Annotated in this window: 246 protein-coding genes, 18 pseudogenes, 2 riboswitches and 1 other annotated feature (2 of these 267 cut by a window edge); of the genes and pseudogenes, 66 read left to right on the top strand and 198 right to left on the bottom strand. The window is 33.3% G+C overall.

Features of this window, described 5'->3' with window-relative positions:
* On the bottom strand, window positions 1-276 hold the 5' portion of the coding sequence (locus AC0IXC_RS03910; protein ID WP_002032407.1) for a winged helix-turn-helix transcriptional regulator. 108 nt of this gene lie to the left of the window's left edge; only the first 276 of its 384 coding nucleotides appear in the window; its start codon is at window positions 274-276; its stop codon lies beyond the left edge, outside the window.
* 143 nt (window positions 277-419) lie between these two features.
* Between AC0IXC_RS03910 and AC0IXC_RS03905 the strand changes: the two genes are divergently transcribed.
* Entirely contained in the window at window positions 420-1289 is an 870-nt protein-coding gene (locus AC0IXC_RS03905) for an SDR family oxidoreductase (RefSeq protein WP_002189755.1), read from the top strand.
* A gap of 151 nt (window positions 1290-1440) precedes the next feature.
* On the opposite strand, the gene AC0IXC_RS03900 is transcribed toward AC0IXC_RS03905, so the two are convergent.
* The 15 genes and pseudogenes from AC0IXC_RS03900 to AC0IXC_RS03830 form a co-directional block, all read right to left on the bottom strand.
* Complete coding sequence (locus AC0IXC_RS03900) at window positions 1441-2745, bottom strand: MFS transporter (RefSeq protein WP_471652599.1); 1305 nt, start codon at window positions 2743-2745, stop codon at window positions 1441-1443.
* Window positions 2746-2858: 113 nt separating this feature from the next.
* Window positions 2859-4082 (bottom strand): methyltransferase domain-containing protein, encoded by a 1224-nt coding sequence (locus AC0IXC_RS03895; protein ID WP_471652598.1) that lies wholly within the window; start codon window positions 4080-4082, stop codon window positions 2859-2861.
* A gap of 152 nt (window positions 4083-4234) precedes the next feature.
* Window positions 4235-5041, bottom strand: a complete 807-nt coding sequence (locus AC0IXC_RS03890; protein WP_002032412.1) for a DegV family protein — start codon at window positions 5039-5041, stop codon at window positions 4235-4237.
* A 192-nt stretch (window positions 5042-5233) separates the two neighbouring features.
* On the bottom strand, window positions 5234-5740 hold the full coding sequence (locus AC0IXC_RS03885; RefSeq protein WP_002013190.1) for a DUF3189 family protein: 507 nt from the start codon (window positions 5738-5740) through the stop codon (window positions 5234-5236).
* Between the two features lie 79 nt (window positions 5741-5819).
* Window positions 5820-6287 carry a CcdC protein domain-containing protein gene (locus AC0IXC_RS03880; protein WP_002032414.1) on the bottom strand — a complete coding sequence of 156 codons (468 nt, stop codon included), beginning with the start codon at window positions 6285-6287 and terminating at the stop codon, window positions 5820-5822.
* Window positions 6288-6456: 169 nt separating this feature from the next.
* Window positions 6457-6627, bottom strand: a pseudogene (locus AC0IXC_RS03875) (GNAT family N-acetyltransferase); the annotation flags it as partial.
* Window positions 6628-6684: 57 nt separating this feature from the next.
* A pseudogene (locus AC0IXC_RS03870) lies at window positions 6685-6888 on the bottom strand (penicillin-binding protein); the annotation flags it as partial.
* Window positions 6889-7001: 113 nt separating this feature from the next.
* The gene (locus AC0IXC_RS03865) at window positions 7002-8240 is read right to left on the bottom strand and encodes an MFS transporter (RefSeq protein WP_002189759.1); all 1239 of its coding nucleotides are present in this window, start codon (window positions 8238-8240) and stop codon (window positions 7002-7004) included.
* Between the two features lie 65 nt (window positions 8241-8305).
* Window positions 8306-8563 (bottom strand) — a binding site (T-box leader).
* A gap of 176 nt (window positions 8564-8739) precedes the next feature.
* Entirely contained in the window at window positions 8740-10878 is a 2139-nt protein-coding gene (locus tag AC0IXC_RS03860) for a penicillin-binding protein (RefSeq protein ID WP_326998450.1), read from the bottom strand.
* A gap of 239 nt (window positions 10879-11117) precedes the next feature.
* Window positions 11118-11717, bottom strand: a complete 600-nt coding sequence (locus tag AC0IXC_RS03855) for an undecaprenyl-diphosphatase (protein WP_002141978.1) — start codon at window positions 11715-11717, stop codon at window positions 11118-11120.
* 273 nt (window positions 11718-11990) lie between these two features.
* Complete coding sequence (locus AC0IXC_RS03850; protein ID WP_002032421.1) at window positions 11991-12980, bottom strand: zinc-binding dehydrogenase; 990 nt, start codon at window positions 12978-12980, stop codon at window positions 11991-11993.
* 145 nt (window positions 12981-13125) lie between these two features.
* Window positions 13126-14544, bottom strand: a complete 1419-nt coding sequence (locus tag AC0IXC_RS03845) for a HAMP domain-containing histidine kinase (RefSeq protein WP_002189762.1) — start codon at window positions 14542-14544, stop codon at window positions 13126-13128.
* Window positions 14541-15215 (bottom strand): response regulator transcription factor, encoded by a 675-nt coding sequence (locus AC0IXC_RS03840; protein WP_215589718.1) that lies wholly within the window; start codon window positions 15213-15215, stop codon window positions 14541-14543. Before AC0IXC_RS03840 ends, AC0IXC_RS03845 begins: the two co-directional genes overlap by 4 nt.
* 12 nt (window positions 15216-15227) lie before the next feature.
* On the bottom strand, window positions 15228-15758 hold the full coding sequence (locus AC0IXC_RS03835; protein WP_002032426.1) for a hypothetical protein: 531 nt from the start codon (window positions 15756-15758) through the stop codon (window positions 15228-15230).
* A gap of 109 nt (window positions 15759-15867) precedes the next feature.
* Window positions 15868-16386 (bottom strand): GrpB family protein, encoded by a 519-nt coding sequence (locus tag AC0IXC_RS03830; protein ID WP_002032428.1) that lies wholly within the window; start codon window positions 16384-16386, stop codon window positions 15868-15870.
* A gap of 126 nt (window positions 16387-16512) precedes the next feature.
* On the opposite strand from AC0IXC_RS03830, the gene AC0IXC_RS03825 reads away from it, so the two are divergent.
* Window positions 16513-17394, top strand: coding sequence for a protein kinase family protein (locus tag AC0IXC_RS03825; protein ID WP_215589720.1), 882 nt, complete (start codon window positions 16513-16515; stop codon window positions 17392-17394).
* 46 nt (window positions 17395-17440) lie between these two features.
* Window positions 17441-18760, top strand: coding sequence for a sensor histidine kinase (locus AC0IXC_RS03820; protein ID WP_033709154.1), 1320 nt, complete (start codon window positions 17441-17443; stop codon window positions 18758-18760).
* A gap of 99 nt (window positions 18761-18859) precedes the next feature.
* Here AC0IXC_RS03820 and AC0IXC_RS03815 read toward each other — a convergent pair whose 3' ends face one another.
* From AC0IXC_RS03815 to AC0IXC_RS03800, 4 genes and pseudogenes are all read right to left on the bottom strand, one after another.
* Window positions 18860-18958, bottom strand: coding sequence for a YjcZ family sporulation protein (locus tag AC0IXC_RS03815; protein ID WP_000007808.1), 99 nt, complete (start codon window positions 18956-18958; stop codon window positions 18860-18862).
* 135 nt (window positions 18959-19093) lie between these two features.
* Window positions 19094-19893, bottom strand: a pseudogene (locus AC0IXC_RS03810) (energy-coupling factor transporter transmembrane component T family protein).
* Window positions 19886-21586: an ABC transporter ATP-binding protein gene (locus AC0IXC_RS03805; RefSeq protein ID WP_002013167.1), complete on the bottom strand. Its 1701-nt coding sequence runs from the start codon at window positions 21584-21586 to the stop codon at window positions 19886-19888. The pseudogene AC0IXC_RS03810 and the gene AC0IXC_RS03805 overlap by 8 nt, the downstream one beginning before the upstream one ends.
* Window positions 21587-21596: 10 nt before the next feature.
* Entirely contained in the window at window positions 21597-22145 is a 549-nt protein-coding gene (locus AC0IXC_RS03800; RefSeq protein ID WP_002013166.1) for an ECF-type riboflavin transporter substrate-binding protein, read from the bottom strand.
* Window positions 22146-22284: 139 nt separating this feature from the next.
* A riboswitch (SAM riboswitch) is annotated at window positions 22285-22400 on the bottom strand.
* A gap of 150 nt (window positions 22401-22550) precedes the next feature.
* Between AC0IXC_RS03800 and AC0IXC_RS03795 the strand changes: the two genes are divergently transcribed.
* Entirely contained in the window at window positions 22551-23234 is a 684-nt protein-coding gene (locus AC0IXC_RS03795; protein ID WP_002032436.1) for an aspartate/glutamate racemase family protein, read from the top strand.
* A 49-nt stretch (window positions 23235-23283) separates the two neighbouring features.
* Here the strand turns inward: AC0IXC_RS03795 and AC0IXC_RS03790 are convergent, their stop codons facing one another.
* The 8 genes and pseudogenes from AC0IXC_RS03790 to AC0IXC_RS03755 form a co-directional block, all read right to left on the bottom strand.
* Window positions 23284-24462, bottom strand: coding sequence for a macrolide family glycosyltransferase (locus AC0IXC_RS03790; protein ID WP_002189768.1), 1179 nt, complete (start codon window positions 24460-24462; stop codon window positions 23284-23286).
* Window positions 24463-24717: 255 nt separating this feature from the next.
* A pseudogene (gene lepB / locus AC0IXC_RS03785) lies at window positions 24718-25239 on the bottom strand (signal peptidase I).
* Between the two features lie 77 nt (window positions 25240-25316).
* Entirely contained in the window at window positions 25317-27443 is a 2127-nt protein-coding gene (locus AC0IXC_RS03780) for a peptidoglycan D,D-transpeptidase FtsI family protein (protein ID WP_088291866.1), read from the bottom strand.
* A 224-nt stretch (window positions 27444-27667) separates the two neighbouring features.
* Window positions 27668-29455, bottom strand: a complete 1788-nt coding sequence (locus tag AC0IXC_RS03775) for a PAS domain-containing sensor histidine kinase (RefSeq protein ID WP_002189773.1) — start codon at window positions 29453-29455, stop codon at window positions 27668-27670.
* Between the two features lie 349 nt (window positions 29456-29804).
* Complete coding sequence (locus tag AC0IXC_RS03770) at window positions 29805-30656, bottom strand: Cof-type HAD-IIB family hydrolase (protein ID WP_471652596.1); 852 nt, start codon at window positions 30654-30656, stop codon at window positions 29805-29807.
* 177 nt (window positions 30657-30833) lie between these two features.
* Window positions 30834-31412, bottom strand: coding sequence for a cysteine dioxygenase family protein (locus AC0IXC_RS03765; protein WP_341085802.1), 579 nt, complete (start codon window positions 31410-31412; stop codon window positions 30834-30836).
* Window positions 31413-31526: 114 nt separating this feature from the next.
* A pseudogene (locus AC0IXC_RS03760) lies at window positions 31527-32393 on the bottom strand (cytochrome P450); the annotation flags it as partial.
* Between the two features lie 93 nt (window positions 32394-32486).
* A complete protein-coding gene (locus tag AC0IXC_RS03755) occupies window positions 32487-32789 on the bottom strand; it encodes a hypothetical protein (RefSeq protein ID WP_000717620.1) in 303 nt (100 codons plus the stop codon).
* A 256-nt stretch (window positions 32790-33045) separates the two neighbouring features.
* Here AC0IXC_RS03755 and AC0IXC_RS03750 point away from each other — a divergent pair, with 256 nt between their 5' ends.
* Window positions 33046-33567: a DinB family protein gene (locus tag AC0IXC_RS03750; RefSeq protein ID WP_341085801.1), complete on the top strand. Its 522-nt coding sequence runs from the start codon at window positions 33046-33048 to the stop codon at window positions 33565-33567.
* Between the two features lie 218 nt (window positions 33568-33785).
* A complete protein-coding gene (locus AC0IXC_RS03745) occupies window positions 33786-34190 on the top strand; it encodes a PadR family transcriptional regulator (RefSeq protein WP_341087621.1) in 405 nt (134 codons plus the stop codon).
* Window positions 34191-34293: 103 nt separating this feature from the next.
* Here the strand turns inward: AC0IXC_RS03745 and AC0IXC_RS03740 are convergent, their stop codons facing one another.
* The 6 genes from AC0IXC_RS03740 to AC0IXC_RS03715 all read right to left on the bottom strand — a co-directional run bounded on the left by AC0IXC_RS03740 (window position 34294) and on the right by AC0IXC_RS03715 (window position 39644).
* Complete coding sequence (locus tag AC0IXC_RS03740) at window positions 34294-34449, bottom strand: DUF1540 domain-containing protein (protein WP_000046092.1); 156 nt, start codon at window positions 34447-34449, stop codon at window positions 34294-34296.
* Between the two features lie 73 nt (window positions 34450-34522).
* A complete protein-coding gene (locus AC0IXC_RS03735; protein ID WP_002189783.1) occupies window positions 34523-35152 on the bottom strand; it encodes a Vat family streptogramin A O-acetyltransferase in 630 nt (209 codons plus the stop codon).
* On the bottom strand, window positions 35142-36425 hold the full coding sequence (locus AC0IXC_RS03730) for an MFS transporter (protein WP_002189786.1): 1284 nt from the start codon (window positions 36423-36425) through the stop codon (window positions 35142-35144). The genes AC0IXC_RS03735 and AC0IXC_RS03730 overlap by 11 nt, the downstream gene beginning before the upstream one ends.
* Before the next feature lie 267 nt (window positions 36426-36692).
* Window positions 36693-37928: a cytochrome P450 family protein gene (locus AC0IXC_RS03725; protein ID WP_002189787.1), complete on the bottom strand. Its 1236-nt coding sequence runs from the start codon at window positions 37926-37928 to the stop codon at window positions 36693-36695.
* Window positions 37929-38088: 160 nt separating this feature from the next.
* Window positions 38089-38493, bottom strand: coding sequence for a hypothetical protein (locus tag AC0IXC_RS03720; RefSeq protein ID WP_002032464.1), 405 nt, complete (start codon window positions 38491-38493; stop codon window positions 38089-38091).
* Between the two features lie 146 nt (window positions 38494-38639).
* Window positions 38640-39644, bottom strand: coding sequence for a DUF1835 domain-containing protein (locus AC0IXC_RS03715; RefSeq protein ID WP_471652595.1), 1005 nt, complete (start codon window positions 39642-39644; stop codon window positions 38640-38642).
* A 298-nt stretch (window positions 39645-39942) separates the two neighbouring features.
* On the opposite strand from AC0IXC_RS03715, the gene AC0IXC_RS03710 reads away from it, so the two are divergent.
* Entirely contained in the window at window positions 39943-40146 is a 204-nt protein-coding gene (locus AC0IXC_RS03710) for a hypothetical protein (protein WP_002189789.1), read from the top strand.
* 343 nt (window positions 40147-40489) lie between these two features.
* On the opposite strand, the gene AC0IXC_RS03705 is transcribed toward AC0IXC_RS03710, so the two are convergent.
* A complete protein-coding gene (locus tag AC0IXC_RS03705; protein ID WP_002085220.1) occupies window positions 40490-40693 on the bottom strand; it encodes a hypothetical protein in 204 nt (67 codons plus the stop codon).
* Window positions 40694-41317: 624 nt separating this feature from the next.
* Here AC0IXC_RS03705 and AC0IXC_RS03700 point away from each other — a divergent pair.
* Window positions 41318-41509, top strand: coding sequence for a hypothetical protein (locus AC0IXC_RS03700; RefSeq protein WP_002070042.1), 192 nt, complete (start codon window positions 41318-41320; stop codon window positions 41507-41509).
* Window positions 41510-42105: 596 nt separating this feature from the next.
* Here the strand turns inward: AC0IXC_RS03700 and AC0IXC_RS03695 are convergent.
* The 9 genes and pseudogenes from AC0IXC_RS03695 to AC0IXC_RS03655 form a co-directional block, all read right to left on the bottom strand.
* Window positions 42106-42396: pseudogene (locus tag AC0IXC_RS03695) on the bottom strand (homoserine dehydrogenase); the annotation flags it as partial.
* 70 nt (window positions 42397-42466) lie between these two features.
* Window positions 42467-42883 carry a DUF3995 domain-containing protein gene (locus tag AC0IXC_RS03690; protein WP_471652594.1) on the bottom strand — a complete coding sequence of 139 codons (417 nt, stop codon included), beginning with the start codon at window positions 42881-42883 and terminating at the stop codon, window positions 42467-42469.
* Window positions 42884-43028: 145 nt separating this feature from the next.
* A complete protein-coding gene (locus AC0IXC_RS03685; RefSeq protein WP_215589727.1) occupies window positions 43029-43796 on the bottom strand; it encodes a DUF3959 family protein in 768 nt (255 codons plus the stop codon).
* Window positions 43797-44006: 210 nt separating this feature from the next.
* On the bottom strand, window positions 44007-46388 hold the full coding sequence (locus tag AC0IXC_RS03680) for a pPIWI_RE module domain-containing protein (protein WP_471652593.1): 2382 nt from the start codon (window positions 46386-46388) through the stop codon (window positions 44007-44009).
* A 332-nt stretch (window positions 46389-46720) separates the two neighbouring features.
* Window positions 46721-47407: a thiaminase II gene (tenA, locus tag AC0IXC_RS03675; RefSeq protein ID WP_002032475.1), complete on the bottom strand. Its 687-nt coding sequence runs from the start codon at window positions 47405-47407 to the stop codon at window positions 46721-46723.
* Window positions 47408-47531: 124 nt separating this feature from the next.
* A riboswitch (TPP riboswitch) is annotated at window positions 47532-47637 on the bottom strand.
* A gap of 73 nt (window positions 47638-47710) precedes the next feature.
* Window positions 47711-48625, bottom strand: a complete 915-nt coding sequence (gene ddlB, locus AC0IXC_RS03670) for a D-alanine--D-alanine ligase (protein WP_002013134.1) — start codon at window positions 48623-48625, stop codon at window positions 47711-47713.
* A gap of 4 nt (window positions 48626-48629) precedes the next feature.
* Window positions 48630-50078 (bottom strand): MocR-like pyridoxine biosynthesis transcription factor PdxR, encoded by a 1449-nt coding sequence (gene pdxR / locus AC0IXC_RS03665; protein WP_002032478.1) that lies wholly within the window; start codon window positions 50076-50078, stop codon window positions 48630-48632.
* A 96-nt stretch (window positions 50079-50174) separates the two neighbouring features.
* A complete protein-coding gene (locus tag AC0IXC_RS03660; protein WP_002165683.1) occupies window positions 50175-51200 on the bottom strand; it encodes a homoserine dehydrogenase in 1026 nt (341 codons plus the stop codon).
* Window positions 51201-51288: 88 nt separating this feature from the next.
* Window positions 51289-52530: an esterase/lipase family protein gene (locus AC0IXC_RS03655; protein WP_471652592.1), complete on the bottom strand. Its 1242-nt coding sequence runs from the start codon at window positions 52528-52530 to the stop codon at window positions 51289-51291.
* Between the two features lie 278 nt (window positions 52531-52808).
* Here AC0IXC_RS03655 and AC0IXC_RS03650 point away from each other — a divergent pair, with 278 nt between their 5' ends.
* Window positions 52809-53150, top strand: a complete 342-nt coding sequence (locus AC0IXC_RS03650) for a DUF3914 domain-containing protein (RefSeq protein ID WP_002165682.1) — start codon at window positions 52809-52811, stop codon at window positions 53148-53150.
* A 75-nt stretch (window positions 53151-53225) separates the two neighbouring features.
* Here the strand turns inward: AC0IXC_RS03650 and AC0IXC_RS03645 are convergent, their stop codons facing one another.
* The 6 genes and pseudogenes from AC0IXC_RS03645 to abc-f all read right to left on the bottom strand — a co-directional run bounded on the left by AC0IXC_RS03645 (window position 53226) and on the right by abc-f (window position 59893).
* A complete protein-coding gene (locus AC0IXC_RS03645; protein ID WP_002127671.1) occupies window positions 53226-53897 on the bottom strand; it encodes a lipoprotein BA_5634 family protein in 672 nt (223 codons plus the stop codon).
* 69 nt (window positions 53898-53966) lie between these two features.
* Window positions 53967-55898 carry an ABC transporter permease gene (locus AC0IXC_RS03640; protein WP_471652591.1) on the bottom strand — a complete coding sequence of 644 codons (1932 nt, stop codon included), beginning with the start codon at window positions 55896-55898 and terminating at the stop codon, window positions 53967-53969.
* Window positions 55873-56643: an ABC transporter ATP-binding protein gene (locus tag AC0IXC_RS03635; RefSeq protein ID WP_002013124.1), complete on the bottom strand. Its 771-nt coding sequence runs from the start codon at window positions 56641-56643 to the stop codon at window positions 55873-55875. Before AC0IXC_RS03635 ends, AC0IXC_RS03640 begins: the two co-directional genes overlap by 26 nt.
* Window positions 56644-56963: 320 nt before the next feature.
* Window positions 56964-57458 carry a DUF3267 domain-containing protein gene (locus AC0IXC_RS03630; RefSeq protein WP_471652771.1) on the bottom strand — a complete coding sequence of 165 codons (495 nt, stop codon included), beginning with the start codon at window positions 57456-57458 and terminating at the stop codon, window positions 56964-56966.
* A 434-nt stretch (window positions 57459-57892) separates the two neighbouring features.
* Window positions 57893-58244 (bottom strand): annotated as a pseudogene (locus AC0IXC_RS03625) (hypothetical protein).
* 20 nt (window positions 58245-58264) lie between these two features.
* On the bottom strand, window positions 58265-59893 hold the full coding sequence (abc-f, locus tag AC0IXC_RS03620) for a ribosomal protection-like ABC-F family protein (RefSeq protein WP_002136649.1): 1629 nt from the start codon (window positions 59891-59893) through the stop codon (window positions 58265-58267).
* 511 nt (window positions 59894-60404) lie between these two features.
* Here abc-f and AC0IXC_RS03615 point away from each other — a divergent pair.
* Window positions 60405-61394, top strand: coding sequence for an aldo/keto reductase family protein (locus AC0IXC_RS03615; RefSeq protein ID WP_002013118.1), 990 nt, complete (start codon window positions 60405-60407; stop codon window positions 61392-61394).
* A 77-nt stretch (window positions 61395-61471) separates the two neighbouring features.
* Here AC0IXC_RS03615 and AC0IXC_RS03610 read toward each other — a convergent pair whose 3' ends face one another.
* A complete protein-coding gene (locus AC0IXC_RS03610) occupies window positions 61472-62371 on the bottom strand; it encodes a LysR substrate-binding domain-containing protein (protein WP_033733141.1) in 900 nt (299 codons plus the stop codon).
* A gap of 182 nt (window positions 62372-62553) precedes the next feature.
* Here AC0IXC_RS03610 and AC0IXC_RS03605 point away from each other — a divergent pair, with 182 nt between their 5' ends.
* Complete coding sequence (locus AC0IXC_RS03605; protein ID WP_061689494.1) at window positions 62554-63180, top strand: DUF6518 family protein; 627 nt, start codon at window positions 62554-62556, stop codon at window positions 63178-63180.
* 465 nt (window positions 63181-63645) lie between these two features.
* Here the strand turns inward: AC0IXC_RS03605 and AC0IXC_RS03600 are convergent, their stop codons facing one another.
* The 3 genes from AC0IXC_RS03600 to AC0IXC_RS03590 form a co-directional block, all read right to left on the bottom strand.
* Entirely contained in the window at window positions 63646-64629 is a 984-nt protein-coding gene (locus AC0IXC_RS03600) for a sensor histidine kinase (protein ID WP_471652590.1), read from the bottom strand.
* Complete coding sequence (locus tag AC0IXC_RS03595; protein WP_002127681.1) at window positions 64626-65333, bottom strand: response regulator transcription factor; 708 nt, start codon at window positions 65331-65333, stop codon at window positions 64626-64628. The genes AC0IXC_RS03600 and AC0IXC_RS03595 overlap by 4 nt, the downstream gene beginning before the upstream one ends.
* A 124-nt stretch (window positions 65334-65457) precedes the next feature.
* The gene (locus AC0IXC_RS03590; protein ID WP_471652589.1) at window positions 65458-66372 is read right to left on the bottom strand and encodes an acetamidase/formamidase family protein; all 915 of its coding nucleotides are present in this window, start codon (window positions 66370-66372) and stop codon (window positions 65458-65460) included.
* A gap of 157 nt (window positions 66373-66529) precedes the next feature.
* Between AC0IXC_RS03590 and AC0IXC_RS03585 the strand changes: the two genes are divergently transcribed.
* Complete coding sequence (locus AC0IXC_RS03585; protein WP_002013108.1) at window positions 66530-66958, top strand: cell wall hydrolase; 429 nt, start codon at window positions 66530-66532, stop codon at window positions 66956-66958.
* A 73-nt stretch (window positions 66959-67031) separates the two neighbouring features.
* On the opposite strand, the gene AC0IXC_RS03580 is transcribed toward AC0IXC_RS03585, so the two are convergent.
* Window positions 67032-67958, bottom strand: coding sequence for an NADP-dependent oxidoreductase (locus tag AC0IXC_RS03580; protein ID WP_471652588.1), 927 nt, complete (start codon window positions 67956-67958; stop codon window positions 67032-67034).
* A 236-nt stretch (window positions 67959-68194) separates the two neighbouring features.
* Here AC0IXC_RS03580 and mle point away from each other — a divergent pair, with 236 nt between their 5' ends.
* A complete protein-coding gene (gene mle / locus AC0IXC_RS03575; RefSeq protein ID WP_215589735.1) occupies window positions 68195-69052 on the top strand; it encodes an alpha/beta fold macrolide esterase in 858 nt (285 codons plus the stop codon).
* Window positions 69053-69332: 280 nt separating this feature from the next.
* Here the strand turns inward: mle and AC0IXC_RS03570 are convergent, their stop codons facing one another.
* Both AC0IXC_RS03570 and AC0IXC_RS03565 read right to left on the bottom strand, forming a co-directional pair.
* Window positions 69333-69668, bottom strand: a complete 336-nt coding sequence (locus AC0IXC_RS03570; RefSeq protein ID WP_002085171.1) for a hypothetical protein — start codon at window positions 69666-69668, stop codon at window positions 69333-69335.
* 11 nt (window positions 69669-69679) lie between these two features.
* Window positions 69680-70849 (bottom strand): ParM/StbA family protein, encoded by a 1170-nt coding sequence (locus AC0IXC_RS03565; protein WP_002013097.1) that lies wholly within the window; start codon window positions 70847-70849, stop codon window positions 69680-69682.
* Window positions 70850-71058: 209 nt separating this feature from the next.
* Between AC0IXC_RS03565 and AC0IXC_RS03560 the strand changes: the two genes are divergently transcribed.
* Window positions 71059-71463, top strand: a complete 405-nt coding sequence (locus tag AC0IXC_RS03560) for a hypothetical protein (protein WP_471652587.1) — start codon at window positions 71059-71061, stop codon at window positions 71461-71463.
* A gap of 41 nt (window positions 71464-71504) precedes the next feature.
* Here the strand turns inward: AC0IXC_RS03560 and AC0IXC_RS03555 are convergent, their stop codons facing one another.
* The 6 genes from AC0IXC_RS03555 to sleB all read right to left on the bottom strand — a co-directional run bounded on the left by AC0IXC_RS03555 (window position 71505) and on the right by sleB (window position 75950).
* On the bottom strand, window positions 71505-72041 hold the full coding sequence (locus AC0IXC_RS03555; RefSeq protein ID WP_471652586.1) for a DUF1697 domain-containing protein: 537 nt from the start codon (window positions 72039-72041) through the stop codon (window positions 71505-71507).
* A gap of 164 nt (window positions 72042-72205) precedes the next feature.
* Entirely contained in the window at window positions 72206-72703 is a 498-nt protein-coding gene (locus AC0IXC_RS03550; protein ID WP_215589736.1) for a GNAT family N-acetyltransferase, read from the bottom strand.
* Between the two features lie 27 nt (window positions 72704-72730).
* Window positions 72731-73087, bottom strand: coding sequence for a hypothetical protein (locus AC0IXC_RS03545; RefSeq protein ID WP_002127693.1), 357 nt, complete (start codon window positions 73085-73087; stop codon window positions 72731-72733).
* A 104-nt stretch (window positions 73088-73191) separates the two neighbouring features.
* The gene (locus AC0IXC_RS03540; protein ID WP_002085166.1) at window positions 73192-73788 is read right to left on the bottom strand and encodes a YhcN/YlaJ family sporulation lipoprotein; all 597 of its coding nucleotides are present in this window, start codon (window positions 73786-73788) and stop codon (window positions 73192-73194) included.
* A 26-nt stretch (window positions 73789-73814) separates the two neighbouring features.
* The gene (ypeB, locus tag AC0IXC_RS03535) at window positions 73815-75155 is read right to left on the bottom strand and encodes a germination protein YpeB (RefSeq protein WP_215589737.1); all 1341 of its coding nucleotides are present in this window, start codon (window positions 75153-75155) and stop codon (window positions 73815-73817) included.
* A gap of 15 nt (window positions 75156-75170) precedes the next feature.
* Window positions 75171-75950 (bottom strand): spore cortex-lytic enzyme, encoded by a 780-nt coding sequence (sleB, locus tag AC0IXC_RS03530; protein WP_002013086.1) that lies wholly within the window; start codon window positions 75948-75950, stop codon window positions 75171-75173.
* Window positions 75951-76095: 145 nt separating this feature from the next.
* On the opposite strand from sleB, the gene AC0IXC_RS03525 reads away from it, so the two are divergent.
* The gene (locus AC0IXC_RS03525; protein WP_088039514.1) at window positions 76096-76428 is read left to right on the top strand and encodes a DUF3889 domain-containing protein; all 333 of its coding nucleotides are present in this window, start codon (window positions 76096-76098) and stop codon (window positions 76426-76428) included.
* Window positions 76429-76484: 56 nt separating this feature from the next.
* On the opposite strand, the gene AC0IXC_RS03520 is transcribed toward AC0IXC_RS03525, so the two are convergent.
* From AC0IXC_RS03520 to kynU, 5 genes are all read right to left on the bottom strand, one after another.
* Complete coding sequence (locus AC0IXC_RS03520; protein ID WP_215589738.1) at window positions 76485-77120, bottom strand: Pr6Pr family membrane protein; 636 nt, start codon at window positions 77118-77120, stop codon at window positions 76485-76487.
* Window positions 77121-77140: 20 nt separating this feature from the next.
* Window positions 77141-78058 (bottom strand): serine hydrolase domain-containing protein, encoded by a 918-nt coding sequence (locus AC0IXC_RS03515; RefSeq protein WP_002136669.1) that lies wholly within the window; start codon window positions 78056-78058, stop codon window positions 77141-77143.
* A 126-nt stretch (window positions 78059-78184) separates the two neighbouring features.
* Window positions 78185-79024, bottom strand: a complete 840-nt coding sequence (gene kynA / locus AC0IXC_RS03510; protein ID WP_471652585.1) for a tryptophan 2,3-dioxygenase — start codon at window positions 79022-79024, stop codon at window positions 78185-78187.
* 33 nt (window positions 79025-79057) lie between these two features.
* A complete protein-coding gene (gene kynB / locus AC0IXC_RS03505) occupies window positions 79058-79687 on the bottom strand; it encodes an arylformamidase (protein WP_341085794.1) in 630 nt (209 codons plus the stop codon).
* Between the two features lie 2 nt (window positions 79688-79689).
* Complete coding sequence (gene kynU / locus AC0IXC_RS03500) at window positions 79690-80976, bottom strand: kynureninase (protein ID WP_002032712.1); 1287 nt, start codon at window positions 80974-80976, stop codon at window positions 79690-79692.
* Window positions 80977-81135: 159 nt separating this feature from the next.
* Between kynU and AC0IXC_RS03495 the strand changes: the two genes are divergently transcribed.
* Window positions 81136-81747: a TetR/AcrR family transcriptional regulator gene (locus AC0IXC_RS03495; protein ID WP_471652584.1), complete on the top strand. Its 612-nt coding sequence runs from the start codon at window positions 81136-81138 to the stop codon at window positions 81745-81747.
* A 47-nt stretch (window positions 81748-81794) separates the two neighbouring features.
* On the opposite strand, the gene AC0IXC_RS03490 is transcribed toward AC0IXC_RS03495, so the two are convergent.
* The 6 genes from AC0IXC_RS03490 to AC0IXC_RS03465 all read right to left on the bottom strand — a co-directional run bounded on the left by AC0IXC_RS03490 (window position 81795) and on the right by AC0IXC_RS03465 (window position 86273).
* A complete protein-coding gene (locus AC0IXC_RS03490) occupies window positions 81795-82034 on the bottom strand; it encodes a DUF3953 domain-containing protein (protein ID WP_002085155.1) in 240 nt (79 codons plus the stop codon).
* Window positions 82035-82056: 22 nt separating this feature from the next.
* Window positions 82057-82302 (bottom strand): DUF3977 family protein, encoded by a 246-nt coding sequence (locus AC0IXC_RS03485; RefSeq protein WP_471652583.1) that lies wholly within the window; start codon window positions 82300-82302, stop codon window positions 82057-82059.
* Window positions 82303-82417: 115 nt separating this feature from the next.
* Window positions 82418-84268 (bottom strand): sigma-54-dependent Fis family transcriptional regulator, encoded by a 1851-nt coding sequence (locus AC0IXC_RS03480; protein WP_256486183.1) that lies wholly within the window; start codon window positions 84266-84268, stop codon window positions 82418-82420.
* A gap of 314 nt (window positions 84269-84582) precedes the next feature.
* Window positions 84583-84921: an NIPSNAP family protein gene (locus AC0IXC_RS03475; protein WP_002127705.1), complete on the bottom strand. Its 339-nt coding sequence runs from the start codon at window positions 84919-84921 to the stop codon at window positions 84583-84585.
* Complete coding sequence (locus AC0IXC_RS03470) at window positions 84894-85490, bottom strand: GNAT family N-acetyltransferase (protein WP_471652582.1); 597 nt, start codon at window positions 85488-85490, stop codon at window positions 84894-84896. The genes AC0IXC_RS03475 and AC0IXC_RS03470 overlap by 28 nt, the downstream gene beginning before the upstream one ends.
* 12 nt (window positions 85491-85502) lie before the next feature.
* A complete protein-coding gene (locus tag AC0IXC_RS03465) occupies window positions 85503-86273 on the bottom strand; it encodes a DeoR/GlpR family DNA-binding transcription regulator (protein WP_471652580.1) in 771 nt (256 codons plus the stop codon).
* Window positions 86274-86524: 251 nt separating this feature from the next.
* Between AC0IXC_RS03465 and AC0IXC_RS03460 the strand changes: the two genes are divergently transcribed.
* Window positions 86525-87016: a hypothetical protein gene (locus AC0IXC_RS03460; protein WP_016101293.1), complete on the top strand. Its 492-nt coding sequence runs from the start codon at window positions 86525-86527 to the stop codon at window positions 87014-87016.
* Window positions 87017-87065: 49 nt separating this feature from the next.
* Here the strand turns inward: AC0IXC_RS03460 and AC0IXC_RS03455 are convergent.
* A pseudogene (locus AC0IXC_RS03455) lies at window positions 87066-87720 on the bottom strand (DUF4085 family protein).
* 220 nt (window positions 87721-87940) lie between these two features.
* Between AC0IXC_RS03455 and AC0IXC_RS03450 the strand changes: the two are divergent.
* Window positions 87941-88534, top strand: a complete 594-nt coding sequence (locus AC0IXC_RS03450) for a hypothetical protein (protein ID WP_061674243.1) — start codon at window positions 87941-87943, stop codon at window positions 88532-88534.
* Window positions 88535-88702: 168 nt separating this feature from the next.
* On the opposite strand, the gene lpdA is transcribed toward AC0IXC_RS03450, so the two are convergent.
* The 7 genes from lpdA to AC0IXC_RS03415 form a co-directional block, all read right to left on the bottom strand.
* Window positions 88703-90082 carry a dihydrolipoyl dehydrogenase gene (gene lpdA, locus AC0IXC_RS03445; RefSeq protein ID WP_471652579.1) on the bottom strand — a complete coding sequence of 460 codons (1380 nt, stop codon included), beginning with the start codon at window positions 90080-90082 and terminating at the stop codon, window positions 88703-88705.
* A 15-nt stretch (window positions 90083-90097) separates the two neighbouring features.
* Window positions 90098-91297: a dihydrolipoamide acetyltransferase family protein gene (locus AC0IXC_RS03440; protein WP_326997324.1), complete on the bottom strand. Its 1200-nt coding sequence runs from the start codon at window positions 91295-91297 to the stop codon at window positions 90098-90100.
* A gap of 27 nt (window positions 91298-91324) precedes the next feature.
* Complete coding sequence (acoB, locus tag AC0IXC_RS03435) at window positions 91325-92359, bottom strand: acetoin:2,6-dichlorophenolindophenol oxidoreductase subunit beta (RefSeq protein WP_002085142.1); 1035 nt, start codon at window positions 92357-92359, stop codon at window positions 91325-91327.
* A 17-nt stretch (window positions 92360-92376) separates the two neighbouring features.
* Complete coding sequence (acoA, locus tag AC0IXC_RS03430) at window positions 92377-93375, bottom strand: acetoin:2,6-dichlorophenolindophenol oxidoreductase subunit alpha (protein WP_215589744.1); 999 nt, start codon at window positions 93373-93375, stop codon at window positions 92377-92379.
* A gap of 169 nt (window positions 93376-93544) precedes the next feature.
* Window positions 93545-94024, bottom strand: coding sequence for a DinB family protein (locus AC0IXC_RS03425; protein ID WP_002085139.1), 480 nt, complete (start codon window positions 94022-94024; stop codon window positions 93545-93547).
* Between the two features lie 41 nt (window positions 94025-94065).
* Window positions 94066-95262 (bottom strand): MFS transporter, encoded by a 1197-nt coding sequence (locus AC0IXC_RS03420; protein WP_215589745.1) that lies wholly within the window; start codon window positions 95260-95262, stop codon window positions 94066-94068.
* Between the two features lie 123 nt (window positions 95263-95385).
* The gene (locus AC0IXC_RS03415) at window positions 95386-96345 is read right to left on the bottom strand and encodes a helix-turn-helix domain-containing protein (protein WP_215589746.1); all 960 of its coding nucleotides are present in this window, start codon (window positions 96343-96345) and stop codon (window positions 95386-95388) included.
* Window positions 96346-96481: 136 nt separating this feature from the next.
* Between AC0IXC_RS03415 and AC0IXC_RS03410 the strand changes: the two genes are divergently transcribed.
* The gene (locus AC0IXC_RS03410; protein WP_326997326.1) at window positions 96482-97327 is read left to right on the top strand and encodes an oxidoreductase; all 846 of its coding nucleotides are present in this window, start codon (window positions 96482-96484) and stop codon (window positions 97325-97327) included.
* A 39-nt stretch (window positions 97328-97366) separates the two neighbouring features.
* Complete coding sequence (locus tag AC0IXC_RS03405) at window positions 97367-97876, top strand: GrpB family protein (RefSeq protein ID WP_326997327.1); 510 nt, start codon at window positions 97367-97369, stop codon at window positions 97874-97876.
* Window positions 97877-97984: 108 nt separating this feature from the next.
* On the opposite strand, the gene AC0IXC_RS03400 is transcribed toward AC0IXC_RS03405, so the two are convergent.
* The 5 genes from AC0IXC_RS03400 to AC0IXC_RS03380 all read right to left on the bottom strand — a co-directional run bounded on the left by AC0IXC_RS03400 (window position 97985) and on the right by AC0IXC_RS03380 (window position 100504).
* Complete coding sequence (locus AC0IXC_RS03400) at window positions 97985-98368, bottom strand: DUF4181 domain-containing protein (protein WP_002142055.1); 384 nt, start codon at window positions 98366-98368, stop codon at window positions 97985-97987.
* A 165-nt stretch (window positions 98369-98533) separates the two neighbouring features.
* On the bottom strand, window positions 98534-98851 hold the full coding sequence (locus tag AC0IXC_RS03395; protein WP_080784428.1) for a DUF4181 domain-containing protein: 318 nt from the start codon (window positions 98849-98851) through the stop codon (window positions 98534-98536).
* 63 nt (window positions 98852-98914) lie between these two features.
* On the bottom strand, window positions 98915-99751 hold the full coding sequence (locus AC0IXC_RS03390) for a PP2C family serine/threonine-protein phosphatase (protein WP_341087616.1): 837 nt from the start codon (window positions 99749-99751) through the stop codon (window positions 98915-98917).
* Window positions 99735-100226 carry an HIT family protein gene (locus AC0IXC_RS03385; RefSeq protein WP_078185648.1) on the bottom strand — a complete coding sequence of 164 codons (492 nt, stop codon included), beginning with the start codon at window positions 100224-100226 and terminating at the stop codon, window positions 99735-99737. Before AC0IXC_RS03385 ends, AC0IXC_RS03390 begins: the two co-directional genes overlap by 17 nt.
* A 104-nt stretch (window positions 100227-100330) precedes the next feature.
* Window positions 100331-100504 carry a glycine zipper domain-containing protein gene (locus AC0IXC_RS03380; protein ID WP_002085128.1) on the bottom strand — a complete coding sequence of 58 codons (174 nt, stop codon included), beginning with the start codon at window positions 100502-100504 and terminating at the stop codon, window positions 100331-100333.
* Between the two features lie 215 nt (window positions 100505-100719).
* On the opposite strand from AC0IXC_RS03380, the gene AC0IXC_RS03375 reads away from it, so the two are divergent.
* On the top strand, window positions 100720-100956 hold the full coding sequence (locus tag AC0IXC_RS03375) for a Med9 domain-containing protein (RefSeq protein ID WP_471652578.1): 237 nt from the start codon (window positions 100720-100722) through the stop codon (window positions 100954-100956).
* 47 nt (window positions 100957-101003) lie between these two features.
* Here the strand turns inward: AC0IXC_RS03375 and AC0IXC_RS03370 are convergent, their stop codons facing one another.
* On the bottom strand, window positions 101004-101840 hold the full coding sequence (locus tag AC0IXC_RS03370) for an ABC transporter permease (protein ID WP_002127727.1): 837 nt from the start codon (window positions 101838-101840) through the stop codon (window positions 101004-101006).
* On the bottom strand, window positions 101833-103038 hold the full coding sequence (locus AC0IXC_RS03365; protein WP_002013036.1) for a quaternary amine ABC transporter ATP-binding protein: 1206 nt from the start codon (window positions 103036-103038) through the stop codon (window positions 101833-101835). The genes AC0IXC_RS03370 and AC0IXC_RS03365 overlap by 8 nt, the downstream gene beginning before the upstream one ends.
* Window positions 103039-103211: 173 nt before the next feature.
* Here AC0IXC_RS03365 and AC0IXC_RS03360 point away from each other — a divergent pair, with 173 nt between their 5' ends.
* Window positions 103212-104069: a glycine betaine ABC transporter substrate-binding protein gene (locus AC0IXC_RS03360; RefSeq protein ID WP_002085124.1), complete on the top strand. Its 858-nt coding sequence runs from the start codon at window positions 103212-103214 to the stop codon at window positions 104067-104069.
* Window positions 104070-104122: 53 nt separating this feature from the next.
* On the opposite strand, the gene clpP is transcribed toward AC0IXC_RS03360, so the two are convergent.
* Entirely contained in the window at window positions 104123-104704 is a 582-nt protein-coding gene (clpP, locus tag AC0IXC_RS03355) for an ATP-dependent Clp endopeptidase proteolytic subunit ClpP (RefSeq protein ID WP_002085123.1), read from the bottom strand.
* 20 nt (window positions 104705-104724) lie between these two features.
* The gene (locus tag AC0IXC_RS03350) at window positions 104725-105411 is read right to left on the bottom strand and encodes an RNA polymerase subunit sigma-70 (protein WP_002127730.1); all 687 of its coding nucleotides are present in this window, start codon (window positions 105409-105411) and stop codon (window positions 104725-104727) included.
* A 143-nt stretch (window positions 105412-105554) separates the two neighbouring features.
* Between AC0IXC_RS03350 and AC0IXC_RS03345 the strand changes: the two genes are divergently transcribed.
* The 3 genes from AC0IXC_RS03345 to AC0IXC_RS03335 all read left to right on the top strand — a co-directional run bounded on the left by AC0IXC_RS03345 (window position 105555) and on the right by AC0IXC_RS03335 (window position 107082).
* Window positions 105555-105875 carry a 2Fe-2S iron-sulfur cluster-binding protein gene (locus AC0IXC_RS03345; RefSeq protein WP_002189833.1) on the top strand — a complete coding sequence of 107 codons (321 nt, stop codon included), beginning with the start codon at window positions 105555-105557 and terminating at the stop codon, window positions 105873-105875.
* Between the two features lie 4 nt (window positions 105876-105879).
* Window positions 105880-106542, top strand: coding sequence for a ribose 5-phosphate isomerase A (gene rpiA / locus AC0IXC_RS03340; protein ID WP_002136714.1), 663 nt, complete (start codon window positions 105880-105882; stop codon window positions 106540-106542).
* Between the two features lie 105 nt (window positions 106543-106647).
* Complete coding sequence (locus AC0IXC_RS03335) at window positions 106648-107082, top strand: GNAT family N-acetyltransferase (RefSeq protein WP_471652577.1); 435 nt, start codon at window positions 106648-106650, stop codon at window positions 107080-107082.
* 212 nt (window positions 107083-107294) lie between these two features.
* Here the strand turns inward: AC0IXC_RS03335 and AC0IXC_RS03330 are convergent, their stop codons facing one another.
* The 9 genes from AC0IXC_RS03330 to AC0IXC_RS03290 form a co-directional block, all read right to left on the bottom strand.
* Window positions 107295-108662: a lytic polysaccharide monooxygenase gene (locus AC0IXC_RS03330; protein WP_215589751.1), complete on the bottom strand. Its 1368-nt coding sequence runs from the start codon at window positions 108660-108662 to the stop codon at window positions 107295-107297.
* Window positions 108663-109100: 438 nt separating this feature from the next.
* Window positions 109101-109661 carry a phosphatase gene (locus AC0IXC_RS03325; protein ID WP_471652576.1) on the bottom strand — a complete coding sequence of 187 codons (561 nt, stop codon included), beginning with the start codon at window positions 109659-109661 and terminating at the stop codon, window positions 109101-109103.
* 76 nt (window positions 109662-109737) lie between these two features.
* Complete coding sequence (locus AC0IXC_RS03320; RefSeq protein WP_341085785.1) at window positions 109738-110934, bottom strand: macrolide family glycosyltransferase; 1197 nt, start codon at window positions 110932-110934, stop codon at window positions 109738-109740.
* A 92-nt stretch (window positions 110935-111026) separates the two neighbouring features.
* On the bottom strand, window positions 111027-111704 hold the full coding sequence (locus AC0IXC_RS03315) for a formylglycine-generating enzyme family protein (RefSeq protein WP_002127738.1): 678 nt from the start codon (window positions 111702-111704) through the stop codon (window positions 111027-111029).
* A gap of 59 nt (window positions 111705-111763) precedes the next feature.
* A complete protein-coding gene (locus tag AC0IXC_RS03310) occupies window positions 111764-112270 on the bottom strand; it encodes a DNA topology modulation protein (protein WP_471652574.1) in 507 nt (168 codons plus the stop codon).
* 21 nt (window positions 112271-112291) lie between these two features.
* On the bottom strand, window positions 112292-112678 hold the full coding sequence (locus AC0IXC_RS03305) for a ribosomal maturation YjgA family protein (protein WP_002127740.1): 387 nt from the start codon (window positions 112676-112678) through the stop codon (window positions 112292-112294).
* A 92-nt stretch (window positions 112679-112770) separates the two neighbouring features.
* Window positions 112771-113124, bottom strand: coding sequence for an MmcQ/YjbR family DNA-binding protein (locus AC0IXC_RS03300; protein ID WP_000994618.1), 354 nt, complete (start codon window positions 113122-113124; stop codon window positions 112771-112773).
* Window positions 113125-113139: 15 nt separating this feature from the next.
* Window positions 113140-113544, bottom strand: coding sequence for a GNAT family N-acetyltransferase (locus AC0IXC_RS03295; protein ID WP_060751382.1), 405 nt, complete (start codon window positions 113542-113544; stop codon window positions 113140-113142).
* 33 nt (window positions 113545-113577) lie between these two features.
* The gene (locus AC0IXC_RS03290) at window positions 113578-113994 is read right to left on the bottom strand and encodes a GNAT family N-acetyltransferase (RefSeq protein ID WP_193653490.1); all 417 of its coding nucleotides are present in this window, start codon (window positions 113992-113994) and stop codon (window positions 113578-113580) included.
* A gap of 367 nt (window positions 113995-114361) precedes the next feature.
* Between AC0IXC_RS03290 and AC0IXC_RS03285 the strand changes: the two genes are divergently transcribed.
* Window positions 114362-115108 (top strand): collagen-like protein, encoded by a 747-nt coding sequence (locus AC0IXC_RS03285; RefSeq protein WP_471652573.1) that lies wholly within the window; start codon window positions 114362-114364, stop codon window positions 115106-115108.
* Window positions 115109-115326: 218 nt separating this feature from the next.
* Here AC0IXC_RS03285 and AC0IXC_RS03280 read toward each other — a convergent pair.
* The 9 genes and pseudogenes from AC0IXC_RS03280 to recQ all read right to left on the bottom strand — a co-directional run.
* Window positions 115327-115560, bottom strand: a pseudogene (locus AC0IXC_RS03280) (serine hydrolase); the annotation flags it as partial.
* 154 nt (window positions 115561-115714) lie between these two features.
* Window positions 115715-116227: a GNAT family N-acetyltransferase gene (locus AC0IXC_RS03275; protein WP_215589755.1), complete on the bottom strand. Its 513-nt coding sequence runs from the start codon at window positions 116225-116227 to the stop codon at window positions 115715-115717.
* 78 nt (window positions 116228-116305) lie between these two features.
* Window positions 116306-117307 (bottom strand): HAAS signaling domain-containing protein, encoded by a 1002-nt coding sequence (locus AC0IXC_RS03270; RefSeq protein WP_341085782.1) that lies wholly within the window; start codon window positions 117305-117307, stop codon window positions 116306-116308.
* Window positions 117294-117641: a PadR family transcriptional regulator gene (locus AC0IXC_RS03265; protein WP_002013008.1), complete on the bottom strand. Its 348-nt coding sequence runs from the start codon at window positions 117639-117641 to the stop codon at window positions 117294-117296. The genes AC0IXC_RS03270 and AC0IXC_RS03265 overlap by 14 nt, the downstream gene beginning before the upstream one ends.
* Before the next feature lie 168 nt (window positions 117642-117809).
* Complete coding sequence (locus tag AC0IXC_RS03260; protein ID WP_471652572.1) at window positions 117810-118142, bottom strand: DUF952 domain-containing protein; 333 nt, start codon at window positions 118140-118142, stop codon at window positions 117810-117812.
* A 74-nt stretch (window positions 118143-118216) separates the two neighbouring features.
* Window positions 118217-120292, bottom strand: a complete 2076-nt coding sequence (locus AC0IXC_RS03255) for a HelD family protein (RefSeq protein ID WP_002189855.1) — start codon at window positions 120290-120292, stop codon at window positions 118217-118219.
* A gap of 117 nt (window positions 120293-120409) precedes the next feature.
* Window positions 120410-121146: pseudogene (locus AC0IXC_RS03250) on the bottom strand (class I SAM-dependent methyltransferase).
* Between the two features lie 180 nt (window positions 121147-121326).
* On the bottom strand, window positions 121327-121710 hold the full coding sequence (locus AC0IXC_RS03245; protein ID WP_002032638.1) for a gamma-glutamylcyclotransferase family protein: 384 nt from the start codon (window positions 121708-121710) through the stop codon (window positions 121327-121329).
* A 25-nt stretch (window positions 121711-121735) separates the two neighbouring features.
* Window positions 121736-123853 (bottom strand): DNA helicase RecQ, encoded by a 2118-nt coding sequence (recQ, locus tag AC0IXC_RS03240; protein WP_002013002.1) that lies wholly within the window; start codon window positions 123851-123853, stop codon window positions 121736-121738.
* Window positions 123854-124945: 1092 nt separating this feature from the next.
* Between recQ and AC0IXC_RS03235 the strand changes: the two genes are divergently transcribed.
* The 3 genes from AC0IXC_RS03235 (at window position 124946) to AC0IXC_RS03225 (ending at window position 126645) form a co-directional block, all read left to right on the top strand.
* Window positions 124946-125569 (top strand): hypothetical protein, encoded by a 624-nt coding sequence (locus AC0IXC_RS03235; protein ID WP_002142078.1) that lies wholly within the window; start codon window positions 124946-124948, stop codon window positions 125567-125569.
* A gap of 129 nt (window positions 125570-125698) precedes the next feature.
* A complete protein-coding gene (locus AC0IXC_RS03230; protein WP_471652571.1) occupies window positions 125699-126055 on the top strand; it encodes a cytoplasmic protein in 357 nt (118 codons plus the stop codon).
* A gap of 137 nt (window positions 126056-126192) precedes the next feature.
* Window positions 126193-126645, top strand: coding sequence for a hypothetical protein (locus tag AC0IXC_RS03225; RefSeq protein WP_002142080.1), 453 nt, complete (start codon window positions 126193-126195; stop codon window positions 126643-126645).
* Window positions 126646-126696: 51 nt separating this feature from the next.
* Here AC0IXC_RS03225 and AC0IXC_RS03220 read toward each other — a convergent pair whose 3' ends face one another.
* The 3 genes from AC0IXC_RS03220 to AC0IXC_RS03210 all read right to left on the bottom strand — a co-directional run bounded on the left by AC0IXC_RS03220 (window position 126697) and on the right by AC0IXC_RS03210 (window position 128693).
* Entirely contained in the window at window positions 126697-126882 is a 186-nt protein-coding gene (locus tag AC0IXC_RS03220) for a hypothetical protein (protein ID WP_002085081.1), read from the bottom strand.
* Window positions 126883-127014: 132 nt separating this feature from the next.
* Window positions 127015-127464: a DUF6884 domain-containing protein gene (locus AC0IXC_RS03215; RefSeq protein ID WP_471652570.1), complete on the bottom strand. Its 450-nt coding sequence runs from the start codon at window positions 127462-127464 to the stop codon at window positions 127015-127017.
* A gap of 20 nt (window positions 127465-127484) precedes the next feature.
* Window positions 127485-128693: a hypothetical protein gene (locus AC0IXC_RS03210; protein ID WP_016091538.1), complete on the bottom strand. Its 1209-nt coding sequence runs from the start codon at window positions 128691-128693 to the stop codon at window positions 127485-127487.
* Between the two features lie 177 nt (window positions 128694-128870).
* Here AC0IXC_RS03210 and AC0IXC_RS03205 point away from each other — a divergent pair, with 177 nt between their 5' ends.
* Window positions 128871-129059 carry a DUF4017 family protein gene (locus tag AC0IXC_RS03205; protein ID WP_061690278.1) on the top strand — a complete coding sequence of 63 codons (189 nt, stop codon included), beginning with the start codon at window positions 128871-128873 and terminating at the stop codon, window positions 129057-129059.
* A 129-nt stretch (window positions 129060-129188) separates the two neighbouring features.
* Here AC0IXC_RS03205 and ppaC read toward each other — a convergent pair whose 3' ends face one another.
* The 4 genes from ppaC to AC0IXC_RS03185 form a co-directional block, all read right to left on the bottom strand.
* Window positions 129189-130118 (bottom strand): manganese-dependent inorganic pyrophosphatase, encoded by a 930-nt coding sequence (ppaC, locus tag AC0IXC_RS03200; RefSeq protein WP_002032629.1) that lies wholly within the window; start codon window positions 130116-130118, stop codon window positions 129189-129191.
* A gap of 150 nt (window positions 130119-130268) precedes the next feature.
* On the bottom strand, window positions 130269-130934 hold the full coding sequence (locus AC0IXC_RS03195) for a lytic polysaccharide monooxygenase (RefSeq protein WP_002012991.1): 666 nt from the start codon (window positions 130932-130934) through the stop codon (window positions 130269-130271).
* Window positions 130935-131181: 247 nt separating this feature from the next.
* On the bottom strand, window positions 131182-131697 hold the full coding sequence (locus AC0IXC_RS03190; RefSeq protein WP_016101259.1) for a DinB family protein: 516 nt from the start codon (window positions 131695-131697) through the stop codon (window positions 131182-131184).
* A gap of 255 nt (window positions 131698-131952) precedes the next feature.
* A complete protein-coding gene (locus AC0IXC_RS03185) occupies window positions 131953-132456 on the bottom strand; it encodes a GNAT family N-acetyltransferase (protein WP_193653656.1) in 504 nt (167 codons plus the stop codon).
* Between the two features lie 105 nt (window positions 132457-132561).
* On the opposite strand from AC0IXC_RS03185, the gene AC0IXC_RS03180 reads away from it, so the two are divergent.
* The gene (locus tag AC0IXC_RS03180; protein ID WP_193653655.1) at window positions 132562-133203 is read left to right on the top strand and encodes an HD domain-containing protein; all 642 of its coding nucleotides are present in this window, start codon (window positions 132562-132564) and stop codon (window positions 133201-133203) included.
* Window position 133204: 1 nt separating this feature from the next.
* Window positions 133205-133476 (top strand): annotated as a pseudogene (locus AC0IXC_RS03175) (hypothetical protein).
* Between the two features lie 54 nt (window positions 133477-133530).
* Here the strand turns inward: AC0IXC_RS03175 and AC0IXC_RS03170 are convergent.
* The 7 genes from AC0IXC_RS03170 to AC0IXC_RS03140 all read right to left on the bottom strand — a co-directional run bounded on the left by AC0IXC_RS03170 (window position 133531) and on the right by AC0IXC_RS03140 (window position 141214).
* Window positions 133531-133896: a carboxymuconolactone decarboxylase family protein gene (locus tag AC0IXC_RS03170; RefSeq protein WP_002085063.1), complete on the bottom strand. Its 366-nt coding sequence runs from the start codon at window positions 133894-133896 to the stop codon at window positions 133531-133533.
* 125 nt (window positions 133897-134021) lie between these two features.
* Window positions 134022-135512, bottom strand: a complete 1491-nt coding sequence (locus AC0IXC_RS03165) for an alanine/glycine:cation symporter family protein (RefSeq protein ID WP_002189873.1) — start codon at window positions 135510-135512, stop codon at window positions 134022-134024.
* A gap of 132 nt (window positions 135513-135644) precedes the next feature.
* The gene (locus AC0IXC_RS03160; protein ID WP_431179571.1) at window positions 135645-137129 is read right to left on the bottom strand and encodes an aldehyde dehydrogenase family protein; all 1485 of its coding nucleotides are present in this window, start codon (window positions 137127-137129) and stop codon (window positions 135645-135647) included.
* A gap of 18 nt (window positions 137130-137147) precedes the next feature.
* Window positions 137148-138044: a 4-hydroxy-tetrahydrodipicolinate synthase gene (gene dapA, locus AC0IXC_RS03155; protein WP_471652569.1), complete on the bottom strand. Its 897-nt coding sequence runs from the start codon at window positions 138042-138044 to the stop codon at window positions 137148-137150.
* A gap of 22 nt (window positions 138045-138066) precedes the next feature.
* Entirely contained in the window at window positions 138067-139008 is a 942-nt protein-coding gene (locus tag AC0IXC_RS03150) for a proline racemase family protein (protein WP_471652568.1), read from the bottom strand.
* Complete coding sequence (locus AC0IXC_RS03145) at window positions 139005-140042, bottom strand: proline racemase family protein (protein WP_078185957.1); 1038 nt, start codon at window positions 140040-140042, stop codon at window positions 139005-139007. Before AC0IXC_RS03145 ends, AC0IXC_RS03150 begins: the two co-directional genes overlap by 4 nt.
* A complete protein-coding gene (locus AC0IXC_RS03140) occupies window positions 140039-141214 on the bottom strand; it encodes an NAD(P)/FAD-dependent oxidoreductase (RefSeq protein WP_002032609.1) in 1176 nt (391 codons plus the stop codon). The genes AC0IXC_RS03145 and AC0IXC_RS03140 overlap by 4 nt, the downstream gene beginning before the upstream one ends.
* A gap of 182 nt (window positions 141215-141396) precedes the next feature.
* Between AC0IXC_RS03140 and AC0IXC_RS03135 the strand changes: the two genes are divergently transcribed.
* The 4 genes from AC0IXC_RS03135 to AC0IXC_RS03120 all read left to right on the top strand — a co-directional run bounded on the left by AC0IXC_RS03135 (window position 141397) and on the right by AC0IXC_RS03120 (window position 144965).
* A complete protein-coding gene (locus tag AC0IXC_RS03135; RefSeq protein WP_215589762.1) occupies window positions 141397-143058 on the top strand; it encodes a sigma-54 interaction domain-containing protein in 1662 nt (553 codons plus the stop codon).
* 73 nt (window positions 143059-143131) lie between these two features.
* Complete coding sequence (locus AC0IXC_RS03130; protein ID WP_002012972.1) at window positions 143132-143404, top strand: (2Fe-2S)-binding protein; 273 nt, start codon at window positions 143132-143134, stop codon at window positions 143402-143404.
* Complete coding sequence (locus AC0IXC_RS03125) at window positions 143401-143733, top strand: (2Fe-2S)-binding protein (protein ID WP_341085780.1); 333 nt, start codon at window positions 143401-143403, stop codon at window positions 143731-143733. Before AC0IXC_RS03130 ends, AC0IXC_RS03125 begins: the two co-directional genes overlap by 4 nt.
* A complete protein-coding gene (locus tag AC0IXC_RS03120) occupies window positions 143730-144965 on the top strand; it encodes an NAD(P)/FAD-dependent oxidoreductase (protein ID WP_471652567.1) in 1236 nt (411 codons plus the stop codon). The genes AC0IXC_RS03125 and AC0IXC_RS03120 overlap by 4 nt, the downstream gene beginning before the upstream one ends.
* A 24-nt stretch (window positions 144966-144989) precedes the next feature.
* Here AC0IXC_RS03120 and AC0IXC_RS03115 read toward each other — a convergent pair whose 3' ends face one another.
* Both AC0IXC_RS03115 and AC0IXC_RS03110 read right to left on the bottom strand, forming a co-directional pair.
* The gene (locus AC0IXC_RS03115) at window positions 144990-145298 is read right to left on the bottom strand and encodes a YxcD family protein (RefSeq protein WP_002127770.1); all 309 of its coding nucleotides are present in this window, start codon (window positions 145296-145298) and stop codon (window positions 144990-144992) included.
* On the bottom strand, window positions 145286-145735 hold the full coding sequence (locus AC0IXC_RS03110; protein ID WP_002032604.1) for a hypothetical protein: 450 nt from the start codon (window positions 145733-145735) through the stop codon (window positions 145286-145288). The genes AC0IXC_RS03115 and AC0IXC_RS03110 overlap by 13 nt, the downstream gene beginning before the upstream one ends.
* 257 nt (window positions 145736-145992) lie before the next feature.
* Here AC0IXC_RS03110 and AC0IXC_RS03105 point away from each other — a divergent pair, with 257 nt between their 5' ends.
* Window positions 145993-146757: a DUF1836 domain-containing protein gene (locus tag AC0IXC_RS03105; protein ID WP_002032602.1), complete on the top strand. Its 765-nt coding sequence runs from the start codon at window positions 145993-145995 to the stop codon at window positions 146755-146757.
* Window positions 146758-146792: 35 nt separating this feature from the next.
* Here AC0IXC_RS03105 and AC0IXC_RS03100 read toward each other — a convergent pair.
* Together AC0IXC_RS03100 and AC0IXC_RS03095 are read right to left on the bottom strand one after the other, a co-directional pair.
* A pseudogene (locus AC0IXC_RS03100) lies at window positions 146793-147290 on the bottom strand (GNAT family N-acetyltransferase).
* Window positions 147291-147326: 36 nt separating this feature from the next.
* Window positions 147327-148442: an HD domain-containing protein gene (locus AC0IXC_RS03095; RefSeq protein WP_002142103.1), complete on the bottom strand. Its 1116-nt coding sequence runs from the start codon at window positions 148440-148442 to the stop codon at window positions 147327-147329.
* 282 nt (window positions 148443-148724) lie between these two features.
* On the opposite strand from AC0IXC_RS03095, the gene uptA reads away from it, so the two are divergent.
* Window positions 148725-149330 carry an undecaprenyl phosphate transporter UptA gene (gene uptA, locus AC0IXC_RS03090; RefSeq protein WP_002032601.1) on the top strand — a complete coding sequence of 202 codons (606 nt, stop codon included), beginning with the start codon at window positions 148725-148727 and terminating at the stop codon, window positions 149328-149330.
* A 25-nt stretch (window positions 149331-149355) separates the two neighbouring features.
* On the opposite strand, the pseudogene AC0IXC_RS03085 reads toward uptA, so the two are convergent.
* Window positions 149356-149857 (bottom strand): annotated as a pseudogene (locus tag AC0IXC_RS03085) (DinB family protein).
* Between the two features lie 148 nt (window positions 149858-150005).
* Between AC0IXC_RS03085 and AC0IXC_RS03080 the strand changes: the two are divergent.
* Entirely contained in the window at window positions 150006-150230 is a 225-nt protein-coding gene (locus tag AC0IXC_RS03080) for a hypothetical protein (protein ID WP_002032598.1), read from the top strand.
* A 47-nt stretch (window positions 150231-150277) separates the two neighbouring features.
* Here AC0IXC_RS03080 and dltD read toward each other — a convergent pair whose 3' ends face one another.
* From dltD to AC0IXC_RS03045, 7 genes are all read right to left on the bottom strand, one after another.
* Window positions 150278-151459: a D-alanyl-lipoteichoic acid biosynthesis protein DltD gene (gene dltD / locus AC0IXC_RS03075; protein ID WP_471652566.1), complete on the bottom strand. Its 1182-nt coding sequence runs from the start codon at window positions 151457-151459 to the stop codon at window positions 150278-150280.
* A gap of 335 nt (window positions 151460-151794) precedes the next feature.
* Window positions 151795-153417 carry a peptide ABC transporter substrate-binding protein gene (locus AC0IXC_RS03070; RefSeq protein WP_215589768.1) on the bottom strand — a complete coding sequence of 541 codons (1623 nt, stop codon included), beginning with the start codon at window positions 153415-153417 and terminating at the stop codon, window positions 151795-151797.
* Between the two features lie 20 nt (window positions 153418-153437).
* Window positions 153438-154439 (bottom strand): C40 family peptidase, encoded by a 1002-nt coding sequence (locus tag AC0IXC_RS03065; RefSeq protein WP_215589769.1) that lies wholly within the window; start codon window positions 154437-154439, stop codon window positions 153438-153440.
* Between the two features lie 39 nt (window positions 154440-154478).
* A complete protein-coding gene (locus AC0IXC_RS03060; protein ID WP_002032592.1) occupies window positions 154479-155540 on the bottom strand; it encodes a dipeptide epimerase in 1062 nt (353 codons plus the stop codon).
* A gap of 104 nt (window positions 155541-155644) precedes the next feature.
* On the bottom strand, window positions 155645-155971 hold the full coding sequence (locus AC0IXC_RS03055) for a DUF3870 domain-containing protein (RefSeq protein WP_002012954.1): 327 nt from the start codon (window positions 155969-155971) through the stop codon (window positions 155645-155647).
* Window positions 155972-156059: 88 nt separating this feature from the next.
* Entirely contained in the window at window positions 156060-156335 is a 276-nt protein-coding gene (locus AC0IXC_RS03050; protein ID WP_002136778.1) for a hypothetical protein, read from the bottom strand.
* Entirely contained in the window at window positions 156274-156630 is a 357-nt protein-coding gene (locus tag AC0IXC_RS03045; RefSeq protein WP_002085024.1) for an FtsB family cell division protein, read from the bottom strand. Before AC0IXC_RS03045 ends, AC0IXC_RS03050 begins: the two co-directional genes overlap by 62 nt.
* 288 nt (window positions 156631-156918) lie before the next feature.
* On the opposite strand from AC0IXC_RS03045, the gene AC0IXC_RS03040 reads away from it, so the two are divergent.
* Window positions 156919-157845 (top strand): aldo/keto reductase, encoded by a 927-nt coding sequence (locus tag AC0IXC_RS03040; protein WP_471652565.1) that lies wholly within the window; start codon window positions 156919-156921, stop codon window positions 157843-157845.
* Window positions 157846-157894: 49 nt separating this feature from the next.
* Here AC0IXC_RS03040 and AC0IXC_RS03035 read toward each other — a convergent pair whose 3' ends face one another.
* From AC0IXC_RS03035 to AC0IXC_RS03000, 8 genes and pseudogenes are all read right to left on the bottom strand, one after another.
* Window positions 157895-158491 (bottom strand): DJ-1/PfpI family protein, encoded by a 597-nt coding sequence (locus tag AC0IXC_RS03035; protein WP_033709175.1) that lies wholly within the window; start codon window positions 158489-158491, stop codon window positions 157895-157897.
* Window positions 158488-158979, bottom strand: a complete 492-nt coding sequence (locus tag AC0IXC_RS03030) for an ankyrin repeat domain-containing protein (RefSeq protein WP_326997341.1) — start codon at window positions 158977-158979, stop codon at window positions 158488-158490. Before AC0IXC_RS03030 ends, AC0IXC_RS03035 begins: the two co-directional genes overlap by 4 nt.
* A gap of 383 nt (window positions 158980-159362) precedes the next feature.
* Entirely contained in the window at window positions 159363-159593 is a 231-nt protein-coding gene (locus AC0IXC_RS03025; protein WP_000789035.1) for a hypothetical protein, read from the bottom strand.
* Between the two features lie 166 nt (window positions 159594-159759).
* A complete protein-coding gene (locus AC0IXC_RS03020) occupies window positions 159760-160260 on the bottom strand; it encodes a lysozyme family protein (RefSeq protein ID WP_002032582.1) in 501 nt (166 codons plus the stop codon).
* Window positions 160261-160469: 209 nt separating this feature from the next.
* A pseudogene (locus tag AC0IXC_RS03015) lies at window positions 160470-160685 on the bottom strand (hypothetical protein).
* 194 nt (window positions 160686-160879) lie between these two features.
* Window positions 160880-161143, bottom strand: a complete 264-nt coding sequence (locus tag AC0IXC_RS03010) for a hypothetical protein (RefSeq protein ID WP_002147285.1) — start codon at window positions 161141-161143, stop codon at window positions 160880-160882.
* A 142-nt stretch (window positions 161144-161285) separates the two neighbouring features.
* Window positions 161286-161848: pseudogene (locus AC0IXC_RS03005) on the bottom strand (DEAD/DEAH box helicase family protein).
* A 115-nt stretch (window positions 161849-161963) separates the two neighbouring features.
* The gene (locus AC0IXC_RS03000; protein ID WP_193653664.1) at window positions 161964-162722 is read right to left on the bottom strand and encodes a class I SAM-dependent methyltransferase; all 759 of its coding nucleotides are present in this window, start codon (window positions 162720-162722) and stop codon (window positions 161964-161966) included.
* Window positions 162723-162925: 203 nt separating this feature from the next.
* On the opposite strand from AC0IXC_RS03000, the pseudogene AC0IXC_RS02995 reads away from it, so the two are divergent.
* Window positions 162926-163203 (top strand): annotated as a pseudogene (locus AC0IXC_RS02995) (hypothetical protein).
* Window positions 163204-163281: 78 nt separating this feature from the next.
* Here AC0IXC_RS02995 and AC0IXC_RS02990 read toward each other — a convergent pair.
* The 3 genes from AC0IXC_RS02990 to AC0IXC_RS02980 form a co-directional block, all read right to left on the bottom strand.
* The gene (locus tag AC0IXC_RS02990) at window positions 163282-165078 is read right to left on the bottom strand and encodes a Xaa-Pro dipeptidyl-peptidase (protein ID WP_471652564.1); all 1797 of its coding nucleotides are present in this window, start codon (window positions 165076-165078) and stop codon (window positions 163282-163284) included.
* Between the two features lie 136 nt (window positions 165079-165214).
* Window positions 165215-166591, bottom strand: coding sequence for a sensor histidine kinase (locus tag AC0IXC_RS02985; protein WP_002189889.1), 1377 nt, complete (start codon window positions 166589-166591; stop codon window positions 165215-165217).
* The gene (locus AC0IXC_RS02980) at window positions 166584-167231 is read right to left on the bottom strand and encodes a response regulator transcription factor (protein WP_002189890.1); all 648 of its coding nucleotides are present in this window, start codon (window positions 167229-167231) and stop codon (window positions 166584-166586) included. Before AC0IXC_RS02980 ends, AC0IXC_RS02985 begins: the two co-directional genes overlap by 8 nt.
* A gap of 121 nt (window positions 167232-167352) precedes the next feature.
* Between AC0IXC_RS02980 and AC0IXC_RS02975 the strand changes: the two genes are divergently transcribed.
* A complete protein-coding gene (locus AC0IXC_RS02975) occupies window positions 167353-167769 on the top strand; it encodes a hypothetical protein (RefSeq protein WP_341085774.1) in 417 nt (138 codons plus the stop codon).
* Between the two features lie 39 nt (window positions 167770-167808).
* On the opposite strand, the gene AC0IXC_RS02970 is transcribed toward AC0IXC_RS02975, so the two are convergent.
* The 5 genes and pseudogenes from AC0IXC_RS02970 to AC0IXC_RS02950 form a co-directional block, all read right to left on the bottom strand.
* Window positions 167809-168222, bottom strand: a complete 414-nt coding sequence (locus tag AC0IXC_RS02970) for a GNAT family N-acetyltransferase (protein ID WP_002192844.1) — start codon at window positions 168220-168222, stop codon at window positions 167809-167811.
* Between the two features lie 130 nt (window positions 168223-168352).
* Window positions 168353-169027: an HAD family hydrolase gene (locus AC0IXC_RS02965; protein WP_471652563.1), complete on the bottom strand. Its 675-nt coding sequence runs from the start codon at window positions 169025-169027 to the stop codon at window positions 168353-168355.
* 29 nt (window positions 169028-169056) lie between these two features.
* Window positions 169057-169758: a 5'-methylthioadenosine/adenosylhomocysteine nucleosidase gene (locus tag AC0IXC_RS02960; RefSeq protein ID WP_088039567.1), complete on the bottom strand. Its 702-nt coding sequence runs from the start codon at window positions 169756-169758 to the stop codon at window positions 169057-169059.
* 13 nt (window positions 169759-169771) lie between these two features.
* Window positions 169772-171391 carry a M3 family metallopeptidase gene (locus tag AC0IXC_RS02955; protein ID WP_471652561.1) on the bottom strand — a complete coding sequence of 540 codons (1620 nt, stop codon included), beginning with the start codon at window positions 171389-171391 and terminating at the stop codon, window positions 169772-169774.
* A 210-nt stretch (window positions 171392-171601) separates the two neighbouring features.
* Window positions 171602-171673 (bottom strand): annotated as a pseudogene (locus AC0IXC_RS02950) (DUF3888 domain-containing protein); the annotation flags it as partial.
* A 171-nt stretch (window positions 171674-171844) separates the two neighbouring features.
* On the opposite strand from AC0IXC_RS02950, the gene AC0IXC_RS02945 reads away from it, so the two are divergent.
* Complete coding sequence (locus tag AC0IXC_RS02945) at window positions 171845-172432, top strand: GNAT family N-acetyltransferase (protein WP_215589776.1); 588 nt, start codon at window positions 171845-171847, stop codon at window positions 172430-172432.
* A gap of 362 nt (window positions 172433-172794) precedes the next feature.
* On the opposite strand, the gene AC0IXC_RS02940 is transcribed toward AC0IXC_RS02945, so the two are convergent.
* The gene (locus AC0IXC_RS02940) at window positions 172795-173655 is read right to left on the bottom strand and encodes a DegV family protein (protein ID WP_471652559.1); all 861 of its coding nucleotides are present in this window, start codon (window positions 173653-173655) and stop codon (window positions 172795-172797) included.
* A 226-nt stretch (window positions 173656-173881) separates the two neighbouring features.
* Here AC0IXC_RS02940 and AC0IXC_RS02935 point away from each other — a divergent pair, with 226 nt between their 5' ends.
* The gene (locus AC0IXC_RS02935; RefSeq protein WP_016120371.1) at window positions 173882-174313 is read left to right on the top strand and encodes a GNAT family N-acetyltransferase; all 432 of its coding nucleotides are present in this window, start codon (window positions 173882-173884) and stop codon (window positions 174311-174313) included.
* 363 nt (window positions 174314-174676) lie between these two features.
* Here AC0IXC_RS02935 and AC0IXC_RS02930 read toward each other — a convergent pair whose 3' ends face one another.
* The 3 genes from AC0IXC_RS02930 to AC0IXC_RS02920 form a co-directional block, all read right to left on the bottom strand.
* Entirely contained in the window at window positions 174677-175966 is a 1290-nt protein-coding gene (locus tag AC0IXC_RS02930; protein WP_471652558.1) for a BC_2427 family protein, read from the bottom strand.
* Window positions 175967-176093: 127 nt separating this feature from the next.
* On the bottom strand, window positions 176094-176789 hold the full coding sequence (locus AC0IXC_RS02925; protein ID WP_002013348.1) for a CsxC family protein: 696 nt from the start codon (window positions 176787-176789) through the stop codon (window positions 176094-176096).
* Window positions 176790-177382: 593 nt separating this feature from the next.
* On the bottom strand, window positions 177383-178153 hold the full coding sequence (locus tag AC0IXC_RS02920) for a GNAT family N-acetyltransferase (RefSeq protein ID WP_088292051.1): 771 nt from the start codon (window positions 178151-178153) through the stop codon (window positions 177383-177385).
* Window positions 178154-178642: 489 nt separating this feature from the next.
* Between AC0IXC_RS02920 and ycaC the strand changes: the two genes are divergently transcribed.
* A complete protein-coding gene (gene ycaC / locus AC0IXC_RS02915; protein ID WP_193653673.1) occupies window positions 178643-179278 on the top strand; it encodes an isochorismate family cysteine hydrolase YcaC in 636 nt (211 codons plus the stop codon).
* Window positions 179279-179820: 542 nt separating this feature from the next.
* Here the strand turns inward: ycaC and AC0IXC_RS02910 are convergent.
* Window positions 179821-180603, bottom strand: coding sequence for a BC_2878 family exosporium-associated protein (locus tag AC0IXC_RS02910; RefSeq protein ID WP_471652557.1), 783 nt, complete (start codon window positions 180601-180603; stop codon window positions 179821-179823).
* Between the two features lie 412 nt (window positions 180604-181015).
* Here AC0IXC_RS02910 and AC0IXC_RS02905 point away from each other — a divergent pair, with 412 nt between their 5' ends.
* The gene (locus tag AC0IXC_RS02905; RefSeq protein WP_002032538.1) at window positions 181016-181336 is read left to right on the top strand and encodes a hypothetical protein; all 321 of its coding nucleotides are present in this window, start codon (window positions 181016-181018) and stop codon (window positions 181334-181336) included.
* A 54-nt stretch (window positions 181337-181390) separates the two neighbouring features.
* Here the strand turns inward: AC0IXC_RS02905 and AC0IXC_RS02900 are convergent, their stop codons facing one another.
* The 5 genes from AC0IXC_RS02900 to AC0IXC_RS02880 all read right to left on the bottom strand — a co-directional run bounded on the left by AC0IXC_RS02900 (window position 181391) and on the right by AC0IXC_RS02880 (window position 186964).
* Window positions 181391-182926, bottom strand: a complete 1536-nt coding sequence (locus tag AC0IXC_RS02900) for an MDR family MFS transporter (protein ID WP_193653674.1) — start codon at window positions 182924-182926, stop codon at window positions 181391-181393.
* A gap of 23 nt (window positions 182927-182949) precedes the next feature.
* Complete coding sequence (locus AC0IXC_RS02895; protein ID WP_471652556.1) at window positions 182950-183657, bottom strand: polymer-forming cytoskeletal protein; 708 nt, start codon at window positions 183655-183657, stop codon at window positions 182950-182952.
* Between the two features lie 25 nt (window positions 183658-183682).
* Complete coding sequence (locus AC0IXC_RS02890; protein ID WP_002189907.1) at window positions 183683-184393, bottom strand: bactofilin family protein; 711 nt, start codon at window positions 184391-184393, stop codon at window positions 183683-183685.
* Window positions 184394-184406: 13 nt separating this feature from the next.
* Window positions 184407-185030 carry a YhbD family protein gene (locus AC0IXC_RS02885; RefSeq protein ID WP_002189908.1) on the bottom strand — a complete coding sequence of 208 codons (624 nt, stop codon included), beginning with the start codon at window positions 185028-185030 and terminating at the stop codon, window positions 184407-184409.
* A gap of 158 nt (window positions 185031-185188) precedes the next feature.
* Window positions 185189-186964, bottom strand: a complete 1776-nt coding sequence (locus AC0IXC_RS02880) for an ABC transporter substrate-binding protein (RefSeq protein ID WP_471652770.1) — start codon at window positions 186962-186964, stop codon at window positions 185189-185191.
* Between the two features lie 62 nt (window positions 186965-187026).
* Here AC0IXC_RS02880 and AC0IXC_RS02875 point away from each other — a divergent pair, with 62 nt between their 5' ends.
* Window positions 187027-188232: an MDR family MFS transporter gene (locus AC0IXC_RS02875; protein ID WP_078176546.1), complete on the top strand. Its 1206-nt coding sequence runs from the start codon at window positions 187027-187029 to the stop codon at window positions 188230-188232.
* Between the two features lie 14 nt (window positions 188233-188246).
* Here AC0IXC_RS02875 and AC0IXC_RS02870 read toward each other — a convergent pair whose 3' ends face one another.
* From AC0IXC_RS02870 to AC0IXC_RS02835, 8 genes are all read right to left on the bottom strand, one after another.
* Window positions 188247-188951 carry a YjgB family protein gene (locus AC0IXC_RS02870; RefSeq protein ID WP_113769294.1) on the bottom strand — a complete coding sequence of 235 codons (705 nt, stop codon included), beginning with the start codon at window positions 188949-188951 and terminating at the stop codon, window positions 188247-188249.
* Window positions 188952-188975: 24 nt separating this feature from the next.
* Window positions 188976-189821 (bottom strand): DUF5700 domain-containing putative Zn-dependent protease, encoded by an 846-nt coding sequence (locus AC0IXC_RS02865; protein ID WP_002165597.1) that lies wholly within the window; start codon window positions 189819-189821, stop codon window positions 188976-188978.
* A 254-nt stretch (window positions 189822-190075) separates the two neighbouring features.
* Entirely contained in the window at window positions 190076-190471 is a 396-nt protein-coding gene (locus AC0IXC_RS02860; RefSeq protein ID WP_002084959.1) for a hypothetical protein, read from the bottom strand.
* Between the two features lie 92 nt (window positions 190472-190563).
* The gene (locus tag AC0IXC_RS02855; RefSeq protein ID WP_002013368.1) at window positions 190564-190806 is read right to left on the bottom strand and encodes a GlsB/YeaQ/YmgE family stress response membrane protein; all 243 of its coding nucleotides are present in this window, start codon (window positions 190804-190806) and stop codon (window positions 190564-190566) included.
* A gap of 124 nt (window positions 190807-190930) precedes the next feature.
* Window positions 190931-191896 carry a nucleoside hydrolase gene (locus AC0IXC_RS02850; protein ID WP_002013369.1) on the bottom strand — a complete coding sequence of 322 codons (966 nt, stop codon included), beginning with the start codon at window positions 191894-191896 and terminating at the stop codon, window positions 190931-190933.
* Window positions 191897-191976: 80 nt separating this feature from the next.
* Window positions 191977-192165, bottom strand: a complete 189-nt coding sequence (locus AC0IXC_RS02845) for a DUF3970 family protein (protein WP_002013371.1) — start codon at window positions 192163-192165, stop codon at window positions 191977-191979.
* A gap of 69 nt (window positions 192166-192234) precedes the next feature.
* A complete protein-coding gene (locus AC0IXC_RS02840; protein WP_002192837.1) occupies window positions 192235-193020 on the bottom strand; it encodes a class I SAM-dependent methyltransferase in 786 nt (261 codons plus the stop codon).
* A gap of 218 nt (window positions 193021-193238) precedes the next feature.
* The gene (locus AC0IXC_RS02835) at window positions 193239-193577 is read right to left on the bottom strand and encodes a hypothetical protein (protein ID WP_002189914.1); all 339 of its coding nucleotides are present in this window, start codon (window positions 193575-193577) and stop codon (window positions 193239-193241) included.
* A 483-nt stretch (window positions 193578-194060) separates the two neighbouring features.
* Here AC0IXC_RS02835 and AC0IXC_RS02830 point away from each other — a divergent pair, with 483 nt between their 5' ends.
* The 8 genes from AC0IXC_RS02830 to coaW all read left to right on the top strand — a co-directional run bounded on the left by AC0IXC_RS02830 (window position 194061) and on the right by coaW (window position 200008).
* Entirely contained in the window at window positions 194061-194213 is a 153-nt protein-coding gene (locus AC0IXC_RS02830; RefSeq protein ID WP_471652769.1) for a YqbF domain-containing protein, read from the top strand.
* Window positions 194214-194383: 170 nt separating this feature from the next.
* Window positions 194384-194818, top strand: coding sequence for an exosporium protein ExsC (gene exsC / locus AC0IXC_RS02825; protein ID WP_002165595.1), 435 nt, complete (start codon window positions 194384-194386; stop codon window positions 194816-194818).
* A 293-nt stretch (window positions 194819-195111) separates the two neighbouring features.
* Window positions 195112-196314: an MFS transporter gene (locus AC0IXC_RS02820; RefSeq protein WP_471652555.1), complete on the top strand. Its 1203-nt coding sequence runs from the start codon at window positions 195112-195114 to the stop codon at window positions 196312-196314.
* A 165-nt stretch (window positions 196315-196479) separates the two neighbouring features.
* A complete protein-coding gene (locus tag AC0IXC_RS02815; RefSeq protein WP_000120186.1) occupies window positions 196480-196782 on the top strand; it encodes a hypothetical protein in 303 nt (100 codons plus the stop codon).
* Window positions 196783-196961: 179 nt separating this feature from the next.
* On the top strand, window positions 196962-197330 hold the full coding sequence (locus AC0IXC_RS02810; protein WP_215589783.1) for a hypothetical protein: 369 nt from the start codon (window positions 196962-196964) through the stop codon (window positions 197328-197330).
* Window positions 197331-197506: 176 nt separating this feature from the next.
* Window positions 197507-198706: an LL-diaminopimelate aminotransferase gene (locus AC0IXC_RS02805; protein WP_002032510.1), complete on the top strand. Its 1200-nt coding sequence runs from the start codon at window positions 197507-197509 to the stop codon at window positions 198704-198706.
* A 54-nt stretch (window positions 198707-198760) separates the two neighbouring features.
* Window positions 198761-199159: a 3-hydroxyacyl-ACP dehydratase FabZ family protein gene (locus tag AC0IXC_RS02800; RefSeq protein ID WP_001021821.1), complete on the top strand. Its 399-nt coding sequence runs from the start codon at window positions 198761-198763 to the stop codon at window positions 199157-199159.
* Window positions 199160-199186: 27 nt separating this feature from the next.
* On the top strand, window positions 199187-200008 hold the full coding sequence (coaW, locus tag AC0IXC_RS02795) for a type II pantothenate kinase (protein WP_471652554.1): 822 nt from the start codon (window positions 199187-199189) through the stop codon (window positions 200006-200008).
* 15 nt (window positions 200009-200023) lie between these two features.
* Here the strand turns inward: coaW and AC0IXC_RS02790 are convergent.
* Window positions 200024-200191: pseudogene (locus tag AC0IXC_RS02790) on the bottom strand (2'-5' RNA ligase family protein); the annotation flags it as partial.
* On the opposite strand from AC0IXC_RS02790, the gene AC0IXC_RS02785 reads away from it, so the two are divergent.
* Entirely contained in the window at window positions 200166-200309 is a 144-nt protein-coding gene (locus tag AC0IXC_RS02785; RefSeq protein ID WP_154214672.1) for a hypothetical protein, read from the top strand. The pseudogene AC0IXC_RS02790 and the gene AC0IXC_RS02785 overlap by 26 nt on opposite strands.
* A 34-nt stretch (window positions 200310-200343) precedes the next feature.
* Here the strand turns inward: AC0IXC_RS02785 and AC0IXC_RS02780 are convergent, their stop codons facing one another.
* The 5 genes from AC0IXC_RS02780 to AC0IXC_RS02760 form a co-directional block, all read right to left on the bottom strand.
* Window positions 200344-200823 (bottom strand): CcdC family protein, encoded by a 480-nt coding sequence (locus AC0IXC_RS02780; RefSeq protein ID WP_215589785.1) that lies wholly within the window; start codon window positions 200821-200823, stop codon window positions 200344-200346.
* 32 nt (window positions 200824-200855) lie between these two features.
* On the bottom strand, window positions 200856-201521 hold the full coding sequence (locus AC0IXC_RS02775) for a DUF4052 family protein (RefSeq protein WP_471652553.1): 666 nt from the start codon (window positions 201519-201521) through the stop codon (window positions 200856-200858).
* A gap of 2 nt (window positions 201522-201523) precedes the next feature.
* A complete protein-coding gene (locus AC0IXC_RS02770) occupies window positions 201524-202396 on the bottom strand; it encodes an ABC transporter ATP-binding protein (RefSeq protein WP_016120384.1) in 873 nt (290 codons plus the stop codon).
* A complete protein-coding gene (locus AC0IXC_RS02765) occupies window positions 202393-202773 on the bottom strand; it encodes a GntR family transcriptional regulator (protein ID WP_000805181.1) in 381 nt (126 codons plus the stop codon). Before AC0IXC_RS02765 ends, AC0IXC_RS02770 begins: the two co-directional genes overlap by 4 nt.
* A gap of 171 nt (window positions 202774-202944) precedes the next feature.
* The gene (locus AC0IXC_RS02760) at window positions 202945-203538 is read right to left on the bottom strand and encodes a DUF4825 domain-containing protein (protein WP_341085767.1); all 594 of its coding nucleotides are present in this window, start codon (window positions 203536-203538) and stop codon (window positions 202945-202947) included.
* Window positions 203539-203979: 441 nt separating this feature from the next.
* Here AC0IXC_RS02760 and AC0IXC_RS02755 point away from each other — a divergent pair, with 441 nt between their 5' ends.
* From AC0IXC_RS02755 to AC0IXC_RS02725, 7 genes are read left to right on the top strand one after another with little or no spacing between them, the layout of a single operon-like run.
* Window positions 203980-204120 carry a YrzI family small protein gene (locus tag AC0IXC_RS02755; RefSeq protein ID WP_000156202.1) on the top strand — a complete coding sequence of 47 codons (141 nt, stop codon included), beginning with the start codon at window positions 203980-203982 and terminating at the stop codon, window positions 204118-204120.
* Window positions 204121-204147: 27 nt separating this feature from the next.
* Window positions 204148-204291, top strand: a complete 144-nt coding sequence (locus AC0IXC_RS02750) for a YrzI family small protein (protein WP_000142704.1) — start codon at window positions 204148-204150, stop codon at window positions 204289-204291.
* 28 nt (window positions 204292-204319) lie between these two features.
* A complete protein-coding gene (locus AC0IXC_RS02745; protein WP_003189685.1) occupies window positions 204320-204463 on the top strand; it encodes a YrzI family small protein in 144 nt (47 codons plus the stop codon).
* A 26-nt stretch (window positions 204464-204489) separates the two neighbouring features.
* Complete coding sequence (locus tag AC0IXC_RS02740) at window positions 204490-204633, top strand: YrzI family small protein (RefSeq protein ID WP_002013394.1); 144 nt, start codon at window positions 204490-204492, stop codon at window positions 204631-204633.
* A 26-nt stretch (window positions 204634-204659) separates the two neighbouring features.
* Window positions 204660-204803 carry a YrzI family small protein gene (locus tag AC0IXC_RS02735; RefSeq protein WP_002120145.1) on the top strand — a complete coding sequence of 48 codons (144 nt, stop codon included), beginning with the start codon at window positions 204660-204662 and terminating at the stop codon, window positions 204801-204803.
* Window positions 204804-204829: 26 nt separating this feature from the next.
* Window positions 204830-204970 carry a YrzI family small protein gene (locus tag AC0IXC_RS02730; RefSeq protein ID WP_000672237.1) on the top strand — a complete coding sequence of 47 codons (141 nt, stop codon included), beginning with the start codon at window positions 204830-204832 and terminating at the stop codon, window positions 204968-204970.
* A 27-nt stretch (window positions 204971-204997) separates the two neighbouring features.
* Window positions 204998-205138, top strand: coding sequence for a YrzI family small protein (locus AC0IXC_RS02725; protein WP_002189927.1), 141 nt, complete (start codon window positions 204998-205000; stop codon window positions 205136-205138).
* A gap of 388 nt (window positions 205139-205526) precedes the next feature.
* On the opposite strand, the gene AC0IXC_RS02720 is transcribed toward AC0IXC_RS02725, so the two are convergent.
* On the bottom strand, window positions 205527-206612 hold the full coding sequence (locus AC0IXC_RS02720; RefSeq protein WP_000837889.1) for an AI-2E family transporter: 1086 nt from the start codon (window positions 206610-206612) through the stop codon (window positions 205527-205529).
* A gap of 149 nt (window positions 206613-206761) precedes the next feature.
* On the opposite strand from AC0IXC_RS02720, the gene AC0IXC_RS02715 reads away from it, so the two are divergent.
* On the top strand, window positions 206762-207583 hold the full coding sequence (locus AC0IXC_RS02715) for an HNH endonuclease (RefSeq protein ID WP_000189680.1): 822 nt from the start codon (window positions 206762-206764) through the stop codon (window positions 207581-207583).
* Window positions 207584-207811: 228 nt separating this feature from the next.
* Here the strand turns inward: AC0IXC_RS02715 and AC0IXC_RS02710 are convergent, their stop codons facing one another.
* From AC0IXC_RS02710 to AC0IXC_RS02650, 13 genes are all read right to left on the bottom strand, one after another.
* Complete coding sequence (locus AC0IXC_RS02710; RefSeq protein ID WP_001289318.1) at window positions 207812-207904, bottom strand: putative holin-like toxin; 93 nt, start codon at window positions 207902-207904, stop codon at window positions 207812-207814.
* A gap of 141 nt (window positions 207905-208045) precedes the next feature.
* Window positions 208046-208573, bottom strand: a complete 528-nt coding sequence (locus AC0IXC_RS02705; RefSeq protein WP_002013419.1) for a ribonuclease FAU-1 family protein — start codon at window positions 208571-208573, stop codon at window positions 208046-208048.
* Window positions 208574-208797: 224 nt separating this feature from the next.
* On the bottom strand, window positions 208798-209847 hold the full coding sequence (locus AC0IXC_RS02700) for a hypothetical protein (RefSeq protein ID WP_215589788.1): 1050 nt from the start codon (window positions 209845-209847) through the stop codon (window positions 208798-208800).
* Window positions 209848-209859: 12 nt separating this feature from the next.
* Window positions 209860-210333, bottom strand: coding sequence for a tetratricopeptide repeat protein (locus AC0IXC_RS02695; protein ID WP_002065953.1), 474 nt, complete (start codon window positions 210331-210333; stop codon window positions 209860-209862).
* Between the two features lie 183 nt (window positions 210334-210516).
* Entirely contained in the window at window positions 210517-211206 is a 690-nt protein-coding gene (locus AC0IXC_RS02690; protein ID WP_107886737.1) for a phosphopantothenoylcysteine decarboxylase domain-containing protein, read from the bottom strand.
* A 12-nt stretch (window positions 211207-211218) separates the two neighbouring features.
* Window positions 211219-212019 carry an AAC(3) family N-acetyltransferase gene (locus AC0IXC_RS02685; RefSeq protein ID WP_125930143.1) on the bottom strand — a complete coding sequence of 267 codons (801 nt, stop codon included), beginning with the start codon at window positions 212017-212019 and terminating at the stop codon, window positions 211219-211221.
* Window positions 212020-212267: 248 nt separating this feature from the next.
* Complete coding sequence (locus tag AC0IXC_RS02680) at window positions 212268-212669, bottom strand: GNAT family N-acetyltransferase (protein ID WP_471652552.1); 402 nt, start codon at window positions 212667-212669, stop codon at window positions 212268-212270.
* A gap of 61 nt (window positions 212670-212730) precedes the next feature.
* Entirely contained in the window at window positions 212731-213669 is a 939-nt protein-coding gene (locus AC0IXC_RS02675; RefSeq protein WP_002065948.1) for a DMT family transporter, read from the bottom strand.
* An 87-nt stretch (window positions 213670-213756) separates the two neighbouring features.
* Window positions 213757-214257 carry a GNAT family N-acetyltransferase gene (locus AC0IXC_RS02670; RefSeq protein ID WP_215589789.1) on the bottom strand — a complete coding sequence of 167 codons (501 nt, stop codon included), beginning with the start codon at window positions 214255-214257 and terminating at the stop codon, window positions 213757-213759.
* Window positions 214258-214291: 34 nt separating this feature from the next.
* Window positions 214292-214837: a GNAT family N-acetyltransferase gene (locus tag AC0IXC_RS02665; protein WP_159146790.1), complete on the bottom strand. Its 546-nt coding sequence runs from the start codon at window positions 214835-214837 to the stop codon at window positions 214292-214294.
* Between the two features lie 15 nt (window positions 214838-214852).
* Window positions 214853-215554: a nucleotidyltransferase domain-containing protein gene (locus AC0IXC_RS02660; protein ID WP_159146791.1), complete on the bottom strand. Its 702-nt coding sequence runs from the start codon at window positions 215552-215554 to the stop codon at window positions 214853-214855.
* 14 nt (window positions 215555-215568) lie between these two features.
* Window positions 215569-216252 carry a DNA alkylation repair protein gene (locus AC0IXC_RS02655; RefSeq protein WP_159146792.1) on the bottom strand — a complete coding sequence of 228 codons (684 nt, stop codon included), beginning with the start codon at window positions 216250-216252 and terminating at the stop codon, window positions 215569-215571.
* A 148-nt stretch (window positions 216253-216400) separates the two neighbouring features.
* On the bottom strand, window positions 216401-217057 hold the full coding sequence (locus AC0IXC_RS02650; protein WP_061674126.1) for a hypothetical protein: 657 nt from the start codon (window positions 217055-217057) through the stop codon (window positions 216401-216403).
* A 218-nt stretch (window positions 217058-217275) separates the two neighbouring features.
* On the opposite strand from AC0IXC_RS02650, the gene AC0IXC_RS02645 reads away from it, so the two are divergent.
* Window positions 217276-218103 carry a peptidoglycan-N-acetylglucosamine deacetylase gene (locus tag AC0IXC_RS02645; RefSeq protein ID WP_471652551.1) on the top strand — a complete coding sequence of 276 codons (828 nt, stop codon included), beginning with the start codon at window positions 217276-217278 and terminating at the stop codon, window positions 218101-218103.
* Window positions 218104-218145: 42 nt separating this feature from the next.
* On the opposite strand, the gene AC0IXC_RS02640 is transcribed toward AC0IXC_RS02645, so the two are convergent.
* Together AC0IXC_RS02640 and AC0IXC_RS02635 are read right to left on the bottom strand one after the other, a co-directional pair.
* Window positions 218146-218571 carry a WapI family immunity protein gene (locus AC0IXC_RS02640; RefSeq protein ID WP_002032758.1) on the bottom strand — a complete coding sequence of 142 codons (426 nt, stop codon included), beginning with the start codon at window positions 218569-218571 and terminating at the stop codon, window positions 218146-218148.
* Window positions 218572-218689: 118 nt separating this feature from the next.
* Window positions 218690-219235: a TetR/AcrR family transcriptional regulator gene (locus tag AC0IXC_RS02635; protein WP_002013396.1), complete on the bottom strand. Its 546-nt coding sequence runs from the start codon at window positions 219233-219235 to the stop codon at window positions 218690-218692.
* A 173-nt stretch (window positions 219236-219408) separates the two neighbouring features.
* Between AC0IXC_RS02635 and AC0IXC_RS02630 the strand changes: the two genes are divergently transcribed.
* Entirely contained in the window at window positions 219409-220857 is a 1449-nt protein-coding gene (locus AC0IXC_RS02630) for a DHA2 family efflux MFS transporter permease subunit (protein WP_193653284.1), read from the top strand.
* Between the two features lie 47 nt (window positions 220858-220904).
* Here the strand turns inward: AC0IXC_RS02630 and ltaS are convergent, their stop codons facing one another.
* The 7 genes from ltaS to AC0IXC_RS02595 all read right to left on the bottom strand — a co-directional run.
* On the bottom strand, window positions 220905-222878 hold the full coding sequence (gene ltaS, locus AC0IXC_RS02625) for a lipoteichoic acid synthase (protein ID WP_012261147.1): 1974 nt from the start codon (window positions 222876-222878) through the stop codon (window positions 220905-220907).
* A gap of 383 nt (window positions 222879-223261) precedes the next feature.
* Window positions 223262-223429 carry a hypothetical protein gene (locus tag AC0IXC_RS02620; RefSeq protein WP_002032782.1) on the bottom strand — a complete coding sequence of 56 codons (168 nt, stop codon included), beginning with the start codon at window positions 223427-223429 and terminating at the stop codon, window positions 223262-223264.
* Between the two features lie 83 nt (window positions 223430-223512).
* Complete coding sequence (locus AC0IXC_RS02615; protein ID WP_471652550.1) at window positions 223513-223671, bottom strand: ATPase; 159 nt, start codon at window positions 223669-223671, stop codon at window positions 223513-223515.
* Window positions 223672-223832: 161 nt separating this feature from the next.
* Window positions 223833-225458 (bottom strand): ABC-F family ATP-binding cassette domain-containing protein, encoded by a 1626-nt coding sequence (locus AC0IXC_RS02610; RefSeq protein WP_471652549.1) that lies wholly within the window; start codon window positions 225456-225458, stop codon window positions 223833-223835.
* Between the two features lie 312 nt (window positions 225459-225770).
* The gene (locus AC0IXC_RS02605; protein WP_471652548.1) at window positions 225771-228887 is read right to left on the bottom strand and encodes an MMPL family transporter; all 3117 of its coding nucleotides are present in this window, start codon (window positions 228885-228887) and stop codon (window positions 225771-225773) included.
* Between the two features lie 252 nt (window positions 228888-229139).
* Window positions 229140-229706, bottom strand: coding sequence for a TetR/AcrR family transcriptional regulator (locus tag AC0IXC_RS02600; RefSeq protein ID WP_002142240.1), 567 nt, complete (start codon window positions 229704-229706; stop codon window positions 229140-229142).
* A gap of 186 nt (window positions 229707-229892) precedes the next feature.
* A protein-coding gene (locus tag AC0IXC_RS02595; RefSeq protein WP_193653287.1) for a GNAT family N-acetyltransferase crosses the window boundary here: on the bottom strand, window positions 229893-230686 show its 3' portion. 370 nt of this gene lie beyond the right edge of the window; 794 of the gene's 1164 nt are visible here — the last part of the coding sequence; the start codon falls outside the window, past its right edge; it ends in the stop codon at window positions 229893-229895.

The following is a 230686-nucleotide window of genomic DNA, read 5'->3' as shown; positions in this document are numbered from 1 at the left end:
AGAATATTCTACCTTTGGTGGAACAACTTTATAAACTTCTCTGTGTACTAACTCGTCCTCTTCAAGCTCTCTTAATTGTCTAGTTAAGATTCCTTTTGAGATACCAGGTAACATCCTCAATAATTCATTAAACCTAATAATTTCATTTTTGCTTAAATGCCACAAAATCACGATTTTCCATCTTCCTGCAATTGCATTTTGGGTAACTGTTAATGGACAAATTTCTTGCTGTGTTTCTTCAGAAACCGATTCATCTTGATAACTAAAACGTGCCATAATAAAATCTCCTTTTTCGCTAAGTACTATTTTTATGACTATGTTATTAAATTGTGCCTACTTACATAAATCCTTCTTAAGAAATAGTATATGTAATGTATACAAAAATCAAAAATAACGATGTATGTAACGGAGGAGATTGTATGAAAGTTTTAGTAACAGGTGCAAACGGAAATTTAGGTTCTAAAATTGTTGAGTATTTACTTACCAGATTATCAATTGAAGAAATAATTGTTGGGGTACGTGATGACAAGTCTGAAAAAGCACTTAGCTATAAGGAACAAGGCTTAGAAGTACGTGTAACGGATTTTGAAAATCAAGAAACCTTGTTTTCAGCATTCAAAGATGTTGATCGTTTATTCATCATGTCAACATTTGGTGACTTTGATACAGTTATACGTCAGCATACAAATGCAGTAGAAGCTGCCAAAGCAACAGGTGTAAAACAAATTATTTATCCAAGTGTTACAAGAGCAGAAGGAAATGACTTTTTCCTAGCGGGCATGCATAGAGCACGTGAAGTAGCAATTATTGAATCAGGTATTCCTTATGTGATTCTGCGTAACAACTGGTATGTAGAAAATGAACTTGGTACAATTCAAAGCTGTATGGCTGGTGCCCCTTGGGTGACTTCTGCAGGAGAAGGGAAAATCGGTTGGGTATATCGTCCGGATTTAGCTGAAGCAGCAGCGAATGTTTTGGTAGCTGATGGTCACAAAAATAAGATTTATGAACTTTCTGGTGAAAATTTAAAACAACAGCAATTTGTTGATACATTAAGTGAAGTATTAGGAAAAGAAATTCCTTTATTAGAAGTAGATGACTCTTCTTATGAAGGAATGTTAAAAGGTGCTGGAGTACCTGAAGCCTACCTTCCAATGTTAGTAATGATTCAAAAAGGGATTCGTGAAGGAGGATTAGAATCAACACATACCCATTTGAATTTCTTATTAGAACGTCAGGCTACACCATTAAAGCAAGCATTAACACATTTATTAGTAAATACAAAATAGATAAATCAAATAATAAATTTTGTATTTAAAAAAGTGCCTTTACTTCGACCACCTATCACTTTAGTTAAAGAAGGATTTTTAAACAACATTATTATTTTTTAAAGGACTTTATTGCAAAATAAGCATCTTTTTTGTTACTTAACAAGTTCACTTAGCTACGCAAAACACTATAATCTTTTGAATGAATTTCTAAATTTAACTTATTTGAGTAAGCCTTATTCAAAATAAGAAATACTATCCCTCCTGTAATTGGAAGCGTGTAAGCAGGGATATAATTTAATACTAATCCTGATAATGCCAATGCTATTGGCTGCATCATTTTACCTATACTTAATCCAATACTGAGTACCCTCCCCCTATATTCATCAGGAATCTCTTTTTGCATGAAATAAATTAAAGGAATATCAATTAACGCTATTATTAGCCCTAAAAAGAACATAACGACACAATACATAATAACGTATACAAAATCATTTACTTCAAAACTTTTGAATAGAACTGGAATTCCTGAAATAATCATAAAAACTGCCAACATTGAACTTAGCTTTTTCAAAAGATAAGAGTAAGAAAAACGATTAGTTATCTTTTTTACTAAAATTGCACCAATTATCATCCCTACTGGAAAAGTCCCTTGAATGATACCAAATTGCTTAGAACTAAGATTGAGAACTGTGTTAATAATGTATGGCAATGGAACAGTTACAGCAAACCCTAAGAAGAAATTAAGTGAAATTAAAATTCGAAACGTATTCTTTAAGCTTTCCTTTTCAATTAAGTATGAAAACCCCTCTTTTATATCTTTAATAAAATTAATTCTCCTTTTTGGGCATTCCTCATTTATATTGAACTCGAACAGTTTAAAATGAATAAATGCTATGGATATACCCGAAAGAATAAATGAAATACCGTTTATAATTATAAAAATTTTAATATCAAAGACTGCAAAAACGATGCCACCTAACATAGGACCGAGAATTAAAGATACAGAATCGATAATTTTACTTATAGAGTTAATACTCATAAGCCGCTCTTTAGAGACGATATTTGGTTTTGCGGCTTCTAATCCTATTCCAAAAAATGTTGTAAATACCGTCATAAGAAAGGTAGTAGTATAAATGATGAATAAGTTTAATCCATAATAGCTGCTTAATATATAAACAGTTATTAATAAGCATCCACTTAGTAAATCCATACAAATAACCAGTTTCTTTTTATCAACCTTATCAGCAATTACACCGGCAAATGGATTCATAACAATCATTGGAATCGTTCCTAAAATGAGCGTAATCGCAAAATTTAACGCAGATCCGGTTATTTGTAAAACATATAATCCTAATGCGAAACTATATATAGAGCTACCGAATATTGATACTGTTTTTGCAATTGAATATAAACAAATATTTCTTAGTTCTTGGTTTCTTTTTTTATTTTCTATATGTAATCGTAAACTTCCCATAACATTTCCCTCCCGCTGAACTTTGTATTACGTACAGTGTAAGTTCTCGGGTCAACCCAATATCAATATGCTAGTATTAAAAACTTTTAAAAGAAAAATTAAAAAAGATGGGGTTAACCCCATCTTTTTCCGAAAAATGAATATGTATAAATTTCTTCTCCTTGAACAAAGAAATCCTCGTATTTTCCTCCTCGTTCTATATATTCTGAAGTTCTTTCATCTATGGAATTAAACTGTAGCTTTTGGATTTCTCCCTTGACTTTTGAAGACGTAAAATTACCTCTTAATCTAGTTGTAATTTGGCTATTTATGCTAAAATTTTTAAATACAATAAATGAACTTAATAAATAACAATCAGGTTTGAATAGATAGTTTAATTCGTGCAATAAAAAATTTTCATGCTCAAAACTGTAATTACTTGTACCAGACTGATCAATTACAATATCAACAGAATGATTCTGAATAGGTATACTTAAAAAATCAGCGCAAATAAAAAGAATGTTTCTTTTGGAATTTCTTTTTTCAATTACATCTTTTAAAAATAGAAGTTTATTCAAATCTCGATCAACAGCAATATATAAACAATCTTCTGGTAGTTCTTCATAAATATTTCGTAAAAAGAACCCAAGACCCGATCCTAAATCAAGTAGTATTTTGTTATTTAAATCCAATTGCATTAGTTTCTTTTTCGCCCATTCTCCTTCTCTATGCATATTTTCCAAATATGCAGTATCAGTTTCATGAATATAATCTGAAATAGAACTTTCAAGTGAAGATCGCTCATATGCTTTAAATAAATTGCCAGCTGTTAGAATACCTGAAGTAATAATGTATTCTTCCCCACAGTTACAAATTAACTTTCCCTCTGTAATTTGATTGCAATTAATAATTCCATTTTGAAGAATTAGGTTTTTGCTACACTTAGAACATGTAAGTAAATGAAGTACGCTTAAATCTATCCCAATAATAGAATTCGGAGTTTCAATTGTTAGCGATAAATCATTTAACACTTCTTTTAATTTATCCCTTCTCTCCTCTAAAATTTGTATTTCTTGTTCAAACATTTCGTATTTCGATTTAAATAAAGATTGGTAAAGAGTATCTTTTTCGTAATTCATAGATTTTGCTAAATTTTGATAAAGAAAAAGTTCTTTAATTTCATTCAAACTAAAACCTAGCCATTTGTACTCTAATATAAGCTCTATATCTTTTTGACAATACTCATCAAAAAAATAATGGCTACCCTTCTTTTCAGGAATAATTAGTCCGAGATCCATATAATGTCTAATTGTATCTATACTTATATTGTTTTTTTCTCCAAACTTTCCGATTTTCATAATATCACTACCATTATAATATTTGTTTATACATACTTCTTTTTTTTAGTAGAAAATCCTTTTATCTATACATTATTATTTATGATACGAGAATGATGTAATGAAGCTTTTATATAATAAAAAAACCCGCGAATTATTCACGGGTTTTCCTCTTAATAACTAATTGCTATTGTTCCTTCACCTGCATGAACAGCAAATGAAATCGGCAATGGATAAAGCTTGAAATCCATTTCAGGGAATGCTTGTTTAATATCTAAAATCCATTCTTCAGCTCCATCTTTATCGTTAGCATAGAACATATGAAGTACTTTTGGTAATTCTTTTTCAAGCTCATTTTTAATGTATTCTCTACATTTTTGGATTTTACGCACTTTCTTTTCAAGTAAAAGTTCCCCGCCTTTTACTTCTAAGATTAAGTTGACACTTAATAAACTTCCAAGTAAAAATTGAACTCCCTTTACTCGACCACTTGCATATAAACCTTTTAAGCTTTTTGGAAATACATAAAAAGGCCTTCTTTTTTCATCTACTAATGTTTTATGTATATCTTGTAAAGTCATACCATCATTGTATAACGTTTTAGCTTTTCTCAAAAGTTCATCCATTGGATAACTTGTCGTTTCACTATCTAATACAGTTAAAGGGAAACCTGCCATATCAGCAGCTAACTTCATATTTTGATAGGTCCCACTTACTTTTCCGCTAATAGCAACTGCAAAGCCTTCTTCATATTCTTCTTTGCATTTAGTAAATAATTCTACCATTTCCCCTATGTTAGGTTGCGAAGTAGTAACTGTTCTTCCATCATTTAACGCTTCATAAAGATGTTTATGAACTCCTTCTTCACAATCCTTATAAGACACTCCATCAATAATAACTTCAATTGGGATAACAAAGTTATCACCATCTGTTGTAAAACTCGCAGTTGTACTATCAGTAAACCAAGCAACACGCTTCATGTTGTTCCTCCCTTATTCTGTTCCTCTTTTCTGACTTTTCTATATATTTATCTTACGAAAAGAGAATATCCCCTGTAATAGTAACAGGACTTTATTATTTTGGCTATAGTAGATGTAATAATAAATGTGAATGTTTTTTGTCTATTTATCAAAAAAAAGAAAACCACAAAATTTCCCGGCCTTCTTTTAACATTACTTAAATGTTTCGTTATCTAAAATTACAACATAATCATTCGTCAATCGGCCAGCTTCTTTCGTATAATTAACAAGCCTTTGTATGTTATCACAGCTAAGTTTTGCTCCCCATACGAGTAATGGTACGCCGATAAAGTCGATATGGAACCTTCTAGAAAACAGACCACCGAAAGTCATTGGTAAAGGAACTGTTGGTGATGTATTAGAAAAAATAATCTTTTCATGGCTGTGATAATGTTTTTGCAGAATCTCTCCTAAATGCTTCATCGCAGGTACAACGACTTTGGATGCCCCGCACCCAATTGTATATACAGGATTCCCATATTCATCTTGTCCATGAAAAATAATCTTTCCCATATCCTCTGTTTTCAATTTATTAAAGTAATCTACATTTAATATTTCTTCTTTCGTTAACTTACGATCTGTTGGTAATTTATTTAAATGATAAGCTGCAGCGAGTGCAGTTGAATGCGTTCCACCGAAATCTGTGTAAATGAATATCATATTATCATCCCTTGTTGTAAAAGTTCAATATTATTTAGTATTACCGTTCACAGCGTTGTTAAACAAGGGACGAATGTATTTACGCTTTTTGTGTTAATTCATTATATTTTTTCCAAATATAATAGCGTCTACTAATTACGGTACCTAATGTGATACATAAAAAGGCATTCGTTACAACCATTAATGTGTGGTGAGTACTGCCAGGGAACATACTTTGCTTAATCACGATTTTCGCACCTAAAATAACAAGGAGAATAATTGTACTTAACCAATTTCCTTTTCGTAATACATGACCTGTTTCACTATCTAATCGAAATGTTAAAGCTTTTCCCCTAATAACTCCAAGACCCAATCCAATTCCAAGCATTGCAACGAAGAGAAGTCCTTGCAATATATTTAATTGTCCCATATGAATAATGGACTGGATTGTTACAAAGCACAGCAAAGCCGGAATGAGCCAAATACGATTAATATTCACTTTGTATTCCTTACCTTGAATTAATACAATTATAAGAATAACAAGTAGAATAACAAATAGAATATCCATTTAGAGTCCTCCTATATACTTGTTTACCTTTGAAAATTATATTCGTCTCTGTTCATATCATACTTGAAATACGATAGCTACTTTAATTTGTATAATATGGAATGTAATTTCCCATCAGCCTTAAGCATTATTTATAAAAGTAAAAAGACGTACTTTTTACACATACGTCTCCTACTACTTGGTCTTCATATATAGCTACTAGTTCAATTGCGGGATTTTCATATTTTTCTTTCGCTCTAAGTACATTGTCATAATATGCTGTATCTAAAAAAGATAACGCACGGCAACGTACCTAGCCTATTTCGTCTTCTTTTTTATATGCACTAATTTTTATATCCATGTAATTAAAAAGCTACTTCTATTTCTACCATTAGTTTTTCAGGTCCTGCCCCTTTATGATAGCAGTAAATAATTTGCATCTTGAGGCAATTCCAAATCTTGTTTGTAGTGTATTGTTTATACATTCACTTCGGTTAGCATATCCAAATGAATTTTCATAGATAATATCATCATCTTTTTTTATTAAGACTACCCCAGAAAAATCTATATTCTGATGTATTTCTTTTACAATTTTCTCTATTTGATCTTTTGTTTTTATCATAATAACCACCCTTGTTTATTGGTATTGTTCTTTCCCCTTATTATTTTTCCATATATAGGGTAAAGAAACCTCCTATTCACCCACCCTTTAGTTTCAAATAAAAATCAAGGTAACTATTTCGATTTTATTGATTCAGCGGAATATATCTTAGACTGCGATGGTAATAAGGTAAACACGCACAATATGATAGTAATAAGTAGCATTACCAGTACTCCTACAATGACCACAAGTTGCATAGAAGTGAATTGAGTTGCAACGCCGAACAGAATCGTTATAAAAATTGTTAAAACAGCTATAATGAGCCCGTATATACTCCCGATTCGTCCCATCATATGAACCGGAACGTTATTTTGATAAAATGTGTAAAATCCTGTATTTGCATATGCCATAGAGAAAGATAGAATAAAGAATCCGATAGCAGCTATTAAAAACTCACTTGAAAAAGCATAAATCAAATATCCGATTGCAATGAATAATGATCCTATCCCAATTAGAAATGAAGGTGCTAATTTTTTTGATAAAATTGTATTTGTTATGGCTCCTAAAATAAAACCCGCTCCAGCGATACTAACTAGGAAGCCATACTCACTATCTGTTAACAATAAAACTTCTTTCGCAAACGATAGTTCAAGTGAATCTATAGCGGTAGCTAAAACCATCATCCCTTGAAATAAGAAGTAAACACAAACAATATACATAGATTTTTTACTAAAATTTAAAACTATGTTCCAATCTTTCTTTAATACAGTTAGTGAAAATTTATCATTGGATGTATTAGAATCGTCTTTTTTATCAAGATTAGGTAAAAGTAATGTAATGAACCCTGATAACAGAAATGCTATAGCATTCATATATATAGCAAACTCTGGTGTACCAGTTATTAATAATATCCCCGCTACTGCTGGACCAATTAAAAATGCACCAGATCCTATTAAACTACGTAGTGAGTTGAAACGTTGTCTTTGCTCTACTGGAATTAATTTCGTCATATATGTCATAGCAGTTGGTTCATAAATCGCACTGGCCATGCTTATAAAAAATACTAAGAGATAGACAATCCAAAGGGATGGAACCAAGGGTAAAATAGCGATAAATACTACTCGATATATATCGAGGTGAATCATTAACTTTCGTTTATTTAAACGATCTATCATACTTCCTGACCAAGCGTTTGTAAATAAAGTGGCTAATGGTTTTATCACATATAAAGTAGCGACAGCTAAGGCTGAGCCACCCATATTATAGACAAGTACATTCAGTGCGATTAAATAAATCCATGCACCTAAATTCGCAATACCAACTCCGGACAATAGTAATAAAGGATATTTCCAATCTTTAAGTAATTTTTTCACTTTAGGCACCCACTTTCTAAATTGTTTTAAAAAAACAAAAAAATCCCACCCCCAAGACTTTTAGTCTTAGGGACGAGATTTATCATCGCGGTGCCACCCTAGTTTGTTAATATGTCGCCATATTAACCTTATCAGGTACTGCACTATTTTCATGCTTATACCTTAGCTCTATAACGGGAGCTCCCGTCACACCATCCACTTTTAAAAGGTTCCGATGTGCTGCTCAGAGGCTTGATTCAATAAAGAATTTTTGCTCCTTTTCAGCTAAATGGAGCTCTCTGTGAAAAATTCATTTTATCTACTCTTCTCTTCACTGCATTTGGTTTTTCCATATTATCACATAACTATTTAACTGTAAATAATAAATAATCAGATATTTCAAGCTATGCCAATGTTAATAGTCTTATTTATTATTTTTTCTAAAAATTACGGTGCGTGAAATTAGTTGAATCTCTAAAAAAAAGAGCCAATTATATATAGGCCCTTCAAAATTTCCAAATTAATTCGTGTTTGCCTCTACTAACGGTTGTAGCGGTGGTTCTAATTCTAGTTCTAAAGTGTCACCCTCTTGTAAATCTTGTCCTTTTTCAATACTTTGACTCGTTACATAGCCCATACCTGAAGTTTTTAAATCTAATTTTAATAGCTTGGAGAAATACATAACATCACGCATTGACCAACCTTTTAGGTTAGGCATTTTCACATTACTTCCTACTAGAAGTATGCGATCTCCTTCACTCATTACTTCGCTAGTCTGTGGATATTGTTTTATTATCTTTCCTTCTCCTAATAATACCGGCTGAAGTTTCTCTTTTTCTGCAATATTTTTTACAGTATCCATTGTTTGATTTACATAATTTTGTACTTTTATTTCAGATTGCTTTGTTGCATCTGCCATTTGCTTTTCTGTATATGGTTTCACTTTTAAATATTCTAGACTATTTTTCATAACTGGTTTAAAAATTTCAGCAAGAGGCTGAGCACCGTATTCATTCCCCTTTAATTTAGGTTGCTTAATGGCTAAATATACGACTAATTGTGGATCATCAATTGGAGCCATTCCTAAGAATGAAAAAATATAATTATCTTTCCCTTCCATATATCGTCCATTTTCAGGATTCGGAATTTGCGCTGTCCCTGTTTTACCACCAATCGGATAGCCATCAATTTTATACATCGTTCCCGTTCCTTTTGATGAAGTAATAACTCGCTCCATTAAGTTCCTTACCTCTTCTGCAGTTTCTTTTTTAATCGGATTCCCTATTTCTTTAGGTTGATTTTCCATAATAACTTGTTTATTTGTTGGATTTACAACCTTATCAACAATATAAGGTTGCATCATTTTCCCGTCATTTGCTATAGCTGTGGCCGCTTGTACGATTTGAATAGGAGTTACAGTTGAGCCTTGGCCGAAAGAAGTAGTAACTTGTTGAATTTGAGTATTTAACAATAATGTATTTTTACTTTCTCCAGGTAAATCTATCCCTGTTTTTTGATTGAAACCAAATTTATTCATATATTGCTTGAATTTATTTGGTTTCAGTAACTGGTCTTCTAAAATAGAAAAAGCAACGTTCGATGACCGTTCAAACCCTTCATCAAATGTAATTGAGCCCCATCCATAGCCGCCATTATGATCTTTAATCTCTGCTGAACCAACTGCGTATTTTCCTGATTGGAAATATTCTTTCCCGTTATATACATCTTCATTAATTGCAGAAGCTAATGTAAAAACTTTCATTGTAGACCCTGGTTCGAATGCATTCGCAATTGGATCGTTTAAAAAATATTCAATGTCTCCCTTGTTAGGATTATAACTAGGCTTACTAGACATTGCTAAAATCTTACCTGTTTTTGGATCTGCAATAATTCCTACTAACATAGAAGGGTCATAGTGTTGCGCCGCTTTATTCATCGCGTCTTCTAAAAAACTATTAATTTGTTTATCAAGCGTAAGGTATACGTTATTTCCATTTTTAGCAGGTTCTACTTTTCCTATATCATTTGTAAGTGGGATTCCTTTTCTTGAACCTACATATGAAACATTACCATTTGTAGAGCGCAAATATTTATCCAAACTTTCTTCAAGCCCAAACTTCCCCACCGCATTACCTTTATCGTCTGGTCTTGCAAAACCAAGTATATACGAGGCGAAATCTTCATTTGGGTATACTCTGGCTTTTTCTGTTGTGAAAGATACACCTGGTATTTTCAAATTATTAATCTCTTCCTTCGCTTCTCTAGATAAGTTACGTCCAATTTTACCAATTTCAACTTGCGTACGTCCTTCGTGAAAATTTTTCATGATCTCCTCTTTATCAACTTCAAGCGCATCTGCTAAACGTTGTGCGGTGTCTTCTTTATCTTTTAATTTATCTTTTCCTTTTAGGTTTACAACGATGCGATATGTCGTTGAGTCTTGGACTAATACTTTACCGTTTTGATCATAAATTGTCCCGCGATTTGCCTCTAAAACTCCATTTTTGTTTTGTTGTTCCTTCGCAAGATCCTTTACATTAACATTATGCACGACTCCTACTGCTTGAATATAAAATATACGTAAAAGCATAGTAAGAAACAAAACAATAAAAGCAATCATCATATATCGAGCGCCTTTATTCGTTTGAAGTTTATGCATACTAATCTCCTTTCCTTTACAGTGCATTAATGCGAAGATGCGCTACTAAATATGTTCTTTAATATAGTAGATACTATATTTTTCGAAGTTTTTTTACTAATTCCTCTATAACAATAAGAAAACCAGTTCTGTTGCTATTTATTTTTTATTAATTTTGTATTTTTTAATATAAAATACGGTGAGTGAAATTTTTCGAATCTTCAAATAAAAAGAACCTACTTTTTGGTAGGTTCTTAAGTTTACGCTATGTGGTTATATTTCGCTAAAAAAGGAACTCGTTTTGCTACTAGTGCATACATTTTGAAAATAAAACTTGCTAACGGTTCAAATATACGTGCGCTTTGCATCACTAATCCACTTGTAATAAATGTTAAGAACGCAGCACCAAGTATATCTAGAGGATAATGAACGCCTACGTACATGCGTGATACACCGACTAATATTGCCCATATTAACGCGATATATTTAAGTTTTTCTCCTCTTAGAATAAATACGAAAGCAATCGAAAATACGAGTACAGAATGATCACTTACAAATGATGAATCTGCTGCATGCGGTACTAATTGATTTACATGATGTGTTATAAAAGGACGCGGATGGTAATATACCGCATGTATAAGAACATTTACTAATAATGCAATACTAACTGAAAGTGTCGTATATAACACTGTATATTGTTTTCTAATTGCATTCTCTTTCTTTCCATTATTGAACCATAGGATAAGCATAAATAGTATTGCTACATATGCAGCACTATTTGTAATAGCGATCATTAGCGTATCTAATAGCTTGGATGATCCAGCAAAGTTATTAATCCATTGAAATACTGTGTAATTCATATTACTCTCTCCTTATTATTACTCATTGTACTTTAAATAAAGATACAAGTGTTCTTGATTTACACAGTATACAACATCAATATGAAAATGGACTTAAACTTTTCTCATCTAATTCTCATTTTGCTACTATTCATTTGACAATGGCGTAACTATTTACACGAGCTAAATATGTATAAGGGTTGTAAACCATTTTAAATAGTATGGTGAACACTCTATGCATGAATATAATACATAACATATTCATTTAAATATATTAGTTACGAAATCATATTCTTATTCCATACGAAGGGCAATATTACCGAATTGTTCTCCTTGCTGCATTCGATTTAAAGCTTGGATTGCTTCTTCTAATGGATATACTTTATCAATAATTGGTTTAATATTATGTTTCTCTATAAAATGAACCATCTCATTAAATTCTTCACGGCTTCCCATTGATGTTCCCATAATATCAATTTGATTATAAAATAATGCTCGTAACGGTAATTCGATTTTATCTCCTGAACTTGCACCAAAGTTAACGATTCTTCCATTTGGTTTTAATATATCAAAATATTTTAAGAAAGTCGCCGGACCTATACTATCTATAATTAAATCCACTTTTTCTCCATGTAGGCACTCTTCCCAATTACCAGAACTATTAAAAGAAAAGTCTGCACCATATTTTTCAGCAGCCTTTCTTTTTCCCTCTATCCTTGAAGTAACACTCACCTTTGCTCCAATTGCTTTAGCAAATAACATAGCATAAGTAGCTACACCACCGCCGATTCCCGGAATTAGGACATGTTCTTCAGGTTTTAATCTACCTTTTGTAAAAAGCGCTCTATATGCAGTTAATGCCGATAAAGATAAAACGCCAGATTCTTCCCACGTAAGATATGATGGCTTTTCCACTACATTTTCTGCTGGTACAATAACATATTCAGCAAACGTTCCATCGGCTGGTCCACCTAGTACTTCAGGTAACTCTGGTATTTCATGAGTATTATTCCATCCAATACTAGGGTTAATAATAACCTCGGTATGTAGTGAAATATTTGAAACTCCTTCTCCTAGTTCTATAACAATACCTGCACCATCTGACCCTAAAACTAATGGTAGTTCCATTTCTTTTCTATTATTCATTATAAATAAATCACGATGATTTAAACCTGCTGCTCTTAATTTCACTTTAACTTCCCCCACATTAGGAGTTATCTCCGGTGATAATTTATATTCTAAACCTTCTAACCCTTTTTTATGTTGATGTACAATAGCTTTCATTAATTATTCCCCCTTAATCCTTTCAATGTACTTTAAATATCGAAATAAATAAAATAATTTGATTACTAAGCATCAAAAAAGGAGGAAATACAAAATGTATTCCTCCTTTTAAAGAGTATTTTCAAAAAGAATTTTTTACCTTTAACTATTCATGTGTAGTATCAGGAAATGTAATTGTAACAATTGTTCCTTCGTTTTCTTTACTCTCTAATTGAATAGCTCCGTTATATTTTTCTACAAGCCTTTTTGCAATTGATAAACCTAGCCCATTTCCACCTTGTTTTCGGCTTCTCGCTTTATCAACTCTATAAAAACGGTTAAGAACAAATGGTAAATCTGCTTCAGGTATTCCTGCCCCATGATCTATTATGCGGATTTTAATTTTGCCTGACCGCATACTTGATTCAATGCAAATATACTTATTAGCTTCTTTTGTATATTTCACTGCATTATCCATTACAATAATAATTATTTGTTCTAAGTAAGATGATGGTATTGAAACATACGCTTCATCTGCATCCAATTTCATATCAAATTGAAAGTCAGTTTGCAGTATTGCAAAGTTTTGTGTAACTTGTTTTAATACGCTATTAACATGGACTCGTTCAGCTGCTATTGGATGTATCTGTTCTGATTCAGCCCTTGATAGCTCTAGCAATTCTGAAACTAATTTATTTAATCGATCTACTTCTTTTAAACTGGATTGAAGAGATTTATCCAATATAGCTGGATCATTTTTCCCCCATCGATTCAGCATTGATAAGTGCCCTTGAATAATTGTTAATGGTGTTCTTAATTCATGCGATGCGTCTTCTACAAACTGTTTTTGCTGTGTAAAAGAAGTTTCCACTTCATCCATCATTTCATTAAAAAGAATCGATAATTTTGCGAGTTCATCATTATTTTCTCGTACTGGAACTCTTTCATTTAGTCCGTTTTTCTTAATACGCTTCATCGTATCCGTTATGTTTTGAACACTTGATAAAAGCTTTTTCGTTATAAGTATTCCGCCTAAAAAACTAAACACTAATCCACATATCCCTGCAAAGACCATTACCACTAAGATAATTTTTAATAAATGATCAAATGTCTCTAAGTTTTTCGTAAGTTCAATAGTTCCCGTGAATTTTTTTGTTTGAATTGGTATGCGCTCAACTAATATTCGATCTTCTATATGTCTTTTTATTAAGGATTCATCTTGGGTAACCTGTTTTGGTTTTATCCAAGCTTCATTAAAATCTCGAGAAACAGTAACAATGGGCTTTCCATCATTTCCGATAATACGAATCATTTGATGTTTATCAATCATATTATTTAGAAATTCTTTACTATTTTCAAATGTTTTGCTCGAGAGCATTTCGTTTTTATCTTGAAAATATGCCGCTATTTCTGTCAATTGTCTGTTTATTTGTTTCTGTTCATAATCTATAGTCCACTTATTAATTACAATGAATTGTAACGTGCTATACAAAATAAACAAAATGAATACTAGTGTAGTGGACCAAAGTGTTAATTTCCACTTTATAGGTAAATTTCGAATTCGGTGCACAATGTTTTTTATCATTTCATTATATATCCAGCACCGCGGACTGTTTGGATATACTCCTCCTTATCCACACTATGTAACTTATTACGTAAATAACGAACATATACATCGACTATATTCGTCTCAACCATTGCATCATAACCCCATACTTGGTCCAGTAAAATATCACGGGTAAGAACTCGATTAATATTTTTCATAAACATAAGCAGTAGCTCGAATTCTTTATTTGTAAGTTCAATTTCTTCATTTCCTTTAGTTATAGTTCGAGATTCAATCTGAAGCTGTAGATCTTTAAACGAAAGAAATGATGCGTGCTTTTGCTCTGTATTTTCTTCTCTCCTAAAAATCACTCTCATACGTGCTAAAAGTTCTTCAATTGCAAACGGTTTTGGAAGATAATCATCAGCTCCACTATCTAACCCTGTCACACGGTCCATAATACTATCACGAGCAGTCAACATAATAATAGGTGTACTTTTAGTTGCTCTTAGTCGACGACATACTTCCAGTCCGTTTAATCCTGGTAACATTAAATCAAGTAATATGAGATCGTAATTCTTTTCAAGTGCTGCTTCTAATCCCTTTCTTCCATCAAGTTGTATATCTACTATATATCCTTCATACTTTAATTCTAATTCTAAAAAATCTGCTAAGCTTTCCTCATCCTCAATAATTAGTATTTGTTGCAACGATACTTCCTCCTATACGATTAAATGAATAAGTAATTCTATTCCGAATATAATTGCAACGATTTGATGTGTTTTTCGATACATTATCAATTTCGTTTTCTTATTAGTTTGTTGTAAAACAAATCCCGCAATCCCTAATGCTATTAAGGTTAAAAGAGAAAATATACCACTGTATACTAGCATAATATGCCGACTTCCTTTTATTAAAAAGTAAACACCGTGAGTAGTCGCAACAGCTATTACAGCGTATCCAATTAATACGTGAAAATGTTTTATAAAAAGATATAGCTCTTTAATTATTTTAAATCTGTGAATATGTTTCTTCTTTAAAAATAACCATATATGACGTAAGAACCATAATGATGCAGCTATAATTACCCCGTATTCACCTAAAGAACCTAATTTCTTATTTAGCCATTGTACATTTAATACATTCCCGTACAAAACATTAATAAATAGCAATTCTACACTACAAACAATAAAAGTAATACCGATTATTTTAACATATATATGGAAACATTTATTTCTAAGTATTTTCTTCATTTTATATAATCTCCTTTTGACTCAAAAGCTCTATAATCAGCAGTGTATCAAGTAAAAGAGAGAATAACATGAGAGAAAGATTAAAATAAAATGAGAATCTGCAAACTACTTATATTTTATTTATCTCCTTTTTGGCCAATTCTAATATGTTGCAAATAAACGGTGCTTTTGCATTTGTATATGAAACACGATCAAAAGGATATGCAGCAGCAAGCATCTCTTTTAATACTCTATATTCTTCACGTGCCCACTCATGATTTATTAGAAAGTCTCGAAATAAAAGGTTGTTCCTCCATTCCTCGTTATTATAAATATAAACATGTAAATGGTGGGTACCAGCTCTCCATTTACCTTTTCTAAAAAAACGCCAATTAGGTGTTTTTTTAGGAACATATTCATAGCCAATTTCTTCTAGGGCTTCCCTCCAATTCACGGTAATTTGTAAATTTGTTACGCCGATCATCATATCAATAAGAGGTTTAGCCCCTAACCCTTCTACAGCTGTGCTTCCGATATGTTCAATAGCAATAATTTCTTCATGGAGTAACGGCACAATTTTATTTTTTTCATTTAAAAACTCTGTATGCCAATATTGTTGGTATGGTTTAATTATGATTTTTCCATCCATTTGCTTTCCTCCTTATAACTATATATTATTATATTTATAAAATTTAAATTTATAAATATAGGGATTTCACAAAATAGGTCGAATACTGTAATGGACAACTTAATTATATTAAATTTGAGGTGAATTATGAAAGATATTCCAGTTAAAATTCAGTTAGATACTATAACATTCCAACTAAAAAAACATCATAATTTTGATTGGCTTACAAAACTAGGTACAGTATTTGCGGTTTTTGACCAACAAGATTCCGGTAATATAAGTTTTGGTGTTGAAAAGAATGGGAAAAAGAACTTTATAAAATATGCAGGGGCACAAACACTCGCATATAATGCTTCTACAAATGAAGCTATACAAAGATTAAAAAGCTCAGTTACTATATACAATGAATTAAAACACGTTTCTCTTATAAGTTTAATTGATCACTACCCTGTACAACATGGATATGTTTTAATTTTTGATTGGTTTGACGGTGAATGTCTCCACCCGCACTGGAGTTTCCCACCCCCAGCAAAATATAATGATCCTAACTCACCATTTTATAAATATAAAAAATTATCCGTTAAAAATAGGCTAGTTTCATTAAATTCTATTCTTAATTTCCATACTTACGTTGAACACAAAAACTATGTAGCTATTGATTTTTATGACGGTAGTATTTTGTACAACTTTAAAACTAATGAAACAAAAATTTGTGATATTGATTTATACAGTAACAAACCGTATGTAAATAAGATGGGACGAATGTGGGGGTCATCTCGTTTTATGTCACCTGAAGAGTTTCAACTTAATGCTATGATAGACGGGAAAACTAATGTATTTAATATGGGGGCTATAGCTTTCGCACTATTAGGTGGCGGGCAAGATCGTTCCTTTATGAAATGGGAAGCTAGTGCAGGCTTATATGAAGTAGCATACCGTGCTGTAAATGAAAATCGTAGTGAGCGCTATGCGTCAATGGAAGAGTTTAATAATGCATGGTTAAAAGCCTATAACACTGAAAATCTATAAAAACTAAATACATTGTAAAAGTACATGTAAAACTTGTACTTTTATAATGTATAATACATATGGGATTGAAATTCAGGATAACGAGGCATGTATTATGAACTTTGTTTACATTAATCAAAATGTTTTAAATAATCTTCTTTATATTTTAAGCAGTATATTTGTTTTTTATTTTATTTATGATAGTGGGTACTTCGGGAAGAAATATAAGAAACTACTTATCATTCTTTGTACGAGTATCCCACTAATTTTATGTATGCGGTACCCCATCTATATGGATGAAAATTATATTCACGATTTAAGACAAATCCCCTTTTTAATTGGTACACTTTATGGTGGATTTCCAGTCGGTATTGCATTACTCATGATTTTATTAATAATACGTTTTATGTTTTATGGTTTTAGCCTGTTAACAATCATTGTTTATGGAACGATGTTAATAATTACAGCATTCGTATCATCAAAATTTAATACATACAATAGGAAAATAAAAGTAACTTCATCTATGTTTTTAACTTTTTTCCTTGCAATATTTACAACAGTAATTGTTTTAACTCTATCAGATTTTGAAGTGAATAATTTGTACATTATTTATTTCATTCTATTACCAACTATTTTAATATTATTTATGGTCTATTTTAATGAGGTTTTAAAAGATGCAATATTTATGCGATCAAAATTAATAAAAGTTGAAAAAATGGAGATTGTCAGCCAACTCGCTGCAAGTATTTCACATGAAGTAAGGAATCCATTGACTGTTGTAAAAGGATTTACACAACTTTTAAAAACACCCAATATAACTCAACAATCCAAAGATGAGTATATTGAACATATTCTTGAAGAATTAAATCGTGCACAAGCAATTATTGATGATTACTTAACTTTTGCCAAACCGGCTTCAGAAAAACTAGATCATATTTCAGTGGAGCACGAGTTAAATCGAGTTATTAATATGATGTTGCCTTTTTGTAACATGAATACTATTAATATTACAAAAGAGTTCTCAGAGGGAACAATTATTGGTAATACACAGCACTTCCATCAATGTTTTTTAAATTTAATAAAAAACAGTATAGAAGCAATGCCATGTGGCGGTAATCTAATTATTTCTGCAACTGTTAGCAATAATAAGGTCATAATAAGGATTCAAGATAGTGGAGTTGGAATGTCGCAAGAGCAAATTAATCGATTTGGCGAACCATATTTTAGTACAAAAACGAAAGGTACGGGTTTAGGAACGATGGTTGCTGTTAAAATTATTGAAACGATGCGAGGCAGTTTAAAAATCCGAAGTATCGTTAATAAAGGAACTACTTTAACTATTACATTCCCAAAATATAATAATGAGAGCACGTTGCATAATAAATAAAAAAGGAGCATAATGGCTCCTTTTTTATTTCGATACAAAAAGTATCTGCTATGTTTTTTTAATTTACATTTAGAAGAGACTAATTAGAAATTAGTACCCTTAGCTCCAACAGCTACATCCAACAATAATTAATAAAATAAATAACACAACTAATAAAGCGAAACCTCCACCAAAACCACAAGAACCGCCGAAACTCATATTTTTTCCTCCTTTTGGTTTGAAAACTAATAGGTAGTTGATCATTTTAACTGGTTCGTATTATACAGTATGTATATCTCCCTTTTTTGAGCATGTCTTTATAAAAATTAGTAAAAGCACTCTATTGAGAGTGCTTTAAAATGGGTACCAGAAGCTTTGGAATACATTCAGCTTTAAGTAAACTGCAATAATCAAAATGATAATACCAACAAAAAGTGTGATGTAATCCTCCTTTTGTGCGTCTTTTGCATAGTACCACGTTCGTTTATCCTTTTTTCCAAAACCTCTTAAATCCATTGCATTTGAAACAGTATCAATCCTTTCTAATGAATGAATAATAAGTGGCCAAAAAATTAAAACACGGTTTTTCATACGAATCCACAAGCTCGCTTCTCCTTTTTCAAAAGGTACGCCTCTTGCTTCCTGCGCGTGTCTAATGATTATATATTCAGATTGAATACTTGGTATATAACGCAGTGCAATATTTATTGCATATGTAATTTTATAAGGAACAGCAAATTTATTTAAGCTGCTTACAAATTCACTTGGATGAGTTGTATAAATAAAAAGAAGTGTAAATGGTAATAACGTAAAATATTTCAATGAAAGTGTAGCTGCATAAAATAAAGTTTCATATGTAATTGTTGCATAACCTATATAAAAAAAGAGGTATACGATCCCGTTAATTCCGATCCATGGGTGGGCGTAATGAAAAGAATCATAACGGAATTTAATAAACTAAATGTAAATATAACGCTGAAAATAACTATAATTTTACGCAATTGAATTTTTGCAATTAAGAGGCCGATACATCCAATAATAAATAAAATTAGCAATATACGAAAATCAAAAAATAAAAAAGTAAGTGTCATACAAAATATAAATAAAGATAATTTAATTGCACCATCCATACGATACAAATACGTATTATGCATATTCCTCCCTCCTATTAGCTTCAATATAAAGTTGCACAAATGTTTCTGGAGTTGGAATTCCGCTTAATTTAGCTAGTTTTATTAATGAAATCTCCCGTAGATTAGCTCTTTGTAACGTTCCTTTATCCCCTAAAACAGCAGATACAGTATTGTCCGCAATAATTTTCCCTTCATGCAGAACTACCGCTCGATCTGCATATTCTAAAGCAAGATTCATATCGTGTGTGATAATAATAAAGGATATGCCCTTTTCAGCCAGTTTTCTAATAAACGACATAAACTGTTTGTAATGGTAATAATCTTGTCCAGCTGTCGGCTCATCTAATACAATAAGTTTTGGGTTTGTTATAAGTACAGATGCAATAGTAAGCCTCTTTTTTTGTCCATAGCTTAATGCCTGAATTGGCCAGTTACGAAATGGATATAATCCACAAATTTTTAAAGATTTTTCGACTCTTTTCTCAATCTCATCTTTAGAAACCTTTTTTAATTTTAATGAATATGAAACCTCTTCTAAAACAGTAGGCTGTGTAATCATTTGATTTGGGTTTTGCATAACGTAAGAAATAACTTCCCCGCGTTTACGAATAGACCAACAATTTATATTTTCTCCATCGAATGTTATTCTCCCATTCTTCGTTTTATTTATTCCTATAAGAGTATGAGCTAATGTCGATTTCCCTGCTCCATTATGACCCAATAACGCTACTATTTCTCCCTCTCCTATTGAAAGGTTGATATCTTCTAAGGCTGTATGTTTGTTATTGTACGTAAATGATAAATTTTCTATCTTGCATAAAGCTTTTTTAATATATTTGTTTTTTGATGAAACTTGCTTATGCATCCAGTTCTTTAATAGGCTATGAACGCCTGCATTACGAAGATTTTCAATTGGAAATACCCTAACATTATTACTATCAAAATTTAATTTCTTTAGCGCCTCTATATAAATAGGTTCTCTTAGTCCGATATTTGGTAATATATTAGAATTTAAAATACTATCCGGTGAACCAACGGCAATAACTTCTCCCTCATCTATTAAAATAATTTTATCTAAATCAAGGTTTAAAATTTCTTCTATTCGATGTTCAATAATTACAATTGTTTTATTATATTTCTCATGTATATTTTTAATGAGTTCTATTGTATTCAAACTACATGCAGGATCCAAATTAGCTAACGGTTCATCAAATAATAATATATCGGCATTTGTCGTTAGCAGACCTGCAAGAGAGACTGTCTGTTTTTGACCTCCTGATAATTCATGCGGACTTTGTGTATGAAAGTCCTGCATGCTTACCTTTTTTAAAGAATCCGTAACAATCTTTTTCATTTCTATTTGATTTACACAATCGTTTTCTAATGCAAATGCTACATCCTCTTCGACAGTAAGGCCTATAAATTGTGAATCTTGATCTTGTAATATTGTCCCTACGTGTTTACTCTGTTCAAAAACACTACCTTTTCTCGGATCCTTTCCAGCTATTAAAATGTTACCGGTACTTATCCCTTCGTAAGAAAATGGGATTAGCCCATTTATACAATGAGCTAATGTTGACTTACCTGAACCACTTCGTCCAGCGATAAGTACCTTTTCCCCAGGATATATTTGAAATGTAATATCTTTTAAAGTAGGCTGCGTGGTATGCCTATATTGAAAGGTAAATTGTTCAAAAGAAATAATTGGTTGCATGTATACATCCCTACTTTTCAATTTTTAAATGTGTATGTTTCTTATTTGATTTCGCTAGACCGATCGTGATTGGTAAGCCAAGAACTAAAAATACGATAACGTCTGCAATTGTTGCGCCTAGTACTTGTATAACTATTTTGTCAAACGGTTCTCCCATCACAATAATATCGAATGCTCCAGCAAATATAATTGCTATGACAATACCAATTAACCCTGCAATTGCAAAATAAGAAATATCACGGTTATTATACGTTCCATGTTTTACACTAAAACCAACTCTTTTTTGTATGAGTCCCATTGCAAAACCAATAATACCTGAACTAATAACCCATCCCCACCAAATACCCCAACCAGCGATCGTATCTGTAACAGTATGACCGATGAGTCCTATTAAAAGCCCTGCTACCGGGCCAAATAACGCTCCAAAAACTGTTAAAATAGCCAATGCGGGTTTAATAAATGTATTCGGCGCGATAGAAAATCCCCAAAGCCCTAATACCCCGTATAAAGCTGCTCCAATTCCAATAGCTACTACTAGCTTTGTCGTTAATTTGTTCATTACAATTCCCCTCTCGTATTATTCAACTTTTAATACTCTATATTTATTTTGAAAATGAATTATGCATCGACACTTCCTTTCTATACAACAAAAAATGACCTCTTAAATAAGAGGTCATTTTCTTTCACGTACAAGAATCCCCTTATCTTTCAAAAGACACATAGTGTCCTCTGCGGAATTAGCACCTTCCTATGTAATTACATAGGGGTTGCTGAGGCTTCAAAGGGCCGTTCCCTCTACCTCTCTGGATAAGTATGTATTTGTAATCTGTATTATGGCACTAACAATAAATAATTTCAATACTTTTCTTACTATTTTTATTTTTCGATAAATAGTTCACTTAAATCATTGTATTCTTATCGGAATTATGAAATAATAAATTCAAAATTGTTACGGGAGGAATGCATGATGAAAGTAATTGGCTTAATTGGCGGACTAAGTTGGGAATCAACATCGTTGTACTATAAACACATTAATACACTGACTCTCTCTAAATATGATCAAAATGCGAAGCTTGTTTTATATAGCATGGACTTTGGGGAGGTAACTACATTATTGCAAAACCATCAATATGAAGAAGTGAAAAATGAATTAGTCACGGTAGCAAAAAAGGTAGAAAACTCAGGAGCTGAATGTTTACTAATGTGTTCTAATACCGTACATCTATTTGCTGAGGAAGTAGAACAAGCAATATCAATCCCACTTCTTCATATCGGTGATGTAAGTGCTAAAGAAATGGTAGAACAGAATATAAAACGGATCGGATTATTAGGAACGAAACAAACAATGGAAGAAGATTTTTATACATCACGACTAGCAAAATATAACATTGAGACAATCATCCCAAATGACGAAGAAAGAACTTTTATCCATCACGTCATATTAAATGAATTAAGTAGAGGAGTTATTTCAGAAACATCAAAAGAAAAACTAATACAAATTACCAATTCATTAATTAATAATGGGGCTGAAGGAATTCTACTTGGCTGTACGGAAATTCCTTTGCTCATTTCCCAAAATGATCTATCTGTTCCTGTTTTTGATACTGCTTATTTACATGCGAATACTGCTGTACAATTTGCTGGATAATAATATAAAAGCATACAGGTAGAGCCTCTATGCTTTTATATTATCCGAACTATTTATTTAAAAGAGCATCAATAACTGCAATGGCTCTTTTGGAACCACCACACTCTAAAAAACTTTCATTCAGTTTTTGAATGCCATGTTTATACTTTTTATTTGAAAGAACGTCTGTTACCGCCTTTTTTAAAGTTTGCACATTAACATGCTCTTTCAATAATCTATGTGCTGCCTCAAGCTCAGTTAATCTTTGCGCTATCATAGGTTGATCTTTATCATGCGGTATTATCACAAATGGGACATTATAATGGATTGCATCGTGCACACTATTCATTCCACCATGTGTAATAAAAACATCTGCTTCACTTAATATTTCTGATTGAGGTACGTAAGGGGTTATAATAAAGTTGTCTGGCGCTTGCTTAATTTTTGAAATATCATTTCTATCACCAATCGCCATTACTACAATCCCTTCGAAATTTGAAAAAGCATCAATACAAGTATTAAAAAATGGTTCGAGCCCTTCGAGAAGTGTTCCCATTGAAATATAAATAACTTTCTTTTTTGAAAGCAATTCAAGTGGAAACTTTACATTTGTTTTGCGCTTTATAATACTCGGTCCAATAAAAACATTGTTTTCTCCGAACGAATCGCTATTAGGTTGAAAATAACGACTTGTATACACGAGACTAATATCTCCCTTATTATGCATAAATTGAAGATTACTTTTGGGCTTTACTCCAAATTCATGTTCCATTTGATACAGTAACTTTTCAGAGAGTTCATCGGGTTGGAATTGTATGTCTGCATTTGGATGAAAAGGCAAGGTTTCCAATAATACTGGTGGAATTAAAAATATAGGAGAGGAAACTATGCCTGGAACTTGTAAATATTCCTTTACTAACTCTCCAGCACCAAATATATCATAAACTATGAAATCAAAATTAATGCTTTTACATAATCGTTTCGTAATTTCTAATATGTATAAAGAAGTTTGAACATGTACATGAAAGAAAGTTTTTAATCCATATGAAGTTTCATTATCAATAGAAATCTCCTTTAATAAATCCGGATGAGTATGTACAATGGCTCCCAAAACTTCAAGCCTTTCCTTAAAACTTTCCGTTGTAATATAGTGTACGTTATCACCTCTTTCAGTAAAGGCCTTTACTAAACTTAATGTAGGATTTACATGTCCCTCTGCAGGGAAATTAACTATTAAAATATTCATCACTTATTTCTCACTCCTACAATTCAATGTTCTTATTAATCGTACTGTTATTATTACAAGCAATCTTCCCTTAATAGTCCCAATATACTTACTACTTTAGGTTGATAAATAATTATCAGACATTGAAAAAGGCATCTACATAAAATGTAGATGCCTAACTGTGATAAGGAGTGTTCTGTGAGGTTAGGATAAGCTTTTCTGCTTGTCCTATGCTATCAATATATGATTTATTTTATAAAACGTGCATATCTAATAGAATTATTTTATTTGATCAAATGGATAATATACCATCTTCACTTTACCTATTATATTTGACTCATCAATTAGTCCAAGCGTATTCCTACTATCTTTACTATGATTTCGATTATCACCTAACACAAATAATTTATGCGTGGGAACTTTCATTTCTCTACAGTTTGAAAAACGATTTGATACTTGTGACATATCTAACTGTATATACGACTCATCACGCTTTTTACCGTTAATATATACCTCATCGTCTCTTAATTATATGTTATTCCCCGGTAATCCAATAATTCGTTTCACGTAGTATGTAGCCGAGTCCTCTTTTTTTATTATTACAACATCACCATGATGAAAAGAAGAAAAATAGATGCTAGCCTTATTAACAAGTATGCGATTATTCTCATTCAAAGTAGGTTGCATCGAAATTCCTTCTACCATACAAAATAAGAATGACTTATTAATAAAAATAATTCCTATTATAATTAAAATATAGCTACATATTTTTCTCCGATCTTTTAGAATCAATTGCTTCATATATACCTCATTTCTAATCTATTCGTATGTAAAAAACGTCTCTAGTTCATATAATTGCTAGAGACGTTTCGTATATTTTAATTCTCTTTAGAGTCATCTGTTTTTGGTGCTTCGCCAGTTAATCGCTTATTTTTTAATTCAAAATAAGCATCTAAAACTTCTTTTCCAATATCAGAGTTAATACCAGATTTATCATTAATAACCCACGGCACAACTACAGAGAATGCTACTTCAGGATTATCATACGGCGCATATCCTGCTAACGTTAAATTATAACATTCTCTTCGCTCACCTTTTTCATTTCTTCCAATATCACTTTCTCCACCGTATACTGTCTGTGCTGTCCCTGTTTTACCTGCTGGCTTATAAGATGCTTTTTGGAACGCCCTTACTCCTGTTCCATCACCTTCTTGGAATACCCTTCTAAATCCTTCTTTTACTTGATTTATATATTCCTCTTTCATATCTATCTTATTTAAAACGATTGGTTCTACTGCATGCACCACTTTACCAATCTCATCTTTTTGCGACGTTTGCTCTCTTACCTCTTGAACAATTTGTGGCTTCATTCGATATCCACCGTTTGCGATTGTTGAAATATACTGTACAAGCTGAAGTGGCGTATAGGTGTCATACTGGCCAATTGAGTAGTCTAGTAAAAAACCAGGTTGATTATCTTTTTTACCAATTTGTCCAGCTGTTTCATTCGGTAAATCAATACCCGTTGGAACACCTAATCCAAATTGCCTGAAATAATACCTCATTTTATCAAAGTACTCCTGTTTAATATTTAATGAACTATTTTTCACATAATCTACACCTGCAATTTTTAATGCTGTATTAAACATATAAACGTTAGAAGAAACTTGTAAAGCTCTTAGATCATCAATATTCCCGAAATCTTTCCAAGACTTTTTCTCCTTAGTTCCTTTAAACTTCATAGGCGCATCATAAAAGTAAGTACCTGGTGTTATAGCTTTCGTTTCGAAACCAGTCAATATTGTCGCACCTTTAACTGTTGATCCAAGCTCATATGAACTTGTCATCGTACCTAAAGCATAATCTTCAACTTCTGTTTTCCCATCTTTTTCTACTAATTTTTTCCCTGCCATTGATAATACTTGACCATTTTTCGGATTTATCATTACAACGAAAGCACGGTCCAACATCGATTCTGAACCTTTATAGGCCTTTAATATTTTTTCTATGCTCTCTTCTACTTTTTTCTGTAATTCCATATCTATTGTTAAAGTTAAATTCTTACCGCTCTTTCCCTCAGAAACGGTTTCCGTTCTAATTGTATTACCTTGTTTATCTGCAACGCTTCTTACTTCTTTTTTTGTACCATGAAGTACATCTTCATATTGCTGCTCGATATAACTTTTTCCAACCCTATCATTTCGGCTATAATCACGTACCAAGTAGTAATCTAATCGTTCACTTGGTAATCCTTCATCGGAATTAGAAACATTTCCAAGAACAGATCGGAATAATCCATCATTTACATACACTCTCTCCCAATCCACCGATACGTCTACACCTGGGAGATTCGCTAAACCTTCACTAATTATAGTAAATTCCTTTTCACTAACATCTTTTTTAATAATTTGAGGTGCCATTTGATAACCTGAAGTCATCTTACTTTTAATAGCTAACACTTTTATATCTTTCTCTGTTAATTCCTGAAGATTTTTATCTGTAACCCGTTTTCTTTTTAACTCTTCTATTTTTTTATCTAGCTTCTTGCCGCTAATATCCTTTTCTCTAAATGTATCTATTTCTTTTTTCGATACTAGATTTTCAGCCAGTTGCGGATTTAATTGCATCCAAAAATCTTTCTTATCTGTCTCATTTAACTTATCTATATCTTCTTGCGGCATTTCAATTATGTCTACAAGTTGTCTTGCAGTTTTTAATATATCTTCTGATTTTACACCTTTCATCTTTGTGTACGTGATCGTGCGTAAAGATGTATTATCAACAACTGGATTCCCTTCTCGATCAAATATTTTCCCACGTGGGACAGATAGGCTCACAGTTGCATTTTCTCTCTTTTCTACTTCATTTTTATAAGTCTCTCCATCGAAAATTTGCACTTTACCTAACTGTATAATCATTGCAGAAAATAATAAAAATACACATAAAAATAAAATATTTAACCGCATCGGTATTGCTCTACCACTTTTTTTCACTTGCTTTTTCACCTTGTCATAATCTCCTCCTTACAGTATTTCTAATAATAATTGAATCTATATATTAAAAGTAGTGCACATTTTCTATACAGTACTTTGTACAAATATTAATATACTGATAAAAACTTAATAGAAATTAAAACAAAGGTTAAGAAAAGGTAAAGTTTACTAAATTAAATATAAAAATACCCAATGAAAAAAGTTTAGCTTTTTTCATTGGGTATTTAATCATTTATTTAAGAGTTAATACTAGAACGTATCGATATACATTTATCATCACAATTTGATAGAGATTGTTTACTCTGAATTTTCGGCAAGTAAATAGTTACAGTTGTCCCGACGCCAACCTCACTCATTATACTTATTGTTCCTTGATGACCTTCAATTATTTTATAACTTAACATCAATCCAATACCGGTACCTTTTTCTTTCGTACTATAGAAAGGTTCACCTAATCTTTTAATTCTTTCTTCAGGTATTCCTATTCCTTCATCTATTACACTAATAATGACACCTTTTTTATGTATTTCTTTTATATGGATTGAAATTTTCCCGCCATCTAGCATTGCTTCAATTGAATTTTGCAAAATATTAATAAATACTTGTTTCAATTGATTTTCTGAGCATTCAATGATTATCTCTTTGGAATCTGTAAATAGTTCAACTTGAATATTTGTCATGATTGCTTTTGTATTAATTAATGATACGACATTTTTAAAAATTTGATAAATATTTTTCTTTTCTGTATTTATTTCATCAGTTTTAGCAATCGACAAAAACTCTTGGAGGATTGCTTCTATTCTTTCTATTTCGGAAAGCATAAGATCAAAATATTTTTCTTGATCTTCTTTATTAATTTGGAATAACTGTATAAATCCTTTAATTACAGTTAATGGGTTTCTCACTTCATGAGCTACACCGGCTGCTAATTGACCAATTGCCGCAAGTGTATCTGATTTATTTAGCAATTCTTCTGCCTTTTTCCGCTCTGTGATATCGCGTACAATGATCATAATTTTATCTTGTAATAATGGTAAACATCTAGCTTCAAAGAAATCGATACTCCCATTAATTGTCAGAATATATTCTACAATTACATTCTTTCCTTCTTCTTTCAATTGGCGAATTGCTTCTTGAAATTGCTGTGCTACTGGAGACGGTAATATTTCGTAAAACTTTTTTCCCATAAAAGCTTCTGCAGGTACGTAAAATTTTGTAGGGGATCCTGCTTTATAATCTATAATTGTCCCATCATCTTCTGTTAAAAAACATAAATCTGGTAAAGCTTTAAAAATTAATTCTAATTCAGACGTTTGTTGTTTTAATTGCTCTTCTATCGCTTTTAAATGTGTAATATCTACCCCAACAGCCCAGTAACTAAATCCTGTTACAGGAAACTGTTCTGATATATTGGACCACATTATCGTTTTAATTTCACCATTTTTACATGTTAAACTCATTTCCCAATCTCTAAAATTTTTTCCACGAGTCAAAAATTTATTTTGTATTTGATGGCGATAATTATGGTCAGGATACAGTAATTGAAGAGCGTTTGGATTCCCAATTATTTCTTCAGCAGTATAACCTGTTACAATCTCGCATTCTCGATTCCATAAAACAAAATCTCCATTATAGTCAAGCGCATCAACCATAACAGGCATGTTTTGTAAGATCGTATGTAGTTCTTCCTCTTTTCGAGAAAGTAACGATGTATTTTTACTTTGAACTGCTTTTTTCATCCCAGTTATAATGAGGTTAGAAAGCATTTCAAAATATTTTTGGCAATTGCAAATTTCGCTTCGTTTGGACCATACAATAAAAGATCCTAAATATTGATTGTATAAGAAAAGGGGGATTTCAATTTTGGGAAGTTTACATACTTTCATTTCATTAATTCCAAATGAAAATATACATTCGTTTTCAGCATCAAGAAGTTGATGTGATATGTTGGTTAATTTATAAAATTGTTCTGCCATGGTTTCTATTGTACTCACATCAATAAGTTCCATTAGCCGCGCATTCATTCCTTTTTCACCTCGATATGTAAAAATTATACAAATTCAAAATTCATACTTCTTCATTATACGAAGAAAGTGCTCCTAGGTATATAGCTGTAGAATAATTATTCTAACAAATTCTATTTTTCAATTAAAAACAGAAAATAATATGGGAGTGTTACGCGCTGCTAACAGCACTATAAAAATACAATAAACATAAAGTTCACAAATTTTTCATAATTTTCATGAAAAATATAAACATTTATTCCAATATATTCTATATAATTAGGTGTAATAAGGCTTCTATGAATCACATAGAATACCTTACCCCTAATAAAAAGAAAAAAGAATCTATTTGGATTCTTTTTTCTTTTTATTACATTACATATTTATATAAAGCATGTGCGACACCATGTTCTTCATTTGTTAACGTTTCGTATTGACACATCGCTTTTATTTCTTCAACTGCATTTCCCATTGCAATTGATATATTTGCTTTCTCCATCATAGAAACATCGTTTAAGCCATCACCTATTGCTACAGTGTTTTCAACTGGAATATTAAGATGTTCTGCTAAAGTATATAATCCATTTCCTTTTTGAGCATCTCGATGATTAATCTCTAAATTATGCCAATAGGAAGATGTAATAGCTAAATCTGTATTATGCAGAAACGTTTCTTTTAATTTTTTTAATTTCCCTATGTCATAAGAAAACGGTAAAAGTTTATGCACATGTATATCAGTTTCTACAATTGGTTTACAACTTTCTGTACTATGAAATGCTGTATGTTCAAGATATAATGCTGCAATCGTTTCTAACTCTTTCAAATCGAAATTTTCTTTTGCATTCCTCACATACTCGATTTCATTACGTACACTCTCTACTCCATAATCTGGTACATACACACCTTTATTAGTATAAAGCTGATAATACAAGCCATTCTCTTCAAGATATTCTACAATCTCAAGTGCCTGCATATTTTGAATTGGATATCTCTTCATCATTTTCTTATCTTTATAAATAAGGGCACCATTTTCCGCAATAATTGGACACTCTAAATTAACTTCTAACAATAATCGTTCAATATCAACGATAGAACGCCCTGTACAAATAGCTACAACATGGCCTGCTTCCTGACATTTTCGAATTGCTTCTGCATTCTCTTTACTAATCATTTTATTCCCCGAAAGAAGGGTTCCATCTAAGTCAATTGCTATTAATTTCATTATTTCTTCACCACTTTCTATAAATACACGAGATCTATTTAACAAAAAGGTATCGTTTTCATATTGAGCTCGTTAAGTACTTCTTATTTATAATTTATGAAAAGCGTTTCAGGTCAAGAAATAATTAAAAATAAAATCAAAAGCTTTTCTCTTTAAAGAAAAGCTTTTGATTTTAAACTATGAACTATAACTAATATATTTTGTCTCACACATATACACATTCTTTTCTTCAGTTGGGACATATACTTTAAACTTTTCTAAACGTTTTCCGTAAATATGAATCGTGACAACACTTTCACATTCAGCTATTTTAAGAATATGACAATCAGCTGGTGGAATGACTTTATCTGTTTCTCCTTCTCCCAAATAAAGATTTCCTGTATGGGTTAAATAAACAAGTGAATTTTCAAGCTGCTTAGTTTGTATAAAGTTCTGCACCATTATCCTTCCTGAAAAAACGCCTTCTACTCCCCATGTACCATCATGATCATGTAAAGATGTAGATTGTCCATCTTTCCATACAAGAGCTAATACTTCAAATCGCTTTAAAGGATCTTCATATAACAAGTGTCGTGCATATTGAGCCGAATTCGCCTTCTGTTTTTCTAGCGGAAGCCATGTTTTTTTTTCTAAAAGTTCTTCTAGTAATTTTTCAATCGCACAAACAATTTGATCTTCTAATAAATTACTATCAATTAAATCCGTTACAGCTTTAATAAATGTTTGAAACGTTTTACTTCCATTACACGTTAACATAAGCATCCTCCTCCACTCTTCTTTCATACACTTCCATACTAAATAGACCACTAAAAATTTACAATTGAGAAATAAAAAAACAAGGTACAGTAATTTTGTACCTTGCTGAACGTTTTACCTAGTTTTCAAAAGAATAGGTAAGTATTTTAATGTTTGTTCATTTTCTAATATACATTTTTCTAAATTGAACGATGGAGATAACTCTATTTTTTCAAAGGCATTTATAAAGGTAGTTAATGCAATCTCAGCTTCTAAACGTGCAAGTGGCGCCCCTAAGCAAAAATGAGGACCTTTACCAAAGGTTAAATGCTTTTCATTTCCTATTCTGTGTAAATTAAATTTAGAAGCTTGTAAGAACTTTTTCTCATCTAAATTTGCTGCACTAACCCACGCAACAATCATTTGATCCTTTTTCATAAAAGGTCCAAATATATTTGTGTCCGCTGTAATCCTCCTAGCTAATGTAATGGGAAAGCGATAGCGTAAAACTTCCTCAATCGCTTTTGAAATTAACGTAGGTTCTTTTCTTAACTCTTCATATATTCCAGGTGAATCTACTAAAAAGCAATAAAAGCTGTTAATAATTAAATTTGTAGTTGTTTCATTACCTGCCGCTAATAAACCTAAAGAAAAAGTAACTATTTCTTCATCAGTTAATCTTTCGCCTTCATATTCAGCTCGTATTAAATCTGAAATAATATCGTCGGTTAAATGATATCTTTTCTCTTGAACAATTGGAAGCAGGTACGTTTTAAATTCATTTAACGCAATTCCTTTTTCTACATCCAAATCGTTAAATTTTTCTTTACTATATGGCATAAATAAAATATCAGACCATTCTTTAATTTTTTTACGGTCAGTTGTTGGCACTCCTAATAAATCGGATATGACGGTAACAGGTAAAGGTGCAGCAAACTCTTCAACGATATTAACCTCACTATATTTCCCGATATGTTGTACAAGTTCATTTGCGATAGACTGATATGTAAATATAATAAAAAACGAATGATTAATAGAAATATTCTACGCCACTCGTTTTTTATCGGACTTCTTTTTACTGTACTTTTATTTTCTTTATGAGTTATTAGAAAAATAATTGTCTATATAAGTCTTTATTTTTTCAAAATCCTTTTCCATAAATAAGATTGCTGGTACTTCAATTATTGGAAGATTATTTTCATTATCAAAAGGTGGACACGGTTTGGGAACTACCAAATAGTCAACTGAGTTTTTATCCCTAATATAATTAATTGAAACATCATAATACTTAGAAAAATATCCCTTCAAATCATCCTGATTCCTTAAAAATGGTAGAGAAAATATTGAACCATAATTTATACCAGCGTCGACAATTAATACAAAGCATATTTTTTTCATGATACACCCTCCTCGTATAATAAGTTTTAAGTTAATAACTGTTCCTTGAAAATTAAATAGTTTTTATCTTCAAGAGCTACATCAAAAAAATGATGTATGGGTAAAATTTAGTCTTGGATAAGGTAACACTGATAAAAACAGGTTTCCTTTTTCTTTATATTCAATTAAATTATATCATTATTTTACATGAATTTTCAGACTTTGTTTTTTTATTTTATTGGTAAACTTATGCTTAGCATGAATTGGAGGGATATATATGATAGATTATAGAATAATTTCAAGAGAAAACTATTCAAATAAGATTGGAGAGCTTGTAACAATGCTTGAACATACAAGAGATGTTACATTGAGCGAAATCTCCAATTTAAACCAAAGTGATTTAGATTTCTTACCAAACGGTAGTTCAAACACTATTGGTTCTCTCTTATCACATATTGCAGCGATAGAGTTTGTTCATCAAGTTATCTCGTTTGAAAAAAGAGATTTAACTGAAAGTGAATATCTAAAGTGGCGAATTTCTTTAGAACTTGGAGACAAAGCAAGGGAAGGAATAAAAAAGCAATCTTTAGATTATTATTTGAATGAATTATCACAAGTTAGAGAAAATACACTAACATATCTGAAATCAAAACAAGATAGCTGGTTATTCGAGGAAAACAAGTGGGATAATGGTGTGCCTTATAATAATTACTACTTGTGGTTTCACGTTATGGAAGACGAAATTAATCATCGTGGACAAATAAGAACAATTAAGCGATTGATGGGAATGAATAAATAAATCTTATTCAACCAAAGGGTGCTTTACTTGAGAAAGTCACTAGAAGAGTCAAATGATAACTATGAACTGCCCCCAATTGCTAGGTTTTGTTTAACAATTGGGGGCAGTTCATTTATAGCGCATAGGTAATCAGCTTTTTGTTAATCATGAGGTAGATATTTTTAACTAAAAAACCAATAATGGAAATATATTACAGCTTATGACCCGTTTTTACACGTATCTCGGCTGAACCCCATAATACACTGTATCCCGCTCTTCGGCGCTTCGAAAATATGGGGGCTATAATTAAACAAATACATAAACAAGTCGGAAAGCCACACCGAAATATGTACGACATAACTGAAACAGGAGAAGAAATTTTTTATGAAATGTTAAGAGAGTTTCCCGAAAAGATTGCGACAAATAACGCTGAATTCCTTGTGCGTATCGCGCTATTTGAAAAACTTGATTACGAAGCTAGAAAAGAAATTTTAACAATAGGCCAAGACGTACTACATAAACAGCTTACTGCTACTCAATCTTTACATGTTAGCTCATCTTTTATTACAGAAGTCATTGAATTTAGTAAATCGCGTATTGAGCATGAATTACTCTGGATTACATCACTTATGAAGAAAATATGAAAAAATAAAAAGAAAAGTTAAAAACAATGAATGAAAATGAGATTTATTATCAATACTATAATTAATAAAAGGGCAACCACGATTTGGCTACCCTTCAAAAATTTTATATTTCTGGATCAAAAGTTTTGCAATCTGTTTCTTCCGTAGTTGATGCATGTTTCCCTTTATTACTTACTACATAAATTGCATCTGCACTACATTTATTGCCGTTAGCCCAAAATTTACAGTTGTTTACTTCACATAAAACGTCTTGTGCCATAGTATCACACCTCCTTGTTCTAATATCATTAACAAAATTCGGAGGTATGATACTCTTTGTTATGCATTTTTTATTACCTTTTTAGCTTTCTTAATGGTTCAATGTCTCCTTGAACAATAGCATCTATATTTTCTGTTATTTTTTCAATGTCAAAATGCCACCATTGAATTTGCAATAATTCTTCTACTATTGTATTTGTAAATCGTTCTTTTATTTTATTTGCAGGGTTTCCGCCAACAATTGTATATGGTGCGACGTCTCTAGTCACAACAGATTTAGCTGCAATGATTGCACCATCTCCTATTTTTATTCCAGGCATAATCGTTGTATCCATACCAATCCAAACGTCATTTCCTATAACTGTATCACCTTTGTAAGGTAAATCAGACAAATTAGGTGTATACTTCTCCCACCCATTTCCAAATATATTAAATGGATATGCCGAAAATCCATCCATCCGATGATTCGCTCCGTTCATAATAAAGGTAACTCCATTTGCAATACAACAAAACTTTCCAAGTATAAGGCGATCTCCAAGAAATTCATAATGATGTAATACACGATCTTCAAATGTTTCTCCATCTTTCGCATCATAATATGAATAGTCTCCAATGAGTATATTAGCTTTTGTTATTGTATTTTTTATAAATTGGACATTTTGATTTCCTTCAATAGGGTACTTAACATTTGGATTAGGATTCATTTTGTACAACACTTCCTTTATCACTTATTTCATTTTCTATTGCTATTACTGGCTTTAAATTGTATATCGGTAAAATAAATAATAATCCAATTATAAATAGTAAAGCTGTGCCCTCATACATCGTACTTAATGAAAACATTTCTTTTAACGAACCAGCAATACTCATTGTTACTACCATTGAACCGGTAAATAATGGACTTAAAATGCCATTTACACGACCAATAAAATCAGTATCACTATTTTGAATAATGAGTGTATTAATCCCTATTTGGATACACGGAAGAGCTAACCCACTAAAAAGTTGTGCTGTGAGTGTTACCCATAAATTTGTGGAATAACCTATAATCCCAATACCGATCGCCTGACCTAGCATACCAATAATTAACATCTTTTGCGGAGCAACGTTCTTCGCAAATACCATCGCTAAAGCGCCCCCAACAATCATTCCTGCACCATTTACCGTTAGTAACCATTGTAAACTCTCTTTTGATAATCCTAACTGCTCAGTTACAATAAATATACCAAGTGGCTGAATTAAACCGATACCGAGTCCTGCTGCCATAAAACAAAGGCCAAGCAAAGTTAATGCTTTTTTCTTTTTCACATATTTAATCCCATCCAGCATCTCCTGTAATAGCGTGATTTCTTTCTTCTCATTATCATTCTCAAGATCTTTCGGTAGAAATAACAACACAGCTGCAGCAAGTAAAAAAGCGATACCTGTTATGATGATTGAAATATAAATTCCAAAACTATGAAAAATAAATGTTCCAAGAATCGGTCCTAATACCATAAAAATCGCAAATATTGTTTGATATATTGACATCGCTAATTGGATTTGTTCCGTTGATAAATGCTGTTTAAACAATTTCATACCTGATGGTTGAGAAAACTGCGAAAGGATTGCAGAAATAAGCGTGACAAAAAACACGATTTTCCATGTTCCAAACATAAGTGTAATTAATACAGCGAATACTGAAATGGAACTTAACGTTTCACACCATATCATCGTCTTCTTTGGCTTCCACCTATCAGCAAAAGTTCCTCCAATGAATGAGAAAATAAAAATGGGAGCAAATTCAGCAACCGAAATCATTGAAATAGCAAAAGCATCACCTTTCGTCATTTCCATAACATAAAGTAATACCGCAAAGTTACGAACCCAAATTCCAACTTGTAAAAATAATGCTGATGCTAGAATCCCTTGCACAAATCGATTTTTTAATACTTGTGATACCCCATGATTTTGTTTCGTTTCTGCAGTCGTCGACATAAAAAAGCCTCCTATTTCGTGTTCTGAACAGGAGGCAGCACAAATCATATGAAAAGACTATATATTCGCAGTGCGAAACACATCCCTTTTCTATACATGCACATACTAATCCTATTCAGAAGAATATTTCGTTTTTTAACGAAGATCTCTTACAAATAGAATTAGTTGATCATTGGGATGTTTTCACCCTTCCGTTTCGAATTTAAATAACACATACATACTCTATGTTAATCATTTGTCGTGTATGCATGTCTCAATATAACTATTCTAAAAAGACAATGGTAATTCCTCTAAAGAACGCATTAAATAATTACCTTGCCAATTAATTTTGTCACGCTCACCTTTTATTTGTAACGATGGCATTCTTTTAAACAGAGCAGTAATAGCAATCTTTGCTTCCAACCTAGCAAGTGGAGCTCCTAAACAGAAATGGCTACCATGTCCAAAAGCAATGTGACGGTTATTCTCACGCATAATATCAAATACTTCTGGGTTTTCAAATACTGTTTCATCACGGTTTGCTGAAGCTAATGCGATAATAACCATATCTCCTTTTTGGATTGTTTGGTCATGAATTTGAAACGGCTCAGCCGCCCATCTTGCAGTTGTCACCTCAACTGGAGAATAATAACGCAATCCTTCCTCAATAGCTGAATCAATTAATTCCGGATTTTCTTTTAATAACTGTAATTGCTTCGGATTTTCAAGAAGTGCTAATACCGTATTTGTTATTAAATTCACTGTCGTCTCGTGTCCGGCTACAATTAATAACATGATCATTGAATATAGCTCTCGAGCACTAAGTTTATGCCCTTCATTTTCTGCAAGTATTAACGCACTAACCAAATCTTCTTTTGGATTTTTTCGTTTTACATCAACTATATATTGGAGATATGTAATAAACTCAGATAGTTGTTTTTCGGTTTCTTTTATTTCTTCAGGTGTTTCTGGCGATGCAATGACAGCATGAGACCAAATTCTAAATTTCGCTTGATCCTCTTTTGGAATTCCAAGCATCTCACTTATTACAATAATCGGTAATGGGAATGAATAATCATCCACAAGATTTAATGTACCTTTTCGCTCTATTTCACTTATTAAATCATCCGCTATTCTCTGAATTCTTCCGTCTAATTGTGAAATCATCTTCGGTGTAAAAGCTTTTTGAACTAAAGATCGCAAACGACTGTGGTTAGGTGGGTCCGAATTTAACATGTGCGTTGTTAAATGATCACTATTGTCAACGGAAAGATGCATGTTCTTTGTATCTTGAGGAAACACATTTGCCTGATCTTTTTTTAAGCGATTATCTTTTAAAAGCGGCAGAGCATCTTCATATCTTGTAATGAGCCATTCTTTACCGATTTCAATTTGATTTACAAATAATATAGGCTGTACTTTTCTCGATTCTTTATAAATTTCATAAGCATCTTCTTTAAACTGAGCAGAAGCTAAATTAATGCCATCCTCTATTTTTTGGCCAACCTTATTTTTTATTGACATTACATTCCCTCACTCTCAATTATTTGTGTAAATCAACCTAACATTTGAATTATACTTCAATAAAAACTAGAAAATTGTAAATTTTTAATTAAAATCTTACTTCGTATATTGAAAAATAAAAAAGTGAGAGAGTAAAATTATTCTACTCTCTCACTTCCTATTATGCGAAGCACATAAAATTACTAATTTGTTGATATCGATAACTTACTTTACGACGACGACCACCTTGCCAAGTGTAACCTGAAACCCCGCTTCTTCTTACCTCGGTTGGAAAGAACCATAAATCTCTTCCGAAAGGACCAGGTCGATGTAAACGTAAATAGCCCCATCTTCCTAGACAGTTACACATCCATGATTTCATATTCCCTGCTTGTGCTGGAGAAGCAAATGTGGATGGTAAAGACGGAGCTTGTGACGGTGGTGGTGACGTTGGAGCATCTTCCGCATCATCTGGTCTATAGTCTTCTTGTTCAATATCTCTCACTTCATTTGTAGATTCATAACCGTAGTTTTGTGGATTATAATACATCTCTTGATCATATGGATAGTTTTGTTGGTTATACATAATAACCCATCACCTTCTTTTCATTTGTTTCTTTTAACATTCATATGTGATACGCCATTCATAGGAAGCTTATGTATAGCCTAAATTCATCTGAAAAAAGCTCGTATTTTAAAAATACGAGCTTTTTTATAAACAAAATATATTTTTTATTTTATTAACTTCACACTATAAAAACGCATTTGATCTAACGAACCTTCATATTCAAATACTTCTTGCTTAATTAATTCTTTCAAGCGATATTCCAAAAACGTATCCCCAACCAATTGATCCGAAAGTCCAAGTGCTTCACCTATTACCCTCGGAGCTTTATGAAATTCTTTATCTGCTCCTACATTTTTCGCACACTCAATAATGAATTGATCAAAATAATCTTCTTGTACAGCATGCACTTCATCGTCTTTCCAAACTCTTAAAAACTCCGTGCTTTGCGATAATCTATCCCACTCATGTGCAAACTTCATTCGCTTCTCTTCAGTTAAATACGGAAATTCCACAAAACTTTTTTGGAAAAGAGCTAAACTTTCAGGAGATAATTCTCCAGTTCCACGGATATCATAATCTTGTTTTAATATTTCTCTACTCGCTTCAGAAGTATTCATAACACGAATATTTTTCTTATCTTTTAATTGCGCAATTGCAAAACAAAGCCCTACGTGCTCATGGGCATTATCCGCCTTCCAAACGGTAATCGGTGTTTCATTCGGAATTGAATGTAGCTCTTCTAAAGTCTCCTTAAATCTTGGTAAATACTCTTCTTCAAAATAACAATCATAAGAAGTTAAGTTATTTAATAACCACTGTGCCCTTGCTAATTGACCTTCATTCGTATGTAATTGATGTATGGGACCAATTGAAAAGAATTCAGAGTATGAAACAACACTCTCCTCGTGTAATTCTTCTTGTTTCAACATATATTTTAAACATCCGGCAGTTGAATCATCAAAGGCAATATGAATGTGTGTGCTTTCTTCTAAATTTTTTTCCTGAGTTGTATGACTCGTCAATTGCTTAGGGATACTCGTTAAATTTTTTATCATATCTTCGCTATAATTCCCGTCTAATACATCTAACTGTATTAGAATACTTTGAAGTAAATGTTTTGCTTCATCTTCATACATATCCTCTACAACATTTTTAATTTTATCTATCATATAAATCCCTCTATTCATTTCTAAAATAACGTAGATTATAGTGTATCATTTTAGCCCAGATGTTTAAAAGTCTTTTTAAAATCAAATCGTTTATTACACAGATTGCTGCAGCCATCTAAGTTTTTAACAAAAGCTTTCTCTATGTTCCTCTCAATCTATAGATCTATAATATTTTTTTCTTCCTCCTTATTTATCTCCCAAAATCACATTAGTTGCTAAATAATTTTTAAACACTTTGTAAATCTTTTTATTTAAATGTATAATTATATAGAAAATAAAAAATACAGGAGCAATATTAATGGCGAAAGTATTTACTAATTATAAACGTTATTTAAAAAATTGGAGATTTATATTTATTTGTATATTACCTGCTGTCGCTTTATTGTATACATTCGATGTCATCTTTGAACTACTGTGTCACCAAAATTTCTATTTGTCTAATTTAATTATTGCTATCATATTAATCTTAATATTTATTAACGTTAAAGAAAACTATAATTGAAACGAAACCGTTGTGAAGCTACATTTTTCATAAAAAATTAGAGCACCCTGCTATTGGATGCCCTAATGTGATTAGAGGTTTTTTCTGAGTATTTAGTAGGACACGAAGATCTTGTCCTACTAAATTTATACTTATTACATTGTGCACTAGAAAGCACAATGTCTAGATGCCAAATAGATACATACACATTGGAGTAACTAACACGCTAGAAAAGACCTTTCTATATCCATTCATTCTTAATAGCCTACATTATTACTAATAAAATTTTCTCATACTTTCATTGTACAATTTCTTTATTTATAAACAAAAAACATCCCCATGGATGTTTTTTATCTAATTACCTTTAAACTTCCATAAATTTAGCAGGTACACCAATTTTTTCAACTACAGAAGATATATTAGTAGGGTTAATCATTACATTTTCAATACAAACTAATTTATTTTCTAATAATCCATTCTCTGTAGTAATAAACTCTTCAAATCGTTCTAAAGTCATTGAGAATTTGTGCTCACTTCCACCATTCATACTGACTTTTACATACTTCATAGTGTCACCGCCTCTCTTAATTATCTATAATTCGCTAAAAATACGCTTACATCCTTTTATTAAAACGTGGATTTATCACTTTTATCACTTCCCACTACACGTTTGAAATGATTTTGAGAAAAAAGCTACTAAACACCACCTGTTCTTTTCATTAAAATTTCAATAGAATGTTTCTAGAATTATATATCTTTGGAAAAGATTACATAATAGTACTGATTAAATATTAGGAGTGTTATTAATGGTTGATATAATCCGACTCTTAATCACCATACTTATCGCAATTTTTTTATTTTCATCAATTATTATGGAGTTTAAAAAACCTCACAAAAGTATGTTTTGGTTCTCAATTGAAGTCTTGTTTCTGCTAGGAATCGTACTTTTAATGAAAGAATTTTTCATCAAACTTTCCGCATAAGCCCTTAAGTAAAACATAATATCCCATCAATAACGCAGGATAAATTATGATTGTTATTTTTTTCACTGAAGTTAATAATTTAACTTCCGATAGTTATCTTTTATTTATAACTACTTTATAAGCTTCTGCTAATTACTCTTTTTCGTATATTATCATGAAGACTAGAGCAAGCATGCCTTATCATATATTAGATAAGGGATGTGATAACATTGGGTAACGATAACAATCAATTTATTTTTCATGTAGTACAAAGTTCAGCAATTAAAAGATTTATAATTATCGATATAATTGCTGGAACAGGAATTTATTGGACCGTAAATTTCATTTCTTCAAATGCATTACTCGCAATTATTAGTTGTTTTTTGGGGACAAAAAAAATGAAAAAAATGCATCATTCATAGAAGCAATAACTAAATCCCAATTCATTTCTTTCAAATTTGTGCCTTTACTCTTCTTGAAGTGGGAAAGCAATTTTTCACAGTTGGCTAATTCATCCGACTTTCTGGCAGACAATACTTTTGATTGTCTGCTTCTTGTATGAGATTTTTCGTTTGACATATACTACTTTTGAACCTGTATACCAATACAAGCCATTTTGGTGTTTGGGATTTCCCTTCCTGGGATAAGTATTTTTGAACTTATCCCTTTTTGTATAGGCATGTATATTTGGGATAAAACTAATTACAAGCAGATTTTCTGTTTATTCGTAGTTCTTAACCAAAAGACTTTTCTCCTTTAAAGGACAGTAGGTACGACTGCTTGTCCTTTTTTATTAATATTTCACACACCATTTTTTGCCCCCTTCTAAGCATTCTATTACAGCTCCCAAATAGCCAATGTTTATAGTCATACAAAATAAGCAGTTGCTGATACTTTCCTTTTTGAGTTACACAACACAATAAAAATGTGTAATTATAGATTTGAATCCATGTCCCTCCTATCTCAAAAGCTCTCCTAAGTAACTAAAAAAACACCTTAAGTGGGTGTCCTTTTTTCTTTATGTAAGAGAACATACAGATAACATTAATCCTCCAAATGTCACTGTTCCTAGTAACCCCAATACAACTCCTGTTAAACAAACACAATCAGCAAGACAAATTGAAGATTGCGATAATGGCACAAATGACCTACTTGTGCTCGATCCATAATATTTTATTTTTTCATAATTTATATCCAACATGAAATGTAGACATGATACACAACCCTCAATAGTTTGAAGAGATTCATTTTCTAACCGCTCCAATAACTTGTTATTTAAAGCAAATGGTAGAGGGTACTGCTTATCTAATCATCTCTGTTGCCGTATAAATCCCTAGTTTAGTTTGTAATAAAGTATTAAAATAATGCTGGTTATATGTTCACGTTATTATTGCTAATAAGAAGGATAAAGATAAAAATGCACAAAGTGGTACATATAAAACAGTATCCATTCTAGCAAACTGCGTATCTTTTTTTCGTTTAAAGATACCAAAATAATGAAACTCACCAATTACTCTTATGAAAAAAACAACCATACAAACCCAGGATCCCATTTGAACAAAAACATTGGGAAGTGCGGAATGAACAATATTTGATTGTTGTAATAAAATCATTGCTGCCATACTTAATAATAACGCAATGAACAATGTCATTCCTGTACCTGGTGTAAACGCCTTTTCTCCAGCTTTAGTTAGAATGACACTATTTGTCGCCCACTTACTTCCGAAAGCCCAATAAACATGTAAAAAACTAACTAAGAATAATATGCAAACAGAAATATATGTAATAATAAGCATTTTGTCCTCCCATTATTTTATTTAAATCATTACCTTTAAAATATGCTATGAATCCTTCATACGCAACCTATATTTAATTACATAAAAAAACCCCTTAATGATTTATCAATTTTACGATAAATCATTAAGGGGTTAGTGAAATTTATTATGCATTATACCTATTTTTTCGACGTTCCATCCTAGTTTGTCCTTGAACAGTACTTTCTTTATATTGATCTATTTGCTCTGCCATTTCATATGTTACAACTGGTTCTTCGTTATTACGCTCATGCATTATTTCTGGCGTTTTACGTTTAGAATCTTTTCCACCAAACTTAAATAATTCCATCTTAAATTTCGGTAATCTTGGAAAGCGGATCTTAAATGATAGCCTTTTACGTTTCTTTTTTTGTTTAAATAGATTTGTATTTTCTTTATTATTATCTTTCTCTTTTCGATGTATTAACATCGCAAGTAATCCACCTAATATAAGTCCTCCAACCAAGAGTAGAAGATATACGTAATTGCTTGTCATTAAACTCGTCATACGCTCAAGTATGACTAACGACTGTACTTCTTTTATGTCCCATAATAAAGCGGTCCATAATGAGAATAAACCTAAAGTAAGCCCGTATGTACGAAAGCGGAATATACAAGGTATTAAAGCGATACAAGCGGCAATTTTGGCATTTGCTATTATAGCACTTGTTGAAATATCCTGATTCCAAATAACTAACAGTAGTGTTATAAATGGTGCATATGCTATCCAGCTACATATACGTGAATATATCTTTTTCGCAAAGTAACTACCGAAACTAGTAAAAAATAAAAGTCCTCCAATATATAAAGATTGTTCAAGAGGGATTTGCTTTAACATTCCTGCAATTGGAAAGAGGCCGCTCAGTAGCATTAATAATACATCTAATTTCTTCACAATTCCCCATTCCTTTCAAATTTTCTTTTCAATTAATAAAAATCGCTTTTCCATATGATGTAGTTTTTGTATTTCTAAAAAACATCTTAATCCTGTATGTAAATAAAGTAAATACGTAAAAGAAAAGATACATGACAAAGGATAGCCTTATTTACATGAAAAAATGACAAATCCTGCTCATTATTACTAGCAGGATTTGTACAATATTATTTATATTAATATCAATGTATCTTCTTTTTCTAAAATTATTACATCTTCATCTAATTCGTCATTGAATTCTTTAAACTCCCTTGAATCAATATCGGTAGTATAATTTTTAATTAATTTAGCCATATGCATTACATACGTATTATGAATATTTTGTTCTGAGAGCAAGGTTGATTTACAGCACATGTAATGTATCATTTTGGCGATTTCTTCTCTCTCTTCAGATTTTACACCAAGCGGGATAACTTCGAGTATGTACTGCTGTACTATCTCATTACAATCTAATTCGTATGCAGCCGTGCTATAGTAAATTCCCATTTGATCTACAAATAATCTCGTTTCATTCATAACATGTTCTTGGTCTCTAACAATATAGTTCGGTACATCTGAGTTAGTATTAATTCTAATTATGTTTATATCCTCTTTTAAATTTGGGATTATTTCAGGTGAAACCCCAATATTAACGCTTTTATTTTGCAATTCCTCTATCCAATATTTCCTCATATTGGCATCTACAATAAAATAAACTTCTTTATTTTGTTTATGTGCATCTTGTGAAATTTCAACTAATGTTTCTGACATAAATTGTTTAAAACTGACTCCTATATCATTCCTTTTTGATGGTTGTGGTAAAAACACTTTATTATTACCTATATTTAATAAAGTATGATCAATTGTGCCCCATTCTTCTTGACCATATAATTTATATAATATTTCTCTCCCATTTATTTTTGAAAAAATAGGTAAGAAATCATATTTAGACATTTTCTCAATTGATAAATTTAAAATTACCCCCGGTAATTTTATCTTATTCCAACTACACTTTAAGAACCCCTTTTGTTCTAACAAACTAAGAATGGCATTAATAATTTCTTTTTTAGATACACTTTGTCCGATAAATAAATTAATAAATGCTGAAATACGTTCCGTTTGAGCGAATCCTTCCCGAATAATTTGCTTTGGATTAATTTTTTCGCGACCATCACAATTTTTTATTGCAATTAATGCTAATTTCATTTCATTTTGCTCACCTGCCGTAGCATGTACAGCTTTTACGACATCGTCTACTAGTTTCTTTTTGTTTTTATGGCTATATTGCATTCTATATGGATTTTGTAACAATTTCCTAATGTTATATCTTACTATTTTTAACAACACCGGATTGTCTGCATTTAATACATAGGAGGAATCTCCGTTTTGAGCTAAAACTATTTTGCTATCTAATAACGCTTGTTCTATCTCTATTACTATATCATCTGACCATACTTCTAACGTAATTGATTCTAATCCCTTTGGGGCAAATAAAGGTAATAACGCATTCTCATTATTAGTTAATACATTTTCACATTCTGGAAGTAATGTGAAATATGGGCATATTCGTTGGAATTCATTAAAAAGTTCCTCTTTTTCTCTTACTTTTATACCAAATTTTATTTTTGTTCCTTGAACTTTATATATATTTTCGTTATATGGAAGAAGCACTCTTATCTTTGTTCCTCTAATATACTCTTTCGGACATTGGAGAATGTTCTCTAATTTAACTTCTCCCCCTATCCTATAATCATCTTTTAAATTTCTAAAACGTTTAATCCACTTTATTCCTTTTACAGCTTGTTGTACTTTTAACTTTACAAATCTTTGCTTTTTATTATTTGATTCAAATTCAGGAGTTGAAATCAGTATTTGGCTCCGCTTTCGCCCTAAAAGTATAGGGATATCTTTATGATTATATTGTTGATAAAACCTCCTAATCCCTACAGATACTTTTAATAGCGGAATATTCTCACCTCCACGAGTTACGTATTCAAACCGATATACATAAGAGAAATAATCATGTGTTTCTTCATCTTTAATTGGCTCAGACATCGCTTCAGAAACATGTTGTGATCGCAGTGGTGAAAAATATATTTCTTCCTCATTTTTATTTTCCAAATGTAAAGGCTGTTCGCAAAAAATATGAGTAATTAGAGCTGGTACCCATTTAGAAAACGTTTTTTTATCATGTAATGCTGGCAAATTACTAATTAAATCATACTGCCATTCTAAATGTGGTGGATCTATTAATTTATTAGGTTTCCAATCATGAATAACCTCATACCAGCTTTGGAAAATATAGTCTAACTGTTCTTGTTTCATTGGTTCTTTTGCTACAATCCAGGGCGTATCTTCCTTTAATATATATGGATTATGCTGAATGAATAATATATCAGAAAACATTTCATACAATCTTTCATTTACAAGTTTTAATTTGCTCGTTAATAAAAATGTTCTATAATGTATCTCTACAATCTCAAGCCATTCAATAGGAAAATAAATATACGATACTTTCTCATTATAGAGGGGTTCTACTATATTTTTAAATGCTAATAACTGTAATTTTTCCATATTATTAATACTTCCTCTCTTAATTTATATTGATCATGAATAATACTAGAAAAGATACCAATTTTTTAAGCATTAACGAATCAAATTTTAACCAAGCACATTAAAGGAAATAGCTAAATTACATTCGTTTATATAAATAAAACATTATTAAAATCAAATTAATATAAAGTAACTATTAACATATAACTACCTCCTTATGGGACTTTATATTATAAAATCATTATAATTAATTATTATATTTTTTTATATATGATTTACAAAAAAATTACAGAAACTAAATATAATAAAAGGTATCGCCTCTTTATATAGCGATACCTTTTATATACTCTTAATTAAATAACACCTTTAACTTCTTCATTCACCGGCCATTTTTCTAATGTATATGCCATTTCCCAAAATGAATATTCATATTGACTACTAAAAATAAAATGTTGTCTCATACGATTACGGTCTGCCTCTGTTACTTTTTCAGCGATCGTATCTAATCGTGTGATTTGCTCTTCTACTAGAGTACGGAACCAATCAGATCCATATGCAGAAATCCATTCTTGATAAATTGGCTCTTCTGGTTGACATTCTTTTAACCGTTCACCGATTTCATAATATAACCAATAACAAGGTAAAATAGCCGCAATAATATCTCCTAAATGCCCTTCATAAGCTGCACGATACATATGAGATGTATATGCATATGCAGTTGGCGCAGGAATAAAATTATCTTTTTCTTCTTTTGTAATCCCTAATTTCTTTGCGAAATTCTCATGTAATGATAACTCAGCTTCATACGTATTTTGTGCATGGTGTGCCATACGAGCTGTCGTTTCTAATTCAAGAGCCTTTGCAGCACCTAACGTTTGTACTCTAGCAAAATGACTCAAATAATAAGAATCTTGAAGCACATAATATCGAAAACTAGCTAAATCTAATGTTCCTTCGCCTAGTTTTTTTACAAAAGGATGGTTAAAACTTGCTTCCCAAATTGAATCTACTTCTTTACGTAATGATTGTGAAAAAGTCATTTAAATTCCTCCAAATAATGTAAAAAATATACGTATTTATCCACAATTATTAAAGCTGTAAAATAAAAAAACTTTCTTTACAGGCGTAAAGAAAGTGAAATTGACAGTATTTATTCGTTAAATAGCAACGTCTTTCCCACTTTCCTACGCTGGCATTAACCAGATCAGGTACTAAGAGTCTCAAAATTTCATCTGATCTCAGCCTATAAAAGGCCCCCCTAGTGGATAAATATTTAGTTGTCGTATTGTAATTATCATAGCATAATTCGTGGAACTGTCAAAAGAATTAATTATATAACTACCTTAAAAACCTTCTTCTTTCCTTACTTTTAATGAAGTTTCAATTATCATATCTAATAGTTTGCTATAATTAATTCCCGCTGCTTCCGCACTTTTTGGCAGTAAACTTGATTGTGTCATCCCTGGTAATGTATTAACTTCCATTACATATGGAATTCCTTCCTTCACCATCATATCAACCCTTGCATAAACACTACATTTTAATGCTTTATAACAAGCCAGTGACGCTTTATTTACACGTTCCTTTATTTCAGCTGGAAGTTCAATAACTTCTTCAACTGTACTAGTATCATCATATTTTGCATTATAGTCAAAGAACACAGCAGCATGTCGAATCGAAATGATAGGTAACTGTTGCCCATCAAAAATTGAACATGTAATCTCGTCACCTTTTATATACTTCTCAATTACTACTTCAGAATCCCATTCGAATACAGTTTCTAGCATAGAGATTAATTCATTTTTATCATAGACAATCTTAACTCCAACACTTGAGCCGCCAGAGTTTGGTTTTACCACTAATGGAAATCCTAATTTATCTAATTCCTCAAGCTTTAGATCCTCCATTTTTGTAAGTTCAATCCAATCTGGTGTTTCTACTCCTTCATAACGCAAAATCTTTTTTGAAATATTTTTATCCATACATATACCGCTAGATAACATATTACTGCCGCTATATGGAATACCTAAACTCTCAAGCGTCCCTTGAACCGTACCATCTTCTCCGTATTTTCCGTGTAATGCTAGCAATGCAAAATCAATGTCTTTCGCTTTTTCAATTAAATCCATTTTTTCATTTAACGTAATTGGAACGATTTCATATTTACTCTTATCTAAATGTGCAATCATTTCATTCCCAGTCATAATTGATACTTGTTTTTCAGAGGATACTCCTCCCATAATAACGCCAATTCTCATTTTCTCAACTCCAAGTTTCATTTTTTAAAGTTTCACCAATTATTTGAATCCCGCTAACAATTTCCTGTTCTTTCAAACGTGAAAATCCTAATCGGAATGTGTTCGCTCCTCCTCCATCAGAGTAAAAAACATCTCCAGGAGAAAAAGTAACTCCTTTCTCATAACACTTTTGTAAAAGTGTGCGGGCTTGAATTTTTTCTTCCAACTCTATAAACAAATGAAGTCCACCGTCTCCAGTCATTCTTTTAAACGGAATGTACTGATTACACGCCCCAACAGCTAACTCATATTTTTTCTTATAAACAGATCTTGCTTTTTTTAAATATTTTTCAAAATATCCTTCATGTAAATATTGAAACAGAACAGCTTGATCTAACGTAGATGTGTGAATGGTTCTGGCTCTTTTAACACTTTCTAAATAATGTATCAGTTCTTTATCTGCAATGATCCAACCTACACGTAAACCAGGAAAAAGTACCTTTGAAAAGCTACTAATATAAATCACATTATTACCAGCCCCTGCAAAAGTTAATAATGGCGATAAATGTGAACCCGAATAACGTAATTCTTCATTAAACCCATCCTCTATAATAGGGATCTTGTATTTTGAAAATAACCTCATCAATTCCGTTCTTTTCTCCGAACTCGTAACAATACCAGTCGGATTATGATAAGAAGGGATTAAATACGCGAAATCAAAATCCTTTTCACGCAAACTTTTTTCTACTTCATTCGTATCAATACCATCATCATTCATATTAATTCCATGAACTTCAAGTCCATGTAAACGAAAAAGCTTCAATGCAGCATGGTGAGTTGGGTTCTCACAAATAACACGCCCTGATTTCTTCGATAAAGAAGATAACACAATATCTAATCCTTCTGTAAATCCATTTGTAATTAGAATATCTTTGTTCGAAATATCTACACCTTTCATTTCCATGTAATGAAGTAAATAATTAATTAACGGTCTATAACCTTTTGCATATCCGTAGTTCAATACGATATCCCCTTCAATGGACATACGAGTAAGAAAAGCTCTTTTGAAATTTTCAACATCAAATAGCTTTTCGTCCGGGGCTATACTATTAAAAACAATCATTCCTTTTTCCCAGCGAACTCCATGCTTCATTAAGTCTAATTCATCCGCTAATGTGGTAACTGTATTAAGTTTATTTTTCCAATCTATTTCAACAGACGAGGTGTTACTTATATCCACCTTCGCAACGAAATTTCCTTTTCCTTTAACTGCATAAATGAGTCCTTCTTGTTCTAAATCCGCATATGCAGAGAGTACTGTATTTCTGCTCACTGATAATAATTCACTCAGTTCCCTTGTTGATGGGATTTTTTGGTCCCCCAACAAATGCCCTTTCATAATCATCTTTTTTAAATAATCCTTTAATTGAATATAAACGGGACGATCTTTTACAACTTTAAAATCTTTAAACAATTTCTTACCCCCTGCAATTATTTTTACATATTTATTTCATTCTCAAAAGGTCCACTACATATGTATTTTTTATTAATAGCGGTACGGTTATAAAGCCTATAAATCATTTCGATATAAATTGATTACATCTTTTAAAGCAGCTGCTGCAGCTCCGCGTGGATTAGAAGCTCCACCAATTGTAGTGACTTGTCCCATTGTATCTGTAAAGAACGTAATTCCTTTTTCCGTGCCATTTATATTTGCTAACGGATGTTCTTTCTCTAAATTACAAGGTTGTACACTAAGGTTTACTTTTCCATTATCATCTTTATATGCTGATGCAATTAATTTAATTGATTTATTTTGTTCCTTTGCATTTTGAATTTGTTGCGTTGTAACGTGCTCTATTCCGTTTATTTTTATATCTTTGAGTGAATAATCGTTTCCCATTAAACTATTCGTCAAAAGTAATAATTTACAAGCGCTATCCATCCCGCTTATATCTAATAACGGGTTAGTCTCCGCAATTCCTTTATTTTGTGCTTCTTGCAATGCTTCTTCAAACGTCTTATATTCTTCATGCATCTTTGTAAGAATATAATTTGTTGTCCCGTTCAATATTCCTTCTATTTTTTCAATATGGCAACCTGCTAAACTTAGTTGTCCAATGTCTAATGTCGGTAACGCAGCGGCAGTTGCACCGCTATATCGAATGCGTGAGCCTGAAATACGTGCTGCTGTATTCAGTTCACTCCAAGCTGTAACAAGTGCACCTTTTGAAATAGCTACTATATCCATTTGATTTTCAATAGCTTGTTTCATATACTGTTTCCCTGGATTTCCATTTTTAAGATTTGTAGCAGTTGATTCAACCAATACAGTACCATTTATATTAATCGTTCCGCGTTCCTCTGGATAATGTTCGATATATTTTTCAATTGCAGCAGAACCATCACCATACGTCAATAAATCATTAATCTGCAAACCTTTTCCGTTATGTATTGCAATATTTCTTCCTATCACTCCACTAACAACTAAGTCAATTCCATATGTTTCATTTATATATAAATATTTTTCGTTTAATAATTTAATAAATTCTTTACCAACTGTCCCATACCCCGATAATACAACTTGAATTTTCATAAGATCACCCCATGTTTTTTTTGCCAAATCCCTCTTTCAATATAATATAAAGCGCCCTCGAATTCCATCGAGAGCGCTTTATTATTATCTATTTCGGTAACCGTGATAATTTTTCTGCAATTGTTCTATAAAACTCTTGAATATTAGAAAAACCTAACGTGTCTGAAACGCTTAATCCTACCATATCAAGATGGTCCCAATTTGCTTTCGTTTCGATATGATTCCATTTTCCAACCTGTAAAGACTCATTATCATTTGCAGCAATATTAGATGAAGGTGCAATCATAGAATTTGTATTTACTACACCGTCATTTTGCCACCAAGAAGTATCTATTAATGTTCGATTCCCTTCATATCTTGCATAGGAACCTAAGAAAAATGCATTACCCATTAACACTTTATTCATTGTTATATGAGGTAAATGTAAACCTGTTATTGGTGCTGCTTGCGATGCATGTCCACTATAGGATAAGTAATATACATCCGATTGCGTCTTTACCCAATTATTTAACTCCTTTGCTCCATCAGTACTTAAATCCCATTGACTTATATCTTTTGTATTTTCCCAAATTGAACTATTTAAAATACGATCAGTATATTGAAAAAAGGACTCTCCAGTATTCTTTTTTATACCCCATTGATCCAATTTAAAATCATATAATGATAAATTATTGTTTCCACCTAAACTTGCAGCTGTAATGAGTAAATCTTTAACGAACGGCAACAGAAGACTTCCGTCCGCGAGTGTTGTACCGTTATGAGGAGTTGCTAAAGTTGTAACACTATGAACATACGATTTGCCACCTTCAAATAGTGGTGATATCTTTGTGTTCGGATGATTTTTCACATAATCTTTTTCTTCATAACTTCCTTCTTTTAATAACTGCACTAATGTTCTTGTCGTTTGTCCACCCATGCTATGCCCAACTAAATGAACTTTATTTGTTTCACTCCAATTCGGTGCAAATCCACTATAAGTTCTACCAAAACGATTATGTCCATGTTTCTCAGCATGTGCCGCACCGTAGTCTACTATTCCACCGTTAATTTGCGCATATAATTCACATGCACGATCCCAGTTACTAGAAACTGGTCCAACAGCTGCAGTATGTACTGTATAACCATTTCTTTTTAAATCTTCTTGTATATCATGAACACCACCCCAATATTTTACCCCTAGCATTTCCTCTCTACCCCATCCAGCAAATCCATTCACTAAAATGATAGGATAATTATTTTGTTGTCTCTCTTCAGCGTATGTTGTTTTCGCTGCGAATGAACAAACAGTCACTAATGCGAAAAAACATACTTTTAAAAATAATTTCCCCATACTTTCTCCCCCTCAATAAAACGTTTACATTTATCTTTGAAAAAAATACAAAATTAGTTTGCAACTTAAACATAATGTAAAGTATTTTATATACGTTGTATATATAGAAAACATATACAAATGTTGATAAATATTAATTCTAGTAAGCATTTACTTTTTATAACACAACTTGTAAATCTGATTATTTAAATTTATAATTAAATATAGTTTCCTCATGTTAAATGGATTTAAAAATCATAAGAAAACTAATTTCATTGCTTGAAAAGGAGGAAAAAAGCATGCAAGTCGGATTAAACATTCATACATTATCTCAACCTTCTAAAATAACCCCATCTAATCTTGAGCATAATACTATCTCTTCTACTAAGCATGAAGATAAGAAATCTAATGATCTAATCAAATTTGATATTCGTACATCTGAACAAGAAATGAAACAAGCGGATCATAAATTTAGCGAATTAGACTTATGGAAAATGCTAAAAGACAAAGGTGTACCTTTATGGATGATTTTAGAAATGTTACAGAAATTTCGTAAAGAAAAGGAATCTCAAAATGGTTCGGTTCAACATTCAAATGCGATTGAAGAAACGAGCGAGACTCGATTAAATGAAGTCATGTAAACTATGTTATCTGAAGGGTCTATAACTAAAAAGAGTTCAAGGTTGATAGAAACTTTATCAACCTTGAACTCTTTTTTAAGATTTTTCTTCAATCGTTAAAAACTGAACTGATACTTCTCCCTCAAAATCTTTAATTAGCTTTCTTACTTTTACATTTTCATTAACCAATGTATTATCTGTCGACATTTTAGGTTTTTCGTCACCTAAAGATTTTTTTAATTGAAGAAGATGCATTTTTGTTTCATTTGCTTTTATTTCCTTATATATATTATTTTTGGATACAATCACATACCATTGCGTTGGATAATTACGCTTGTTACCTATCCAAGCGTCACTATTGTATATGACAGGGACCTCTTTTCCTTCTAATTTAATACTTTTCAAAGTCTTTTCGTCTTCTTGTGCAAACAGTAGAGAACCCTCTTTTGGGAATTTCGGTAACGTATTTACAGGCATAAAATTGGAGCCATTATCTCGTTTACGGAAAACTTTAGCTTTAATCAATGCTTGTGCTGTAGACTCATTTAAAATTAATACTTGTCCGTTTCCATAAGTACCTGTTTTCACAGAAAACACTTCATTTTCTTTCGTAATTTCTTGATAACGATTAATAATTGGTGAAATTTTATTTTCATTTCCAATGATTAATAAACCGTTTGCAGGAAATGGATTCTCCTTTTTAGAACATGCACTAAAACTTATTAATAGTAGTATCGTTAACATAAAAATAGTTAAAGTTCTTTTCATCGCGTTTCCTTTCATCATACAGTTCATTTTTTCCACATACTTTAATGTAGTCTTACAAGCTAATAAACTCTATTGCTCCATAACCTTATAAAGCTTTTGCAGGTAACGCCAACGGGTTATAAAGAAATATAATACTTGTATACATATAAATGAAATTAAAATAACGATAGAGCTATTAATTATAGAAAAATCGACTAATTGCTGTAATGCCGTATAAGCGACTACAGTATGAATCACTGCAACAACAATCGGTAAGAAGAACATTAATAATAACTGTCTCGTTACAATTTTTTTTAATTCTCGTTTACTTAATCCCATTTTCGAAATCATTTTATATTGCTGTTGATCGCGATCTAAATCAGTATATAATCGGAAATAAATAAAACTAGCAGCGAATGTGAAGAAGACGATTCCGACTAAAACACTTGCCATAAGTAATAATCCATTCGTTTGCTTTGCACTTAACAAATCTATAGTTAAAGCCCGAAATTGAAAATTACCTACTCTAGTATCTTTCTCAAATCTACTAATTAATTCGTTTGAAATTCCCTTCGTTTTCATCCAATCGTCTACAACAAATCCGTAAGTACGATATGGAATGTCTTTATTAACTGGGTCACTAGTAAGAGGGATTCCATCATATACCTGATCTTTAACAGCGATATAAATAGTTCTAGAATCATGTGGTAAAACTAAATTTTCTACAGCTTTTTTCACATGAAATGTCTTTGTCCAATCTCCTTGAATGACTTCTATATTCTTTTTATACTCGCCATTTTTAAATTCTTGTTTTTGTGATACGACTCCAGGAATTAATAAAATTTCATCTTCTTTTTCTATTGTTTCTTGTTGATAGCCTAGTGCTTTAGCAAGATCGTTATATTCACTTAACTTCATTACATCTACACCATTTTCCGTGTATATATATGAAGATGAAGCCATTCGATACGGAATATTAGCATCAGAAAGGTGTTTTTTTATAATAGAAAGATTTTTATTTAATACTTTGTCGTTTTCAAAACTTCCATACAAAAATGTATACGGATTTGTCATCCTTACCAAATCCCTATTTCCAATTGCAGCTGTTGTACCAATCGCTGTAAATGCAACTGCTGAAACAATAGATACTATAAAAAACATCTTTGCATTATCTTTCATACGGTAAATTAATTCAGAAAATGTTAATATATTTGTTCTCTTTAAAAAGAAAGATTCTCTCCTTTTCGCAAGGTGCAATATATAAACGCTACACTGTGTATATAAAAAGTACGTTCCTATAATTACTAGGAGCACCCCTATTCCAAGCGTAATAAAATTAGTACTTGGGATAAAGCGAAATACTGAAAAATATCCATACCCTATACTAATTAAAGAAAGTAGCGATAATAAAATTGATGCTTTCGGTTCTGGCTTTGGCTTTTCCTCTGCTTGTATAAGTTCCACAAGTTCTGTTACTTTTATCATTTTAAATGTAACGAGCGAAACAATTAAAAATAATAAAAGAAATGTGATAACTGTTAATAATACGGCCTGCACTGGTATATAAAAAGGCAAACCATTACTAATCATTAATACACTTGCGCTTATCAATAAAACTAGTTTAGAAAATATGAGTCCAATGAGAATTCCTATACAAATTGAGCCAAGTCCAATCAACATATTTTCAATTAATAATAATTTCTTAAGCTGTCTCATTGACATACCTTGCATCATTAATATCCCAAATTCTTTCTTGCGCGTTTTTAAAAATGAACTAACTGAATATAGAATGAAGAAAAATGAAAATACAAAAATCAAGCCTTGCGAAACTGAAAATCCCAATGTACCAAATGCACTTATTGTTGCACTTGTCGATTTCAACTCACCTTGTAAATCAGGATGAAATAATAAAAGAGCATACGTAAAGAAAATCATAATAGAAAATGCACTACTTAAAAAATGAGCTGCATATGTACGCTTATTGCGAAAAATATTATTAAATGCGAACTGACGAAAAGTCATGTCTTTTCCCTCCTAACAAAGAAAGGACATCCATAATCTTTTGATAAAATGCTTGCCTACTTTCACCACAATAAATTTCGTTATATAGTTGACCATCTTTAATAAATATGACTCTGCTGCAAAAACTCGCTGCATACGGATCATGTGTAACTAACATCATCGTAGCTTTTTCTTCTTTATTTAAAGTATCTAGCATCTCCATTACATCATTTGAAGATTTAGAGTCTAAATTCCCTGTTGGTTCATCTGCAAGTAATAATTGCGGCTTATGAACAATTGCACGAGCAATTGCTGTTCTTTGAGCTTGCCCCCCTGAAATTTCAAAAGTTCTTTTACTCAATATATCTGTAATATTTAATTTCTCTGCAATTTCTTCAACTCGTTCGTTCATTTCTTGTACAGAAACACCATCTAATGTCATCGGCAATACGATATTTTCCTTTACTGTAAGTGTGCTAAGTAAATTAAATGATTGAAAAACAAATCCTAATTGTTTCCTACGGAATAAAGCCAAATTATCTGATGTCAACTGGAATGGATTTGTACCATTTATTAATATTTCTCCCGATGTTGGAGAGTCGATAGTAGATACCATATTTAATAACGTTGTTTTCCCGCTCCCTGATGGCCCCATAATCCCTATAAATTCACCTTCTTGAATTGACAAATCAATATCTACCAATGCTTTAAAAGGTACTTTCCCTTTATATACTTTACTAATACTTTTTGCATGTAGAATTTCCATTTATATTCTCCCTTCATTTGCACTTCTCACAATATAGTGTAAATGAATTGTCTTATAGCACATATTGATTCATCTTTCATTTATCTTACACGATTGTAAGATTTCTAAAAAAACTGATAATAAATCTACTTTGAAACTATAATCAATTTATATCTATCTTATAATATTCGCAGGGTAGTATGAAATACTATGCTATTTATTTCTAATCTTTATTATATTAATGAAAAAAGACCGATTGTATTATCGGCCTTTTTACTTTCAAATATTATATTTTTAACTAATTTCTTAAATTGAAATATAATTAAATAATACTTTTAATACTATTTCACGTGATAATATCCTCTGCAAAATACTGAGTTCTTCGGTTTCATTGCAATTAAAAATGAATTGTAAATATCTGAGGCGGAAATTATTACGTTTATCCAACATACAAATAATATGATTGATTTAATATTTCCTGATACATAGAACGACATAAATGCAGGGGCTACCGATAATACAATTATGGGTAAGCTCATAAAGACCCAAAATCTCGCTTTGGATAGGGTTGCATTTGTATTTAGCCAAAAAAATATTCCACTACATGTTAAGCTAATATCACCTTTGTTACTTATGACCAAAATGTGTAGACATTCGTGAATGATGAAGACAAAGATACCTATTATGATTAGATACAATATATTAATATGAGTGAAACCTACTCCAAAGTAATTTGGTATCAGAAAAATGATTATTTGAAGTAGATATACAAACTTCATATAATGCTTTTGATACCAATTATTCTTAATAAAAGGAGTCCATTCTGAAAAATCCATACTTATCTGTGGCAATTGACGAAACCAAATTATGATATGCGTTCCCCTCCCTCATTTAATCTATTTCATAACTTAAAACTTTTAATCCACTAACACTCAACCGTAAGTTTTATATGCAAAACTTCGCTCACCTTCACTTTTGCCGTGCGTTCTTCTATTTGAGCTCAAAATGATTCATTTTTAGGATAATTTGAGTAAGAAAGTGGTGTTTTCATAGACAAATGTATTCGACAAAATTATCCAAACCCCTTTTCATATATGATTTTTTATAAAATGATTATCGCATGTACAGCTTAATCCCCTTGTTTTTTTGATGAGAAAATCCGGCAAGAAGCCATCCAAATTGTCTCTTTGATATGGTAACAGGTATAATGGAATGTAAAAAAGCTTAGAGTTTTAGCTCTAAGCTTTTTTACATTCCATTATAGATTCTTTTAAAGAGCAATATTTTTTATCCACTCTGATTTGCTTAATAAATAATGATTATATAGTTGGTTTTCTATCGTCTGTTGGCTCAAATAAGTAAATCCACATTTTTCAATAACTTTATTTGATGGTACGTTGTTAATTAAAGCAATTACGTTGAGGACATCTACATTTGTATTTTTAAACAAATAATCAATTAACCCTCTGTTCTTTCGTTGATTTCCAGTCCGGCAAAAACTTTTCAATTTCCGGTTGATTCGATATTTTATAAATGCTCTCCGCATCTTTCACAGTAAACTCTTGCAAGTATATATCTCCACAGTCTATTCTAAATAAATTAGTCGAACTCTCTTCTCCCATGTTAATCCCCCTTAATTACATTAAAGCGCCTTAATCTGCTTCGTAAGTTCTATAAATCGTTCATCAAGTTCTTTATATTCTTTATCGTTAGAAGTTAAAAAGCTTAATTTACCTAATACTTCTTGTCTCTCTGTTTCTAATGTTAAACGTAGCTCTTCAATATCATCTCTTGTTTTAATAAGTTCCTCTAGCTGCTTTTGTATCGTATTATTTAAAAACACGAGTTTCGTGTTAGTTGTTTTCTCCAGAAAATATCGATCGTGAGAAACTATAACGAGTGTTCCATTATACTCAGCTAATGTATTTTCAAGCTGTTCACGTGAAGGGAGGTCAAGGTGATTCGTCGGTTCATCTAAAATAAGTACATCTTTTTCATCTAAAATATAAGCCATTAACTTACATTTTACTCGTTCCCCCATACTCATATGCTCAATCGGTTCTTTCCATTGAGAAGCTTGGAATCCTAAATGTTTCATTAAATTTTGGACTTTTCCTCTTTCTTCAAATGTCTCTTTAAAAAATAAATCTTCTGGTGTTTTATCCAGTGGTAAATCAAATACTTCTTGTGTTAAATAACCGATGTTTGCAGATGGTGAAATCCATACTTCTCCTTGTACAGTTTCCGTTCCCATAATCATCTTCAGTAATGTTGTTTTCCCGCTACCGTTTGGTCCAACAATCGCAACCTTCTCACCGTGCTGGATTGTAAAATTAACGTTTTCAAATAATGTCTTTCCATGAAAGTCTTTTTTTAATTTCTTTACTTCTAAAAAGCGTTTTCCTACTTTTTTATTCGCTTGAATAGAGAACTCCACTGAATACTCTTCTTTCACACGTTCTACTTTCGTTTTCTCCAGCTCTTTTTCGAGACGTTTTCGTTTTGACTTCACTTGCGCATCCATTCGCTTCGCTTTTACACGATAAAACTCTTTAACTCCTTCTTGTTTTGTAGACTGTGCGTGTGCCTTTTGTGACCATGAACTTAATTCTTTTATATGTGTTTCTACTTGTTCTATCTTTTTTTGTTGTTTTTCATATTCACGTTGCTGCGTCATTCTTGTATGCTCACGTGCTTTCATATAACTCGTATAATTACCGCTATGCTCAATTAGTTTCTTTTCCTCAATTGACCATATTTTCGTTGCGACAACATCTAAAAAGTATCGATCATGCGATACAACGATAACTGTACCCTTCATATTTTTTATTTGCTTAATGAGAAATTCCGTACTCATCTCATCTAAATGATTTGTCGGTTCGTCTAATATTAATAAATTAGGATTTTCGGCAAATCCTTTTGCTAGTCGAACTTTCAGCTTTTCACCACCACTTAAAGTAAGAAAATCGTTCGTTGGCACGCCCCATTTCGCAAGAAGTTCTGCTTCTTTTGCAATCATATCATTACTAATAAAAGATTCTATTTCTTGTTCAACATATGCCGTTGTCATATTCATTTGCTGCCATTCAACAATCCCTTTTGATGGCTCAATCTTCCCATTTATTAATTGAAGTAACGTTGATTTACCGGCACCGTTTTTACCAATTAATCCGATAACATCCCCTTGTTTTACTGTAACATTCATTTTCTCTAACAAAGTATTTTCCTTTATTTCAACATAAACATCATTTAATTTTAAAATTTCTTTCATATTACCGATCCCTTTCATTAAGGGAGAACAAAAAAATCCTCCCAAATTAATTTGGCAGGATTAGTCGTTAACATATTTATACCCAAATAAGCTATTACGCATAATAAATAGCAATACCGTTGTAAGGAAATTGGGCAGACTAATCCTATTTTTTATAAATTGAAATTTATTGAATTTCAACATTTAAAAATAAGATTAGTTAATCATCGTCCACCCATCATTCCTTTCCGTCGTTAGTAACCATATTGTACCATAGTAGTACTGTATGAGTAAATGCGATTATACGTGCTGTGAAAATGATTGCTTTCTTTTAGGTCTATTCATCTTCACTTCATATCGATCAAACACAAACAACATCTGTAATACTACTGGCTTTAGATTTCCTTAGTAGTAAACTTCTAAGCACTCTCTCTTATATAATTTTTATATAAATGTATCATTAATTATATATTATACATATTACATTTCAGTTCTTATAATAAAGATATCATTTTAAAAGGAGGATACTACAATGGAATTTAGTAAACTAGGAAACAGTGGATTAACAGTAAGTAAGATTGCATACGGGAACTGGATTAACCATGGTGGAAAAGTAAACGAAGATACTGCAAATGATTGTGTGAAAGCCGCACTAGATGTCGGAATTACTACGTTCGATACTGCTGATGTTTATTCGGACACTATAGCCGAAGAAGTACTTGGCCGGTCTTTGAAAGGTATACGCCGAGAAAGCATAGAACTATGTACAAAAGTATGCCATCCGACCGGACCTGGAAAAAATGATCGTGGATTATCGAGAAAACATATTATAGAAAATTGCAATGCATCGTTACAGCGGTTGCAGACAGACTACATTGATGTCTATTATGCACATAGATTTGACTCAACAACTCCTCTTGAGGAAACGATGTTAGCTTTTGCTGATCTTGTAAGACAAGGTAAAGTCCTTTACTTAGGCGTAAGTGAATGGACATCAGAACAAATTACCCGCGGTGCAGCACTTGCACGAGAATTGAACATTCCACTTATCGCTAGCCAACCTCAATATTCGATGTTGTGGCGTGTTATTGAAACTGATGTAATACCAACATGTCAACGTGAGGGACTTGGTCAAGTTGTTTGGTCTCCCCTTGCACAAGGTATTCTCTCAGGAAAATATCAACCTGGTAAACCCTTGCCGACTCAATCACGTGCTAATTCAGATGCTGGTAAACCATTTTTCCACAAACTCGTGCAACGTTGGATGAGTGATGATGTACTCACTGCAATTCAGAAACTCAATCCCATCGCGCAAGAAACTAATCTTACCCTACCACAACTCGCAGTTGCTTGGGTACTACAAAATCCAGCTGTTTCCTCTGCAATTATTGGCGCTTCAAATCCGGAGCAAATAAGAGAAAACGTAATTGCTTCTAGTGTTAAATTGCAACCTGAAATTATGGATCAGATTGATAATATACTAAAAGGTTTCGCTGAGTACGATCCGAGTAAAACAGGTTGAATCTTCAGTGACTTTAAAATAAAAATAGAAGTTTTCCTATCCAACTTTCCGACTGCCCATCCCATCAAGATGGGCCTTTACTTTTTAAATTCAAATTGTGAAGTCGTATAAACCTCTCTAACAACTGTTAAGAAGTTCTCTAATACGACAGACTTTTCATCTTGTCTCCATCCAACATATAAATTTATTTTTGGTGTATTTTCTTGAATGTCTTTATACATGACACCCGATTTTTTATAGCTTTCCACCGATGATGGAACGACAGAAATCCCCATTCCTGCTGCAACTAAATTCACAATAGTTTGCATTTGGATCGCCTCTTGAACAATATTTAAACTTACTCCATGTTCCCAAAAGTAACTAATAATTAAATCATAAAAGTTAGTACCGAAATGACGTGGAAATAAAATAAATGGTTCATCAACTAATGATTTGATTGAAATGTTACGTAACGAAACTAAAGGGTGATCTTCATGCAAAACTAATTTTAAACATTCCTCAGAACAAACTTCGGAAACTAATATTTCATTATTCTGCTTGGAACGAATAAATCCAATATGAATTTGTTTTTCATATAGCGCTTTTATTTGCTGGTCTGTTGTCATCTCGCGTAATATAAGCTGTATTCTAGGAAAACGTTCTCGAAATTTTTTTAATATGTCTATTACGGTTTCTGTAGAATCGACAAAACCGATTATTAAATGTCCTATCTTCCCTTCATCCGCAAGCTGTGTTTCTTTAATAGTTCTATCTACTTGAAGCAACGTTTGCCGCGCACCTTCTAAAAATATTTTCCCTGCACTGGTTAGTTCAACCATTCTTTTTGTTCGATGAAAAAGTTGAACGCCCAATTCATCTTCTAATTTACGAATTTCTTGGCTTAAAGGAGGTTGTGCCATCCTAAGCCTTTCTGCTGCACGACTAAAGTTTAATTCTTCTGCCACTGTTATGAAATATCTCATTTTACGAATATCCATTTCAATCCCCCTATCATTCACAACTAGCAAAAAAGCCCTCCTTCTAATAAATTATAAATAAAAAGAAAATGCTATTCGCTATCCAATAATCACTTATTGTTTTTCGATAAATTTTTATTGATTACTCCCCTTTAATAAGCTATTATATGTTTGTAGAAAATATTAATGTAAGGATTGAATTTATGGACAGGACATTAAAAATCACAAAGTTAAATATGTTTTTAAAGATTTTTCTCATCCCGATTATAGTAGGGATAATTGTTGGTATACTAACTAAATTAGGGCAAGGTATACTTCCAGGACATTGGCATTCATTAGCTAATCTAGGAAGTGTTTGGTTAGTTCCATCCTTTTTTGTGGCTAGCTTTAGTTATTCTAAGCGTACAGCTATACTTTCTGGTATCCTTGCACTACTCGGTATGGTATTAGGCTATTATGGTTATGCAATAGTTATTAAAAATGTAGCTCACTCTATTTATTTTATATCTGTATGGATTGTATGTGCATTTATAGGAGGAACTATCTTTGGAATTGCAGGTTTTCTATGGAAAGATACTACAAATCCACTTCATAAATTCGGAAGCGCGCTTATTAGTGGAGTTTTTGTAACGGATGGACTTCACATTCTTTTAAATTTTGAAGACTATAGTCACATGTTACCTGTTGGATATACCGAAGTGATAGTCGGAATTATCTTGATTCTTGTATTAGAACGCTCTAATGCTAATCGAATTTCTTCTTTCTTAATGATGGTTCCTATCATTATTTTAGGATTAATTGGATATAAATTATTAAGTTTGTTTACTTAATTACAATACTGTATCATGAAAAAACAAAAGACTAATTCTATTATAATCCACAAAACATATCACGACTTCGAACATTATACTTATTAATGTTGATACATTTATTCATAGGATGGATTCATGAAGCTATCTCTTTCAAAGAGGTGGCTTTTTTCTTACAAAAACTATTTATCAGCTTTTTATTAAATACTTCTAATTTAAAGATCGTATTTATTAGCGTGTCATTATACATACTAAGATGACCTTTTACCATTTCATATAATCGCTATAAAGTGAAACTTTAATCAGTGGGGGGTTTCTCCATCCCCCACTGATTATTAGTTGAACCAATCGGACTTTTATGAGCAGTTGATTCCTAACTTCTTTGCTTTCGCTGAATTTTGAGGTGGGGGTCTTACTGCCCATTAAAGCGGGATAAAATAAGGCTAAAAAACTTATCTCCAAAGTTCTTTAGCCAAGAACACTTATTTACACATTAAAAAATATTATTCGTACAACGGTACCTTTACCAACCTCTGAATGGATTCCTACACTATGTCCTAATTGTTTCGTAATTTCATATACAAGATAGAGCCCCATTCCAGTTGATTCTTTAAAATCTCTACCGTTTTCTCCTGTAAAGAAAGGTTTGAATACTCTTGGTAAATCTTGCTTCGGTATCCCTACGCCACTATCGGTAATTTCAAGTACAACTGTATTACCTTCCTTACGTACTTTCACTTTAATCTTTTCTCTACTACCTGATGAATATTTAATCGCATTCGATATTATTTGTCCAATTAAAAATTGTAACCACTTCGCATCACTTTCTACAGTAATACTCTTATCAATTTCAAGCTCTGGGTATACAAAATTCCGAATAAAAAAGCGTTTATTTTCATGCACGGAATCATTCACTATTTTATGTAGTTGTACTCTTTCTACATAAAAATCTTGTGTAAATGCTTCTAAACGTGCGACATACAGTGCCATCTCTAACCCCTTTTTCAACCTATCTGTTTCCTCATTAATGCTTTCAAAACGTGAATCCACTTCATCTTGTGTAATTAATTCTATTACAGATAAAGGTGTTTTCATTTGATGAATCCACTGATTCATAAAGGTTAAATGATCATTATTTTTCCTCTCTTGTAACTGGAGCTGATTTTGATAATGTCGATATTGTACTTCGAGCAAATCTTGGAGAGCAGTAGATAAAACTGCAAAATCAGATTTTTGAACAGATTCATCCAAAGATTGCAACGGATTTGCTAAACGTTCATAAAAAGAACGATGTGTAAAATAACGAAATACTAAATAACTTACCATAAAAAAAGCACCTAAAAACATTGCATATAATGCCGTTGAAATATGATTATGCCCATCAAACCAATAAACTAAGAATATGGCTAGTAGTTGGATCGCAGTAAAACAAATAAGTGGTATATGATCACGTATAAATAACCTCATCATTTTTCCATACCATTATCCCAAGTAATATGTAATCTATATCCAACACTACGGATTGTTTCTATTGCTCCTTCAATTTGTAACGTTTTTAACTTTTTACGCACACGTGTTGTATTTACACTTAATGTATTATCATCAACATAAGATTCACTATCCCATAATTTATTTAATAATACTTCCCTACTAACAACACGCGGATAGTTTTTCATTAACATCTCTAATAAAATGGCTTCGTTTCTCGTTATATCAATCTCTTGGTTCCTAAGTTTTAATACAAGTCTTTCGGGATATAAACTAAGACCTTGTTGCTCAATCATTCGTTCTTCTAGTTTCGGTGCATAGTCTCCATAAGCACGTCTTAAATGACTACGAATTTTCGCCATTACAACTTCATAATGAAACGGCTTCGGAATAAAATCATCGCCACCATTTTCTAACGCCATAACTTGATCCATCGTACCTTCACGGGCCGAAATAAATAAAATCGGACATGTGGAAACCCCGCGAATTTGACGACACCAATAGTAACCATCAAAACTTGGTAAATTAATATCTAATAAAACTAACTCCGGTTGTTCTTCTAAAAATATGTCTAACACATTTTGAAAATCCGTTACAATAATTCCTTGGTAACCGTATTTCGCAACATATGTTGATAATAACTCCGCAATTTTCATATCATCTTCAACAATCATAATTTTAACCATCTCTGAACTCCTTTTTGATCCACAATCTCAAATATACTTATATAAATAAATACTACCTCTTTTCACAAAATCCGTAAAATAGAAAAAGGATACTTTTATACAAAAGTATCCTTTTCTATTTTTCTTATTTAATATGAAATTCATTTAGAGAAAATCCTAACTTCTCCACATATTCCCTTCCTAGTTCCATCCGCGCCGTTTTTAGTGGATCCACAACTTGGCAAATTTTCAAATTACCTGCTGCTGATAATAAAAGAGTTGCATCAGCTTTAGACATTTCTAATTCTTCATGTAAAAATGTCACCATATTACGTACAGCACGATTCGCTGCATCATCTAGCAATTTCTCTGAAGCAATCGTCATTATTTTTTCTTTTTGAATAGCCAATGGTAATGGCCATTTCTTTCCTTTTATAGTCTGAACAGTTACAGTTACCTCACCAGCAACCTCTACTCCACTAACACCAATTTCACCATCACCCATCGCAGCGTGTAAATCGCCTAATGCTAAAAGAGCACCAGGAACATTTACAGGTAATAATAACGTTGTACCTTCTTTGATTTCTTTACAATCCATATTCCCGCCGTGATCATGCGGTGTACCACATGAAATACTCTCTTCTTTCGGTGCAGTACCAATCACACCAATCATTGGATTAATTGGAATTTGCAGTTCATTTGAAAATGAAACATGTCCATTATGTATTGGGACAATTTTTACTGTATTTTCATTTAGCTCATCACCCATTACACCTAGGTTCGCACCTGTAGTTAAAACACCCTGCTCTGCAATTTTAATCTTTTCAATCGTTACGACTAATATATCACCAGGTTCTGCACCTTTAATATGTACAGGTCCGGTCGCTGGATTTATTCGATTCCAATCTAATTCTTGAAACACAACATCTTCAGAATCAATTTGATTTTCAAAGCAATCATATGTTTCAAATACAAGACGGCTCCCAATTTCTACTTCAATACATGGATTATTTTCTGGTGACATTGCGTAAATGATATGTTCTTTATGAATACGATACATAAGACCTCTCCCTTTTTATATTTATCTATTATTACTAATTAGCTTTTTTCATACAAGCTCCTCTTGAAATTCAAAGATATTTTCATGTGAAAAAGCACTTAGCTTATTTTAAAACATACAATCTTTACTATAAGAGCTAAAGAAAGGTGGTATCACTATGCCCCTTATTCCATACAACGAAAGTGACGTTGATTTACTAGCACGTTTAATCCGTGCTGAAGCTGAGGGCGAAGGACGACAAGGTGAACAACTTGTTGGCTGTGTTGTCGTAAATCGTGTGTTTTGTGATTGTTTAGATTTTAAACAACTTCGATCTGTGCGTGATGCAGTATATCAAAGCCCTGGCGGATTCGAAGCAGTTCAATACGGTTACTTTTATCAACGTGCCCGTGAATCAGAAAAAGAAATCGCAAGAAAAGTTTTACAAGGTGAATGGCGCTGGCCAGCACGATGGGCTCTTTGGTATTTCCGTCCAGTTGGAGCTTGTCCACCCGAATGGTATAATCAGCCGTTTGCAGGGCAATTTAAAAGCCATTGCTTTTACGAACCAAGTGGTGATGAATGTCCAAAAATGTATTCACGATAGCAAAAATTATAGTATATACGAGTGGTGACTATTTTCATCTCATATAGTCACCACTCGTATATTTATGTAAATATCATTCCATCGTAATTACAATTTTCCCTCTAACATGCTGACTTTCACTTAAAATATGAGCTTCTCTAATTCCTTCTTCATTAAACGGAACAACCTTACTGATGATAGGTTTAATTTTTCCATGCTCAATCAAAACAGATAATTCGTCCAATTGCTTCCCGCTTGGTTTCAACCATAAAAACCCTGATTTTATGGCCTTTACTTCATGACGTGGTTCATGAACGATAGAAACTAGAACACCACCAGATTTAATAATTTGAAAACTTTTTTCTTGTACTTCTCCGCCGATTGTATCTAACACAATATCATAATCTGATAGTAGCTCTTCAAATTTATCTTTTTTATAATCAATAACAAGGTCAGCACCTAAAGACTTTAAAAACTCTTCATTTTTACTACTTGCAGTTGTTGCGACAAAGGCCCCAAATGATTTTGCGATTTGAATTGCAAAACTCCCTACTCCGCCCGCTCCAGCATGAATTAATACTCGGTCATTTTCTTTTATTTGTGCGTAATCAACAAGACTTTGCCAAGCTGTTAGTCCTGCAAGAGGTATAGATGCTGCTTCTTCAAAATTAAGATTATTAGGCATTTGCGCTACTAAATTTGATTTCACTGTAATGTATTCAGAATAAGAACCTTTCCCTATATTTTCAGGTTTCGTAAACACTTTATCTTCTATTTTAAAATGATTCACATCTCCTCCAACTTCTTCAACTATTCCAGCAACATCTAATCCTAATGTAATTGGAAATGAAAATCGCAACTTTTCTTGTAAGTCTCCCTTTCTTATTTTCCAATCAACAGGATTGACAGATGTTGCGTGTATACGTATTAATACTTCATTACATTTAACAACTGGTTTAGGAACTTGTCTTTCTTGTAATTCTTCAACACTACCATATTGATCAATAACAATTGATTTCATTTCCTCTCCCCCTTGCTGTTTATTTTAATAACAAACAATTATTTTTCAAAATTTTTCGCCTTGAATGAAAATAAATATGTTTGGAGGTGATATTTATGCTACTCTACTAATTAAGCATCATGAGTGCAAAAAACATTTATTTCACTTAAATACAATCTAATTTACGCCTAAGAAACACCCAAAGTTATATTTCTCTTTATTTATTAATGACCTTTAAATGAAACGGAGAGTGTGCTATGAGTGAACAAGTTTTCAAAGTAAACGGTATTGATATATGTACAGAAAGCTTTGGAAATCCTAATAACCCAGCAATATTATTAATTATGGGAGCTACGTGTTCAATGGTTTATTGGGATGAAGAATTTTGTGAAAGGTTGGCTAGCACAGGAAGGTTTGTCATTCGCTATGATAACCGTGATGTTGGGCGTTCTGTTACATATGAGCCTGGGACTTCCAATTACACTGTAGCAGATATGGCTGAAGATGCAATCGGAGTACTCGATGCGTATCATATTGACAAGGCACACCTTTTTGGCATGTCATTAGGAGGTATGATTGCTCAAATTGCTGCAGTAAAACACCCAGAAAGAATTTTGACCTTAACATTACTAGCAACAAGCGTTATTGGATCTGATAACAATACTCGTGATTTGCCTCCAATGGATGAAAGAATTTTGACACATCATGCTAATGGTGCAAATTTAGATTGGACAAATAAAGATGTTATAGCGAAATATTTAATTACAGGATCACGTCTACTCTGTGGATCAAAGCGTATATTTGATGAAGCAAGAACTTTAAAACAAGTAAAGCAAGAAATAGAACGTGCTAACAATCTATTAAGCATGTTTAATCACGCCCTCCTTACAGGTGATGATTCTTATGAAGGTATACTAAAGTCGTTACTAGTACCTACTTTAGTAATTCATGGTACGCATGATACAGCTCTTCCACTTGAACATGGACTCGCACTTATTGATGAAATTCCGAACTCAAAGCTATTATCCCTTGAAGGTACAGGGCACGAGATTCATCCCGATGACTGGGATAAAATTATTAAAGCAGTTTCAGAACATATATCCAGTATAAGATAAGAACAACTATTAGAAGGGGCACAAATTGTTTTGCCCCTTCTATTTATCCCGCTATTTGTGGACAGTAAAACTCCCACCTCAAAATTCAGCTGAAGCAAAGAAATTAGGTGGGAGATAAACTGCCCGTAAACGCCCGATTGGTGAAGGCTAATAATCAGTGGGGGATGAACAAAACCCCCACTGATTATAGTTTCACTTTATAAAGATTACGATACAATATCAAAAACCCATCACTGCATTCGTATGTATAGTGATGGGCTCTACCTATATTTTTCTATGCTTAAAAAAATGGACAATCTAACTGGTCAACAGATTCCCACGATTTTTTTTTTACATTTTCGGTGGATTTACTATTTTCTAGTGGTACGTGTTTAAATGGATTCATTTCAACTTTTAATAGAGATGATGGTTCTATATATAAAGAAAAAACATGGCTACTTGGCAAGGTTTTTGATACATCAATATCTCCTACTTGTTTAAATAATTGCTGGGCCGCAAAGAAAAAGAAATTAGTTGGATTAGATTGTTTATTAAGCCAAGCAATCATTTCAGGCGATACCGATTTATTAATATTAATTTTCACTCGATCACCACGTTTATATCGCCTAGATCGCATACTTCCACCAACTAACTTATCGTTAAGTTTGTAAACCCTAACTCTTTTTGCTTATGCTCTCTATATTTTGGCGAGCATGTATATACTAATAACCCACGAGCATTGGTGAATAACGGGTTATCTACAAAGATCACATTTTTCAAGCGTCCTTTTTGTTTCAAAATCATTTTTAAGCTATTTTTAATAATAACTGCGCCCCCACCATAAATAAATACATATGGATCGTCTTTCATATCATCAATTTTGTTAATAATATCCGTTGCGACACGTGCTGCTAAACCTAAAAATGCTGGCTGCGATTCCTCAACTAACAATGCATTTCTTGGGTGCTTTTCATTTAAATAAATTTGGTTAAATTCTGTAATGCTATCAATTGTTTTCGTAGGATATTTCCGATTCCATCTCGTAATAATTTGTAGTAACGTTTCTTTTACACCATATGATAATCCTTTACTTAATTGCGGACGGAAATTTACCCCTAATGAAACAACTTCTTCCGTTGTCCCCGCGCCAATATCAAAAGACAATAAAGTTTTATCTACAAAATCAATTTCTGAAACTTGATTTTGTTCACATTCTATTTTATGTTTCACAACATTTCCTTCCTCATCATATACAATCCCCCACGTCCCAGAAGCGCCTTCAGGTAGACATTTACAAAACTCAATAGAAACATTAATCGTAACATCGCGTCCATTTGGATAATGGAATATGACCTTGTGATTACCCATATACCGTTTCGCATTTTCAGCAGCAATTTCCTGTGTAATAAGTTGCATTGGAAGAGCAACAGATAAATCATAACGAATATTAATATGACTTGAAGTTGGACTTTGACGCATAGCACTTATCGCTAAACCTGAAAGGATTGTAATGACCATTAATTCATCAGTAGATTTATTTGATTTCTTCTCCACTTCAGTACCTTTTAATTGATCTTGAATCACTTTTTCTCCAACGATGTATCGTACATTATTTAACATTAGCGATGGAGAACTAATGGTCACATCAATGTGATTCTCTAATTCTGACGATGAAACTTCACCCTCATCTAACAAGCCCGTAGACTCACCTATATATAAGGAATAAATACTCGGAATAAAAATAGGTTCCTGCCCTTTCACCATTAACTTCAAACCATTATTTCCTGCATCTGCACCAGCTTTTAAAAGAATAGACATAACTACCCCCTAAATTAATCTGACATCCCTTCCAAATATATGCGAGCCCATTCTTTTACATTCAAATGTAATTTAATTTTTTATTTATCCCAAAAATAAAAAATTATAAACACTCACTTCATATGTAAAAAATATTTGACATAAGACTTTTCCAATTTTATACTATGGATGTAAAGAGTTTTTTACAAAAGTGGAGGTGCAATTATATATTGAATACTAAAAAAATTATTTTTGTAATCATAACTTTATCTTTAATCGCTATACTTGTACATGGCACATACAAATACATAACTGAAGGTTCAATTTTGGGCGGGACTATTTTCGCTGCCTCTTTAATACTTAGTAATTTAATAAATCATATTACATGGGGAGATCCAAACGGAGTATCGGAAGAAAGTCAAGATGAGATGGGACAACAAATTACCTATAAAAGCTTTAAAATCGCGTATTTCGTGCTTGTAGGTGTTATGTTCCTTATATTACTCTGCTCGGAAGGATTTTCTATGGGTTCCAATTTGGATGGTGTAAAAAACCTTCCACTCTTTATTGCACTCTGTTCTTCCTTTCTTATTTTCCCAATTGTTGAACTCATTGTCTCCAAACAATATAAATAAAAAAAGTGGTTTTCTAAATGCAGAAAACCACTTTTTTATGTTTAAATACCTTCTGCTATTGCTTTCAGCTTATTCACAGTCCGCCAGTTCCTTACTGTAGCTGGCGTATTTAATTTTTGAAACTGGTTCATTAGTTTAGAATTCCGAATGCTTTTTTTGAAAAATAAATACACTACTCTTCCTTCGATATGGCAATCTTCTATGTCACTTTTGCACATAAGTAACCGCTTACTGTCTTCTTCAGAAAGTAGATTAGCTAAAAAGGCCACATGTACACTTTCTCCTTCTAATAACGAATGGGTCTCGTAAGGACACTTTTTAATAATATTAATAAATTCATCATTTGCTCGTAACATGACTGGAACATTGAAATCAAAAACGTTCTTAATTTCACATTCAATTCGTTCCTTTAAAAAACTTATCTCTTCTTCTGACTCAAACACTACATTTCCACTTTGAATATATGTTTTCACTCTTTTTAACCCTATTGATTCAAACATTATTTTCAAATCTGCCATTTTGATTACTTTATGTCCACCTACATTAATTCCCCGTAGTAGTGCAATATAAATTGTCATATGATTACCCCTCACGTATTTAAATGCTTAACAATCGAATTGTTTTGCACCTTCATGCTTCTCGAATACTTACTTTAATACATCTAACATATCATGTACGGAAAATATCTCAAATTAAAAAACTTACTACATGATTTTTTTCAAGAGTAAGCTTTGTTATCTCATTATCTCGTTATAGGCAAATGTAATATGAATTGTTGTCCAATTGGTCCCATTCTTCTAAACCCTTTATCTTGAAATCCAACTTTCTCATATAACTTTTGTGCCGGAATGTTTTTTTCATTTACAGCAAGAATCACTTCATTTTTTACTGGATAATAATATTTTACAAAGTCTTGTAATAACGCCAATGATTTTTTAGCATATCCTTTATTTTGTTTATTGTGATTAATAGAAAAAGAAGTTAAAAGTAGGGCATCCTTATTTTCTGTAAACTCCTGTACCCTATCACCTGTTTGTAATATAAATACACCGACAGGTACTCCGTTATAGTCTAAAATAACAACTACATTTTTCGTTCGATCATTTTTCGCTTTCTCCAGTAATTCACCTGGATTCGCCGTAAATTGAACTTGTTCACTTGGTAAAGTAAATGATTGTATTATCTCTTTATATTGCTCCTTATACGGCACTAATTGTATTTCCCCTGTATGTATGTTCATGCTTAACTCTCCCATTCCTTCAAGTTATTAACTTAAACCTTGCTGTGTTTTAGAATGCACTTTTCCATCCAAAAATGTTATTTTAGCAAATGATTTTGGATCGTTTCCTTTCCAAGCAAAAATTTGCTTAATTCGTGTAGAATGTTCTTCCCCTTCTTCTATGAGTAAATCCCCTTCAAAACCGATTAAATCTTTCACTTCTAAATAAGTCATTCCTTCATTAATATTTGAGAAATGATTTATATTAATGGTCTCTTGCTTTTTATTTTCCGTTATAGTAGAAGACATAGCTGTTTTTTTCTTCACTTCTTTCTTCTGGTCACACGCTGTCATACTAAAACCTATGCATAAACTACCTAATATGAGTGCGCTTTTTTTCATCATAACGGTTGTCCCTCCCCTCATTATTAAACCATATATTCCCTTAAAAATAAACTGAATATTTAATCTTACAGAAAAATCCCGTACAATTTAGCACGGGATTTTCACTATTTTTTCAAATGGTTATTTGACTGATCTTCTTGTTCTTTTCGTAGTTCTTGTTCTTCATCTTTTGGTAATTGTTTATCATTATCTTTAATCGGATTCGTTTCTCTATTTTCAATCATATCATTTGGAACTTGCGGCATTACTCGGCCAACAATTGCTGCTAATTCATCAAGTATGCCTTCACCAGTCTTACCTTTTTTAATTTGCTTACCTATTTGTTTTAATCGTTCATACGTATCCACATCTGCTACAACGACTGCATTAGCACCGTTCGGGTCATTCTTTAAACTTTCTGCAACAGAATACTTAATTGACTCAACGCGAGTTCGATCAAGTTTCGCTTTCACATCAATACCTACAACAGCATATTTCCCAACTACTACTGCTGTCGCATCGTTTACACCAGGTATACTTGCAGCTAAAGATGCCAGATGATCAGCAGCTTTTTCATTTGGCTTATTTGATTTATTTGTATACGTAACATTTTTCATCGAGACATTTTTTTGTTCTGGCTTTTCATTAGGATTGTCTTTTTTTCCAATGCTACATCCAGTAATAACGAAACAAAGCATTAACATATATATAATGATTTTCATTATTTTCACCACTTTATCATTGATGTTTAATCATAAATTTTTTCAACAGCTTGCATCTTCTTCACTTTTTCTTCTGCTCCGCTATTTGCGTTAATGAAAATTTGGTACGTATCTTTCCCTAAAGTACCAATATATTCATAACAAAGTACTTCATTATGCAAGTCATTTACTACTACAGCTTTACGTTCTTCCATAACTTTTACATCGGGGTTAATTTTCTTTCTCGCCTCAGCAGCGGTTAGCTTCGCACTCGGAATCGTTCGTTTTTGATGTGATGCTAAATATTCCTTTGCGGAAAAACCAACAATCGACCCATCATCTAAAGCAATTTTCATTTGGATCGCTTCTGGATAAATACGCACTCCATTTTCACTTGCAACGTACGTAAACACACCGATATTATCATATTGAGAGCTATCAAACAGCTCCATATTTGTAAACTTGTGATCCTTTAAAAATGTTAATCCTTTACTTCCTGCATCATTTAAACTAATTTTTTGCTCTTTAATTTCTCGGTTGTTCATTACCCAAATTGGATATCCGCCTTTTCCAGTAATATCCATATAATACTCATTGTTCGTTGCTGGATCTTGAATTTTCACACTGTAGAATGATTCTTTTGCACCTTTTCCACTTTTCTCAACTTCTACTTTTTCATTCCCTTTTAAGTTTAAAAATGATTTCGCGATTTTTTCCGCTTCCTCTTTCGAAATCGCCTTTCCTTTTGCTTCAAATCCGCCTTTTTTATTCTTTTGTGCACTTGTAAAAGTCGGTCCAAAGTTTGTGGACGAGTATGAGGTTACATTCTTTTCTACCGTCTTTAATCCATCGATAATTGTGTTATCTGCTGGGTCTTGGTTTGACGCAAGAGCCATTTCTACATCCATCCAGCGAAGATTATTTTTCAATACAAGATGCTGCACTTTTCTCAGTTCATCTTGTATATTTGCTGCATTTGAATATAAACCTTGTAACGTTTTATATTCTTGATCATTTAACGGATCTTTTTCTAAATCACGAACCGCTGCACGATAACTAAAATCACCGATATTCGCAAGGAACTCTTCCGTTTTATTAAATGGCATTAATGTTAAAGGTAATTGTCCTACATCAGAACGAGCCTCTGATGTTAAACGCCATACATCTACTAAAGCTGGCGATAATGAGGAACGTGAATTCATCGCCAGTGTTGTTCCAATTTTATCGTGTAATAAATCAACTTCATATGCTAAATCATGAAACGCACGCTGATAACTATTTTCCGCTCGAATTAATACTGCATTTTTCTCTTGATGCTCTTTATAGCCCCAATACCCTGTTCCGACTACACCTACTGTTAACAATACGATGATAATACCTCGTAACATGTTTCCACCTCCGCTCTATTTACAGAAAATATGCTTACCAATTTTTTTAATTTGTGGACGAGTCCAAATCCATTTACTTGTCGCAGTATCTGGGTTGAAATAATATAATGCATTCCCAGTTGGGTCCCATCCGTTGATCGCATCTAATACGGCTTTTTTCGCATTTTCATTTGGCGTTAAATATATTTGTCCATCTGCTACTGCTGTAAATGCTCTCGGCTCAAAGATTACTCCTGAAACAGTATTTGGAAATGATGCACTTGTGACACGGTTTAAAATAACCGCAGCTACTGCAACTTGTCCTAAATACGGCTCACCACGGGATTCTCCGTATACAGCGTTTGCCATTAACTGAATGTCATTTTGAGAATAACCGTTTGGAACATTTGTCCCTGTACTTTTTGGCGGCTTATTTTCCTGTGTACCTCCACCACTGTTCCCTTTATTAGTTGTAGTATCTTTATTAGCGGTCGACTTATCATACTTCGTTGCCTTTACAAGCATTTGCTTCGTTTTAGCACCCGCTAAACCATCAACTGGCAATCCGAATTTTTGCTGAAAGTTTCGAAGCGCCCAATATGTACCCCATCCGAAAACACCATCAACTTTCCCCGTATAAAATCCGTTATATTTCAAACGAGTTTGCAGTTCAATGACATCTTCTCCAGATGCCCCTCTTTGAATCACTTGATTAGAAAAGGCTTCCACATTTTTGGTCTGTATACTACTTACCATTAAAGATAGCCCGATAAAGACAAGCAAAATCGCTATCTTAAAAACAGCTTTTTGACGCATGTATTTCCCTCCTTAATTACGGAAATGATTTCATGGTTATGTTTTGTAAAACCCTCGCTTTTATGTAAAGAAGACAAAAAAATCCAAACTTATATGCTTGAAGAAATATGTAAACAATATACAAAAAGAATAAAAGGAGCTTATTATGAAGCGATTCTTCGTACGTACAGCATTTATATTTTTTTTAATAACAATATGTTCAAATATACATACCGACCCATCTATTGTTCACGCACAGCCACCCTATGCAAAATGGGGTAAACTAGCCGTTGAAAAAACGAAAGAACAATATCCGAAAGCTGAGATTATCGATTACCTTCATATAGGTAGACAACCAAAAACTGTTCAAATAACAGTTGAAAAGTTTAAATTATGGCTACGTGAGGGTGGAAAAGAGTATGGTGTTTTTGTGGATGTAGAGTTTGATACGAAAACAGAGGAATTTTTAAAGATGTCCTTTCAGAAGACAAGTCGGTAAAACAAAAAAACCTCCGTCTTTACATACAGACAGAGGTTTCTTTATGTACTTCTTCCTTAATAAGGAGGATTATTTTTTATATGCAAAGATCGATTCCCTAACATTTTTACTAATCCGCAAATAGCTCCAATAACAACGGATATCCCTATACTATATAAAAATACTCTCCCATATCCACCTATTCTCGGATCTAAAAACGGATATGGGTACCAATTCACGAATGACCCGCGTATTAAGCTATAGACAACATATAAAAGCGGGAAAACAAGCCAACTCGCAGCCTGTTTCCATGTAATGGTCTTCGTAGGTGGATTTATAACCCAATCTAAAATCATCGCTAACGGCATGATGTAATGAAGCACAGTATTTACCCACGGTATCGGTGTTTGAAGTGTCTCTTCTAATCCCCTTAATAACAAAAAATAAATAAGTCCTGTTGTCAGTATGTATACTGTAGCTGCGCCGCGAAGAACTCCAAACTGCTCGGAACGTCCAAATAGGGCTGTCCCCAAACTACTAAATAGTAGAATTACCGCAACTAAAATATTACTTTCAATTGTGAAGAAACTAAAAAAGTTAACTGGATTGAACGGTTTCACTTGTGCCCTTGTAACAAATTGAGTAATAAGTGCACTAAACGCTAGAAGACTTAATAACAGTCTATAAATCGCTATCATTTTTGCACTTCTCATAAAACACCTCATTTCTCTACTTATTTATGATTGGAATTCTCTTTTATATGTTCTATAAATAACTTTAATGGTACGAGGCCACGTTTTGGCATGTGACTACTAATTACAGCTACGAGCTCTAACTGCGGAATGATAATAATGTATTGCCCTCCGTATCCCATAGCAAAATACATACAATACGGTATGTGAAATCTTTCGTTATTTAACACCCACCAGTGATATCCATATGCCCCGACATGTTCATACGTTTCAAATAGAGCTGTACTTGATTGCTCTAACCATTTCGATGATATAATTTCATTTCCCTTCGAATATCCATTCTGCAAACATAATTTTCCTAACTTTAATAAATCTATAGATTTCATTTTCATACCGAATCCCCCGACATATACACCTTGCGGGTCTTGTTGCCATTCATATTCCGTAATGTTTAATGGATCAAATAAATACTTTTTCGCGAACTGCTCCGTCGACATTCCAGTTGATTCTTGAATGATGTAACTAAGTAAGTGAGAAGAACCTGAGTTATAATTCATTTTCATACCCACGTCTTCAATGAACGGCTTTTCTAAAATGAATTGTGCCCAATTGTCTGATTCCACAAAGTCATTCGGGAAAACAACCCCATTGCCGAATTCTTGCCAATCTTCTCCTGTTGTCATCGTTAATAAATGATACAGTGTTAATTCCCTTTTTTTCTCCGGTACATTGGGAATCCATGTTGTGATTGGTGTATGTATATTATTTATAAATCCTTTATCAATTGCGATACCAATTAATATAGATACGATACTTTTTGTAATCGAATTAATTTTAAATAAGTCATTTGCACAGTCTATCGTTTTATAGTACTCAGTCGTTAATTCCCCCTTTTGATAAACAAGAAATGTATTAACCTTTTTCTTTTCAAATTTATTTTGTAATTGCTCGAAATTCAAGAAATCTTCCTCCATCTAAACGGTTATGTAATATTTGTAGTTCATCTCGTTCTCTCTATTAAATCATATTTGTTATTAAAACAAAAAAATAAACTTGCCAGCATTTAATAGCTGACAAGTTTATTTTTATAATTTCGTTCGAACGTTCCAAAGCTCTGGGAAGAAGCATTGATCAAGCACTCGCTTTAAATAAGATACGCCAGAAGAGCCACCTGTTCCCATTTTATGACCAATAATTCGTTCTACCGTTTTCATATGACGGAAACGCCATTGTTGTAGCCAGTCTTCAATATCGATTAATTTCTCTGCAAGCTGATATAAATCCCAATATTTCTGCACGTCCGCATATACTTCTATCCAAGCCGCTTCTACAGTTGCATCCTCTTCGTAAGGCTGCGTAACATCACGATTTAACACATCTTTATGAATTGGAAATCCTTCTTTAACAAGGGCTTGTATCGCCACATCATACAAACTTGGTGCATGAAGTGCTTTATGAAGACGAGCATGTAATTCTGGGTCCTTTTCATAAATTTTTAATGCATGTGGTGTTTTATAACCAAGTGCATATTCAATCATTCGATATTGATACGATTGAAAACCTGAAGCCTTACCAAGTGAATCGCGGAACTCAATATATTCTGATGGCGTTAATGTCGCAAGAATATCCCAAGATTGAATAATTTGCGACTGAATTTTTGATACACGTGCTAACATTTTAAAGGCTGGTGGTAATTTATCTTGTTTAATAGATTCAATCGCTGCATTCAATTCATGTAAAATTAGTTTCATCCAAAGCTCACTCGCTTGATGGATGACGATAAATAACATTTCATCATGATGATCTGATAATCTTTGTTGACTAGATAATAAGCTATCTAGCTGTAAATACTCTCCGTACGTCATATTCTCCTTAAAATCCGTATGAATCCCTTTTTCCATAATTACCTTTTCATTTTCTTTCATATTAGCCAAACGCCCCTTTGTGTTCATTTCTACTTATATTGGTCTAATAACAGCTCGAACTGGACTCCCATCCGCATCTGTTAATGCAAGTGGTAATGCAATAAATTCGTAATCGCCGTCTACTACGTGATCTAGTACGACATTTTCTAAAATATGAATTCCATGTTTAAATAATTGATGATGCGCTGCTAGTTCTTTATCATCTAAAGGATCAACAGATGGTACGTCCACCCCGATTAAACGAATTCCCTTTTCAGAAAGAAAGGCTGCAATATCTGCGCGTAAATGCGGGATTACATCTGGGAATTCATTTGCTTTACCATGTGAAGATGTACGTAATAACAATCGTTCTACACCTTCTAAATGAAAGTTTTCTAATTCCTTTTTCCCGATGCTTTCAAGATTAGAAACGTCAATGATCCGTGCTGGACCAACATAAACTTGAATATCTAAATCCAACACCTTCTTACCGTCATTATCAAAATGAAAAGGTGCATCAATATGAGTACCTGTATGGATACTCATCGTTAACTTTCCGACATTTACTGAGCCACTGTCTTCTTTTGACCATGAAACTTCATACGAGAACGGTGTATCCCCTGGCCATGTCGCGATATCATTATTTAGCGGTTGTGAAATATCAATCCACTGCGATGTTTTCATGCTTACGCCACAACCTCTCGCTTATTTTCAAAGTTTTTATATTCTTCATTTTTCATAATGTTCTTTAAGATTTGTACAGAATTCCATACTTCCTCATACGTATTGTATAAAGCAACAGGCGCAAGTCTAACTCCATTTGGAGCTCTAAAGTCTGGAATAACCCCATTTGCTTTTAACGCTTTACATATACGTGCCGCCTCGGCATGTTCTAAATAAATATGCCCGCCTCGTTTTTCATCCTCTAATGGATTTCCAATTGTAAATTCAAAGCCTTTTAATTCATGTTCAATTAAATCAAGCATATATCTCGTAATATGTAATGATTTTTCACGTAACTTTTCAATACCAGCTTCTTTAAAAATTTCAAGAGAACCGATTAATGGTGCAGTACTTAATACGTGAGGTGTCCCTATTTGATAAGCTCCAGCATGGTCAGCCGCAGTTAATGAATGCTCCATATCAAATTGCTTATCTTTTCTAGAACTAAACCAACCAGATAATCCTGGGAGTCTATTAAAGTGTTTATTATTTACATAAAGGCCTGCAACACCACCAGGACCTGCATTTAAATATTTATAATTACACCATACAGCGAAATCTACATCCCACTCTTTAAAATGATGCGGAATGGAGCCGATTGAATGACATAAATCAAAACCGATATGAATACCACGTTTATGAGCTTCAGCTGTTAATCGCTTCATATCAAGAATTTGTCCACTCCTATATAGTACAGAAGGCAATAATATTAAAGCGATATCATCGGTCATCGCATGAATAATATCATCTTCAGAAAGTGTTCTTCCATCTCGGCTTTTCACTCGTACTAAATGTTCATCTGGATCTAAGCCTTTTAAACGAATTTGACTCTGAAGTGCATAAATATCTGACGGAAAAGTTAATTCATCCGCAAGAATTTTTGTTCGTATTCCTTTTGGCTCATAAAACGTCGCAATAACTTGATGTATATTCGCAGTCGTGGAACCGGTTACAATCGTTTCTTCCGGTAAAGATCCAATAAGAGGTGCTGTCAATTCACCCAATTTCTCCGAAAGGAAAAACCATGGATGCTCACCTTCAGTCCATCCATCAATCCCAAACTCTTTCCATGAATCTAGCAAGGTAAGTAACGATTTCTCTGCTCTTTTTGAAAGCAACCCTAAAGAGTTACCATCTAAATATATTGTTCCTTCTTTTTTATAAAATTCAGATTGAAAATCTTTCAGTTCATCATGTTTATCACATTCAAGCGCATACTCATAAGTTGGTTGAAATGGTTCTTTATACATGGTGTCACCTTCTTTTAATTTTCTTTTTATTCTAACTAATTGAAATATATCACTTAAATTGATATAACGTCAATGATATTATGTCAGTTGACTTTATATACAAACTTCTTTTACAATACAATTATATTTTCAGATATTTCAGTATAAAGAGGTGATTCCTTGAAAAATTCTACTCTTTCAACAAGAAAACACCGCTCCTTAGAAACAAAAAAGAAACTATTACATTCCGGTTATACTATGTTTATAAAAAACGGATTTCAGAAAACTACAATCACGCAAATTATTAAACATGCAGAAACTGGTTATGGAACAGCATATGTATATTTTAAAAACAAAGATGCTCTCCTCGTCGTTTTGATGGAAGATGTTATGAATCGCTTTTATGATATTGCTGATCGCTCTTTTTCCCCTCAAACAAAGGCTGAAGCACGAGATATGATTCAGAATCAAGTACGCGCTTTTTTACAGTTAGCACAAGAAGAAAGAGCTATATTACAAGTTGTTGAAGAAGCAATAAGAACCTCAAAAGAAATACGTCAAAAATGGGATGAGATTCGCGAACGCTTTGTAACACGGATTATACAAGACATTACTCATTCCCAGAAAAATGAATTAGTACGAACTGAGTTAAATAAAGAGATTGTCGCATGCGGCTGGTTCTCTATGAATGAAACGTTTCTTTGGACAATCGTGCAAAATGATAAAGAACTAGAATTAGAAGAAATTGTACATACTTTAACAGTAATGTATACGACGGGGTTATATAAATAGCACATTATAACCTCAATAAACCGTTACTCAATATGCTTAGTAACGGTTTATTTAAAATATTTTATTAACGATACAATAATACAAAAAAGTGATGTAAGTAATAGCAAAAGCCCCATATTCTTATTCTCTTTTTCATCCTTCTTAACGTTTTGTATCCCCATACCGGCAAGCATAAAACCTAAAAGTAATTGTAAAATGAGCATACTTTGCTTCGAATCATCATTCCAACTGTAAATAGAATAGCCCATTATAATAAAAGCGAGTATGAATGTGATAATTCTAATCATAAAAACACCCCCCTGTGTGATTCTATTGTTTTAACCTACTCACCATTCCAACAATAAACTTATACTCAGCTCTACTTTTTCTTACTTTCTTAAAGCCCTCTTTCGTATCAAAAATAAAACACGTTTTCCGAAACCAAATCCGTACATATAAAGACTCAAAATAAATAGGTTTAATAATTCCTCGTTCCTCGAATTCAGTTCCATCTTTATTTTCGGTTTCCGTTCGAATGAACCACCTATTCCCCATTCCAATTTCAATATACTTCACATGCTACCCCCCTTCAGGAAATCTTCTTTCTAATTATTCTATTATTTCCCTGGCAAGCGCACATTCCGACAGAACGTGAGCCCATAAAGAAAAAGTAGATTACAAAAATCTACTTTTATAGCCTAAATTTTTGCATACGTTTATAAAACGTACTGCGTGGCACATCTAATAGTTTTGCAGCTAATGAAACATTTCCGTTCGTCTTTTCTAGCGCTTCAATCATGCTATCACGCTGTATTTTTTCACGGAAATTTAATGTATGCTCCGTTTTATTTTCTGCTTGCAATTCAAGTTGATGTTGATTTCCAATCATTGTTTGTAATAAAAAAGAGATTTGTTTTTCGCATATTTCCCGTCCTTGCGACAAAATGTATATGCGTTCTAATACATTTAATAATTCTCGAATATTTCCGGGCCATGTATGCTGTAAAAATTGATTACAAATACTCTTTGGAAATACAACATTCCAATCCTTTCGTTCACAAAAATGTTGTATGAAGTACGGAATATCCTCTTTTCTTTCTATTAACGACGGAACATATAGCGGATAAACATGTAAACGATAATATAAATCTTGACGGAATTTCCCTTCTTCTACTAATCGTAGTAAATCTTTATGTGTCGCAGTAATAATACGAATATTTACTGGTACCTCTTTTGAACTACCAATTGGGGTTACTGTTCGTTCTTGCAAAACACGCAATAATGCCACTTGCATCTCTGGCGGCACTTCACCAATTTCATCTAAAAATATTGTTCCTCCGTCTGCTTGTTCGAATTTCCCTTTATATCCTTGGCGCCGCGCACCTGTAAATGCACCTTCAGCATAACCGAATAATTCACTTTCCATTAATTCTTTCGGTAATGAACCGCAGTTAACAGCTATAAAAGGACCGTTTTTTCTTGGACTATTTTCATGAATCGCTCTCGCTACATATTCTTTCCCTACACCTGTTTCACCACATACATATACACTAGCGTCAGTTGGTGAAACAAGCTTAATTTCTTCTAAAGTATGTTGAAATACGCTGCTTGTCCCAATAACTCCAGGGAAAGTAATTCCGTTTATAAACGGATAAGGAGAAAATAAATTTTCTTGTTTATTTTCCTTTAAGTAAATACATTTCCCAATCATTCTATCATTACTATATACCGGTACCTCTAATTTAGGTTTCAATCCATTGTGCATTAAATCTTCAAGTTTCATTCGTGACCAATTACATACTCGTTCACGAACCCTCTTGCTCGCAGAAACGATAACATCACGATGGTTACAAATAACAACTTGTTCTTCACTGTCAATTACATCTAAAAAACGATGGATTAAATGCAGTTCATTTTGATGTACTCGAATACTACATTCACGTTCAATCGCATGCGCGATCGAAGTTACCATTCCGAGCATATATGGATGTGAAAACTCAATTGGACAGGAGAAATCTAGAACACCAATTAATTTCCCATCATCATTATGAATCGGAGAGGCCGCACAGCTCCAGCTATGAGATGCGACAGAATAATGCTCTGTACCACTTATCATAATAGCCTCTTCAATCTGTAACGCTGTTCCTATCGCATTTGTACCAACAGCTGCTTCCGTCCATTTCACACCTTCAATAAAATTAATATGTTTCGCTCGTTTCAAAGTTTGCTGATTCCCACTTAATGATAGAACATAACCATCTGGATCAATTAATAATGCCATCATTTGCAGTTCATCAATGGTTTTTCTCATATTTTGTATTTGAGGTATTGCTATATCAAGGAAGATTTCACTCTTTTTCTTTTGATCCTGAAAAATATCAGAAGACAAAATTTTCTGACCTTTATTCATATGAGGATTCACATTTGCTTGTTTACATCGATGCCATGACTCTGAAATTCTTTCGTTTATACGGTTCGAATCAAGGACTCCTTCATCCACAAACTTTTTCCATGTATGTAAGTAAAACGGTGAAGCTAACATTGTATCATCTCCCCTATTAATTGTTTTGGAGATTTATAAAACATACTTTTATTATAAAACTGAATAAAAGCGTTTTCAATACAACTAGAAAGATGACACAAATATGTTAATAATTTGAATATCTTAATAAACTTCTTTATTCTTTTTTAGTAGAACTATATTTTGTATAATGGACGCAAAGAAAATACATAACCAAAACCACTTTTGTGGGTTGCCGTTTATAAAGAAAACTATCACCGCTATTGCAAATAAAATGCTGGATGCTAAACTAAAATATAATTTTGTTTTAATTCCCATTATTCCTCACCCCTCTATCACTTTACAGTACATACTAACTCTTCATTTTTTAACTCTAATATGTACTCCTGTAAAACATATTCTTTCCCGCCATGTTTTTCATACCAATCATGTATTCTTTTAACATGTATCTTGTCGCTTCTAATTTTTGATTCAATTTCTTTATACTGTTCATAACTATCATATTCCCATATTGCAAATACTTCAGTCGTACCATCATTATTATCTTTCATCCAGCGTCCTATTAAACGAGAACCATATTTTATTTGATTAGGTAAATTAGTATCATTGAAATGATCATTAAATATTTCTATGAATTCATTTTTTACTACATAGTATTTCCTTCTGTAAAACATACTTCTTCACCACTTTTATGAAAAGTATCAGTAAACCTTCCCATTACTACCGTATTATAATACTTACCATCTGACAGTTTTTTATCATTTTTTAGAATACCTTCTACCTCCAAACCTAACTTTTTATAAAGCTGAATAGCTTTCTCATTTGTCTCTAACACTTGCAATGATATCTTTTTCACTTCATTTTCATCAGCCCACTGAATAGATTGTTGCAATAGACTCTTACCCATTCCATATCCCCAAAACTTTCTTAAAATACAAACACCAAACTCTACTTTATGGGATAATCTCTTCAAATTTGATCCTTCACATCTCGAAAATCCTACGATTCGGTTGTGCACTTCTGCAACTAAAAAAAGATTCTTCATCTCTTCACTATCTGTTTTTACTATTTTTTGAAACCCTATCTTATCAATAAACCCCTCTCCAGCCTCTCTATCCATATTTTCAGTTTCGCCATCGATCTGAACTCTAATTTCTGATAACTGCTCAGCATCCGTTTGAACTGCAGAACGAACTGTATAAGTTAATCCATTTATATGAAACTCTTGTCCTTTTATAATCATTTCAAACTCCTTTTAAATGAGGTCTATTGACGCTATTACAATTTCTTTACCTTGTTTCTCAAATTGTTGAATCGTTTCTTTACTAGCCCCTTCATCTGTTATTATAAGGTCAATTTCTATCAGTGACTCTCCTTTTATAAAGCAGTCTATTCCAAGTTTATTATGAGGAGCTAAACAAATATTTCTTCTAGAAATATTACTTACTGTTTTTCCAAAATAAGCAACTTCCGGTGTCGCAGTACTTATACCATTCAATGAAATACCGCCACCTGTAGAGAAATAAAGATCAATAGAGAATCTACTTATCAATTCAGAGGCCAGTGTATCTGTCATATTTCCTGATGGTTTCACTTTTCCACCAATTAAGTACGTATCAATGTTCTTATATTCTCGTAACTTACTAGCAATTTCTAAAGCATTCGTAATAACTGTAAATGATGTTTCAGGTAAATACTTTAACATGGCATAATGAATGGAAGCCCCGCCAATAAAAACGGAATCTCCTTCTTGTATGTAGGATACAGCAACTTTCGCAATCGCGTCTTCATCTATTGAACTATCACGATAACGTTTCGATGGTTCGGCAGCTAAGTTTCTCACTCGCGTAAGTTCAACTGCACCTCCGTACGTTCTTTTTAATAAACTCTCTTTCTCCATAATAGATAGATCTCTTCTTATAGAATCAATAGACATATCAAAACTTACCGCAAGATCCTTTGCGATTACTCTTCCATCTCTCTTAAGTAACTCTAAAATTTTCTCTCTACGCTCTTCAGTGAACATGTTATCACCACCATTATTGAAGATTCAGAAATTTAATCTTTATTTTAATTATATGTATGCTTTTTCTGTATTACAATATTTTCAACTCTTATTTATTCAGCTTTATACAGTTTTTCTCCCTCTTTCTATCCCATTAACTTGAAAACGAAATAAATGTATATTTGCATATTCCACAAACATACTTCCATTTCCCTTCCTACTGATGTAAAATTATTCCTATGTTTTACTTTTTAATACAGAAAGGGATTACTATGAAATCTATAATTAAAGTAACTTGTACAGCATTATTATTTACAGGAATAATGGCAGGATGTAGTGGAAATACTGCACCAAAACAAGAAAAGAGCGCTTTTGAAAAGGATGCAATGCACTATGGGGAAATATTTAAAAACGAATACTATAGAGCAACTGTTGAAAATGCAAAATTCGATAAAATAGACAAAGAGTGGCGTCTCACAGCTCGCGTTACTATAAATAATGCTCGTGCTGACGGACAAACGATAGATCTTTCAGAAATAAAATATTTCATAAAAGATGAAAAAACGGGTGAAAAATACGAAGGTGAATTTATACAAAATGAAAATGCTAAAAAGGTTCCATCTGAGTTTTCTTTAACTACCGACATTGTATTTAATATGAAAACTTCTCCAAAAGATTTAAATAATATGTATTTATACATAGATAGCAAAGCTGCGCCGTTAACAGATACATATTGGAAACTTGATAATTTAGCATCTAAATAAAAAACAGTCATATAAGACTGTTTTTTTGTTTGTAAAGTTATAAAGTTTACTAGTTACTTTTCTCAAGCAATACATCTTTTGCACAAATCGTCACTTCTTCAAATGGCAATCAAATAAAACACCCATTCGAAACCTTCATTAGTAAGATCTATTTCATGACATAACCACCAAGCACCTTCAAAATTTTCCGGAATAGAACATTTCGTTACGCCTGTAAAAGTTACTTCCAGTTTGTCAAATTCACTGAAAGTACCACTGCAATCTAAAGTTATGATTAGCGTATCTTTTGATCTTCTCTCTACTGATTTGACTACACTGTCATGTAGTGAGTATTCATGTAGTTGAACGACATTCTGCGCGAGCTTTTCTTTTATAGCATTATAATTATCTATATAAGCTTGTTCTAAATCATTCATTCTTTTCTCATAATCTTCTGTCCAATCAAGCATAAGTTTCTTTAACTTTTCTGATGGGTATTCTGACTTAATTGTATTGTCATGAATGTATGGATGTAGTGACTTAGGTAGAAACTTTAATAAATCTTCTTTCTTTTCTTCCATGTCTTCTCTCAAACTTTTCTTATAATCCATTCCTACCTTTTCGCTCTCTCGCAAAATCTCTTCCCATTCTTCTAATGTTTCTGAGAAAATTAAAAATCCAGATACTTGCATTTCTTTATACCAATCTTTATTGAAATACTTCAATGGCTTTCCTCCTAAAACATTTCAACATCCAACAAAAGCAATATATCTATTTATTATATCATTCCAATAGCTATTTTTTCTAAAGAATAAATGCAAAAATGTAAATATTCCGCCTATTATTTCTAAAACTTCAGAATATTTACAAAAATGTGAAATTAGAATACATTTTACATGTACAAGTTTTACCTGTACAAAAATCTAAACAAAAAGGGATGGTTATATGTTGAAGAAATTAGTAGCAGGGACATTAGTAGCAGGTTTTGCATTAACTGGAGGATTAGGAGTAGTAAGTGCTGCAGAAAAAGATAATACAATTAAATCATTTGATTATTTAAAAGTTGATGAAAAGAATGTTAATTCATTCACAAAATTAAGCGATCAATCAAAAAAAGACATCCAAATTACTATGGTACTACCTAAGCAAAATGAAAATGGAGATTGGTTAGCTTATGGCTTTACTAGCAGAGAAACATTGAATGCTTTTATTGAAAAGGATAAAAAGGCACTTAAAAATAAAATTAACCCTTTAGGTAGTGGTGCTGGTAGTACCGATTTTTATGAGCATCAAAATAAAGGTGGACAGTATATTTATTGGAGCAGTGGCTTTAAAAACCTACCTTCTAGCTGGAACGACAGAATTTCTTCTGTAAGTACAGCTTCACCTTCTGCAAGTTATTCAACAACGCTATGGGAACATTCTTCAACTCAAGGATATGGAAAAGGTGTCTCCTTTAGACACTCTGATTGGTATGGTCAAACTGCTAATTTAGCTGCAGATTGGAACGATATAACTTCAGCTATTGAAATTAAATAGTAACAGCGCATTTCAATTAAATAAGTGAAGAAGTTTCAAAATCACTATACTCTCATCGATTAAAAAAACATGAGAGTATAGTGATTTTTCTAGTATCTTTTTATACATATTGCTACTTAAATATTATTTATTAAAAAGACCAGTCCTATTAGACTGGTCTTTTTACCTTCAAGCATGTACAGCATGTCCTACTGCCTGCAATAATGCTTCATGGATTGCTTCAGATAAAGTTGGATGTGCTGCAATATAATCTCGCATTATATCAGCTGTAACTTCTGTATGAATCATCACCGTTCCTTGTCCGATTAGTTCGGTTGCACGAGGACCGATAATAGAAATCCCTACAATTTCTTGATATTTAGGTTCCACAATAACTTTTACTTTCCCCGTTTGTTCTCCAATAATAAGCGCTTTTCCGTTCGCTGTAAATGCGAATTCTCCGATGAGGATGTCACCGTATTGCTCTCTTGCTCCTTTTTCTGTTAAACCGACACTAGCAATTTCTGGAGCTGTATAAATACAGCGAGGTACAGCATGATAGTTTACTTTGACATCTTCTCCGCTCGCGTGTAATGCCGCTGTCGTTCCTTCATGGAAGGCAACGTGAGCAAGCTGTATTCCACCAATCACATCACCCGCTGCATAAATATGTGATCTGTTTGTTTGCATATGTTCATTCACAGAAATTCCTTTATTTGAAAATTGAATGCCTGCTTTTTCTAAAGCTAATTCTTGTACACGTGGTTTTCGACCTACAGAAATGAGAATGAATTCCGGGTTGGCTTCTTGGATACTTCCTTCATATTCAAATGAAGCCTGCTTCTTATAATTATTTAATCCTTTTAAAGCCGCTCCTGTAAATATTTTTACGCCATCATTTTCTAGTTTCTCCCTTAAAATTTGTGCGATATCTTCATCTTCACCAGGTAATAATTGCGATGCCATTTCAACAATCGTAACTTTTGTTCCAAGACGACTATAAATGCTTGCAAACTCGCAACCTATTACACCACCACCAACGATTAATAATGATTTTGGTATATTTTCTAGGGACATTGCATGACTACTATTTAAAATCCACTTCCCATCAAATGGAGCAAAAGGTAATTCAGTTGGTTCTGATCCTGCCGCTATAATGAACTGTTCTCCATCTACTACATCTTCTTTATCACCGTGTGTAACTCGCATACGGTGATCCGTTTCAAATTTCGCTTTACCTTGTATAACTTTTATTTTATTTTTCTTCATTAAATATTGGATTCCTTGGACGAGCTGCGTTACGATTTGTGATTTTCTCGTCTGTATTTGTTTCCAATCAATTGATATATTCTGCTTATCTACTAATACTCCAAAACGATTCGCATGATTAACAATATCGTATACTTCCGCACTTTCTAACAATGATTTCGTAGGCATACAACCGAAATTTAAACAAGTCCCGCCAAGATCAGCTTCATCAATAAGAGTGACATCTTTTCCATTTTGAGCCGCGGTAATTGCCGCTACATAACCAGCAGGTCCGCCCCCAATAACAACTAAATTACTCATTTTCTCACCTTCTCTTTATAAAAGAATTGTTACAGGTTCTTCTAAATAACGTTTAATTGTGCGTAAAAATGCAGCTGCTGGTGCACCGTCTAGTACACGATGATCGAATGTTAAACTTAAAGGTAACATACTTCCTTTTCTTAATTTTTTCCCTTTATATACAGGAACATGTTCAATTGCACCTACACCTAAAATACCAGTTTCAGGTGTATTTAATACTGGCGTAAAATATTCAATACCGAAGCTACCTAAATTACTAATTGTAAATGTTGTCCCTTGCATATCATCACTACTTAAACTGCCTGCTCGTGCCTTTTGTGCCACATTTTTAATCTCTTTAGATAACTCTACTAAAGATAGATTATTAGCAAAGCGAATAGCTGGAACGACTAATCCTTTTTCTAACGCGACCGCCATACCTAAATGAACATGTTCAAATTGATGAATGGCATCATTTATATACGCGCTGTTCATTTCTTTATGCTCTCTAAGCGCTAATACAACAGCACGAGAAACGAAATCAGTAATAGTTAGTTTGTTATCGTATCGTTTTTGTACAACTTCCGCTATTTCTTTATGTAAAGCAACTAAATCTGTAACATTTACTTTCATCGTTAATGTTAATTGCGCACTATTTTGTAGGCTTGCATGCATACGGTTCGCAATTGCCTTCCGCATACCAGTAACAGGAATGACTTTACTTTCTTCTTGTTCAAGTACTTCTGGAATCGGCACTCTTTCTTCAAGCACCTTTAACACATCTACCTTTGTAATTCTTCCACCAGGACCTGTACCAACTAATGCCTTGATATCCAGATTTTCAGACTTTGCAATTTTCTTCGCAACAGGTGAAATTTTGATTCTTTGATTTGCTATTTCTTTCGCATATGGTTCTGGATGTTGTATATTTTTAGGTTCTGGATTAGGTATTTTTTCTTCTACAACATTTGTACTTTCATAGACTTCTATTTTTTCGTCCGGTTTACCGATGTAGCAAATTACAGTACCCGGCGGCACTCCCTCATCTTCACTTACAGCTATATCAAGAACAGTTCCATCAGCTGGTGCTTCTATTTCAGTTTCGATTTTTTCCGAGTTAATACTAGCAATTAGTTCACCTTTTTCTACATTATCACCTGCTTTAATATTCCAGCTCGTAATAATACCTTCTTTCATCGCCATACCTAACTTCGGCATTACAACTTCTACAGCCATGTTTCTCTCTCCCTTCTCATCGTTTCATTACACACGTAATAAAGATTGGTCTCCGATCATCTCTGATACAGTTTCAATTACTTTCTCCGGCGTTGGTAAATATAACTTTTCAAGTGGTGGCGAAAACGGAACTGGTGTATGTGGCGCTGTAATTCGTTTAATAGGTGCATCTAACAAATCGAATCCTTTATCCGCTACAATTGCCGCAATATCTGTTGCGATACTACATCTTGGATTTGCTTCGTCAATAACAATTAGGCGATTCGTTTTTTCAACAGATGCTAAAATCGTATCTTCATCCAGCGGTGATAAAGAACGTGGATCGATTACTTCTACTTCGAGTCCTTTTTCCGATAATTGCTTTGCAGCCGCAAGTGCTGTATGAACTTGTTTTCCAATTGCAACGATTGTTACATCAGAACCTTCACGTTTAATATCTGCTTTTCCTAAAGGAATTGTATAGTACCCTTCTGGTACTTCGCCTTTCATATTGTAAAGTGTTTTATCTTCAAAGAAGATTACTGGATCGTCATCTTCAATTGCCGCTAATAATAAGCCTTTTGCGTCATAAGGAGTGGAAGGAACGACAACTTTTATACCTGGAATGCTCGTAAATAACGCATATAAACTTTGTGAATGCTGTGCCGCTGCGCTAAATCCAGCACCGTGCATCGTACGTACTGTAACTGGCACTTTCGCTTTTCCACCGAACATATAGCGGAACTTTGCACCTTGGTTTAATACTTGATCAAGACAACTACCGATAAAATCATTAAACATTAATTCAGCTATCGGGCGTAAACCTGTTGCAGCAGCTGCCATCGCCGCTCCCATATAACCCGCTTCTGAAATTGGAGTATCTAAAATACGATTTCGACCAAATTCTTGTACAAGTCCTTTCGTAACACCGAGTACACCGCCCCATGCTTCATCATCTTGCAAGTGATCCACTTGTGCACCGCCTGCAACATCTTCTCCGATTAAAATTACATTTTCATCACGACGCATTGATATTTTCATCGCTTCATTAATTGCAGTTGACATACTTACTGTTCTAGTCATTATTTTTCACCCTCCTCTTATTTGTAAGAAACGTATACATCTTTTAATAATTCTTCATCTTCCGGATATGGACTATTTTCACTAAATTCAATTGATTGTTGCACTGCTTCATCTACTGCCTTTTCCATATCCACAAGTTCAGATTCTGTTAATAAAGCTTCATGAATTAAATGCTTACGGAAATTCACAATCGCATCTTTTTCATTTAATTGTTCTTCTTTTTCTTCTGAAGTTTTATATGTTTGCGCTTCACCTTCGAAATGACCGTAATTACGATATGTCATACATTCAATTATTGTTGGACCACCGCCATTACGCGCACGTTCTACTGCTTCTTCCGCCGCTTTATACACTGCAAGTAAATCTTTTCCATCTACTTGAACACCTGGAATATTGTAAGCTTTCGCTCGATCTGCAATGGAATCACAACTTGACGCATATTCAAATGTTGTTGCTTCACCGTAACCGTTATTTTCTGCGATAAAAATAACTGGTAACTTCCAAATCGCTGCTAAATTAACCCCTTCATGGAATGTTCCTTCATTATTTGCTCCGTCACCGAAGAAGCAAACACTTACATCTTTCGTTCCTTTATATTTAGCTGTTAATGCCGAACCACAAGCAAGTGGAAAACCTCCGCCTACAATCCCATTTGCACCAAGCATTCCTTTATCTAAATCGGCAATATGCATTGAACCACCTTTACCTTTACATAACCCTGTCGCTTTCCCAAAAAGTTCGGCCATCATGCCATTTAAATCACAACCTTTTGCGATACAATGGCCGTGACCTCTATGCGTACTTGTAATACTGTCACTATCTGTTAAGTGGGCACATACACCAACTGCTACTGCTTCTTCACCAGCGTATAAATGAACGAAACCTGGCAGAACGCCTTGCGCGAACAATTCATGCACCTTGTCTTCAAACTTACGAATCTCTAACATTTTTTCATACATCCAACGAGCTTGTTCTTTCGTAATTTCATTCCCTTTACTTTCAGTTGTTTTTAACATGTCCAGCCCTCCTATTTTCTTGTTCATCTTTTATATCGCAAGTACTGTGCCAAATTCTAATCCCTGATTTAATAGGTTTTCTCTTTTCTTTCATAATAAAAAAGTGGACAAAATGAGACATCTGTCTCGTTTTGTCCACTTTTGTTCACCTAATTTGAGAATTATTATCTTATTCATTATCAAAACTCTTCTGTAATTTCCGAATGTAAATAATTTGACCAATGTGATACGCGTTATGAGTCGTTACATTAGCTAATACTTCCCACCACTTCGCAGATACAGGAAATCCAATTACATCACTTTCAACCTTGTCTTCATTTATGAGACTTTGCCATTGTAACAGTTTCTCTAATAGTTTTTCTCTTAACTCTTCAAATGTTTGATTATCTGAAAGCATAAAACTTTTGTTATTATCACCAATAGCAGGCACAGCATTAACATTTGATTCTTTGTACCTAGTTTGCCACGTCGTATTCCAATACAGTAAATGTTGTACAATTTCAGCTATACTATTACACTCTTCATTCGGTTTCCAGAAAGCTTCTCTCTCAGATAAATCCTTAACTGCATCTGAAAATGGAATATACCAACTGGGATCATTCGCATTTGCTAATAACTGATCTGCTAATACGTCTTTAACATGGAACACTTTGCTTCCCCCCATTAAAAAGATTCATTTCAAGACAATACTCACTTCTCTATATACGCTGAGTTTGCCAGATCCCCTCTTTTTAGCCTTAATCCCAAACATATGCACATAAAGAAACCAAAAGCACCTAATCCATAAGCTGTTGTATATCCACTTTCCCCGATAATCCATCCTGCAAGTCCTGGTCCAATCATTTGACCAACTGCATAGAAAACGGATATAAAACTAATTGCCATTGAGACATATTTCGGAGATACTTGCTTTGAAGCAGCAACTTGAATTAATAAAAGGATACCTCCGAGGCTGGAACCCCAAATAATTGCCGACATGATAAAGCCAATGGTATGTCCAAATATAATTGGAATCATATCACCTATTACAGCTAATAAAAGTGCAATACATAACGTCTTCTTTATACCAATCCGATCCGAAATCAATCCCCAGACAGGAGCTCCTACGATTGAAAACATTCCTGCAATCGCATAAACAGTTCCCGAAATTGATGCCGAAATACCATTATTAATCATAAAACTAGTTTGATATAAATTTGGAATTAAATAAACAACGCCCACAATAAAATACATCCATGCAATGATGTATAGCTCTTTCGTTTTCCATAAAAACGACTTATTATTCCTTTCCTCCTCATCTTCAGTAACTTCTGGATTTTTCAAAACAATTGAGGCAACGAATACAACAATACATGTAATAATTCCAAACAAAAGCCATGAACCACGCCAACTATACTCTGGAAATGTACGTACTATATAAGGAACAATTATTCCACTAAATAGCATGCCTATGCCAGCACCGCTTAATAATAGCCCCATTGCAGTTCCTCTTTTTTCTGGAAAACATCCTACTGTTATTGACATGAGTGGTGTATATACAAGGGCACTACCAGCTCCAGAACATAGCATAAAAATAGCAGCTATCCAAACTGAAGGAACAAATGATAATCCTATTAAACTTATAACGACGAGCCAACTCCCTATTAATAAAACTGATTTTGCTCCAAAACGGATAGTAAGTATTCCAGATGTTCCGACTGTTAATAAATACCCTAAAAAGAGTATAGTTCCTAACATACCTGCTTGAGCTGTAGATAAATGGAGTCCTTCTTGCATAAACGGTAATATAATTCCATATGCCATACGTGCAAAACCCGTCGTTGTTATAATAAGAAACATTCCTGTTAATACAAATATCCAAAAATGACTTTCATTCCGTTCTTTCATTTAAATTCCTCCATAAAAAGTTATTTCCAATTGGATGTTGTTTGTAATTATAATGACCATTACAAAAAGCAACTACCAAATGACGGAGGAATTTACGGTATAGCGGATTATTCCTGTTTTACGTTAATAAATACGTAAAATTTCTGATGGATTCATTCCATACTTTTTACGAAATAACTCTGAAAAATGACTGACATTATTGTATCCAACTGCAAATGCCGTTTCGGTCACATTACTATTTCCCGAACGCAGTAAATCTATCGCATGCTCCATACGCTTTTCTCGTAAATATGCAAATGTGGACATCCCAAATAATTCTTTAAACCCAATTTTTAATTTATAATCATTTAACTCTACTATTTTAGCTAATTCTAATAATGATGGGGGTGATTCCATTCGTTGAAGTAAAATTTCTTCAGCCTGTTTTATTTTATTCAAATCCTGTTTTGATAATTGACTCCTTTTATTTGCATCACAATCATTAAGCAACACTCTCCCAAAATGTATAGAAAGCAATTCGAGTGCTTTACTTTCTATTTCTAGTTGATTAATACGATCCTTTTGGGGATGCTCTATCATTCTCTTAATAAGATTAGATGTTATAGAATCAATTGGATTTTGAAACTTTTTAAAAGATTGATTTCCTAATATAGAATGAAAATCAAGACTTTTTTCAATAGCATTATTCATCATGAAATGATTAAACAATTGTACAGGAATCCCAATCGCTAATGAATATAGAGGCGTTTCTTTTTCATATTCAAATACTACATCAAAATCATTCATAAAATATAAATAGCTATTTCCAGTCATTAATTCATACGAAGAATGACCAACTTGCACTTCTCCGAACCCTTGTAAACAAAAATTAAGCTCTACCATTGCTGCATCAGATGCAAACTGGATACGATGATTTTTATGAAATTGATAATTTGATAACACAATTTCCATTCCTGAAAACGAAGTCCATCTTCGTATTTCACCCATACCTATTGTTTTTGGAACATTCATATGTCTTTCCTCTACAACTTGTAAACCATAAAAATATTTATGAAAAATATCATGAAAACCGTTAGTCTCCATGAAACCCACACTCCTTTTATGTAAAAATCAAAATTTAATTGATAATTATTTTCAATTATATCAAATATCTTTATACAATAAATAGATTTTCTCCTTATAACTCGTTATGATAAAAGAAAAAGAAAGCGAGCGAACAATGAATACAAAAATCGCGATTATTACAGGGGCATCAAGTGGATTCGGACTTTTAACGACACTTGAACTTGCAAAAAAAGACTATTTTGTCATTGCTACAATGCGAAATCTTGAAAAACAAGTAGACTTAATATCTCAAGCTACTAAACTCCACTTACAACAAAATATAAAAGTTCAACAATTAGATGTAACAGATCAAGGTTCTATACATAACTTCCAATTATTTTTAAAAGAAATAAACAGAGTAGACCTTCTCATTAATAATGCAGGATATGCAACTGGGGGCTTTGTAGAAGAAATTCCAGTAGAGGAATACCGTAAACAATTTGAAACGAACCTTTTTGGAGCTATATCAATCACTCAGCTTGCCTTACCATATATGAGAGAACAGAAAAGCGGAAAAATCATTAATATTAGCAGCATTAGCGGCCAAGTCGGATTCCCTGGTTTATCCCCTTACGTTTCTTCAAAATATGCATTAGAAGGCTGGAGTGAATCCCTTCGCTTAGAAGTAAAGCCTTTCGGAATAGACGTTGCCTTACTTGAACCTGGTTCTTATAACACGAACATATGGGAAGTTGGTAAACAACTAGCTGAAAACAAATCTGATACAACCTCTCCTTACAAAGAATATATGGATAAAATACAAAAGCACATAAACAATGGCAACGATACACTTGGTAATCCGATGGATGTTGCAAATAAAATCGTAGAAATTGCTGAAGCAAAACATACTACTTTACGATATCCAATTGGAAAAGGTGTCAAATTCATGATCTTAGCGAAGAAGATTCTTCCTTGGAGATTGTGGGAGTTTCTTGTATTGAGGAGCTTTAAGAAAATGTAAGTAACTTTATTGAAAAAATATGTAAGGGGTGCTAATTAAATGCTAGGTTTACCCTATGGTAAAGTGTTTTTAGTTCCGTGGTCCGAAGAGTGGGAATTTGAGTTTTCAAAAGAAAAACAATTAATTGAGGAACACATTGGAAAATATATTTTAGCGATACACCATATTGGAAGTACTTCCATCCCGCATTTAAGCGCAAAACCTATTATTGATATTGCGATTGAATTAAAAGATTACATAAATGGTATAAAATGTATTAAAAACCTAGAACAATTAAATTATAAATATAGAAAACATGTATTACCCGAAAGGTATTATTTCAATAAAGGTGAGCCAAGAACTCATCAAATTCATATGTATGAACAAGGGAATCCATATTTAATAGAACAATTAAAATTCAGAGATTACTTAATAGACAATAAAACTTCTCGTATGCAGTATGAACAGTTAAAGATTCAACTTTCAAAAGCTAACCCAAATGATAAGCATAAATATGCAGAGGATAAAACAAATTTCATTAAATCCATATTGGCTAAAATAAATGATTAAATTGCGAAGACCGAACTTCGTACACATAATAAGAAACCATTCATGTATAGATGAATGGTTTCTTATTAATTAGTTATCTCATTATTTGTACCATCAATAATCATTTTATTATGCAGCAGGTGGAACGAAGTAAAATAGCATCGAAGTCATAAAAATAAATGCAAATAATCCAATTATCGAAAAAATATATTCTTTCGATTCTCTATCATACTTCCATTCCATCCATGTCCTTAGGATCCACGTAACCCCTAAATAAGTGAAAATGATAAACCAAATATTAGTGCTTTCGAATTTAAAGATGTAAATAAAACTAATTATTAAATAAACAAAAAGCAGTCCTATTTCCAATTTTTTATGTAAGCTATTTACATATTTATTATATCCCCAAAACCCGCTCTTTGGCATATTCAATTTTTTTCTTAAAAATCGATCCAAAAAGTAGCCCGCTATACAAAAAACAAAAATTATAATCCAAAATGTATAGGTTCTCAATATCATTCCTCCTATTACTTCATTGAATTGTTTAAAATAAAGTGGACTATATTAACGGTTATTGAACGAGTATTCTTGAATGATTCTCATTAAAAATGATCGATTCTGCACGTAAGAAAGGGTTTTTCATTTCTTCTTTCCCTCTTCCTTTAAATTTATACTATATTAAAGGAAGAAATATAGTATGAACCCTGTTATTATTAATGCTGCAACTCCTAATAATGAAATCAAAAACTCCCGCGATTCCTTATCATATTTCCACTCCATATATGATTGAAATCCATATAACGTAATAAAAAACAAAAGAGGTACATAGCCCATATATATACGATTTGGAAGAAAAGTGCTTATAGCAATAACAACTATATAAGAGGAAATAATAATTCTATTTCCCCATTTATGTGTATCATTCACATATTGGTTATTCCATCCTTTTTGTTTCGGTATATTTAACTGTCTTCTCGCAATTCTTTCAAAAACCAATAAAGATAGCACCCATAAAATTAATAAGGATATTTTTGTAACTGACAGAAAACCCTCTCCTTTTTATTTTTTCACTTTAATTTTCTCCGGCTGATCACTCGGATACGTAGCATTTGTTTTGTTTTCTAGGTCCCAACTAATAATGGTCGCACTATCTCGTCCTAATTGATGATGAACGTGTTCTAAAATATTGTGAACATTTTCTTTAAGCGCTATATTATTTTTATTCATATCACTGTATAGGTTTAATGGCGTTTCATAACGGCGTTCCCCGCATTCTAATACCCCATCTGTCACCATTACAATTCGATTCTTTCCAGTACGTAGTTCACGAATTCCTGAAGAATAGCAAGGAACGGGTAAATCAAATGTGTTTACATTTCCAATCCATTCGTAAAAGTGGCGTTGATTCAATGTATATTGTCCTAATTTATGTAATTCATCATGAAATACATAAACTAAGCAATCACCTATGGAAAGCCACCATATGTAATTTTCTTTTCTTACGCATATTAAGCAAGCAGTTTCACCTTTTACCCTTTCGCACTTTTCTTTAAATGAGCGGGATTGAAATATCGTAAGTATATGATTTTCAACAGATCGAAATACTGTTTCAATCTGTTCATTCATAATTACTTTTATATTTTCATATTCTGCTTGAATCGTACTTACTACTAAATCAACACTTTCTGCACTATTATGTCCGTCTAATATAACGGTAAATTCCCAATCACCATTCGACCAAACTAATGCACCGTCTTCATTCTTTTTTGCTCCGGCACTTATATTTCCGCCGTATTTACCAAGTACAATATCACCATATTGTTTGACTGAAACTTCGTCTAAACACATTTCTCTACTTCCAACCCATGAATATTGTGTATTATTTGTTGTATGCATACTCATTTACCATATACTTTCGTATTCTTTCGCATAGTTTTTTAATTTTCTCTGAATCTCCATGTGGTGCACCAGTCCAATTTGCTACCTCAGTCGGTGACCAAAACTCTTTTGGTGTATTTGGATAACGCGGAATAATGTGCATATGCAAATGTGGTACACCATTACCTGAAACGAAACTGTAAATATGTTCTGCACCTTTGCTTTCTTTAAGCGCTTTACTTACTCTACTTGTTATCAGTCCGAATGCCTTGGCCTCATCTTCAGTTAATTCAGCGAGACCAGGTACATGTCTCTTTATATCAATCATTACATAACCAAGATATGTTTCTTCTGCATCCCAATGGACATGTCCAACGTAAATGAGTTCATCTTCGTAAATAGCTCCACCTGGAACTGTAATGTTCCCTTTATGTTTTTCACAAATGAAGCAGTTTTGTTCTGCTTGATTGTTTATTGGCATATCCATCACCATCCTTTGCATATATAATATCATAAAAAAAGGAAAAACAGGTTTTATATTCCGAAAATTCAATCTCTTGAAATGAGAATTTTCACATTAAAATAATTTACAACTCATTATTTCTTCAAAAGCGTAATCCCCATTCCAACTGCAATCCCAATCGCTATTCCGATTGCTATATTATCATTAAATACACCAGGAATTACACCGATTACAACACCTATAGCGACACCAATTGTCATAGCATCATTTCTTTTTTTATTATTAGCCAAAATAGCATCTCCTCTCATAATTTCTCCCCATATAATATCCATTTACATGAACGTTGCTGTCTACTAATATATTTGCTATTCCGCTTGAAAATTTCCAGAAAATGTACTTTATTACTTTTCCATTCCCCCTACATAATCCTCTTCGTTTGAAAGAATTTTTAAGTCACCATTACATATACATAGGCATTTACTATAAGAAAGATCAGTAATTTATTGAAGGAGGAACGATTCAAATGTATCCTCATTGGAATCCAAATATAAATCAACAATATGCTTACTCCCCCCATCCAGTAAGGAATACACCGCATTATGATTCACAATACATGATGCAGCGCATCGCAAGCCTTGAAAGCCAATTAGCTAAATTAATCTCATTAATCGAAGAAAATAATCAATTAATAAAATCAATAGAACAACAGCAAAACCAAGTTTGTGCACCAGCTGGAGGTTCTGTTATTGTTCGGATGTAATTCGAATTCAAAAAACACACTTTGTAGTATAAAGTGTGTTTTTTGAATTATTTTCTTTTTGTATAAAACCCTTGCGTAATTCGGTCTAATATAATCGCAATCACGACGATAGCAAGTCCAGCTTCAAATCCCATTCCGATATTTACTTGTGTTACAGAACGATATACATCGACGCCAAGTCCTGGCGCTCCTACAAGTGAAGCTGTTACAACCATTGATAACGAAAGCATAATACTTTGATTCACGCCAGCCATGATCGTTCCGGTTGCGAGCGGTAATTGTACTTTAAATAATTTTTGTGATGCGGTAGAGCCAAACGCATTCGCAGCTTCAATTAAATCTTCTGGAACTTGTCTAATTCCTAAGTCTGTAAATCTGATTGTCGGTGGCATAGCAAAAATAACGGAAGCAATAATGCCTGGTACGACGCCTACTCCAAAAAATGTTATCGCGGGAATGAGATAGACGAATGCCGGCATTGTTTGCATAAAATCTAATGTCGGTTTTAAAAATTTTGAGAAACGTTCATTTTGAGATGCTAAAATGCCAATGGGAATTCCGATAATAATTGAAATAATAACTGACGTAAGTACGAGCGCTAATGTTTGCATCGTTTGTGCCCAGTAGTTAATATTTAAAATAAATAATAATCCGATGAGCGTAAAAATGACTAAAGATAATTTCCTCGTTGTGTACCAAATGAGGAAACATAAGATGATAATCATCACTATGGCTGGTATTATTGTTAAAAAATTAGTGAGTAAATCAACAAATCCACCGATAATATAGGAGAATCCTCGGAACAAGCCTTCAAAGTGCTCATATAAACTTGCAACAAATGAATCGACCCATTCGCCTAATGGAATGCGCGGAATATTATTCATCGTCTTTCACCTCTTCCTCAATGTTACCTGCAAGAGCTTGAATGACACTTTCACGTTTAATAATTCCTCTCAACCTTTTCTTTTCATCGATTACGGGTAATGGATATTTCATCTCCGCCATTTTTGCATACGTTTCTTCCAGTAATGTATCTAGATAAACGTGTGGAATATCGTTAAGTAATAAATCAGCAATTGGCCATTGTTTTTTCATTGCTTTACTTGCATCATCCGCTGTTAAAATACCTAAAAACTCATACTTTTTGTTCACAACATATACGGTAGAAACACCTGCATTTCTCATAATTTGCAGAGCTACACGCGGCCCACGATCGATTAATAACGTTTCTGGTCTTTTTAAAATAGATTCTGCCGTAATTACTTTTCCTAAATTCACATCCGCCACGAATTTCTCTACAAATTCATTTGCAGGGCTCATCATAATTTCTTCCGGTGTTCCAATTTGGACAATTTCTCCATCTTTCATTAATGCGATACGATCACCAATTCGAAGAGCTTCATCTAAATCATGTGTAATAAAAATAATTGTTTTTTCCATTTTATCTTGTAACTCTAACAATTCATCTTGCATTTCTTTTCGAATTAGTGGATCTAAGGCACTAAATGACTCGTCCATTAGTAATACATCTGGATTATTCGTTAGTGCCCTTGCAATTCCAACACGCTGCTGCATACCACCACTAAGTTGACTAGGGTAATTATCTTTATGATGATCGAGTCCTACTAACTGTAGCGATTCTAACGCCTTATTTTCTCGTTCCTCTACTGGAACTCCTTGAATTTCTAACCCGTACGCAACGTTTTGTATTACCGTACGATGTGGAAATAAAGCAAACTTCTGAAAAACCATACTCATTTTCGTCCTTCTTACTCTTCGCAATTCTTCTTTTCCCATCGTTGCGATGTCTTCACCATCTATGTATATATGCCCGGCTGTCGGTTTGATTAATTGATTCAGCATTCGAACTAGCGTTGATTTCCCACTACCAGACAAACCCATAATAACGAAAATTTCTCCAGTGTATACTTCAAACGTTGCCTTTTTCACACCAACGTTCATTCCTGTCTCCTTTAAAATTTCCGATTTGCTTTTTCCTTCTTTTAATAAGGTAAGCGCTCGTTGCGGATGTTTCCCAAAGACTTTTGTTACATTTTCAACACGTACCTTTGTATTATCCATGTCACTACTCCTTTTCTACCCATCTATTTACATAGTGTTGCGATTTTACAGAGAAATATTACATAAAAATGACATATATAAGATTTCTTTAAAAATTCTTGTTTCCGTTCATAATAAGAAGGTTCACTTATAGATTAATTTATAAAAAGCAAAAGCTTCACAGGAGGTTTTGAATGCGAAAAAAAATATGGATTATAAGTCTGTTACTATTTATTAGTATGATTTTCACTTCTTGTAATGCAACAAATGCAAATTCGAAAGGAAAAATTAAACTTGGTGTAACAAGTTGGAAAGAAAATATCGCAACCGCAAATATGTGGAAAGTTTTATTAGAAGAAAAAGGCTATAAAGTTGAACTCATGTATTTAGAAAAAGCTGCGATATGGACTGGCGTCGCACGTGGTGATGTTGATGCGAATCTAGAAGTATGGCTTCCTGTTACAGATAAACCATTAAATGCCCGTTACAAAGATGACTTCGTCTTAAAATCAAAATGGTATGAAGGTACTGGGCTTGGTTTAGTCGTCCCTTCTTATGTGAAAAACGTTAACAGTATTGAAGATTTAAATGCACATAAAGATGAGCTAGATAATAAAATTGTTGGGATTGAACCTGGTAGTAGCCTAATGAATTTAACGAATAAAGCAATGAAGGAATATGATATAAAACTAAAACTTGTCCAATCTTCAGAAGCTGCGATGATGAGCGAACTAAAGAAGGCATATACGAAAAAGAAACCAATTGCTGTTACGCTTTGGAATCCTCATTGGGGCTTTTCAGAATTTGACTTAAAATATTTAAAAGACCCTAAGAAAGTATATGGTGAAAAAGATGACATTTATTACTCAGTTCGTAAAGGTTTCGAAAAAGATCATCCGGATATTGTGAAATACTTTGACCAATGGAAAATGAACGATGAACAACTAGGTACTTTAATGGTCATGCTAAATAAAACGAAAGATCCGGAAGAAGCCGCGCGAAAATGGATTAAAAAGAATCAAGCTTTAGTTGATGAATGGATAAAAGAATAAAGAATGACAAAAACAGGCTAGAGAATTTAGTATATTCTCTAGCCTGTTTTATGTTATTTTTTCTCAATAACTGCATCGACAATTCCATATTCCTTCGCTTCTTCTGCCGTCATAAAATAATCTCTTTCTGTATCATGTGCTACTTTTTCAACTGGTTGCCCTGTTCGCTCTGCGATAATTTTATTTATATCGTGTTTTAACTTTAAAATTCTTTTTGCTGTAATTTCAATCTCCGTTGCTTGCCCTTTTACACCGCCGAGCGGTTGATGAATCATGATTTCACTGTTAGGGAGCGCAAATCTTTTTCCTTTTGCGCCAGCTAATAGTAAAAGCGCACCAAATGATGCCGCAAAGCCCATACAAAGTGTTTGCACATCTGGTTTAATAAGGTTCATCGTATCTAATATTGCAAATCCCGCTGTCGTTGAACCACCCGGACTATTGATATACAGGAATATATCTTTTTCTGCATCTTCCGCTTCTAAAAACAATAATTGTGCTACTACACTGCTTGCAACTTGATCGTTAATTTCTGAACCAATCATAATAATTCGGTCTTTTAATAATCTTGAATATATATCATAGGAGCGTTCTCCTAATTTCGTTTGTTCTATTACGTAAGGAATTACACTCATTATAAATCCCTCCATCTGTTTTATGCCGCATTAAGCATACAACTGTAAGAAGAAGATTGTTTCATACTGAAGAATAACACCGGTTGTATTGATGGTAACTTAGTGAAATCTATTGTTGGGAGAAGTTTCGTCAACAATTCAGGTCTTTCTTCTCGAATAGAAGTTACAACGATTTCAACATCATCCGTGTACTCGACTATTTCAATGCCTTCTTCATTTACAGTTTTCAGCCTATTTCTACTCCTAAATAAAGATGCTTTCACTGCCCCTTCTGATACAGAGCATATTTTTGCAATATCCGCGATACTATATTGAAAAACATCCTTCAATAATAAAATTACGGATTGTTGCACATTTAACGAAGACAATACTTTCCCTACCATTTCATGCAAATCTGCAATTTTTCCATGTGGTTCTTCAAATGTATTTTGCTGTTCTAACTTTTCTTGAACGGATTTTGATTTCATTTGATCTAACCATTGATTTCGAGCAATTTTATACAGAAGCGTTATACAAATTTCCTTCTCACTATACTTTTGAAGAACTTTGCAAATTGCTTCTTGGGCAAGGTCTTCCCCATCCCATTTGTTTTTCGTCAAAAACGTACAGTATCTTTTTACCTCTGCATAATGTGTAATTAAAAAATTTATATTTGAATGATTCATATCGATATGATCCTTTAAAACCTGAGTTACTTTTGTGCACAAAATAACCACTCCTTTTCAGCGCTTACTTAATAAACGATTGAACAAATAAAAAAGTTACGGGGCTTATAATTAATTTTATGTTTATGTTCATGAATACGGGTCATAAATATGTTATATAGCATTTTACATGAGGAGGAATCAATTTGCCAAAATTAACAGTGGAAGGTACCGGAACTTTCGATATTAAAGAAGGAACGAAATTAGTCTTAGCACTTGAAGATAACGGTGTACACATTCTTCATCGTTGCGGTGGCAAAGCAAGATGTACAACTTGTAGAGTTGAAGTCATTGCAGGTGATTTTTGTGAGGCGACAAATGATGAAAAACAAGCTATTACGGAAAAAGGAATTGAAGACCACTTACGATTATCGTGCCAAATGCGTGTACATAAAGATATTACCGTTCGCCCTATACTTACAGTTGAAAATTCCGGTTTAGATGCTGGATCACGCCCGGCGGAGTAAAATGATGAATTTAAAACAGCTTGCAGGCGAATATGCTGCTGGCTTTGTAAGAGATGGTATGACGATTGGACTTGGTACGGGTTCAACCGTATATTGGACGATACAAAAATTAGGTCACCGTGTACAAGAAGGGTTATCTATTCAAGCTGCACCGACATCAAAAGAAACTGAAGTATTAGCAAAACAATTATCTATTCCGCTAATCTCTTTAAATGAAATTGATATACTTGATCTCACAATTGATGGAGCAGATGAAATCAATAATGATTTACAATTAATAAAAGGTGGTGGTGGTGCATTACTTCGCGAAAAGATTGTTGCCACCTCCTCTAAAGAACTTATTATTATTGCAGATGAATCCAAACTCGTTTCACATTTAGGTACCTTTCCACTTCCTATTGAAATCATCCCCTTCTCTTGGAAGCAAACTGAAAAAAGAATTCAATCTTTAGGATGCGAAACGCGTTTACGTATGAAAGATGGCGGACCATTTATAACTGATAACGGCAATTTAATTATTGATTGTATTTTTCCAAATAAAATATTGAATCCAAATGATACACATACAGAGTTAAAGATGATTACCGGTGTAGTTGAAACAGGATTATTTATCAATATGACGAGCAAAGCGATCATCGGAACAAAAAACGGTATAAAAGAATATTAAGCATTTTAAAGGCTGACTTTTACAAGTCAGTTTTTTCTTTTATAGCATTACAGTATGATATACTATGAAAACACATTCATATCACACTAGAAAGGGCTGAACAATTTGCAATCCAAACTCATAACAGAACTTACAGATTTAGAAACTGCCTTTTACATTCGAAAAGAAGTATTCGTAAAAGAACAAGGTTTACCTCTTGAGGATGAATTCGATACATATGACCAAATTGACGAAGTATGCAAACATATATTAGTTTATTATAATGAACTTCCTGTAGGAACTGGCCGTATACGATTCGTTGACGGAATGGGTAAACTAGAAAGAATTTGTATTTTAAAAGACTATCGCAAATACGGATTAGGCAAAGTAATAATCAAAGCACTAGAAGAGATTGCTCGTAACAAAGAAGCAAATAAAGTGAAACTACACGGTCAAACACAAGCTGAAGGGTTTTATGAAAAATTAGGCTATCAAACTTCTTCCGACGTATTTATGGAAGATGGAATTCCACATATTCTTATGACGAAAGTGTTATCATAATAGAAAGGTTACTATATGATTCTACATTATGTATTCGTATAGTAACCTTTCTGTAGCTTATTCGTTTGAAAGTCTCTTTGATGAATATTCTAGATTAATACAAAAAGACGACGCTGAATACGTCGTCTTTTTTATAAGCAGAAAAGTTAACTCTCAAACTTCCTTTTTTTGCATCAAAGCCCATCATCTTTCATTTCATTTTGAGGTAAAGCTTACACTGTTTTCCATAAGGATAAAGCAAAAATCCAGTTTGGATCCCCATGTCCTTCATAATTCTGGACTGCTTCATACACTTTTCCCTCGTGTAAAACTCTATCCCCCTTTTTATATGCTTTCTTTGCATCCCACGCTTCATATGAAGCGCTTTCAGTTTTTGTAGTAATTGTGAACGTATCACTTTGTACGGATTCATTTCCAACTACATCCACTGCTTTCACTGCATATTTATAAGTAGTATTAGCGAGTAAATTTTTATCCATATAAGAAGTCGTATTGGATGTTGCAATTTTTTTCATTGTTCCTTCTATTTCTCTATAAATATCGTAATAGTCTACTCCAACGTTATCATCAGATGGGCTCCACATTAGATCCACACTTGACGCTGTTGTTCCCATGCTATGTAATCCTTTTGGTTGTGTTGGTGCTTCTGTATCAGGAGCTTCAACTGTTGTTTTCACTGTAAGCGCTGTACTTTCTTTCGATACATTGCCAGCTGCGTCAATTGCTTTTACAGTATAAGTGTATTCTGTGCTTGGTTGTAATTTCTTATCAATAAAATAAGTGCCTGGTACTGTGTCAATCATCTCTCCGTTACGGAAGATTTGGTACCCTTTTACTCCTACATTATCCGTAGAAACGTTCCATGTTAGTTCTATACTATTTGCTGTTACTTTTTGCGCCTGAATTCCATTTGGAATACTTGGCGCTTCTGTGTCTGGTTTCACATTATTGATGAGATTCACATCAATTACATTATAGAACGCATTTGCTGTATCAGCTACATCCCATACAGCTAAAATCACATGATATCCACTACGGTCAGTAGGTACATTGATTTTATGAGTTAAATTATTTGAAGCTGCAGAACCATCATGTTGTACAGTGCCAATTGGCTCAAAGTCTGCTCTTGTTAGTGCTTTATTTGGATTCCATCCTTTTTTTGTAATATAGTAGTGCCATTTGCTTGTTAAGTGAGGTGCTGTATACTTCCAAGTAAATGTATTTTCCCCACCAGTGATTGTATTTTTAAACCAACGATTTGCTGTTTGTTGATCTAAAATACCGCCAAATTTTCCACCTGCAGAAGCGATTTGCCCATCAACTGGGCCACCTTGTGGGAATCCTTTTGGAGCTTCTAAACTTTGTGGTTCATACATAACACTTCCGCAGTTTACATTTAGAGAACCATAAGTTGGACTACATAAAGCGGAACGGCTACCAGGCTTTTCAACAAAGCCGTGCGCGTATGCATTTTGAGGAATAAGTGTCGTGCTGATAATTCCAGCTGTTAATGCAACAGCTCCTATACTTTTTTTGTTCATTTTCAAGTTTTGTAGTTGTTTTAAAAATCGATTATTCATGTTCCTGTCCCCTTCTTGTTATACTTCGTAGTGTAATGTGGGCTTTGATGTAAAAGAATAACAAGAGTCAATCTTATTTCGTGTATGCGTAAATATGCATACACCGTCGTAAAGAAACATTTCATTTCTTGTGAAATATTTCACTTATGGAATATATCATGACATAGAAATCACCTAAATGCGTGCAGAAGTTGTGCAGAAACAGTGAAATTACTACTAACACGTAAAACTACATCCTAAATTTATAAAGTAAAAGTGAGCAATAGAAATTGTAGTACTTGTAATGAAAAATTTTAGGTATATATATGGATGAATTGCACCAAGTCGTCTTGAAACCCTTCATCGTTAACTTAAAACGCGTGGCAATGTGAGATCACATTATTTTAAAACAACGTGCCATCTCCATTTTCCATATATCTTTCTATCAATACTTTGAAATTACTTATCACTTGTAAACATTTCCGAATCCGTCAATATAGTTTCATAAAATTTATCATATTCTTCACTGTATTGAAGTTTTAACTTTTCTATTAAACTTGTATCTGGTGAAACAATGTCAATAACGTCTGTACTTATATACAATAAATAAATATCGTTATAAAAAGAAATATACGCTTGCTGACCACCATTAACGACATACTTGCAATACTTATATACTTCATCTTCATGTACACCTTTAATCGTAGTAAATATGATTGTACTTTCAAGATCATCAACGTCTACTTTCGTTTCTGTCCAATTCTTAATCTTCATGAACCTTCCAATTTTTGTTTTCTCATTTATTCTCTTACTTTTACCATATGTTATGTAACCGGAAATAAATGAAACATCAATCGTATCAGGACTTTTAAAAAGTTCAGTCAAAATCCCTCTTAATCCTCTCAAATTACCCTCAAATAATTCTATATCGAATCTAATTCTATTTTTCGCCTCCACTTGAAAAAATGGTGTAGCTGTCATATCAGCAAAATTTACATCTAGTATTTTCATTCTTTCCATTTCATCAATTCCTCGCTTCATATAACATAAAAGTGTCTATATCATTTAATATAGACACCCTTTCACATGTATAGTTTTAATAACGGCCTGTAAATTTAAAAATTTCATCAACAGCTTGCTTATACCCACCTGATTTTCGGAGAGACTCCTTCAAATTCAAAGCAGCTTCTTTACATGACGGATTATTTAATACTATTTCTACACTTTCACTTAGTTGATCCGCAGTTAATCCTTGCATTTGCAATTTAACTCCTGCCCCGAGACTCTCCACTTGCTTTGCGATTACTGGCTGATCTGCACTTTGCGGAATTACAACGAGTGGAACACCGTTATATACCCCTTCATGCGTACTGTTCATACCGCCGTGTGTAATAAATAGTTTCGTATATTTGAGAAGTTCAGTTTGTGGTACATAGTTTTTCACAATGAAGTTTTTAGGGATATTACCTAAATCACTTATTTCCGTTTTGTTGCCAATAGACATAACAATTGTATGCTTACTATTCTCGAACGCCTTCATACAAAGTTTATAAAAATCAAGCGCTTCATTAAAAACAGTACCTAATGAAATGTAAATCAGGCTTTTTTCTTCAATTGAAGTGTAATCAAAACCTTCATTTTTCACTTGTGTAGAGATAGATGGACCCACAAATTTGAATGTTTCATTAAATGTATCCCCAAAAGGTTGGAACTCCTTAATTGTATACACAATAGTAAGTGAAGCTGGATTACAGAAAACTTCATACGGTGAGTTTATATTAACACCATATTTTTCTGTAATTCCATTAGTTAAGTTTTCAAAATCATTATGTATTCTATCCTGAACTTCCAGTGGGATATTTTTAGAAAGATGGTCTAACATTTGTTTAAATGATTTTTCATCTTGTGCAAAAGATGTGCATGAATTTATGGCTGGAAGATTAAGAATTTGAGCAATTAAGCGGCCACAGCCAAACATCGAATCATGAATAATATAATCAAAATGTTCACCTTCAATTTGTTCTAGAACACTAGGTATTACAATATCAGCTGTATATAGAAGGCCGTTTATTCTTTCCTGTAAATAATTTCGACCACCGGAAAGAAATGCTTTTATAAATTTTTCATCATCAATCGTTCGTACAGTAGCGCCTGTCTTCTCAATACGCTCCCTGAAAGCCTCTATTGAAAAATAAACTACCTCTTCACCGCGAGAAATCAGTTCTTCTACAACATGTAATGTTGGATTTATATGTCCTTCTGATCCAGCGTTAATGAATAAAACACGTGCCATTCAAAACACTCCTTAAATTTTAAAATTTCTATGTTGTAAAGAGTATGGATACTTTCCATACTCTTTACGGAGTTATATGTATCATTTTCCTGCTAAATTGACCTAGCAAGCCTAAAACCGAGATCATCTATATGAAATGTAGGATGACTACGACGGCGACAGGTAGCACCGCACCCTCTCGCTTCTTCAGCCCAGCTACCGCCTCGGAAAATTCGGTACGATCCATATACCTTTTCATCATACAAATCATAACACCATTCCCAAACATTCCCTAACATATCATATACTCCCCATGCATTCGGTTCTTTTTTACCGACCTCATGAATTTTCCCATCCGAGTTTTTATTATACCAAGCTATCTTATCAAGTTCTCCATATGTATACCCAGTAGTCCCTGCTTTACATGCATATTGCCACTCTCCCTCAGAAGGTAATCGGTAGCCGTTGGACTCTACATTACAACTAACCTTTTGACCGCCATCACTAATAGAATAATATTCTTTTAATCCCGCTTTTTTTGAAAGTAAATTACAAAATATAATCACATCATTCCAAGAAGTATTAACAACGGGTTTATGATTGCCTAGAAAAGAATTTGATGATTCATTTATAACAGTATAATATAATTCCATCGTTACAGTATATTGTGCAAGAAGAAACGGCTTAATTTGGGCCTTCCATTCTCTTTTAATTCGATCGTCTCTTAAAACTATCTCCCCTGCTGGGATTTTTACCATATAAGAATCAATCAAGCGAATTATTTCATTCAATATTATTCCTCCATTCAAAATGGAACATAATTTAATGTTTTTAATGCACCAATTTATACTTACTGCACTTCCTTTATGAATCGTTGAACCTCATTTGGTGTTTTTAAAATAATAATTCTTTTATCCTTATTGAATTGATCGAGTCTTTTTAAAATTGCAGGTCTTTTCGACTTAGGATATTCCCATATCCATTTGAAAAATTGCAAGTCAAATCTTTCTTCACATCCAGCCCCCATATCCGGTCTTGTTTTATTCCGATATTGCACAATTCTTTTAAAAGCACGATAAACACAAATTGTTCTATGAATATAAAGAAAGATAATTGTATCAGCTGCGTTAATTCTTATGTCCATTGTCCCGCCATAATTCCCATCAATAATCCACTTTTCCCCTTTAACTAATTCATTTTGAACCGTTCTTTGCTCCTCTTTCGGTACACCCTCCCAATTTGGTTTCCAAAATAGTGCATCAAGATGATGCACCTTAATATTTAATTTATTCCCTAACTGTTTTGCTAATGTAGATTTTCCTGAACCACCAGCACCTATTAATATTATTTTTTTCATAAATACCCCTTTTTACATCTTTTATTTCTTCCGTAGCATAAACTCACCAAGCATTCCTACTCCAACACCAATTGTGTAAGCCACTAAATCACTCCATAAAAATCCGTAACCTAATACGAGTCCACCTAAAGTCGTTGCGCGAATGCTATCAATCCATTCCGCATGGTACAATTGGCTAATTTCAATCCCGTAGCAAAATATCAAACTAATAAAAGCTAATTTCTTCATTTCTATTTTAGGAAACAAAAATCCGAATCCAGTAAAAATCATTAATGCCCATAAAGCATCACCTAAGTACTCATTTAACAAATCTGGTAACGCAAAAGCAAACTTTCTTGAACTAAGACCTAAAATAATAACAACTATAGTAAACACCGCATATAGTAATCTATTTCGTTTCGTATTCATTTCAAAATCCCCTAATATATAATGTAAAACTGCAAATAGCTAGTAAAATATAATCATTTTACTAGCTATTTATAGTCGACTTCACTTTGTATTTAATCCAATAACTCTTGCTGCTTTTTCTTTGAAAATGATTGTAATACTAAATCATACGACCAATCTATCATTTTATTAATTTGTTCTTGCCCCACATCCTTATGTATGTACACTGTATTCCAATGCTTTTTATTCATATGATATCCAGGAATTATTGTTTCTGGGTAATCTTCTCTTATTCGTAAAGAGAGTTCTGGATCACATTTTAATGTAATCGCAGCTTTTTCCCCTTCTTCATGGTTCACTATCGCAAATATTTTATTATTGAGCCTCATACATGTTGCACTCCAGCCATCTGGAGAATCTTCTGTCGCTTTTCTTTTCGATAAACAATATGCTCTTGTTGCATTCATTCTAATTGGCACCTCTTATTCTTTTACTATTTGATTACGATGCATCACAATTTGCTTCGTCGCTTTAAATTGCTGTTCACCATAGAACTTTATTAGTTTCTCTCCGCAAAATAGACTAACAATATCAATATCGGATACCTCTTGAAGTAACATTGTAAGCATCTTCTCACCAATTCCCTTGTTTCTTACACTCTCATGTACGACAACATCTTCAATATACGCCCGAAAAACACCGTCAGTAACAACTCTAGCAAATCCAATTAATTCGTTTTCTTCCCATACTCCAATTGCTATACTATTCTTTAACATTTTTTGAATATCGACTTCTTTTCTTTCTGGCCACCAACCTACAGAATCGTAAAGTTTCTTTATTTTTTCTACACAGATTGGTTGTTCATGTTGTAATTTATACGTGTACATTTTTTCTCCCCTAAACTAGTGTACATAATATTATTATAATCTCTTTTCTAAAAAGTGTTGACTATGCCCTTTAGGATGATCTTCAACAACACCATATTCTCGGTATCCGTGCTTTTTATAAAAATCTGGTGCTTGGAAACTAAATGAATCTAGTAAAATGAGTCTACATCCTTTTTCCATCGCAATTTCTTCTATTTTATGTAACAATTGACTACCATAACCATCATGACGAACAGATTCATCAACCCATAAAAAATCTATATGAAGATGATAAAAATACATCGTTCCTGTTACCCCGCCAAAGATTTTTCCTTCCTCATCTTTCACTACAAAACTTACTTGTTCCATGGGCTGTTTTACTTCATCTGTTAAGATAGACATATTATATTGAATTACTTTATTTTTAATGTATTCACCTTCAGTGCGAGTACCGTTCTCTATGCTTTTCATATATTTCCTCCTTTCAACTTAGTAAGCTACATTTAATTTTTACTTCTTCTCTTTAATATACTGATGAATATAAATCCAGCATATGTAACAAAGCATGAAAAACCAATTATGCCTGGTACAGAGACATAGCCTATTCTCACATAACTTATAACGGCAAAACTAGCAATTAATAATAAAATAGATGGCCAAAAAATAAGTGCTGTTTGGAGTAAAGCCATGTTCCTTATATATTATAGAATGGGTTTATATTTGTGTCATAAGGGCTTATGCTTATTTTTATTTTTAAAGGCTTTTTCCTTATACCTGCGTGTTAGCTAATTCATAAACTATAAAGTGTAAGTGGGTGAATGATAAGGATGGTGTAAAAATGAGTAAATTTAAAAAGAAATTTCATATCCCGTGCGAATGTTTCGGCCCCCCTATACCTCCACCTGAAATTGGTCCAACAGGTCCAACAGGTCCAACGGGTCCAACGGGTCCAACAGGTCCAACAGGTCCAACAGGTCCAACGGGTCCAACGGGTCCAACAGGTCCAACAGGTCCAACAGGTCCAACAGCAGTAGGATGTTGTCCATGTAATAATATTCTTGACAACCCTGGATTTGACGAGCCGGCAGTAGTAGGAGATCCAGTTCCAGGTTGGAATCAAGCAGGTTCTGTTTCAGAAGTAGGGTTTCCAAACGTTCATAGTGGCCGGTTTCTGTCAAATGGTTCATTTAGTCTCTTAGCTGCATCAATTAATCCAGGTGGAAGTATTAATCAAACAGTTGATGTTGACGCAGGTTGTTGTTATACGTTTTCTTTTGCTGCAGATGTAAGGGATGGTGCATTTCTTATAGCTTCAGTATCTTTCCCAGAACTTGGGCAAGCATGTCCTCCTGCCCCTGTAACTCTTGGTCCATTAAACATTCCACATATTGTACCAGTTATGAATCAACCACAATCTCTTTTCCAACATTATATTCTTGTTGTGTGTATACCTGCTACTGTAACTACAGCATGTATTTCTTTCCAAAATACTGCTACAGGGGGAGAAGGCGCAACAGCTTTTGTTGACAATGTTGTATTTCAACCTACTGGTGGACCTTGTACTTCATGTACACAAAATTTCTAATGTATTGAAGTACTTGAAGCTTTTCGTTTTGCTGGCGGATCACAAAACCATTAAGGAGAGCCTTTGTGCTCTCTTTTTATGTTAGAAATCACCAGACACTCCCATATGCTGAGCGCATTACCTTATAGTCCCGATATATATGAGGGATTCACCTTTGTAAACGGCATACTCCTTTAGGTGCACTATTCTCCTCCCTGCTATTAAAATAACGTTTTTATTCAATTATCGGTTACAACGTTTGTTTCACTTGTCATCTTATATTCTTTATATAAGCACTTCAAAGCTTCTAGAATTGTTTCATCAACCTCTTTATTATCAAATCGATTAGGTAAATCCTTTCCCCCAATTACATAAAGAAACGGAAATTCATGAAACATTCCTATTATACCAATATTTATTGTAGCCGTGGATAATCCGCCTGTCATATGTGCTAGATGATAATAAGGTATACCTGCCTTATATCGTTTTATCATCTTCTCAAAATTCGATATAGAATATAAGAATCCTTTTTTGTTAAATGATAATCATGAATACAATAAGAAAAAGATAGCATGAAATTTCTTCACACTACCTTTTAAAATTAATTATTACGCATAACGAATACATCTATTCTTCGATAGGATTTCCAGGTCCGTTAAGCTCCAATTGATAAAAAGCTAAATCCAGCCATCCATTGAACTTATAACCAGCCTTTTTTATTGTTCCCGAATAAACAAATCCGAAGTTTTTATGCATTGCAATGCTTTTTTCATTTTCCGCATCAATTCCAGCAATTAAGGTCATATATTCTCTTTCTTTTGCAATTGTGATTAATTCTTCTATTAAAGAGGACCCAATTCCATTTTTTCTATATTCCTTATCAACATACACAGAATGTTCAACTGAATATTTATAGGCAGGCCATGCCCTAAAGGGGCCAAATGTCGCAAATCCTACTACTTTATTATCTAGCTCGTAGACTAAAATAGGATAGCCATCAGCCTTTTTTTGTTCATACCAATCTATTCTATTTTCAAGGGTTACAGGTTTGTACGCATATACAGCTGTTGAATTAAGGATTGCATCATTATAAATATCTAAAATAAATGTTACATCTTCTTTCATTGCTTCCCTTATCATTGTTTTCTTCCTTTCATAATGATTTTTCTCTGTACCTTTCTTTCAACTGATCTACCTAATAATAATACAAACTTATTTTTACAACCGAATTCTAGATTTTCGAAAACCATCAATTGCATTTAGTACCGCAGATAATATGAAGATAATTATCCCTCCACCAATTAACCACGTTTTAAATTCCTCTGGAGAAATTGCAAACACATTTGCCACATACGTAATGAATCCTTCGTTAAATAAATGAGGATTTACTACGATTACAATGAATACTATTGTTGCAGCTAACTGTAGGATTGCGTTCCCAATTGCCAACCTTGTCGTCCATTGTCCTTGCACTAACTTATAAAGAGATATACCTATCTCGAAAACAATCATAATTACAACGATTGGCCAATACTGAAGTAAAACATCTTGATTGAAAGTTGGTGCGACAAATTTCAGTCCATCTGCTGCACCATTATATACGCCAACAAGATGATTCGCATAAAAGTAAAGGGTAGCCCAAACTGCTGTCCACATCAAACCTCCAAAAACTTCAAACTTTGAGATCGACTTTTTCTTTGGAACATACGAGATATTTTTCAAATCATCAGGAGTCCATTTTTTTAAACTTGTCGTCAACGGTTGGGTACCTTTGTCTTTATCTGTTCTTTCTAAAATAGCAAATACAAGTGTCAACCAGAAAAATACATGGAGGCCTACTTCGACAATTTCCCCAATGCCTTTACCTATCAATTGTAAAATAACATTTAATACTGCTTGATCACCAGTATAGCCTATAAAATTTTCTGCAATCATTGCAATGAGTGCGATAACAGCTGCAATTGGTATAATCATTTTTAATAGCGTCGTATATACATCAAAATAGCGTGGTCCAATTAAATGCATCGGTCTATCCAAATACCCATTAGCCAATGAAACCGGGCTCCCCAATTTTTCGAGAACGATCTTCACATCATCTTCATTATAATCGTCTGATAACATATCCTCTATTGTCGACCGTAGCTCAAGCGTAATATCTTCACGATTTTTTTCAGGTAATCTCTTCGCAACTTCTTGGACGTACATATCAATCAAACTCATTCTCGTCCTCCTCCTTTAATAAGTTATAAAGTTCTTTTGAATCCTTTATCCATTCCTTTTTCAACTGCAAAAATATATTTAATCCATATTCACTTAAAACATAGTACTTACGAGGTCTACTCTCCGTTTTATCCCAACTACTCGTCACTAGCTCCTGCTTTTCTAATCGGCGAAGTAGTGGATATAAAGTACTTTGATCTATCATGATTCCTGATTGCTCCAATAATTGGACAAGCGAATATCCATATTGCGGCGTTCTTAGTTGACTTAAAACCGCTAATGTCAATGTCCCTCTCCTTAGCTCAGTAATTAATGAATTTAATAAAGTATCCATTCACCCACCTCATTTCCATTACTATATGTCATACAGTATGTGTTTTATACTATGTATCGTACAGTATTAGTGTGACAAAAACAATAATTTTTCAAAAAATATATACAATAAAAAGCACAAACTATATAATTTGCGCTTTTCTAGCTAACTTAAATACCTATAACACTCTTAACTTTGTCCCTCTGGTAATAAAAAATCTCCCTTTTCTTTAAAAAATGGAGCAACACCTACAATTGCCTCAAAATTGATTACTCCATATACATGCGGGTATTCTTGACCGTTAGTAGCAAGTTCATATTTTATTTCTGCTTTTACTAGGGATGGATCAATTTTAAGTAATAAAACATCTTCTTCATGACTAAAATATGTTTCCGCAACTATTAAAGCTTGGTCTAATAATGAACAATGAATAAATCCCTCTTCTATTAGTGATTTTTCATTAATTTCTCTAGTTGTTTTTGCGATTTCCCAATTTCTTTTTGTTATTACTTTTGTAATCATATCCATTCCCCCTATATCCTTATATAGAAAAAAAGAGGTTTTTCTGTTTATTACTAGAAAATCCTCTTTTTTATTTATTTTATCCCCTTAATTAATGGCGACGCTTCCCCACTATGGAAAATCCATAAATCATGAAGCGATCTCGTACATCCGACATACAATAATTTCGCATCATGTTTTGTATTTTTGTAATGTTCCTCATCAACGTCGATTAGAAGTACGGCATCAAATTCTAAACCTTTCGCCAAATATACAGGTACTACCGAAATACCACCTTCATATTTGCTTTGATCTGCTTCAATGACATTAACAGTCAACCCTGCATTTGTTAACTTCTCATATATATCACGGCATTCATCGTCTGTTCTTCCAATTACCGCGATTGTTTTCACATCTTCAGTTTGCAAATGCTGTAATGTCTTTAAAACTTCAGTAAATTGGTCCTCTGCCGGAATTACTTTCACGTCTTCACCGCTACGGAAAACTGGAGTTGCCAGTCCCACTGGAATCTCTGCATTTTTAATTATTTCATTTGCGAATTCAATAATTTCTTTTGTAGAACGATAACTTCTCGTCAATTCGTAATAACCTGTTTCTTGGAATACTTCCTTAAAAGCACCCCAGTCTTCAATTCCTTGATAATCATAAATCGCTTGAGATAAATCACCTAATATAGTGAAAGAATTACCTAGTGTAATTTCTTTTAATACATATACTTGGAATGGCGAGAAATCTTGCGCTTCATCAATAACGACGTGATGGAACTTTTGTCCAATTTCAATTCCTGTTATGCGATGTTGTATGTAAATTAAAGCTGGTAAGTCTTCTACATACACTTCTTTTTTACGACAATTCTTTTCTGTTTCTTGAACAAGTTCTTCAGGTAATACTTCGAGTATTTCTTTACTCTTTATCATTGAATTATATAGTGAAAGCGGGCTCATTTTCGGCCAAAAATTCATATATGTGTTCAATCTCTTTGTCGCTTCTTTTTTTAGTAATTTTTTCTCGTTTGTTTCTCCAAACTTTTTAAGCTCAATTTCAATCCAGCGCTTCATACGGCCGACTAAACGTTCTCTTCTTTTCTTTAATGGATAGTGTTTATATTCAACCTGCATCCATTTTTTAACGTCTTCCACTGGAATAACAGCTTTATCCCATGCCTCAAAATCTTTTGTTGGCACTAAATCTTTTTCAAATTGAATCATTCTTTCTTCAATAAACGACTTAAATTCCAGCGTGCCTTTCAATTTACCTAGCATAACCTTTTTTTCATCGCGATTAATTGAGAAAGCTTCTTTCAATTTTTCTTCTGTCTGCTTCAGTTTCACCGAACCATCTAACGTACGTAATGCCCAATCTGGAAACGTTGTTTGACTAATATTTCCTACCCCTAACTCAGGAAGTACACTTGAAATATAGTCTAAAAACAAACTGTTTGGAGCGAATACGATCATTCTCTCCGCTTCAAGTTGTTCACGATATTCATAAATTAAAAAAGCAAGGCGATGTAAAGCGATTGTTGTTTTTCCGCTCCCTGCAACCCCTTGAATTAATAACGGTAAGTTTCTTTCCGCACGAATAATATCATTTTGCTCCGATTGTATAGTCGAAACGATATCTTTCAATTTATTATCTTTATTCTCACCTAATCGATATAGAAGAAAATCATCAGCATGTGAGACATCTTCATTTCCTTTCACATATGTATCAACAACACGTTCTAGTTCTCTCTTTCGAATCGAAATGTTTCGTTTTAAATAAACATCTCCTTCTACTAATCCGTCTGGTGAATGATAAAATGCTAATTCTTCTCCACCGGTAAATGAATAAAACATACTTGCGACAGGTGCACGCCAATCAATTACAATTGGTTTCATCGTATCTTTATCTGAAACACCTACTTTACCGATGTAAATCGGCATTACATCTTCCTTGCCATCCTCCTGAAAATCTAATCTTCCAAAGTACGGCTCATGTATACCAATACGTAAGCTTTGTCTATTAGACTCCCTCATACTTTCAAGAATTTGTTCTTTAAAATCTTCTCCATAATAAACCGGGATTTTTTCAAGCTGTTCTAATTGATCATCCATCGTACTTAAAGTATCTTTCATTTTTTGTAACTCTTCGTCAAAAATGTTGTTCATTTGATGATTCCCTCCTGTCCGTTCCAATTTTTTCAGTCGAAATATAATTGTATTAAAAATCCATTCATAAAGTCAATAGTTTTAGTAAGAATTTTCTAAATTAAAAAAGAGTAGAGATTAATCCCTACTCTTCCTTACTTTAATTCGATATGCCAAACATTCATTTAATGTTGCCAATTCTTTATATTTTCGTTTTTCAAAATCATATGCTCCCCCAGGGAAGAATCCCATAATACTTAAACCAGCTTCAGCACATAGATTGCTAATCTCATCTACCGTATAACATCGTAAAGACTGTGTTACTACATCATTTGGATAATTAGGGTCCCACCAATGATCTAACATTCTTTCATTTATACTATCATATTCGTATTTTCGCATAGCTGCACTTAAGGACATTTCTTGTCCACTTACTTTTTTCCAATACAATGGTTGATAAATATCAATAAGTGCACATCCTTCATTCAATTTTTAATCCGTTTTAATAGAATCAATTGCTCATCATCTGTTCCTACACCAAAACCGTCTAAATAACTAACAACATCAAACTTTTCTTCAAAGTTAATTTTATAAAAATCTGCGCAATGAATATCTATATTATTAGTAGAATGTTCTTTTGCAAACATAACTAACTCTGGTACAAGTTCAACCGTAGTCATTTTCACTTGTAACCTAGACATCGCCCTTGCAAATCTACCATTTCCTGCTCCTAGTTCTAACATCGTTTGAAATGGATGACCAACTTGTTCTTGAACTTCTTTAGCAACCTGCTCTAACCAGCTTTCTGTATTGATATCGTAATTCGACAGTTCGAATTGTTTTTGGTAAAATTCCTTCACATTTAATTCGTTCATTATTATTCTCCTCCTGCACTAGACTTTTCTGCCACAGGTGAGAAACTAAATTTCTGACACCCATAAAAAAACCATTCTTATTTCTCTATATTTACAATTTATCAAAATAATAAGAATTTTAAAAGTACCAATATAAAAAGCAGATAATGGTCGATTCCACTATCTGCTCTATAGCTGCTTTTATTTTCCTTGTTGATACTCCACCCAATCACCAGAAATGATAACTTTCTTTAGCATCTCTTTATCTTGAGCAATATACACAAATGCACGTATTTCTCTATCACCTAAATAAATCGTTTCGGTGATTCGGTCATATAAATCACTCTCTGCATTACCTGTGTATTCTTCAAGTTCATCTAACTTTTGCAGAACATCATCATTTACTTCATAAACTTCTCCGTATACTTTGTCCTCATTTGAACAAATCATCGCAGGATACCCTTCGTATGTATCAAATAATTTACCATACGTCCATGCTTCGTCTGCGATGCATATTGCACCTTGCATAAAATGAGCATTCGTTTGCTCTTTTCTTAACGTGCCATACACGAAAACGTGATGCATAAATCCCTATCCCCTTTATATGTCTCTACTTTCTAATTTGTAAATAAGCACGAATCATAAAGTAACTCACTTCATTTGGAAGTTGGTCCTTAATCGATTTCAGACCACCCTCTGCATTTTGCACGGCAGTTTCAATCAGTGATTCATATTCTGCAGGAACAAAACTGTTCCAGTCTACTTCCATTCCATCTTCAAAGCAGCGAATTAAATGATTTTCAATTGTTTGTCTTGATAAGCTACGTTCTTTAGCAATTTCATCTAGATCAATGCCTTGTTTATACATTTCATACGTTTCTAAATGAGAATTCGCTGACGCTTTTCCTGATTTTTTACTCTCTGAAACAACTTCAGTCTTAATTGTTTCCGCATAGTTTGGGTTATCCTCAATAAAGTGCTGAACTGCTTGTAAGAAGTGAGACCCGTACTTCACAAGTTTGTGTTCCCCGATTCCTTTTACAGTTAGGAGTTCGGAGTCACTTTGTGGCATTTTCGCACACATATCTTTTAACGTTTGGTCAGAGAAAATAACGAACGGCGGTACACCTTCTCCTTGTGCAATTTCTTTACGTACTTCACGAAGCACTTCAAATAAAGGATGATCTTGAACAATTTGTCTCGTTTCTACTCGTTCTTTGCGTAAAACATTCTCTTTACCAAGTAATACTTCTTTTCCTTTTTCCGTTACTTTTAATGTTGGATACGTACCATGTTCAACTGCAATTAACTCATCTGAAATTAAAAACTCAATAAACTCACTGACTTCTTTTACACTACGGTTTGATAAAAGACCATACGTTGGCAAAGTATGAAAATTAAATTCAATGACTTTCTTATTTTTAGATCCAGTTAATACTTGTGCAATCATTTGCTTTCCGAATCGTTGGTTCGTCCTAATCATACAAGATAGTACCATTTGGGATTCTCTCGTCACATCGATACTTTCACGGTCATCCGTACAATTACCGCAGCGACCACAATCTTCCTTCGGCTCTTCTCCGAAGTATTGCAAAATAAATGATTGTAAACATTGTTCTGTATGACAGTAATCGGTCATATTTTGGAGTTTTTCAAGCTCATTTGAAAAACGTGATTCTCCAGTTGATTGATCGATTAAAAAGCGTTGTACTTGCACATCTTGAGAAGAATATAACAAAATACATTCACTATCTAATCCATCACGACCAGCACGTCCTGCTTCTTGATAGTAACTTTCCATATTTTTTGGAAGTTGATAATGGATAACGTAACGTATATTCGATTTATCTATACCCATTCCAAATGCAGATGTTGCCACCATAACACTTATTTCATCTCGTAAAAAGAGTTCTTGCTGTTCATTTCGATCGTGGTCGCTCATACCAGCATGATATTTCGATACAGAAACTCCTGCTTTCCCTAAATCTTCATATAACTGATCGACAACTTTTCTTGTAGCTGCATATATAATCCCAGATTCCTTCTGATTTTGACGAATATAATCCGCTAAATAAGCATTACGATCCTGTCCTTTAATGACAGAGAATGATAAGTTCTCGCGCTCAAACGTTGTCATAATTGTATTTTCTTGATTAATTCCAAGCGTGTTGCAAATATCTTCACGAACTTGTGGTGTTGCCGTAGCAGTTAACGCTAATACGAGCGGCTTTTCTGGAAGATAATCTAATATGCGATGTATATGTAAATAACTAGGACGGAAATCATGTCCCCACTGCGAAATACAGTGCGCCTCATCAATTGCAATCATCGGGATTTTCATATCGATAAGTTGATCAACAAATTCCATTGAATCAAGACGCTCAGGCGCCACATAAAGTAACTTATAATGGCCTTGTTTCGCTAATTGAATTCGTTGATTTGCTTCTGTAATAGAAATAGAACTATTAATATAAGTAGCTGAAATACCGTTTTGTACTAATGTATCTACTTGGTCTTTCATAAGTGAAATCAAAGGTGAAATAACTAATGTCGTTCCTTCGAATACTAATGCGGGAATTTGATAACAAATTGACTTACCACCACCCGTAGGCATAATACAGACTGTATCTTTCCCATCTAATACATTTTTAATTGTTTCATCTTGTCCTCTTCGGAATGACGAATAACCGAAATAAGACGCTAAAAGTTCTTGTGCTTTTGTAAACAAAAAAGAGTCACCTGCTTTTCTTTATCTTTCATCTATTCCCATTATATCATCAAACTGATTCTCGCCACTTTGAATTTTATAAGTATTTGAGTTCTATTTGCTTCCTACGTTTTCCAACATAAAAAAACAAATCTAGTACACAAAAAGAAAGAATTTCAAAATAAATATTCATTTAATTTACCTTCCTAGAATACTACTAATCGTATACATATGAATTTGAGGAGGTTAAATTATGAAGAGTCGTTACAATAATTCCAACAAACCTAAAGCGTCAAATAAACAACTCCAATTCTCTAATAATGATGCGTGGAAATATGAATCATTTTATAAGTATCAGCCCTTATTTTCTTATAGCAAGCTTATGAATTTCCTTTCTCAACTTTTTAAACGTTAATACATGTGCCAAATATATATCATTCAAACAAATTTTCTCAACATATAACTTATAGACTTACTACAATACAGTTGTTACCATATATAATAATCTGTTAGATAAACCCCTTATGTTGACCTGCTTAAATTAGCAGGTCTTTTTTTATACTTACATATTGCAATGTATCGTAGCCTGGCTGAAAAGTCTTTTCTCCATTTTAGAACCCTATTCTGCTCTCCACAAATGATTATAATTCCAAAAAGCAAAATATAAATCCGCTACATTCATACAAGCAATTCATTTTTTCTCAATACACAAAGTGAATTTCATTTGTTACTATAAAAGTACTCTAGATGAGTTTTTGCTCATCTACATTATCTAGTTAAAGGGATCTGCCGCGGGAAGCAGATCCCTTTAACTTTATTAAAAAGCACCCTTCTCATTTGGACACATTTACCAGGTTTTTTTGAAAGAATTTTATGTTAATATTACGTAGTCGAGTCCGACATCTCGGCAATACCCTTTTGAGGTCCTGCAATTTCCCTTGCAGGACCTCTATTATTTTAAAATTCTTTTTATTCATATATATCATAAGTGTGTTTTTTATTCCCCTTCAACTTTCTCCTTTTCCAACTCTCAAAAAAACTCTTGGACACGTAACTTAAAAATAACGTTTATCATATTGTGAGATATACATGTTCAAAGGAGTGTAACTATTTATGTATACTTATTGGCAATCGTATTACTCCCCTTATCATATCACTAATGGAAACTTCGATTCATTTGTACGAAATTACCGAGTTAGTAAAAACGAAAACTTTCTAAAAGGATATATGCGTTCTTTATGGGAACAACACGTTGCTTGGACACGATTAGCCATTATAGGCATCATCTTTAACTTGCCCGACGTAAACGTTACCGTTGGACGTCTTCTACAAAATGCAACACACATGGGGCTATCACTTGAACCATTCTACGGAGAAAATGCAGTGAAAAAATATAGTGCATTAATTAAAGACCACTTAACAATCGCTGCTGATCTTGTTAAAGCCGCAAAAGCTGGTGATCAAAACGCAGCGGCCGCTATAGAAAAGAAATGGTACGCTAATGGTGATGAAATCACTGAATTTCTTAACAGTATCAACCCATATATAGATAAAGAAGAATTTAGAAAAATGTTTTATGAGCATTTAGCGTTAACGAAAGCGGAAGCACTTGCCTTCCTAAATAAAGATTATGATGCCAGTGTAAAACTATACGATAAAATTGAAAAAGAAGCATTAGAAATGGCCGACATGATAACAAACGCAATCGTAAAACAATTTCCGCAAGTATTTCAATAAAAATAAGCCGATTTGAAAAAACAAATCGGCTTATTTAGTTTTCTATCAATGATATTTCACCACTCCTCTTTACATTTAACGTATATCGATATATTTTATTAATATCCGTTTTTTATAGGAGGAAATAGTTTGATTAACGCAATTGGTCTCGTATTTATTCTCACAAATAAGTACGAGAAAAAGAAGAAAGTTTATCTGAATGAAAAATTTGCATTAATAGACGTTATTGATTCTAAAGAAGTATTTGATGATGAAGGTAACTCATTAGTAGAACTAACATGTAAATACAGCATATACTTAGATGAAAAATACTATTGTAAATCTCTCGATGATTATACTGGACAAGTATTCCCCTTCTTAAGCGCAAAAATAGGAAAGGGACTTCTTAGAAACTTAAATTATTACTTTTCTTACGTTGATGCCTATGATAAAAAACCACCTGTTAAAGAAATAAGAACGCTTATGAAACAAGTAACTAACAGATAGCGGACAGTATTCAAAAAGAAAGCACCTAACTTCAGATGCTTTCTTTTTTTGAATCAGTAACTCTCTAACTTTCATATCCTTCTAAATATATATACCCAAGCATACTTTAAAATAAAAACATTGGAGGATTAGGCTGAATGAAATATTCAGAATCAATCGTAAGTAAACGGCTTCGAAAACTTAAAACAACTGGTATGTTTTTTATACTATTTTTAATCGCCTGGCTTGGATATACAAAATTCCTTTATGGAAATGGTTTTCTTCTAGAAAAGAAAAATTCAGTTGAAGTAATGAATACTAGCGTTACTGGAGAAATAGAAAAGAATTTCGATGTAAACTTACAAGGTTTTCGTAAAACGAACCTTGATACACTTATAGATGCTAGTAAAACCGATCTTAGCGAACTATCCTTAATTGAACTTATCAACACATCTTGTTCTAAAGATTGCATTGGCGAACCTTTAACTTACGTTAAATCAAACCACGGATATATCTTTTATAAGGAATCTAATGGTACTAATGTAGCTTTAAAGATTATAAAACAAGATTCATGGGAAATTGAAAAAAAATCTGTTCAAGATGGAATTTAAAAGGTTTATACACAAAAAGAGTACTTACTTCAAAGTACTCTTTTTAAAATATTACCACTTACGACATTTATCATCATCGTCGTCACGTTTACGATTGCGACGGCAATCATCACAATCACAGTCACGTTTACGTCTACAACCACAATCATCACAATCTCTGCGTCTACATCTTCCAAACATTAAATCATCCCAAAATCTATTACAATCTCTGCGTCTACAACCACAATTATTACACATGAATATGACTCTCCCCTAATATAAAATAGAATTCATCATATTCTATGTTTAAAAAGGTAAAAATGCTTGTTTACTAGTCTATTTTAAATGTATTAATTTGGCATAATTTGAATCTATATTACTAATTTATCCCTATACTTCCTTCTGCGCTTCCACAGCCCCCTTCAATCTCTGCAACATATACCCAATTCCTTTACACCCTTCTAATGGATATGTGATGATTTCTTCTGGATATAACTTCGTCACTATTTCTTTATGCTTCTTCCCCGCAAGTAAGACGATCTCTTCAAACTGAAGTAAATCTTTATCAATCATCTGTTGTTTTAATTGTTCTATGCTAATAATCTCATTACTATTTGAATCAAATGCAAGATCATAATTTTCCTTTACAATATCATTTGGTCTTAAAAATCCATGCTTTGCTGATAATATAACCCAATTCTCGAAAAACTCAGTTGCATACGCCTGACATGCTTTTCCGAATGGACTAATATATACATCTTTTGCCTCTGCCTCTCCGTAATCTGAGTACTTATCCCAAATTTTCTTCTTTCCGCACGGAATAATGCATAATCTTTTCATTGTTATTTCTTACCTCGCTTCTAACTTTTTAAATATAAAAATAGAGAATTCTCCACTTCTTCATACTCAGCTTCTATGTCTCCAATTCCCACAACGTTCCAACTATTATTTTTTTCTACCGGTTTTTCATTCATAATGATATGAACTTGTTTCATATTTTTATAATCTTCTTCAAAAGATGCTAAAACAGGCTGATTTAGCATATATGTTTTATTATGTATACTTACACTTACAAAGGTTTTATGTAATGCTTTATTTCCCTTTAAATTTACGTTCATTGGATTAAACATATTTAATTTTATATCCCCTATAATATACAGGTGATATCCTTTTTTCTCATTAAATTCTTTAAAATCCTTGTCTCTTTCGTTTTGAACAAAATGAATCATTTGCTTTGTTTCATTACTTATTGTAATTTCATTGTTTAAATCCAAATCCACATTTATATTTTGTTTTAAAAAAGCATATAGCGATTTATCACTATTAAAGAAGCTCGTTTTCCACTCAGGAAGGATTTCATCTAATAATAAACATAAAAACATTCCTGAGCTATAGCAACTCTTTCTTATGTTACAATTAGCTTCATATGCATCTAAAATTAATCTACTATATTTTCGTAATGTTTCACTTTCATCATTATTACATACTGTATTGTAAGCATTCATTTCAACATACCAAGCAGGCCCTTCTATACTTTCAACCATACACTCGTATGTTACAAACTCTTCTTTCATAAAATTAGCCCTTTGCTCTCTTAGTTCAATAAATTGCTTAATATAGTTATTCTTCTCAGCTTGTGACTTACAATGAACAGCATCATATAAACAAATTCGTTCTTTATTTCGTAATTCAATATTTTCTTCTAATATAGGATATTGAAATCCTAGGGATTCATTTGGAAATCTACTTTCACCATTCAAATATTGATAACAATGAAAAAGTTCATGCACTACAATCGCAAATAAACTTTCATAATCTCTATACCTATTCATATTGACGATGGCAGTTGGATAATCTTTGAATATGATGAATGTATCTCCTTTAAATTGTTCATTCCAATTTAAAACGGTATACCCATCATCATCCTCTGTCAGAAATAATGGATGATGAAATACATACACATACTCATCATCATACAATGCAAAAGCAGCCCTCTTAAAATCAGGCCATAGCTTATACAATAACTCCATATTTATATCTTGCTTCATTCTATTTAATATATTGTCCATTATACAAATCCCCCTATATCATTCTTTATATATATATCATCTACCCTATTTTCAAATAACCATTTCATTTACATAATTACAAAAATATATATTTTGTACATAATTTTCCAAATACAAACTTATCATGTATTATATAAATATAGTCATAACATTGGTATTAAAAGGAGGTGAACAATTATGAAAAATATAATCCCAGCATTATTAGCTTATATTATTGTTTGTATCATCGCAATTATCATTCCAGCATCTGAGGGCTATAATACTGTAGGTTGGAAATTCTTTGTTGGGCAAGCGTACGCAATACCTATTTTCATTATTGCTGCTATTATCACATTTTATATAAATAAGAAACGATCTTATGAATAAATGATAAGAAGGATAGCTATTGCTATCCTTTTTTATTTCCATCCAATAGGCTCTTCTGTAATTTTATAATAAAAAGGACAAGTAGCCAATATGACTACTTGTCCTTTCTTTTATCCATACTCAATAATATTAAGCTTGGAATGTTTCTGTTAGTACAGGAACGATTTGTTTTTTACGAGATACAACACCTTTTAAAGTAGCTGTGTTGTTTTGTAATGTTACGTTGTAAGCTTTCTCAACAACGTTTGTTGCTTTACCAATCGCAAGACCAACAGAATCGTTAGTTAAGATATCAGTTACAACGAATAAGAATAGGTCCAAACCTTTTTCTTCTACTACTGTAGTGATAACTTTTTCAAGTTCTGCTTGGTGTACAAGAACGTCGTTTGTATCAACAGCGTTTACTTGTGCGATTTCAACTTTCGCGTTACCCATTTGGAATTCTTTAGCGTCAAGAGAGATTAATTGCTCCATTGTTTTTCCGCTTAAATCAGCACCAGCTTTTAACATTTCTAAGCCGTAGCTATCTGCATCTACACCAGCGATTTCCGCTAATTCACGAGCTGCTGCTACGTCTTGTTCTGTGCAAGTTGGAGATTTGAATAGTAAAGAATCTGAAATGATTGCAGATAACATTAAACCAGCAACTTCTTTACGAATTGTAACGCCATTTTCTTTGTACATTTTGTTTAAGATTGTAGCTGTACATCCAACTGGCTCACAACGGTAGTAAATAGGATCGCTTGTTTCAAAGTTAGCAATACGGTGATGGTCAATAACTTCTAACACACGAACAGATTCGATATCGTTAGCACTTTGTTGACGCTCGTTATGGTCAACTAAAATAACGTTGTCCACTTCGTTTGCTACTGTCTCAACAAAACGCGGTCCTTCTACTTTAAAAGAGTCTAACGCAAATTGAGTTTCACCACTGATTTCGCCTAAACGTACAGGCTCAGCATTCATTCCTAATTCTTTTTTCAATTCTGCATAAGCAATCGCAGAACAAATTGCATCTGTATCTGGGTTTTTATGCCCGAAAACTAGTACTTTTTCCATGTTTTCCACCTCTTCATGAAAAGGATATCTTAAAGAAGCAAATATGACAATATTTTAGACACATTTTTTTATAAATAATTGCAGTTTCTTCTATATTTTTCATAAAAAAATCATCTAAAATGAATTAGATGATCAAAATGTATATTTAATTTAAAATAGTGTAGGAACTTGCACTACATTGTTAAAAGCAAAATTGGAATTTAAACCATTATTCACAAGGTTCACATCAATAACTTGATAAAACGCATTTCCAGTGTCCGCAATCTCCCAAACAGCTAAAATAAGATGGTAGCCACTACGGTCAGTTGGTACATTTGCTTCATGCGTTACTGTTGTCCCCGGTCTAACTCCGCCATCATTTTTTACATAGAACGGCACTAAATCTAAACTAGACCTTGTTAAAGGCATATTTGGATTCCAATCCTTCTTTGTAATGTAGTATTTCCATTCTTTCGTACTATGAGGAGCGGTTAGTTTCCACTTGAATGTATTCATCCCGCCGTTTAACGTAACTTTCTTCCACCTATCAACTGCTTGAACGTCTAAAGCAGGAAAATGGCCAGCTCCTGCGATTTGTCCATCAGAAGGTCCTAATTGCGGAAAACCCCCTATTCCTTCTACACTTTGTGGTTCATATTGAACTGGACCGCAATTTACATTTACCCCTTGCTTACATAAATAAGATCGGCTCGCTGGTGATTCTACATACCCATGAGCTGAAGCCTTTTCTGAAAATCCAAATGTTAATAACCCCGTAAGTAATATCCCGCCACTTAATATAACCTTCTTTACCTTTTGTAAACTTGTCTTTTTCATTCTTTCATCCCCTTCCCAAAAATGAAATGAAAATAACTATAGTTGCCTAGTCATCTTCTCTACATCCATTATAAGTGGAAGAGTATTACTAAAAGAACCCTCTAAAAACTTTCTCAAATTCAATTAGTATATTAAATAAAGTTTATTGATACATTCAAATAACACCGCTAGAAAAATATAGACGGTGTTAAATATACTCAATTAAACCATTCGTTTATAAATAAATTACGAAATTGGCAAAGGTAGTCTAGTTATCGAATAGCCCTCTTCCTCTCAGATTTGCGGAAACAGGCTCCTTTCCTATTTCACGTGCCCATATAGATAACTGGCCGATATGGTGGATTTCATGGACAATGACATGACGTATTATCTCTCCGTGTGTACATTCAATGACTCGGCGCCTGATTGGGGCGTCTCTAGAGCTAATCGGTTCTTCATTGAAATCAGTTTCTGAAAGTTTCCGAGAATCCATTTCATTTGTCCAAGATGTCACAAATGGCTTCACTTTCTCGTGATATTGAGCTGAGAGATTTTTTACTTTTTGCAAGCTGGCATACTCTTCAAACAATGGCTCCTCAGGAACTGGCTCACCTCGCAAACCTAAGATCCACATATATTCCACATCTACAATGTGAAATAGGGTATGTAGTATACTGCCGAACCCACCGACCCGTTTCTTTAATAGTTCTTCATCCGGCATGTCTTCGCACAATGTAAACCACTCATCACGAACTTGCCAATTATATTGAAACAGTTTCAACATCACAGCAACCTCCATCTTTTAGATTAACATTTAATATTCACCAAAAGACTTCAAAATTCCTATTTAAATAATACCTCTTATAAACCTATTAAAACCTTATACAAATTGGCCCTCAAATTGAACATTCAATATGAAGTTAATGAATGAAAAGAAAACCCCTATTATACAGGGGTTTATCAATCTTTTTATAAATCAATACTCAGACCTAATAACAACTTCGTGGTTTGAAAATATCCCTCTTTTTAAATAAAAATACTAAATCATTTTATAATAAATAACCGTTGCATCTAACTCACCATTCGGAGAAATTGCATATTCAGGTATTTTTCCAACTTCTTGATAGTCTAATGATTTATACAATCTATTGGAAGGGTCTCCTTCTCTCGTATCTAGTACTAAAAGAGACCGTTTTTCTTGTTTTGCTCGCTCCTCTGCTTTTTGCATGAGTAAACGTCCAATACCATTACGTCTAAAGTTTGGATGAGTCATTAACTTGCAAATTTCAGCTCTATGTATCCCATTAGGCTTTGTAACTAAATGTAATTGAATACTCCCTGCCACTTCATTGTTTATTTTAGCAACATACAATATCACTTCTGGTGCTAATATAGTTTGCCAATAATTTGTTGCTTCTTTTTGTTCCAGTGGAGGTAAAAAACCAATTGACGCCTCATCATTTACTACAGTTTTCAACAGTTCAGAAAGCTCTTCAATGTCTTCATCAAGTCGTTTAATTTCTTCTATTACTATACTTCGCATTCCTTTTCCCCCTTTTGTTTCATTGTAACAATTTTTAAAGCAGGAATAATGAAATACTAAGATGAAATTATTAAATATATGATTTTTTAGAGAAAGGATACCTATATGAAGTATATATTAGATAGGAAATATGCAAGAGAATTACTCCAGTGGGCATATGAGCAAAACCCAGGTCCGTGGTTCGATCATTCACGTAATGTTGCCCTTGCAACTGAAAAGATAGTTGTTGAACTTATTAATAATGGGTACGACCTAGATGCTGATATAGCATACAACGCTGCCCTCCTACATGACATAGGAAGATATAAAGGTTTTACTAAATCTGTTATTCATTCCTATGATGGTTATATGTATATGAATGATTTAGGGTATACAGGAAACGCCATTATATGTGTGACGCATTCATTTCCTTGCAAAAATGAGCATTTAGATATCGCGGCAGAGTGGAGCATTGTTCCTGATTATATGGAAAGCCGATTAATTGAAATATTGAATGAAAACAGTGACTACGACTTATACAATAAGGTGATTACCCTTTGTGACGCACTTGCTGATGCGGAAGGCTTTACTACTCTTGAAAAAAGATTGGTTTCAGTTGGTTTACGTCATGGCACAACCTCTCATACTTCTTTCCATTGGAAGGGATTCTATGCAATTAAGAAAGAATTAGAATCTTTAATTGGTAAGAGCATATACACACTTCTCCCTAATATAGAGACATCGATTTATAAAAATATAGAATATTAAAATGGGATTTGACTTGATAGAACATAAAGGTAACTTTGATTTTGGATATGAAGATATTGCGGGTATATCTCGGAAATGTAAATTTTCTAATTGTTCGCATACAAATGAACCACACTGTGCAGTAAAAAAGCTATCTCTGACGGCATACTTTCTGAAGAAATATTTAATAGTTTTTATAGAGATTTAAACGAGGCACACTATGTTTCTAAACAGAGTAATAAAACAAAAGCTATCGACTATATGAAACAATTGAAACTCTTTCAAAAAAATTAGACTAAACTAGAAAGTCCCCCTTAAAAGAATATTTTAAGGAGGGCTTTTTCTTGTTTAATGACTTTGATGTTTCAATTCCACCAGACATTCTTGTACTAAGGTTACTGCCTGACTCATTGCAGCTCCCCCAGCAAACGCGGCTGAAACACCACAAGCCTCTAAAATTTCTTTATCAGAACATCCTTGGTCAATACAGCCCTTCGTATGATAAATCGTACAATATTCGTCTTGTGTTGCTAAACTAATCCCTAATGCAATGAGCTGCTTTTCTCTTTTAGTTAATGTACCCTCCTGAAAACATGCTTGTGTAAAAGCGTTATATGTTTCTGCAATTTCAGGGATTTGTTGCGTAAAATTCCCTATACCTTCTTTATAATCAAGTAATACATCATTTATAGAGCCATATTGTTGATTTTCCATCGTATATCCTCCATTCATTTTATTCACACTTACTTTAGTATGAGATAAAATGAAGGACATATACAAATATTTACTTTAAAAAATAGAATGAATTTTCAGTTTATTTTACTTTTAAATTTGCACATCTACAGTTTCAGCCCATTATCTACTGACACTTTTTCTTTAGAATTTTTCCTTTCAACCTCTTTATTTCTTTCTTCCCAAAATGTTAAACCTTCAATTCCCACATTTTTAGGATCAAACACTGGATCTTTCCCTTCTTTTTTCTGCGTTTCATAGTCTTTTAACACTTTTAATGCCGTTTTACTTAATAATAGAATCGCGATTAAGTTTAACCATGCCATACTACCGATTCCTAAATCTCCAAGGTTCCATAATAGCGACGCTGATTCTACGCTACCGATGTAAACCATAATTAAAAACCCAATTTTCAAAACTGGTTTTAACCAGCTATATTTGAGGTCACGATCTAAATAAGTGAGTGTCGTTTCAGCGATATAGTAGTACGCGAGTAAAGTTGTAAATGCAAAAAAGAAGATTGCGATTGAAATAAATAATGGACCAAATCCTGTCATAACAGTTTCAACTGCTTGTTGTGTATAGATTGGACCTGCATCTACATTTCCCATATTCTTTACAATAGCGCTTTTCCCTTCAGGTATTACATTATACATACCTGTTATTAATATCATAAGAGCTGTCGCTGTACATACTACAATTGTATCAATATATACAGAAAACGCTTGAACTAGCCCTTGTTTTGCAGGATGAGATACTTCAGCAGCAGCGGAGCTATATGTCGCTTCCCCAACACCAGCGACGTTTGAAAATACAGCACGCTTTACTCCCCATGCAATAGCTGCGCCGACGATGCCGCCAAACATTTCATTTACACCAAAAGCACTTGAGAAAATTAAAGCAAACATACTTGGAATTTCCGTTACATTCGCAATTAATACGATACATGTAACAATTACATAACCAATTGCCATAAATGGAACTAGCATTTGAGAAACGCCCGCAATTCTCTTTACGCCACCAAAAATGATAGCTGCTAATAATACGACTAACAATATACCAGTTATATATTTGCTAATACCATTAGAATTTTCAAATCCAACTGCGATACTACTCGATTGAATACCTGGTAATAAAACGCCATATGATAGTGTTACAACGACCGCTACAATGACCGCAAACCATTTCATTTTCAAGCCTTTCTCAATGAAATATGGCGTACCACCACGGTATTCATTGCCTACTTTACTTTTATATACTTGTGCTAATGTTGATTCAATAAATGCACTAGCTGCTCCTAATAATGCCATCACCCACATCCAAAATACAGCTCCAGGTCCGCCGAAAGCGATAGCTGTCGCTACTCCTGCGATATTACCAATTCCAACCCTACCTGATAACGCCAAACAAAATGCTTGAAAGGATGATATCCCAGTCTCCGAGCTCTTCCCTTCAAATAATAGTTTAATCATCTCCTTAAAATAGCGAATTTGTAAAAAACGAGTTGCAATTGTGAAATACACTCCTGCTCCTAATGCGAAAACAACTAAACCAATACTCCAAACTTGCCCTACTAACCATTCTACTAACTGCTCCATCCAAATCCCCCTTATAATTCTTTTGAAAAAGCAATTTTATATATAAGAAAACGGACAACTATTATTAAACCTTCCAGTTGTCCGCATCTCTCATTATTTCATCCCTCTATTTATTAACAGTTAGACTCTCTATTACTTTATATTTACCCAAACACTTTTCACTTCTGTATAGTTATCAAGGGCGTATGAACCTAATTCACGTCCGATACCAGATTGCTTATATCCACCAAATGGTGCAGCTGCATTTTCTAAGTTATAATCATTAATCCACACTGTTCCTGCCTTTAATTTATTGGCAACTTGATGTCCGGTTTTAATATTTTGTGTCCATACGCCCGCAGCAAGCCCGTAAGACGAGCGATTTGCTCTTTCAATTACTTCTTCTGTCGAATCGAACGGGAGTACAACGACAACTGGTCCGAAAATTTCTTCCTTAACGATTGTCATATCGTCTGTAACATTTGTGAATACTGTTGGCTGTACAAAATAACCTTTTTCAAATGCACGTTTACCACCAGCTGCAACAGTAGCACCTTCAGATTTTCCTTGTTCAATGTAATTTAGCACACGCTCTTGTTGTTTTTTAGATACGAGCGGTCCCATTTCAGTTTCCGCCTCCATACCTGCCCCTAGCTTCACGTTATTTGCCATTTTCACAAGTTCATTTACTACTATTTCATAATGTTTCCGATGAACGAAAACTCGAGATCCTGCGCTACAATTTTGACCATGATTATACATAATGCCTTGGAACGCACCGTTAATCGCTTCTTCTAAGTCAGCGTCTTCTAAAATGATGTTTGGTGACTTACCACCAAGTTCTAACGTTACATGTTTAATTGTTTCTGCAGATTGACGCATAATATATTTCCCTGTAACTGTTGAACCTGTGAAAGCTACTTTATCAATATCATGATGGTTTACAATTGCCGATCCTGCTTCAGGGCCGAAACCTGGTACAAAGTTTACGACACCGTTTGGAAAACCAGCTTCTTTAAAAAGCTTCGCTGTATATAGTAAAGATAAAGGTGTTTGCTCTGCTGGTTTTAATACAATCGTACAACCCGTCGCAAGAGCGGCCCCCATTTTCCAAGAAGACATAACGAGCGGAAAATTCCACGGGATAATTTGACCTACAACGCCAACCGGTTCATGGCGTGTGTAATTTAAATAATCTTTTGAAATTGGAATGGTTTGCCCAATAATTTTTGTAGCCCATCCCGCGTAATAGCGGTAATTTTCTACAGTCGCTGAAATATCATCATCAAGTGCTACTTGATATGGTTTTCCATTATCTAAAGCTTCCAGCTGTGCTAATTCTTCTCTATGCTCTTCAATTAAATCTGCTAATTTATAAATAAGGTGTGCTCTTTCAGCAGTAGTCATCTCTGCCCACGGGCCTGATTCAAAAGCAAATCTTGCCGCTTTTACTGCGACATCAATATCTTCTTCTTGCGCTTCACATACGACTGCTAGAACATCTTCTGTCGCTGGATTGTATGTTTCAAATGTCTTCCCACTTATTGAAGAAACAAATTCACCATTAATGAACATTTTAATTTCTTCATTTAAAAACGCTTTCACTTTTGGTTTCAGCTCAATGTTTGTCGTTAACATATATACTCTCCTCCTTATTTAAACAGCTGCATGAGCCGCAATTTCTGATAAAATCGTTTGAAGTTTTTGATCTTCTTCTTCAGTTAATCCTAATCTCGGATAACGTGAAGGTCCTCCGACTTGCCCATGTAATTCCATTGAACGTTTAACGATTTGCACATACTTTCCTGATCCTTCAAGAAACTCACAAAGAGGTAAAATAGCATCGTTCATTTCCCACGCTTTTTCTAATTCACCATTTTGAAAATGCTCATACATTTTCGTAACGAGTCCTGGAACGATATTTCCGGCTACTGAAACCCATCCCGATGCACCAACTAAATAAGATTCCATAACTAAATCTTCAGATCCGCAGAAGACTTGGAAAGCACCTTCACCTTGTCTTACTAAATCTCTCGCTTTTCGAATATCTCCGCTAGATTCTTTAATATGTGTAACATTTTCACTCTCTTTTCCAATACGGAGCATTAACTCTGTGCTCATATCAACACCAGAAGTAAATGGGTTATTGTATAGCATAATTGGTATATTTACAGCGTTTGAGATTTCTTTAAAATGAAAATAAATCTCCTCTTCCTTCGGTTTACAATAGTAAGAGTTTATAATTAATGCGCAATCCGCTCCGTGCGCTTCTGCATGTTTCGTATATTCAATCGTTTCTTTCGTCGTCTCTGCAGCAGTTCCAACAATGACAGGAATACGGCCATCAACTTCTTTTAATACTGTTTCTACCATGTTAAATCGTTCTTCTTTTGATAAACTAACAAATTCCCCTGTACTTCCATTAATAATAATTCCAGCTACCTTTTGCTCAATAAAGTAGTTTACGTTTTGTTTTACGCCTTTCCAATCAATCTCTTGAAATTCATCCATCGGTGTTATTAATACTGGAAATGCCCCTTTAATTTTTTGCATCTTTATCTCTCCCTTTAACATATTATTTTAATAAGAAACCTGTTGGAAACGGATCAGTAGGATCTAATATAAATGTTTGCATACCTGTAATAAACCCTCTACTTTCAAATCGAAAAATGTATCCGAGTTCTTCTTTCTTCACTTTTTCTACTGTTATAAAGCTATTAAAAATACTTTCATTTTTAAAAGGTTTATCCGCTATATAATCATTTTTAAATAATGTATGAACATAAGACACAATAGTAGAAACAAAACCTGGTGAACGTACTATAAAGTTATCTTCATGAAATGTAATCGACTTTATATGGTTCTTTTCTTTTTGCATAGAATCTACTAAAATAAGTCTTTTTATTAATGACTGTTTTTGTATAGCTTGAAGTGTAGCTTCACCCCATTTTTTTAATTTAGAGATGGTTTCAATACTGATTTCTGGCGAATACGTATCCTTTTCTACAACTGCATATACTTTATCTGCCTGTATGAGAGAGTAACTTATATTACCAACCTTTAAATTTTTCTCAATCATATAACATAGTTTGCTTTCAAACGAAACAGATACAACTTCATCATTCTCTACATATGCATTCACTGAAAATATGCCAGATAGCGTTTCGATTTTGTATTGATTAGACTCTCTCTTTTTTAAATACCCGCTTTCTAGTAACATCGTTATTACTGCGACAATGCCTCCGTAATGAAGAGGAATGGATCCTTCATGATTAAAAAACAATACAGCTGCATCCACTTCATTATGAATAGAAGGAACGACAATACATCCATTTAAACCGATAAAACCACGTGGTTCATTTAATAAAAGCTTCATTTCTTCTGCTAATTCACCTGAAAATTGTTCGTTTAATTGCTCCAAACTGTAGTAGTATTTACATGGTACGTCTTTCATTACACGAAATGCCTCGCCATTTACGTGTACGTCTACTGCTGTATACACTTTTTGAATGTTCATTTTACATCCTCCGTTTCATGTTCCATCGGCGGAATTAGCAAAAATCCTTCTTTAAGTGGATCCTTTTCATTGTAAAAAAATCTATGCATACCCATAAGCCAAGCTGATCCCGTAATTTTCGTTACTACAGCTTCAATATTTTCTACATATGTTGTATTCATAACACACCCTTTAAATAAAGAACCTACAATACTCTCATGAACAAATTCTTCATCGATATCAATTTTTTTATGAGCATATAATACAGCTAACTTCGCTGATGTTCCTGTGCCGCATGGAGATCGATCAATTCCTCCTGGCGGAACAACAACTGTATTTTTCACATGCGCACTTTCATGAGTAGGATCTGTATAAAATTCAACATGTGTTAATCCTCTTATAAACGAATACTCTGGATGAATGATTTCAAACTTCTCATTAATTGTATTTCTAATATGAATCGCCTTATCAATGATTGTAGATGCGTTTTCTGGTACTAACTCTAAACCTACTGACTTCGCATCGATAATGGCATAAAAATTCCCTCCATACGCAATATCAGCCTCTACAGTTCCAATTTCTTCGACGTGTACAGAAATATTTTTCAGTAAAAAAGCTGGTATGTTACAGAAGGAGACTTCTTTCGCTTTCCCATCTTGAACAGAAATATCTACTTCAACTAAGCCAGCTGGTGTATCTAGCTTTAAAGAAGTAACCGGTTCAATTACTGGAATTAAACCTGATTCAACTAAAGCTGTACATACACCGATTGTATCGTGGCCACACATCGGCAAATATCCACCTGTCTCTATGTATATAACACCTATATCAGCTTCAGGATGACATGGATCTGTTAATAATGCCCCTGACATTACATCATGACCACGAGGTTCATTCATTAACAATTTCCGAATCCAGTCATACTCTCTTTTCATATGTAACATCTTCTCTGCCATCGTCTCTCCAATTAACTTAGGAAGTCCGCTAATTAATGTCCTCGTTGGATTCCCGCCGGTATGTGTATCAATCGTCGTAAAAACTCTTTGTGACCTCATCCGTTTAACACCCTTTCTGTAAAACGACTCAAACGAAGTGGTTCAATAGGAATGATTGTTTCTTTTTCATTTAATAACTCTTCAATCACTTTCCCAGTAACTGCCGCAAGACTAATTCCATCACCTTCATGTCCTGCTGCTATAAAGTAGTTCGGAATATGTTCCACTCGTGAAATTATCGGCAAATGATCTTCTGTCCACGGGCGTAATCCAGCATATGAACGAATCACCATCATATCTGCCATTTTTGGATAAAAACGAATTGCTCTATTCGCAATACATTTAATAACCTCGTTATTTATCTTCGTATGAAAACCTACAAACTCTCTACTACTACCAATTAAAAAATTTTGGCTTTCTGTCGGTTCAAATACAAGTGCCACCCCATACTTTTCAGTTAAAGCATCCACTTTTCGTTTTCCACCAAATTTAGAAATTAAATAACCAAATTCCATTACTTTACGGCAGCCAACGTGTTGTTGCCTTGAAGCTACAATAATATGTCCCTTTCTCGGTTCAATTGGGATATTCACATCTAACATCTGTCCGATTTTAGGAGCCCACACACCGGCTGCGTTCACAACTTGCTTCGCAGTAAACGTTCCATTTGTTGTTTCTACAATAAAGGAACCGTCTATATCTCTTTTCACTTCTTTAACTTCTGTATGATTAAAAGCTTTTGTACCAAATTTCTTCGATTCTGCAAGAAGTGAAAAAGCAAGAAGATATGGATTTACAGTTGAATCCGTTGCACATTCTAAACCGCCTAATAAATCATCTGCAAAAAATGGTGATTCTTCTTTTATATCTTGCCTATCAAGCATTCGAAATGGTAAACCAACCTCTTTTTGACGATTTACCCATTGCTGCGCTGCCTCCATCTCTTCGTCTGATTCACAAACGAGAATGCTTCCTGGCGCTCTATATTCAAATGAGTGCTCCAATTCTTCACTTAATTCAGTTACTAAATTTTGACTTACTAACGACATTTGACTATCAAACCCTGGGTCTTTATCAATCGCCAAAATGTTCCCGTCACACCGTGAAGACGTTCCACTGACAAACTCCCCTTTTTCAATGATTGTTACGTCTCTTCCGTATTTTGATGTGTAATAAGCAATAGAACATCCTATAATACCACCGCCTATTATTAAAACGTCACAGTGTCTCACATAGCACCCCTCCTTTCTCCTAAATCTCTCACTTTCTATTTATGCAATTGGTGTGCCAACTCTACATACAGAACTATTTATATGAAATAATTTTTATTTGTAAAAATATTTTAAATTTATCGTAAATAGGTGTATTATTTTTTTATCACTGTCTAAATTTTTATACATAATAGGAGGGCAATATGGCATTTTCATTCCCAACAATAAAAGAGTTAATAAAAATTTTGTCAATTGATTGTACAAGTATCGTTAAGCGCATGACACAGGTAGGTGAAAAATTTTATTACCTCCATTCACCTACTGAGGAATGGAGGTGCGCAGTTATATATGAAGATGAATCTTTCACTACTTTAATCGACGCATTTTCTCATGAACTAGCCGTTGTCATCATTAAAGAAAATCAAGAGCCTTTATGCTGTATAACTGCTCAGCAAATGATTCCTTTTCTTTATAAGTATTACAATGAACTACTAGCTTTTTATAACACTGTTATTCAAACGTCTGATTCTTCTGTTACAGTCATCGACGATAAAGAATGCGTTCGTACTTGGACAGATGGCGCTGAAAAGATTTTTTCAGTGAACCATAATGAAATTATCGGACAACCCATCACCCGTTTTTTTGATTATAAAGATTTAGAAATTCTGCAATCATTACATGACGGAAAAAGCATAATTGCTCAGTTCCATCAGCCACGTCCAGATTTGTTCGTATTAATTAATTCAAACCCAGTTTATTGCAACGATAAAATTATTGGAGCAGTCGTTTCAGAAACGGATGTTACAAATCAAGTCGTATTAAATGAAAAACTATTTAATATGTCGCATGAAATGCACCGTTTAGAACAAGAAGTAGCAAAATATAAAGATACATCCGATCCTTTCCTTGCGATGAATGGAAAAAGCCCTGTTATACAAAGAACGATTCAATTAGCTAGAAAGGTTTGTTCAGTGAAATCCACGGTTTTAATACTCGGAGAAAGCGGAGTTGGAAAAGAAGTGTTTGCGAAAGCAATTCATGAAGCAAGTGAGACAGCAAATGCCCCTTTCATTTCAATTAACTGCGGCGCAATCCCAGAAGCGTTATTTGAAAGTGAATTATTTGGTTACGAGCGCGGGGCGTTTTCTGGTGCAAATAGTAAAGGTAAGAAAGGTAAAATAGAACTTGCACAAGGCGGTACTTTATTCCTCGATGAAATAGGCGAAATGCCGCTCGATATGCAAGTGAAACTTTTGCGTGTACTGCAGGAACGAAAGTATTACCGAGTTGGTGGAGAAAAAGAAATCAATATTGATTTCCGCATTATCGCTGCTACAAACCGTGATTTACAAGAAGAAATGAGAAAAGGAACTTTCCGAGAAGATTTATACTATCGCTTAAATGTAGTTAGCTTGCTTATTCCACCGCTGCGCGAAAGACGAGAGGATATTATCGAATTGACGTACTCCTTTTTAAACGATTTTTCAATAAACTATAACAGGCCTATTCGAGACTTACCTTCAAATATTATGCATGAACTACTTCATTACAATTGGCCTGGTAATATTCGCGAGCTCCGAAACGTAGTTGAAAGACTCGTCGTATTTGCGACAGACGGCATTATTAAACAAGAATATTTACCATTTCATACAAATGAAACTTTAGACAATCATACAGCTCAATCCCTATTACTCAGCAACAATAATACGATTCTTTCTTTACAAGAAGAAATGGATGAGCACGAGAAAAAGGTAATTGAAAGAGCTTTACGCATTTTAGATGGTAATAAATTAGAATGTGCGAAACAACTTGGCGTAACAAGAGCCACTTTATATAATCGTTTAAAAAGACTGGGGTTACAATAATCCCTCTCCTCCTCTATATTGGCATAGTTTTTGCATAATAATTTGTGTAAACCGAACTAGAGGAGGAATACATATGACGAATAAAGAGAACTTAATTGTTTGTCGTTGTGAAGAAGTTACATACGGACAACTTCAATCGACAATTGCTGAATATAATTGCTCAGCTCGTGAGCTAAAACTAAGAACACGTGCTGGTATGGGTTTTTGCGGCGGTAGAACATGTAGAATGACAATAGAACGAATGGTAGAAAATGCGAATCCTAACATATCCCAAAATGAAATTCCATTAAAATATCAACCGCCAGTGCGTGCTGTTACTTTTGGAGCGGTAGGTGACAATCAATGAGTAGAATTACACATCACCCTATTTTAGGTAGTTTAAATAATAATCAGCACATCACTTTTCAATTTAACGGTCAACAATACGAAGCATATGAACATGAAACGATAGCGGCCGCTCTACTTGCAAACGGAATAAGAACGTTAAGAGTGCATGAAGATAGCGGAACTCCGCGAGGTATTTATTGTAATATCGGGCATTGTTCAGAATGCCGCGTGACAGTAAATAATCAATCGAACGTACGAGCATGCTTAACAGTTGTAGAAGACAATATGGTTGTTGAAAGTGGAAAACAGCATCCAAATATCGTGAGAGAGATGGTGAAAAAGCGATGATCGATGTAATTATTATTGGTGCAGGACCAGCAGGATTATCAGCTTCCATCTCTTGTGCACGTTTTGGACTTAACGTACTTGTTATTGATGAATTTATGAAGCCGGGCGGGAGATTGTTAGGACAGTTGCATCAAGAGCCTACTGGGGAATGGTGGAACGGAATAGAAGAATCAAAGCGCCTTCATGAAGAAGCAAAATCCCTTTCAGTCGATATTCGGTGCGGTGTTTCCGTATATAACTTAGATGAAGATGAGAGGTCTTGGTTCGTGCATACAAATATCGGGACGCTAGAAGCACCGTTCGTACTAATTGCTACTGGGGCTGCTGAGTATTCCATTCCCCTTCCTGGATGGACACTTCCAGGAGTTATGTCAATTGGAGCAGCTCAAGTTATGACAAATGTTCACCGCGTTCAAGTTGGTAAAAAAGGAATCATTATCGGTGCTAATATTTTGTCATTCGCCATTTTAAACGAATTGCAATTAGCTGGAATCACAGTGGATCATATTGTACTCCCTGAAAAAAGCGAATTAAGCCAAAAGGCCGGTGAACCAGAAGAAGTTTTAAACTCACTCTTAAATGCGGCTCACCTCGCCCCATCTCCCTTCCTACGTATAGGTAGCCGTTTTATGAAATATGATTGGATTCGAAAAGCTGGATTAACATTTTATCCAAATAGCGGCATGAAAATAAACGGGACGCCGCTTCATCTTCGTAAAGCTGCACTTGAGATTATCGGAGCGGAACAAGTTGAAGGTGTTCGTGTTGCTAACATTGATTCTAAAGGAAATATTATTAATGGATCAGAAAAGATATATGAGGCTGACTTCGTTTGTATAGCCGGAGGTTTATATCCGCTTGCTGAGCTTGCCGCTGTAGCAGGATGCCCTTTCCATTACATTCCAGAATTAGGCGGACATGTTCCACTTCATTCAGAAGAAATGGAAACCCCTCTTCCAGGTTTATTTGTAGCTGGAAATATTACTGGAATTGAAAGCGGAAAAATCGCGATGGTGCAAGGAACAGTTGCAGGTCTATCTATCGCTAAACATGCAAGTGAGAAACTTGACGTAGTCGACCAACAATTACAACAAGCAATTCAAAACGTTCACTCTGTTCGTCAAAAAGCAGCGATTCAATTTAACCCCATGATTGATGTTGGTAGACGGAAGATGAATGAACTTTGGCGTGATTATTCTTCTACATATGCACATACTAAAAAGAGCTGCTGAGATTACTCTCAACAGCTCTTTTCACTACTCGTCCGAGTTATTAAATTTCGCTAATGCGTAAATGCCTTCTTCATCATCTAATTCAAGTTGCAATCTTGCTGCAAATGAATTGACGTTGTATTCCCGATCAAGCAACAAGCGTAGTGCTTCGATTAAGTTTGCTTGAATTAAAATTTGCTGGCGACCATTTACCTCTACTTCTGCAGAGAAACCGTAGTCATCATCATACATTAGTTCAACTGAAACTTCTTCTGGACCAACTTGTCTTTTTTCAGCGATATATACGCAAAGCGCATTTATAAGTTCTTGTTCAGAAATTTTTATTGTTTCCATGCTACTTCATCTGCCTTTTTCTTACGTTGATCTTTGAAGTATTTAAATGCACGAACTGCTAACATTACGATACCAGCCATTACTAACATATTTACCATAAACGCTAATACAGAACCAAGTGCTCCCATATTTGCAAATAAGCTACCCATTAGTAAACCACCAAGACCACCTAGTAATAAGCCTTTCATAAAGCCACCTTTATTACTTTTTGGCGCTGTGTTTGTTGCTTTTGTTTTTGAATCAGTTGTCGTTTTTTGTGAATTCACATTAGAATCTTTTTTGTTTAAATCAACTTTTGACTTTTGACCTGAACTTGGTGTATATGATTTTTTACCAGATTTGTAACTTTTCGCTGCCGCATGATCTACGAACATAAAGCTACTAGCCCCAAAGATAACCATGAATGCTGTCATTACTGCTACAAGTTTTTTCAACATATTATATCCATTCTCCTTTTATATAGATATATGTGAAATCTACCTTTCTAGTAAATTCAGAATGATAGATTTATTTTAAAACCATTTTAAAGGTTCTTATGAACTTATTATATGAACTTTTGTCGAAATATGCAAGCATTATTTACTTACGACAATTTCATGACATAGGAAAAATTAAGCAAAACGGAATTGACTTTAAATGAAACAAAACATATTATAAGTTCATAAGAACTTTTTATAATTTTGGAGGTGAAAAGATGGAAACATTTCATCTCACACGAAACGAAATGGCAACGCTCCTTCTATCACTAAGAGGATGGAATACGAAGAAGCCTCTCGGCATTTTACAAGAAGCTTGGGCAAAGTCACATAAAAAAGATATTGAAAGCGGACAAAGCGTTACTGCTTTTATTACAACCGCACTTTCACCTATTTTTGAAAAATTGATTAAGATTGACGATACGGATGTCGGTTTTTCTTTAAATGAAATAGTTGCGCTTGGCAATCAGATTGAAAACACGAGTTTCTCTGTAACTGCTATGCAAAACTGGGTGAAACGAGATATAAAAGAAATGATTGGCTCCCCTCAAAAAGGGAAAAAATACTCAATCGAACAAGCAGCATTACTATTCATTGTCGAAGATTTAAAAACAGCGCTTGATTTTGAATCTATTCGTAAGCTATTACGTCTTATCGTAAATGACCCAGCCGATCGAAGTGATGACTTAATCAATCCTGTTCATTTGTACGGAGCATACTCTTCTCTATTTGAAGAACTCAATCAAGGGAATTGCTTACAATTAAATGCAACAGACACAATCCATACAATTGAAAATATCGTGAAAGAAAGAGCTGATAAAATAGCAAGTAAGTTCGATCAAATTAATAACGAACAACGCGAAGCAATTCGTAACGCCATTATTATCGCCACCCTTTCTGTACATACCGCATATGTACAAATGTTAGCGAAACGTTACGTAACAGCAACTTTATTTTTACAAAATTTAGAAGTGAAACCGTAAAAAATAGGAGCAGATTTGCTCCTATTTTTTAATTTCTATACTATTTTGCACTCCTTAACTCTTTGCATCTCATACATTTTCAACTGATTCTCTACATATGATTCAATTTTTTTGAACCCTGCTTTCTCATAGCATCGCATTGCCCTCTTATTATCTTCCCTAACTTGCAATACAACCGCTTGTATATCAGGGTCTAAAAATGATTTAGCGATAAAATAATTTGTAATCTCTGTTCCAAGCCCTTTTGAATATAAATTTGAGACGCCAATCAATATTGAGTACTCCATCACATATATATCGTCATTTCTCTTCTTTTTTAATCCAACTCTCCCTATTACTTCATCCTCTACTACGATCACATGATAACTTGCATAAGATCGAGACAGTTTTTCTGTCCAATACTTTTGAAGTTCTTCTATTGTATATCGTTTGAATAGTTTCACGTCCGCTATGTTATGTAATTCTTCGTCATTATATCACTCTAATATAATTGGTAAGTCATCCATTTCTAATAAACGCTCATGCCAATACATATTTTCACCCCATCCAATTTCGAATTACTTGGTCAATTAAATTGAATACGCATATTCTTTTTTTGGCAAATTCACAATGTCCCGAATGTAAAATGATCGTTCTATTATATCTTCTAACTGACCATTTCTATAAACATAAATACCACCTACATATGAACTGTAAGCCTTTTTCTCAGTTATTATCGCTAATTTGTTATTTTCTTCGTTAAAATCACCTTCTAGCCCTTTTTCAAATGCTAAGCTTTTGGATGTTGAAGAATAAAGCTGAATTAATGATGCTATTTCTAAATGATTTGATTTTGCAAGGTACTTTATTTCATTAGCAATCATTTCATCCTGCAATGGAAGAAAGCCCTTCACTTCTAATTTCTCTACTTTACGAAAGAAATTTTGTAACTCCAGAGTATAAAACGACAGTTTTTTCTCTTCTATCTTTTTAAAAATGCTTTGTAACAATAAATCTTTACCTACTACAAACGGATGACCAAACCCATTATTATAAAGCTCTTTTTTCATCTTAATTAGCTGTTCAATAAAAGGTATTCCCGTTTCTTCAATAACAAGCTTTCCATCTATAAAACGCATACTGGCAATTAGTTCTTTTATCTCAATACCTTCTAACTCAAGCGATGAATAATATAAATCTCTATTCCAAAAATCTAATTGATCCATTCCTAGTGAATTAAATAATAGCTCATCTATAATCGGAAAAACTCCATCTTCTGATAAACCTTTCGTTACATCTTCTAATAATCCGGAAGTCTTATTTAAAATTGTGCGTATTTCATCATCCTCTTGAATAATTCGAACAGTCCAATCCCCGTGATCCTCTCCAGATATTTTCTGAAAGCAATGCGAATATGGACCGTGTCCAACATCGTGTAGAAGGGCTACAGTAGATACTAACTTTCGCTCATATTCTGACAAATGAATGTCACCAATCTCCGTAAGATGTTCTATCACTTTATTAACTAGTACATATACACCTATTGAATGTTCGTTCCTCGTATGTATTGCGTTCTCGTGTAAAAAATATGTATGTCCTTGTTGTTTAATATGGGCCAACCTTCGAAACGCTTTAGTATCGATCAATCGTATAATATCTCTATCTTGAATAGTAATTGATCCGTAAATAGGATCTGTAAAACGCATAACTTCTCCCCCTTTGTAAATTCAACACTTACATCATTATACAAAATTTTCAGTCTACTAACCCTTTCATTCTCTTTAAATATGAGAAATTTTTAATAATCTTTTCATTATCTCTTCATGAAAACATGGCTTATATCCTTTACTATAATACTTATGAGAGACATAAAAGAATTGAAATGGCAATCCCCTATATGAATAAGGTATAATCTACATATAGTGAACCTTTTATGTTATTAAATAAAGGGGCTTATATTCAAAATTCATAAATTAGAAGGTGCAACAATGTTAAGTAGTTTTATTCATTCAGTATTAACATTTTTTGAGGGATTAGGTTATTGGGGCATAATGCTTGGACTTATGATTGAAATTATTCCAAGTGAGATTGTCCTTGCTTATGCGGGATACTTAGTATTCAATGGTAGTATCTCATTTGTAGGCGCAGTTATATTCGGTACAATTGGTGGTGTTATTGCCCAAATCTTTGTTTACTGGATTGGTCGATATGGTGGTCGCCCTGTATTAGAACGTTACGGTAAGTATATTTTCATACATAAAAAACAAATGGATGCTGCTGAAGATTGGTTTAATCGTTACGGAACTGGCGTAATTTTCACTGCACGTTTCATTCCTATCGTTCGTCATGCGATATCAATTCCTGCTGGTATTACAAAAATGCCATTACTACGTTTCACTACATTAACAGCACTTGCGATCATCCCTTGGTCTATCATTTTCATTTATTTAGGTGAGAAACTAGGTGAAAATTGGGAGAATATTAACGATATTGCTGGACCGTATGTGAAATCGTTCGCTATCGGTGGCGTTGTACTTATACTTTTATATTTCGTAATAAAAAAGTGGACAAAAAAACGTAAAAATCTTGCTTAAGATTATAATAAAAACCGCTATAAATTCATTTAGAATTATAGCGGTTTTTATTATAGGCTTGATTATGTATTAGAAATTGCATTATTTCTTCTTTATGCTTTAAGTCATGCTGAATGAGTGATGGAAAATAATTATTTAACCTCACTTTTTTTGTACCAAATTGATAGTCATTATTAAAATTACGAGCAGGAATTCGCTCAATTTGGTCTACTAATTGTTTACGAGTAAAGCTGAATTGATCTAATAGTTCTTCTTTTGAAATACCAGATCTCGCATATTTTATTGCACCCTCATTCATTTCCTCAACACCTGTTGGAACATTGGGTACAGATTGTCCGCTTATAAAGTATGGAATTCTAAACTTCATTAAAAACTCATCCCAAACGATTAAATGTGAAATCACATCCGCGGTTCCCCATGAACCTTTTCTAAAAGGTTTAACCATACATCATTTTAGTTACATACTTCAACGTTTGGCACCAATCTATTAGACTTAACTTTTTTTCTAGAATACTTTCTTTCTCCATAATTCATTCCTTCCTCTTTCACACTAATAATCGATTCATATATAACTTCTAGACATTACATAAAAACCCCTCCAGTCTAAGATTTACATGGATAAGCAACAATTCCACCATAAAATACGTATAGTAACTCAAAAAGGATTGATTCCCTATGCATTGGCAGCAAAAAGTACCATACTTAATCGGACGCCCTGTTGGTGTTTCTCTCATTAATGGGCAAGGGACATCCGGCGTTTTATGCGGTGTTCAAAATAATCAATTATTTGTTTACGAATACCTTTACCAAGCCCAGTTCGCCATGAAACATTATGACTTTAGACAAATTCAAGATATACACGCCTTTCCAAATTGCCCACACCAAAATCCTCTATACTAAAAAACAGGAACGGCTTTATTGCCATTCCTGTTTCTATTGTTTATGCATTATTTTTCAGAGTAAAACTTCTGCACTGCTTCATCAAAATAGATCCATCCTTTCCAGCCTAAATGAATTGTATCTTTTAAGAAATACTTATCATATTCATGGCTAGAAAAATCGACTACTGGGTATCCTGCTTTCTCGACTTGATCGCGAACCTTATTGTAATACACATCACGACGTTCTTTTGGGAAACCAGCGTAATCATACCACGGTCCGTTTACAGGCACAGAAATAAAGAGTGGTTTTACATTTTTTTCTTTGAAAAGATCTAAAACAATTTGTAATTCATCATATTCTGGTGAATCATCATACGATTCATTTGCTCTAAAGTTTTTTAAACCTTTTAATTTTTTCTTTAAATTATGTTTATAATAATATGGATTTTCAATTCCGAATGTATTTGTTGTGGATCCTACTTTACCTTCTTGTTCCGCATGTTTACGTGCATCTTCCCAAGAAAGCGAACGTAATCCCATATTTGTTTCCTCTTTCATCGGTTCGATCTTAAATAGAGAGTTAAATAAATCTCGATGATCTAAAATGTTCCGGTACATATACGCTAGCGGTTTAGCTAGTCCGGCTTTTATGTTATGTTTTGTATCGTTATATACAATACTTTCTAGCGAACTATTTAATATCGCATCCTTACGAACAACTTTATAATCTAGTAAACGTTTCGCGATTTTTTTCTTCATTTCAGGCTTTATTTCGTCATTAAAAATAAAGTGATAGGCTTGTTGTTTGGAGAAATTATTTGTAAAATCCCCTTGTGATACACCGGTTTTTGTAAACCATTGTGGTGAAAGAACAAAGACTACCTTTTTATCTTCTAATTCATCCATTGTAGACGTCATATTTAATATATGAGCCAAGCTTTGCGTACCACCAGTCCCTATTAAAAATGGAGTAAAACCTGCTGGATTTACTTTAAAATAGTTAGATGGATGATATGCATCCATTCGTAAAAACTCTGATGAACCATACATCGGTAAATACTGCGAATTCTCTAACATTTTCTGTTGCAAGAAAACACTTTGTAATTTCTCTTTTTGTAAGGAAGTTGCTGCATCTTCTATCTTTTTATCGCTTATTAATGATACTAAACTCTTAGATGGAATAAGCAATACAATGAAAAAGAGTAGACACGCTAAAATAATTGGACCAAAAGCATGCTTCATCTTCATCGTTTATTCCTCTTTCTATTACGAATAAATTGTAACCCTTGTTTATGACACGTCATCATTTTTCTCCTTTTTTCTATACATGTTCCATTCTATTTATCTATTATATACATGTATGTATTTCCTCCCTTGCTCTATTAAGTCCTATACAAATAGCGCAAGAAAATGCTTCCAAAGAAACATGTTAATTATACAAGATTCTACATAAATTTCACACTTTAATTTATGTAATAATTTTATTTTTAAGCGATGAAAAAACTTATAAAATGTCTATAATTCATTTGAAGCTATAAGAAAAAACAGACTATCACATACGTGAAGTCTGTTTCTCCATCACTTTATTTTTGTACATCTGCCCATTTTAAACTTGTAGCTGGACCGAATTGATGTACATATAATTCTCTCACATATGGTTTTTGTAAGTAAGAAAGACCGCGCTGGAATACTGGTGCAATTACCGCATCATCAAGGAGCACTTTTTCCGCATCTTGTAGTGCTTTCCAACGAGCTTTTTCATCATTACCTAACTCTGTTTTAATCTTCTTAATTAAAGCGTCGTATTCTGGATTTGCATATCCTGTATTATTTACGGTACTTCCCGAAAGGAAAACTTCTAAGTATGTCATTGGATCTGGATAATCAGGTAACCAACGTGATAACGACATTTCGTATTCTTTTTTCTTCTCTAATGCTAGTTTTTGCGTATGTGGTTGTAATTTCACATTTACTTTTAGCCCTGGTAAGTTTTTCTCAAGCTGTTCTTTTATATATTCGCCTACTTTTTTAAAGTTCTCTAAGTCATAGTTTAATAGTTCTAACGTCACTTCATTTGTGCCTGTCTCTTGCTTTGCCTTTTCCCAATATTCTTTCGCCTGTTTTACATCAGTCTTATTAAACTCACCTGCCGTACTTCTAAAGTCTTTCTTGTCTGGCCCTTTTAAAAACCCTTTCGGCACGTAATAGTTCGCAGCTACGGAACCATCATTTAAAAATGAAGTTGCGAGCCCCTTCTTATCAAAAACTGTGCTTAATGCAAGACGGGCGTTTTTATTTTTAAGAATCGGTACATTTTCATTGAAACGGAAGAAATACATAACTGGATCTGTATATTGTTTCAGTTCTTTATTATTTTTATATTTATCTACGAATTCTGTAGAAATGACCGCTCTGTCTACTTTATCTGTTTCATATAAATTTACCGCAGTTGAAATTTCTTTAACAATTTGATAGTTTACCTCATCTAATTTCACTTCTTTTTTATCCCAATATTTATCGTTTTTCTTCATTGTAAAACTTGCTTCATGCTTCCACTCTGATAATGTAAATGGTCCATTATATATCGCTTTATTTGCTTCTAATCCGTATTTATCGCCTTGCTCTTTCGCAAACTTTTCATTAATTGGATAGAAAGACGGTAAAATAAGTAGTTTCGTAAAATACGGTACTGGATGTTCTAACTCAACAACGAACGTTTTATCATCTTTTGCTTTCACACCTAATTCTTCTAAGCCTAATTGTTTCTTATTTATCTTCTCCGCATTTTTCACATCGTACGCGATATATGCATATTGAGAGACTGTATCTGGATTAATAAGTTGCTTCCAAGCATATACGTAATCATGAGCTGTTACTGGATCACCGTTAGACCATTTTGCATCACGCAAGTGGAATGTATAAGTCTTTCCGTCTTTACTCACTTCATATTTCTGTGCCCCAGCCTCAATCACTTCATCATTTTTCGATAAACGGAATAACCCTTCCATTACGTTATTTAACACGTTAAACGATACCGCATCTGTTACTTTCCCTGAATTTAATGACGGAATTTCACCCGTTTCTAGTAGCTGTAATACTTTTTTCTCATCTTTCGGCTTTGTCGTTGTTTTTTCTTTTGCGCAGCCAACTAAGAATGAAGAAACTAATAGAGTACTAACTAATGAGTAACGAACAACTTTTTTCATTTGAAAACCCCCTCTATTTTTTAAGGTAAGTAACGACGAGCACCAGCGTATTCTTCTATATATCCTGGCGTATTTAGTGGTATAATCTCTACCGATCTTTCAGCTCTCGGTGAGTGAATCATATTTCCATCACCAATATACATGGCAACGTGATGAACACTACCTTTTCCTTGATTATGTGCAAAGAATATTAAATCGCCCTTTTGTAGGTTTTCTTTACCAACCGCAATTCCTGCTTTTGATTGTGGCCCAGAATCCCTCGGTATTGTAATGCCATGTGATTTATAAATCGTATGTGTAAATCCAGAGCAATCAAATCCGAATCCACTTGTACCAGCCCATATATACGGTAATCCTAAAAACATTTTTCCGGTGTTTATTAAGTCATCAGCGGTTGGAGTCGGAATATCATTTTGAGAATGGTAAACAGTTCCATCATTTTTCCGTAGCCACGCCTTCTGACCATTTGGCAACAATACGCGGTATGAGATCGTATCTTCACTTAATAGCGGTAAACGCGTATTATAACTGACTTCAAGCGATTTATGTTTTTCAGAAGGGTTAATATATACAATTGCTGTCGGTTTCGTTACTAATACAAAAGCTTCGTTTGTTTTATCTGCAAATTCCTGATTATACGTTAATTGTTTTTCGGGCATCCATCCCGGGTAACCTACTTCGTTTCTTGGTGTTGGCTGACCGTGGACTAACACTTTCACCCAGTCACCTTTCTTATCAACAACCGTTACTTCTTGACCGAGTAGCGCTTGCGTTTCTAATTTATTTGCACTCGTTAACCAAAGCTTCTCATCTAGCGTCATTGATTTCGTCCACTTCCATAAATCAACTGGATTTGTCGCACTCGGTGCATCAATTGGTCGTAATGAATCTGGTGCAGTCCATAACGTTGCAGCAGATACATCTATAAATGCTTTACTATCCTTCTTCTCTTCAGCATTCACCGAAGTAAACGATGAAAATATAAATAAAGTTGTTAAAAATGCAGTTCCTACTTTTTTCATATATATCCCCCTTATAAGATAGTTTACTAGGTACTACTTCTAAGATTGTATATTCACTATAGAATGTAGGTTTACCTTTGGACCAGTGTAAGTCATCCCTTCTGGCTCTTCTACTAACCATAACGGTGCATCAAGATCAAAGTAATGAATATTCGGATGTGCCGCAGCTAAATGGGCAACAGCGCTAACTGAAAGTGAAGGTTCCATCATACTTCCAACCATACATTTCACACCTGCTGCTTCCGCAATATCTGCAATTTTCCATGCTTCTCGTATGCCACCGCATTTCATTAATTTAATATTAAGTAGGTCTGCATATCCTCCTTGGACAATCTTTAATGCATCGCTTGCCGAAAACATACTTTCATCTGCCATAATAGGCGTTTGTACATTGTCCTTCACGTACTTTAATCCTTCCCAATCTTTCGCATGAACTGGTTGTTCTACAAATTCTATATTTAAATTTCTATTCTCCATTTCTCTAATAATAGAAACCGCTTCTTTCGGTTTCCATCCTTGATTTGCATCTAAACGTAACGTCGTATTCTTTGGTACTACATTTCGAATTGCCTCTATGCGTTCTAAATCTAAATGTGCCTCTTTACCCACCTTAATTTTTAATGTTTGGAATCCCTTTTCGATATGCTTTTTCGCTTCTTTTGCCATTAATAAAGGCTCATCCACACTTACTGTAATATCAGTATGAATCTCTTTCTTCCCACCTAACAATGCATATAACGGTATGTTGTGAAATCGACAATATACATCGTATAAAGCCATATCTACCGCCGCTTTCGCACTTGTATTTCCTATACAGCTCATTTGAATGTGTAACAATAACGTTTGAAATTGCAGCACATCTTTATCAACTAATACGGAGCGAATTGGCCCTAATATTGCTTCCTCAATCCCGTTGGCAAAATCACCTGTAATAACCGGTGTTGCTGCAGCAGCTCCTTTTCCAACAATCCCTTCATCTGTATGAATAAACACATCTATACTTTCGATTTCCGTTACAGTGCGAAGCGCAGTTTTAAACGGTGTATGAAGCTTTACATGTCGGCGGTTTACCTTCACATCGGTAATTTTCATTTTGTTCATCCTTTCATTGTTTATAGAGTGATACTTTAATATCCGGGTGGCTTTTCCGTTAATGCGAAACAAAAAAATCCAGCCATAAGAAGATTCTTACGGCTGGATTTTGTCTATGAATGGGTAGACAAAGCAGCGATCTGATTATATTTTTTCTGTGCATCCTTTAGCGCTACAAGTAGCGCCTTTTGAGACGAACCGAAGTACCGATTTTTTATTTCTGTTACTAATGCTGGGTCATTAATATTTTTATGTAGAAACAAATATTTAACAAATTGAGATGTTAATGCAATTGTGGCTGAGCAATCTGCATCTACAATTTCCCCTGTATCCTTCTCAAGTACAAATGCTACAAAATAACTTTTGAACTTTTCGGTAATGGGATTATTTTGAGGTGCTTTCGCATCCCCTACGACGTAAATTGTATTTGAAGCGTACACAGCTATCTTCCTTTCTTATACGAGGATAACGGTTTTCTTAACAGACGTATAAGCTGTTAACTCAACGTTGATTAAAAAATGTATCCGCTTACCTTGTATTATATACAATTGACAGAATTTTAACAATATTTATTTTGACATATATTCCATAATTATGAAAATCTCTTAAAACAATTAAAATTGGCTCAAACTTCTCATTTTTACAATATGTCATTGCTCCTTGTACCATGACATTCACACTACAAACAACTTTTCCCTCATACATCAAAAAACAGTTAGCTATCGCTAACTGTTCCACCACTTCACTTTGGCAATACGAATATTGTTTCGTTTGACTTAGAAAATTGATACTCTTTTCTAGCAAACTTTAAAATCTCTTCTTCATTATCGGTTAAATTCTCAATGTTAGTCTTTAAAGAACCTTGATCTTTCTTTAAAGAAACTAATTGTTTCTTTTGATTTGTTATTGTATTTTTTTTGCCATTAATTACTTCTTGTTGTTTCGTTAAAATATATTGAACGTACAAAGTAGTCGCAGCAATAAAAATGAACATGAAAATAAAACGCCTTAACTTCTTCTTATTTATAGTTCGCTTGTCGTTAGGCTGTGATAGTTGCTCTGGTATATTAGGAACATTGACTCTTTTGAGTTTCCTCATTTTCAAATCCCCCTAACCCATATTTTCTCACTACCATAGGCACGATCTCTTACTAACTTAAATTCTATTCTTATAAAATAACCTCCTTCACAAAAAAATCTCACAAATTAACCAATTAGAGATAGCGTTCGACGACATCTCTGTATTTAAAATGAGAATTTTTATTTATGCTGCTATAAAATAGTAGTTTATGTTATTCTTTTTCCCCAATTGTAGAAAACATTTTTACACATATAAATTCTAGTTTTGCATACCGATGTTATAACATGCTTACAAGGAGGAAAAATGATGCACTACCGTACATTAGGTAAAACTGGAATTACTGTTTCTGAAATTGGCTTTGGAGCGTGGGCGATTGGCGGCGATGAATGGGGTCCTGTTAACGACAAACAATCTATAACCGCTATGAAGAAAGCAATTGAATGTGGCGTAAACTTTATTGATACTGCTGATGTATACGGATTAGGACATAGTGAAAGGTTAGTAACTCAAGCGATAAGAGAGCACCGTAATAATATCGTTTTATCAACGAAAGGCGGTTTAATTGGGCATCACTATGATCCAAGTGGAGAGCCTGTTTATAATACTGCAGAAAAAGTGATCGCAGTATTTGAAACTAGCTTACTGCGCCTAGAAACAGATTATATTGATGTTTATTTCTGTCACATTTGGTGGGATAAACAAGAAGAAACAGAAGCATTTTTACGAGCATTTGAAATATTAAAACGGGACGGAAAAGTAAGAGCTGTTGGTGTTTCAACTCACGACATACAATATATAAAACACTTCAATAAAAACAATGAAATTGATGTTGTGCAACTTGATTACAACATATTAAACCGAAAACCAGAAAACGACATACTGCCCTACCTACAGGAGAACAATTTAGGAACTGTTATACGCGGCCCTTTAAAAATGGGGATATTAACTGGAAAATTTACAAATAAAACAACTTTTCTTGACGGAGATTTACGCAAAGAATGGCCAAAAGAAAAGTGGTTTCAAGAAGATTTACAAAAAGTAGAGAAACTACGATTACTCTCAAATGAAAATCAAACCTTAGGGCAACTCGCACTTCGTTATGTCCTCACTCATCCAGCGGTATCGGTCGCAATTCCTGGCGCAAAAACAGAAAAACAAGCGAAAGAAAATGCAGACTCGTCTATCCGTCCGATTCTTACAGATGAGGAATTAGCGCATATTCAGTCAATATAAAACAAGACGAGCAGCTGGAAATATCCAACTGCTCGTCTTGTTTTACTTTTTAATATTGTAAATCAATATCATATTCCATCATCTTCGCTGTTTCTTCAGCAACCCGAGCACCCAACAGATTTCTCACAATGTGAAATGACATATCAATTCCAGCTGAAATTCCTCCAGACGTAATAATATGCCCCTCATCTACAAACTTTACATTCTCTAATACTTCCACATTCGGAAAATCATTTCTAAAACTTTCAATACTTGCCCAATGTGTTGTCGCTTTGAAGCCATCGAGTAATCCAGCTTTCGCAAGTAAAAGCGCACCCGTACAAACAGAAGTCATTAACTTTACTTCTTTCATTTGCTCGCGGATCCAATTTGTTATTATTTCATTTTTCATTTCGTTTTCTCTAACACCTAACCCACCAGGAATAATTAAAATATCAACTGGAGGCAAGTTTTCGATACTATAGTCCGGTTGTACCTTTAATCCATTTCTCGCTGTAACCATTTCTCCATCTTGACTAACAGTACGAACTGTAAATAGTTGACCTTCACTTGTTGCTGTAACGGAAAACACTTCAAATGGACCCGCAAAATCTAACACTTCCACTTCATTAAAAAGAAAAATCCCTACATTCCAGTGGCTAATCATAAGCTCACTTCCTCTTGCAAATGATGTAATAGGGATTCATACCCTTTTTCTAAAGCAATATCATATGCGATTTTCCCATCATTTTTCTTAATCATTTTATTAGCACCATTTTCAAGAAGTAATATAATGATTTCTTCATTTCCTAATAACGCCGCTTCATGAAGTCCTGTCCAGCCACCACTTTGCACAGCATTCACATCTGATCCCTTTTCAATTAAGAAAGCTACAAGCTCGCTTTGCTTATTCGCAATTGCTGCTTGAAGAGGTGTATTTTCATTTTCGTTTTTTGCTCTAATATGTATATCTGCACCCTGTTCTAAAAGGAAGCTTGCAATTTCTTTCTGTCCAAAATAAGCAGTTAAGTGAAGCGGTGTCCATCCATCTTCACTAAATGAGTTAACAACACTTGGATCCGTATTAATGATTTCTACTACCTTTTCTTTTTCCCCTCTTATGACTGCTTGTGATATTGATATGATTTGTTCCATAATGAACCTCCATGTATACAAATATTAAGTACCCCTTAATAAATTCCATTAATAATCACATGTTCCTTTCTAAATAATTAAGTTTACATAATAATATTATTTTTATAATTCGCTATCCTAATAAAAAAACAACCGACTCTAATGAGTAGGTTGTTTTTTAATTTCATTTTTATATTTGTTTAAAAAAATATCATTTTCACTTACAACTAATAAACATTAATAAAAATGAAATGAAATTATATATTTAGCAGCCATGAACTCTTTACATATCAAAACCGGCTATTTACTTAAATTAATAGTTTTTATCATTTGAAAATAAAAATGGAATTTATCCTTACATTTGAAAAATAAATATATAGCAAGAATCTATAGCAGTACTCTTATCATACTAATCTATAACAATTCTGCCTTCTTCCCTTACCTGTATCCTTTAAAACATAAGACTTTAAAACGAGTGCTGTTAGTGAATCTGTTAATGTTTTATATGATAAATTTGAAAGAGCTAATAGATCGTTCGTATATAACATTCTATGCTTCTCTAATAATAATAGTACTAATCGTTCTGACGGTTTTAATGTTTCATCACTTTCTAGTATAAAATCTATATTTTTCATATCCCTACTTCTTACTCCTTATATAAAAAAATGATTTTAGTAGTTATTTAATATAAAAATACTACATAACAAATTTGAAGATATATCGAAATAACATAACGCCCAAACACTTTTATACTATAACATAAAAAAGACATTTCCCCAAATTGAAAATGCCTTTTTATATCTACTTCTCTTTTTTATATAATTGATATGATTGTTCTAGCCCTTTATTATATTTCGTATTATTATCTGTCCATTCTCCCCCTAAGTTTCCTGGCCACCCTGATGTATTAGCAACATATTTAAGCAACTCCCAATCCTGCAGTCCTTTTTTCACACCACGTTCATACGATTTGACCATACTTGAAATTGCTATCGTTGTATTTATACGCGAATCCACTAAACTCTCTTCCGATAATTGCGCTGGTGCTAATCCACCACGATGTAATTGGAATAATCCGAAAGATGTTCCGTTATCTCCTATTGCTTTTCGGTTAAATTTTGTTTCATGATCCGCAATTGATAATGGTATCCAATCTGGAATATCATACCTCTTTGCAACTTCACTAATTACTTGTTTATTATTTTTAATCTCTTTCTGCTTTTCATAGTTAATATAAATTACATAACTTAAAGTAACTAACGTAAATAATATGAATATATATTGTAGTGCCTTTTTCATCATTTCATCTCCTGCTTTGTATATGTTTCACTTTCTATATACACTATAAGACTTTTATGTGACATTCATTTGACAAAATGATATTAATTATACATAAGCTGTTCCAGTTTTAACTATCAATCTAAAAACTACAATTCTTCTAAAAGACTCCTTCAACACATAAAAACAATCAGCCTTTCATGTATAGTACATGAAAGGCTGATTGTTTTTCACTACACTTTTTTATGTATACAGTATATCCCTGCTATAATAAAACAAATTGAAATTACCGATAAAATTGTACCCTGGATTTCATAAAATGCAGTAAAGAATTTCCCGCTTCCTCTATCCCAAATTTCTAATGAACCCGCGTAAATTGCGGAAGTTATACATGTAAGGCCGAATAGGAGAACACCCGAAAAAACATAGGTTACTCAAATATTTTTCATTATTAGCTCACCTCCATTAATTTGATTTGTGAATAAAACAAAAAAGACCTTTATACGTTAAAGATCTTCTTCATCTTATTTTTGTTAGAAAAAACGCCAGAACCTAAAACAAAAACTCACTTTATTATACGTATCTCCATATAAAAATTAAAGACTATAAGGTTACCAGCGTCTTCTCGATTATCATTTTCACATTAAATGTTTCTTGCAATATGCGGTTTGCTGTAATGACTCGTCCCACCGCCACCTACTACTACTTTACCACCTTTTTCGAAGATTAATAATTTACTTGAACCATCTGAAAGTAAAACTATTACTTCAGCATGATCACTTGTCGCTACATAGATTACATAACCACTTTTTGAAATACAAGTTTCCCAATGCTTATCAAATTCTGATCTTACAACTCGATTAGAATACACTTGATTTTCAATTCTTCCTTGTTCTTCGTTTTCCAAGTTTATTCCTCCCACTTCTCTAAAGTGTCATTTATAGTAAAATAACAGCCCATTTAAAATAGTGACTGACTTTAACATAAATAGTATATGTAGTTAGTAGGAGAATGCTTGGACAATGAAAACGTAACAGCATTTAAGTATTTTACAATCGGAATTTTCCCTTAATCATTACAGCTACTTCTTTAGCACTCAAATGAGTATTATTAATTTTTATGTACTCTTCTTTTTCAATTTCATCATGAAATGAATTTAATCTATGTTTTTTCATCGTTTCTTTTAAATTTTTTTCAGACCATTCAATGTCTCTTTTTTTCAGTTTATGCTCTAGTCTATGTGGACTTTTATTTCGCTCTAATCTTTCATCTATTTCTGCCTCGAGCTCTACAAAATATACTGCTGCGCCTTTTGATTCAAAAATACTTACTACATGGTTTATATAATCCAAATCCGATTGAAGGTCAAATGCCCATACATATGTAAAAATCATTCCGTATAAATCACTTTTAGACACTTCTTCAAACAGTTCATTACGAAACAAACTTACTAACCGTTGTGCTTCCGCTTTGTACTGTAATCAAAAAACGAGCTAACAAAATCAATCGTCATATGATTATGAAATAGCTTTAAATCAGTTATTTTTTCTAACTCATGCCCGACCGTCATTTTCCCGACTGCTTGCGGGCCAAATATTAAGATGAATTTCATTTGTTTGCCTCCGATTTTTCTCTATAAACAATGAAATAAAACATATCCTAAAATTGAAAATAAGGCAGTCGATGTTGTGTCGATTGCCTTATTTTCATGAATAGTTCCTATATTATTACTTTCGTACAGCTTCAAAAGTAATAATTTGTTCTGCATTTGACGGTTGCTTTTCATAAACATAGTCAGCAGAGCAAGTAATGTCAGTGAAACCTATACTTTCTAAAAGGAGCTTAAACTCTTCTATTCCATACCACCGCATTGCAAAACGTTGTAGTTCAGTTTGTACTAACTGTCCTTTACTCCATTTTTCATATTTTAAATATGATACAGTTACTTGGTTAAGCCAATCTATTTCAATTGATTTATTTTCTAATGTAATTCCGTCCCCGCTTGGCAGAGAAAAAGTCGATGTATGAATCTCACCCGTCTTCCAGTCATATGGAAGCGCAAGATCTACAATTAAACGCCCGCCTAGATTAAGATGTCGATAAAAACATTTCAGAGCATTTATAGAATCATCACGATTTTCAATTAAACAAAAGGATCCAGTAGGAATTATTATCGCTTCATATTTATGTGGCAGTGAAAATTGTTGTAAGCTTCCTTCATATAAATTAGGATGCAAGCCTCTCTCTTTACACCGCATACGGCAAGAGTCTAGCATTTCAGGCGAATAATCTATCCCATCAACTTTAAAGCCAGCTTCAAGAAATGGAATAATGACACGTCCCGATCCTACTGCTGCTTCGAGAATTCTCCCTTTACAACTTTTTAAACGATCTTGATAATATTCAATATCACCATTCAAAGAGTAACCGACAGGTTTTGTGAAATCATATAATTCCGTACAAAGTGTACTATAATAACTAAACATTTATTTTCTCCTCCGTTTTATGTGTACGGAAGATTCTAATTTACTTAATCTTTCCGTACCTCAAATTTTAATGAGAATTCGAAAGAGCTGACTGTCATAATATATCACTCGCTTTCTATAGAATATAATCATATTGTATAATATTCCCTTCAAAATGAACATATAGAAACCAAAATTCAGACTTATACTGAAAGGAGGATATGATGAATTCATTAATTGGATTTCTTTTTCTTCTTATCGCTATTAATGTTCTAATTTTCTTTATAGCAAAGCAGTGTAAACGAATATGGAAAATAGCCAGTGGTATTTTCATTCTTTCTTCTCCCATTTTCTTCTTTGCCACTTTGCACGTAATTGGAGAAAAAGTAGGAGATGATTAGCTGGAGGTTTTGCCGCTTTTATCTTTAGTGGCCTTTTAATCATTAATGCAATTTTTTTATTTGTTGTAAATATTATTATATCTACCAATAGAAATGCATAATACACTCCCTATGTTTGTAGGCATTTCTATTTCAAAATTTAAAGAGCTTACTATAGTAAGCTCTTTATCAAAAACTATTTATTTCACAATCGGCAATGTCACTTCACTCAATTTCACCGTTAGCTTCGTTCCTGCTTTCGGTCTAATTGTATAATCGTAATCACTTGCGATTAAAACGACCCCCATTTGATGCCCAGCTTTAAATACATAATCATCTGGCTGCATGTCCCATGTAAATGTGTAATCTTTACCAGGTTGAATCGCTGTTGAATTTTCTATACTATTTAAGTTTTGCGGATCCATCCAACCTCTCGTTACAATTTCAGGCCTCGCTCCGCCATAATCAACAAGTAAAGCTGTTAAATTTGAAACAGATCGATCAATATTTCCTGTTATTGAAATTTTAGGCGTACCACTTATTCGCATATCTTTTTGCAGTACAGGCATTGTATATACTAATCGATTCGCTATTTCTAACTCAGGGTTTTCTACTAGTTGATTTGACTTTATTTTAGCATCATCTACTAATGAGAAAACATTGTTTACTGATCCCATACTTAATGGTAGATTGACTGCTTTATTACTTAAATACATACGGACTTTTGATGATACAGCTGCTGGATCTGGCCAATTTTTTATTTTTTGCCACGATTTATTTTCACGTTGTACATCTACCATCGGTTCATCCATAATTCCATTTTCAATTCCATATAGCCAATAATCGAACCATTTATTTTGGGTTTGTTGCCAGTTATTACTTGATGTTCCACCATGTCCACCTTGATGTAACCACATTTTACGAGGAACATTATTTTTGCCAAGAGCTTCCCACCACTGTGCGAACTGCTTCGTTTTTACATTCCAATCATTTAAACCGTGAACAACAAACACACTAGCCTTCACATTCTTAACATCTTTTACATAGTTACGTTTATCCCAAAAATCGTTATAATCGCCTGTTTTACGATCTTGTCCAGCTGTTAGTTCTTTAATAATTTGCCCGCAAACTTCAGGGTTCTTTCTTGTTAGTACTGCTTCTGCCATATTATCTGTATCTTCTCCCTGATATCCACCTGGCGCAATAACCGCCCCATTTGCACGATAATAATCATACCAGCTACTAATCGCTGCGATTGGAATAATTGTTTTTAACCCTTCCACTCCTGTCGTTGCGACAGCATTCGGTAACGTACCATTGTAAGAAACTCCTGTCATTCCTACATTTCCCGAAGACCAATTTGCATTTACTTCCTTACCATCCTCTGTATATGCTTTCGCACGCCCATTTACCCAATCAATGACAGACTTCGTCCCTAGTATTTCTTGTTCATCTCCAGTTGTCGGACATCCATCTGATTTTCCAGTTCCGATACTTTCGCCTAAAATGACTGCATATCCTCTCGGAACATAATAATTACCATACGACCCAAGATTAACTGCCCCATACGGTTTTCCTTCATACGCATACAATTCTTCATCAACATTATAAACAGGAACATCTTTTAATCCTGATCGATATGGACTCATTTCATAAATAACGGGGACTTTCACATCTGAGTTCGTCTTTGGACGCATAACCTTTACTGATACACGATCTTTTTTACCATCACGATCACTATCAACTTCTGTCTCTACAAATAGATTTTCTACGATGGCTTCATCAAGTGAATAGATTGGCTTCGTCATCCCATTTTCTAATTCAATTTTCGTATTTGACATTAAACCCTCTGAAATTTGACCATTTAACATAACATTTTTGTCTTTTACGGAGCTCCCTTCATTTTCTTCTGCATGTGCAGTCATACTAGAAACTCCTGAAGTAATTGTTAAAGATAATATAGTCGATAGTGTAATTGCTATTTTCTTTTTTTTCATGCCCTTCCCTCCCCATATATTCCTTCTTTTACTATACATTAAAAATACAGAAAATTCAGTTTATATTTCGTAGAAAGTTGAGAAATTTGTAAAACATTCGAATCTTTCAAGATAATAGAAAAGGAACTAATAACAATTAGTTCCTTTCTATATACATATAAAATTGTATTTCTCCATCTTCTACCGAAACTCCGTATTCAAAACCATGTCTTTCTAATATACTTTTTACAATCGCTAATCCTAATCCAGTACCTGATTTTTCTTTACTGCGAGAAGACTCTAATACGTAAAAAGGCTCCCAAATTTTATCTATCTCTTTAATTCCCTCAGCAGCAATACCATTTTGAATTTGAAAATACACAATGCCATTTTTCTCTTCTAATATGATTTTTATATTTTGATTCGTTGTATATTTTATCGCATTAGAAATTAAATTTTGAAAGACCATTCTCATTTTATTTAAATCAGCATAAACAATCGTGTCACCAACACTATAGTTCACTTGCAACTTGAGTTCTTTCGACTCCAGTTCAATCTTATGCTTATCTATTATACTTTGTACTAGTGGTTCAATAGGGAATTCTTCTTTTTGTAAAATATCTCTTTCTAGTTTAGAAAATCGCAATAACTCTTCAATTAAATTTGAAATTTGATCTGTTTGTTTAATGATTGTATCAACATATGTGCCATCATCTAAACCGTCTTTTATTCCCATAGAATATGCTTTTACTAATGCGATTGGTGTTTTTAATTCATGAGTTACATCGCCCATAAATCGTTTTAAGTGGTCATTTCGATCTGTTAAATCTTGATGTGCTTCATGTAATTTATCACTCATAATGTTTATACTATTTGCTAAATCACCTATTTCATCATTCGTTTTAACTTTCGTCCGTTTAAATTTCAGACGTGAAATATCTTCTGCGACATCACTCAATTCATTCAGTGGTGTAGTGATTGTTTTTGAAAAAATCCAGACGAGCACGATAATAAGAAATAGTGAGAATCCCAAAATGTATAAATAAAATGAGTTAAGCGTTTTAATTACTTCATTTGAATGTGCGATAGAAACTCCTACTAAAATCAACATATCATCTTTCGCAATGTATTTCGCAAAAAAACTAGATTTTATCTTTTCTTGATCATATATTTTATTCGATTGTCCGAGGTTCTTCACTTTCGTAATTTCTTCTTTTGTAATCCAAAGTTTATTCAATGCAACTCTCTTTTTTGTAAGTTGCATGCGTAATTCTTCATTAATAGCATCTTCTGAACTATTTATTGATGTGTACGCAATCGTAACATTACCTTCATTTTCAATACGATTTATAGCATCATCTAGTTCTTTACGCGGTATTGACTGGATTTGCGCTGTAATGCCTTCTAAGCTTTCGCGTGTTTTGTGCACATTATATTTTGGTAAAAAATAGTTAATTAATAATAAAGAGATGGAAAAAATAAGGATGACTGTTAAAGAGATGCTGAAAAACAACTTTTTACCGAGTTTATTCACACTCTTCCTCCAAACTGTATCCTAAACCGCGATGTGTCTTTATAATATTTTCTCCTATTTTTTTACGCAACCTTCTTACATGCGTATCAACCGTTCGCTCTTCCCCAAAATAATCAAATCCCCAAACGATATCTAACAACTTTTTCCGCGTTAAAATCGTGCCTTTATGATTTAAAAAACATTTTATTAATTGTAATTCTGTCTTTGTAATATCTAATTCTTTCTCGTTTTTATATACTTTATTTTTGGTGAAATCTATTTTTAAATCTTGAACTTGAATAACATCTTCATGCTGTACAAGCTTTTTCGCTCGCGTAATTAGCACTCCTGGGTGAAATGGTTTTTTCACATACTCATCTGCCCCGGTTTGAAGAGCTGCTAATTCATCTTCACTTTCACTCTTCGCAGTAAGCATTAATACTTTTACACTCGAATTCTTTTTTATTTCCTGACAGACAGTAATACCACTACTTTTCGGCATCATCCAGTCTAAAATAGCTAAGTCAATTTTCTCATCATAAAATATTTGAAGTGCTTCCTCTCCATCCTTTGCTAATAAAACTTCGAAGCCTTCTTTTTCAAAATACGCTTTTAAAATTTTCAGCATATCCTGTTCATCATCCGCAATTAATACTTTCATTACATTTCCTCCATTACTTATAAACAAATATCAATTTTATCATACAACTTCTTTGTTACATCAATGTGACATAAAAATATTTACAACGTTTGAGGGTATAGTAAGTGTGAGGTGTTGTTTCATGTTCAAAAAAATAGGAGTCATTACTCTTCTCTTCTTTTTATTATCAACAAATGCGTTCGCAAATACAAATAAACAAATTGAAGTATTTGATTGTAAAAAAGAAATGGTCGTTCAAAAACAATCTTTAGATCCAGCTATTCAAAAAGAAGCTGTTCAATATGCTAAATCCATTACTGGCCCGTTCAAAAACTTAAACGTCGTTCCAAAAGATGGTCATATGATAAAAATCCCTTTATCTAAACCAGTTTCTATTACAAATCAATGGTTACATACAACAATTGATGAGGTACTTATTCTTCTCCCGCTTAATGAAAAACCTTATATTATGCTTTACGATGATGAGAATAATCCCCATTTTTATTATGTAAAAGGTAATCCGAAGGGTTTATTGAAACGAATGAATGTTAAGATGTAATTGCATAAGAAAGGTTCCATACTTGAGTATAGAACCTTTCTACAATCTTATCAGGTGACTTGAACCTTTATAATTTCCGATTTTTACAAATCCATTTGCGCTATAAAACTCTTCACCTTGCTTTGTATCCGAATGTAGAACAACAACGTGAAAATACTTTTCCGCATGTCTTAATAGTTTCTTTAATAACAACTTCCCTAATCCGATGCGCCGATAATCCTTTGAAATATAAAATCTCCTCAATCGGCCAATCTTATTATCTTTCGTATACGGATCTTGATTTAATCCCCCGATTCCAATTAACGTATCACCTCGAAAAATGCCATATAAACATTCGCCCGTTTTACTAAATGTATTTCTTTTACTTTCATATTCATTTATTAGTTTTATTAAGAAATTAAATCCTTCTTCTTTACTTTCCTGGACAAGGTGATTGACCTCATATTTTAGCAAATCTCCAATTCGTTTTATTTGTATATTTTCCAGCTTACTCCCCCACTTTCTCTATCCAAATGTATCTTTTTAAAAAATAAAAATGCCCAAGAATATATTATCCTGAGCATTCATTTGAATGTGAACTTATTCATTTTGTTATGTACGTATTCTTCAATTCTGGTAATATCCCCTTCAGTTCCATTAAATCATCAATTACTAAATCAGCATGAGCAAGCTCATCTTCTTGTGCAAAATCAAAATTACATCCAATCGCAATTAAACCATTATCTTTTGCCGCATTAATATCCGATAAACGATCCCCAACTACCGCTGCCTCTTGTATATCATACTTCTTCAAAATACCTTTAACTAAGTCACCTTTATTTAGCGAGTGTATTTGTTCAATACTGAATATTTCCGTAACCCATTGGTCTAAACCATAATAAGATACGATTGCCTGTAAATATTCCGTTAAACCATTACTAGCAATGTAAATGGAACAGTTATTTTCTTTTATAAAACTAAAAATTCCCTTTACATTCGGATATAAAGCACCATTTCCGTTCTTTATATTTTCAATTAGTCTTTCTAAAAAATATGCATCTGTTTGTTCCTTTACTTCATTAGAATGATTAGGTAATAAAGCTTCCCAAACTTTAGGTAAAGGTACACCCATAATTTCACGATATTTATCAATTGGTGTTATCGTATTCCATAATTGTAGTGACCGTAAATGATCAAATGTATCATCTAGTGATAACTCTAAAATTTTATCTGTTTGAAATAAAGTTCCATCCATATCGAAAATTAGTGCTTGTAACATGATATTCTCTCCCATTCTTTACTTATGAACTACAATACAGCTTTACTCGAAATATTTTTAAGCATCTCAACAATAATTTCTGAACAATAATTCGCTGCAGTTTTCGCGAAATCATCATATGAAACTTGCGCTGAATCATCTGCACTGTCAGAAATGCATCTCAAAACGAGAAACGGTATGTCATTTATATAAGCAACATGTCCAATTGCTGCTCCTTCCATTTCTGTACAATGAGGTGTATATTCAGTGACTAATTGCTCCTTTAATTTTGAATCCTCGACGAAGCATTCTCCGCTGACGATTCTTCCTTCATGAACAGTAATATTTAAACTACTACTATTAACAGCTTTTCGGGCTAAATCTCTTAATTCCTCGCTTGCATGAAACGCTTCTTGAAACGGAAATAGATTCTTCATTTGATTTTTATTAACATCATGATGCGTAACATTTGTAGAAATAACTAGATCGCCAATTTTCACATCCGGATGTAATCCACCCGCAACACCTGTATTAATGATAGAATTCACATCAAATTTATTAATTAAAATTTGTGTACATGCGGCGGCATTTACCTTTCCTACACCACATCGCGTAATAATAATTTCTGTATCCATGAAGTTTCCTTTATAAAAAGGTATTCCCGCAATAGTATGTTCCTCTTTAATAAGTAGTTTTTCTAATAGTAAGTCTATTTCTATTTGCATCGCTCCGATAATACCGATTCTGTTCATATATGTAGTCCCCTTAATTAATTTGCAAATATTCATCAATATCTTTATGAATTTGCATAAAAGCTTTATTCCAAAATTCATACTCTGTTAGATCAATATCAAAATGTTTTTTCATCAATTCTTCAACTGGGGCCTTTCCTGTTTCTCGTAAAAACTCTTTATACCTCAAATAAAATGCATTTTTATTTTCCTTTGCTATTTCGATTAAACTAAAACTCGCTAAATACCCAAATGTGTATGGATAATTGTAAAAAGGAACGTCTGCTATATAAAACTGAACGTATTTCATCCAAACAAACGGCTGATATTCTGTTAGTGCATTCCCGTATGCCTTTTCTTGCGCGGCTATAGATAATTTCTCAATTTCATCAGCACTTAAAGGACCTTCCTTGCATTCTTCATAAAACTTCTTCTCAAACTGAAACGATGCACGAATTGCCATAACATAATTAAAACTATTTCTTATTTTCCAGCTAAGCAATGACTTTTTCATCTCTACACAATCTGTTGTTTGAATTAAATAATTCATGGTTACCGTTTCAAAGAAAATAGACGCTGATTCAGCTGTACTCATTGGCAGATAATCATCTAAAAATGTTGTAGATTGTTCAAGACTCATAACATAAAAATGCCAAGCGTGTCCCCGTTCATGAGCAAGTACTCTTACACTATCAATTGTTCCATCATAACGAAGTGAAATGCGAGATTCTTTTTCACTGAAAAAAGGAGCACAAAATCCACCCGGCGGTTTATTATCTCTCGGTTCAGCATCGATCCAGCCATTCGCTATTGCATTCTGTGCGAACTGTGCCAATTCTTCATCTATATTTTTTAGTGCATCATATATGTTTTTTACTGCTACTGAAAAAGGAATAACAGCCTTATTACTTTCCTTCCATGTCATTAGCTCGTGCCATGTAATTGAATTCTTTCTTTTTTTATAACCGTTTAACGCAATTACTAGCTTCGTAAGATTTTGTTCCGTTGCATTCCACATTTGGGATAATGCAGTTTCAGAGATGCCATTTGCTTGTAGTGATTGTTTTAAAATCTCTGTCCCTTCCATTTCATCACTTTTAGCATGACGTAATCTTCCTATTTGATTCAATACAGTAGCAAAGATATCTTTTTCCTTATTCAAAGCATTTGTAAGAGAATCAAATACTATTAATCTTTCATTATGATTATCACTATTCATCGCAACGTAATTTGCTTGTCCAAATGATAAAGTCTCTTTATCGTGTATTACTTCTATTTTATTTCTTAATTGTGTATACATATCTTCCCAAGCTTTTAATTCATTTTCTATTAGTTTAATACTTGAATGATTTGTATTAACACTTTGTCCCTTACTAGATTCTATTAATAGTTGAACTTCTTTCTTTAATTGATTTACTTTTACACTTAGTAAAGTATTTTCAGGATGCTTCTCATCTTCAGCAGCACGGCAATATAAGTAATACTCTGCTTTTTCGATAGCCTGTATAAGTTGTGAAAGGATTACTGAGTCTTTTGTTGCTTTATATTCAATTTTTAATCTTTCTATCGTTTCTATAGAAAACGTGAAGTTTTGTTCTTGAGGATATAACCTGTCCAAATCCCATTGAGATTGGGCTTGTATTATTTTATTCATTTTGCACCCTCCTTTTTTTACAAATAGTTACAAAATTCTGCTCTTTTCACTATTATATATGAACTATCAAAATTTTAATATCTTGAAATATTCAAACTTATATGAATGTAATTTGATATTTCATTTTCTATTTCTTCCTATTTATATAAGTTGTAAGTATTACTACTTCTGCTAGTGAATTTCTAGGTTCGTATAGACTACACTGTTTATTTACTCTTTCTTTTGTTTGAAGTTTATAACTTTCACTCCACTTGGATTAATGTTATAAGTAATTGTTACAACATCGCGAGTCAATATTTTTAATAACATTTACGCTAGCTCGAATGACTGGAACTGATTTTTAAATATATTTCAAACAATTTGAAAAAAAATACCACCCTAACGATCTAAAAATGCTGGCTTTTACTGAGTATATACAGAATTTAAACATAGTAGAAAGTGAGAGAATAACTTATGACAACTCATATTGTACAATCAACCGACTATAATCAAGCATCTGATGCATTACGACGCGAAATTGCTGTAATGCTACAGCGAGTTTGGCCAGATTCCGATCCCCTGCCTGAGGGGAAAATTCCTGAAACACATCTTAAAGAATTTAATGTACACTCATTTTATTCCTATATAGATGAAAAGCTAGTCAGCTATGCAGGTGTAGTGCGCAAAACTATCCATCATAAGGGACAACCATTTAATATAGCCGGACTGAGTTGTGTAGCGACTGATCCGGATTATCATGGGCAGGGTTTAGGTTTACAAACAGTTGCTGCAGCTACTGAATGGATTGAAAAACAAAGCAATATAGATTTCGGTATATTCACATGTAAACCATCTTTAGCTCACTTTTATAATCGCGCTGGTTCCTGGCCTGTTTTACCGGATATAGTGCTTATTGGTAGAGAAGATGAAGATGCTTTATCTAGTGCATCCTTAGAAGCTGCTGTTTTAATGCGTTTGTTTTCAAAGAAAGCGAAATCCCATAAATCAATATTGCGTCATACCACTATTAATCTTGATTTTCCAATTTCTCAGTTTCTATAATACAGATAAACAAAAGCCAATTTCCATACGATAAGGACATTGGCTTTTTCTTTTTTATTTTGCTTCACATACGAAATTCGTATTTTGTGATTCCTTCCCATACAGAACCGCTAATGTGGGATAAAAAAAGGGTCTCCCTAAGAGCGTTAAAACACGTAATCTTTAGGATAACCTCTAATAATTTATAAACTAAGAAAACATATTACTGAAACATTTGGTTTCATGCTAGCCTTCACCGGTTTCCTATCTACCTTCTTACCTACTAAAAAGAAAGTTACTAACTAATATAAAATTACATATTTTTCATCCGCATAAAACAATTATATTAGAATTAAAAAAGGATTGATCAAAAGATCAATCCTTTACTCTACTTCATTTAAGAAGAACAATGTTAACGCACCAGGTCCTGTATGCGCTCCGATTGCAGCTCCAATTGTATTTACGATAAATACTTCACAGCCGAATCTTTCAGTAATTAATGCTTTTAATGCTTCGGTAGTTTCTAAATCATCACCGTGAGTCATACCGATTGTTTGACCTTTAAGGTCTTTCCCGCGCTCTTCCATAATATCAACAATTCGGCTTAATACTTTCTTTTTCCCTCTTACCTTTTCAAGTGGTACAAGTTTTCCTTCATCCACATTTAAAATTGGCTTAATGTTTAATAAACCACCGATGAAACCGGCTACTTTACTTAAACGTCCACCTCTAACAAGGTACTGTAAGTCAGCTACAGTGAAGATATGCTCCATATGCTCCATTAGAAAAGCGACTCGGTTTAATATCTCTTCTTTTGATGCACCCTCTTTTGCCATTTTTGCAGCCTCTAATACGACAATACCTTGACCGAGTGAGGCACATTTTGTATCGATAATTTCTAAATCTAAATCAGTGTATGTTTCTTTCACTTCTTTTTTTATGAGAACTGACGATTGATATGTACCAGACAATTCAGATGAAAAAGCTAAATATATACAAGGGTTACCTTCTTTTGCATAGGAAACAAATTTTTCTTGGAATGTTTCAAGTGAAGGCAATGACGTTTTATAAACTACGCCTTCTCTCATTTTTTGCAGTAATGTAACTGATTTTAATGTAACCCCATCTAAATACTCTGTTTCTGCTTCATCATATACACGGAGTGGAATTAAATCTATATCATATGCTTGCAGCAATTCTACCGGTAAATCCGCCGCACTATCCGTAATGATTTTAACGCCCATTTTTAAACCTCTATTCTGTTATAAATATATAAAAAAATAAAATAAAAATATTACTTTTAAATTATATACGTAAAACTTAAATGAAGAAAGGAAAAGACTTTATATTGTATGCACTATTCTTCAAAACTTGAACTGCAAATAAAAATGATTTCATTTTAACCTCTTTTTACAAGTTATTACACTGTGTATAATGAGAATATTACATTTTTTCTGAGAGAGGATACATATGAGCATTCAACTAGCTGCATATAATGATTTAGAATGGGTTAATAATCATTATGAATCGATAGGATTTGTACCAAGTGATTTAACACGAGACACAGTTGCGATCATTACATATAACAACGAGTATGCAGGTGTTGGACGTTTAGTCCAAATAGATGAAGGTACTATTGAAATGGGTGGAATTTTTATTCTCCCTAAATTTAGAGGTCTACAATTAGCTGGGCAACTCGTTTCATTTTTAGTACAAACTGCAAAAAAATTACAAATACTAAATGTGTATTGTCTTCCTTTCGAGGAACTAGAAAACTTTTATAAAAAATATGGCTATACTGAAGTCGATACTACGAAAGAAGTTGTCCACCCAATTATTCTAAAAAAATATAATTGGTGTTTGGAAAATTACGATAAACATGTTTTACTATTTAAGTTGTGAGTTTTGTAAAAAAGGAGTCAATGCACTTTGTATTACACATCAGATTATACAAGCAATTATCTGTGAATTAGCTTCTTTATTCAAACAACATATACGCCACATTTTATACCCGTTTTTAATAAGTGTTAGCAAGTTCGTTGACAAACTTGTTAGCACCTTTTCAAAACTTAAACCTGAAGAAATTCATACAATTAAGTAACTATCCTAGCTAGCAATAATATCATCCTTCATAAATATTAAAGTGAATTCATTGAGGATAAACCGTTTGGAGGATATTCTATAGCACTGAATGATTTACAAAAGATTACGCATTGATACGCTACGAATAAAAATAATGAGCTAATCAAGGGAATATAATCATTTTTATGTAATTCGCACTTGTACTTCCTGTTCTTGTATCACTTGAATGATTAATTCCAATACAATATTTTGTACTAACTGATACACATTGTCATGAAATGTACTTTGTTCTGATATGTATTCAATACATTGATATATATATCCTTCTACCAATAAGCTCCCTTTTTCAACTGTAAATTTATTTTGTCCATTCTTTTTTACTTTTGGTACTAAAAATTCGGTTTTTGTCAAAACAATCTCCTGTTCCACCTCTTTTATTCCTATGACTTTTTCTGTAAATACCACTTTTTCTCGTAAACTAATTTCACCTTTATATCTTCCTATTTCTATTGGTAGTCTGGCTGTTATATAATTACTTACTTCTCCCCCATTTTCACTCTCTAATATTATGCTGTGAATAGGAATCCATGAAGATGTCTCTACCTTATTCTCTTCATTATTCCCTTTAACTTTTTGATTATATAATTCAACAAGCACTCTCTTTTCATGAAGATTTAAAGAAACTAATTTACAATAAGCCTCCGAATGATACTGTTGCACTGTAGTTAATAACTTAGAATCTAATTCACGCCCCTCCGCATCTTTTTCATTTCGAAATACAAATGCATCTTGATTTTTCACATTTATTTTTGGAAATACTTTAAAGTTAGAAACTTCTGAAATAATAGAAAATGGCGTTTTCACTACCATTGAATGCACTGAAGTCTCTATTTTTGATCCTAAACCTATACTTTCTCTCTTTGATTCAGTTTCTTCACTTTTTTTCTCTGATTCATTTGCTACTTCTACTTTCTCTAATCCAATCACTTTATTTTCTTTTGCTGGTTCAGTCTCTTCACTTTCTTTGTTTGATTCAATTGCTATTTCTTCTTTCTCTAATTCTCTTTCTTCATATTCTTTTACTGATTCAATTTTCACCTCTTCTTCCTCTAATCCAATCGCTTTATTTTCTTTTGTTAATCCAGTTTTTTCACTCTCTTTCTCTATTCCAATTACTTTATCTTCTTTTTTTGACTCTGTTTCTTTACTTTCTTTCTCTATCCCCATTGCTTTATCTTCTTTTTTTGATTCTGTTTCTTTACTTTCTTTCTCTATCCCCATTGCTTTATCTTCTTTTTTTGACTCTGTTTCTTTACTTTCTTTCTCTATTCCCATTGCTTTATCTTCTTTTTTTGACTCTGTTTCTTTACTTTCCTTTTTTTCTCTTATTTCGCGCGAATCATCTTGAACATTCAGCATTTTCCATTTGTAAACTTTGTTCCATATTTCCTTACCAACCCATGGCTTATTCATCACCATCCCCCCATCTGATGAAATTCATAAAAATATGCTTTTTGTACGCGACCATTCCATCATTATATATGTTTTATAATAATAAAAAAGACATTGTCTTTTTATTAAAGACAATGCTTTTTTAGTCTTATACTTGTACTTGTTGTACTTGTAAAACTTTTAAAGTAAGATCTAGTACAATTTTTTCACGAAGAGTTCCAAATGGCTCGTTTAATTCTGTTGGACAAGGTGAAAAGTCTAATTCGAAAAATTGTGCGCTTACTAATTCACAATATGGTTGTTCATTATAAAAAACTGTATTTTCGAAGAAGTATTTGTCTAAACGTGGTAAATCACCATTTTTAGGATTAATAAAGTGAGATGTAGTATCTGAGGAAGAAGCTACTACAGCTTGTGATAGAAAATCAGCTGCTGTTAAATCTGCAAAACCAGAAAATGGAACATTTGCAATACGATCATATAGCACTCCATTACACTCATCATTTGCATATTCAATATTTTTACGAATATATCCTTGTACAAATAATTTTGCTCTTGTAACTCGGCGGTAATTTGTACCTGGTACTGGAGTAAATGCTACAGGAACTAACTTACATTGTGTTAAAAATACATTTTTTAACACACGTTTAATCTCAGTTGCTGGAGGATCTAATGAAATATCAGATTCTACAACAATTTGAATTGTTCTTTCTGCTAATACAACTGGTATTTTTACAATCGGTGTTCCTGGAGTAAGAATTGGTGTTGCAGCTGCATCACTTAATGGCGTTTGAGTTTGTCCATCTACCTGACATGGTACATTAATTGGGCATTGTTCGCTCATATTTTATAATCTCCTTTATACAATATTTTGGAGTTTTTTAACTCTCTATACTGTATATGTATCTCTTCTATTAATGCGTGGGTTTGTATAATAGTTACTTTCATCATTTACAAAAAAATAGCAAATTTAGTGTTAGTTAAACACACATAACTTAATATATTAAGCCTTTATGATTATCTATCTATATAAAAAGAGAATTTCTGAACCCTCATCGTGGAAGTAGGAACTGATGTGTTAATTATATTCACTAGTAATAGAAGAAAAATCAATATTAGTATCACTCTACTGTTGAAAAAAATAAAAACCGACTAAAAAAAGTCGGTTTTTATACCCAAATTCTTGCGGAATCCCTTCATCCTTATCATTAATATCATTGTTTTATTCTCAAATTTTTCACTAAAATTTATCAACTCTTCTTAGGAAACCAATCTTGTCGTCATTCTTTTCCCTTAATTTCATTTATTAACATCTCTTTTAATACCTTTTTATCTTTGGATAGTTTAGTTTTTGTTTGCAATTATAAAAAATAAGACTACTAAACGTTAATTTACTAGTCTTATGACGTTGTACAATCCGTACACGCTCCCGTTCATTCACTTATTATTTGCAAAATAAGTATCATATGCCTTATCAAAAACATACCCTAGCTTTTCTGCTAATTTGACAGAAGTACTATTCGCTGCGTCCCAGTTTGGATACCTCCCCTTTTCTAAACAATCCAATATTAAGGTCGCACAAACTACAGTTGCCAATCCCTTTCTTCTATGATCAAGATCAGTAGCAACTTCAATTTCAATACCATCATTATAAATACTATATGATGATGCACCGCATACGACTTCTCCATTATACAAAATGCTATAACCTATACCTCGATTTACATAATCATCTATTGATCGAAATTGACTTGTAAAATCTTCAGAAACGTTGTGTAATGTTGGATTATTTGCGATATGCTCATCTATTTTTCTTAATTCATATCCTTTTGGAAGTGCAGTTATAAAAGATTGTAATTTTGAGCGATTAAACACTTCTGCATTTCTTTTAAATTTATATCGTAAAAACTTATCTATTTTTCTTTCATGGAATGTTTCTAAACGCTTTTTCCATTGATCACTATTTACGATTACTAAAATTCTTTCAGGGATGTTACGTAATAACTCTTCTGTCTCTTTTGCATTTGGATCCCCAGCGTAAAATGTGAAAATCCCTACCGTAATTTGCGCTACTGTCGGGTTTTCAAGATCGTTCACCCAGGCATTGCCCATATGTCCTTGTAAATAAGAAAGTAGAACAACATTATTAAAATCCTCGAACATAGAAACTAATTTTTTTCTTGTATGTATTTTTGCCTCATATATCATTTACATTCCCGCTTTCTTTAAAATCAACTAGACTCAACATTTTCATGAGTTAACTTTTATTAGTATTCTTATACACACTTATTTATTATCTAAGTAAATGTCTATGAAACTCAACTCTAAAATATCAAATAATTATAAATTATACGTAAATTCAATTTTATTATAACATCTAATTTCATTGAAATGATTTACCAATCAAGAATTGCTATTTTCAGATTCATTTTAGTCCTCATATCTCATTTTCTATTTACAGGTAAAAACATTATTATTCACAAATAATAGATAGCATTAGGACCATACCACATAGCTATCCACTCAATTAATACATTGTTTCCCAAAACGAAAAATTTGTAATTCCTCAATATGAAAATACATACATCCCGATATTCTAATGAAAACTATTTGTTGATAAATTTTTGCATGTATACCAAATCAAGATAAATAACTGTAAGATTGATTTGTAAATAAGCTTATTAAGGGGATTATAAAATGTCTGATTTGTATTCTCGTCTTTCAAAAAGTGATGCCGCGGTTCTTCTAGTGGATCATCAAACAGGTCTTATTTCCAGTCTAGTGCGTGACTATGGTGTTGATGAATTCAAGAATAATGTTTTAGCTCTTGCGAATACCGCTAAGTTTTTTGATTTACCTGTTATTTTAACAACTAGCTTCGAAGACGGTCCTAATGGTCCACTCATGCAGCAATTAATCGAACTATTTCCAAATGCGCCTAAAATAGCGCGTCCTGGACAAATTAACGCGTGGGACAATGATGAATTTGTAAAAGCTATTGAAGCAACGGGTAAAAAACAGTTAATTATCGCAGGTGTCGTTACTGATGTTTGTGTTGCGTTCCCAGCTCTATCAGCTATAAATGCAGGGTATGAGGTATTTGTTGTAACGGATGCATCTGGAACTTTTAGTAAACAAGTTGCTGATGCCGCTCTTATGCGTATGGCTCATGGAAGGGTGCAACTAATGAACTGGTTTAGCGTTGCAGCAGAATTACAACGTGACTGGCGAAATGATGTTGAAGGTTTCGGAGCTTTACTTGCTAAGCATCTTCCAAGTTATCAAAATATCATTGGAAGCTATATGGGGGCTCAAAGAGAGCTTAGCAAGTAAAATCTTAATATAAAATCAGAATTGGTATTGCATTTTCGTTAACTTGATGGCGATATATGGTAACAATGATGACTAATTATTCCTAATAAAATTCACTCCCAAAAAAACTTACAGCAGGTACTTACATAATTAAAAAAAGGGCTGTCGTAGCAGCCCTTTTTTTAATTATTTTACTAATATTGTATAATCGCCTACTCCACCGCTATATTTATTTACACTTAAATAAATATCCCTTGCAATTGACTTCTTTCATATTTTGTTACGTAAGCAGGGTACCTAATTTGCATGTTTATGGCAGTGACGCATTAAGGACTAACACGTATCAATTGATAGTACAAACCAGCCTATTTCCCGCTACTACGGCCTATACAGTATAGAAAACAATAAATACCTTTACTTTCATTAGTGTATCTAAAGAGAAGCTAAAAAGTTTCCGATTCCACACAATAAATGGCTAAATTCAAATGTAACAATATTTCATTTAATCATTTTTATGTAAAAACCCTCATTATAGTGTACGAGGGTTAATTACGATAAATACGTTATAACTCCTTCTTAGAAATGTAAGATTCCATCTCACCATTTTTATATATTCTAGTTAACTTAATAATTGAATTGTACATCATACTATTGTCGTTAATAATCTCTTTTTTCATCTCTTCTATTTCGGCATTTCCAGTTCCACTCTCTATTTTTAAACAGTTTGAAATGTTGAGGTATCCATTTGATGCGAAAAGAATGATAAACGTAATATCAGGGAAGTTAATAAACAGTAATCCAAATTTCAATGGATTTCCAGTTATATCCGATAAGATTAATCGAAAATCTAACAGTTCAGGTACCGGAACGAAATCTTTAGAAACAATCGCTTCACCTACTATAGTAATTTGCTTTACTACATTCCCAAGCTCATCTACAAATTCAATACATCTAGGTGGATCAATCGTTGTTGCCTGTAAAGATAAACTTAATTCAGGATTATTAAAATCGAAGAATAGTGTACTTCCCTCATTTAAACAATGTGGACAAACATTTCCAAGTAAACTGAATTCATCTTCAATAAATTTAACTTTCGTTTTACAACTACAAACTTTCCCTATTCGAATCGCATCAATTCTTGAACAATCTACAAATATTACCTCACTGTCTTCTTGTGCAAACGACACTATACCTTTTATCTCATTAAATGAAATAAAATAGGATACAACTATTTCGTTTCCGTCTATTACAATACTCTCAACCCTAGAATAAGGATGTAAACTTTTCAAAAATTCACATATACTATTTTGACAACATTGACAATCACGTTTCGGCTCACAATCCACTGATTCTCCATTCCTTTCCTATATGTTTTACCTAATAAATATAATATGAAAGGTATGTAAGAAAAGCTTGGACAATATAACTCTAATATTAGTCTAGATAAGTATACAGACATATGCCTGTCAAATTAAGAAACTCATCGTTCCTCAAATAAGTAATAAAATATATTTTTCACTATAAATGCATATAACAATTTCATCTTTCAACAAAAAAGCGTTATAATAAAGTGAAACTTCTATTAGCGGGGAGCTTTATCTCCTACTAATGGTTAGCCCTCACCAATCGGGCTCTTACGGGCAGTTATCTCCTGCCGTCCTCATCATTTGCTTCTTCACCTTGAGGCGGGAGTCTACTGCTCGTTATTGCGGGATGAATTGCAGCCTCTAAGATTACGTAATAAAGGAGATTAAAACAATGACTAAAATTAAAGTATATCAAGTAAAAGAAGAAAATATGGAAGCAGTAAAAAACATCATTGATGTTGAGGAACAAAACCCAACTGCTGAGAACTTACAAAATCTATATACATGTGTATTAGATACTGAAGATATGGCATTACCTGAATCATACGTTGAAGAAGATATCTTAATTGATTCTATGGAAGTTATGGTTAACGCTTCTCAAAGCAAGCTAAGAGACTTAGGTACATATGATGTAATCGAAGTTCAAAACAAAGGTAAGAAAACACAAATTTTATTATTAGCAGACGAAGAATACGAAATTATCGAAGGCTAATTCGACTCCGTACATAAGAAAAAGCTCCTTTCAAAATTGAAAGGAGCTTTTTCTTTATGCTTTTGATGTTTCACTTTTCACCTTGTTTTGTTCTTTTTTATATACCATGCGCTCATTTCCCATAAAGAAAACGAATACGAACGCTAAACTTGCGGGGACTAACGCCCACATAAATGTCTGAACGATTGAACTAGAGAGAGCTTCAATAATTTTATCTAATATTTGCGGCGGAATTTGAGATCTTGCCGATTCTGATAGAATAGCTCTTGAATCTCCTAAAGCGTTTGTATTCATTCCCCCGCTCATATCTTTAAACGATTCTTCTAATTGATCCTGGAAACCAGTTCTTTGAATCATTCCGAAGATTGTAATACCAAGTGTCATACCTAATGAACGAATGAAGTTACTCGTTGAGGTCGCAGAACCGCGTTGCTCCATACCGAAGTTATGAATAGCAGCCATACTTAGTACAGAGAATGAGAAACCAACTCCAAAACCGATAATAACCATATAAATTGTTAATAATATACGACTTGTTTCTGGCGTTAATGTACTTAATAAGAATAATCCGATTAGCATAATTACAGCAGAAATAATCATAATGTTTCGGTAGCTAAGTTTCGATGTTAAAAATCCACCTAACTGCGCTGTAACTACTGATCCTAACATCATTGGTAATAACAATAATCCTGAGTTTGTTGCCGTACCACCGTATACACCTTGAATAAATAACGGAATGTACACAGTTGCTGACATAAATGCCGCCCCGTAACATAAGGCAATAATTGTACTCATTCCGAATAGACGTTGTTTAAACATCTCAAATGAAATGATTGGTTCTTCTACTTTTCGTTCAATAACAATAAAAGCAATTACTAAAATAGCGAACCCAGCAAATAAACTTAAAATAAAGCTAGAATCCCAATCATACTTTTGTCCGCCTAATTCTAAGGCGAACATTAAACAAACTACTGCACCAACTAAAGTAATTGCGCCAAACCAATCAATCTTTTGTTCTCTATGAACTCGTGACTCTTTATAAAATAATGTAATAAAAATAAGTGCTAAAATTCCAAGTGGTAAGTTAATATAAAACACCCAGTGCCAGCTAATATAATCCGTAATATATGCGCCAAGTAATGGCCCGAAAATACTTGATAAACCAAATACTGCTCCGAATAAACCACCCATTTTCCCGCGCTTTTCTGGAGGGAAAATATCAAAAACGATAGTAAATGCGATCGGCACTAGTGCCCCGCCGCCAATACCTTGAATGGCACGATAAATACCTAACTGTGTAATATTTTCAGCAGTTCCACAAAGTGCCGAACCAATCATAAATACGATTAAACCGAAAATAAAGAATCTCTTTCTACCATACATATCTGATAGTTTACCGAAAATCGGCATACCTGCCATTTCTGCGACCATATAGGCAGAAACGACCCATACAAAGTTTTCAAGGCCTCCTAAATCACCAACGATTGTTCCCATCGCTGTTACGACAATGGTATTATCCATTGATGCCATTAAAATCCCTAGCAATAAGCCCGCCACAACAAAACCGAGCTTATTATTCTTCTCAACCATAACCTTGCTCTCCCTCATACTACTTATATTTGTTTATGTTCTTTTACGACTGCATTACCTTTCTGATTAAAACTAGTGTGATATTCTACTACACTAATTTCACAGCCAGGGCCAATTATAACATGATTTCCTCTTACTACGTCTGCTATTGTATGTTCTAAATAAATATCATCCCCTTCAATAATTGATGTTTGAAGGCTTCCTGCATGACTTGTAAAAGGAATAAATCTCGCTTTTTTACGTACTGTAATCTTTTTCCCACCGATTTCTCTCACTTTACTTCCTTCATAACGAAGTGAGATTTCAATATTTTCAGCATTAAGCAAACCATCACTTTCAAGACCACCAGTTAGTAATAATTCCTCTACTTCTATATCTCCCTTTACATTTAAAGCGCCTTTCACATCTACGAAATCACCGGATAGCTTCCCTTTAAACTCTATCATACCTCTAACTTTTGTTTTATTAATTTGTCCGTCGCCTTGTACTTGGGCATTGCCATATACTTTTACATATTCCGCCTCCATATTCCCCTGTACTTCACTATCTCCATACACGACATAATTTTTCGCTTTCATATTGCCACGTACTTCACTCGTACCATACGTTTTAAAATCATTACAACTCATATGATTAGAGATTGTTCCTTCGCCGCGTATCTTTACTTTGTTATAATCTCCACCTGCTGAGCTACCTGATCCATTTACAATAAGACTATGTTGATTTTCCATACCGATTCCTCTCTCCCTTTTAAACTTAAACTTGCTTAATTTCTTTTACATTTGCGCTTTTATCAACAGTAAGAACCCCAGTATATTCAATTAGTTCAATCTCACAGTTCGGCCCTACAGTAACATTGTTTCCCCTTACTGTTTTAATGTGAGCATAATCAATATCGATATTGTCACCTTCTAGCAGTTCAGCTTCTAACTGTAAGCCAAATACTGTTTTAAATAGTCTACTAAAAGCACTCAATCTATGTTTTACTTTAATGGTTTGGCCACCAATTTCTTTCGCTCTACATGTACCATGAATATTTATATTAATTTCATCTGCGCTTAATAATCCACCAACTGTAAATTGCCCTTCTGAAGAAAAAATATCAACTTCACAATTACCATCAATCGTCGCTTGACCATTGATTTTAAATTCTTCACCAGTTACATTACCACCTATCGTCCCTTTTCCTGCAATTTTTAAAGTGGTCGCCTTTACATCTTGTGTAATTGTCCCTTTCCCATCGATTCGCATCATTTCCGCACTAACTGTACCCTCAACTTTACCTGATCCGCTAATTCTCGCATCGCTACTTTTCAAATCACCAGTAACAATTCCGTAACCATTACATTCAAATTGGTCGCACTCAACGTTTCCATTAACAGTTCCTTTTCCATTTAGTTGCACTTTATGAAACTCTCCACCGTTTGATGAACCATATCCGTTTATAATTAAATTTTCTGTACGCATTATTTCTCCTCCACTACAACAGTTTAGTTTTTAATGCTTCGGTATATTTCATAATTGCTACACGTAAAACAATCTTTGTTCCCTTTTCAAAAATTAAATCCTCAACGCTTGATACTAAGAAGCATGTAGAAATCCCTAACTTCCGAATAATAACTAAGTCACAATTTTTATGTTTAATCGCTTCATAATTTTCACGTAAAACTTGTAAAACCATTTTCCCTTCTTCTAAGCTAACGTCTCCTGATTGAAGAAGTTCTTCTAACACGTATACATAAAGAATATCTGCAAATTGAAAATCTGCCGTTTTGTTCGTTTGCTCCATGAAAAATTGTAAAACAGGTTCTGATGTAATTTCTTTACGAATGAGATCTTCCTTTGCTAAAAGAATCTCTGTTACGCTTGGTGAAAACATATTTGCCAATTCATCAAGCGATAGATCCTCTTTCATCGTTTGAATTTTATCAATACGCTCTAATATCTTTTCTTTCGGAAAAAATGTTTCCTGACCTGTGAACGTTGACTTCCGTACAAACCAATCTTCCGGTATTAAATTTTTTCTCTTCCACCTATATAACTGTCCGTATGAAATACCAGTTAACTCTAATAAATCTTTTTTTGAAATTAAATCTGTAATCAACTGTATATCACTCCTTCCTAACAACAATGTAACATAACACTGTTACGCTGTAAATGAACTTTTATAACATGTAGCGTAAAAATGTGCAAAACAAACTTCATTTCCATACAAAAAAGGTTCTTACACATCTTACTAAAATGCATAAGAACCTTTATATATCAAGGCTTAAACCATATTTGATAAAAATCGATCCAACCTTGTGGATTGATCATTATATTTTGCACTTTTTCGTGTGAACTTACTTGCTGTTTGTTACGATATAAAGGAATAATATGAATTTGACGTAACAATGTGTCTTCAATATCGTGTAACAGTGTCATCCGTTTCTCTAATTGATTCTCTATAAAATAAGACTGCAATACTTCGTTAAATTTTATATTGCTATGCTGATGAATAAAGCTGTTTTTTGTAAGAAACATATATAGTAAACTATCTTCTATCCGTTCACTAATTGTCGCACTATCATGTATTATATCAGCCTTTTGTATCGTACTTGCTTGCAATAACTCTTTTGTTTCAAGAAAAACGACTTCAATAGTGACGCCATACTTCGCACACTCTTTTTGTATCCAATATGAATCTTCAACATGATCTTGTTCTGTAAATGTATATAGTCGCAGTGTTTCATTACGGTAAGAGCTCTCTTTAATAAGCGTATATATGTCCTCATTTATATGTATAGTGCCACCCTTTGTTAGAACCAATTCTTCTGCTATTTCTCCGCGCGCTCCTTGCAATTCCTCGATAAGCGCATTGCTATGAATGATTTTATATAGAGCTTTCCGAAACATCGTGTTTTGCATAGGTCCTTCTTTTGCGATATTTAATGTAATGTATGTTACATTCGACTCAAGTCTAGTTAGTTCTTTATGATGCTTTTCTATATTGTTATAGTGTGCTTTCGCTAAAATATCGCACGTATTTACGCTTTGCTCTACATTCCATAATTCAATTCGATCGAGAAATGTTCGCTCGCGAAAATATAAACCATTTGCTTCTAATACGAATACATCCTCATTCTTTTCACATAATCGAAACGGTCCAGTACCGATTAACCTTCCATCTCCATCTTCATTTACAATAGAACACTGTTCTGTACTTAAAGCATGTAAAAACAACTTATTATCTGTAGATAAACGGATCTGCACAATGTAGTCATCAAGAATATGTAAACTTTCAACGTGCTGTAACACCCAAGCATGCGGGTTATTTTTCTCTTTCATAAATCGTTTAAATGTATGTACAACGTCATAAGCAGTAAATTCTTTCCTGTTATGAAACTGAACACCTTTTCGTAAGTAGAAGGTCCATATATATTTCTGGTCATCATATTCCCAATAAAACGCAAGTCTTGGCTCTACACTGTTTGTATTTCCGTCTATATACACTAACGTGTCGTATATATGTTTTACCATATGACATTCCGAACGCATCGTAGCGTATACAGGATCTAATGCAATATCTAGATTCATTTGGACTTGCAAACGTAGCACATCTCTTCTCCCTTTAGATGTCCTTTCGACTTGATAACCGAATATCGAATCAATCCACGTTTGAAATTGCGTTTGAAGTGATGGAAAATACGAGCTATATCTTTCAATAAATGCACTTCCACTTTTTACGTCCCCTTGTTTCGTTATTTCTTTTCCTCTTTCTAAAATTAAAGAAAGTGGATGTTTTTGAAATAACAACTTTGAACGATTTCCTCTCCCTCGGCCTGGAAACCACATAATCCAATTAAATTCTTCTAATTTTTTTATGATTAATTTACTATTTCGCTCTGTACAAAATAATGTTTCAGATATATTTTGTATAGTTATTTCTAATTGTTCTCCCTCTGCTCTCCCATTTCCATACTGGAGCCACAGGTGCATATATTGCTCCAAAATAATCATAAAACGCCCCCTAAAAGATGAAAAATCTTCCTCTTTCATTCTACCCTTTTTCATTTCTGGCTTCCATCTTATCATTTCAATATAGAAAGGAGGAAATAAAAATGAAGTATCTTTTAAAACGTTATAATAAGCCTATTCTCATTCGATTGTTCGGTGAATTGTTAGTTCGAACGACTGAAGCGATGTTAGCTATCATTTTTATCGTTCATGTTAATAAAGCGTTAAATGGTAATGTCATCGTTACAATGCTTCTTTTCGGATTACAGCCTCTCGCTGATATTGTGTTTACATTAATCGCTGGGGGTGTAACAGATAAATACGGCCGAAAGAAAATAATGTTACTCGGATTACTTTTACAAGCTTTTGCCGTAAGCGGCTTCGTTTTTGCTGAATCGGTCGCCTTTTTCGCCTTATTGTATGTAGTAAATGGTATTGGACGCTCTTTATATATTCCGGCACAGCGAGCACAAATCGCTGACTTAACGAAGGAAGAACAACAGGCAGAAATATTTGCTGTTCTGCATACTACGGGAGCAATCGGCTCTGTAATTGGCCCATTAATCGGCGCCTTTTTCTATACTAGTCACCCTGAGTATTTATTTATTTTGCAAGGTGTAGCCCTTACGCTATATGCTATTCTCGTTTGGACGCAGCTTCCTGAAACGGTCCCACTCAGACAAAGCGTTAATAAAACTAAAGAAGTATATTCGCCAAAACAATTTATTTCAAAGCATTATGCTGTGTTTGGACTTATGGTTTCTACACTACCTATTAGTTTTTTCTACGCTCAAACCGAATCAAATTATCGTATATTCGCCGAAAGTGTATTTCCAAATTTTTTATTCATACTCGTATTTATCTCAACTTGTAAAGCAATCATGGAAGTTATGCTCCAAATTTTCCTTGTGAAATGGTCTGAACGATTTTCTATGCCTAAAATCATTGTTATTTCCTATACTTGCTATACGTTAGCTGCGATTGGCTACGGTTATTCCACAACAATATGGTCATTATTCTTCACATTGCTCTTTTTAGTAATTGGGCAAAGTATAGCTTTGAATCACTTACTACGATTCGTTTCACAAATCGCTCCAAGTCATAGACGCGGATTATATTTTTCTATATACGGTATACATTGGGATATTTCAAGAACTTTCGGGCCTTTTGTAGGTGCATTGTTATTAAGTAAATTAAACGGTAGTACTCTATTTTATATTTGCGCCTTCTTATTAATAATCGGTGGTATCATTCAAGCTTTTTTTGTTCAATCGTTAGAAAGAAACAAAACAAAAGAGCTGTCCCTATAGGAACAGCTCTTCATTTAACCTGCCATTTTATTAATACTATCCTCCGGTGAGAACACAGAAATATGATGTACTTTACCAGTTGACTTTGGAATAACGAATTTCAATTCAAATTGGTCATTTACTTTATAAACGTATATTTTGTCATTACCATTTACTTTAACAGACGCTGGTTTTCCTAAAGCCTTTTCGATTTCTTGCAACGTAATCGATTTGAGTTCTGAATGATATGAGCGAACGTCAAAGACTTGAGATCCTTTGTTAAAGCCAAATGCTACATTTTTACTTGTAAAAGTTGCATACATCCCGTTGCCTGCTTGATCAGTTTTATCTGCTTTTCCCCACTCTTTTTCTATTTCCTCGATGTCACCTGTATGTGCTGCATATGGTACGTTAGGTACTTTACCTTCTTTCGCTTGCTCAAATAAATCTTTTACATGGTTAATTGATTTTTGATTAAGCACTGTATTTTTCGTATTAGACTCCGTTGAAGGTTTTACAGAATCATGACCTTTTGGTTTTTCCACAGGTTCTTTCTCTTTTTTGGGAGCAGTCTCTTCATTCTTTTTACCCGTTTCTGACGTATCACTCTTTTTTTCCGTACTATTTTCTGATGTTGAATTAGTTTGCTTCTTTTCCTCAGCGTTAGTACATGCGGTTAAAGCCGCTACACACGTTAAAGTTAGAAAAAATATAAGTACTTTCATATATACTTTCATTATTTCCAGCCTCCTTCTTCAACATATTCACTTTTGTAACCATTCCATTACACTACTCTTTAAATTATTTTTAGTCCAAAAAGTAAGTGCTTCGCTTTCCCCGAAAGTATTCACAATATACTCCATATACGATGTTCCTAAAAAATAACCGAGTCGGTTGCATCCGAAATAAGTCCCTCCTGATAAACGGAACCATTCTTTCTCTTTTTCATCTGTCCACCCTTTAACATAATCTTGTAAAAAATGTTTCTTAATATGATCTTTATGTTCTTCATAGCAATACAACCAATCGTCACCATCATTATCATATGAATAATAGACTGATTTACTTAATCCTTTAGCTATTCTTTGCGATAAATATGTCGCGACTCCCTCACGATATAAACTAACCGCTGCATCAGTCCATTGTGCTTTAGTCCAATCCATTCCACTCTCTTGCAATACGAAATTATGATATATATGACCAATTTCATGAGCAACGATAACACGAAGATGCTCCCTTTCAGGAGATAATTTTTCTGCCGAAAGAAATATATCCCCAATAATATCTCTTTCTACAAATGCATTGGAGCCAAACCCACCTACAAATAGATGAAAAGTCAAATCTATATTAAAACCAAATTGAATGTGATACTCCTCACTAATTTCTTGAATAATAGATGGTAAAGTTTCCGAAATAATACGGATGTCTTTTAGTTTTTCAGGATATTTTTTAATTGCACTAGAAAGACGTTCTTCCGTCTTAGGACAATGATAATTAAAATACTCTTCAAATGCTTCTGGATACATATCATAATATTTGTCCAAGTCATGTAATCCTATATCATCGCTTTCCAAAAGCTTCAAAAAGCTTGGAATTGTATTGTTAATCATCTTATTCATCTCCTTGTATACACCTTCTCTCCATACTCGCTATATCCTTTTTGTAACTTGAATTAAACTGCTACAAAATCTCCTTTAAATGCAAAAAACCAGCAGAAAGTGAATACTCATTCTCTGCTGGTTTAATGTTTTGTTCCTTCTGAATCTTATTCAAATCATTTGTCATGATCAGAAATCCATTAAGATTACCTATTTATATAATTAAAAAAGCTGCCCTATTAAAGGACAGCTTCAAATATGTATTTTTACACTTCGATAGATTTACCGTCTTCAACGATATGGTAAAGTAAGTGCGCTAAATGATGAATTGGACCATTTTCTTCCTCTTCTTCATTTGTCTCACCTTGGAATTCAAGATCATTTAAGTATAGTGCTAAAAATTGATAGAACAATTTCAAATCAAATCCGTAGCAAGCACTTGGTTCTTCATGATCTCCTTCATATTGTAACATTAAGTATTGCTCGTTTCCTTCTGTATCTTCAGCATCAAAGAATACGAAGAAACCAACGTTTGTATCTAAATCAAATAGATGACGAGTACCTTTTTCTGTTGCTTTCTCGAAGTCCTCTTCACTTAATTTATGTACTGTTGTTGCCTTTGCATTATCCTCTTGATGAAAATTTACTGTAAATGATTTCAATGCTGACACCTCCTGATTGTATAACAGTAGCATAACAGATTAGACAACATAATACAAAGGGACTGCTTACAAATGTAAACAGTCCCCTATATTCATTTCCGCATTGCACGGAATATAAAGCTTACGATGAAAATCAAAACAATCGCGCCTATTAAAGCCGGAACAATCGCATATCCGCCTATAACAGGTCCGAATTTACCAAGTAACGCTGTACCAAGCCAAGAACCGACAATACCTGCAATAATATTACCGATTACACCGCCAGGTACATCCTTCCCAGTAATTAAACTTGCAAACCATCCTAATATACCACCAACGATTAAAGACCAAATCATATCATTTCCTCCTTTATAATTGACCAATAAAAATTATAATCAGAAACAATTGCTTACCATTAGTTATGTTACATTTTTCGTAAGTTATTCGTCTTATGAAAATCATTCAAATCTGCTCACCCTCTTAAGGACAATCTGGCTTCAATATTGTTCTCATAAATTCGTCTTTAAACGCTTGATAATTAAATTCAACGGCAATTTTTTGTATAGGACGATTATCAAACGTCGTTGGCTCAGCTATTTTTCTAAAATCTGCAACACTTTGACCTCTCGTTACATCATTCGTCGTACTAATCCAAACTGCTGATTTTTTATATTCAAAAATATCATCATTTATAAATGAAATGAACGGAAGTAAATCGTGAATCGGACTCCCAGCAATACCTGGATATTCTTTTTTGTAAAAGTTCTCGTAATAAAAATCGATCATTGGCTTTATGAGTTTCGCCTGCCCTGTTCCTTCTTTATCAATAATATCGACCATTTCAGGGGTAATAAGAGCACGCTGCGTTACATTTAACGGATATATTGTAGCATTCTGCGCATATTTCATAACGATATTCGCGGCAATTGGATCGCCGTAAAAATTAGCTTCTGATACAGGTGTAACGTTTCCCGGAAATAGAAAAGCACCGCCCATTATATAATAAGAACATACTCGATTCATTAAATTGGGGTACAATAAAAATAATGTTGCAAGTGTTGTTAATCGTCCCGTCGCCACTATAATAATATCTTCTGGACAAGGCTCAATTAATTTAATCAATTCACAAAAATTTTCTCTGTCACAAATTCTCATTTTCGGTGGAATAATTGGACCTAAACCGTGATCCCCATGAATTTCAGGGAAAAACAAAGGTTCTTCAGCTGTCATTGGTCTACTGGCACCTTCAATAATCTTCACTTTTGTAGCATAGTATCTTTCTAAAAAATAAACATTTTCCGTAACAATTTCTCTTGATACATTTCCATACTCTGCAACGATACCGATAATATCTAATTTGCATGTTTTATTCGCATAAATTAACGTTACTGCATCATCAATACCAAAATCTCCGAAAAAGATTATTTTTTTATTAACTTTCCTCACCCCTCTCCAGCATAATCTACTATTATTATTATTATGCGAAAAAGACAAGGCGGTGAAACAGAGATAATTAAAAAAGCCGCCTATTTATTGGCGACTTCAATCTTTTTATAAGATAAATATGCTAGTACACTTTTGCTTGAATCATATTTCGGATTATTCCCTTTTCTCGGTTCTCTCATATGTGTTTTTTCAAACCCAGGAATGTCAGGCATTTTCTCTAAAAATTCAAGCATCTCTTCCTCAGTTCCCTCAATACGTACACGAATCATTATTACTATTCCTCAATTCTCATTTTCTCTGTACTAAGTATATCGTACATCAGAAAGACTGCAAGAAATTTATCTTTTTAATGTTGAACTTTTTTTACATACGAACAGTGCCATTTCAGTATAAAACGATTCTATTTTATTGTTTCCAAATTGAATTTTGAAAAATTCTTGCATTTCATTTGATGTTTTCATCATACACTCTGTTAACTTTACACGTTTTTGCATAGGAACATCCATCATATCGCACCACCAATCAAAATCGAACTTCTTGTCAAAAGTATGACATGACTGCATTTGCAAACCATGTTTTTCTAATAAAGTAATCCATTCTGTTTTTTTCAAAGCTCGTTCATGGCTTGGATCTCTCTTCTTTTCGATAAAGTTATAAAATGTATCAAACTCATTATTTTCTGGTGAAACGTTATCAATTAATATAAATAATCCATTATCTTCTAACGTTCGATTTACTTCAAAAATAAATTGCAAAGGATCAACAAAGTGATGTGCTGCAATTCGGCATGTAATTGTATCAAAGGAATCATCAGCAAATGGTAACCTTTCTGCATGTCCTGCTACAAATGATACATTTTCATGTCCGTTCCCTTCTATAAAACCTTTTGCTTTTTCTAACATTTTTTCTGTTAAATCAAGAGCGACTACCTCTTTGAACATTGGGGCTAACAAATTAGCAACATGTCCACCACCAGTAGCAATATCAAGAAGACGAGTATTATGACGAGTTTCAACTTGCTGAACTACATATTGTAAATCCAGTCCTTTTGCATGAATTTTACTTTTCACATACTTCTCTGCATTACTACCAAATTGTTGTTTCACAAGTTCTTCTTTACTCACTTTTATCATCTTCTTTCTATAAAGTATTATATTTAATTTATAAGTTCTCTTTATATAATTTCAAATCCTCTTTTAGTTTAATCTCGTCTCTTGTATTAGAGACCTTCTATCAAAAAAATTTAACTCTTTTATTTTTAAGCACAAAACAAAAAAGGTTATGGGGAATTATCCCACACCCCCACAAAGTATCTCTTAAATTTGAGGATCTTCTTACACGTCTAATCCCCCTGTAACTTCACAATAACTTCTACTTCGCTATTAGTAGCCTCTCTTGCATGCAATCCATATTGGTCCATGCCAATCCATATCCACCCAGGACTATCATAAAGAATATCTATGTTGAAATGCTTCAACTTAGTAAGCTCTGTCCTAATAAATTTATCCCTACTAGCGATTTCCTTATCAAGCAAGCCATATTCTTTCCCATTTTCAAATAGCGCTATCATCTTTCCTGCAAGTGGATGTATACGAACTATAAAGTGATATTCTTTTTCATTTATATTCGCTACAATCGTATTAGAATCAGGTACATCACATCTAGAATTCGGCATATTCATATCGGTCAGCTCCTTTATTGATTTCATTACTATCGCAACAGGTTAATATTTAAATATTATTAATATAATGTAAAAAATATAAAAGCTGACTTCCCTTTAGAAATCAGCTTTTACACATTGTTTATCTTTAAACTTTTTACAAATTTTATAATGTTTCTTTCTCTTCATCATTTCCGGAAACTAAATCTCCTAAAACATCCACCGTAACTTCAACTACAAATTCACAAATCCCTGCTACAACTTCTCCAATTACTTCCTCCATCTTTCTACCCCCTTGTTTTATGGAACCTATTTGTAGTATAGAAGATACTGGTTAATTTTAACTATCGGCAAAGGTGACAAAAACATTACAGATTTGTAAGCTATTTCAATGTTTTTTGAATTTATACTTCTCCCCTTTGAAACTTTAAGTATTATTAACAACCAGATAGGTCATCATAATATAAAGTATTTAAGAATCCTAATTTAAAGGAGGCGTGTAAAATATACTACGTAAAATTAATTAAAGGTCAATCTTTCTATGCTTTTGATTATCGATTCTTAGTGTCTCATGAAGAAGAGGTTTCAGAAAAAATTTTTAATTACTTACGCCGGAATGAATTCTTCGAAGTACGTAAAGAAGAATATTCTGCCTAAAGTATGAAAAGCATCAAAAAATGACTCTCATAATTGGGATTTTTTCTTGATGCTTTTATATTATCTCCCTTTATTCAACATTACTCCTCAATTCTCTTAAAATCTTATAGTATATGTCCAAGCTAATTCATCGTTACCTTCATATTTTAGTATATGAGGAGGTGACGAATATGACTCATATCATTGATTATCAAGCTACTCAACCCTTAAATAAAACAGGTGAAACAACTTTTGTAATTCCCCATTCCCCAGAAAAAGCAATTCTAGCAAGTATTAAATTAAAAATTTCAAGAAGAGATTCACGTAATAATCGAGTAGAATTAATCGCTACAGTTGGGGTTAAAGGTATAACTGAGATTTCACAAGTTTTATTCCGAATTTTCCGTGACAATACAGAAATCTTCAACGCTCAAGTAGGGATTGAATCTACAGATTCTGAGCAATTTTACGCGCAAACATTTCAAGCTATAGATCAAAATGTTAGCTGCGGGACTCACGAGTATTCATTAACTGTAGAAAACCTTACTAGTGGTGCAAGTGCAGACATTGTTGGTCCTCTGTCTTTTAGCGGCTTAGCTATTGGACAAGATCATAAGTGTTGCTAATTTAATCTATTTTGGTTTTTTGAGAAAAGTAAGACGCATTATCTGCGTTCTTACTTTTTTTATTTTCCCCACACTTACCTTCCCTTTGAATTTACTTGTGAATTTTTTGTATTTTTAGTTACCCATTGTATCACTTAATTCATCATTTTTTTACAAATCAAAAAGATTGAAATTCACTAATGAAACACGTAATATAGACTCTGACTCTAAAAAAGTTCGTTAAAAATAATACATAAAATAAGGAGGTTTTATATACGAGTTTTTCATTTTAAAAGACGGAGAGGTTTTACATTATGTGGCGTAATAAAAATGTTTGGATTGTGTTAATTGGGGAGTTTATTGCTGGTCTAGGGTTATGGCTTGGTATTCTTGGTAATCTTGAATTTATGCAAAAATACGTCCCTTCTGATTTTATGAAATCCGTTATATTATTTATCGGACTGTTAGCTGGTGTTCTAGTCGGTCCAATGGCTGGGCGTGTCATTGATCAATATGAAAAAAAGAAAGTTCTTCTTTACGCTGGATTTGGTCGTGTGATTAGTGTTATTTTCATGTTTTTCGCTATTCAATATGAAAGTATCGCTTTCATGATTGCATTTATGATTACACTTCAAATTTCCGCGGCATTTTATTTCCCTGCATTACAATCTGTAATTCCACTCATCGTTAATGAACATGAGCTATTACAAATGAACGGTGTACATATGAATATCGGTACAATCGCTCGTATTGCAGGTACTTCACTAGGTGGCATTCTTTTAGTTGTAATGAGTTTACAGTATATGTATGCCTTCTCAATGGCAGCATACGCTTTATTATTCCTCTCAACTTTCTTCCTACAATTTGAAGATAAAAAATCCGCTACATCAAGTAAACAATCAGCTAAAGATAATAGTTTTATGGAAGTATTTCGTATTTTAAAAGGAATTCCTATTGCTTTTACAGCACTTATATTAAGTATTATCCCTCTATTATTTATAGCTGGATTCAATTTAATGGTTATTAACATTAGCGAAATGCAACATGACCCAACGATTAAAGGATTCATATATACAATTGAAGGTGTAGCATTTATGTTAGGTGCCTTCGTTATTAAACGTTTATCTGATCATTTCAAACCTGAAAAGTTACTATACTTCTTCGCAATTTGTACCGCTTTTGCACACCTTTCGTTGTTCTTTAGCGATATTAAATGGATGGCACTTGCCTCATTTGGTTTGTTTGGATTTAGTGTAGGCTGCTTCTTCCCTATTATGTCGACAATTTTCCAAACGAAAGTCGAAAAAAGCTATCACGGACGTCTCTTCTCATTCCGTAATATGTTTGAAAGAGTTATGTTCCAAATTGTCTTACTTGGAACTGGCTTCTTCTTAGATACGATTGGGTTACAATATATGGTTCTCATCTTCGGAGTTATTTCGTTGTTGATTATTTTTATTTCCTTATCTAAGCAGAAACAATTTAAAAAACAAACGTCACAATCTGCGAATATATAAAACTAATACTTCTTAAGAATGGATCCCGTATTTTACTGGGTCCATTCTTTTTGAATTTCAAGGATTAAAATCTATTTTCTTTATGTAGTTCAAATATTTAAAGGAGTATCCCCTACTACTTTCGAATAAAATAAATTATAGATTTTTCAAAAAGGAGCTGTGGAAATGTCTTATGGCATCCAATTATTAATTATCCTTCTTTTTTCATTGGTCATGTTTGGCGTCCTTAATTTTTTAGCCATTTCCTTATCTCAAAATAACTTTAAAAGAAGGATTGTTGCAGGTTTCCTATTTTTATTGTTAACTCCCATTATCTTTTTGACTACTACAGCACTCACATCTATATTCGATAAAGGTGGTTTGGGAGTAGCTAACCTAGTCTTCGTTATTTTAAATGTATATATTGTAAATGGAATTGTCATTCTTCTTTCCGCTTCATTTATCCTCAAAAAACATAACATAAGATAGAGTACTAGGCATGAATCTAGCATTACACTAGATTCATGCCTTTTCATTTTAAAAATCTCACCTTTCTCCAAATTTTTATGTGAAATTAAATAATTCTTTATAAAAATTTAAACTTTATTCATTACAATATTCCTATCGTATTCGCACGTTTATAAAAACTAATAAGAAAGGAGTACACAATGAAAAAGTTTCCACTTATTTTCCCTATATTAATCGTTCTACTTAGTGGATGTAGCAATAATGATATATACGGCTCTTGGGAAGTCATTGATAATAAAAAAGGTGAATGCCCTGTATATTATAAATTTGAAACAGTTGTGAAAGAAGAAAAGAAAGAAAAGGTTGTTCACAATTTAGTGGAAATGCAAACAACAAATAAAAAAGAGGATTTATTTAAAGGATCGTTTGTTAAAAATTCTAACGTGTATCGTATTGATTATGGCAACTCGTTTACATCGGATCAATCTTTAAAAGTTGTCGATAATGAATTAAATGTATACTTTTTTACAACTGAAAACACATGTACATATAAAAAAACAAACAATTAATCTTCATTTATAACGTAGAAAATATTTTCTACGTTATTTTTATATTTCCCCTTATTATCCTCCCTCTAAATTTGTCAATCGTTTTAATTTTCATAAAAAAATGATAAAATGTAAACATGTGTTTTCAGAATAATTAAAAATACAGAAAGAAAACACTGTTTTTAGGAGGGGTTTTGATGACTTACACTTTAGCAACTAGAATGAAAGCATTCCAATCTTCTATATTTAGTGAATTAGGGGCCTATAAAAAAGAGAAAATTGCAGCAGGTCATAAAATGATTGATTTAAGTATCGGGAATCCTGATATGCCTCCTGCTGATTTTGTGAGAGAAGAAATGGTACATACAGCAAGTGCAAAAGAAAGTTACGGATATACATTATCTGGTATTCAAGAATTTCACGAAGCTGTAACTGAATATTACAACAACACTCATAACGTTATATTAAATGCTGAAAAAGAAGTTTTATTATTAATGGGTTCACAAGACGGACTCGTTCATTTACCTATGGTTTTTGCAAACCCGGGAGATATAATACTAGTTCCTGATCCAGGATATACAGCTTATGAAACAGGAATTCAAATGGCCGGTGCAACATCTTACTACATGCCATTAAAAAAAGAAAATGATTTCTTACCTAACTTAGAAGTTATCCCTGAAGAAATCGCCAATAAAGCAAAGATGATGATTTTGAACTTCCCAGGAAATCCAGTTCCAGCAATGGCACATGAAGATTTCTTTAAAGATGTAATCGCATTCGCGAAAAAACATAATATTATCGTTGTCCATGATTTTGCTTATGCTGAATTTTATTTTGATGGTCAAAAGCCAATTAGCTTCTTATCTGTACCTGGTGCAAAAGAAGTTGGCGTTGAAATTAATTCTTTATCTAAAAGTTATAGTTTAGCTGGTAGCCGTATTGGTTATATGATTGGTAACGAAGGAATTGTCGGCGCGCTTACGCAATTTAAGTCTAATACAGATTACGGTGTGTTTTTACCAATTCAAAAAGCTGCATCCGCTGCATTACGACACGGCGCTGCATTTTGCGAAAAAAACCGTGGAATTTACCAAGAACGTAGAGATACTTTAGTGGACGGATTCCGCAAATTCGGTTGGAATGTCGATAAACCAGCTGGAAGTATGTTCGTTTGGGCTGAAATTCCGAAAGGATGGACTTCGCTAGAGTTCGCTTATGCACTTATGGATCGTGCAAATGTCGTTGTCACACCAGGCCATGCATTTGGTCCTCATGGCGAAGGTTTTGTACGTATTGCACTTGTTCAAGATAAAGTAGTATTACAAGAAGTAGTTGAAAACATTAAAAACAGCGGTATTTTCTCTATTGAAAAAATAGAAGAATTAGTTAAGAATTAATAATACCCCCCTGCTTAACTTTAGCAGGGGTATTATTATTCCTGGAGGTACGATATGAATATTAAAGATACTCTTCCCCATCGCTATCCATTTTTAATGATTGATAAAATTACAAACGTTAAAGAATCTCAATCGGCTACAGGATACAAACTGATTACAAATAACGAGTGGTTTATTAATAAAAATCAAAACTATATGCCTCATATGCTAATTGTAGAAGCACTCGCTCAACTTAGTGCTTTTGTAAGTACAGGTGAATCTGAAGGACTTGGTTTCCTCTCCTCTTTAGATGGGGTGGAATTTCATGAAAATGCGTATCCCGGTGATAAACTTGACTTACATTATGAATTAACACGTAACAGACGAGGTTTTGTTCTTGGGAAAGGAATTGCCTCTGTAAACGGTCAATCAATCGTTACCATTGAAAAGCTATTAATATATCAAGCTGATTAAACAGATTACATAGTAAGGGGTAGGGAAATGCGGAATGTTGTTGGTATTGATGCTGGGGGAACATTAACAAAGATTGCTTACTTTAACCTAGAGAAAAAATTATGTTTTGAAAAATTTTATTCATACGAACAAGAAAGAATTAAAGAATGGCTGCAAAATCATAATTCAATTACACAATTATGCATTACAGGTGGTAAAGCTAAGCAGTTAGAACAACTCCTTTCAAGTTCATATAAAGTAGTAGAATTAAACGAGTTTGAAGCTACTTTAGCAGGAGTACGATACATACTAAAAGAAGAAAAACGTGCTATAAACAACTTTGTATTAACAAATATCGGTACAGGTACTTCCATTCACTATGTTCACGACAATCAATATGTTCGTGCTGGTGGAACTGGAGTTGGCGGTGGTACTATTATGGGACTTTCAAAACTATTAACAAATATAGATCATTTTGAAGACGTGATTCCGCTTACGAAAATTGGTTCAAGAAACAGTCTAGATATTACAGTTGGAGATATTTATGGTGGGATTCTCTCCCCTCTTGATAATAACTTAACTGCTAGCAATTTCGGAAAAGCGACCATTCCAGACTCAAATTATAGTAGTTCAGATATACTAGCTACCGTTCAAGGACTTGTCGGTGAAGTCATCACAGCATTAAGTCTTCAATTCGCCGAAGCAAAAAATATTGACCATATCATTTACATCGGTTCTACTCTATGTAATAACGTACATCTTCAAAATATTATTAGTAGCTATACAGAATATCAAAACAAAATACCAGTCTTTTTACAAGACGGCGGTTATAGTGGTGCAATTGGTGCTTTACTTCATAGTTCGAAATAAAAAAGCTGACTTTTGTCAGCTTTTTTGCAATGGTACTTCAAATTCAATAATTGATTCTCCATTCTCACCAATTCGTTCCACACTAATTCTATCAATTACACAATTTAACTTCTCATGAAAACTAGGAATATCCTTCGCTATTTCAGTTGCTAACTCTGTGCTATGTTTTCTCCCAACTGTTACAGGAGCGACACCTCAAACAGAGCAATTTAAACGTGCAGTAAATGCTCGTATGAGAGCATTTGAAATAGGTTCTGTTAAAGATGTTTCGAAACTTGTATTACAAGCAAATAGCCTATAAAAATAAAAACTTCTCAAATGAGAAGTTTTTATTTTTATATCACATGATTACTATTCCCGTGCCAAACTTTCCTAAACTTTATATAACAAGCAATTCTCCACGGAATAATATAAGACACCGCAACTACGTAAAATAATAAACCTATTGTTTGCTGATCTAAGTCAACAATATATTGTCTTGAACCATATCTTAAAATAACAATTCCGATAAAAGTAATTAAAAAGGCAGCACTTTTTTTCGTATAAATGTTTCCGTCTTCTCTTCGCTCATAGTTTGTTAGAAATATAAGTGGGATTGCGAAAATCACCCCAATGGATGCTGCTATAGTCACTTGTACTATAGCTGGATGTACTGTACCAAAAAACAATAAAATACCCGGTGTTAAAAATAGTAATGGCCACAAAATACGTTTTCCCGTTCCCTTTATCGGCTTATACATAGAACGATATCGTCGCCAAAAAATTAGCAGTGCCACGCATAAAAAGACGGTTATTAGTGAAGAAGTATCTCCCATACAGTCTTCCTTCTCTCTTAAAGTATTTGTGCTTAAATCGTATCCTCAAAAGAAACTTTACGAATAAATAGAGCGCTAATTATAAAGTATATTAAAATAAGTACTATCGAAATTGATATAAAATTGGGTATATCAAGTAACGATTTACTATCAATAAATACCAATTCTTTCAAACCTACCTTACCATAAATTGTACTCGTCAACCCCAAGAAAAAAATCACACTAAAAGCAAAGCCTATCCAATTAAATCTTTTCTGAAAAATAGTTGTTAATTGAAATAAGCTAGCTAATAATAGATAGAACACGAACTGTGCAAAGAATTGTTCGATTGTATGTGCTCCTAAATTTATATGTTTCGTTTCATAAAATGTACCTTGTAAAAGCAAAACTTGTAGAAATGAAAAAATTACTGATTGTAATATGATAAAACATACTGAACCAATTAAGAATTGTAATCTAGTAACGCCAAATGAGACAACTGTACGAAATATGTCATCTTGAACAAGAAAAACACTTGCCACAATAAATATTGCAATTGCAATAGATGAATTATTGAAGATATCATGTAAAAATGCTACCTTTAGTCCCTTTATATCAGTTGCAGTTGTTGTCCATTTTATAAGTAATGCCACACACCAAAAGATAAGAATAGCCTTATAATGAAATTTCATATGTAACTTTAATTGTTTTAAAAGCATTTTCATTTCACCTCATTATCTGTTAGATAAATAAATAGTTTTTGCAGTGTTACTCTGTCTATTTCTAACCCTTCAGTTTCTATCAGCTCATAATCTCTAGCAGAAAGATCTCCCCATATCGCAGAAATCTCTTTATTCCCATACAACTCTTGTTTTACAACATTTTTCCCCATTAAAAAATTTGTCACTTTATCTTTATGTCCTGATATTATGTGTCCTTTTTCTAAAAAATCTTCCACAGAGGATTGAACAGCTAATGATCCTTCTTTTAATATGATTACATTTTCTATAACATGGGACACTTCCTCAACTAAATGTGTTGATAAGATGATTGTTCGTGGATATTCACTATAATCTTCCAATAGTAATTCGTAAAACAACTCTCGATGTGCTGCATCTAAACCGGTAGTCGGCTCATCAAAAATAGTAATTGGTGCTCTACTAGCTAAACCTTTAATAATACCAACAATTGTTTGCATACCATGGGATAAATCATAATACTTTTCTTTTGCATTCAATTGAAATTTTTTAATAAGTTCCTCAGCATATTCTTGATCCCAATTTTCATAAAACATGTTACACAAATAAAAAACATCTTTTACCTTACTACTTAAATTAATGTTTTCTTTCACCTTTACGAAACAAATATTTTGCATCGCTTTACTATTTTCAAAAACATTTTCACCAAATACAGCTACGCTTCCACTACTTGAAATAATTTGACCAGCAAGTATGTTTAATAATGTCGTTTTCCCCGCTCCGTTTCTTCCAAGCAAACCATATATTTTATGCTCTTCCAATGAAATAGTTACTTCGTTAACAGCTAATTTCTTTTTATATTTTTTAGACAAGTTTTTCGTTTCAAGTGCAATCATCCCTCTTTCCCCTCCTTCGTAATTTTGTGTATCATGTCCATCAATTCGTCTTTTGATATTTCTAGTACTTTGGCTTCTTCCCACACTTTAGGTAAATACTCAGTCATAAAAACATGCTGTCTTTTTTTTAGTACGACTTCTTTTGCTCCCTTTGTAACAAACATCCCGATCCCTCTCTTTTTATATAAAATCCCCTCATCTACTAGTAGATTTACTCCTTTTGCGGCTGTAGCCGGATTAATTTGTAACATCTTCGCAAATTGATTTGTCGACGGAACTTGTTCTTCTTCAAGTAATATGTCTTTTAAAATATCAGATTCAATTGTTTCTGCAATTTGTATGTATATTAACTTATTTTGTTCTAGAGTAGGTTTCACGATTTCACCACCTTAGGTTCATAGGTTCATTACTTGTGTAATTAACCATAGCACAACGTTATATTTTTTTCCATAATTTTCATCAAAAAAAAAGAATCATTCGATACTGAATGACTCCCTTTAAAAAATGTCCGTATTTTCAATCGTAAAATAACCACATCTTCCTCCATATCACTTAGATTCCCGCACAGGATGTTCATTAAAAAATTGCTTTCGAAAATCTTTATTATTAACTAGCTTTTCTATTTTTTCTTGATTACCGTAAAAGAAATTCATTACGATTCCCTTATTCCATATAAGATCATCCTTGGGAAAATCATTAAATTCTTTATACAGTATGGGTAAAAGTTCTTCTCTTTTTAATGCAAAACTTTGATTTTCAATCTGAAACTCATACCCTTTCGCATTCGGTACTAAAACTGCAAGATAAATAGCATTAAAGAGTAAATTCTTCTTCATCGTATCCTTCCCATCAAACCAATACGTCTCAATCATTTCTTCTGTAAGATTTCCATTCTCTTTTGCACCATATTCCACTTTAATATTTTCATTTTCTAAATTTAAACTTTGAACTGTTTCACCACCGGGTAAGTTTGTAACAATCGCAATAACGTCGGAATTATTTCCAACGTATGTCCCCGTATATTTTTTAAAAGCCCCAGGTTCAATATGTGACATTTCTTTTATTTGCTCCCCATTAGAACAAGCAGTAATAACTAATAAAATTGTTAGCATAATACCTGCTATTCTATTCATATAGTTCATTAGACACCACCAAGTTCTATTTATTATCCAATCTATACAATGTATCCTTTAAAAAACCCTTTTAAATATACGCATTTTAATCAAAATTAAAAATTTTCAATTTTTTTGTTTACAATTATCCATTAATTGTATATAATTACTAACGTAAGAAAAATATTCTAAAAGGAGGTCGAAGGAAATGATGAAATTACAATTACATGCTTTAACTTTAGCGTTAACTGCATCTGTGTTTTTCGGACAATTAAATATGAATTCGACCACCCTAATGGAGAATTAAAAATCGTACTTTATTTCTTTTAATTCATAAATTCGCCACAGGAGGTCGTATACTTTCCTGTGGCTTTTTCACGCCCAGCCATAGGAGAACGACATCTTCCTGTGGCTTTTTTGTGCGATTTTTTAGTCTCATACATTATTTTTTAAAGAAAGGAGCAACATTCGATGACAATTAGCGTATTGTTTTTAAGTATTACGATTCAAAGAAATACACTTTCCAAAGCTGAAATTCTTCATAATGAGCAAATTACAAAAGCTATGAATGATGTTAAGGAGCGCCAAGTGCTTTATTGCGATCACCTGTAATTCCTTTTCGAAAGGAGGAATTCGTCTATGACTTTTCATATTTTCTTTTTTACGACAGCACTTCAGAAAAAAACTTTATCTGAAGCTGAAATCTTTCGTAAACAACAATTAAAACAAACTATGGATAAAATAACGGACATTAAAAGTTCGTATTATACACAAATGTATTAAAAATATTTTTTAAAGGGGCAATTTCCTAATGAAATTCAAAGCTTTCTTTTTAACTATCACCATTCAAAAACGTAAATCTTCAAAAGCTGAAATCTTACGTGAACAACAAATTAAAATTATTATAGACGAAGTAAAAGAGCGTCAGTCCTCTTATTACAATCGCCTTTACTAAATAAATTATAAAGGGGTAATATCCTAATGAAATTTAAGGCTTTCTTTTTAACGATTACCATTCAAAAACGCAAACTTTCAAAAGATGAAATTTCTCGTGAGCAACAAATTAAAAACATTATGGATGATGTGAAAGAGCGCCAGTCCTCTTATTACAATCGTCTTTACTAAATAAATTATAAAGGGGTAATATCCTAATGAAATTCAAAGCTTTCTTTTTAACGATTACCATTCAAAAGCGTAAACTTTCAAGAGATGAAATTTCTCGTGAACAACAAATTAAAAATATTATGGATGATGTGAAAGAGCGCCAGTCCTCTTATTACAATCGTCTTTACTAAATAAATTATAAAGGGGTAAAAATCCAATGAAATTCAGAGTATTATTTTTAACGATTACCATTCAAAAAAATAAACTGTCTGAGTCTGATATGCTTCATGATCGACAAATTGAGCAGGCTATGTACAACGTAAAAGAGCGACAAAGTCATTATTGTAGTCACCTGTAATTCCTATTCGAAAGGAGGAATTCATGTATGAGGTTTCACCTTTTCTTTTTAACCATTACGATTCAAAAAGAAACTATATCTGCAAATGAAGTAAAACAAGAGGAACAGTATAAAAAGATTATAGATGAAATTCGTGATCGTAGAAGCAAGTACTACACTCGCCTATAATTGTTTGAACTTATATTAGAAATGAAAGGAGTCGATTATGATGTTAATAACGCGGTGTAAAGAAATGATTTGGATAGTTCAGAGGGATTCCACATAGTTTATAAAGTGAAACTTTAATCAGTGGGGGTTTTGTTCATCCCCCACTGATTATTAGCTCTCACCAATCGGGCGTTTACGCGCAGTTGATCTCCCTCCTAACTTCTTTTTTCTTCACCTGAATTTTGAGGTGGGAGTTTTACTGCCCACAAATAGCGGGATAAAGTTTATTTAACAAAAATTCACCGCCTGATTTGATGTGTAAAAAATATACAATAATAAGTATTTCATACACTAAAAAATAAAAGATACACCCCTTTTTTATTAAGCGGTGTATCTTTCTCAACATATTCTATTTCCGTTTACTTCGTTTCGTCTTAAACAATCTCACTAAGTTCGAAACAACTGTTTTTGTTACCGCATAAGCTGGTACTGCTAAAATCATTCCGATAATTCCCGCGAAATTACCTACCCCTAAAATAAGGATGATAATTGTCAACGGATGGATATTTAATTTTGAACTCATAATACGCGGTGAAATGATGTTACTTTCAAACTGTTGTACGATTGTTACTATAATAATTACGTACAGAGCTTGCATCGGAGATACGAACAGACCTATAATGACAGCTGGTGCTGCTCCGATAAATGGACCTAAGTTCGGAATTATATTTGTAAATGCTGCGATAATTCCTAAAACGAAAGCATACGGTAAACCGATGATTAAATAACCAGTAAATGTAAAGGCACCAATAAACATACAAACGAGCGCTTGACCTTGAATATATGCAGATAATGTTTCGTTCGTTTCCTTTATGATACGAAGTCCTTCTTCACGGTAAGACTCTGGTAATACACTAACAGCTTTTCCTGGAAATGCATGTCCATCTTTAAACATATAAAATAAAATGAACGGTACTGTAAAGATAACTAACGCCACGTTCGTGATAATACCAAATAAAGCCGTTGCACTCGACGTAAGTGTGTTTGGTATTTCCTTTAAGTATTCAATTGCATTTTTCTCAATTGTCTCAATGGAAACGTAGTTTTGTGTAGATAGCCATTCAAATAATCTATGATGGGATAGATCTTGTATGTATACTTTTCCCTCTTTTATGTAAGTCGGCATATTTTTTACTAAATCCATTAACTGTTGTGAGATGGTTGGAACAACTACTCCAATAGCAACTCCAGTTAATGTAATGATAAAAAGGTACAGTAGTAAGATCGCTAAACCTCTAGGTACTTTTTTATTCTCCAAAAAGACTAACAATGGGTTAAATATGAAGTATAAAAATAACGCGATTAAAATTGGGAAAAATAATGTTGATATGAAGATACCAATCGGTTGAAATAGAAACGATATTTTTGTGCAAATAAATATAATTCCTACAACCATCAGCACTTCTAATGTCCAAAAGTGCACTTTCGATTTCAAAAAAACGTCCTCCTTTAAACTAGCACTTCTCTTCATTGTACCAAATTAAACTTAGATTTCACATAATATTTTCCTTTACAATATTCCAAAATCCCATTAAATACACTACAATGAGATTACAGACAAATTTGCAGGTAAAGGTGATAAATATGACACAATGCATCATTTGCAGAAAAGATACGAAAGAACTTAGTGAACAATATGTCATTCCAGAGATATTATGTGGATATTATTTCATAAATTCAATTTGTGATTCATGTCATGAACATATGACAACAAATATTGATCGTCCTTTAATTAGACATAAATTAAGTCAATATAAGATTGAGCAAATGAAAAAACAAATCGATTCCCCTCTCTATACGAATGAACATGGTGAGGAGCTAGCAGCCGCTGAGACAGATGTAGTCGAAGTAAGTGATGAGATACTTTATTCCAATGCATTAATTATGAAACTATGTAAAAAGCACGATATTTCATTACATAATGAAATTTGGAAAGAAGAGCGCGTAACAAAAGTAGCTAGTTCTATTCAACGTGAATTGCTTTTAGATAACCGTAAATATAAAATGAGTGTATTAAAAATGGCTTATACTTTTGCTGTACAAACAATCGATGGCTACTTTGACGATCCAGATGCGATTGATATTTCTACCATTCTATTAAATGCCGATTTCATGGAATTAAAGGAAAAGAGTATCGTTCGTGACTTAAGCAAAAGCTCTTTATGGAATACATTAAATACAACGAGCGAAAACCATTACTTTATTTTACTTAGTGATAAAGACGGGCTATTCTGCTTCATTCGCCTATTTGATATTTTTGATGTTGTTGTTCATTTATCAGAAAAAAGATACAATCTTCCATCACCAATTGTCGGCGTAAATAATGTAGACAAAAAAGGATTTTTTGTGGAAAGTTTAAAACAGTATATGGATGGGCTATTTAAAGAAACTACACGTTCTATTTAATCCATATGGGAACATACGGTCTCCTTTCTTCATGAAAAGACACTGTGTTATAATGAGTGTGAAAAGAACAATACAATCACATAAAACAATTAAAACCTGTATATAAATAAAAAAGACTAGTGTGCGGCTACACACTAGTCCACGTAACTTAGCAGATTGGATTGTTCATTTATCCTATTTGTTTCGTACAAACACAACAACCCACATTCTATAGGCATAGGTGGGTTGTTATTTTTTGAGCTTGTCAATTAAGACAACAATAAACGTTAACAATGCAATGAGAAACAGTCCACCTTGCAATAACAACGCAATTTCACTCACTTATTATCACCCCCCTCCTACTTTGGAGAAGTGATAATTGAACAACCAACCGTACCATAAGTTACCTCTTAATTTTATCATATTTTCTAATAGTTTACGATGAAAACCCGCAAGCTAGTAAGCTGCGAGTTTTTTTATTTTTCATGTAGAAAAAATCTCTTTCTGTTTAAATATAGTCTCCGTTTCTAAAATCATTTGAGGTAAGAAGACATGAATTGTATCCGTTAATACGTTAAGAGCTTCTTTCACATAACCATTTTCAAATTGATCTAATGACTCAGGTAATTCGACTTCATCTAATATGAAATACTCACCATTAGGAAGAACCATAATATCAATGATTAAATCTTCAAATGTTACTAACTCATTTCCTACATGTGTGTTTTTTATGATATTAAAATATGACCCTAAATAATGTCCAGCATCATCTCTCCATATGTATAGGTTATACGGACGATCTTCCCAATAATATGCGGTTGTATAACTACCTTTAGGAATAGTTAATTTTATTTCGTTTGCTGTCATAGTAAAAGGGTACTGTACCTCATGAAATAGTACGATTCTCTTCGGTTGTGCTTCTACTAATAAACAAACGTGATCTACAGTTGTAGAATCATAACGTATTTTTCTTTCTATAATTTCAATCCTTGATGTACGTAAACAATTCATTTTTTAGTTACCCCTTTTATCATATAGTCCGTTTTTAATTATATCCTTTACGCTCCTGATTAAGAAAGTATACCGTATTCCGCATCATAAAAACTCCTTCTATAATGGAAGGAGTTAATGAACTACTACTATTTTATTAACCACAATTCATATATGGTTTTTTATTTTTTTCAATACAAACTCCATATACACCAAACGCACGGTGATACTTTAGCATTTTACTCCTATTTCAACTTCTCCATAACCGCAGCATAAAATTCCCGTTCATTATCAACATTTAAATGGACACGACTTACTGTTTTAGAAAATCCATATAACAACTGCGCTTTAATTGGCTCTTTTAACGTTATTTCAAAAGTTGCAGGTTCCTTTATAAATTCCATAACAGTTGCGTCAAGAACCTCTTTCTCTTCTTCTTTCGTTAAAGATTCGCCTTTATAAAACACAATGTTATCAATTTGTGTAAATGGTAAAACGATTTTCTTTCCTAATCCAATTTGAATGATCACTTTTTCTTCCACAACGATAATTGGATTTTTACGCATCGCTTGTATTTCAGCTAAAAAATAAAATATCGCATATATGTTTAAGATGAGTAAAACCCAAGCTATTACTGGATTCCATTGATGAAGTAAATAATGAAAACCGATACTTTCAATTAATGTTGCATGAATAATCATGATATAAACACCTATTGCACCGGTCTTTTTATGATATGAGTATGTGGATTCACTTTCTAATACTTTTTCACGCCACGATAAAAAAGCATAATAGAGTAACTTACACTCTGTTAGAATGATATTTACTGTCTTACTTCTCTTCATATTAGCATCAAATGCTGCATCAATCGCATAAGAAAATGAAGAATACTCACTTCTATATTCTTTATATCGTTTTATTATTTTAGGAAGTACTCTTATAATTTTAAATATAAGAAACAGTTCAAAACATACGAACACAATTTCTCCAGCAACTATTACATACGAAACAAATGAAAAAGCTTGTAAATAATCACTAGGAATTATAAATCTTGCGAATACATATCCAGCTATAACTACAGGAAACATATACGTTAACGAATATCTTTTCCGTATAATAAAGAAATATGTGATGACTGGAATTACAAACATAAAATCTAATAATGAACCGAGGACTACTTCTTTCGGGGCAGCTGGCACTATTGGCAGGGCATACAATAAATAGTTTGATAACATAATTAAAGATACGAGTCCAATCCAAATGCCTTTTTTCCTTCGTGAAATTGATGGATTCATTCCTTCTCTCCTCTATTCAAAAACCTCATTTAAATGGTCTTTATAAAATGAAATAGCACGTTCAAATTCTTTTACCTCATCTACTTTCACAACTGTCTCTAACAGTAATTTCATCGCTTCTTCATGTTCGTTTACGTTATATTTTGCTAATGATAAAAACACTTTCATCACGTCATTTTCCGGGAACTTCTTTATCCCTGCTTCTAATACAGTAATCGCTTTATCATATTCCCCTATACAACGATACGTACTGCCAAGACCGATATACGCACCGCAAAGAGATTCACCATCAAGTCCGTTCGCAATTGCCTGTTCATAATACGGAACCGCCTCCGTTTCAAGACCCATTACATCATGTATCCAAGCGCATTGATATAGTACTTCTGCATCCCTCGTAAAGTTTGTTAATCCTATAAGTATCTCTCTAGACTGCGCATATTTCTTTTCATTTCTAAGTTTAATAGCTTGCTTTAATAAATGTTCCATACAATCCACTCCTCACAAAATGTTCATTATGCATATATCATGTATTACACATTTACGAGCAGCTAATGGCCTATTTATTCCATTGATTCAATTTAATAATCAGTGAGGGCTAAGTTCCCCCACTAATTTAATATTAACTCCATTACATACTATGCGACTGCATCTCTTTCTAAAAGCTTAAATTTACATCGCAGTGATACGATTACATAAATGCTCTAACATATTGACAATTTCTTTTGCAGTTTCATCTTTCCCATTACATAACTTCACATTACCGTCTTGTCCAATAACGTGATGCACAGCACCGCGAGAATATAAAGAATGCGGTGAGTTTGCTACCATTACACTTGCTTTTGCATCTTCCATTCTTTTACTTGCTCTTTCAATAAGTTCTGCTTCATTTACGTCACTTTCAAGTTTAAAGCCAACGAGTATCGTTTCTGGATCCCAACTCTTTATTTGTTTTAATACTTTTGGCGCTTTTTGAAAATGAATAATTGGAGCGATGTCACTTGAAATCTTTCCGTTCATATTAAGAACATTTCCATCTTGATCACAAATCTTTTCGACAACCCAATCTGAGCCAGCAGCAGCCATAATAACTGCATCTACTTTTTCATGTGTAATAATACTTTTCATCTTATCTTGTAAATCAATAATCCCCTCAAATGGGTGCAATTCTAATTGGTTATTTACATCCATTGGCTTCTCAGCAAAATAGCCATGCAAATATATAACATTTGCTCCTTTTTTCATTAGCTCTTCTGCAATAATTCTTCCAATCGTACCTTTTGCTAAATTTGTATGCCCACGTACTTGATCCCATTTTTCTAGGCAGCCGCCGCTCGTAATTAATACTTTTTTCCCTTGCATAATAACCATCCCTTACTGATTTTTCGCACGAAACCACTCTGTTCCAAAGTCAACTGCATCACGCTGCCTCATAAAACGGCACGTCGCATTCCCTATCTTCCCACGCGTAACTGTTCCTTTAAGCTCATATTCAACTCCGATTTCTACAAACGTATCAGAATCGTAATCCATTTCAACGAATTCTTTCCATACTCTTACACCTTCTTCTATAATAGGTGCTCCTACCTTTATTAACTCGCGTGCACCTGTACGTACCTCAGATAAATGTATAGACGTATTAGAGTCATAACCAACACCAAGTAATAATATGTATCCATCTAAATCGTATATTTTTCGTAATGGCGATTCTTCACCAAAACTTATGGAAAGTGAATGATTCGCTGTAATTTCTTCTGCGTGTTGCCCCCATGCTGCAAAACTACTGAGTGGATGATTACTGCGCAATACATTCGGATATGTACGAAAACATTCAACTACTTCTCCCATTGCCCTTGTTGGTGTTATACGTGGATCAAATGCTGGGACGTTATCCCGAATAATTTGCCACCATTCTTCTGGTACAGGTGGTCTTGACCAATGTTTTGGATCGGATAAATCCGAAGATTGCGTCGGCATAATTATCGTTCCTTCTTCTGTAACAACTTTCATTAACGCTTCTACTACGGCCACTGCACCGCCTGATATCCAACCGATTGAACTTAATGAAGAATGTACAATAACTGTCATTCCCTTTTCTATCCCTAATGCTTTTAAATCATTTGTAATTGTTTCGATTGTATTTGGAAATTGTGTATTCGCCACTATGTCATTCATTTTCACGATTGTTCCCCCATTTTGCTTTAAACTAATACATACATATATTATCATATTTTTCTTAATTTTTAACTTAATCATTTCAATTACTATACCTCTGTCGTTTTTATCATATCGGAAACAGTTAAATTATGGTGTATTTATTTAAAATTAATATAGAAAGGTGAACACAATCAAAAACTTTCAATCTAGCAATCTTAATTTATACTAATATGAAATAGCCCATCACAAATGATGAGCTATTTATTTTATTCATTCTCTAAATAACAATAAAACCTCTCTACCTCCAGATATTTCTCTCCCAAGCTTTCAATCTTAAAGTTACATTTCTTGTAAAATCCGACTGCCTCTGTATCTGTCTCAGCCTCAATATATGTTAACTCATATTCCCTAATTATTTCTTTAATCATTTGAAGTGCAATTCCTTGATTACGATATTTTTCATCAACAGCTATGTGACACATTCTCGCTCTATTTGTATGAATTAGCACTATACCTATGCAACCCTTATTCCCATATTTATATAGCACTGCCTGATCATTTTTATACATTGAAACTGCTTTAAATAAGCTCGCTTCACTCGGACCGGTCGCATGCTTTAATACTTTTTTAATGGGATCTATTTCTAAATACTCAACACGTTGTAACATCCTATCTCCATCCTTTCTCATGAAAAAAGATTAGCTCTTTATTGAAAAAGAGCTAATCTCATTACGCCGTTATTTTCTCTTCTTTTTTCACAACTACAGCTACATAACTATGAAGTATCATTCCGACAATTACAAGACTCATTCCAACCCACGATAAAGAAGACGGAATTGGAGCCGATAACCAGATCAGCTCTCCTACTAATGCAAATAAAACTTCACCAGACTGTGTCGCCTCAACTGTTGCTAATTTTTGCGGATCATCTTTTACAAGATCTGTCGCAAAGAAGAATAATACCGTTGCGATTAACCCTGAACTAACTGCTACAATAAAACATTGGAAAACTTGACTACTTGACGGTAATCCGCCTGTTGATACTTCATAACCAGATAGTAAAAACCAAAATGGTAAACTTGCTAATGTCATACCGAGAACTCGTTGGAAGACATCTAATTCGCCCTTACATACTTGCATCATTTTTCTATTTCCAAGTGGATATGCAAACGCAGCAATGAGTACAGGAACCACACATAAAATGGTTTCACGAATCCCTAAAGAAGAAGCGTGTTCTACTTGCATAAGAACAACACCGAATAAAATAATGCCTGACATTACTAATTCTTTCATTGGAAGTTTTTTATGTAATGGGTCTACCGCAAAAAATGGTGTTAACAAAATCCCTGCAACTATTGTAATTTGCCAAGTCGAAGCGACAAGCCACCCCGGTCCAAACGCACCCGCGAAACTAAGCGGTGCATAAAAGAGACCAAACCCTACAATACTCCATAACAACCACTCTTTCGGATTGTTTTTCATATATTGCAAGAGTTGTTTTAAATTCCCTCTATACATGACAATAAGTAGTAGCATTGGAACCATAAAGTAATACCGTAGTGATGCACTCCAAATCCAACTCCCGCCCCCTAAGTCCATCGACCGGTTTAACACAAAGGTAAAGGCAAAGAAAAACGATGCCAATATCCCTACTGCAATAGCTTTCATTTTAAAACCCCTTGTTTAGTTTCTTGTTATACGATACAACAAAATGAATATAATTAAAATTCGCAATTCTTATTATATATGTATTCTTTAAAGAAACAACACCATATTTTCATCATCACTATACACACCATTCATTTTTAAAGCTCTCTTTTCAATTCCATAAGTTTTAAAGCCCATTGATCCGTATAATTTTTTTGCTGGTTCGTTTGTGGATACAACACCTAAGTTCAATTGCTCTAGTTCTATTTCTCTCGCTCTTTGAGTTGCATTTGCAATTAACTCACGTGCCAGTCCGTTACGTCTATTTTGTGCATCTACATACATCGCAACGATATGACCTTTATGTTTATACGCCTCTCTCTCTTCTGTTAGTAAAGTGACAACTCCAACTAAATGATTTTCTTCATTAAATGCACCAAATGTACAACTAGTAGTAGCTGTTAAATTACTTTCCACTCTCTTAATAGGATTTTCCTGGCGAATCGCCTCTTCATAAGTTGTTACAAATGCCTCTGGATTTACTTGTAAAGCTTGTAAACGTAAGTCCCAATATTTTTCCGCATCTTCTTTCGTAAGTAATCGAATCATATTTATCCTGCCCCTTTAAGTTAACATAATATTTTTATAAGCTACTATTTAAAGATTGGTATTCTTCTCTTAACATACTATAGCGATAACGATGAATGAACTTCCCTTTACGTAACCGATCATTTCTCATTATTCCTTCACAAACAAATCCTGCTTTTTCATAACTCTTTCTAGCTTGTAAATTATCTTCGTCTACTCGTAGCCAAATTTTTTCTAATTTGAATTCAGAAAAACCGATTTGTAACATACTGTATAGGGCCGCCATTCCATATCCTTTACCCCAATATTCTTTATTTCCAATTGCAATCCCTAGTTCAGCATTTTTATTTGTATTATCAAAGTTTTTTAGGTCTACCCATCCAATGTGTATACCTTCCTTTGTAACGATAGCTCGTTGTTCATAACCATTCTTTCGACTTATGCATGCTTCAATCCACCTTCTCGTATCTTCACGAGTGAACGGTGGATATTGATCTGGTACAACTAAATGCTTTGTTACTTCTGTATCTAATGACCATTGATATCGATCTTCTACATCATCTATTGTCAGTTCTCTTAATTGAACGAATGGTACATTCACTTTGCTATCCCCTTTTCATTTCCCTATAGAAAATCCTTCGAACATTCTTCCTCCATACTGCTCTAACGTATTTTCTATAAAACTAATTAATTCATTTTTCTTCTCTGTTTTATAAAAATGATCAAAAGCCGCTACAAAATGTTCTGCATATCGCTCGTCATACCTTCTTAACACTCTAATAAACCATTTTGAATTTCCAAGCCATTGACCATTTACCCTTAAAACATATTCATGTACTAAATCAGCTAATAAATTGGCGATGAACAATTCTTCTTCTCTCTTTGTTGCACCAATGAAATCATCCAAGGTATCCGTAATAAAATAGCGTTTCTGCTTCATCGTTTCTTCTGACCATTTTTTTGGTCCTTTATTTAATAAACCATTCGCTTCTCTTTTAAGTGTCTCTACAATTTCATCTTTTCCTTTTAGCACAATCCCTTCTGAAACTAATTGAGGTAATGAAGGTCTCCCGCGCTCACAATCACTTTTAAAAAAGGTTTTATACGTTTCAAAATTATGTACGAATACTTCAACAGGCCAGCCATTACTATAGAAAGATTCTCTATAACAAGATGACAAACTTTGGTCGAATATTACAATATCAAGGTCAGATGTTTTCGTAGCCTCTCCTCTAGCCACACTTCCCCCTAGTAAAGCAACATCACAATTCGAAAATTGTGATGTAATTATGCTTTGTGCCGCTTCAATTGGTTTCATAATCTTACCCCTTCTTATTTTACTTTCTTTTTTTCAGCTCTTTCTCTCGCTTTTTTTATATACGGTTCTGCGTCTGGTGTTTTGCATGACGTTGCCCCGTGATCAACTTGTACTTTCCCAATTTCACGTGCAATTTCAATCGCTTTTCGCTCTAAGTCTTCATTACGAATTCCTATCGCGATTAAAGCACTATTCATCGCTTCTTTTTTTCTATTTTTTTCATTATGTATATTTGCTTTAATTTCTTCGAGATACGGAGTGAAGAATTCATCATGTAACGTTTTATTTTTAATCGCTATATTCGCTAATAATGACCAACCAGCTCTTCCAATCCATTCTTCATCAGACTTCGTCCATTCTTCCATTCTTTCTATCGCGATTGGTGACGTACATATAGCTGTCATAAGAACGTCCATTAAACAATAGTAATCAACATCCTGAACCCATCTATTTAGTTGTTCTGACGTTAGTTTCTTCGGATCTAAAATCATCGTTGCTAAAGTCATTGCATCCATATTTTTTGTTTCCCATAATGAAATTGCTAAATCATGATCTTTTTTTATCTTCTTTTTTAACAATTTTAAATTTGCAAAACTAACTCCAAATAACGGCTCTTTCGCTCCGTGGTTTTTATACGTCTTACGAGTTTGTTCTGTCCCATACTCTTCTAGTTGCTGCATTACTTCTTCAAGTAACATATGCCCACCTCTTTTATGTTTTATGTTCACTTCATATATGTATGTACGATATATTCTACATTATTTTTTGGTTTTCCTATATTTATTTTTTAAATACGGTATGTGAAATTTTTATTGATTTTCTTTAAAACAACAAACATCCTCTTCCTTATTTTTCACACGGTTGTTCATTCACACTCTGTATACAATACTCCACAAGCGCATTCAACGGATTTATTATGTTCCTTCCTATTATATTTTCTACCCTTGTAGTAGCGTCTACCATAGATAATTGTGCAACTGAAAGCATTTCGTTTCTATCTTTCATAATTTCATATAAATATTTTTCTAATTTAACATCATGCTCTTCTTTACGCCCTTGCATAATTAACTCAAATATCCCTTCTATCACTTCTACTTTTACTTGTATGGATTTATTATTCTGCTGAGCGTATAGTCTTAAACGTTCCATCGTTCCTGAAACAGTACGGTTATTTGTAAATAGTATTGTCTGTGGCTCTTCAACCTGACAAATCATTTCAAAGAATGGTTCATCAATTTTCAATATAGGTATGTCTATTTTGAAATTCTCATCTAATAACGTGATATAATCTGTACAAGTTATTAAAAGTGTATCAACATCACTTTCAGCTATATACTTTATAATATCTTTTAAATTATTTCGTGCTTGTTCTCGTTCTATTTTTAGTCTGTGTGATAAGATTGGATCTACAAAATGGAGTATTTCTATTTCAAAAAATTGCAACGCTCGGTCAATGTATTCAATATTTGAATGATGAGCATGTAAACAAGCTAATTTTTTCATACTTATCCTCCCTTTCTAAAACAAAAAACGTGAATGAACCATTTTACATGCAGTTCCATTCATTTAATTCTTGTTTCATTTTTTCAAACCTGCAAAACAGTGAAATCTTACATACTTTTTAACAAACTTTTTTGCGCTTGTAAAAAAGTTTTTTTGCATTTCCCCCTCTAAAATTGCTAATATAGTAGAGTAGAACTTTTATAGAGAGTAGGAAAATTATGCACAATGGAATTCGGATGACAACTTTAGTGAAAAGGGCTCTGTTGATTTGCGCTGGGGTATTATTTACATACGAAGCTGCTTACGGATCAACACATATCGCTCTAGCAAGTACAGAGGATGAAGCGAAATCTGTTCAACTTGTAAGTGAAATTCAAACGTCCCTTGCTCCGAAAGAAGCTCCAAAGCACTATAACGGGCAAGTTAGAAAAGTCGCTTACTTAACATTTGACGATGGTCCTGGAAAATACACAGCTGAGCTTTTAGATATGTTAAAGAGTGAAAATGCAAAAGCAACATTCTTCCTAATTGGTTCAAACGTAAAAGCTTTCCCTGATCTTGTAAAACGTGAAGATGCTGAAGGCCACTATGTTGGGATGCACAGTATGACTCATAACTACAAGAAACTTTACACAGAAGGTCATTACGTTGATGAAATGAAAGAAGACCAAGGCTTAATCGCTGGCGTTCTAGGAAAATCTCCAGTATTAACTCGTCCATCTTACGGCTCAATGCCAGGGTTAAATGAAGCTCTTCGCAACAAAGTTGTTGAAAATGGTTTAAAAGTTTGGGATTGGACAATTGATTCATTAGACTGGAAATACAACAAAATACAAGTAGACGCTGCATCTGCTAAAATCGTAGAAAACGTTCTACATGGTGCTACAAACCCAACAGAAGTTATTCTAATGCATGATATTCATCCACAATCAGTTAAAGCAGTACCTGGTATTATTAAAGGGCTGAAAGAAAGAGGATATGAATTAGAAGCCTATAATGAGAACGAACACTTCCCATTAAACTTCTGGCATGATAATCGTATGTAATAAAAAGACTTGATTCCCTCTTGTAGGTTATCAAGTCTTTTTTTATCGTTTTGGGAATTTCCTTTGTTGCTCTTCAATAGAACGAATAATATTCTCCCTATCCTCTTGAGTTATACCGATAGAAAATTCGTATTCTTCTTCCTTACACCATGTGGGGTTAAGTTCCAGCGATAAGCGAATAACAATATTAAACTCGCCTGCTTTTCCCCCCATAAATTCAAACGCTAAATTTGGTTCTATGAAATCTAGTTCGTTATATGTAGGGTTTGGTAAAGATTCAAACCATTTTATCATGTACTGTAAATCGTATGTTTGTAAAAAAGGATCCATCGTTTCAAAAACTTTATTTTCTTCTGATAGTTTCGCTTTTACTCTTAACCAATTTCTATCACACTCGTCTTTTGCATCTGCATATTGGTAATTTACAACCTCTAAATGTAATGATATTTTTTCATTTTGAAAATTCATGCATATCCCCCTTCTATCTCTGGATCTTTTGTTTTATAAATTTTTATTAATCCCGATACTTTAAATTATACTAGGTTATTTTAATCTTTTTTTAATACGGATAAATTGTTTGCATTTATTACCCTTTATACATAAAATAAATTTGATTTGCGATATAATCTGAACTAAAGTGAAGTCCATTCCTTATCCACCACATGATAATACCTACCAATGAAGCTGTTTTAATATCAACCGCAACATAATCATCAGGCAAATCCTTTTTCGTATTCTCTCTTCTCGTTTCTATTAACTCTTTTAAAAATAAAAATAGTTGCTCCTCAAATTGATTCATTTTAAATAATATAAATAAATAATTTCGATGGATATATAAATAATCAAGTAATTGTGTTAGCTTTTGTTTTTCTGATAAATCTTTTGCATGTATTAAATCAGCTATTTTATTTGAAAGTTCATTTGAAATCTCATTCGTGATTTGGTCTAGTAAATCTTGAATATCTTGATAATGTAAGTAAAAGGTTGTTCGGTTTAATCCTGCTTTTGTTGCGACTTTCTGAACCGTTAAACTTGAAATACTAGGATTCTCACATAGGAGAGAAAAAACAGCATTTTTAAACATTTCTCTTGAACGAACTGTACGAGGATCTTCTTTTTTAGGTGTAGACATTTTGAAACTCCTTTATAGATTTTCTCTTTACTTACTCGACAGTGCATACCTTCTATGTCGAGTAGTGAACATTTTCAACAAAACTGTTCATGGTCAAAGAAAATTTATTTTGTTACCATTAATTTTATCGACACAATGTCGATAAATCAAGACAACAATGAAGGAGTTTACCAATGCAAAAGGAAATATCAGAAAGAAATAAAAAAATTATATTAATTGTGCTCATTTCCGGTTGTTTTTTATCAACATTAAATCAGACGCTATTAAATGTAGCGATGAGTAATTTAATGGAAGTATTTGATGTTACAGCTGCAACCGTACAATGGCTATCAACAGGCTTTATGCTCATAAATGGCGTTCTAGTGCCAATTACTGCATTTTTAATGAAACGATTTACAACAAGGCAGCTGTTTATTAGCTCGATGCTCTCTTTGTTTATCGGGACTGTTCTTTGTGCATGCGCCATGAATTTTGGTATTTTGTTAACAGGAAGAATGATTCAAGCAGTTGGAGCAGGAATTATTATGCCACTAATGATGACAGTTATTTTATATTTATACCCTAGTGAAAAACGTGGAAGTATTATGGGAACCATCGGTTTCGCCATAATTTTTGCGCCAGCCATCGCTCCAACATTATCTGGCTTTATTATTGAATATGTATCATGGAGATGGTTATTTATTGGATTCGCTCCATTTGTATTAATCGTTATTATTCTCGCGCTAAAATATTTAATGAATGTTGCTGAGACAACAAAAGCAAAATTAGATATCGTAAGTGTCATTTTATCAACGATTGGCTTTGGTTGTATTATATTCGGATTTAGTAGTGCAGGAAGTAAAGGATGGGATCATCCAGTTGTTATTACTACAATTATCATCGGAATAATTGTTACAACTCTATTCTGTTTACGTCAAATAAAGTCTAGCGATCCACTATTAAATTTATCCGTATTTAAGTATAAAATTTTCACTCTTACATCAGTCATTAACGTACTCATTACGATGATTATGTATGCTGATTTAATTCTTTTACCGATTTACTTGCAAAATGGACGAGGTTTTACTGCTTTTGAATCAGGTTTACTTCTATTACCTGGAGCTGTAATTAATGCATTCTTATCACCTATCACGGGTAAAATGTTTGATAAATATGGGGCAAAACCACTCTTTATTATAGGTTTAATATGTATCATTATATCGATGTGGGGTGTAATTGATTTGACCGAATCCACCACTTATATGTATTTAATGGTTCGTACCATTATTCTACGCATTGGACTAAGTTTCATTTCGATGCCTTTAAATACAGCAGGTTTAAACGCTTTACCAAGAGAACTGGGTTCACATGGTTCCGCAGTGAATAATACCGTACGTCAATTAGCAGGTGCTATAGGAACAGCAGTCATTATCACTGTATATACAATTCAATCCACTTCACATACTTCACAGTTATCTAGTGAGAACGGAAGCATATCAACTATGCAAGTAACGAAATTAGCTTCTATCTTCAGCTCAAGTGATGCCTACGTATTTATGTTAGTCTTATCCTTTGTAGCTTTGATTATTGCATGTTTTATGCCTAAAAAAGTAGCACTCCAAAAATCCGAAAGTAAATCTTAAAACAAAAAATCCTACTCGTTTTCTATACGAGTAGGATTTTTTATTATTTATTTCGTTTCCCCGTCTTCAGTCGTCTTCACCTTCGTTTTATCTTTATCACGATTGTTATAGTTATATTTAGAAGGTTCTACCGGTGTAAATCCTTCTGGTGTGTAGAATCGCAATAAGTCACCGTTAACAACTTGGTCGGAGTATTTTAGTGATTTTTGAACCATTTGCTCATTTTGTTTTATTTCATCTGTAAATTCTACAGGTTTCCCAGTCGCTGTATCATAGTATTTGCCGTTAAGTGCAGTAACTGTTGGGCTTACGTAGTTACCGTTACGGAACGGAACGACTTGTTTATGCTCTGGTGATAATAAATCTGATCCGAATTGGACATAATTTTTCGTATCTGTACCTAGTAAGTGTAATAACGTTGGAAGAACGTCAATTTCTCCGCCGTATTGATGTTGTACGCCGCCTTCCATTCCTGGTACGCGAATGATTAATGGTACACGTTGTAATTGAGCATTTTCAAATGCGTTCATTTCTTTACCCATTATTTGAGACATTGCTGCACTATGATTATCTGAAATACCGTAATGATCACCGTACATAACGATAATTGAGTTATCGTATAGACCAGATTGTTTCAAGTAATCAATGAATCCTTTTACAGATTCATCTAAATAGCGTGCTGTTTGGAAGTACGTATCTACTGATGAATCACCTGTTTTAGCTGGTTCAATCGTTGCTTCCGCTTTATCAATCGGATAAGGGAAATGGTTCGATAACGTAATGAACTTCGTATAGAACGGTTGTTTCAACGTTTGTAATAACGGAATTGATTCATTAAAGAACGGTTTATCTTTTAAGCCATAGTTTACTACATCTTTTTCATTCATATCGTAGTATGACGCATCAAAGAATTTATTAAAACCAAATGATTTATAAACTTCATCACGGTTCCAGAATGTTTTGTAGTTACCGTGGAACACTGCTGATGTGTATCCTTGTTGTCCTAAAATAGCCGGTGCTGATTGATACGTGTTATGAGCTTTATTTGTAAAAACAGATCCTTGTGGTAATCCAAACATTGAGTTCTCTAACATGAACTCCGCATCAGATGTTTTCCCCTGTCCTGTTTGATGGAAGAAGTTATCAAAGTATAACGTATTCGCATCTTTTGTAAATGAGTTTAAGAATGGTGTAACCTCTTGACCATTTAGCTTGTAGTTTAGTAAAAAGTTTTGGAATGACTCTAAATGAATATAAATTACGTTCATTCCTTTTCCTTTACCGAAATACTCAGGGTTTGGACTTGCATAAGTTGATGAAAGATAGTTTCTAACTTCTGTCATATTATCTCCATCCGCTAATGCTCGTTCTGTTGATGCTTTCGCACTTTGAATACCATCATAAATCGTAAAGTTGTACGCCCCTAAATATTTCACGATATAATTGCGGTCAAATGTTCTTGTTAACAATTCAGGACGGTCAGATTCTGCCAGACCTAAGTTAACGCTAAATAATAAAATACCTGCTACAAATACTAGAGATAATTTATGCTTCGCAACACGGATTGGTTTAGGGTTTACAAATTTCGTTGCGACTAAAACAATTAAAATGATTGTATCTAAGAAATATAGTGGATCATATAAGTGTAGCAATGCAAAAATACTACCACCTAAATCTCCAAAGTTATTCGATTGTGTTAATGTCGGGAACGTAATAAAGTCGCTGAAAAAGCGATAATATACTACGTTTGCGTATAAAAGTATAGACATTAGCAAATTAATAATAATTAACCAAATGTAAGCTCGTTTCCCTTTTGCGAATAATGCGAGCCCTAAAAATAGAACTGCTGAGCTTAACGGGTTGAAAAACAGTAAGAACTTTTGGATTGTGTTCGATATCCCTAAATTAAATTCTGTCACATATGCGGCATATGTTTTTAACCAAAGTAAAATAACAGCAAATACGAAAAATCCAAAATGATTACTTAATACTCGTTTACTCTTCAATAAAAATTGTTGCATCTCTCCACCTCTTTTGATCATCCAAGGCTTATTTTATATAAGTCTGTCTCTCTATTCAATTTTTCTTCTTCAAATAGATTTTATTTGTTTAACTATATGAAGAATATTAGTAATTATAATTTGTAGCTTTTATTTATTCAACTATTTCTTTTTAAACATTTTGACCTTGGTTTCTATTTAACAAAACACATTTGTAACATTTCCTGTTTTCTCCCAAGGCTCATCCACTAATTATGACTCCACAAACTATAATCCTTTATTTCCTCATTTGCAAACTAACCTATCTCCAATTTTGGTACATTCATGTAAACTACCCAATTTCATAAAATAAAAAATGTAGTTTGGGCAATTTGCTCAAACTACACTTTTTCGACTACTGTTTATCATCCTTTGTAGCTATCCCCTCTTCTTTTAACCAATTCTTTCAGTCCCATGAATATTACATTCCAACCATGATCAGAGCCATCCTGACACCCCTTTAAAGCTTTTTCAACATCATATTTTGTCCAATCTTCTTCATGAGCAACGATTATATTTTGTGAAAATATCATTTTAAATCCTTGTTGTTTCTCTTTTATTTCAACTGTGATTTTATCTAATAATTCACTAAACTGCGGCGTTTTTAATATAAATACTAATTTTTTTTAGGACGATTCATTTCGATATATTCCCCAATTACTCCATAATCTTTTCTGCCACGATGATCAATAGTTTCCCAACTCCCTCCTACTTCAGGAGTATTTCCCGTTACTTTATCCGTCCCTTCCAATGTAAAAAACCATTTCTTCATCATTTCAGGGTTTATCCACGTTTCAAAAATTTCTTACCATCGCTAATGTTATTTTTGAATAATTATTCATTTTAATCCTCCCCCCCACTTTATATTAAACCGAATATTTGTTTACTTAAAAAACCCCCGCTCTCATAAAAGAAAGCGAGGGTTTTAATCATTTATTATTGACCTTTGTACATTGCATCAACTTGTTTTTGAAGTTCTTGACTTTCTAAGAACTCATCATACGTTGCTACCTTATCAACTACACCGTTTGGCGTTACTTCGATAATACGGTTTGCAATTGTTTGTACGAACTGATGGTCATGAGAAGTGAATAGTAATGTTCCTTTAAATGTGATTAAACCGTTGTTTAATGCTGTAATAGACTCAAGGTCTAAATGGTTCGTCGGATCATCAAGTGTTAATACGTTTGCACCGCTTAACATCATTTTAGATAACATACAACGAACTTTTTCTCCTCCAGATAAAACAGAAACATTTTTCTTTACTTCTTCACCAGAGAATAGCATACGGCCTAAGAAACCACGTAAGAAACTTTCTGACTCATCTTGTGGAGAGAACTGACGTAACCAATCAATTAAAGTGTAATCACTGTTCTCGAAGTACTCAGAGTTATCTCTTGGGAAATGAGCTTGAGATGTTGTTACACCCCATTTGAATGAACCGCTATCTGGCTCTATTTCACCCATAAGAATTTTAAATAATGTTGTCATCGCAATATCGTTACGTCCGATAAATGCAACTTTATCACCTTTATTTAAAGTGAAGTTCACATTATCTAATATTTTTTCGCCATCAATCGTTTTCGAAATACCTTCAACTGTTAATAGGTCATTTCCTACTTCACGTTCTGGTGTGAAACCAACGAACGGATAACGACGTGATGATGGTCTAATATCATCTAATGTAATTTTATCTAACAATTTTTTACGAGAAGTTGCCTGTTTCGCTTTAGATGCATTTGAGCTAAAGCGTGCAATAAAGTTTTGTAACTCTTTTACTTTTTCTTCTTTTTTCTTGTTAGAATCTTGCGTTAGTTTTAATGCTAATTGGCTTGATTCATACCAGAAGTCATAGTTACCAACGTATAATTGAATTTTACCGAAATCAAGGTCAGCCATGTGCGTACATACTTTATTTAAGAAGTGACGGTCATGGGATACAACGATAACTGTATTTTCAAAGTTCATTAAGAAGTTTTCTAACCATTGAATCGCTTTTAAGTCCAAATGGTTGGTAGGCTCATCTAGTAATAGAATGTCAGGTTGACCGAATAAAGCTTGAGCAAGTAATACTTTTACTTTCTCTGCCCCTGTTAATTCAGACATCTTTTTATCATGAATATCTTCACCAATACCTAATCCTTTTAGAAGGATTGCAGCTTCTGACTCAGCTTCCCAACCGTTTAGCTCAGCGAACTCACCTTCAAGTTCTGCAGCACGCATGCCATCTTCATCACTAAAGTCTTCTTTCATGTAAATTGCATTTTTCTCTTGCATTACTTTATAAAGACGTGTGTGACCCATCATTACTGTTTCTAGTGCAGGGAACTCTTCATATTCGAAGTGATTCTGTTTTAATACTGCTAGACGCTCACCTGGCGTAATATGTATGTCACCCGTTGATTGGTCAATTTCTCCAGATAAAATCTTTAGAAATGTTGATTTACCAGCACCGTTTGCTCCAATTAAACCGTAGCAATTACCTGGCGTGAATTTTATGTTAACATCTTCAAATAATTTGCGATCTGCGAAACGCAAACTAACGTTACTTACTGTAATCATTTGTGTCCTCCTACTAATACCGCTTATTTCAGCGTTTTCTCACCGATTGTCTTAAAAAATCGCATATTACGACTCAATTATTGTAGACTATAGCTATTATATAGTAGAAGCTGGATGAATAGCAACGGTTGATTAGCTTTCTACAACGAAATCGAATAGTTTTTATCCATTCCCCTAGCTATTTTTTGTATATCATCGACCTCTTTCTAATATCCCTATTCGCTACTCATTCTGTAATACATTGAATCATTTTTTCATTTCATATTTTATATACAAAAAACCTGTAGAGAAAACATTCCCTACAGGTTTTTCTTATTTCGTATTTATTATTTTCTCTTTATAACTCTTCAATTTACTCGTCAATCCTATTAAAGCAGGTAACAATATCGGCATTACAATTAAAGCTAATAGTAAAAGAGCAACACCAACAACGGATGCTACTTGTATAAGTGTCAATACTCCTGAAGGAATTAACGCTGCAAATGTCCCTCCCAAAATAAGTGCCGCTGATAATACGACTCCTCCTATGTGACGAGATGCATTTACAATTTTCGTTACTGAATCCCCTTCTAGCTCATTGTATCGCATCATAACGAAGATGCTATAATCCACTCCTAAAGCGACAATCATAATGAAGCTAAAGAATGGAACATTCCAGCTTAATGACTCTACGTTTAATACATGTGCACTAATTTGTTCACTTATACCAAGTGATGCAAAGTACGCTAAAATTAAGGACCCAATAATAAAGATTGAGTTTAAGAATGAGCGTGTAATCACGATTAATACAAGCGAAATCCCTAATAACATAATCGTAGCAGTACGTAGGAAATCTTGCCCGGTTACTTCTTTTAAATCAACGTTTCTAGCTGTTGTCCCGCCAATTGCTTTTTTCGCACCATTTAGTTCTGTTCCCTTTAACGTACCATCTATCGTTTTATTAATTTCTTGAATGATAGGCATCGCTTCTTTTGAATACGGGTTTACGTCTAAAATAATTGTCATTTTAGCAGTCTTTCTATCATGTGACATGTACGTATTCAATGCTTTTTGGAAATCTTCTCCTTCTAAAACTTCTTTCGGAATATAAAATTTCTCAGAGCTTTTCGACTCATTTAGCTCTCCTAAATATTTTTGAGCATCACCTAGACCGTTACTTACTTTTCCTAAACCCTCTGTACTTTTAGATAAACCTGATTGCAATTGCCCCATCTTTTCTTGTAAATCTTTCAGTCCAGTTAATAACTGTCCTTGCCCATCGTTTATTTTCGTTAATCCAGATTGTAAGTCAGCCGATTTGTTCGCAATTTGTTTTGAACCTGTAGCCCCTTCACTCAATCCTTTGTTCAGCTCAGCAGCCCCTTTTTGTAACTTGGTAACTCCATTGTTCATTTCTTTTAAACCGTTATCTACTTTCAGTAACGATTGATTCGCTTCTTTAAATGAATTCATCGCTGCTTTATGCTGCACCGCCAATTGATTTAATTCTTTTGAAAGTCCAGTTAATTGTTTTTGAGCTTCTTTAGCAATTCCTAATGTTTGCTGCACATTAGGATCATTTGCTAATTCTGGTTTTGTTTGAATGAAATTGTTCATTAACGTTTCAATTTGTTCATATCCTTTTTTCGCACCATCAATCGCTTGAGAAATACTTCCGAAATATTGATCGTACGAACTTAAACCTTTTTCTAACTGAGCATAACCAGCATGAAGCTGCGAAGTTGCATTTGACAGGGCATTGATATTTCCGTTTAATGATGCTAGCCCATCCTCTATTTGCTTCGCTCCTTGTGCTCCATTGTTTATTCCATTCGATAATTGATTTAAAGCTGTCCCTAAGGCTGATACGCCATTTTTCGCTTCATTTGTTCCATCAATTAATTTTTGAACATTTGCAAGACTATTTGAGTCATTACTACCCATTTTATCTTTCGCATCAGTTAATCCTTCATTAATTTCTTTTATGCCACCATTTGCATCGCCTAAGCCTGTATTCAATTCTCCGGCTTGTTTATTTATATATAATTCTTTAATCTTATCTCCAGTTGGACGCGTCGGTGAATATACTTCTGAGACTCCTTTAACTTTCGAGATTTTATCAGTAAGTTCATCTAAAGTTTGTAAAGAAGTCGCCTCATCTAACTTTTTATCCGATTGAATGACTAACGTACTTGGTGAAGAAAAACCAGGCGGAAAATGCTCTTCTATTACGTTAATCCCCATTTTTGATTCATATTTATTATCCACTTCAAATAAATCATTGTAATTAAGCGTGTTAGAATATTTTAATACGAATGGAATCGATATCACGAATACGATAATTAAAGCGATAAATGGTCTTGCTACTGAATTTTTTGCAAAGAATCCCCATAAGCGACTATCCTCATGACCTTTAAATGTTTTAACTGGATAAAACATTCCTTTTCCTAAAAGCACCATGAAAAATGGATTTAAAGTAGTTAATACGAGTAGTAGTACTGCGACACCAATTGCTACCGCTGAAGTAGATTGATATAATTTAAAACTCGCTAAAGCAAGAGATGCAAAGCCAATTAGTACTGCTATCCCGCTATATAAAACGGTTTTACCTGCCGATTTAAACGTTTCTTTCGTAGCCAAAAATGCATTTTCTTGTTTACTTAATTCTTCTTTAAATCTTGTATATAATAAAATGTTATAGTCTGTTCCCACTCCAAACAGGACGACTACTACAAACACTTGCGTAAAGTTTGAAAACGGAAAATTAAATTGATCTACAAGATGGGCAATAATCCCCATTGAAATTAAATACGAAACACCAACTGTAAGAAGAGAAATAATCGGAACAACTGGTGAACGGAATACAATGATTAATACTACAAGAATGAAAATGATCGAAATAACTTCTGTCTTTTTCACGCCCTCTTGAGAGGATGTAAGAAAATCACCCGCTATTAAATCACTTCCTGTTAAGTACGTTGTAACTCCTTTCGTTTGCACTTTTTCATGAAGATCATTTGCAATTTTTGACATTTTACCATGTTTTTTATCTACCGATATTTGCGTTAAAATAGTCGTATTATCTTTAGAAACTAATTGTTTCTGCAGTTCTTTATTATCTAAATGTGAAACGACTTCCTTAATTCCTAATTGCTCTTTTTCATTTTGCAGGGCATTGATCGTTTTCGTTATTTCCTCTTTTTGCTCATTTGTTAAAGCCTTCTTACTTCCACTATTAAAGACAGCTATAATTTCATACTTTTCAGCCCCTTCTTTATCCATCTCCTTTATCATCTTGTCAGCAATACTGCTTTGTTCTGTATTAGGAATCGTGATTTGCCCTTTTTCCTTCACTAACTGATCCATATTAGGCATCGTTACGATCATTGCAATAGTAATAACTATCCATAATAGAAAAGATAAACTTCTCCAACTTTTTAGCTTGCTCATTTGAATCATCTCCTGTTATTAGAGTTTCATGGTGCATAGGGAATGAATATTCATTCCCTATTTTTGAAAATATCATTTAGGAATGAACGTTCATTCCTATTATCCTATTAAATTATTTTTCAATTTTATCAAATCACTACCCACGGAATGAATATTCATTCCTTTAATTGTACAGATATATCATCTCCTGTAATCGTTTTTTATATTTATTTAGGAATGAATGTTCATTCCTGTCCTTATAAGGCTATAGAATCAAATGATTCTAATAGCATTCCAAGAGCTTTCTTCCAATTCTTTTACTAATTCTTTTGAGTATTCTAACTGCCCTGTCGCCATTACTTTTATTAATTTTTCAAGTGGTTGATATACAATAATAATTAAAGCAATTATAGGCAATGGACGAAGAAAACCTTTTTCGATTCCATCTTCAATAATATTCATAAAGAAGCCTATAAAATCGTCAAATATTTTCTTACTCTGTTCATCAAGAAAATAACTATCACAGTGAGAATTTGTAAAAAGAAAAGCATCCACATTGTTTCTCGCAAATTCAAATAAACAGTTATACGTATGACTAAACTGTTCTCGAATATTTGCTTCAACAGGAAAATCAGTCTTTATTGTTTCAGATAGCTGTAGCATGCTTTTTGAAAATAATGAGTTAACGAGTGCCTCTTTATTTTCAAAATAGCGATAAATAGTACCAGCGCCGACATTTGCTTTTTCAGCGATCATCGGAATTGTCGTACCATCGTAACCACGCTCTGCGAAAAGTTTTATAGCAGCATCAAAAATGTCTTCTTGTTTATTTTTAGCCATTTTTCTCACCTCAATTTCCAGGAATGAAAATTCATTCCGTTTTTAATTATAAATTACATGAATTAAAAGTCAAGGGGTTAACATTCATAATGCTTCGTTAAAAGCAGCAATGTACTATAACTAATTATGTTTAATTATAGTACATTGCTATTTACACATTAGTATGCCGCACAAAGCTTTACAAAATTAAAAGAAATCATAAATAAACGGCTTACGCACCGGCACTACATTCTCAAATGCACATATCTCCTCTTCGCTACCGCTTATTAAGTCTATTTCATTTAATTCTAGCGGTCGCTTGTAACCAAACATAATAGTAGATAACGCATTAATATCGATTTGAATTCCATTTTCTTTTGCTGTTTCTTCTTTAACGATTGTTATTTCGTTATTTTTAAGTTGAACCGTTACGTTATTCCACGGTGCAAATGAATCTGTAATATGTAAAATTACTTCTTGCTCTTCGTTGTTCCAGTTCCATTCATATTGTTTGAAAAACTGTTCTACATCTACAATTCTTCCCATGAAATATGGAGTTACTTCTGCTTTTACTCGTGGTTCTTGTAATGTGTAAAGAAGTGGTTCTGTCTCACTTAGTATCATTTCTAGATCTTTAATCATAGAATCATGTTGGCAGATGAAGTTCCAAAGACCAATTCTTGCTTCATTATGTAATGGGACAAATTCTTCTACTTTCATTTTAGAATTCTCTATTTTGTATAAAATGTAACCAGCCGCCGTTTTATTTTCATCATAGTAAACTGCCAATGTTAAATCATGATACACCGCTTGTAGCCACCATTTACGTCCGCGAACTAACATACCAGAAAATCGTTCTGCAAATGTTTCATATAGATTCTCTACTTCTTCTGGATGATTATCTTTACTAAAACGTTTCACTGTACCATTCACTTGTTTTTTAATTATTAAATCGCTCTTTGTCATCTGACATACGATTCGATTCGCACAAAGTTCCCAGC

It is taken from the genome of Bacillus sp. AC266 (assembly GCF_979253805.1).
Note: the sequence above shows the minus strand (reverse complement) of the source record. Positions and strands in the feature narration are given on the sequence as shown.

Bases quoted from the DNA above. Each gene is read 5' to 3' on its own strand.
- AC0IXC_RS03905 (WP_002189755.1), top strand. From the start codon at position 420: ATGAAAGTTTTAGTAACAGGTGCAAACGGAAATTTAGGTTCTAAAATT.
- AC0IXC_RS03900 (WP_471652599.1), bottom strand. From the start codon at position 2,745: ATGGGAAGTTTACGATTACATATAGAAAATAAAAAAAGAAACCAAGAA.
- AC0IXC_RS03895 (WP_471652598.1), bottom strand. From the start codon at position 4,082: ATGAAAATCGGAAAGTTTGGAGAAAAAAACAATATAAGTATAGATACA.
- AC0IXC_RS03890 (WP_002032412.1), bottom strand. From the start codon at position 5,041: ATGAAGCGTGTTGCTTGGTTTACTGATAGTACAACTGCGAGTTTTACA.
- AC0IXC_RS03885 (WP_002013190.1), bottom strand. From the start codon at position 5,740: ATGATATTCATTTACACAGATTTCGGTGGAACGCATTCAACTGCACTC.
- AC0IXC_RS03880 (WP_002032414.1), bottom strand. From the start codon at position 6,287: ATGGATATTCTATTTGTTATTCTACTTGTTATTCTTATAATTGTATTA.
- AC0IXC_RS03860 (WP_326998450.1), bottom strand. From the start codon at position 10,878: ATGCATAAACTTCAAACGAATAAAGGCGCTCGATATATGATGATTGCT.
- AC0IXC_RS03855 (WP_002141978.1), bottom strand. From the start codon at position 11,717: ATGAATTACACAGTATTTCAATGGATTAATAACTTTGCTGGATCATCC.
- AC0IXC_RS03850 (WP_002032421.1), bottom strand. From the start codon at position 12,980: ATGAAAGCTATTGTACATCAACATAAAAAAGGGTTAGAAGGTTTAGAA.
- AC0IXC_RS03845 (WP_002189762.1), bottom strand. From the start codon at position 14,544: ATGATAAAAAACATTGTGCACCGAATTCGAAATTTACCTATAAAGTGG.
- AC0IXC_RS03835 (WP_002032426.1), bottom strand. From the start codon at position 15,758: ATGAAGAAAATACTTAGAAATAAATGTTTCCATATATATGTTAAAATA.
- AC0IXC_RS03830 (WP_002032428.1), bottom strand. From the start codon at position 16,386: ATGGATGGAAAAATCATAATTAAACCATACCAACAATATTGGCATACA.
- AC0IXC_RS03825 (WP_215589720.1), top strand. From the start codon at position 16,513: ATGAAAGATATTCCAGTTAAAATTCAGTTAGATACTATAACATTCCAA.
- AC0IXC_RS03820 (WP_033709154.1), top strand. From the start codon at position 17,441: ATGTATAATACATATGGGATTGAAATTCAGGATAACGAGGCATGTATT.
- AC0IXC_RS03815 (WP_000007808.1), bottom strand. From the start codon at position 18,958: ATGAGTTTCGGCGGTTCTTGTGGTTTTGGTGGAGGTTTCGCTTTATTA.
- AC0IXC_RS03805 (WP_002013167.1), bottom strand. From the start codon at position 21,586: ATGCAACCAATTATTTCTTTTGAACAATTTACCTTTCAATATAGGCAT.
- AC0IXC_RS03800 (WP_002013166.1), bottom strand. From the start codon at position 22,145: ATGAACAAATTAACGACAAAGCTAGTAGTAGCTATTGGAATTGGAGCA.
- AC0IXC_RS03795 (WP_002032436.1), top strand. From the start codon at position 22,551: ATGATGAAAGTAATTGGCTTAATTGGCGGACTAAGTTGGGAATCAACA.
- AC0IXC_RS03775 (WP_002189773.1), bottom strand. From the start codon at position 29,455: ATGAATGCGCGGCTAATGGAACTTATTGATGTGAGTACAATAGAAACC.
- AC0IXC_RS03770 (WP_471652596.1), bottom strand. From the start codon at position 30,656: ATGAAATTAATAGCAATTGACTTAGATGGAACCCTTCTTTCGGGGAAT.
- AC0IXC_RS03765 (WP_341085802.1), bottom strand. From the start codon at position 31,412: ATGTTAACGTGTAATGGAAGTAAAACGTTTCAAACATTTATTAAAGCT.
- AC0IXC_RS03755 (WP_000717620.1), bottom strand. From the start codon at position 32,789: ATGAAAAAAATATGCTTTGTATTAATTGTCGACGCTGGTATAAATTAT.
- AC0IXC_RS03750 (WP_341085801.1), top strand. From the start codon at position 33,046: ATGATAGATTATAGAATAATTTCAAGAGAAAACTATTCAAATAAGATT.
- AC0IXC_RS03740 (WP_000046092.1), bottom strand. From the start codon at position 34,449: ATGGCACAAGACGTTTTATGTGAAGTAAACAACTGTAAATTTTGGGCT.
- AC0IXC_RS03735 (WP_002189783.1), bottom strand. From the start codon at position 35,152: ATGAATCCTAATCCAAATGTTAAGTACCCTATTGAAGGAAATCAAAAT.
- AC0IXC_RS03730 (WP_002189786.1), bottom strand. From the start codon at position 36,425: ATGTCGACGACTGCAGAAACGAAACAAAATCATGGGGTATCACAAGTA.
- AC0IXC_RS03725 (WP_002189787.1), bottom strand. From the start codon at position 37,928: ATGTCAATAAAAAATAAGGTTGGCCAAAAAATAGAGGATGGCATTAAT.
- AC0IXC_RS03720 (WP_002032464.1), bottom strand. From the start codon at position 38,493: ATGTATAACCAACAAAACTATCCATATGATCAAGAGATGTATTATAAT.
- AC0IXC_RS03715 (WP_471652595.1), bottom strand. From the start codon at position 39,644: ATGATAGATAAAATTAAAAATGTTGTAGAGGATATGTATGAAGATGAA.
- AC0IXC_RS03710 (WP_002189789.1), top strand. From the start codon at position 39,943: ATGGCGAAAGTATTTACTAATTATAAACGTTATTTAAAAAATTGGAGA.
- AC0IXC_RS03705 (WP_002085220.1), bottom strand. From the start codon at position 40,693: ATGAAGTATGTAAAAGTCAGTATGAATGGTGGAAGTGAGCACAAATTC.
- AC0IXC_RS03690 (WP_471652594.1), bottom strand. From the start codon at position 42,883: ATGCTTATTATTACATATATTTCTGTTTGCATATTATTCTTAGTTAGT.
- AC0IXC_RS03680 (WP_471652593.1), bottom strand. From the start codon at position 46,388: ATGGAAAAATTACAGTTATTAGCATTTAAAAATATAGTAGAACCCCTC.
- tenA (WP_002032475.1), bottom strand. From the start codon at position 47,407: ATGACTTTTTCACAATCATTACGTAAAGAAGTAGATTCAATTTGGGAA.
- ddlB (WP_002013134.1), bottom strand. From the start codon at position 48,625: ATGAGAATTGGCGTTATTATGGGAGGAGTATCCTCTGAAAAACAAGTA.
- AC0IXC_RS03660 (WP_002165683.1), bottom strand. From the start codon at position 51,200: ATGAAAATTCAAGTTGTATTATCGGGGTATGGGACAGTTGGTAAAGAA.
- AC0IXC_RS03655 (WP_471652592.1), bottom strand. From the start codon at position 52,530: ATGGGGAAATTATTTTTAAAAGTATGTTTTTTCGCATTAGTGACTGTT.
- AC0IXC_RS03650 (WP_002165682.1), top strand. From the start codon at position 52,809: ATGCAAGTCGGATTAAACATTCATACATTATCTCAACCTTCTAAAATA.
- AC0IXC_RS03645 (WP_002127671.1), bottom strand. From the start codon at position 53,897: ATGAAAAGAACTTTAACTATTTTTATGTTAACGATACTACTATTAATA.
- AC0IXC_RS03640 (WP_471652591.1), bottom strand. From the start codon at position 55,898: ATGACTTTTCGTCAGTTCGCATTTAATAATATTTTTCGCAATAAGCGT.
- AC0IXC_RS03635 (WP_002013124.1), bottom strand. From the start codon at position 56,643: ATGGAAATTCTACATGCAAAAAGTATTAGTAAAGTATATAAAGGGAAA.
- AC0IXC_RS03630 (WP_471652771.1), bottom strand. From the start codon at position 57,458: ATGGATTTTTCAGAATGGACTCCTTTTATTAAGAATAATTGGTATCAA.
- abc-f (WP_002136649.1), bottom strand. From the start codon at position 59,893: ATGAAAGAAATTTTAAAATTAAATGATGTTTATGTTGAAATAAAGGAA.
- AC0IXC_RS03615 (WP_002013118.1), top strand. From the start codon at position 60,405: ATGGAATTTAGTAAACTAGGAAACAGTGGATTAACAGTAAGTAAGATT.
- AC0IXC_RS03610 (WP_033733141.1), bottom strand. From the start codon at position 62,371: ATGGATATTCGTAAAATGAGATATTTCATAACAGTGGCAGAAGAATTA.
- AC0IXC_RS03605 (WP_061689494.1), top strand. From the start codon at position 62,554: ATGGACAGGACATTAAAAATCACAAAGTTAAATATGTTTTTAAAGATT.
- AC0IXC_RS03600 (WP_471652590.1), bottom strand. From the start codon at position 64,629: ATGATGAGGTTATTTATACGTGATCATATACCACTTATTTGTTTTACT.
- AC0IXC_RS03595 (WP_002127681.1), bottom strand. From the start codon at position 65,333: ATGGTTAAAATTATGATTGTTGAAGATGATATGAAAATTGCGGAGTTA.
- AC0IXC_RS03590 (WP_471652589.1), bottom strand. From the start codon at position 66,372: ATGTATCGTATTCATAAAGAACATATCATTTACGCAATGTCACCAGAA.
- AC0IXC_RS03585 (WP_002013108.1), top strand. From the start codon at position 66,530: ATGCCCCTTATTCCATACAACGAAAGTGACGTTGATTTACTAGCACGT.
- AC0IXC_RS03580 (WP_471652588.1), bottom strand. From the start codon at position 67,958: ATGAAATCAATTGTTATTGATCAATATGGTAGTGTTGAAGAATTACAA.
- mle (WP_215589735.1), top strand. From the start codon at position 68,195: ATGAGTGAACAAGTTTTCAAAGTAAACGGTATTGATATATGTACAGAA.
- AC0IXC_RS03570 (WP_002085171.1), bottom strand. From the start codon at position 69,668: ATGCGATCTAGGCGATATAAACGTGGTGATCGAGTGAAAATTAATATT.
- AC0IXC_RS03565 (WP_002013097.1), bottom strand. From the start codon at position 70,849: ATGTCTATTCTTTTAAAAGCTGGTGCAGATGCAGGAAATAATGGTTTG.
- AC0IXC_RS03555 (WP_471652586.1), bottom strand. From the start codon at position 72,041: ATGACAATTTATATTGCACTACTACGGGGAATTAATGTAGGTGGACAT.
- AC0IXC_RS03550 (WP_215589736.1), bottom strand. From the start codon at position 72,703: ATGAACATACATACAGGGGAAATACAATTAGTGCCGTATAAGGAGCAA.
- AC0IXC_RS03545 (WP_002127693.1), bottom strand. From the start codon at position 73,087: ATGATGAAAAAAAGCGCACTCATATTAGGTAGTTTATGCATAGGTTTT.
- AC0IXC_RS03540 (WP_002085166.1), bottom strand. From the start codon at position 73,788: ATGAAAATCATTATATATATGTTAATGCTTTGTTTCGTTATTACTGGA.
- ypeB (WP_215589737.1), bottom strand. From the start codon at position 75,155: ATGTTACGAGGTATTATCATCGTATTGTTAACAGTAGGTGTAGTCGGA.
- sleB (WP_002013086.1), bottom strand. From the start codon at position 75,950: ATGCGTCAAAAAGCTGTTTTTAAGATAGCGATTTTGCTTGTCTTTATC.
- AC0IXC_RS03525 (WP_088039514.1), top strand. From the start codon at position 76,096: ATGAAGCGATTCTTCGTACGTACAGCATTTATATTTTTTTTAATAACA.
- AC0IXC_RS03520 (WP_215589738.1), bottom strand. From the start codon at position 77,120: ATGAGAAGTGCAAAAATGATAGCGATTTATAGACTGTTATTAAGTCTT.
- kynA (WP_471652585.1), bottom strand. From the start codon at position 79,024: ATGAAAGAAAATGAAAAGGTAATTATGGAAAAAGGGATTCATACGGAT.
- kynB (WP_341085794.1), bottom strand. From the start codon at position 79,687: ATGAAAACATCGCAGTGGATTGATATTTCACAACCGCTAAATAATGAT.
- kynU (WP_002032712.1), bottom strand. From the start codon at position 80,976: ATGTATAAAGAACCATTTCAACCAACTTATGAGTATGCGCTTGAATGT.
- AC0IXC_RS03490 (WP_002085155.1), bottom strand. From the start codon at position 82,034: ATGATTAGAATTATCACATTCATACTCGCTTTTATTATAATGGGCTAT.
- AC0IXC_RS03480 (WP_256486183.1), bottom strand. From the start codon at position 84,268: ATGTTAGCTTCACCGTTTTACTTACATACATGGAAAAAGTTTGTGGAT.
- AC0IXC_RS03475 (WP_002127705.1), bottom strand. From the start codon at position 84,921: ATGTTTTACAGAAGGAAATACTATGTAGTAAAAAATGAATTCATAGAA.
- AC0IXC_RS03470 (WP_471652582.1), bottom strand. From the start codon at position 85,490: ATGATTATAAAAGGACAAGAGTTTCATATAAATGGATTAACTTATACA.
- AC0IXC_RS03465 (WP_471652580.1), bottom strand. From the start codon at position 86,273: ATGTTCACTGAAGAGCGTAGAGAGAAAATTTTAGAGTTACTTAAGAGA.
- AC0IXC_RS03460 (WP_016101293.1), top strand. From the start codon at position 86,525: ATGAAATCTATAATTAAAGTAACTTGTACAGCATTATTATTTACAGGA.
- AC0IXC_RS03450 (WP_061674243.1), top strand. From the start codon at position 87,941: ATGTTGAAGAAATTAGTAGCAGGGACATTAGTAGCAGGTTTTGCATTA.
- lpdA (WP_471652579.1), bottom strand. From the start codon at position 90,082: ATGAGTAATTTAGTTGTTATTGGGGGCGGACCTGCTGGTTATGTAGCG.
- AC0IXC_RS03440 (WP_326997324.1), bottom strand. From the start codon at position 91,297: ATGGCTGTAGAAGTTGTAATGCCGAAGTTAGGTATGGCGATGAAAGAA.
- acoB (WP_002085142.1), bottom strand. From the start codon at position 92,359: ATGACTAGAACAGTAAGTATGTCAACTGCAATTAATGAAGCGATGAAA.
- acoA (WP_215589744.1), bottom strand. From the start codon at position 93,375: ATGTTAAAAACAACTGAAAGTAAAGGGAATGAAATTACGAAAGAACAA.
- AC0IXC_RS03420 (WP_215589745.1), bottom strand. From the start codon at position 95,262: ATGAAAGAACGGAATGAAAGTCATTTTTGGATATTTGTATTAACAGGA.
- AC0IXC_RS03415 (WP_215589746.1), bottom strand. From the start codon at position 96,345: ATGGAGACTAACGGTTTTCATGATATTTTTCATAAATATTTTTATGGT.
- AC0IXC_RS03410 (WP_326997326.1), top strand. From the start codon at position 96,482: ATGAATACAAAAATCGCGATTATTACAGGGGCATCAAGTGGATTCGGA.
- AC0IXC_RS03405 (WP_326997327.1), top strand. From the start codon at position 97,367: ATGCTAGGTTTACCCTATGGTAAAGTGTTTTTAGTTCCGTGGTCCGAA.
- AC0IXC_RS03390 (WP_341087616.1), bottom strand. From the start codon at position 99,751: ATGCATACAACAAATAATACACAATATTCATGGGTTGGAAGTAGAGAA.
- AC0IXC_RS03385 (WP_078185648.1), bottom strand. From the start codon at position 100,226: ATGGTGATGGATATGCCAATAAACAATCAAGCAGAACAAAACTGCTTC.
- AC0IXC_RS03380 (WP_002085128.1), bottom strand. From the start codon at position 100,504: ATGAGAGGAGATGCTATTTTGGCTAATAATAAAAAAAGAAATGATGCT.
- AC0IXC_RS03375 (WP_471652578.1), top strand. From the start codon at position 100,720: ATGTATCCTCATTGGAATCCAAATATAAATCAACAATATGCTTACTCC.
- AC0IXC_RS03370 (WP_002127727.1), bottom strand. From the start codon at position 101,840: ATGAATAATATTCCGCGCATTCCATTAGGCGAATGGGTCGATTCATTT.
- AC0IXC_RS03365 (WP_002013036.1), bottom strand. From the start codon at position 103,038: ATGGATAATACAAAGGTACGTGTTGAAAATGTAACAAAAGTCTTTGGG.
- AC0IXC_RS03360 (WP_002085124.1), top strand. From the start codon at position 103,212: ATGCGAAAAAAAATATGGATTATAAGTCTGTTACTATTTATTAGTATG.
- clpP (WP_002085123.1), bottom strand. From the start codon at position 104,704: ATGAGTGTAATTCCTTACGTAATAGAACAAACGAAATTAGGAGAACGC.
- rpiA (WP_002136714.1), top strand. From the start codon at position 105,880: ATGAATTTAAAACAGCTTGCAGGCGAATATGCTGCTGGCTTTGTAAGA.
- AC0IXC_RS03330 (WP_215589751.1), bottom strand. From the start codon at position 108,662: ATGAATAATCGATTTTTAAAACAACTACAAAACTTGAAAATGAACAAA.
- AC0IXC_RS03325 (WP_471652576.1), bottom strand. From the start codon at position 109,661: ATGGAAAGAATGAAAATACTAGATGTAAATTTTGCTGATATGACAGCT.
- AC0IXC_RS03320 (WP_341085785.1), bottom strand. From the start codon at position 110,934: ATGGCACGTGTTTTATTCATTAACGCTGGATCAGAAGGACATATAAAT.
- AC0IXC_RS03310 (WP_471652574.1), bottom strand. From the start codon at position 112,270: ATGAAAAAAATAATATTAATAGGTGCTGGTGGTTCAGGAAAATCTACA.
- AC0IXC_RS03305 (WP_002127740.1), bottom strand. From the start codon at position 112,678: ATGAATACGAAACGAAATAGATTACTATATGCGGTGTTTACTATAGTT.
- AC0IXC_RS03300 (WP_000994618.1), bottom strand. From the start codon at position 113,124: ATGAATGCAACAAGAGCATATTGTTTATCGAAAAGAAAAGCGACAGAA.
- AC0IXC_RS03295 (WP_060751382.1), bottom strand. From the start codon at position 113,544: ATGTACACGTATAAATTACAACATGAACAACCAATCTGTGTAGAAAAA.
- AC0IXC_RS03290 (WP_193653490.1), bottom strand. From the start codon at position 113,994: ATGAAAAGCATAGAGAACGGTACTCGCACTGAAGGTGAATACATTAAA.
- AC0IXC_RS03285 (WP_471652573.1), top strand. From the start codon at position 114,362: ATGAGTAAATTTAAAAAGAAATTTCATATCCCGTGCGAATGTTTCGGC.
- AC0IXC_RS03275 (WP_215589755.1), bottom strand. From the start codon at position 116,227: ATGATAAGGGAAGCAATGAAAGAAGATGTAACATTTATTTTAGATATT.
- AC0IXC_RS03270 (WP_341085782.1), bottom strand. From the start codon at position 117,307: ATGAGTTTGATTGATATGTACGTCCAAGAAGTTGCGAAGAGATTACCT.
- AC0IXC_RS03265 (WP_002013008.1), bottom strand. From the start codon at position 117,641: ATGGATACTTTATTAAATTCATTAATTACTGAGCTAAGGAGAGGGACA.
- AC0IXC_RS03260 (WP_471652572.1), bottom strand. From the start codon at position 118,142: ATGATTACAAAAGTAATAACAAAAAGAAATTGGGAAATCGCAAAAACA.
- AC0IXC_RS03255 (WP_002189855.1), bottom strand. From the start codon at position 120,292: ATGAACAACATTTTTGACGAAGAGTTACAAAAAATGAAAGATACTTTA.
- AC0IXC_RS03245 (WP_002032638.1), bottom strand. From the start codon at position 121,710: ATGCATCACGTTTTCGTGTATGGCACGTTAAGAAAAGAGCAAACGAAT.
- AC0IXC_RS03235 (WP_002142078.1), top strand. From the start codon at position 124,946: ATGTATACTTATTGGCAATCGTATTACTCCCCTTATCATATCACTAAT.
- AC0IXC_RS03225 (WP_002142080.1), top strand. From the start codon at position 126,193: ATGAAATATTCAGAATCAATCGTAAGTAAACGGCTTCGAAAACTTAAA.
- AC0IXC_RS03220 (WP_002085081.1), bottom strand. From the start codon at position 126,882: ATGTGTAATAATTGTGGTTGTAGACGCAGAGATTGTAATAGATTTTGG.
- AC0IXC_RS03215 (WP_471652570.1), bottom strand. From the start codon at position 127,464: ATGAAAAGATTATGCATTATTCCGTGCGGAAAGAAGAAAATTTGGGAT.
- AC0IXC_RS03210 (WP_016091538.1), bottom strand. From the start codon at position 128,693: ATGGACAATATATTAAATAGAATGAAGCAAGATATAAATATGGAGTTA.
- AC0IXC_RS03205 (WP_061690278.1), top strand. From the start codon at position 128,871: ATGAAAAATATAATCCCAGCATTATTAGCTTATATTATTGTTTGTATC.
- ppaC (WP_002032629.1), bottom strand. From the start codon at position 130,118: ATGGAAAAAGTACTAGTTTTCGGGCATAAAAACCCAGATACAGATGCA.
- AC0IXC_RS03195 (WP_002012991.1), bottom strand. From the start codon at position 130,934: ATGAAAAAGACAAGTTTACAAAAGGTAAAGAAGGTTATATTAAGTGGC.
- AC0IXC_RS03190 (WP_016101259.1), bottom strand. From the start codon at position 131,697: ATGTTGAAACTGTTTCAATATAATTGGCAAGTTCGTGATGAGTGGTTT.
- AC0IXC_RS03185 (WP_193653656.1), bottom strand. From the start codon at position 132,456: ATGCGAAGTATAGTAATAGAAGAAATTAAACGACTTGATGAAGACATT.
- AC0IXC_RS03180 (WP_193653655.1), top strand. From the start codon at position 132,562: ATGAAGTATATATTAGATAGGAAATATGCAAGAGAATTACTCCAGTGG.
- AC0IXC_RS03170 (WP_002085063.1), bottom strand. From the start codon at position 133,896: ATGGAAAATCAACAATATGGCTCTATAAATGATGTATTACTTGATTAT.
- AC0IXC_RS03165 (WP_002189873.1), bottom strand. From the start codon at position 135,512: ATGGAGCAGTTAGTAGAATGGTTAGTAGGGCAAGTTTGGAGTATTGGT.
- AC0IXC_RS03160 (WP_431179571.1), bottom strand. From the start codon at position 137,129: ATGTTAACGACAAACATTGAGCTGAAACCAAAAGTGAAAGCGTTTTTA.
- dapA (WP_471652569.1), bottom strand. From the start codon at position 138,044: ATGCAAAAAATTAAAGGGGCATTTCCAGTATTAATAACACCGATGGAT.
- AC0IXC_RS03150 (WP_471652568.1), bottom strand. From the start codon at position 139,008: ATGAACATTCAAAAAGTGTATACAGCAGTAGACGTACACGTAAATGGC.
- AC0IXC_RS03145 (WP_078185957.1), bottom strand. From the start codon at position 140,042: ATGAGGTCACAAAGAGTTTTTACGACGATTGATACACATACCGGCGGG.
- AC0IXC_RS03135 (WP_215589762.1), top strand. From the start codon at position 141,397: ATGGCATTTTCATTCCCAACAATAAAAGAGTTAATAAAAATTTTGTCA.
- AC0IXC_RS03130 (WP_002012972.1), top strand. From the start codon at position 143,132: ATGACGAATAAAGAGAACTTAATTGTTTGTCGTTGTGAAGAAGTTACA.
- AC0IXC_RS03125 (WP_341085780.1), top strand. From the start codon at position 143,401: ATGAGTAGAATTACACATCACCCTATTTTAGGTAGTTTAAATAATAAT.
- AC0IXC_RS03120 (WP_471652567.1), top strand. From the start codon at position 143,730: ATGATCGATGTAATTATTATTGGTGCAGGACCAGCAGGATTATCAGCT.
- AC0IXC_RS03115 (WP_002127770.1), bottom strand. From the start codon at position 145,298: ATGGAAACAATAAAAATTTCTGAACAAGAACTTATAAATGCGCTTTGC.
- AC0IXC_RS03110 (WP_002032604.1), bottom strand. From the start codon at position 145,735: ATGTTGAAAAAACTTGTAGCAGTAATGACAGCATTCATGGTTATCTTT.
- AC0IXC_RS03105 (WP_002032602.1), top strand. From the start codon at position 145,993: ATGGAAACATTTCATCTCACACGAAACGAAATGGCAACGCTCCTTCTA.
- AC0IXC_RS03095 (WP_002142103.1), bottom strand. From the start codon at position 148,442: ATGCGTTTTACAGATCCTATTTACGGATCAATTACTATTCAAGATAGA.
- uptA (WP_002032601.1), top strand. From the start codon at position 148,725: ATGTTAAGTAGTTTTATTCATTCAGTATTAACATTTTTTGAGGGATTA.
- AC0IXC_RS03080 (WP_002032598.1), top strand. From the start codon at position 150,006: ATGCATTGGCAGCAAAAAGTACCATACTTAATCGGACGCCCTGTTGGT.
- dltD (WP_471652566.1), bottom strand. From the start codon at position 151,459: ATGAAGATGAAGCATGCTTTTGGTCCAATTATTTTAGCGTGTCTACTC.
- AC0IXC_RS03070 (WP_215589768.1), bottom strand. From the start codon at position 153,417: ATGAAAAAAGTTGTTCGTTACTCATTAGTTAGTACTCTATTAGTTTCT.
- AC0IXC_RS03065 (WP_215589769.1), bottom strand. From the start codon at position 154,439: ATGAAAAAAGTAGGAACTGCATTTTTAACAACTTTATTTATATTTTCA.
- AC0IXC_RS03060 (WP_002032592.1), bottom strand. From the start codon at position 155,540: ATGAACAAAATGAAAATTACCGATGTGAAGGTAAACCGCCGACATGTA.
- AC0IXC_RS03045 (WP_002085024.1), bottom strand. From the start codon at position 156,630: ATGAGGAAACTCAAAAGAGTCAATGTTCCTAATATACCAGAGCAACTA.
- AC0IXC_RS03040 (WP_471652565.1), top strand. From the start codon at position 156,919: ATGCACTACCGTACATTAGGTAAAACTGGAATTACTGTTTCTGAAATT.
- AC0IXC_RS03035 (WP_033709175.1), bottom strand. From the start codon at position 158,491: ATGATTAGCCACTGGAATGTAGGGATTTTTCTTTTTAATGAAGTGGAA.
- AC0IXC_RS03030 (WP_326997341.1), bottom strand. From the start codon at position 158,979: ATGGAACAAATCATATCAATATCACAAGCAGTCATAAGAGGGGAAAAA.
- AC0IXC_RS03025 (WP_000789035.1), bottom strand. From the start codon at position 159,593: ATGAAAAATATAGATTTTATACTAGAAAGTGATGAAACATTAAAACCG.
- AC0IXC_RS03020 (WP_002032582.1), bottom strand. From the start codon at position 160,260: ATGATGAAAAAGGCACTACAATATATATTCATATTATTTACGTTAGTT.
- AC0IXC_RS03000 (WP_193653664.1), bottom strand. From the start codon at position 162,722: ATGTTTAGTTATTATAGTACACTTTGTACGGAATTATATGATTTCACA.
- AC0IXC_RS02990 (WP_471652564.1), bottom strand. From the start codon at position 165,078: ATGAAAAAAAAGAAAATAGCAATTACACTATCGACTATATTATCTTTA.
- AC0IXC_RS02980 (WP_002189890.1), bottom strand. From the start codon at position 167,231: ATGAAAGTATTAATTGCGGATGATGAACAGGATATGCTGAAAATTTTA.
- AC0IXC_RS02975 (WP_341085774.1), top strand. From the start codon at position 167,353: ATGTTCAAAAAAATAGGAGTCATTACTCTTCTCTTCTTTTTATTATCA.
- AC0IXC_RS02965 (WP_471652563.1), bottom strand. From the start codon at position 169,027: ATGTTACAAGCACTAATTTTCGATATGGATGGAACTTTATTTCAAACA.
- AC0IXC_RS02960 (WP_088039567.1), bottom strand. From the start codon at position 169,758: ATGAACAGAATCGGTATTATCGGAGCGATGCAAATAGAAATAGACTTA.
- AC0IXC_RS02955 (WP_471652561.1), bottom strand. From the start codon at position 171,391: ATGAATAAAATAATACAAGCCCAATCTCAATGGGATTTGGACAGGTTA.
- AC0IXC_RS02945 (WP_215589776.1), top strand. From the start codon at position 171,845: ATGACAACTCATATTGTACAATCAACCGACTATAATCAAGCATCTGAT.
- AC0IXC_RS02940 (WP_471652559.1), bottom strand. From the start codon at position 173,655: ATGGGCGTTAAAATCATTACGGATAGTGCGGCGGATTTACCGGTAGAA.
- AC0IXC_RS02935 (WP_016120371.1), top strand. From the start codon at position 173,882: ATGAGCATTCAACTAGCTGCATATAATGATTTAGAATGGGTTAATAAT.
- AC0IXC_RS02930 (WP_471652558.1), bottom strand. From the start codon at position 175,966: ATGAATAAGCCATGGGTTGGTAAGGAAATATGGAACAAAGTTTACAAA.
- AC0IXC_RS02925 (WP_002013348.1), bottom strand. From the start codon at position 176,789: ATGAGCGAACAATGCCCAATTAATGTACCATGTCAGGTAGATGGACAA.
- AC0IXC_RS02920 (WP_088292051.1), bottom strand. From the start codon at position 178,153: ATGATATATGAGGCAAAAATACATACAAGAAAAAAATTAGTTTCTATG.
- ycaC (WP_193653673.1), top strand. From the start codon at position 178,643: ATGTCTGATTTGTATTCTCGTCTTTCAAAAAGTGATGCCGCGGTTCTT.
- AC0IXC_RS02905 (WP_002032538.1), top strand. From the start codon at position 181,016: ATGACTAAAATTAAAGTATATCAAGTAAAAGAAGAAAATATGGAAGCA.
- AC0IXC_RS02900 (WP_193653674.1), bottom strand. From the start codon at position 182,926: ATGGTTGAGAAGAATAATAAGCTCGGTTTTGTTGTGGCGGGCTTATTG.
- AC0IXC_RS02895 (WP_471652556.1), bottom strand. From the start codon at position 183,657: ATGGAAAATCAACATAGTCTTATTGTAAATGGATCAGGTAGCTCAGCA.
- AC0IXC_RS02890 (WP_002189907.1), bottom strand. From the start codon at position 184,393: ATGCGTACAGAAAATTTAATTATAAACGGATATGGTTCATCAAACGGT.
- AC0IXC_RS02880 (WP_471652770.1), bottom strand. From the start codon at position 186,964: ATGAAAGAGGAAGATTTTTCATCTTTTAGGGGGCGTTTTATGATTATT.
- AC0IXC_RS02875 (WP_078176546.1), top strand. From the start codon at position 187,027: ATGAAGTATCTTTTAAAACGTTATAATAAGCCTATTCTCATTCGATTG.
- AC0IXC_RS02865 (WP_002165597.1), bottom strand. From the start codon at position 189,821: ATGATTAACAATACAATTCCAAGCTTTTTGAAGCTTTTGGAAAGCGAT.
- AC0IXC_RS02855 (WP_002013368.1), bottom strand. From the start codon at position 190,806: ATGATTTGGTCTTTAATCGTTGGTGGTATATTAGGATGGTTTGCAAGT.
- AC0IXC_RS02845 (WP_002013371.1), bottom strand. From the start codon at position 192,165: ATGATTCGTGTACGTATTGAGGGAACTGAGGAAGAGATGCTTGAATTT.
- AC0IXC_RS02835 (WP_002189914.1), bottom strand. From the start codon at position 193,577: ATGAATATGCCGAATTCTAGATGTGATGTACCTGATTCTAATACGATT.
- exsC (WP_002165595.1), top strand. From the start codon at position 194,384: ATGACTCATATCATTGATTATCAAGCTACTCAACCCTTAAATAAAACA.
- AC0IXC_RS02820 (WP_471652555.1), top strand. From the start codon at position 195,112: ATGTGGCGTAATAAAAATGTTTGGATTGTGTTAATTGGGGAGTTTATT.
- AC0IXC_RS02815 (WP_000120186.1), top strand. From the start codon at position 196,480: ATGTCTTATGGCATCCAATTATTAATTATCCTTCTTTTTTCATTGGTC.
- AC0IXC_RS02810 (WP_215589783.1), top strand. From the start codon at position 196,962: ATGAAAAAGTTTCCACTTATTTTCCCTATATTAATCGTTCTACTTAGT.
- AC0IXC_RS02805 (WP_002032510.1), top strand. From the start codon at position 197,507: ATGACTTACACTTTAGCAACTAGAATGAAAGCATTCCAATCTTCTATA.
- AC0IXC_RS02800 (WP_001021821.1), top strand. From the start codon at position 198,761: ATGAATATTAAAGATACTCTTCCCCATCGCTATCCATTTTTAATGATT.
- coaW (WP_471652554.1), top strand. From the start codon at position 199,187: ATGCGGAATGTTGTTGGTATTGATGCTGGGGGAACATTAACAAAGATT.
- AC0IXC_RS02780 (WP_215589785.1), bottom strand. From the start codon at position 200,823: ATGGGAGATACTTCTTCACTAATAACCGTCTTTTTATGCGTGGCACTG.
- AC0IXC_RS02775 (WP_471652553.1), bottom strand. From the start codon at position 201,521: ATGCTTTTAAAACAATTAAAGTTACATATGAAATTTCATTATAAGGCT.
- AC0IXC_RS02770 (WP_016120384.1), bottom strand. From the start codon at position 202,396: ATGATTGCACTTGAAACGAAAAACTTGTCTAAAAAATATAAAAAGAAA.
- AC0IXC_RS02760 (WP_341085767.1), bottom strand. From the start codon at position 203,538: ATGAACTATATGAATAGAATAGCAGGTATTATGCTAACAATTTTATTA.
- AC0IXC_RS02755 (WP_000156202.1), top strand. From the start codon at position 203,980: ATGACAATTAGCGTATTGTTTTTAAGTATTACGATTCAAAGAAATACA.
- AC0IXC_RS02750 (WP_000142704.1), top strand. From the start codon at position 204,148: ATGACTTTTCATATTTTCTTTTTTACGACAGCACTTCAGAAAAAAACT.
- AC0IXC_RS02745 (WP_003189685.1), top strand. From the start codon at position 204,320: ATGAAATTCAAAGCTTTCTTTTTAACTATCACCATTCAAAAACGTAAA.
- AC0IXC_RS02740 (WP_002013394.1), top strand. From the start codon at position 204,490: ATGAAATTTAAGGCTTTCTTTTTAACGATTACCATTCAAAAACGCAAA.
- AC0IXC_RS02735 (WP_002120145.1), top strand. From the start codon at position 204,660: ATGAAATTCAAAGCTTTCTTTTTAACGATTACCATTCAAAAGCGTAAA.
- AC0IXC_RS02730 (WP_000672237.1), top strand. From the start codon at position 204,830: ATGAAATTCAGAGTATTATTTTTAACGATTACCATTCAAAAAAATAAA.
- AC0IXC_RS02725 (WP_002189927.1), top strand. From the start codon at position 204,998: ATGAGGTTTCACCTTTTCTTTTTAACCATTACGATTCAAAAAGAAACT.
- AC0IXC_RS02715 (WP_000189680.1), top strand. From the start codon at position 206,762: ATGACACAATGCATCATTTGCAGAAAAGATACGAAAGAACTTAGTGAA.
- AC0IXC_RS02705 (WP_002013419.1), bottom strand. From the start codon at position 208,573: ATGAATTGTTTACGTACATCAAGGATTGAAATTATAGAAAGAAAAATA.
- AC0IXC_RS02700 (WP_215589788.1), bottom strand. From the start codon at position 209,847: ATGAATCCATCAATTTCACGAAGGAAAAAAGGCATTTGGATTGGACTC.
- AC0IXC_RS02695 (WP_002065953.1), bottom strand. From the start codon at position 210,333: ATGGAACATTTATTAAAGCAAGCTATTAAACTTAGAAATGAAAAGAAA.
- AC0IXC_RS02690 (WP_107886737.1), bottom strand. From the start codon at position 211,206: ATGCAAGGGAAAAAAGTATTAATTACGAGCGGCGGCTGCCTAGAAAAA.
- AC0IXC_RS02685 (WP_125930143.1), bottom strand. From the start codon at position 212,019: ATGAATGACATAGTGGCGAATACACAATTTCCAAATACAATCGAAACA.
- AC0IXC_RS02680 (WP_471652552.1), bottom strand. From the start codon at position 212,669: ATGTTACAACGTGTTGAGTATTTAGAAATAGATCCCATTAAAAAAGTA.
- AC0IXC_RS02675 (WP_002065948.1), bottom strand. From the start codon at position 213,669: ATGAAAGCTATTGCAGTAGGGATATTGGCATCGTTTTTCTTTGCCTTT.
- AC0IXC_RS02670 (WP_215589789.1), bottom strand. From the start codon at position 214,257: ATGATTCGATTACTTACGAAAGAAGATGCGGAAAAATATTGGGACTTA.
- AC0IXC_RS02660 (WP_159146791.1), bottom strand. From the start codon at position 215,554: ATGAAACCAATTGAAGCGGCACAAAGCATAATTACATCACAATTTTCG.
- AC0IXC_RS02655 (WP_159146792.1), bottom strand. From the start codon at position 216,252: ATGTTACTTGAAGAAGTAATGCAGCAACTAGAAGAGTATGGGACAGAA.
- AC0IXC_RS02650 (WP_061674126.1), bottom strand. From the start codon at position 217,057: ATGAAAAAATTAGCTTGTTTACATGCTCATCATTCAAATATTGAATAC.
- AC0IXC_RS02645 (WP_471652551.1), top strand. From the start codon at position 217,276: ATGCACAATGGAATTCGGATGACAACTTTAGTGAAAAGGGCTCTGTTG.
- AC0IXC_RS02640 (WP_002032758.1), bottom strand. From the start codon at position 218,571: ATGAATTTTCAAAATGAAAAAATATCATTACATTTAGAGGTTGTAAAT.
- AC0IXC_RS02635 (WP_002013396.1), bottom strand. From the start codon at position 219,235: ATGTCTACACCTAAAAAAGAAGATCCTCGTACAGTTCGTTCAAGAGAA.
- AC0IXC_RS02630 (WP_193653284.1), top strand. From the start codon at position 219,409: ATGCAAAAGGAAATATCAGAAAGAAATAAAAAAATTATATTAATTGTG.
- ltaS (WP_012261147.1), bottom strand. From the start codon at position 222,878: ATGCAACAATTTTTATTGAAGAGTAAACGAGTATTAAGTAATCATTTT.
- AC0IXC_RS02620 (WP_002032782.1), bottom strand. From the start codon at position 223,429: ATGATATTTTCACAAAATATAATCGTTGCTCATGAAGAAGATTGGACA.
- AC0IXC_RS02615 (WP_471652550.1), bottom strand. From the start codon at position 223,671: ATGATGAAGAAATGGTTTTTTACATTGGAAGGGACGGATAAAGTAACG.
- AC0IXC_RS02610 (WP_471652549.1), bottom strand. From the start codon at position 225,458: ATGATTACAGTAAGTAACGTTAGTTTGCGTTTCGCAGATCGCAAATTA.
- AC0IXC_RS02605 (WP_471652548.1), bottom strand. From the start codon at position 228,887: ATGAGCAAGCTAAAAAGTTGGAGAAGTTTATCTTTTCTATTATGGATA.
- AC0IXC_RS02600 (WP_002142240.1), bottom strand. From the start codon at position 229,706: ATGGCTAAAAATAAACAAGAAGACATTTTTGATGCTGCTATAAAACTT.